Source organism: Rhizobium sp. 05L429 (assembly GCF_056397645.1).
The window spans coordinates 110,536-336,633 of sequence record NZ_JBFTNV010000001.1 but is presented as its reverse complement, the minus strand read 5'-3'; the positions used below and the strand labels follow the sequence as shown (position 1 = coordinate 336,633).

The window sequence follows — 226,098 nt, the reverse complement described above, 5'->3', positions numbered from 1 at the left end:
ATCCGGCAGCCTTCCTCGCCTTCGACGATATTTTCGGCGAAGCAGCGAAATCAGACGTTTTCCGCAAACGTTTCGCCCATGCGCTCAAAACCTTGTGGGAAAAGGGCACGAAGGAAACCCTCCAGCTCTATCTCGACGGCAAGCTCGCGGTGTAAGGAATCTCGATGGCGGCGTTTCTGCCGCCATCCCGGCCTTGCGGACAAGGCAGGACCGTTGCGTCCGAACTGAACTCAGGTTGGGTCTTCCATGGCTGATGCTGAACCACGGCTGATCATCTTCGATTGCGACGGCGTGCTCGTCGATAGCGAGCCGATTTCGATCAGCGTTCTCGTCAAGGCGATGGCCGATCTCGGGGTGACGATCACCGAGGATGAAGCCTATGAGCGCTTCCTCGGCCGCAGCCTCGCAACCCTCATCGACATATTGGAGACCGAGTTCAACGTGCATGCGGGCGAGGAATTCCTCGAAGGCATCCGCATCAATCTTTATGCCCGCTTCCGCACGGAACTGAAACCTATTCCCGGTATCGGTGATGCGATCGATGCGCTCGGCGTTCCCTGCTGCGTTGCCTCGTCCAGCCAGGTCGAGCGGATCAGACTTTCGCTTTCGGTTACCGGGCTCCTGCCCAAACTGCCGAATATCTTCAGCGCCAGCATGGTCAAACGCGGCAAGCCGGCTCCCGATCTCTTCCTTTACGCAGCCAGCAAGATGCAAGTCGAGCCGCGCGACTGCATCGTCATCGAGGATAGTCCGGCGGGCATTGCCGCAGCAAAAGCAGCGGGCATGACGGTCTTTGCCTTTACCGGCGGCTCGCATGCCAACTTCGCCGGATATCGGGAAGAACTCGACCGTCTTTCGCCCGAAGCGGTGTTTGACGCCATGCCGGAATTGATACACCTTGTCCGCAAACAAAAGCCGGACGGGACTCAGCATTGATGCGTGATCATTTGGTTGCGGTGGATATCGGCACGGGCAGCGCACGCGCCGGTGTCTTTGACACGCGTGGCCACCTGCTTGCCAAGGCCGAACATCCGATCATCATGAATCGACCGCGCGAGAACCATGCCGAGCATGATTCCGAGGATATCTGGGCGGCCATCTGCATTGCGGTGCGCGCAGCGATGGGTCGGTCCGGTATTGAGGCGGCTGCTGTTGGCGCGATCGGCTTCGATGCCACCTGTTCGCTTGTGGTGCGCGATACCGAAGGCAGACAGATCAGCGTTTCCACCGGCGGCGAGACACGTTTCGACACGATCGTCTGGCTCGATCACCGGGCGCTGAAGGAAGCTGATTTCTGTACGGCGACGAAGCATGAGGTGCTCGAACATTCCGGCAATGTCATGTCGCCGGAAATGGAAATGCCGAAGCTGATGTGGCTCAAGAATAAGCTGCCGGCGACCTGGGCGAAGGCCGGCTATTTCTTTGATCTCGCCGACTTCCTGACCTGGAAGGCGACCGGTTCGCTGGCCCGGTCCCGCTGCACGCTGACAGCCAAGTGGAACTATCTTGCCCATAAGGAAAAAGGCTGGCGGCAGGATTTCCTGCAGCGGATCGGTCTCGAGGATCTACTGGCGCGTGGCCACCTGCCGGATGAGACGGTGGCAGTCGGCAAGAGCATCGGTAAGCTGACGCCCCAGGCTGCCGAAGCCTTGGGCCTGACCACCGATTGCCATGTCTCGGCCGGAATGATCGATGCCTATGCCGGTGCGCTCGGCACGCTCAGCGGCCATGCAGGCGATCCGGCGAAACTCGAACATCAGCTTGCGCTGATTGCCGGGACGTCGAGCTGCGTCGTCGCTTTTTCCCCCGAGCGAAAGCCGAGCCAGGGAATGTGGGGGCCTTACTACGAGGCGGTGTTTCCGCAATCATGGCTCGTCGAGGCCGGCCAATCGGCAGCCGGTGCGCTGCTCGATCATATCGTGCGCATGCATGCGGCCGGTGGTGAGCCGACCGCGGCGCTGCATCAGCGAATTGTTGCCCGCATCGCTGAACTTAGAATCCAGGAAGGTGACGCCTTCGGCGCACGCATTTTCGTCCTTCCTGATTTTCATGGCAACCGGTCGCCACTTGCCGATCCGCACGCTGTCGGCGTCGTCAGCGGGCTGACGCTCGATACGTCCTTCGACGGGCTCTGCGCGCTCTATTGGCGGACCGCGGTCGGGATTGCACTCGGCATCCGCCACATCCTCGAAAAGATGAAAGATCACGGCTACGTGCCGGATACGCTGCATGTGGCCGGCGGGCATGTGAAGAACCCCGTTCTGATGGAGCTCTATTCGGATGTGACGGGCTGCAAGGTCATCGTGCCTGACATGAACGAAGCGGTACTGCTCGGTACAGCGATCGCTGCATCAGTTGCCTGCGGCTTACACAGGGATTTGGCGGCGGCGGGCAAGGCGATGTATCCGGGCGGGACGGAGCGGCTTCCCGACAGGAACAAGCAGGCGGTTTACGACCGCGATTATCGCCGCTTCCTTGCCATGTATCGTCATCGGGCAGAGCTGGAAGCCTTGGGATAGTTCAGCGGTTTGCCGCTTCGCCAAGGATAGTCGCAAATTCCACCATCCGTCGGCGGCGCTGGCTCGCCTCCTCGCCGGCGCCCAAAATGACCGCCTCTGACAGACAGTCGAGCAAGGCGATCAGCGGCGGCAGGTTATCCATGTCAGGCGCGCGGGCAGGCGGCAACGCAAGAACGACGTTCGACTGTTCAGGAAGCCAGTCCGCATGCTGAGCGGAGATCAGGATCACTTTGTAGCCGTAGCGCCGGGCAGTCCGCGCAAGCAGCCGTGACCTGGCGAAGCGCCGGCAATCGATGATGATGAGCACCGCGTCGTCGACGAAGGAACGGGCGAAAAGCTCTGCGAAGCGGTTACCGGCGCCGTCGATCGCACGCACGCCGTCGCGGGCCTGGGTCAGCCGCTGGCAGAAATGATTGGAGAAGCCGGCAAGTCTGGCATGGGTGGCGACGTAGACCTCTCTGGCGGCACCGATCATCGCGACGGCTTCGCCCCAATGCGGCTGCGCGGTCAGATGGTAGATGTGATGCAGCGCCTGTATCTGTTCGGCCACGAGAACGGCGAGTGCCTTGCCCTCCGATGCATCCGTCTGCAACTCCGTCATCGAGCTTTGGAACTGGACAGGAGAGGTCGTTGCCGTTTCGCGGATCTCCACCTTGACGCTGTCCAGCCCCTGATAGCCGAGCGCACGGAGGAAACGGCCGACCGTCATCGGCGAAAGATCAAGTCGGTCGGCAACCGACGCGGCCGTTTCGAACGGCAGGTCGTTCAGGTGTTCCGTGAAATATTTCGCGATGCGTCGTTCGGCGGGCGTGCCGGACTTCACGTATTGCCTAAGCTTCTCTACAAAGTCTTCCACGTCGCAGCCTCCCCCATATCCTCAGAGGCTTTCCGTGGATTCAGGAGCCGAATCCCTGTTCTTAATATTGTCCGGAAGCTCTTCTTAGGCCCACACGTATATCGAACATTGCGAACTATATATTAGCAGATAATTTTCGACAAGTTTTCTATTCATGCATGTAATTTTCAACTGACTTGCCGGCAGGACGCAGGTTTCCTACATGACGCTGCGTAACGGAGACGCCAGAGAATGATCCTTGACGCTGCTCGCCTTTCGCTTGCCAACCTGTTTGCGCCTGAGACCCGGTCAGTTTTCTGGAAAGTTCTGGGATTGACGGTGCTGGTGCTGACCGGCTTGTGGTTTGCGCTGCGCGGCCTGTTCATCACTTTTTTATTTCCGTGGGTGGCCGGGTTCTTTCCCGAGATGCCTGATTGGGCCGGCTGGCTCAGCTTCGTTTTCCTGATCGCTGCCGGTATCGGCCTTGCGCTCGGGCTGGCGCTGCTGCTTTCGCCTGTTACGGCGCTGATTGCCGGCCTCTTTCTCGACGATGTCGCCGAGGTGATCGAGAAACGGGATTATCCCAAGGACGCGTCAGGCAAGGCCATGCCACTTGGCCCGGCGATGGCAAGCTCGCTCAAATTCCTCGGCGTCGTCATCATCGGAAATATCATCGCGCTTTTCCTGCTCTTCATTCCTGGCGTCAATCTCGTGGCCTTCTTCCTCGTGAACGGCTACCTGCTTGGGCGAGAGTTCTTCGAGTTTGCCGCCATGCGCTTCCGTTCACCGCCTGAGGCGCGGCTGTTTCGCACCAAACATGGTTCGACCGTTTTCCTCGGTGGTCTGGTAATCGCGCTTTTTCTGGCGATCCCGATCGTCAACCTGCTCACGCCGCTCTTTGCTGCGGGCATGATGGTGCATCTGCATAAGCTGGTTTCGGCACGCGATCCTGATTTTCGCGCCTAGTTTCACGCAATTGCGGGTGCAAAACGCTGACCAGTCTTGCTTGAATTGCTTCAAGCGGAAAGTGCAGTTGCATCGTACATTGCCGCATATTCGGCGCTTGGCGGGATCGGCTTGATGATATCGATCAGCACGCCGTTGGGATCGGCGGTGATGAAATGCCGCTGACCGAAATCCTCGTCGCGGATCTCGCGCAGGATCGGTAGGCCTGCCTGCTTGCAGGCCGCATAGATCATATCCACATCCTCGACTTCGAAATTCAGGAGGAGGCCGGAAATCTTACCGCGGCTGGCGGCCGGAATGGTTTCGTGGCTACCGTCGAGTACGGCGAGGGTCACATGTTCATCCTCCGTCGATTGCAGGTGGACATACCAATCGCTTTCGAAGAGCGGCTGGAAACGGAAATGGTGGCAGTAGAAGGCCGCCGTGCCGGCAACGTCACCCGTCATGATGACGGGATAAAAGCTCGTCGATTTCATTTTTTTCTCCTCCAGATTTTACATACAGTTTGTATGTTTTTGTATTTAACATACAAGCAGATTGTATGTAAATAGGATGCATGAGCCGTAGCAATCGTGAGAGAACCGAGCAGACCAGGCAGACCCTGATGGACGCCGCGCGCCGACTTTTCATCGAGAAGGGATATGCGGAGACGGCGACGCCGGACATCGTCGCAGCGGCGGGTATGACGCGCGGTGCGCTCTACCATCACTTCGAAGACAAGAAGGCGCTCTTCCGGGCGGTGATCGAAAGGGAGGCGGCTGATGTCGCCGAAGAGATCGAAAGGCGGGCTAAGCCGGAAACGGAACCACGTGCGGCGCTGCTTGCAGGTGCGGCAGCCTATTTCGATGCGATGGCAGTGGCAGGCCGGACGCGGCTGCTTCTGTTCGAGGCGCCGGCGGTCATTGGCCTGCCGGCAGCCACGCAGATCGACGCCGAGAATGCAGAAGCCGCATTGCGGGACGGGCTCGAAACCCTGCTCCCGCAGGCCGGTGCTCTACTCGCACCATTGACGGCTCTGCTGTCAGCCGCCTTCGACCGGGCCGTGATCGCCATCGAAGCGGGCGGCAGGCGTGAAGATTATGAGAGGGCGATTGCTGCCCTACTCGACGGCCTCGCCGATCACCTGCGGCGGTAGCTCCACCAGCGGTGCCGGGATATCGCTGCTCTTCTCAGGCGACTTGCAGATATCGGCAATCACGCAGTGTTCGCATTCCGGGCGCCGGGCCTTGCAGGTGTAGCGGCCATGCAGGATGAGCCAGTGATGGGCATGATAGAGGTAGTGCTTCGGAACAACCTTCATCAGCCGCTCTTCCACCTCGTCGGGCGTCTTTCCGGGTGCGAGCCTGATGCGATTGGCGATGCGGAAGATGTGTGTGTCCACCGCCATCGTTGCCTGGCCGAAGGCCATCGATAGTACGACGTTGGCGGTCTTGCGGCCGACGCCCGGCAGGCGAACCAACTCCTCGCGTGTCTCCGGCACCTTGCCGCCGAACTCATCGACCAGCATCTGCGAGAGTGCAATGACGTTCCTCGCCTTGTTGCGATAAAGGCCGATCGTCTTGATGTACTCGCGGACTTTCTCCTCGCCGAGATCGAGCATTTTCTGCGGCGTATCCGCGATCTTGAAGAGTGCGCGGGTCGCCTTGTTGACGCCGGCATCTGTCGCCTGAGCGGAGAGGGCCACCGCCACAACGAGCGTGAAGGGATTGCTGTGTTCCAGTTCACCGCGCGGCTCCGGCCGCTGGACGGAGAAACGGCGGAAGATCTCGGCGCGCTCGGCCAGCGAATAGGCCGTCTTGACCGACACCGCCGGCTTGCGGCGGGCGATCACATTCGGGTTTTGCGACGGTTTGGTAATGGATTTGAGTTTCGGATTCGCCATGGAAAATCTATACTCGGCGGCCATGATGGAAAGCAACGCCGACAGCCGCAACGAGCAGCCTGTTTTCGCAGCCGAACTCTTTCCCTACCGTTCGCTCGGTCGGAAAGGTTTCAAGGTGCTGCTCGGCATTTCCGGTGCCATCTGCTTGATATACGGCATGTTCTTCATCGTCACCGGCGCCTGGCCGATCGGCTTCTTCTTCGGGCTGGATTTCCTGCTGCTATACGGTGCCTTCTGGCTGAACTACCGGTCCGGCAGGGTGCGGGAAGAGGTAACGGTTTCGCGCATGGATGTTGCGGTGCGCAAGTTCTCCCCCTCGGGCCGCATGATCGAGCACCACTTCAATCCGTTCTGGACGCGCTTTCTCGTGCGCCGACATCAGGAGATCGGCATTCTCTCCATGCATATTTTCGGGGAGGGCAAACGCACCGATATCGGCTCCTTCCTCAATCCCGACGATCGCGAAAGCTTCGCGAAGGCCTTCAAGGCCGCACTGGCAACAGTAAAGCAGCGTATTTGAGATACCGCAAGAAACGGGTGGTTTGGCTGGCCGCCCTTGATTATCTCCTTTATAAAGGAGAAAAACGATGAACATGATCGCGAAGCTCGATACAGATATCACCCCCGATGGCCCTGACTACGACACCGTCCGTCAGGTCATCGAATTCATCAGCGAGGAATATCGCGACCAACCCTCGCTGGAAGTGATTGCCGCGCGGCTGAATCAGTCGCCAACGCAACTCCAGAAGACCTTCACCCGTTGGGCCGGCCTCTCTCCCAAGGCCTTCCTGCAGGCCGTCACGCTAGACCATGCCAAGCGGTTGCTGCGCACGGAAGAGATGCCGCTGCTCGAAACCTCCATCGAGGTCGGCCTGTCCGGCCCCAGCCGCCTGCACGATCTTTTCGTGACCCATGAGGCAATGTCTCCGGGCGAATGGAAGGCGAAAGGCGGCGGGCTGACGATCCGTTACGGGTTCCATAATTGCCCCTTCGGCACGGCTCTCGTCATGGTGACGGACCGCGGCCTTGCGGGCCTCGCCTTCAGCGATTCCGGCGATGAGACGGCTTGTCTTGAAGATATGACCTGCCGCTGGCCGAATGCGGAATATGTGGAGGACCGTCAAGCGACGGTGCCCTATGCCGAACGTATCTTCCAGCCGGGACGTTGGACGTCGGACCAGCCGTTGCGGGTTGTCCTGATCGGAACGGATTTCCAGGTCAGCGTCTGGCAAAGCCTTCTGAAAATCCCCTTCGGCAAAGCCGTGACCTACAGCGATATTGCCAAGGACATCGGCCGGCCGACTGCGATGCGCGCTGTTGGTGCGGCAGTCGGAGCCAACCCGATTTCCTTCGTCGTGCCCTGCCACCGCGCGCTCGGCAAGAACGGAGCATTAACCGGTTACCATTGGGGGCTGACCCGCAAGCGGGCCATGCTTGGCTGGGAATCGGCACACGCCTGAGCGGTTTGGATCAGTCGAAGCCGTCAGGCGGCTTCGACGAGTTCCAGCAATGCCTTTGCCGCGCTCTCGTCGGTGATCAGCGTATTACAGCCGATGCGCTTGATCGTTGCGCGGATCGCGACGGCACGATGCGCGCCGCCGGAGGACAATACGATGTGTTTCGCTTCCTTCAGCGTATCGAGATCCACCGACATCACCCGCTGATTGATCGAGTGATCGACGGAATTGCCGTCCTTATCCAGAAAGTTGAACATGGTGTCGCAAACGCAGCCAGCGTCGATCAGCTGCTGCAGTTCGGCCTTCGATATCCACCCCTCGGACAGAGACGTCGAATGCGGGCCGATATCGCCGCAGCTGACGATCGCCAGATCGAGGTTTTCCGCCAGTCGATAGATCGTATCGAGCCCGCATTTTTCGACGAGGTTGCGCTTGGTTTCCGTCGAATCGACGAGCAACGGGGCGAGGAACATGTAGCACTCGGCGCCGAGCTGGTTTGCCAGTCGCCAAGTGTAGTCGATAGGGTTTGTCTGGTGGACTGCGACGATGCCACCGAGCAGGGAGACGATCTTGCAATTGTCGCGTCGTGGCGGCCGGAAGCTTGCGAGAGAAGCCGTCATGGTGCGGCCCCAGCCGACGCCGATCGTGTAATCGTCCGGAATGGCTTCCGACAGGAATTGGCCGAGCGCCAGACCGACATTCTTTGCCAGCGAGTTCACATCGCAATTGGCTGGCTCCGGCACGACGATCGCTTCGTCCAACCCATAGGCTCTCTCGAGCTTCACTGAAAGCTCGATGCAGTCGCCGATCGAATCGTTGATCCAGATCTGCACTTCGCTGCGCTTCATCGCCTCGTCGAGAAGGCGGATGACGGTGGTGCGGCTGATGCCGAGTTGTTCGGCAACGTCTTTCTGGGTCAGGCCCTCATTGTAATAAAGCCATGCGGCCCGCAGCCTGAGAGACGAGGCTTCGGAATAGGCAGTATGCGTGCCGCGTTTCAGCTTGACCACATCTCCTCCCGCACCGATTTCGCCCTAGATCTTTGCCATCGATGGCATAAGATTGCGACATCGGCTTTGTTCCGGCGATAATGCCGGGTGTGACACTTATGTCAATTGAAATGCACAAATGTCCTTGACTTTTCGTTGCGAGAGCGGCGATAGTCATGGTCGATAACATCGTTCTTGTCCGTCCGAGGAGGACAATGTGCGGGCATGCGGAAAGTCACGATCGGCCTTTCAGCCGCAAGCGGCATCGCTTGTGATGCGCTTGTCGTTTTCCGGCGCTTGGAACATCGCCGCTGGGAACACCGCCAATGTCTCTCACGTTTATGACTCATCCGTGACGGACGAGCGTCTTTTCGCCTGCAAAATGCAAATCACCTGATCTTAGATCACCTCTTTGCCGGGCGGAACTCGCGCCGGTTCGCAGCCCAAGTTCAAAAGGATTTTGACCATGACATCCAAGCTTGACCAACTCCGCGAGATCACAACCGTCGTCGCCGACACCGGCGATATCCAGGCTGTCGCCCGTCTGAAGCCGGTCGATTGCACGACCAATCCGTCCATCGTTCTCAAGGCGCTCGGCACCGACATGTTCGCCGACGACATGAAGGAAGCGATTGCCTGGGGCAAGAAGCTCGGCGGCGATGCCGATGCTGCGGCGGCAGCCGTTGCCGACCGCCTTGCCATCTCCGTAGGTGCTGCACTCGTCAAGCTCGTTCCCGGCCGTGTTTCGACCGAAGTCGACGCCGATCTGTCCTTCGATACCGAAGCTTCGCTGAAGAAGGCACGCAGCATCATCGCTGCCTACAAGGAGCGCGGAATCGAGAAGGATCGCATCCTCATCAAGCTCGCTTCCACCTGGGAAGGCATTCGCGCAGCGGAAGTCCTGCAGAAGGAAGGTATCGACTGCAATCTGACGCTGCTCTTCTCGAAGGCCCAGGCGATTGCTTGCGCCGATGCCGGCGTATTCCTGATCTCGCCATTCGTCGGCCGTATCCTCGACTGGTACAAGAAGTCGACCGGCAAGGATTTCACTGCCGAGGAAGATCCGGGCGTCCTGTCCGTTCGTGACATCTACAACTATTACAAGGCAAACGGCATCAAGACGGTTGTCATGGGTGCATCCTTCCGCAACACGGGTGAAATCGAAGCGCTGGCCGGTTGCGATCGTCTGACGATTGCTCCGAACCTGCTCGATGAGCTGTCCAACGACCAGGGCAAGCTCGAGCGCAAGCTGTTGCCGGAACCGGTCAAGCCGGCTCCGAAGATCTCGGTCGATGAAAAGACCTTCCGCTGGATGATGAACGAAGATGCCATGGCGACTGAAAAGCTCGCTGAAGGTATCAGGGCATTCGCAAAGGATCTCGGCACGCTGCGCAGCCAGGTCCGCAAGGAACTGCAGCTCGCTGCCGCCTGAGGCCGCCCAAGCCATTGTTTGACGAAAGGCGCGGGTGCCGCTGGCATCCGCGCCTTTTTCATGTTGATATCAAGGGCATAGAGGCGGGAGGATCACGGTGGCTGACGAGGATGACGGAAATTCGCTGATCTCGCTTGGCTACAAGCATGCAAGCTTCATTCTTGCGGTGCTCGGCGGTTTCATCGTCTTTCTGCTGCTGACGTCGCGAGAGGTCAGCGCCAGCAATATCCTGTTCGGCTGGAACGCCTCAGCGATCATTTTCATCGGACTTAGCTGGCGAAAAATGCTGCGGGCCACCGTCGAGAGCATCCGCAAAAGATCCGCGGATCTCGATTTTTCCGACACGTTCCTGCTTTTCCTGTCGATTGCGGCTGCTCTTGCAAGCATTGCCGGGATTGGGATCGAGCTTCATTCGATCAAGGATGCGCCCGCCAATATCGCGCTCTGGCGCGCGGCTGCGGCAATCTTGACCATCATGATCTCCTGGTTTTTCCTGCACACGCTCTTCACGATTCATTATGCCCACTATTTTTATGGCGGACCGGACAAGGGTGACGGGCTAAAATTCCCTGACGGCATAGAGGAGCCCGCCTATTGGGACTTCCTCTATTTCTCCTTCACGATCGGCGTGGCGGCGCAGACGGCCGATGTTGCTGTAACCTCGACGTCAATGCGCAAGCTCACCCTGCTGCATGCGCTTCTGTCCTTCCTGTTCAACACCACCATTCTGGCACTTGCGATCAATGTCGGGGCAAGCCTGCTTTAAAGCCTTGCCGCAGAACGGAAGAAGCTCTCGAACTCGGCGAGATCGCCTGAAGCGACATCCGAGATCGCCCAGAACATCAGTCCGCCATCCGACCATTGCGCCATGTTGTAGCCGTCATGCTCGGTCGTCGTCCGGGCCACGGAAGCCGCAGGCCAGATGAACAGGTTGATGATGTGGCCGTGGCGCCTATAGACGAGGGCGGCGACAGTGCGGCCACCGACATAATCGACGCGCCCGCCGACCAGCGGGAAGCCGTCCTTGGCGAGATCGCTGACAGGCGGCGAAAAGTCGATCTTGCCGTTGAACCAAGGCTTTACCGTATGTTGATCCGAGGTCAGGACGTCGGTCAGATGATCAGCCATCATGGAGCGGACATGACTTGCCATGATCTCATCCTGCAGAAGCAGGGTCTGTGACGGTGCGTTGACGAACAGGAAGCCGCTCGCCGCCAACACCGCCAGAGATGGCACGAAGCTCCAATGCCGGATGAAGTCCAAGGTACGGCGCCAGAGAGGCGGCTGGTGTTGCGTCGGCAGGCCGGAAGTTGTCGCGGCCTGTTCGAAGGACAGCATGGACAGCACTTGCGAACGCAGGGCCTCAGGCGGTTTCCACCGCACGCCATCCTGATCAACGATCTTCCTCACTGCACCGACCCTTTCTATCTCCGCCCGGCAGTTTTCGCAGGTTGCGAGATGATCCTCGAACTGTGCTGCGTGGACGGAATCAAGTTCGCCATCGATAAAACCGTGCAGCCTGATGTGCCATTCGGGGCAACCTTTCGATTGGGTTTCGCTCATCCTGCCGTCTCGCTCTTGTTGCCTGCATCCCAGGTGTCGGCAAATTCGCGCCGGGCTCTCGCAAGGCGCGACATCACGGTGCCGATCGGCGCGTCGATGATGTCAGCGATCTGCCGGTAGGAGAGATCTTCGAGCTCGCGCAGAACAAGAATCTCCCGCATCGTTTCCGGAAGCCTGCTGATGACGGCGCGCACACGCTGCTGTTCGCTGCGCCGGATCATCGTCGTCTCGGGAGAATCCTCTTCAGATGCGATCTGATAGCCTTCATCCTCGTCGGGATCGGTGCTGCCGTTATCGTCCAGATGGCGCTCGAAACGTGCCTTGCGGCGATCCTGCTGGCGCCAGACGTGGCAGCAGTTCCTGACGATAGCAAAAAGCCAGGAACGCGGATCGCCGCCGCGATAGGTTTCGAAATTGCGATAGGCGCGCAGGAATGCTTCCTGGACGATATCCCTGGAGGCTTCGGCGTCACGGCTGAGGAAGCGGGCAAAATTATAGGCCGCATCCAGGTGCGGAACCATCACATGCTGAAAGCGCTGCATGAATTCATGCTGCGCGGCCTTGTCGGCCGTCGAAGCGACCCGTTCGCTGACGGATTTCTCCGAGACCATGAGATGGAACAGCCGCGCGGCGCCGGCGAAAAGCGTCGCCAGCGCCGATGTTCGAATGCGTGCCCGCGGCACTTGCCTGACGAGCAGCATCCAGTCGTTCGATCCGACGGGATAGGTGATCTGAACGTTTGTCATCATCCTCCCTGCCTCAATAGCAGCCGATTGGGACGTGAGACCCGTGGTCACAATAGTCCCTTGCAGTCTAGACCGCTCGGCGCGCGATTTTATTCCAGATAATGCCGATTTATTTGCAAGCAGCCGGGGCGAAAGACGCATTTCGAGAAAATAAGCACACATTTCCAATGGTTTGCCGAAAATCGTATTCGAGCTGGGAATAACAGCGCGCTGTCGGCGATCTAGTTCGTCAGCGAGGGCATCCGAGTAATCGCAGTCTTCGCCGTTCGAAAATGCCATCAACAAGAGGAGGCATATTCATGTTCACCATGTCACGTCGCGCCGTGCTGGGATCGGCTGCTGCTGCGGCTGCATTCGGCCTGTCATCGAAGCTCGAATTCGTAATGCCGGCATTTGCCGCGACACCGCTGGAGCCGACGATTGGCTTCTACAAATACAAGGTCGGCGATATCGAGGTGACGGCGATCTATGACGGCATCTGGAAGAAGCCGCATGATCCAACCTTCATCAAGAACGCCTCGATCGAGGACACCAAGGAAGCGCTTTCCAAGGCGGGGCTTACGACCGAATTCATGCCGATCCCGCTGACGGTGGTCGTCCTGAAGGTCGGCAATCGCCTGATCATGATGGATGCCGGTTCCGGTGTCGGTCAGTGGCAGGAGAATGCCACGCACCTGCCGGCGAATATGGCAGCGGCCGGTATCGACTACACGAAGATCGATACGGTCATGATCTCGCATTTCCATCCGGACCATGTCTGGGGGCTGATGGAAAAGGGAACGAACAATCCTGTCTTCCCGAATGCCGAACTCATCGTCAACGCCGTCGAATATAACTGGTGGACGGAGCCCGGCCGTGTCGAGAAGCTTGCAGAGGGGCGCAAGCCGGCCGGCAAGCGCATCGCCGCCGTCTTCCCGAAATGGAAGAATTGGAAGCTGGTGGATGACGGAGCCGAGGTTGCACCGGGCATAAGGTTGCTTTCATCACCAGGCCATACACCCGGCCATTCAACCTACCTCGTCACCTCGGGTAACAAGCAACTGCTCATCTCCGCCGATATCATGTACGTGCCGGCGCTGCTCGCCCCGCATCCCGAATGGCAGGGCAGCTATGACCAGGATGGGCCGACGGCCATCGACACGCGCCGCCGCCTCATCGATCGCGTGATCGCCGACAATATCGCGATCTGCGGCTCGCATTTCCCATTTCCCGGCTCGGGCACCTTCGTCAAGGACGGAAGCGCCTATGCCTTCACTCCCACAATCCAGGCCTGAAAGGCTGACAGGAGCTTACGATGATGAAATATGCCATTCTCGGATTTATCTGGTTCTGCGCCATTTCCGCCGGTGTTTCCGCGGTCACCGCATTTCCAGCCTTCGCCGTCGACAACATGGAATCGATTGACGCACCCGACCTCACGTCGGTGCGCGCCAAGATCGACGCCAAGGACTATGCCGGTGCGCTCGCGGAGCTTCGCGATCTTGCCGAAGATAATCAGCAGGCAGATGTTTATAATCTGATGGGTTTCACCCTGCGCAAGACCGGCGATTACCGGATGTCGCTGACCTATTATACCAAGGCGCTGGAGCTTCAGCCCGATCATAAGGCGGCACGTGAATATCTCGGCGAACTCTATGTCGAGACCGGCGACGTGGCGAAGGCCGAGGAGCAGGTATCCGTGCTCAAGCAGCTTTGCCCTGCAGGCTGCGAGGAGCTTAAAGACCTGCAGACAGCGATTGCTGCGAAGGGCAGCAACTGACCGGTCATGAACGGCAAGAGCAGGCGGCACTACCGCCTGCTTTCTTTCAAGAGGAGAGTACGATGGAAAACGCTGCAGGCTGGTCTCGGCTGGCCGATCTCATTCTTCTTCTGGGGAGGCTTCTGCTATCCCTGATTTTCCTGCATGAGGGATCGTCACTCGCGACAGATATGACCGCAACGCTCGCTACATTTGCTGAGCTCGGCCTGCCTCCAGTGGTGACATTTGGCGTCATCGCCCTGCAGATCGGCGCCGGCCTTTCCATTGCTGCCGGTTTGCTCACCCGGCTCGGCGCGGCGGCGCTGGGGCTGTTCTGCCTTGCGACGGCCTTTCTGTTTCACACCAACTTCGCCAGCCAGAACGAGCTGCTGCATTTCGAGAAGGATCTGGCAATCGCTGGCGGCATGTTCGTCCTGGCGGTCTCCGGCGCGGGATGGCTGTCGATCGACAATCTGGTAAAACGGCAGACGAAGGGGTTGCATCCCTGGCTCAGAGCGGTGCTCTAGCGAACGTGCGGCCGCTAGCCCCGCCCTCGGGCCAGCCGCTAGAAGATCGCCTGTCCGGCCATCAAGGCCAGGATAAGGAAAATCAGGAAAACGACGAGGAATATGCCGAAGAGTACGCGGGCGATCGTCGCGGTCGCCGCGGAAATACCGGAGAAGCCGAAAAAGCCGGCGATGATCGAAATTACCAGAAATATCAGAGCCCATTTTAACATGGCTATCTTCCTCTGCGATTGCTGGAAGAAGACGCGCTAAAGCTGATTTTGTTCCAGATCGTTAAAATGGAACGCCGTTCCTTAAAGTCGTACTGCTTTGGCCGGTAACCGCTTTTCGAAGGCGTTTGACTGTTTCAAGGGACGTCATCGATATCGAGGCGGCACAGAACTGCTTGCGCTCTGTGGCCAGGCCTAAAACCGACCTACATTTTCAAGCTTGAGAGCAGCGAGATGAGCTGGGACTGGCGTTGCGTGCCAGTTTTGGCGAGAACCTTTTTCACGTAGCCGCGCGTCGTCTCATAGGTCAGTCCGGATATTTCGGCGATCTGGCGCGGCGACGAACCTTCCATGAGCAGTCGGGCGACCGTCGTTTCCTGAGGGGTAAGTGCGAATAGCTGTCGCAGCAGATCTCGGCTTGGGCTGGCGCGCTCGGAAAGATCCGTGATGATGGCGACGGCGGCGGAATGCGAGAAGAGTTCGGCCGGCACTCCGTTCAGCCGTTGGGCGCGGATCACCAGCGGCGCCTTTCCCGAACGCGAAAACAGGACGGGTGTGGAAACCACCGGATTGGCGAAAGACTCTTTCGAAAGAACCGCCTGCAGGTGGCGGCGCAGGAGCCCGGTTTCTTCCTGGCTGATGGCAACGAGTTCCCGATCCAGAATACGGATGTTTCCGTCGATCAGTTTCTCCGCCTGCTGGTTCAGTCGGGTGATGCGCCCAGCCCGGTCGAAGAAGATGACCGCGGTGCCGGTCAGCTCGAAGGCCTCGCTCATGCTATCGATCTTGGCGACATCGAGAGCGCGGATGATTTCGGCTGCGGCGGTCAGTCTCGACTGCATTTTTATGAGCAATCGCTCGTCGTCTCGATCGAAAGGCTGGTCTTCAATCCGGCGCTGCAGATTGAGGCTCAGCATCGCATCGCCTGCGGTGAAGCCCACCATGGCGGAATAGCGAAAGCCGAAGCGGGCCAGGAATTCGGTATAGAAGCTGTGGTGCTTGAATTCTTCCTCGCTGGCGATGTCGTGTTCGATAATGACGCCCTTGGTCATCGCAACCGCAAGGCCACGCTCACGAAAATCGCGTTTGTACCATTCTTCGGAAAAATAGACCTGGAAAGCGTCCAGCAAATTCGGCGTGCTCAGGAAGCCGAAGGGGAATTTCCCTCGGACCGGCATGATATGCGTTCCTACCGAACCAGTGGCCTGACTGATCTGCTCCAGAGTGCGCTCCCAGCTCGCAGGCACCAGTGCGGATTCCAGCAATCCGTCCAGGGCTGCTTCGAGCTCGGAGATATCGATGCGCGTCGCCATGAATAAGTAATGCCCAACCGATTTCTTTGATTCGATGAAGAATCACACTTATCGCGGAGCGCCCTATGGAGTGAGCGCGCAATTCCGCGTTTAGAAACAGTATCTGCAGTTGTATTATGACAAAGTGACAAAAGTCACTGACGGCGACAGTGACTTTTGAAAGAGATCAAGACGCTTTTGTTCAACTATCCGTGATTGATCATCACATGGCGGACAGCCGTATAGTCTTCCAGGGCGTAGACAGACATGTCCTTGCCATAGCCTGATTGTTTCAGGCCGCCATGCGGCATTTCGTTGACCAACATGAAATGCGTGTTGATCCAGGTGCAGCCATACTGAAGGCGGGCAGCGGTCTTCATGCCGCGGCCGATATCCTTCGTCCAGACGGAAGAGGCGAGGCCGTAATCGCTGTCGTTCGCCCAGGTCACTGCATCTTCGACATCGGTAAAGCGGGTGACCGAGACGACAGGCCCGAAGACTTCGCGACGGACGATTTCATCTTCCTGCGTGGCGCCAGCAACGACCGTCGGCGTGAAGAAGAAGCCCCTGTCGCCCGAGATCTTGCCACCGGTGGTGATCTCCATGTGCTTGTGTTCGGCGGCGCGGGTGACGAAGCTTTCGACCCGATCGCGCTGGCGCTTGGAGATCAGCGGACCGATTTCGTTCTCGGTGTCGTCGGCCTGATTGAAGCGAATGCTGGAGACGGCGGAGGTCAGGTCGGCGACGAAATTGTCGTAAACCTTCGCATCGGCGTAGATGCGGCAGGCGGCGGTGCAGTCCTGACCGGCATTGTAATAACCGAAGGTGCGGATGCCGGCGACGACGGCATCGATATCGGCGTCGTCGAAGACGATAACCGGGGCCTTGCCGCCAAGTTCCAGATGGGTGCGCTTGACGGTCTTGGCGGCTGCCTGAAGCACTTTCTTGCCGGTCGCGATGTCGCCGGTGATCGACACCATATTGATTTTCGGATGGTTGATCAGCGCGTTGCCGACGCTCTCACCGCGTCCAAGGATGACATTAACCACGCCTTGGGGAAGGATATCAGACATCAGCTTTGCCATCTTCAGTGCCGTCAGCGGTGTCTGTTCGGACGGCTTGAAGACGACCGTGTTGCCGCCGGCGATCGCCGGCGCCAGCTTCCAGGCCATCATCATCAGCGGGTAGTTCCACGGTGCGATTGAGCCGACGATGCCGATCGGGTCGCGGCGGATCATCGACGTATGGCCGGGAAGATATTCACCGGCGACCGGTCCATGCAGATTGCGCACCGCACCGGCAAAAAAGCGGTAACAATCGACAATGGCCGGGATTTCGTCATTCAGCACTGCATTGATTGGTTTGCCGCAGTTCAGCGCTTCGAGCGTGGCAAAGCCCTGGGCATCCTTTTCAATGGCATCGGCTATCTTCAGGAGATAAGCGGAGCGCTCGGAGGGTGTCGTCTGCGACCAGGCGACAAAGGCCTTTTCGGCGGCATCCACGGCGGCATCGATCTGGCCGAGCGAGGCTTCGGGAAGGTTCAGCACCGTCTCGCCCGTCTTCGGGTTCAGAACGTGCTCTTCCGTTTCCGTGCCGGTCTCGAAGCGCGAACCGATCAGCATTTGCGTGTCCATGGGCGTTCTCCCTATTCGTTGGTGGAGCGGGATGGGGGCTGGAAAGCGCTTGACGCTTTCCGTATTCCGCTCCGGGTTATTTGCCGGCACCGGCGATCTGGTCGCCGTCGCGTGTGAGGTAATAGGCTGCCAGGATCGGCAGGAAGGTGACGAGCACAACGACCATGGCGACCACGTTGGTGACGGGACGCTGGCGCGGGCGGATCAGCTCTTCGAGCATCCAGATCGGCAGGGTGGATTGCTGGCCGCCGGTGAAGGTGGTGACGATCACCTCATCGAAGGACAGGGCGAAGGCGAGCATGCCGCCGGCCAGAAGCGCGGTGCCGATATTCGGCAGGATGACATGGCGGAAGGTCTGGAAGCCGTCGGCGCCAAGGTCCATCGAGGCTTCGATCAGCGAGCCGGAGGTGCGGCGAAAGCGGGCGACGGCATTGTTGTAGACGACCACGACGCAGAAGGTCGCGTGACCAAGCACGATCGTCCAGACGGAGAAGGGGATATCGAGCAGGCTGAAGGCGGAGCGGAGCGCGATGCCGGTGATGATGCCCGGAAGCGCGATCGGCAGGATGACGAGCAGCGAGATCGCCTCCCGGCCGAAGAATTTCGTCTGGCTGACGGCGGCGGCGCAGAGCGTGCCGAGGATCAGCGCAATGACAGTCGCGATACAGGCAACCTGCAGGGATAGGCCAAGTGCGGACCAGACATCCGGCCGGTTCCAGGCGATGCCGAACCATTGCAGCGTCAGGCCGGGTGGCGGCCATTGATAGCTCTTCTCCTCGGTCGTGAAAGCATAGACGAAGATCAGCAGGATCGGCAGATGCAGAAAGAGCAGGCCGCCGGCTGCAGCGATCTTCAGGATGAAGGGCGATTTCTGTCCGCGGTCAGAGCGCATCGAAGGCCCCCATGCGTTTGGCGAGCCAGAGGTAGATCGCCATGATGACGATCGGCACGACGGAGAAGGCGGCCGCGAGCGGTACGTTGCCGGCCGTTCCCTGCTGCGTATAGACCGCCTGGCCGATGAACAGGCGGGACGAGCCGATGATTTGCGGGATGATGTAGTCGCCGAGCGTCAGCGAGAAGGTGAAGATCGAACCGGCGACGATGCCGGGCAGCGCCAGCGGGAAAAGCACGGTGCGGAAGGTCTGGTGCGGTGTGGCGCCGAGATCGGCGGAAGCCTCGATCAGATTGCCGGGCACACGTTCGAGAGCTGCCTGCGTCGGCAGGATCATATAGGGCAGCCAGATATAGACGAAGACGATGAAGGTGCCGAGATAGCTGACGGAAAGAGAATTGCCGCCGACGACAGGCAGAGCGAGAATGCCGTCTAGAAGCCAGGAGAGATGGAGCTTGTCGAATAACCAGGTGAGGATGCCTTCCTTGGCGAGGATCAGCTTCCAGGCATAGATCTTGACGAGATAGCTCGACCAGAGCGGCAGCATGATGCCGAGATAGAAGAGCGCCTTCCATTTTCCTTGCGCATAACGGGCGGCGTAATAGGCAATCGGAAAGGCAACGGCCGCAGAAGCTACCGTCACCAGCGCTGCCATCAGGATGGTTCTGACAATGATGTCGAAATTGCCGGGGTTCAGGAGCTGGGCATAGGTATCGAGGGTGAACTCGTAATTCACCAGCCCCGAGAAGTCGTCGATCGAGAAGAAACTCTGTAGCAGAAGGGCGATCAGCGAGCCGATATAGATGATGCCGAGCCAGAGCAGCGGCGGGGTCAGCATCAGGAACAGGAGCAGTTTCGGGTGACGCCAGAAGGCATCCGACAGCCGCCCGAAGAAACCGCCGCGACGCGGCAGGATCGAGGTTTCCGCCTTGGTCATCGCCAGAGCCGTCATACCGCATCATCCATGTAATGCACGTCATCGGGCTGCCAGGTCAGACGAATGGCGGTGCCGATATCGGGGATATCGATGCCGGCCGGCAGCATGACGTGCAGACGCGATCCTCTCGCATCGACGGTCAGCCGTGTGGCGGCGCCGAGGAAGCTGGCGTTTTCGACCTTCGCTTCGATGCCGTCGCCGGCCAGACGGATGGCTTCCGGGCGCAGGCTCGCCCAGCGCTTTTCGCCGCCAAGAGCGGTCATCGCATCGGGAGAAATCACATTCGAGGAGCCGACGAAATCGGCGACGAACCGTGTTTTCGGGCGGCGGTAGATGTCCTGGGGCGTACCATGCTGAACGATACCACCATCGTTGAATACGGCGACGCGGTCGGCCATGGAAAGGGCCTCACCCTGATCGTGGGTGACGAAGATGAAGGTGATGCCGAGTGCGCGCTGCAGGCTCTTCAGTTCCTCCTGCATCTGTTCGCGCAGCTTGAGATCAAGTGCGCCGAGCGGTTCGTCGAGCAGGAGCACCCGGGGCTTGTTGACGAGGGCGCGGGCGAGCGCCACACGCTGGCGCTGGCCGCCGGAGAGTTGGCCGGGGCGACGGCTGCCGTAGCCGGGCAATTTCACCAGTTCCAGCGCCTTTTCAGCCTCCCTGATCCGCTCCGCCTTGCCGACACCCTTGACCATCAGCCCATAGGCGACGTTGTCGAGAATATTGAGATGCGGGAAGAGCGCGTAATCCTGAAAGACGGTATTGACGTTGCGGCGATAGGGCGGAACGCCCTCGGCGGTTTCGCCGAAAATTTCGATATGTCCCGATGTCGGCTGTTCAAAGCCTGCAATCAGCCGCAGGCAGGTGGTCTTGCCGGAGCCGGACGGGCCGAGCATGGCGAAGAATTCGCCGGGCGCGATTTCGAGATCGACGCCATCAACGGCACGCACCGCACCGAAATGGCGAGAGACCTTCTGGAAACGGACGGCTGACGTCATGGGGGCTCCGGTATAGAATTTTCACGAGAGGGCTCAGGTTTGAAAACCCTCCTCAAACCCCTCCCCGCAAGGGGGAGGCGCTTACCCCGCCACGCCTACACAAACCGTTCGGCGTTTCGGCAGGAATTCAGCGGCGCCACTCTAGCCCCTCCCTCTAAGAGAAGAGGAGGAGAACGACATGGAATGGTTGGCCGTTACCGACCGCCAATCACGCCGATATAGTCGGATACCCAGCGGTGATAGGGCACGCATTCGCTCTCGCTTGCGCATTTGGCGACCGGCGTCTTCCAGAATTTGATCTTGTCGAAGTGATCATAGCCGTTGGTGTTGCAGCCGGCGTCGGTCAGCAGTTCGTTGCCCTTGCAGGCCGCCGGAACCGACGGCACGGCGCCGAACCAGGCGGCGGCATCACCCTGGACCTTGGCCTTCAGGGAATGTTCCATCCACATATAGGCGCAGTTCGGATGTTCACTGTCGGCGTGCAGCATGGTGGTATCGGCCCAACCGGTTACGCCTTCCTCGGGGAAGGTCGAGGCGATCTTCTGCTTGTCTGCCTGCAGCAGGTTGACCTGGAACGGCCAGGAGCCGGAGGCAACGACACCTTCATTCTTGAAGTCGTCGATCTGGATCATCGCATCGTGCCAATAGCGCGAGACGATCTTGCGCTGGCCGCGCAGCAGGTCGAGGGCAGCCTTGTACTGGTCTTCGTTGAGTTCGTAGGGATCCTTGATGCCGAGATCGGGCTTGTGTGCCATCAGATACAGGGCCGCATCGGCGATGTAGATCGGGCCGTCATAGGCCTGAACGCGACCCTTGTTGGACTTGCCGTCCGGCAGGTTCTGCTCCTCGAAGACGATATTCCAACTCGTCGGCGCCTTATCCTTGAAGGCGTCAGCGTTGTACATCAGCACATTCGGACCCCAGAGGTAGGGCACGCCGTAATGGACGCCGTTCACCGTATTCCAGGGTGCATTCTGCAGGCGCTCGTCGACAGTCTTGAAGCTCGGGATGAGGTCGGTGTTGATCGGCTGGACGCGTTTGCCCGCGACGAGGCGCAGTGATGCGTCCCCCGAGGCCGTGACGAGGTCGAAGCCGCCTTCGTTCATCAGCGCCACCATTTCATCAGAGGTCGCGGCGGTCTTTACGGAAACCTTGCAGCCGGTTTCCTTCTCGAAGTCGGTGACCCAGTCGTAATTCTTGTCGGTTTCGCCGCGCTCGATATAGCCGGCCCAGGCGACGATGCTGACGGCGCCTTCCCCCTTGCCCAATTCCTTCAGCGGTTCGGCAGCGACAACCTGTGTCACGAAGCTCAAGCTCGCAAGCGCAGCAGTGCACGATTTCAGAAGATGCTTCATCGTCTGTCTCCCGGTTTTGGTGCCGCTTTGCGGCGTTTTGTTCCCGGAGGAAAAGGTGACGCGGAACGGCCGGTTTCGCAAATTCATTTATCAGAAAGGCGATATCGGAAATTCCGATATCTAGCGAGATCTTCCCGACCGCATGTTCTCCGCGATGGCGACGAAATCGCGTGCCGCCTGCGGCAGACTGGAGCCCTTGCGCCAGACCATGCCGACCTGCACGACGGGCAGGGACCCGGAGACATCGCGGCTCTCGATGCGGTCGCCTTCCAGCGACCAGGGGCGGTAGACGAGATCCGGCAGCAGTGCCACGCCGGCGCCGGTCGCGACCAAGCTGCGCACGGCTTCCACCGATCGGGTGCGGAAGGCGACCTGCGGGCGGGCGCCGAGCGCGGTCAGCAGCTTGCCGGTATTCTCCTCGATTTCATCCACTGTCAGCATGATCAGAGGCTCGCGGGCGATATCGGCAATGGAAATGATATCGGCCGAAACCAGCGGATGACCCATCGGCAGCCAGAGGCGATAGGGTGAGGTTTCCAGGATTTCGGCCTGGAGGGCCATGCGATCACGCAGATTTGAAATGACCATAACAGCGACATCCAGCTCGCCGCCGACGAGCAGATGTTCGAGGTAACCGCCATTGTCCTCAATGGCGCTGACCTCGACGTGGGGGCATGCTCGGCGGTAGCGGGCCAGCAGATCGGAGAGAACGTAGCCTGCGACAAGCGAGGTGACGCCGATGTTGAGTGTGCCGGAGGGAATGTTCTGCTGGCCGGAAAAGCTGGTGCGGGCATCGGAGACCGTTGACAGGATTTTCGTGGCATGCCGCAGAAACTGGTGGCCACTATGGGTAATTGAGAGCCCCCGCGGGTGGCGTTCGAACAGCACGACGCCGAGATCGTTTTCGAGTTCCTTCAGCGCCTCTGTTATCGAGGATTGGGAGATCGACAGGTTCTGCGCGGCGCGCGTGACCGAGCCCTGTTCGGCAACGGCGACGAAATATTGAATCTGGCGAAGCGTGAAGGCCATGGCTTTTTAGAACATGCGCTTGAGCGATCTGGCAAGCGCAGGGACGGCTGGACCTTTTTTGGTATTTAGCCAATTCGAGACAAAGTCGGACGGTCCACTTAAAGATTCGGAAACGTCATTTCCCTAGCTTCACAGTCACTTGTATTGCGTTGGAGTTTTCAGATGGCGGAGCAGTTGGCGTGAAGGCCTTACTGCGCATATTCCGGCCTTCCCGGAAATTGGCTTTGATCATCGGTGGCAGCGCCCTGTTAGCGGGCGTTTCCGGCGGTGCTGCGATCTATGTCGGTAAAGACAGGCTGCTCGGTGACGAGGAATCGGCCGATGGCGTAGCCTGCACCGACGTCAATCTAGTGACGATCAAGAAGCAGGATCACGTCTGGGTCCGCAAATATATCAAGACCGAACCTGTTGACGGCATGACGCGCATCAAGACGGCGTTGCGAGTCGCCCAGGCCGTCTATGAAGCCCAGAAGCCCGACCTCGTGCAGGTCGTCGTCCTCGACGAGAATGGTCCCACCCTGCGCTCGGATATTCGCGGCCGGGCGATCGGCGCCGACGTCGTCTATATCGCGCATCCAGACAAGATGGTCGATGGGCTTGATGACAAGCCCTATTCGGCCCGTTATTACGACGGCGAGGCAAGCGAGCAGGGCCTCTTCTATGGCGAGCGCATCGACCTGCCGGACGACCAGATCGCAGCACTGAACGCGAGTCTCAAGGATCCCGCCGATTGCATCGATCCGGTTGCGGTTGCCTCGACCAAGAAAGAGAGCAAGGCTGCAGCACAGGAGGCCAAGGAACCGTCCGCTGAAGAGCAGGCTGCCAAGGATGCTGCTACTCCCTCAGAAGCTGCTCCTGCAGAGGAAGCGCCTGCCAAAAGCGGGCACTAGGCCCGAAACGGTCAGGCCGCCGGCCTGATGCTTTCCCTTATCAAGGATACATCGCGTCCCGGCGGCTGGCCGAAGAAACGCGCATACTCCCGGGTGAATTGCGAAGCGCTTTCGTAGCCTACGGTATAGGCGACCGAGGAAGCATTTCCAGATTGAGCAATCAGAAGCTGGCGGGCCTGCAGCAGACGGATGCGCTTCTGGAATTGGATCGGGCTCATCGCCGTCACGGCCTTGAAATGGCGATGAAAGGCCGAGACGCTCATGGAGGCGAGGGTGGCGAGTTTTTCGACCTCGACCGCTTCGGCGTAATGTTCGCGGACCCAGCGGATGGCGAGCCTTATCCGCGACAGCGCGCTGTCAGGCGCCGCAATATCGCGCAGCATCCAGCCCTGCGGTCCCTGCAGCACACGGTAGAGGATCTCACGCTCATAGGCAGGGGCAAGCGCCGGGATATCCTGCGGGCGCTCCATGAGCTGCAGCATTCGCAGCCATGCATTCAGGAGTTCCGGCGTCATGCGGCAGACGGAATAGCCGCTCTGTCCGTCTAGATAGGATTGCGGTGAAAGATCCATGAGAAGGGCTGCGACCCGTGCCGGATCGAGCGACAAGCTGACGCCGATATAGGGCCGGTCGGGGGCCGTCTGCCGCACTACGCCGGTCGCCGGTATGTCGACCGAGATCACGAAATAGCTGGCTGGATCATAATAATAGTCGCGCCCGGCGATTGTCAGCGTCTTGCTGCCATCGAGGATCAGGTTGACCATCGGCTCATAGACGGCGCCGAGCTTGTGTTGGGGTATCTCTCCCTTGACCATCAGGATACCAGGTATGCCGGTTTCCGTCGGGCGGTTTTCGGCATGGGCCGTCAAGCGGCGCATCTCGTCGAGTATTGTGTGCATGACCAAATCCTGAACCAGGAAGTGAACGCGCACAAGGCAAAAGCAGGAATAGGCAAGAACGAGGCAGTTTCCGGCGGAGAGCCGATCGGCCGTTTACCATAGCTTTCGGCCGTCGAAGCAAAGGAGACAGAGATGAAAATCGCAATCATCACCGGTGGCAGCCGCGGCATTGGCCGGTCGGCGGCGCAGGAATGCGCAAGGCGCGGCATGGGCGTCATCCTCACCTACAACAGCCACAAGCCCGGTGCAGACGAGGTCGTTGCCGAGATCAGGGAGGCAGGCGGCCAAGCCGTGGCGCTTGCCCTCGATGTCGGCGATGCCGACAGCTTCCAGGTCTTCACGGAAGAGGTCAAAAGGCTGCTTTCCACTTATTGGGGTCGCAGCGATTTCGACTGCCTTGTCAACAATGCCGGGTTCGGCATGTTCAACCTGATGGAGACGGTGACGACGGAGCAGTTCGACGCTCTCATGAACGTCCATCTGAAGGGACCGTTCTTCCTGACACAGGCGCTCTTGCCGCTGATGGCGGATGGCGGCGTGATCCTGAACGTGACGAGTGCTTCCGTTCGCGTCGCAACGGCCGGTGTTGCGCCTTATGCAGCCCTCAAGTCCGGACTTGAGACGCTGACCCGCTACCAGGCGAAGGAGTTCGGCGACCGCAGAATCCGCGCCAACGCCATCTCGCCCGGCCCTATCCGTACCAATCTCGCTGATGCTGCGCTGGACAAGAATCCGGAATTTGCCGCATTGCTCGCCTCGCAGACGGCACTTGGCCGTATCGGGGAAGCCGACGACGTTGGCCGGGTCATAGCCGTGCTCGCCTCCGACGATGGCGCGTGGATCAATGCGCAGACGATTGAAGTCGCTGGCGGCTACATGATCTGAGGGAAAAGTCTCAAAAGAAAATGGAGCGTCCTTTCGGGCGCTCCGTTTTTTAACGAATGCGTCTCTCAGTCGGCCTTGTTACGGCGGGCCGGGAAGAGAATGACGTCGCGGATCGACGGTGCGTTGGTCAGCAGCATGATCAGGCGGTCGACGCCGATGCCGAGACCGCCCGCGGGTGGCATGCCCTGGTCGATCGCATCGAGGAATTCCTCATCCAGCTGCTTTTCCTTCTCGCCGCGGGCATGGGCCTGCTCGAGCTGTTCGACCATGCGGCGGCGCTGCTCTTCCGGATCGTTGAGTTCGGAGAAGGCATTGCCGAGTTCCCAGGCGTTGCAATAGGTCTCGAAACGTTCGACGAGGCGCGGCTCGCCCGGCACTTCCTTGGCGAAGGGTGAGATGTCCTTCGGGAAATGCGTCACGTGTGAGGGCTGGATCAGGGTCTGCTCGACCTTCTCTTCGAAGATGAAGGCGAGGCACTCGCCCCAGGTCCAGTCCTTCTCGACTTCGAAGCCGGCAGCCTTGGCAGCCGTGCGGGCTTCCTCGTCGGTCTTCATTGCGAGGAAGTCGATACCGGTGACTTCCTTGACGGCGTCCGGCATCGGAACGCGCTTGAACGGACCCTTGAAGGACATGGTCTTGTCGCCGAAGGGGAATTCCGTCGTGCCGTGGATGGAGAGCGCCAAGCTCTCGAACAGCCGCTCGACGAGGTCCATGATGTCCTCGTAGTCGGCATAAGCCCAGTAGCACTCCATCATGGTGAATTCCGGATTGTGCCGGGTGGAGACGCCTTCGTTGCGGAAGTTGCGGTTGATCTCGAAGACCTTGTCGGTGAGGCCCGAAACCAGCGTGCGCTTCAGAAACAGTTCCGGCGCGATGCGCAGGTACATGTCGAGCTTCAGCGTGTTGTGATGCGTCTTGAACGGCTCGGCGGTGGCACCACCGTAGACCGAATGCAGCATCGGCGTTTCGACTTCCATGAAGCCGTCATCTTCCATGAAGCGACGGATGCCGGAGAGGATCTTCGAGCGCTGCTGGAAGCGCAGCTTCGATTCCTCGTTGGTCATGATGTCGAGGTGGCGCTTGCGATAGCGTAGCTCGATGTCGGAGAGGCCGTGCCACTTTTCGGGCATCGGCAGCAGCGACTTGGTGAGCATCTCGATCTTCTGGGCGTTGATCGTCAGTTCACCGCGCTTGGTGCGACGCACGACGCCGGTGACGCCGATGATATCGCCGATATCGATCATCGGCAGGAGCGCACGGGCTTCTTCCGGGGTCGTGTCCTTGTGACTGAAAATCTGGATCTTGCCGCCGGCGTCATGGATATCCATGAACATGCCGGAGTTGCGCGACGAGTAGACGCGGCCGGCGACGGTCACGACATCCTGTGTCTCGACATCAGGTTCCAGGCCTTCGTATTTCGCAGCCAGTTCGGCATTGGTCAGCGTGCGGTGGAAATGCGCCGGATAGACGTCGCCGATCTGCTCGCGCAGCAGCTTCAGCTTCTGGGCGCGTACTTCCGTTGCGTCGGAAGATAGGGTGTTTTCGGTCTTGTTGTCAGCCATTGTCGAAATCCTCTGACTGTTCTTACTTCGAGCCGACGAGGGCGGCGACTGCCTGCGAGGCAAGCTTCAGGCGCTGGCGCACGACCGAGCGGCCGAGGATCGCCATGGAATCGAAAAGCGGCAGCGAGCGCGACGAGCCGGAGACGGCGACGAAGAGCGGCGCGACGATGACCTTCAGCTTCTTGCCCATGCGGTCGGCGATGGCGCGCAGTTCGGCCTCGATCGTCTCGACGTTCCATTCCAGGATCTTTTCGAGATCCGGCTGGACGGTGTTGAGGATCTCAAGGATCTCTTCCGGCGGCGATTTGATCTTGGCGAAGTCGGAGGGCTGCAGGCCGAGATCGGACTTCAGCAGGAAGCCCGCGAGATCGGGCAGTTCGCCGAGCTTGGAAATGCGCGTCTGCGACAGGCGCAAGCCAGCCATCAGGCGATCGTTTTCCATCGCCCATGTCAGTACGCGATCGCGGAAGTCTTCTTCCGACAGCTTCTCGCGGATCCAGCGGCCGTTCAGCCAGTCGAGCTTCTGGATGTCGAAGATCGCACCGGCCTTGGACAGGTTTTCCGGGTCGAACTTTTCCGACAGCTCATCCATCGTCAGCAACTCTTCGCCTTCGGAGATCTGGATGAAGAACAGGCCGAGGAAGTTCATCAGCGCTTCGGGGATATAGCCGAGCGCCGAATAATAGGAGATCGAGGTCGGGTTCTTGCGCTTCGACAGCTTCGACTTGTCGGCATTGCGCATCAGCGACAGATGCATGAAGACCGGCTGGTCCCAGCCGAAATAGCGGTACAGCAGAATGTGCTTCGGCACGGAGGCCAGCCATTCCTCGCCGCGTGCGACATGGGTGATCTTCATCAGATGGTCGTCGATGACGTTTGCCATATGATAGGTCGGCATGCCATCGGCCTTGATCAGCACCTGCATGTCGACGGAATCCCAGGGGATCGACACGTCGCCATAAACGCCGTCGGTAAAGTCGCACGAGCCTTCGGTCGGGATCTTCATGCGGATGACGGTGGTTTCGCCGTCGGCCATACGCGAAGTGACTTCTTCGGCCTTCAACGTCAGGCAGAGGCCGTCATATTTCGGCGGCTTGCCGGCGGCGCGCTGGCCTTCGCGCATCTGCTCCAGCCGCTCGGGCGTGCAGAAACAGCGGAAGGCATGGCCCTTGTCCAGTAATTCCTGGGCAAAGGGCTGGTACATATCCTTGCGATCGGACTGGCGATAGGGGCCGTAGGGGCCGCCGATATCGGGGCCTTCCTTCCATTCCAGTCCACACCATCTCAGCGCATCCAGCACTTTGGTCTCGAATTCCGGGGTCGAGCGCGTCGCATCGGTATCCTCGATGCGCAGAATGAACTCGCCGCCGTGCTTCTTGGCAAAGAGATAGTTGAAGAGAGCGATGTAAGCGGTGCCGACATGCGGCTCGCCGGTCGGCGAGGGAGCGATGCGGACGCGGACGCCGGAAGCTGTCATTTTTATGTGCCCGTCAATGAATGCCGAGCGGCTTTTCAATGAAAGCGACGTCCGGCCTGGAAAATGCAGATATCTTTCGGAAACCGGCTGGAGAAGGGCGTCTGCCCACACAATCCACCGATTATCCTGATGGTTGCGCTTAGGCCATATTCAAAAGGGCGCGTCAAGAAAAACCGCTTTTGGCGGGCGTGTTCCGGCGTCTCCGGGCGGCCGCTTCGGGCATCTGTTCTTTGAGGTGAAGCCCGGCGACGACATGAAGCAGGGTTTCATCAAACCTCCGGCTCTCGGAAGAACCCCGCCTTACCCGGTAAGGCGGGGATAATAGTTGGGTCTGAGATAGATAGCGGTCTTAGTGGCCGCCTTCGCGCTTTCGCCGGCGTGCGTTCCTTGCGAACATATTCAGCACCTCGACGAGGGCCGAGAAGGCCATGGCGGCGTAGACGTAGCCCTTCGGCACATGGAAGCCCATGCCATCGGCGATCAGCGTCGTGCCGATCATCAGCAGGAAGGCGAGTGCCAGCATGACGATCGTTGGGTTGCGCTCGATGAAATTGGCGAGCGGCGTTGCGGCAACCAGCATGACCGTTACGGCCGCGACGACGGCGACCACCATGATCGGCAGGTGCGGGGTCATGCCGACGGCGGTAATGATGCTGTCCACCGAGAAGACGAGGTCCAGAAGCAGGATCTGGCCAATCGCCGAAGCGAAGCTCGTGCCTGTCGCGCCTGCGATGAAATTCTCCTGCTGATCCTCCGGATCGACATTGTGGTGGATTTCCTTGGTGGCCTTCCAGACGAGGAAGAGACCGCCGGCGATGAGAATGAGATCCTTCCAGGAGAAGCCATGGCCGAAAAGCTCGAAGAGCGGCTCGGTGAGCTGGACGATCCAGGCAATGGTGCCAAGCAGGGCAAGACGCATGATGAGCGCAAGAGCGATACCGGTCTTACGGGCCCTTTCCCGATGCTCAGGCGGCAGCTTGTTGGTGAGGATGGAGATGAAGATGAGGTTGTCGATCCCGAGAACCACTTCCATCACCACGAGCGTGACAAGCGCCACCCAGGCAGCCGGGTCCTGAATGAGCGTCATGATATCCTGCATCGGCGTATTTCCCCCTTGCGTCACATACGGACGCGGACAATGTATCGTCGCGGCCCTGCCGGGCAAGCGCCGCAAGGGGGTATACGAAAACGATCGGGCTTTTATTCCTTGATCGGCAGCCAGATTTCCGTCAGCCCCATTCCCGTATAGGGATCGAAGCGGTCATCGTAGCGTTCGAACATGTCGGGCGTGCTGCCATGTTCGAGGCCCGAAGTCGGCCACCAGTTGCCGAAAATCAGGTCCATCGTCGCGGGAATACCGGAGACGTGGCCGCGATGGGAGAAGACGGCGTAGCGCTGGAGCGGCAGCTTCAATGTCACAAAGCCCTCCGGCAGGTCGTCGGCGTCGGCTATTTCGGCGGCGGCCATGTAACGGAATTTCTCGGCCTCGCCGTCGATATGGGTGCAGACGCCGTAGGCGACATTTCCCTTCTGGTTCGGGATATGGCCGAAATGCTGGTTGAACTTCTGCCAGAGAGAGGGGATCGCAGCGTTGCCACCATAGTCATAGGTTTCCTGCAGCCCGGCAAAAAGCATCGGCTGAAGGGTTTCGAAACGCGGCGGTTCGAGATCGTTAAGGCTTGCGGTTTTCATCCTGATAGGCTCCATCAAAGCAAGGTTGCGAATGTGCCCTTGTCGCCGCACCGCTTCCGGCGTCATGCCGAATTGGTCGCGGAAGGCACGGGTGAAAGCCTCGTGCGAGCCGTAGCCCGCGCCGAGGGCAACCTCGAGAATGCTGGATGAGCCTGAGATGAGAGATAGCGCGGCCCCACTCAGGCGCCGTGCGCGGATATAGCCGCTGATCGAATGGCCGGTCACCAGCCCAAAGACGCGCGAGAGATGATAGCGCGACAGTCCGGCAGCTTCTGCGATCTCGTCGAGGCTTATATCGGTTTCGAAATGGCTCTCGATGAACCATATCGCCCGTCCGATGGCGCTCATCTCTTCTCCCCTGGTTGCCGTCTCATTCCTAGAGGAAATGCGGCGGCCGGATTTGATCGCTATTGCGCAAATCCGGCGGAAAACCAGTCGGGGCGGGAGATGTGGTCAGGTAGACTCGTGTTTGCGAACGCCATAGGCGGCCATGAAGACGTGGATCGCGCCGCGAATGACGCGTTCGATCTCGTTGCGCGGCGGCGGTCCGTCCATATTGCCGAACAGGCGCAGCTTGAAGAAGCTGCCGCTCGCAAGATCGAGGAACTGCCCGGCGGCGAGATCGATATCGTCGATCTTCAGGGTACCGGCCTGCACGTGCCGCTCCAGGAAGTCGTGCATGATGGTGCGCAGGTTCTGCGGACCCTTGAAGAATCGCTGACAGAGAAGGGGCATGCGCTCACGCACGCCGAGCACGGTGCGCATGGCGTCGATGACCTTGTCTTCGGTCATATGCGTGACGAAGGTTATCCCGAATTCGTACAGGCCGGCCTCGACATCGTCATGCTCTGCAAGGACCATGCGCACGGCTGCCACGAAGGCGGCGCGCTCGGTCTCGACCATGGCGTGGAAGAGTTCTTCCTTGTTGGCGAAGTAGACATAGAGCGTTCCCTTGGAAACGCCGGCCTCGCGAGTCACATCGTTCATACTGGCCGCGTCGAAGCCCATCTTCATGAACACGCTCCGGGCACCGTCAAGGATCTGCTGGCGCTTGGCCGGATCTTCACCCGCAGCAAAGCGACCTCCCGGATTGGGTGGGCTGAATACGGCGGTATCCTCGGGCTTCAGTGTCATGTCTCCTTAACCGTCTTGGCGAATTCGCGGTTTCATTCAAAGAAATCGAACCGATTGGTTCTATGCATCTTGATATGAAGTCAAAAACCCTTTAAGTCAACTGAACCGAACCGTTCAGTTCGATTATTTTACTCCAGATCGGTAGTCTGTTTATGTCGACCAACCAGAAGAGCAACGTTGCGCGCATCGTCAGCGAAAATGCCGGCGCCGAAGAGGTGAAAGCGGAAACCGTAGCCCCCGCCGAAGCCCCGAAGGCAGAGGCACCGCAGACGGCTCCTGCGCAGACGGCGCCTGCTGTCGCACCGGCTGCTCCGAAGAAGCGCCGCAGCTTCGTGTTGCCTGTTGTGGTGCTCGCTGCTCTCGCCGGCGCTGGCTGGTACGGCTACGACTGGTGGACGAATGGCCGCTTTCTGGTGTCGACCGACGACGCCTATATCGAGGGTGATATCGCGACGATCTCGCCGAAGGTTACCGGTTACGTCGCGAAGGTGAATGTTTTCGCCAACCAGGAAGTCAAGGCAGGCGACGTTCTCGCTACCCTTGATAACGGCGACTACCAGAACGCCCTCGACCAGGCGAATGCCCAGATCGTAACCGAGCAGCTTTCACTCAGCCGTATCGATGCGCAGATCGAAGGCGCGAAGGCGAGCCTCGTTCAGGCCCAAGCCCAGAAGACCGCCCTCGAAGCCACCGTGCGCGGCGCGGAAATCAAGCAGAAGCGCCAGAGCGACCTGCAGGCGAAGTCGGTCGGCACCACGGCAGACCTTGACGACGCCAATACGGCGCTCGATCAGGCCAAGGCCAATCTTGCCGGCGGCGATGCCAACATCGTTTTCGCCCAGGCCAACATCACCATCCTCGAGGCACAGCGCAAGGAAGCCGAAGGCTCCGTGCGTACGATGGAAATCCAGCGCGACAAGGCTGCCCGCGATCTCTCCTTCACCGTGCTGAAGGCGCCCTATGACGGCGTCGTCGGCAATCGGTCGGTTCAGGAAGGCGATCTCGTTTCGCCTGGCCAGCGGCTGATGGCGCTCGTGCCGACACGCCAGCTCTACATCGATGCCAACTTCAAGGAAACGCAGATCCAGCATCTCGTTCCCGGCTCGAAGGTCAATGTCCATGTCGATGCCTATAGCGACTATCCTGTCGTCGGCACCGTCGAATCGATCTCGCCGGCCTCCGGCTCGGTCTTCTCGATGCTTCCCCCGGAAAATGCGACTGGCAATTTCACCAAGATCATCCAGCGCGTGCCGGTTCGCATCGCCTTGCCGCAGGATGCGCTTGATAGCGGCCGCCTGCGCGCAGGTCTCAGCGTCGTCGTCGATGTTGATACCCGTACGGCGCCGGTGAAGTAAGCTCTCGGGGCGGAGGTAATCCTATGGCCGGGAGCGCGACAGCAACGGCAGGTTCGATCCCGGCAATGCCTGCGCATGCCGCGGATCGCATGGATCCGAGAAGGCTCATCGCTTTCTTCGCGATGGTGCTCGGCATGTTCATGTCGATCCTCGACATCCAGATCGTCTCCGCTTCGCTCGCCGAAATCCAGGCAGGACTTTCGGCCGGTTCGGACGAAATCGGCTGGGTGCAGACGGCCTATCTGATCGCGGAAGTCATCATGATCCCGCTGTCGGGCACGCTCGCGCGCATCATCTCGACGCGGTATCTCTTCGCGATTTCGGCCGCCGGTTTCACCATGGCGAGCGCCCTGGCCGCAACTGCAACGAACATCGACCAGATGATCGTCTACCGTGTCATCCAGGGCTTCATCGGTGGCGGCATGATCCCCTCGGTCTTCGCGGCCGCCTTCACGATCTTCCCGCCGTCGAAGCGTGCGATCGTCTCGCCGATCATCGGCCTCATCGCCACGCTGGCGCCGACCATCGGCCCGACGGTCGGCGGTTATCTTAGCCATGCCTTCTCCTGGCACTGGCTGTTCCTGGTCAATATCGTGCCCGGTATCATCGTCACGATCGTCACCTGGAACTTCATCGATTTCGACAAGCCGGAACTGTCGCTCTTCAAGAAGTTCGACTGGTATGGCCTGCTGTCGATGGGTGTTTTCCTTGGCGCACTGGAATATGTGCTGGAAGAAGGCAATTCGAACGACTGGTTCAACGACAGCTACATCGTCATCGGCGCCGTTGCCTCTGCCGTCGCCTGTGTCGTCTTTTTCTACCGGGCCTTCACGGTGGAATTCCCGGTCGTCGATCTGACGGCCTTCTCCAACCGAAACTTCTCCTTCGGCTCGGTGTTCTCTTTCGTCATGGGCATCGGCCTTTACGGGCTCACCTATATCTATCCGGTCTATCTCGGCCGCATCCGCGGCTACGATTCGCAGATGATAGGCGAGACAATGTTCGTGTCGGGCCTTGCGATGTTCTTCACCGCGCCGATCGCCGGCCGGCTGTCGACGAAGCTCGACCTACGTTTCATGATGGCGATCGGCTTCGTGAGCTTTGCAGCCGGCACCTATATCATGACGCATCTGACGCAGGACTGGGACTTCTACGAGCTCTTCATCCCGCAGATCCTGCGCGGCTTCGGCCTGATGATGTGCATGGTGCCGATCAACAATATCGCGCTCGGCACCCTGCCGCCAGCGCGTATCCGCGGCGCATCCGGCCTCTTCAACCTGACGCGTAACCTCGGCGGCGCCGTCGGCCTTGCCGTCATCAACACCGTGCTGACCAGCCGCCAGGACGTGCACTACGAGCGTCTGCGCGAAAACGTGCACTGGGGCAATACGGCTGCGATCGACCAGATGAACAACATGACCCAAAACTTCAACAATTGGGGTCTTGATGGTGCCGATGTTGCAGTCAAGCAGATGGTCGGCTTGGCCACCAAACAGGCGATGATCCTTTCGTTCGGCGACATTTTCCTGATGCTGACGGTGCTTTTCCTGGCGATGGTCCTTGGCGTCTTCATGATCAAGAAACCCGCGCCGCAAGGCGGGGGAGGCGGTGGCGGCCACTGACCTCCGGCCGTCGTTGCAAGAAAGGCCCTCTTCGGAGGGCCTTTCTGTTTTTCTGCATGGGTAGTTTCGCTTCCCTTGAATGGGGTGCTTTTCAGCCCACGCATTTTTTGATTTACGTACATCAAAATTGGCGCTAATGGTCTCGTCCAGGAGGAGCGATGAGGCCAACCGTTCACGATATCGCCGCTGCGGCAGGTGTCAGTCTCGCGACTGTGGACCGGGTTCTGAACCGACGGCCGGGCGTACGCCATGTGACACGGGAGAAGGTGGAGACCGCCATCCGGGATCTCGGCTATGTGCGCGACCTGGCGGCGGCAAACCTTGCCAAGGGCCGCGTCTATCCGCTGACCTTCATCCTGCCCGCCAGCGACAATTCCTTCATGCACGGCTTGAATGCCGAAATCCGCGCAGCGATCGCGCGCTCGTCCGCCGAGCGTACGGACATTCGCATCGTCGAGGTGCCGGCCTTTGATCCACAGGCGCTGGTTCGTGAGCTGGAAACAGTCGCTGCCGAAAAGCCCTCAGGGGTCGCGCTCGTAGCCACCGACGCGCCCGATGTGCGCACGGCTGTGGACCGGCTGGTCCATGACGGCATTCCGGTCGTTACCCTCGTTTCCGATCTGACGGGATCTCTGCGTCACCATTATGCCGGCGTCGACAATATCGCAGCGGGGCGCACCGCTGCTCGCCTGCTCGGCCGTTTTCTCGGCGGTGCCAAAGGCGAGATCGCTGTTCTTGCAGGCTCCATGCTGGTGCGCGACCATCGTGAGCGCCTGGAGGGTTTCGCATCTGTCACGGCGCAGGAGTTTCCGGCGCTGCATCTGCTGCCGGTGCTCGAAGGCCGGGATGACCCTGAAACTGCCCATATGCTGATTGCGGATGCGCTTGGGAAGAACGACGGCATCGTCGGCATTTACAGTCTCGGCGCCGGTAATCGTGGTCTGATCCGGGCGCTCAAGGAAAAGGCTGTCGACAGGGCGCTGACAGTGATCGCCCATGAATTGACGGTGCATACGCGCGTTGCCCTTCTCGACGGCACTATCGACGCAATCCTCAATCAGGATGCCGGCCATGAAGTACGCAGCGCGATCCGTGTTCTCAAGGCAAAGGCAGATGGCCTCGCGGTCATCGACGCGCAGGAGCGCATTCGCCTCGATATATTCCTGAAAGACAATCTGCCTTAACGGCAAAGGGAGAAATACCACATGTATCTGGGTCTCGATCTCGGAACTTCGGGCGTCAAGGCGATGCTGATCGACGGCGATCAGAAGATCATCGGTTCGGCCAACGGTTCGCTCGATGTCTCGCGTCCGCATTCCGGCTGGTCCGAACAGGAACCGGCCCATTGGGTGCGCGCCACGGAAGAGGCCGTCGCCGGCCTCAAGGCCAAACATCCGAAGGAACTCGCCGCGGTAAAGGGCATCGGGCTTTCCGGCCAGATGCACGGTGCGACGCTGCTTGACGCCTCGGACAAGGTGCTGCGCCCTTGCATCCTCTGGAACGATACGCGTTCCTATATCGAGGCAGCCGCGCTCGATGCCGATCCGCGTTTCCGCAAGCTGACCGGCAATATCGTTTTCCCCGGCTTCACCGCGCCGAAGCTTGCCTGGGTTGCCAAGAATGAGCCTGAGATCTTCGCCAAGGTCGCCAAGGTTCTGCTGCCGAAAGATTATCTGCGCCTCTGGCTGACGGGCGAACATATCTCGGAAATGTCCGACTCGGCCGGCACCTCCTGGCTCGACACCGGCAAGCGCGCCTGGTCGTCCGAACTGCTGGCGGCTACCCATCTCGATGAGAAGCAGATGCCGACGCTAGTCGAAGGCACGGAGCAGGGCGGCAAGCTGCGCGCCGAGCTCGTCTCGGCTTGGGGCATTTCCGGCGATGTCATCGTTGCCGGCGGTGCTGGCGACAATGCGGCTTCGGCCTGCGGCATGGGTACGGTCAGCGATGGCGCCGCCTTCGTTTCGCTCGGCACGTCTGGTGTTCTCTTTGCCGCCAATGCCGCTTACCTGCCGAAGCCGGAAAGCGCGGTTCATGCCTTCTGCCATGCATTGCCGAACACCTGGCATCAGATGGGCGTCATCCTGTCGGCTACCGATGCTCTCAACTGGCATTCCTCGGTTACAGGCAAGTCGGCGGCCGATCTCACCGGCGAACTCGGCGACAGCCTGAAGGCACCGACAGGTGTGACCTTCCTGCCTTACCTATCGGGCGAGCGTACGCCGCATAATGATGCGGTCATCCGGGGTGCCTTCATCGGCCTCGAGCATGAAAGCAGCCGTGTGGTGCTGACGCAGGCGGTACTCGAAGGCGTATCCTTCGCGATCCGCGACAATCTCGAAGCGCTGCGTTCGGCCGGCACGGATATTTCCCGCGTCACGGCGATCGGCGGTGGCTCGCGTTCTCGCTATTGGTTGGCTTCGATCGCGACCGCGCTCGGCGTTCCCGTTGACCTGCCAGCAGACGGCGATTTCGGCGCGGCCTTCGGCGCTGCCCGCCTTGGCCTGATTGCAGCGACAGGCGCCGATCCGGTTGCCGTTTGCACGCCGCCGGTGACTGCCGGCACGATCGAGCCGGTCGCCGCCCTCAGCGGCGCCTATGAAGATGCCTACAAGCGCTACCGCGCGACCTATCCGGCGATCAAGTCGCTGGCGCACTGATCCATCCATAAGAGCTGAACCCAAGGAGAACCCAAATGAGCACCGGATTTTTCGGCGATATCCAGAAAGTGAAGTACGAAGGCCCCGACAGCACCAATCCGTTGGCGTTCCGTCACTATCAGCCGGACGAAATCGTTCTCGGCAAGCGCATGGAAGACCATCTGCGCTTCGCAGTCGCGTACTGGCACACATTCACCTGGCCGGGCGGCGATCCCTTCGGCGGCCAGACCTTCCTGCGTCCGTGGTTCGAAGACACGATGAAGGCTGCCAAACTCAAGGCTGACGTCGCTTTCGAATTCTTCTCGCTGCTCGGCGCGCCCTACTATTGCTTCCACGACGCTGACGTGCGCCCGGAAGGCAAGAACTTTGCCGAAAACACGAAAAACCTGAACGAGATCGTCGATTACTTCGCCGAGAAGCAGGCCACCACCGGCACCAAGCTGCTCTGGGGCACGGCGAACCTCTTCTCCAACCGCCGCTACATGTCGGGTGCTGCTACCAACCCGGATCCGGATGTCTTTGCTTTCGCCGCCGCGACGGTGAAGACCTGCATCGACGCCACGCAGAAGCTCGGCGGCGAAAACTACGTTCTGTGGGGCGGACGCGAAGGCTATGAAACCCTGCTCAACACCGACATCGGTCGCGAGCTCGACCAGCTCGGCCGCTTCCTCAACCTCGTCGTCGAGTACAAGCACAAGATCGGTTACAAGGGCACGATCCTCATCGAGCCGAAGCCGCAGGAGCCGACCAAGCACCAGTACGACTACGACGTTGCGACCGTCTATGGCTTCCTCAAGAAGCACGGTCTCGAAAATGAAGTGAAGCTCAACATCGAGCAGGGCCATGCAATCCTCGCCGGCCACTCCTTCGAGCATGAACTGGCGCTCGCAAACGCGCTCGGCATCTTCGGCTCGATCGACATGAACCGCAACGACTACCAGTCCGGTTGGGATACCGACCAGTTCCCGAACAACGTTCCGGAAATGGCACTGGCCTATTACCACGTTCTGGCAGGCGGCGGCTTCAAGACAGGCGGTACCAACTTCGATTCGAAGCTGCGCCGTCAGTCGCTCGATCCGGCAGACCTGCTGATCGGCCATATCGGCGGCATGGATTGCTGCGCCCGTGGCCTGAAGGCTGCCGCCAAGATGGTCGAGGACAAGGCCCTCTCCCAGCCGCTCGCAGACCGCTATGCCGGCTGGGATTCGGCCGAAAGCCAGAAGCTCTTCCGCGGCGAATATTCGCTGGACGAGATTACCCATTGGGTCGAGAGCAAGGACGTCAACCCGCAGCCGAGGTCCGGCAAGCAGGAGCTGCTCGAAAACATCGTCAACCGCTACGTTTAATTGCTGGTTTGATTTCTTATGAGGGCCGGGGAGCGAAAGCTTCCCGGCTTTTTTGCACCTGGTTCAGTATTGTCGGATGTCCCCAGCGTCCTAGTTTTCGGCCGACAGTTTACGAACGCGGATCGCTTTCATGACGGACGCCAATCTTCCCGATCTTTATCGGGGCTATATCGCTTGCCTGAACAGCCAGGACTGGCCGAACCTCGGCAATTTCGTGCACGCCGACGTCCGCTATAACGGCAAACATATTGGCCTCTCCGGCTATCGCGACATGCTCGAAGGCGATTTCCGAGCGATCCCCGACCTTTTCTTCGACATCCGGATGCTGGTGTGCGAGCCGCCGCGTGTCGCCAGCCGTTTGCTTTTCGACTGCACGCCGAAGGGGATGCTGTTCGGCCTGCCGGTCAATGGCAGAAAGGTTCAGTTTGCTGAAAACGTCTTCTATGAGTTTCTGGAGGGGCGGATCGAGCAGGTTTGGTCGATCATCGACAAGGCGGCCATTGAAGCTCAGCTATAGGTAAAGCGGACCTTATCGCTTCTGCCAGTTGCGCGGCGGTGCGGAGACCGAATTGCGCACTACGAGATCCGGCCGTAGCAGGATTTCCGTTTCGGCGGGCCGGCCATTCGAGAGAAGTTCCAGCAACAGTGCCATGGCCTGTTTGCCGATTGCAGTGCGTGGCTGGCGGATCGTCGTCAGCGACGGGCTCATGAAAACAGCTTGCGGTACGTCGTCGAAACCGGTGACAGAGAAATCCTGCGGGATGTTGTATCCGCGGGCATCGAGGCCGATCATGACGCCGATCGCCGTCTGGTCATTGACGCACATGAAGGCGCTGGGCAGCGTGTCGCGCATGAAAAGCTGTTCCACGGCATGGCGGCCGCTCTCGATCGTGCCGTCGCCCTCCAGTACGATACGCGTGTCTTTCGGCACGCCGGCGGCGTCGAGACCGGCATCATAGCCTTGCCGGCGACGGCTGTAGGCGAGGCGGGTGCGGGAATCGCCGATGAAGGCGATCTTGCGGTGTCCTTCGGCCAGAAGCAGGTCGACTGCCTTTCTGGCGCCCTCGATATCGTCAACGCCGACATAGGGAATGCCGCCATTGAAGACAGGTTCGAATACACCAACACTCGGCGGCAATTGAGCCGTTACAGTCTGATGACCGAAGGGCAGGATGCCCGTGAAAAGGATCAGCCCAGCCGCCTGGTTGGAGCTAAAAAATTTCAGATATTCCAGGCCGCGCTGCGCATCGTTCTGCGTATGGCCGATGAGAATGCCGTAGCCATGGGCGCGGGCCTCGTTTTCCAGGCCGATCAGGATATTGGAAAAATTGGGGTCGCCGATATCGGGCGCCACGACCAGGATCATATTGGAACGGCCGAGCCGCAGGCTGCGCGCCATGGCATTGGTCGTATAACCGGTGATGGCGATCGCCTGGTTGACCTTCAGGCGCGTGGAATTGGCCACCTTTTCGGGCATATGGATTGCCCGCGAAACCGTCGCGATGGAAACCTCGGCGATCCGGGCGACGTCTTCGATTGTAGCGGGCGTGGAATTCGACACGGGGTCTGCCTTGGGCTGTCTTCGCCGCACACTACACAGACTTGCCGGGAGGTCAAAGGCAGGCTTCAACAAGTCTGTGTAAATCCACGATGTAAACCTTTACATGCCCGATGTAAAGGTTTACATATGGCCAACATAAGCGGATGGGAGCCGCAGGAGGAAAATCATGAGCATGGATACCGCAGAGGCTGCGCCGGTGGTGTTGTCCGCCAGGCGCATTTGCAAGTCTTTCAGCGGCGTGCAGGTTCTTTTCAGCGTCAATTTCGATCTTCGCGCCGGTGAAATTCACGCGCTGATGGGCGAAAACGGTGCTGGAAAATCGACCCTCGTCAAGATTCTCTCCGGTTTCGAGCAGCCGACATCGGGTGAAATCCTGCTGGATGGCAAGGTCGTGGCGCTCCCGCCGAACGGTGCGGCCGAGGCGCTCGGAATCGTCATTATCCATCAAGAATTCAATCTCGCCGAACATCTGACCGTGACCGAGAGCCTGTTTCTCGGGCGCGAGGTTACGCATTTCGGCGTGCTCGACCGCAAGCATATGCGAGCTGAGACGCGCCGGGTGCTCGACCTGCTCGGTTCGCATGTCGACGAGAATGCAATGATCAGTTCGCTTTCCATCGCCGACAAACAGATGGTCGAGATCGCCAAGGCCATCAGTCGCGATGCGCGCGTCGTCTTCATGGACGAGCCGACGGCAGTCCTGTCGCGCGAGGAAACCAGCATGCTCTTCAAGCAGGTGCGTAAACTGCGCGATCAGGGCACCAGCTTTGTCTTCGTTTCCCACAAGTTGGACGAGGTGATGGAGTTGACCGACATGGTCACGGTCCTGCGTGACGGCCAATGGGTGAAGACGGCGCCGACCTCTATGCTGGACGGTGAATCCATCGCTCAGCTCATGGTTGGCCGGGAGCTTTCCAGCCTCTATCCCGCCAAGGTCGAACCCAACGTCGACGAAGAAATCGTGCTTCGCGTCAGTTCAGTTTCGACCGGCTATGTGCAGGACGCGAGCTTTGAGGTGCGCAAGGGCGAAGTGATTGGCTTTTCCGGACTGATCGGCTCGGGCCGCACGGAATTGATGGAGGCGATTGCCGGCCTTCGTTCACGGCTTTCGGGCGAGGTCGTCATCCATGGCGAGAGCGTGTCTTCGGGCGATGCGCGCGCCGTCAATCGCGCTGGCCTTGCCTACATGACCAAGGACCGCAAGTCGAAAGGCCTGCTGCTCAGTTCGGGCATGATTGCCAATCTGACGCTGCAGTCGCTCGAGCGTCATGTCAGCCACGGTTATCTCAGCCCCGGCAGCGAGGCGGCGGCTCTTGCCAAGGCCAAGCGCCGCTTCGACATCAGGGTACGCGACGGCAATATCATTGCTGGGCGCATGTCGGGCGGCAACCAGCAGAAGCTGCTTCTGGCCAAGGTCATGGAGACCGAGCCGCAGATCATCATCATCGATGAGCCGACACGAGGGATCGATGTCGGCACCAAGCAGCAGATCTATCATTTCATCTCGGCGCTCGCCCGCGACGGGCGGGCAATCATAGTCGTCTCCTCGGAGATGCCCGAGGTCATCGGCCTCTGTACGCGCGTGGCCGTCATGCGCGAGGGTCGGATTGTCGGCATCCTCGAGGGCGATGAAATTTCCGAGCAGGAAATCATGCGTTACGCGGCAGGCCTGAAGCGTCAGGTAGCCGCCTGACGCCGGCAGAGCGCGGTATGGGCGGCCCGCACGCGGGACAAACAAGATGCCCAGTAGTAATGGGACGGGAGGTTGGTTTTGGACATGAGTGTTAACGAGGAGACCAGGGAAATCCGGCGCAGATCCTGGCGTGATGTCGATCTTCGTGCGGTAGCGCCCTTTGCCGCACTGGCCTTGCTCCTCATCGTGGGCGCGCTGGTCAATCCCAATTTCATCGGCCTCACCAACCTTACGAATGTCGCGACGCGCTGCGCCTTCATTGCGATCATCGCCGTCGGCGCGACCTTCGTGATCTCGGCCGGCGACCTCGACCTTTCCGTCGGCTCCATGGTGGCCTTTGTCGCCAGCCTGATGATCCTACTGATCAATTCCGGCGTCATCGCCGATCCGACGCTGATGCTGGTTGCAGCTGTCGTCTTCGCCGTGGTCGCCGGAGCGCTCTGTGGTCTTGCAAACGGTCTCATCACGACGGTCGGCAAGATCGAACCCTTCATTGCCACCCTTGGTACGATGGGCATCTACCGCGGCTTGACGACATGGCTGTCGCAGGGCGGTGCGATCACGCTGCGCTCTGCGGATATCCAGACGCTTTATCGCCCTGCCTATTTCGGCAGTTTTCTCGGCGTGCCGGTGCCGATCGTCGTCATCCTGGCGGTCACCGCGGTCGCAGCCTTCATTCTCTATCGCACGCGTTACGGCCGGCATGTTGTGGCTGTCGGCTCGAACAGCGATGTGGCGCGCTATTCCGGTATTGCGGTAAACCGCGTGCGCACCATCGCCTTCGTCATTCAGGGTCTCTGCGTGGCGATTGCAGTGCTGCTCTACGTGCCACGCCTTGGCTCGACTTCGGCAACGACCGGCATCCTGTGGGAGCTGCAGGCGATCACGGCCGTCGTCGTTGGTGGCACGGCGCTGAAGGGCGGGGCCGGCCGGGTATGGGGCACGATCTGCGGTGCCTTCATTCTCGAACTCGTCGGCAACATCATGCTGCTTTCGAACTTCATCAGCGAATATCTCATCGGCGCGATCCAGGGTGCGATCATCATCATCGCCATGCTGGTGCAGCGGTCGCTGGTGCGCAAATCGTAAGGCAGCCTGTTTTTCGAATTGGCCGGGCTATCCAGGGCACCCGGTTCGGATTGGAGAAGTCCCTGATATTTTTGGGAGGAAATAGCATGCGCAAGCTCATGTTGGGTCTGGCTGTTGCGGGGGTGGCTTTTGCCGGCGCAGCCTACGCCCAGGACAAGAATTATACGATCGGTGTGTCCATTCCGGCCGCTGACCATGGCTGGACGTCGGGCGTCGTGTTTCACGCCGAGCGCGTTGCCAAGAAGCTGATGGCCGAACATCCGGGCCTGAACGTCATCGTCAAGACCTCGCCGGATGCCGCAACGCAGGCAAACGCCGTACAGGACCTCGATACGCAGGGCATCGATGCGCTTGTCATCCTGCCTTCCGATCCGGATCCGCTCGTCAACGCCATCAAGGAAGTCAAGGGCAAGGGCAAGTTCGTTGCGCTCGTCGACCGTGCGCCGTCGAGCAACGACAATTCCGTGCGTGACCTTTACGTTGCCGGCAACAACCCGGCGCTCGGCGAAGTCGCCGGCAAGTACATTGCTGGAAAGACGCCAGAAGCCGAAGTCGTTATCATCCGCGGTCTGCCGATCCCGATCGACCAGCAGCGCCAGGACGGCTTCGACAAGGGTATCGCCGGCTCCAAGGTCAAGGTTCTCGACCGTCAGTACGGCAACTGGAACCGCGACGATGCCTTCAAGGTCATGCAGGACTATCTGACGAAGTATCCGAAGATCGACGTCGTATGGTGCCAGGATGACGACATGGCTGTCGGCGTTCTGCAGGCCATCGAGCAGGCCAAGCGCACCGACATCCAGTATGTCGTTGCCGGCGCCGGCTCCAAGGACATGATCAAGAAGGTCATGGATGGCGACAAGCTGATCCCGGTCGACGTTCTCTATCCGCCGGCAATGGTCGGTACGGCAATGGAACTGACGGCTGCTGCGCTTTACGATCAGGTTCCGGTTCACGGCAACTACATCCTGGACGCGACGCTCGTCACCAAGGAGAATGCCAAGAACTTCTACTTCCCGGACTCTCCGTTCTGATAACCGCTTTCGATGAATGCGCCCGTTCGCAAGGATGGGCGCATTTTCGTGCCTTCAGACAAGTTGCAGCCAAAATGCGGCACGTACCTCTTGCCCATCTGCGGCGAGCGTGATTAGGTCCAGTCCGCGTTGATTTTCGGCTAACCCGCCAAATCCTTCGCATTGGCGGGGAGGCGCCTTTTCTTTACCGAACGGCGCACTAGGATTTATCGAAAACGTTTACGATCGATATTCAGGGAGGAATCTGACATGAAGACGATCAAGGGCCCCGGCCTGTTCCTTGGGCAATTCGCGGGCGATACCGCGCCTTTCAATTCCTGGGACGCGATCACCAAATGGGCGGCCGACACCGGCTACAAGGGCGTGCAGGTTCCGACCTGGGCAAGCCAGCTCATCGACCTCAAGAAGGCGGCGACCTCCAAGGACTACTGCGATGAATTCGCAGGCAAGGCGCGCGAAAATGGCGTCGAGGTCACCGAACTTTCCACCCACCTGCAGGGCCAGCTCGTTGCCGTTCATCCGGCCTATGACGAAGCCTTCGATGGTTTTGCCGCACCTGAAGTGCGCGGCAATCCGAAGGCGCGCCAGGAATGGGCCGTGCAGCAGGTCAAGTATGCCCTGACGGCTTCCAAGCATCTCGGCCTCAAGGCGCATGCGACCTTCTCCGGGGCGCTTGCCTGGCCCTTCATCTATCCCTGGCCGCAGCGCCCTGCCGGTCTCGTCGAGACCGCCTTCGACGAGCTTGCCCGCCGCTGGAAGCCGATCCTCGACCATGCCGACGAAAACGGCATCGACGTCTGCTACGAAATCCATCCGGGCGAAGACCTGCACGACGGCATCACCTACGAGATGTTCCTGGAACGCGTCGGCAACCATCCGCGCGCCAACATGCTTTACGATCCGTCGCACTACGTTCTGCAGTGCCTCGACTATCTCGACAATATCGACATCTACAAAGACCGCATCAAGATGTTCCACGTCAAGGATGCGGAGTTCAATCCGACCGGACGCCAGGGCGTTTACGGCGGCTATCAGGGCTGGGTCGAGCGTGCCGGCCGCTTCCGCTCGCTGGGCGACGGCCAGGTCGATTTCGGCGCCGTCTTCTCCAAGATGACCGCCAACAACTTCGATGGCTGGGCCGTGGTCGAATGGGAATGCGCGCTGAAGCATCCGGAAGACGGCGCGCGTGAAGGCGCTGAATTCGTCGCGGCGCACATCATCCGCGTCACTGAAAAGGCCTTCGACGATTTCGCTGCCGGCGGCACCGATCAGGCGGCCAACCGACGCATGTTGGGTCTGTCGTAACCGGATCAGGATTTCGAGGAGAATATCATGGCAATCGAAGCATCATCCGAACAGACCCGCGAGCCGCGCATCCGGCTCGGCATGGTCGGAGGCGGGGCTGGCGCCTTCATCGGCGCCGTCCACCGTATCGCCGCGCGTATCGACGATCAGTATGATCTGATCGCCGGTGCATTGTCGTCGACGCCGGAAAAGGCTGCACAGTCGGGTCGTGATCTCGGTCTCGATCCGTCGCGCACCTATTCCAGCTACCGGGAAATGGCGATCCGCGAAGCCAAGCTGAAGAACGGCATCGAAGCCGTTTCCATCGTCACGCCGAACCACGTGCACTATGATGCGGCGAAGGAATTCCTGCGCCGCGGCATCCACGTCATCTGCGACAAGCCGCTGACCTCAAACCTTGCCGATGCCAAGAAGCTGAAGAAGGTTGCCGACGAGAGCGGCGCTCTCTTCATCCTGACGCATAACTACACCGGCTATCCGATGGTCCGTCAGGCGCGCGAAATGGTCGCCAATGGCGAGCTTGGCGATATCCGCATCGTTCAGGCCGAATATCCGCAGGACTGGCTGACGGAAGCGATCGAGCAGTCCGGCCAGAAGCAGGCCGCATGGCGCACCGACCCGGCGCAATCAGGCGTCGGCGGTTCGACCGGCGATATCGGCACGCATGCCTATAACCTTGCGTCCTTCATCACCGGCCTGGAACTCGACAGCCTTGCTGCCGATCTCGACAGCTTCGTGCCGGGCCGTCGTCTCGACGACAACGCCCACGTGATGCTGCGCTTCAAGGCCAAGGGGTCGGAAAAGCCGGCCAAGGGCATGCTCTGGTGCAGCCAGGTGGCGCCGGGCCACGAGAACGGTCTCAAGGTGCGCGTCTATGGCACCAAGGGTGGTTTCGAATGGGTCCAGGCCGATCCGAACTACCTCTGGTACACGCCGTTTGGCGAGTCAAAGCGGTTGATCACCCGCAACGGCGCCGGTTCCGGTGCTGCTGCTGCCCGGGTTTCACGCGTTCCCTCCGGTCATCCGGAAGGTTATCTCGAAGCCTTTGCGACGATCTATACGGAAGCCGCACACGCCATCAACGCCCACAAGAAGGGCAAGGCTGTCGATAAGGCCGTGGTCTACCCGACAGTCGATGACGGCGTGAAGGGTGTCGCCTTCGTCGAGGCCTGCGTCGCGTCGTCCAAGCGCAACGGTGCCTGGGTCAAGGTCTGAATTTCCGAGCCAATCAGGCGCATGTCATTAAAAAACGCCGGGGCGGTTGGATATCGCCCCGGCGTTTTTTCTGCGGTGATCAGGCGGCAACCGCAGTGCGGTTGCGCTTCAGCAGGTGTTCGATGCTGAAAGGTCCGGCGCCGGCGGCGACCAGATAAAGGAAGACGAAGCAGAACAGGATTGCCGCGACGCCGCCATTCTGCGCCGGGAAAAAGCTCTTCGATGCGTGGCCGATGAAATAGGCTGATGCCATCAGGCCGGAAAGCACGAAGGCTGCGATGCGTGTCTGGAAACCGATGAGCACCAGGAAGCCGAGCGTGAGTTCGATAAGGCCGGCAACCCACGAAAGCGAGCCGATGGGCGGCACGCTTGCTGCAGCCGGGAAAAGCAGGATCTTTTGCGTCCCGTAGCTGAAAAGCACAAGTGACGAGACGATGCGCAGCAGGCTCAAGAAATGCGGCTGCAGCAAATGGATCGAAGAGAACATTCGTTTCCTTTCATATTGTGATGCCCTTTCCGGTGTAAGGATCGCGGTCGCGACAGCAAATCACGACTGCTGACATTGGCGTTATGAGATTGGGGAGAGAGGCCGCTGGTGGGCCCGCAGCCGTCTTGTCTTTCTTCCTGCAACGTTACAGTTTTTCTTTCCGCCGGCCTGTACTTTGCCATCAGGCTTGGCTAAACCCCGCGCAAACGGTCAGTCCATAACTGAGAGATGGGATTCACAGATGATCGATCCGAAAACGCTTGCCGACCGCTTCCCCGGCGATTTCACCTTCGGTGTTGCCACCGCTGCCTTCCAGATCGAAGGCGCCAGCAAAGCCGATGGCCGCAAGCCATCCATCTGGGACGCCTTCTGTAACATGCCGGGCCGCGTCCATAACCGTGATAACGGCGATGTCGCCTGCGACCACTATAACCGGCTGGACCAGGACCTCGATCTCATCAAGAGCATGGGCGTCGATGCCTATCGTTTCTCGATCGCCTGGCCGCGCATCATCCCCGATGGCACCGGTCCGGTGAACGAGGCCGGCCTCGATTTCTACGATCGTCTCGTCGACGGCTGCAAGGCGCGCGGCATCAAGACCTTCGCGACGCTCTATCACTGGGACCTGCCGCTGCTGCTCGCCGGTGACGGCGGCTGGACGGCGCGTTCGACGGCTTACGCCTATCAGCGTTATGCCAAGACTGTCATGAGCCGCCTTGGCGACCGCCTCGACAGCGTCGCGACCTTCAACGAGCCTTGGTGCATCGTCTGGCTCAGCCATCTCTATGGCATTCATGCGCCGGGCGAGCGCAACATGCAGGCCGCGCTTCATGCCATGCACTACATGAACCTTGCGCATGGTCTCGGTGTCGAGGCGATCCGTTCTGAAGCGCCTGGTGTGCCTGTCGGTCTGGTGCTCAATGCCTCCTCGATCATTCCCGGTTCGGACAATGCGGCCGATCTTGCTGCCGGCGAACGCGCCCATCAGTTTCATAACGGCGCTTTCTTCGACCCTGTCTTCAAGGGTGAATATCCCAGGGAATTCGTCGAGGCACTCGGCGATCGCATGCCCATCATCGAGGACGGTGACCTCAAGATCATCAACCAGAAGCTCGATTGGTGGGGCCTGAACTACTACAAGCCGGAGCGCGTCGCCGACGATGCCAGCCGCAAGGGCGACTTCCCCTGGACGGTGGAAGCACCTCCTGCAAGCGACGTGAAGACGGATATCGGCTGGGAAGTATATTCGCCGGGCCTCAAGCTGCTCGTCGAGGACCTCTACCGCCGCTACGAACTGCCGGAATGCTACATCACCGAGAACGGCGCCTGCGATAATACCGATGTGGTCGATGGTGAGGTCGATGACGTGATGCGCCTCGACTATGTCAGCGATCACCTCGATGTCGTTGCTGGTCTCATCAAGGACGGCTATCCGATGCGCGGTTACTTTGCCTGGAGCCTGATGGACAATTTCGAATGGGCGGAAGGCTATCGCATGCGCTTCGGCCTCGTCCATGTCGACTACGAAACGCAGGTTCGCACGCTCAAGAAGAGCGGCAAGTGGTATCGCGAACTCGCCAGCCAGTTCCCGAAGGGTAATCACAAGGCCGTCTGAGGCCAGGTATTTCTAGCAGACATTTTCGGCGGGGCATCAATGCCCTGCCGTTTCAGATCGCATTCAGCGTCTTTGCTGCTGCGAGACGTTTTCCTCTCGTCATTTTCCGTCCGTCGCGGAAATTCCGGGCGAGCAGCGCAAGCTGGACGGAGCCGGCCAGCACTTCCAGCGTTTGCATTCCGTAGAAGAGAATATCGAACAGGCCTGCCGTCGCGCGAAGGTAAAGCAGGACTGCCAGGGGCAGGAGGATCAGCAGCCCGTTTGCTGCAATGATCTTCATCCGTCTGCGCTTCCTTTCGATAGCCGGCGAAAGACGGTCGCGGGCAAGTGAAAAGCCGCTGCCGCCTGACATTGCGAGCGCCGGGATCAGCAGACAGAGGCCGGCAAGGATCGCTTTCTTGACGGCAAGAATAGCGGTCGCATCCAGAAGAAGTTCGGAGATCAGTGTTGCGGTCAGAAAACCCGCAATCAGGATCATGGCGACTGCGCCCGCGCCGGCATGAATGATCGTTTTCATTTCCGCTCCTCGCTTTTTGTGGCGTCCAGCGCCAGCCGTTGGTCGAACCTGTTCAGAAGATCGAGCGCCGCCCGCAGCTCCGTTGCATTTAGCCCGCCGGCAAGCGCATTGACCCAGCCGGTAAGAAGCGCTGATATCCGCGCATAACTCTCAGCGCCTTGCGGCGTCAGCACATAGAAGGGCGAGCGCTGATGGCGCGGGTTGGGCCGCTTTTCGATGAAGCCGTCTTCCTCCAGCTTGTTCACCTGCTTTTGGGCGCCCTGGCGGGTCATGCCCATCATCTCGGCAATGGCGGGCACCGTGACATGACCGGGAGACAGCGAAATTGCTCCGAGCACCTGCCAGCGGGCGCTGGTGAGGTTCAGCGGTGCGCCCAGCCGGTCGCCGCCGTCCAGCAGTCGTCCGTTGATGCGGAAGACCATAAGCATGATGTCCGTCAGCAAATCCGCTGCGATCGTGCGTTTCAAGATCTGCGGTTCTCCATATGAAATTACGGAAACTAGTTACCATTATTGGAAACTAGTTGTCAATCTGCGGAAATATGAGGTATTCCAGTAAATCCTGAGCCGGATTCTCGATAGTTCTCATGATTTTAAGCGTTTCTTGACCCTTGACTGCGAAGGTTTATTGAACGGGGAGTTGTATGAATTGCCGGCAGTCTTGAGGTCTAAAAGCAACGGATCGGGTTTGGGCCGCCATACCACGGTTACTGGCGTGCTTTTTTCCTTTGCGATCATTGTCGCTGTTGTCACCATCATGGTTCTGACGGCGCTGGAGCGTGTTTCCGAAAATGCCAATGTGCTAGACGACGAGCGTTCGCGTGAAACGACGGTTGGCGCAGTCAAGACCTTCGAGAACCAGCTTGCTGCTACGCTTGATGACTACGCCGCCTGGGATGACGCGGCTGCCAATGTCTACGAGCCGGAGGGCATGGCATGGACGATCAGCAATTATGGCGAGATGTCCCTCAATAGCTCTCTCTTCGATATGGCCATCGTCATTGACGACCAGAAGGAGACCGTCATGTCCTATCAGGACGGTTTGCCAATGCCGATGCCGGTCAGTGATTTCTTCTCCCCATCACTTTGGCGGCTTCTGGACAAGGTTCGTGGACCTGATGCCGGCGAGAAGCCGGAAGCCACCGGTTTCATCAAGACCGCCAGAGGCATTGCCGCCGTCGGTATCGCGCTTGTGCGAGAGAAGTCAGGTGAGCTTGATATTCCTGCCGGTCGACATCGCTATCTGATTTTCGCCCGGCATCTCGATGATGCAAAAATATCTGCTCTCGGCACCACTTACGTGCTGAACGGATTGCGGCTGGTGCCAGCGGATTTTGCCTCGTCCTATTCGGTGGAAATCGCAGACCCTGCTCGCGCGGTTCTTGGCAAGCTTGTCTGGGTGTCGCGTTCGCCCGGCGATATCGGTTATGCGCAGGTTCGGCCCATGGTCATTCAGGCGCTTGGTCTTGTCGGCCTGTTCTTCGTCGTCCTGCTCATCATCGGCTGGCTGGCCGGGCGACGCCTGAAGGCGGAGGAAAACAGTGCGCGTGCGGAAGCGCTTCGCGATCGTCTGAGCGGTCTTTCCAACCGCGATGGCTTGAGCCTCGCGATGGACAGTTTCGTCGTGGAAGCGCGACAAACGAAGCGGAACGTCCTGCTGCTCTATCTCGACCTCGACGGCTTCAAGGAAGTCAACGACAGCTATGGCCATGGCACTGGCGACCAGCTGATCCGTGCTGTTGCGGCGGGGCTGGACGTGCTGATCCCTGATGATGCCGTGCTCGCGCGCATCGGCGGTGATGAATTCGCAATCGCTTTCCTTTCGGATGCGGAAAACGCCGCCGCACTGCAGCTGGCGGAGCAGATCCTCGATTTCCTTGCCGAGCCGCTCGAAGTCGGCCGGCGGATCGTCGTGGTTGGCGCCAGCATCGGCATCGCCATGTCGTCGCTCGGCTCGATCGACCGTGAAGAACTGGTACGCCGCGCCGATCTTGCCATGTACAAGGCAAAGGAAGCCGGACGCGCCCGCATGACGCTCTACGATCCGGCCATGGATACCGATCGCGCGCAGCGCAACGCGCTGGAGCTCGACCTGCGCATGGCAATCGAAAGCGGCGATCTCACGCTTGCCTATCAGCCGCTCGTCGACGCCGCGACGCATGAGATGAATGGCGTCGAAGCGCTGGTACGCTGGAACCGGCCCGGCCACGGCCCGGTTTCGCCTGAAGTCTTCATCCCCATTGCCGAAACCAGCGGGCTCATCGAATCCCTTGGCCTTTTCGTGCTGCGCAAGGCCTGTGAAACGGCTAAGCAGTGGCCGGAGCTGAAGATCTCGGTCAACGTTTCCCCGGGCCAGTTCCGCAATCCGGCCTTCACCGATTATGTTCGCTACGTGCTGAAGCAGACGGAGATCGAGGCAAGCCGCGTTACGCTTGAAATCACTGAAGGCTACATGATCCAAAACCCGCAGCGCACGCGCCAGTCGATCGATCGCCTCAAGTCGCTCGGCGTCAAGGTGGCGCTCGACGATTTCGGCTCCGGCTTCTCTTCGATCGGCTACCTCCGGCAGTTCGGCTTCGACCGCATCAAGATCGACCGCTCGCTGGTCATCGATGTTACCACTGACAGCCGGCAGCGGGAAATGCTGCAGGCGACGGTGGCACTAGCCCGCGCACTGGATATCCCCGTCACCGCCGAAGGCATCGAGACGGAGGAGCAGGCAATTGCGCTGCGTCTCTTCGGCTGCGACAGCCTGCAGGGCTATTTCTTCGGCAAGCCGATGGCCGCCGATCAGATCAATGGCTTGCTGCAGGAGCGACGCAAGACCCGGTCGCAGCGCCGAATCGCAGGGTAGAGCTTCGCTCTATCTCTCAGCTCTCAAGCAATTCCGGACGCAAAACTGCTGCGCACTTTTGCTGGAATTCCTCTACGTGCCGATATGTTTTTGGCCGCGCTTCTTGGCGAGTGCGATCTGGTGCTGGCGCTGACGATAGCGCAGACGGTCTTCTTCGCTGCGCGTATGGTAGCAGTTGCTGCAGGAAACGCCTTCCTCGTAGTGAGGCGAGGTGACCTCTTCTACCGTGATCGGGTTGCGACAGGCATGGCAGAGCTTGTGCTCGCCTTCCTTCAGGCCGTGTTCGACGGAAACGCGCTCGTCGAAGACGAAGCAGGCCCCTTCCCAAAGGCTTTCTTCCTGCGGCACTTCCTCAAGATATTTCAGGATGCCGCCCTTGAGGTGATAGACCTCTTCGAAGCCCTGTTCCTTCATGAAGGCGGTCGCCTTCTCGCAGCGAATGCCGCCGGTGCAATACATTGCAATCTTCGGCTTGTTGTGCAGGCCGGGATTGTTGTGCACCCAGTCTGGAAACTCACGGAAGGTCTTGGTCTGGGGGTCAAGCGCCCCGCGGAAGATGCCGATCGCCGTCTCGTAGTCGTTGCGGGTATCGATGACTATTGTGTCGGGATCCGAGATCAGTGCATTCCAGTCACTGGGATCGACATAGGTCCCGACCACCTTGTTGGGGTCGATATTCTCGACGCCCATGGTGACGATTTCTTTCTTCAGTTTCGCCTTCATGCGCAGGAACGGCATTTTGGACGCGCGGCTTTCCTTGTGCTCCAGGGCAACAAATTCCGGCTGCGCGCGCAGGAAGGAGAGGACGGCATGGATGCCGGCATCCGGTCCGGCAATCGTGCCATTGATGCCCTCATGAGCGAGCAGAAGCGTGCCCTTCACGCCATTCTCCTCGCACAGCGCCTGCAACGGCGCCTGCAGGCTCTCGAAGCGCGGCAGGGATACGAAATGATAGAGCGCTGCCACCAGGAAGGGGCTTGTTTGGGTCGCATTGTCGGTCATGCGCGTGGAAATACAGAATATGCCGTCCCTGCGCAATGACATTACGCAAGGACGGCATTGTCGGATTGTGCCTATCCGCGCGCCTTCCATTCGGCGTAGGACCGCATGCCAAACGCAGCATCCGGCTCCTCGTCGAGCACGCTCAGGAATTCGATCGAATGTCCGTCGGGATCGTTGAAATAGAGCGACAGCGCCGGCATCCAGCCGATGACGATCGGTTCGGTGATCGGCTCGCCGTGAAAGCCGTGCAGTTTCAGGCCCTTGTCGATCAGCAGCGCCGGCGCCCGCATCATTTCCTCCTGCGACAAGCGGAAGGCCATGTGCAGGCGCATCTTCAAGGGGCTGGTGCCGGTTTCCCAGAGGCCGAGCATGGCGTTCTTCTTGCCGTTCACCCAGAAGAAGGCGATGCGGCGTTCGGGAAATTCGGCGGCGAATTCGAGGCCCAGAATATCGCGGTAGAAGGGAATGGAGGTCTTCAGATCGGCGACGGTGAGATGGGTTTCGTAGATGCCCTGGATTTGCGGCATCGCGGCATTTTCGGCAGACATATTTTCCTCGGCAAGGTTCATTGACCGGCCGAGGCTACGACCTCAACTGATGTTGAGGTCAATGGGCAAATGCATCAATTTCGGAGCGAGCCCCAGAGTAGCTCCAGACGCTGCGCTTCATCATCGGGATCGTCGCCGTAGAGCGTTTCGGCGCTGAGCAGCGCCTCGCGGCGATCCTCCTGCTGGCGAAAGATGACGGCGTCCAGCAAATGGGCGAGATCGTCATTGCGGGTGAAGAGCTGCGGCTCCGCCTCCACGAGATCCGAGAGCACAGCGAGGTCGTTGATATGACCCAGGCGCTCGACAAGCTCCTTGGCGAAGTCGCGTTTGGCCTTCATCGCGCTCGGCCAGAGATCGCGCAAAAGCGCGTGGTAGAGGCGGTAGTCATAGGTGCGCTTGCGCAGTTCGTGGAAGTCTTCAGCCGCCGCATCCTCGTGGCAGGCATCCAGTGCCTCCCTCGCACGCGATGCCGTCCGGCGCCAGCTCTTTGCCAGCATGCGGGCATTCTTGCGATGGCTCTTGTCGAAGGCGACATCGTCGAGCGCTGCGATCGCTTCCCGCAAGGCGTGGGCAGCGTCGTGCAGCCGCTGTTCGAGGCCGCTTTCGGCTTCCGACATCCAGTCGCGCCGCGCCTCCAGGATAGAGACAATGCGGCCGAGCGCCTCGGCTTCTTCCGGGTTGCGGGCATTGTCCTGCAAGTAGCGAGCGGTATCGACAATTGCTGCGGCATCGCGGATCGCAGAGAGCGACCTTGCGGTATCCCTCAGCCGGGCGTTTTCCTGCTTCTGGAATTCCGGCACTTCGCGGGACACCAGACGATAGAGCGAGCGCAGCCGCTTGATGCTCTTGCGGAAGGCGTGAATTGCCTCATGGGCGCCTTCCGGCCGCTCTTCCAGGACGGTGATGGCGCGCGTGAGCTGCTCCTCGGCCACGCCTCGGAACTCGTCGGTAAAGTCGGCCTCAGGCCGTATGCGATAGCCCATGCCTGTCGTGCTCGAATTCTGTGGCAAGCGCCTGATTGGAATAGCGGAAGTCGCCCGTCACCTCGCGGCCGAGCCAAGCGGGCAGGGAGGGACTGTCGGTCTCAGCCTGCATCTCGACCTCGGCGATGATGAGGCCGCGATGGACGCCGGCGAAAACATCGACTTCCCAGACGAAACCTTCATGGGGCACGCGATGGCGCGTCTTTTCGATGACGATGCCGATGGCGTTTTCCAGCAGTTCCTCGGCGTCGGAGACGGGGATCTCATATTCGAATTCGTCGCGGGTGAGTGTGCTTCGGCCGATCTTCAGCGTTAGCCGCGCAGTCTTTTCATCAAGTATGCGAACGCGTACGGAGCGGTCGTCCATCGAGGCGACATAGCCCTGTTTCAGGACCGATTTCGACTGGACTGCGGAGCGCCATGCATCGCTGCGTACGAGGAACTTCCGCTCGATCTCTTTCGCCATACGAATGAACCTTTTGTGACGGTCGTAAAAGCCTAGCCCAATTCCCACCGATTTAATACCCGTCTTGTCGCGCGGGCTGGTTTTATCTCGACAAGCCCTTGTGAGAGCGTTATTCGAAAGCCGATTTCAATCGTTTAAGGGAACTGCGGCCATGGGCGAGAAGACAGAGAAACTCCTTTCCATCCTGAAACTCCAGCCCGTCGTTCCGGTCCTGATCGTCGAGGACGCGAAGTCGGCCGTGTCTCTCGCCCGCGCGCTCGTTGCCGGTGGTTTGAAGGCCATCGAGATCACCATGCGCACCCCGGCTGCTCTGGATGCCGTGCGCGCGGTTGCTGCTGAAGTAGAAGGCGCAGAAGTCGGCGCCGGCACCATTCTGAACGCTGCCCATTGGGAGGCCGCCGTACAGGCTGGCTCCAAGTTCATCGTCAGCCCCGGCACGACCCAGGAGCTTCTGGATGCTGCAGCCGATTCTCCGGTACCGCTGCTTCCGGGTGCTGCGACCGCAAGCGAAGTCATGGCGCTGCGCGAAGAAGGCTATCAGGTGTTGAAGTTCTTTCCGGCCGAGCAGGCCGGCGGTGCGGCCTATCTCAAGGCGCTTTCCTCGCCGCTTGCTGGGACGTTCTTCTGCCCGACCGGTGGCATCTCGCTGAAGAATGCCAACGACTATCTCTCGCTGCCGAACGTCATCTGCGTCGGCGGTTCGTGGGTTGCGCCGAAGGAGCTGGTTGCCGCAGGTGACTGGGCAGGCATCACCAAGCTCGCCTCCGAAGCTTTCGCGCTGAAGGGATGAGCTCTTAAAGCCCAGGTTTTGAAAGCTGACAGGTTTGAACGGGGGTGGCTGTACCGCCCTCGTTTGTATTTCGGCAGTCGCAAACCTATGTTCTCCTCCAGCCTTTAAAACAGGGAGAAGATGAGGACATGTTCGACGCGAAGAAACTACTGGACCAGTTTCTGGGATCGCAGGTGCCGGGCGTGGGCGGCAGCGTGCGCGACCGGGCAGGCGATGCGATCCAGGTGGCCAAGGACAATCCGTTGAAGGCCGGCGCGCTTGCCGCCGCGCTTCTCGGCACCAAGACCGGCCGCAGCATTGCAGGCAATGCCGTCGCTATCGGCGGTCTCGCAGCCATCGCAGGTCTCGGCTACCAGGCCTGGAAGAACTATCAGGCCGGACAGGCGCCCGCAGCACCCTCCGATGCGCCAACGGCGAACAATCCCGTTCTCCTGCCACCGCCTGCCGAATCCGGCTTCGGCTCGGCTTCACCTGCGACCAGCAATGAATTCGTGCTCATCCTCATCCGCGCCATGATTGCTGCGGCCAAGGCCGATGGCCATATCGACGATGCGGAACGCACGCTCATCATGGACAAGGTCAAGGCCGCCGATGTCAGCGGCGAGGCCGCAAGCTTCATCGAGCGCGAGCTTTCGGAGCCGACGGATATCGATGCGCTTGTCGCAGCCGCGGTGACAGAGGAACAGAAGGTCGAACTCTATACGGCGTCGCGCTTGACGATCGAACCGGATTCGCGTGCAGAACGCGGATATCTCGACCTGCTTGCCGGCCGGCTCGGTCTGCCCGACCAGCTCGTCGATCATATCGAAGCGACGGTCTCCTCCGCCAAGGTCACTCTCTCCCAGTAATCTTGGGGTCCCTCGGAGCTCAGTGACACTGCGGCCAGTTGCCTTTAGAGGGCGGCTGGCCTATCCACTCCCGGACAAGAGGAGTGACCCTATCCATGAGCCCGGAAAGCCGTTCGCAGGCGATTGCCGCTGCTATCATTCTGGTTTGTGCCGGGCTGGTGATCTATTTCCTGCCGACCATCGTGCTGTGGATCGGCGCTTTCTCGCCGACATTGGCGGTCATCGTCGGCGTCTGCCTGCTGATGTGCTTCTTCGGGATATTCTGGCTGCGGGCGCGCTATCAGCGCAGCAGGAAGCCATAAGCCATAAGCGGAAGCCTATCCCTGCAGGGAGGCTCCGAGCAGCAACACACCCATCAGGATCACGAGAACAGCGCCTGATATCTCGATCGTATTGCCGATCCAGACGGAGGCGGACGAGCCGCGGCCAGAGAGGCGCACCGCCGTGCTCTTGGCCGTGACGGCGAGGGTGGCGAGGATCGCGACCGTAATCGCGGTGCCGAGCGACATGGCAACGACGGAGAGTATACCGCCGAGATAAAGCCCGTTCAGCAGCGAGAAGGTCATGACCAGCAATGCGCCGGAGCAGGGGCGTAAGCCCACGGCGATAACCGCCGACCAGGCTTCGCGCATGCTGAACTTGTCACCGCTGACAAGCGATGGATCGGGCAGGTGCGAATTGCCGCAGGTCTCGCAGACCATGCCGGGCACGTAGCTATGGCCGGGTTCTACGGCCTGGGCCTTGCCGTTGAAGCTGAAATTCGCGCTCTGGCGCTCCGAGGCATTGTCCTTCCAATCCAGCATCATGCTGACCGGGCCGGCCGGTGTCGCCATCAGCTCACGGCGCGGCAGGCTGCCAGCCATAGAGCGCAGCTTGCGGAAAAGCAGCCAGCCACCAAAAAGGATGACCATCACGAAGCTGGCGATTTCCATCGCATGCGTTGCCATGGTCAGCGTGACGCCGGTGCCGCGCAGCACCAGCCATGCTCCGCCGACCAGGATGACCGCCATGACGCCCTGCACGAAGGCAGAGATGAAGGAAATGACGACGCCGCGTCGGAGTTCGATCTCGTTGGCGATCATATAGGAGGAGATGACGGCCTTGCCGTGGCCGGGGCCGGCGGCATGGAAGACGCCATAGGCGAATGAAAGGCCGATCAGCGAGGAAAGCTGCCAGGGGTCCTGACGCATGTCCTTCAATGCACCGGTCAGGGCGCGATAGAAGGCCTGCTGTTCGTAATTCACGTAGAGAAAAAGAGGCGCCAGCGGCCCGCCCGTCGGCTGGAAGCTCGGCTCCGCCGTTCCGATGCCGAGCGGCGATTGCGCATGAGCGGCGGCGACCATGACAGTAAGCGCGAGCAGGGCGAGGGGCAGGCGTTTCGTCAGCATGTGATTTCCAGCCGGGTGGCAAACAGTTTTGACATATTGGTGCCGGTCGGATCGTTGAAGAAAGCGTCGGTCAGCGACTGCTTGTTTTCCGAGATCACTTCGTCTGCGTCGGGGCGCACGACCGCGTGCTTGCAGGCCTTGAAGCCATCGCCGACCATGGCAAGTTCGTTGTCGGTTGGGAAATCGATCGATGTGTAGAGCGTCGGATCATAGACGCCGAAGGTCAGCTTGCCTTTCAGCGGCATCTTTTCCACCGGCTTGACGGCAAAGAACATCAGGAGCTGGCCGTCCTTATAATCGACATGGATGATGTCGGGCTTCTGGACGGTGATGTTCTTCCCGTTGATCGTCATGTTCATGTAGTAGTCGTAGTCGGCAAGCGAATCCCGGACGGTTTTGCCGACTTCGGCAAGTTCGTTCGGTTCCAGCTTCAGATCGGTGTTCTTGTCGAAGTCCATGACGACCGAGGAAGAGAAGACCTCGTCGAAGCGCCAGACATTGCGCAGTTCCTGAATGCTGCCGTCAGGTGCGGCGACAACTTCCAGCCGCGCCTCCACGAAAATATGCGGATGGGCGAAGGCGGTGGCGGGGGCAAGCGAAAGAAGCCCGGCCGTCAGAAGTGTCGATCTTTTCATGCTTACCCGCTGCCCTGTTCGGTTGGGGTGATTTCTCACCAGAAAATGGGACGGAATTGGGACCGCCCCTACGACGCTTGGGCGCGCATCCCGCTCGCTCAGGGATGTTTCTTGAACCAGTTGTGGAGGTAGTCCACGAAGATCCTGACCTTTGCCGGCAGATAGCGCCGGTGCGGATAGACAGCGTAGATGCCACGATCGGTCGGAATATAGTCGTTGAACAGCGTCACCAGCCTGCCGTCCTCTATCGGCTTGCGGGCGATGAAGTCGGGAATGAGCGCAATGCCGATCCCTGACAGCGCGGCGCGCAGGGTCGCGTGCGGGCTGTTGACTTCCATCGGGCCGGAAACGGCGACCGCAAAGGAGGTGCTGTCGGGATTGTAGAAGCGGATGCTTGCCTGGCTGCGGGAATTGGTGTCGACGATGAAGGGGACGTTGGAAATATCGGTCGGGTGCTCGATATTGGGGTAGCGTTCAAGGAATTCCGGCGTGGCGCAGATATGGACGCGGAAATCGGAGATCTTGCGGGCGATCATGCCGGAATCTTCGAGTTTGGTCACGCGGACCGCGACGTCGAAGCCTTCCTCGATCAGGTCGACGAAGCGGTCGTCGGCAGCGATCTCCAGCTGCAGGTTTGGATTTTCCTTGGCGAAATCGATCAGCGACTGACCGACATCGGCATCGACGAAGGTGCGTGGCACCGAGACCTTCAAGCGGCCCTTCAGCTGCGCATTGTTCTCGCGCACAAGGTCGGCAAGGTTGTCGATCTCCTTGAGGATATCGGACGCGGTGCGATAATAGGTGTGGCCGGCCTCGGTCATGGAGAACTGCCGGGTGGTACGGTTGAGCAGCAGCGCGCCGAGTTCGTCCTCCAGTTCGCGCACATATTTGGATAGCAGTGCCTTGGAGCGGCCGGTGCGCCGCGCAGCGGCGGAAAAGCCTTCTGCTTCCACCACATCGATGAAGGCGCGTATGCGGGTCAAGGTGTCCATGGGCGGTCCTCCAAATCTGTTGAAGGAGGTTGAACAAATTGTCCTTCATCGTTCAATTATTTTTTTGGGCCGGAGCGCAAAATTTCTCTTGATTGTGAAGGCAAATATTCTTATTTCCCACTCAGCCCAAAGTCGCACGTGCCCATGGGTGTCCGCCGAACCCTCGAATTGGTGAGGAAATCGGTAAGGTACCTGGAATTAACCCCTCCAGTCGCTATTCCGGCCAACCGGAAAATGCGAGGACGCCTGAAGCAACGACGGTGCGGGCCTTTTTGTTCTCTCCCTGCTTTCCATCAGCGGGGGTTACTGAAGAGGCACACCTTCATTGCCGGAAGTGCGGCAGGGATATTCCCTCCAATCCATGGCAGACAAAGCCGAACCCATACCGCATTCGCGGCGTTGGTTCACTATTCGCGCATCAAGCGCCGTCAAGGATCCGGGGTCTCCACCGGCTGGTTCCTGAGCGGTTCTTGTATGCCCTTTGTCCTCCGGTTCATGCCGGAGCTCTGGAATTGGAAGAGGGAATCGATATGACCACCCAGCGCATCCGCGACTTTCTCGCAACCCGACGTCCCGACGGTCCCTGCCTCGTGGTTGACCTCGACGTCATCAGCGACAATTTTCATGCCTTCCGTCACGCCATGCCGGACAGCGCCATCTACTATGCCGTCAAGGCTAACCCGGCCCCGGAAGTGCTGAAGCTGCTCGCAGGCCTCGGCTCCAACTTCGATTGCGCGTCCGTCGCAGAAATCGAAATGGCGCTTGAGGCCGGTGCGACCGCAGCTCGCATTTCCTACGGCAACACGATCAAGAAAGAACGCGACGTTGCCCGTGCGCATGCGCTCGGCGTCAGCCTCTTCGCAGTCGACAGCCACGAGGAAGTTGAGAAGATTTCCCGTGCAGCTCCGGGCGCCCGCGTATTCTGCCGCGTCCTGACCGATGGCGAAGGTGCTGAATGGCCGCTATCGCGCAAGTTCGGCTGCGTTCCGCAGATGGCCGTCGACGTTCTCGTCTACGCTCATCAGCTCGGCCTGCAGTCTTACGGCGTGTCGTTCCATGTCGGCTCGCAGATGACCAAGGTCGATGCATGGGATTCGGCGCTTGCCGATGCCAAGCGCGTCTTCGTCCAGCTTGCCAAGCAGGGCATCCACCTGCAGATGGTCAATATGGGCGGCGGCTTCCCGACCAAGTATCTGCGCGACGTTCCGTCCGCGGAAGCTTACGGCAAGTCGATCTACCAGGCGCTGCGCACGCATTTCGGCAACCAGATCCCGCAGACGATCATCGAGCCGGGTCGCGGCATGGTCGGCAATGCAGGCGTCATCAAGGCTGAAGTCGTTCTGATTTCCAAGAAGTCTGATAATGACGACGCCCGCTGGGTCTTCCTCGACATCGGCAAGTTCGGCGGTCTCGCCGAAACCATGGACGAGGCCATCCGCTACCCGATCCGCACCGAGCGCGACGGCGACGAGATGGAGCCCTGCGTGATCGCCGGCCCGACCTGCGATTCGGCCGACGTGCTGTACGAGAAGAACCTTTATCCGCTGCCGATCACCCTGACGATTGGCGACGAGGTCCTGATCGAAGGCACAGGGGCCTACACGACGACCTACTCGGCGGTCGCTTTCAACGGTTTCGACCCGCTGAAGGCCTACGTCATCTAAGGTCCGACTTCGCCAGCCCCGTAACCAGCCGGGGCGGCATCTTCACAATTCCTCTTCATCGCCGCTGATAACGGTATTGGGTACGGGAGGCCAAGATGGCCGCTGTTCTTGATTCTGTCCGCGCATTCTTTGCGCCTGTTACTTTCACCATCGACGCGGAAAATCCGTCCGACGTCGTCGCTCGCGAGAGCTTGCTCGATCGCGTCATGGGTCCGGACCGTCGCAAGAAGTCGTCGGAAATGATCCGCCGTAACCGCGTTCCGGCCGAAGGCCTGGCGCTGGTCGCGCGTGACCGTGACGGTCGTGTCATAGGCACGGTGCGCCTGTGGAACGTCGAAGCCGGTATCAACCACGAGGGCACGCCGCTCGACGCCCTGCTGCTCGGCCCGCTTGCCGTCGACGGCAGGCATGGCGGCAAGGGCATCGGCTCGGCGCTGATGCGTGCGGCGATCCTCGAAGCAAAAAACCGCGGCCACGGCGCGATCCTGCTCGTCGGCGATGCGGACTATTACGAGCGTTTCGGCTTTTTCGCCGAGAAGGCTCGTCACCTTGTCATGCCCGGTCCCTTCGAACGCTCGCGCTTTCTGGCGCTGGAGCTCGTTGAGGGCTGGCTTGGCGGCGCTGCCGGCATGATCGTTCCTTCGGGACGCATGCTGGCTGGCGCGCCGGTCCGGAAGGCGGCCTGACCGGCAAAGCCCCTCCCAATCTCCGGGAGGGGCTTTTTTTGTTTAAGTGCTATCACTGGTGGCTTAGGGAGCCTTAGCCTCGACGCGGCCATTGTCTATCAGCCAGCGGACGGCTTCCTGCACGGCTTGCAGCGAGCTGTGCCACGGGGTGAAGCCGAGCAGCCGGCGGGCTTTTTCCATCGAACAGTTGGGGCTGCGGGCGAGATGTTCCCAGGTGGCTCTCGCCTCTTCCGGGTTCTGTTTTTCCGCCCAGGCTTCATAGGGGAGGAATTCCAGTTTTGGTTCCTTGCCGAACCACGCGGCCATCGCCTCCGCATACCCCCGTAGCGTGAGCGCTTTTTCCGACACTGCGTGGAAAGCCTCGCCGATCGCCGCCTGCGGCTTTGCGATGGCGGCCATGAAGAGCTCGGCAATGTCGTCGGCATGGACGTGGTGCACGGTTTCCATGCCGAAATTCGGTAGAGCCAGCGTCTCGCCGCGCGCCAGCGTCGTGAAGACATTGGGATTGAAGTGGCCTGCCGGGTTTAATGGGTTCCAGCCGGGGCCGACGATATGGCCGGGATGAATGAGGGTCGCAGGAAAGTTTCTCTCTCGCGCCATCCGTAGCAGATAGGCTTCGATGGCTGCTTTCTTCACGCCGTAGTCGCCGAAGGGCTTCTTCGGTGCCTCTTCGGGTGTCGGCACGACGGTGGAGAAACCGTGCGTCCAGATCGTGCCTGTATGAAGAAAATGGCCGACATGGCCTTCGAGGGCGGTCACGAGCTGTTCGTTACTGTCAGGCGTGAAGCAGATCATGTCGATGACGATCTCGCCACCCAACGCGCGAATCTCATGGCCGAACCGGCCTTCCGCCTCAAGCGCTGCCCGATCCATATGCCTGATGTCGACGCGGCTCCATGCTTCGTGTGCCTTGTAGGGCGCGGCTGCGCCGCGGCTGATCGCCACCACCTCATGGCCGGCCTCGACAAGGCGGGGTACGAGATAGGTGCCGACATGTCCTGTTGCTCCGATGACGATCACTCGGGCCATGCAGTCTCCTCCAAATGCGCATATGGGCTGATCATGTGCAGTATGTCGTGCCGCTTTGCGGGACTGCAAGTGGCCTGTGCGCGGATCATAAAGTTTCACGTCCGCGTGAATCACTGATCTCCGCTGCTGATTTCGGCATGCAGTTGCGCTAGCTCATTGCTCCATGATCAAGCGCCTTGTTCTCTGTCTTCTGCTGCTCGCCCCTGTCTCCGCTGTCGCCCAGCAGCAGGGGAGCACCGTCTCAACTCTCCTGGACAGTGTCGGAAGTCGAGACGAGATGAAGCCGCTGAAAACGGTCGTCGTCGCCCGTGATGGGCGTGTGGTGGCAGAGCGCGGCTATCGCGGTCATACCCCGTTGGAATCGACCAACATCAAATCCGCTTCGAAATCGATCATGTCGGCGCTGGTCGGCATCGCTATCGGCAAGGGCTTGCTGGAAGGGCCGGATCAGAAGATCGCGCCGATCCTGAAGGCAGATCTGCCCGCTTTTCCGGATTCGCGCCTCAACGACATCACGATCGGCAATCTGCTCTCCATGCAGGCGGGATTGGATCGTATGTCGGGGGCGAATTACGGGCGCTGGGTCTCCTCACGCAACTGGGTGCGTTTTGCGCTCTCACAGCCTTTCGTCGATCAGCCCGGCGGGGAGATGCTCTATTCCACCGCCTCTACACATCTTCTTTCCGCCATTCTCACCAAGGTCGGCGGCAAGTCGACGCTGGCGTTGGCGCGCGAATGGCTCGGTCCCGTCGAGGGCTTTCGGATCGGTGCGTGGGAGCGCGATCCGCAAGGCATCTACCTCGGTGGCAACCAGATGGCGATGAGCGCCCGATCGCTGCTTGCCTTCGGCGAGCTTTATCGCAATGGCGGGCGCGCGGGCGACGGCAAACAGGTGGTTCCGGCGGACTGGGTGGCGCAGTCCTGGCAGCACCGCACCAATTCGCGTTTCTCCGGTGACGAATATGGCTATGGCTGGTTCACCCGACAGATCGGCGGAGAGCAGGTGCATTTCGCATGGGGCTATGGCGGACAGATGCTCTACATCGTTCCGTCGCTCGATCTCACGGTCGTCATGACCTCGCAGGAGAGCGGCCCTTCGGCCCGCGACGGCTACCGAGATTCGCTGCACGGCCTGCTGGCTGACATCATCGGGACAGTACGGTCCACCTGACGCACAAAACCAGATGTCGCTAAATTTTTAGCGAAGCATCCAATCAAACTGCAAATCGCTTCCTGTAGGGTCCGCCGCGTGGGACTTCAGGATAGGCTCGATGCTGCTGGATCTGCGGACAATCTATTTCATCGTAGCGGTGAGCTGCATCGTTTTGAGCGCGCTCCAGTTCGCTGCCTATGCGACGGGCCGCTTCGAGCGCTGGCCGCTCTGGTGGGGTGCCAGCAACCTGCTGGTCGGTATCGGTTCCTTCCTCGTCGCGCTACGCAATCTCGTTCCCTATTATATCTCGATCGATGCGGGCAATGTGCTGACCATCGTCGGCTATATGCTGATGTTTTTTGCCGTCCGCGCCTTTGCGGGGCGTCCGATCGACCGGCGCTATTCCTGGCTCGTGATAATCTGCGGCAGCATGCCCGTGGCCCTTTTCATCAGCGATCCCGCAGCGATATCTGAGCGTCTCCTTTATGTCTCGGTGATCTGCTGCCTCTGCGATATCACCATCGCCAGGGAAGCAGCGGGCATTCTCCGCCGTGAGAAACTTTATTCGGCGGCTCTTCTTCTGGGGCTTTACGTCGTCACCGCAGCGATCTTCGCGGTTCGCAGCCTTCTTGCTGCAACCGGAGACATCGGCGGGCCGGATCCCTTTGGCGGCAGCATCATCCATAGCTGGATGGCGGTGTCGGCAGTGGCTTTCATCATGCTTCGCAGCATGGCGATGGTGCTGATGGCGGCGGAGAGGAGCCGGAACCAGCTCATCGAGCTTGCGCATCACGATGCGCTGACCGGGACGCTCAACCGCAGCGGCCTTGCCCAGTATGTGCCGTTGCTTGCCGGCCAGCCGGTATCGCTTCTCATCATCGATATCGACAATTTCAAGCAGTTGAACGACCAGCACGGTCATGCCGCCGGCGACGAGGTCCTGCGACTTTTCTCCAAAGTGTCGAAGGGTATCATGCGTCCCTGCGACCTGCTTGCCCGGCAAGGCGGGGATGAATTCCTGGCGGTGCTCCGCAATGTCGATCGGGAAGAAGCAGTAGAGATCGCAAACCGCATTCGCCTTTCGTTTGTGGCAGCCGTCATGCAGATGCCGGATCTGGCGACCTTCCCGACGCTCAGCATCGGCGTTTCCACACGCACGGAAGAGGGCGGGGATTTCGAGCGGCTCGTGCAGAAGGCAGATGAGGCGCTCTACCGTTCGAAGCGCGAAGGCCGCAACCGGGTCGAAGTGTCAGGGGAAAAGCAGCACGCGGCTTGAGCGGGTGGCCTAAGTCTAGATATTTTGATCCATCGTTTCGGCCGGGATTTCATCATTGCGATGAATACGCACAACAGCCGCCGGAACACCGGCAACCGTGCAATGAGCAGGAACTGCTTTCAGCACAACACTGCCGGCTGCGATCTTGCTGAAAGCGCCGATCTCGATATTGCCGAGGATCTTCGCACCGGCGCCGATCATCACGCCGTGGCGGATCTTCGGGTGGCGATCACCTGTCTCCTTGCCCGTGCCGCCAAGCGTGACGTTCTGCAGAATAGAGACTTCATCTTCGATGACGGCCGTCTCGCCGATAACGATGCCCGACCCATGATCGAGCATGATCGAGGAACCGATCCGTGCCGCTGGATGGATATCCGGGCCGAAGACCAGCGAGGCGAGATTGGAAAGCCAGCTTGCAATCTCTACGCGGCCAGCCATCCACAGGGCATGGGCAATACGGTGTGTCTGAAGGGCATGGAAGCCCTTCAGGTTCAACAATGCGTGCAGATAGGTGGTGCAGGCGGGATCGCGTTCGCGCACGGCCAGAAGATCGGCTTCGATGGCGGCGCCGATATCGGGGTGGTCCTGCAATGTGCCGTAGAACAGCTGGAACAGGTCTTCGGCATCGACCTTCGCGACCGAGAGGCGCGCCGAGATCACATGTGCGATGATATGGGTATCATTTTCTGCGCGGATGATCTGTGTCGAAAGCAGTTTACGAAGAGTCGGCTCGCGATCCGCCAGATCGATAGCTTCGGCACGGATGGTGGGCCACGGAGAACCCATGCTACCGCCCGTTCGCTCTTCTGGTGCTGCTATCCTTGTCATCGGCATCCGTTTTTCCTCAGGCCGCAATATCTACTACACCGCAATCGCCGGTCTCGGAAGCAAAAGCGAGCAGCTTGCCGTCCCTGCTCCAGCTCATACCGGTGATCGCCCCCTTGCCGGGGCGACGCAGCAGCGCTTCCTTGTTGTCGGCGAGGCGAACGGCAAGGATCATGCCATCAATGAATCCAATGGCGAGGATATCCTCAACCGGGTGGAATTTCACCGCGGTTGCCATGATGTTGGCACGGGTGCCTAGCTCCAGCGGCGCCTTGCCCATCGGACCGTCCTTGCCCTGGAAGGGCCAGACGATGGCGGCCGGCGCGCCCGAAGAGGCAAGCCACTTGCCCTTGGCGGACCAGGAGAGCGACTTCACCTTGGCAGGATAGCCGGTCATGCGCATGTGACGGGCCTCAGTGCCCGACTTGACGTCGAGTTTCCAGCCGTGCAGCGCATTTTCCTGCATCGATGTGACGAGGAAGTTGCCATCAGGCGAAAAGGTGACGCCGGTATGAGCGCCCTTCCATTCGAGATCGACAGGCTTGGCGCTCGTGCCGACCCAATGCAGCGATACGCCGTTATAACGGGCGGCAGCAATACGCAGGCCCTTGGGCGCGAAGGCGATGCCTTCGACCGTGCGCTCTTCGGGAAATTCCTTAGACGTGCCATCGGCGAGGCGCACGAGCGTGCTCTTGCCGTGGGAATAGGCGATTGCGCCCTGCGGACCGGCGGCGACTTGCGAAATCCATTTGCGCGGTGCTGAGGCAATTTCGCTGACGCTGCCGTCAGCAGTAATGCGCAGCACCTTGCCATCCTCGCCGCCCGAAATCAGGCTTTCACTGTAGGGATCGCGGATCGCCGTCAGCATGCCCTGATGGGCTTCGATGACCTTGTCGCCGCCATCGAGCCGGTGAAAGGTACCGTCGGCATTCGCGAAGAAAGGGACATCACCTAAAAATTCGACGGCCAGAACGTGGCCGTCGAGATCAAGCGGTGCAACTGTTGGCATCAGGCGGTCGCCTCACACGCCTTGAAGGATTCTTCGAGCTTGGCGCGGTCGAGGTCGCGGCCGATGAAGACGAGACGGCTCTCATGCTTTTCGCCGTCCTTCCAGGGGCGCTGATGGTCGCCTTCGATGATCATATGTACGCCCTGGACGACATAACGCTCGGCGTCACCCTTGAAGGCGATGATGCCCTTGAGGCGCAGAATGCTCGGGCCTTGCGTCTGGGTGATCTTCTGGATCCAGGGGAAAAAGCGTTCGGGGTTCATCTCGCCGCCCCGCAACGAAACGGACTGCACCGTCACGTCATGGATTGCCGACATCTCACCATGATGATGGTGGTGATGGTCATGATCATGATGGTCATGACCATGGTGATCATGATCGCAATCCGGACCGCAAACATGATCGTCATGGCCGTGCTCGAGGAAATGCGGATCGTTTTCCAGCGCGCGCTCAAGGTTGAAGGCGCCCTGGTCCAGAACGCGAGCGAGATCAACGCCGGAACGGCTCGTCTTATAGACGCGAGCAGCCGGGTTGATGGCGTTCACGATGTCTTCGATCTGGGCCAGTTCTTCCGGCGTGACGAGATCGGTCTTGTTGATGATGACGACGTCGGCGAACGCGATCTGGTCTTCTGCCTCACGGCTGTCCTTCAGGCGCAGCGGCAGGTGCTTGGCGTCAACTAGGGCGATGACGGCATCGAGCTCGGTCTTGGCGCGGACGTCGTCATCCATGAAGAAGGTCTGGGCAACCGGAACCGGATCGGCAAGGCCGGTGGTTTCGACGATGATGCCATCAAAGCGGCCGGGGCGGCGCATCAGGCCTTCGACGACGCGGATGAGGTCGCCGCGGACAGTGCAGCACACACAGCCATTGTTCATTTCGTAGATTTCTTCATCGGACTCGACGATGAGGTCGTTATCGATGCCGATCTCGCCGAATTCGTTGACGATGACAGCATATTTCTTGCCGTGATTTTCGGAAAGGATGCGGTTGAGCAGGGTCGTCTTGCCGGCACCGAGATAACCGGTGAGCACGGTGACGGGGATGGGCTTCTGCTGTGTCTGGATCGCGTCGGTCATGAGAACCTCGAAAGTAGGATATTGACCCCGACGGCAAAGTCCGGAGCCAGAATGGGTCGGTTTCATATAGGCGCTTGGAAGCGGCAGTTCAAAGGGTTTTGTATGTTATAAGATCACATTGCTTTCTGTGCAAAGCCGCGTCTTCATCGCAGCGTTTCTGCGTTGAAAGCATCGACATCCAGCAGCAGTTCCACCAATCCGCTGACGGCATGGGCGATCAGGGCCTCACCCTTTTCCGCAGTCGCCTTTTTCGCATTGCCTGCGACGCCCTGCGGGTTGAGATCGGACATCTTCCAGCCGAAGGCATGCGGACCATAAGCGCGCAGGTGCTTGAAGCGCCGAGCGAACTCTGTCTGGTTGGAAGGAAAATCTGCGGCTTTCTCCATATCCACCCTGTCCGGATAGAGCGCCAGCATGACGGATGTTTCGATATCTCCGCCGTGAATGTCTACAGCCTTTTCATCAGGCAAGATCACACCCTCCGGCAGGCCGAAGCGGGTCCAGCTCGTGGCGACAGCCAGCATGTTGAAGCGCACACGCGCCTCCGTGGCGACGATGGTCATCAGTGGCGAGTTGCCGCCATGGGCGTTCAGCATCACGAACTTGCGGATACCGAGCTTCGAGAGGTTTTCCGCTATGTCGAGCCAGCGCTTCACGGCTGTCTCGAAAGAGAGCGTCTTCGTTCCTTCAACATCCATGTGCTCTAAGGAGTAGCCGACCGATTCGATGGGGAGTACGGTGACGGGCAAACCGGCCGGAAGGGCGGTTTTGAGCCTGTTGATAATGCCCTGCGCGATCAATGTGTCGGTTTCGAAGGGCAGATGGGGACCGTGCTGTTCATGTGCGCCGAGCGGCAGCAGCGCAATCCACTGATGCCGCGCCTCTGGGGCAAGTGCGGGATCATTGTCCTCGAAACGGAACGACGGAACCAACATCGGCCTTGCCTCTTGTTTATGACGAGATGATGGGCAATGTCATAACGCAGCCTGGGCAGTGCTTAAAGATCAAAGGGATGGCAATGGGCAAGAAGCATAAGGACGGCAAGAAGCACAAGAAAAAGAAGGACCAGACCGAGTATACGCTTGTCGATCTTTCCCCGGCTTTGACGCAGGCTGCGCGCTCCATGCGCACGGTCCTTTCGCGCAACCTGCTCGAAAGCGGGCTCTATGCCGGCCAGGACGGCGTCATCATTTCCCTTACCGAAAGCGACGGCATGACAGCCGGCGGGCTTGCCCAGAAGCTCGGTGTCAAGGCGCCCACCATGACCCGTACGATCGGCCGCATGGAGGCGCAGGGCTTCCTCGAGCGCAAGCCCGATGCCGAGGATGCCCGCCTCACCAAGGTCTATCTCACCGATCTCGGCCGCGGAAGCGTTCAGGGGATCGAACTTGCCGCCTCCTCCTGCGACAAGCTCGCGACGCTGGATTTCTCCGAGAAGGAGATCCGCAATCTCGTACGCCTGCTCAAGGCAATCGACGCCAATCTGCAGGCAGAGGCAATGCATGCGGATGAAGATGAGGAAGACTGAAAATTTCCTCAAAGGCGAATTGCCTGTGCCGCTTAAATCTTTTAATTAAACTTTTTAAGGCTGTCGCTGCACTGCGGCAGCTTTAACCGGCTTTACGCGTTGCCTGGAGGAGGAGACGTGGTTCAGAAGATCAAGCTTTCGACGATTGCAGAAACGCTCGGCATATCAACGGCGACCGTTTCCCTTGCCTTACGCGACAGTCCGCTCGTTGCGGGCAATACCCGCGAAAAGATCAAGGAACAGGCCCGCGCGCTCGGTTACATCTACAATCGCCGTGCCGCCAGCCTGCGCACATCGCGTTCCGGCATTATCGGCGTTGTCGTGCATGACATCATGAACCCGTTCTACGGGGAAATCCTGAAGGCGATCGAAAGCGAACTCGACCGCAGTCGCCACACCTTCATTCTCTCGAACCATTACGATTCCGTCGAGAAGCAGCGTACCTTCATCGAAACCCTGCTGCAGCTCGGCGGTGACGGGGTCATCATGTCCCCGGCGATCGGCACACCGCCGGAGGATATCCAGCTCGCGGAAGAAAACGGCATGCCGGCCATTCTCGTCGCGCGCTCCATGGACAGCCAGGATGTACCGACCTATCGCGGTGACGACAGCTATGGCATTTCGCTTGCTACCAACCACCTGATCGGCCTTGGTCACCGGACGATTGCGATGATCGGCGGCACCGATCAGACCTCAACCGGGCGCGACCGCTATCAGGGCTACGTCAATGCGCTGCGCAAGGCCGGCATCGAGGTCGATCCGAACCTGCGCATTCCCGGCCCACGCTCGAAACAGGGCGGTTTCGAGGCGGCGGTGCATTTCCTTTCCCTGCCGCAAAAGCCGAGTGCTGCCGTCTGCTGGAACGATCTGGTCGCGATCGGCCTCATGAACGGCATTGCCCGCGCCGGGCTCGTGCCCGGCAGCGATATCTCGGTGACCGGTTATGACGATCTGGAGGAGGCTTCGATCGCCACGCCGGCACTGACCACCGTCTGGAACGGCCAGACGGAAGTTGGACGTCTTGCCGCCCGCGCCCTACTTGATCGACTTGCCGGCAGTCATGAGCCTGATGGCATTCATCTCATCAAGCCGGAAATGCGTATCCGCCAGTCCACCAGCCCTTATCGGCCGCGTTCCTGACCGCCGAAGCCAAGAGGAAAAGCTATGTCCCGCATTGCCGTTCTCGTTCCCGGGAAGATGCATGATCGCGTTCTCGCCCAGCTGAAGGATCGTTTCGAGGTGGTGGCCGTCGAGCGCGACGAGACGCTGAAGCTCGATGCCGAGACGGCGAAACGCATTCGCGGCGTAGCGCTCAGCGGCGCTTTCCCAGCCGCCTGGTTCGAGCAGTTGCCGAATTTGGAGATCGTCGCCAGTTTCGGCGTCGGCTACGACGGCATCGATGCAAAGCTTGCGGGCTCGAAGGGCATCATCGTCACCAATACGCCTGACGTGCTGAACGACGAGGTGGCCGACACAGCCATTGCGCTTCTGCTCAACGCTATTCGCGAGCTGCCGAAGGCGGAGAACTGGCTCAGGGATGGTAACTGGAAGCCGGGCGCTTCCTATCCGCTGACGCGCTTTTCGCTGAAAGGCCGGCATGTCGGCCTCTACGGTCTCGGCCGCATCGGCCTTGAAATTGCCAAGCGGCTGGAGCCCTTCAAGGTGAAAATCAGCTACCATACCCGCTCGCGCCACATCGATGCGCCTTATGATTATCACCCGACGCTGAAGGGGCTTGCCGAGGCCGTCGATACGCTGATTGCGATCGTGCCGAAAACGCCGCAGACGCACCGGACGATCAACGCGGAGGTTCTTTCCGCGCTTGGCCCCGATGGCATCGTCGTCAATGTCGGCCGCGGCTGGACGATGGATGAGGATGCGCTGATTGCTGCGCTCGATGCAGGCACCATTGGTGGTGCCGGCCTCGATGTCTTCTATGATGAGCCGAATGTGCCGGCCGGTCTGCTTTCTGCGCCGAATACGGTGCTGGTGCCGCATGTCGGCTCGGCCTCGATACCGACACGTAATGCGATGGCGGATCTGGTGGCGGAAAACCTCATCTCGTGGTTCGAGCAGGGCAAGCCGGTGACGCCGGTGGCGGAAACGCCGGTCAAGCAATAGGCCGTTCCCCGCTCCTTCCGTGAAGGCGGAGGGAGTGTTTTGCTTGTTCCTATTTTGCCCTTGGACTTTTTCCCGTTTCCCTACTTGGTCGGCCGGGAAGGATTGGCTATGATTGGCTCCGGCCGCGTTCATTCCCAGCGGCCGTGATTTTCATCGGCGGCATTTCGCCGTCTCAAGCTTACACATAGCGATTTGATCGGGGAGCGTCTGCTCCGCCCGGCGATTTCTCGTGCGGGCAGCCGGCGCCTCTGGAAGGAGGCAGAAATGGATTATCGCAAGCTCGGTCCCAGCGGGGCCGTCGTCACCGCATATTGCCTGGGCACAATGACCTTCGGGAAGGAGTCCGATGAGGCGGCCTCCTTCAAGATGCTCGACGACTATTTTGCCTGGGGCGGCAATTTCATCGATACGGCTGACGTCTACAGCGCCGGCGCATCGGAGGAGATCATCGGCCGCTGGCTCAAGGCACGCCCGGCAGAAGCAAAGCAGGCCGTAATCGCCACCAAGGGCCGCTTCCCGATGGGCGATGGGCCGAACGATATCGGCCTTTCCCGCCGTCATCTCAATCAGGCTTTGAACGACTCGCTCAGCCGCCTCGGTGTCGAGCATATCGATCTCTACCAGATGCATGCATGGGATGCGCTGACGCCGATCGAGGAGACGCTTCGGTTCCTCGATGATGCCGTTCGCTCGGGCAAGATCGGCTATTACGGCTTCTCGAATTATGTCGGCTGGCACATTGCCAAGGCTTCCGAAATCGCCAAGGCCCAGGGCTATACGCGGCCGGTAACGCTGCAGCCGCAATATAACCTGCTGATGCGCGACATCGAACTCGAGATCGTCGATGCCTGCCAGGATGCCGGCATGGGCCTTCTGCCCTGGTCTCCACTCGGCGGCGGCTGGCTGACCGGCAAGTACAAGCGCGACGAGACGCCGACGGGTGCAACGCGCCTCGGCGAAAATCCCAATCGCGGCGGCGAGGCCTATGCTGCCCGCAACGCGCAGGAACGAACCTGGGGTATCATCAGCATAGTGGAAGAGATCGCCAAGGCACGCGGCGTCAGCATGGCGCAGGTGGCGCTTTCCTGGGTGGCGGCGCGTCCGGCTGTAACCTCGGTCATTCTCGGTGCCCGCACGTCCGAACAACTCGCCGACAATCTCGCTGCTGCGCAATTCGTGCTTTCGGCAGACGAGACGGCAAAGCTCAACGAGGTCAGTGCGCCGATGCCGGGGCAATATCCCTATGGCGTGAACGGCAGCAATCAGCGTCACCGCAAGATCGAAGGCGGCCGCTGAGCTATTTCGCTAAAGATGAAGAAGGCCGTCGGAGCGAACCGGCGGCCTTCAGTTTTCAGGTTATTGCCTGTGGCTAAAGCGATGGCAGCCTGTTGGCGGCGTAATCTCTGACGGCATCGCCGAAAGCGCTAAAGAGCTTGTTCGAGGGCTTGTCGGTCTCGGCCCAGTATTCCGGGTGCCACTGCACGCCGACCGCGAAGGCCTTGGCATCGATGACTGAGACGGCCTCGATTGTGCCGTCCTCTGCCGCGGCCTCCACCTGCAGACGCGGTGCGGTCTTGGCGATCGCCTGCCGATGCAGGGAGTTCACGCGGATCTCGCCGGCGCCGATAATGCCGGCAATGCACGAGCCTTCCTTGATGAAGACGCTTTGACGGATCGCATACATGCCGTCGCGATCGGTGATATCGGGTTTGCGGTGGTCCCAGATGCCGGGCTGTTCCTGGATCTCACTGGCGAGCGACCCGCCGAGCGCGACGTTCAATTCCTGAATGCCGCGGCAGATGGCGAGAAGCGGGATGGCGCGGTCGATTGCGCGGCGGATCAGCGGCAGGCTCGTAGCGTCGCGGGCGGGGTCGAAGGGGCCATCCGCCTCCTTGGCTTCGATGCCGTAGAGCGAGGGGTGTACATTGCTGGCCGAGCCGGAAACCAGCACGCCGTCGACGCGATCCAGAATCGCATCCGTGTCATAGCCTTCCTCGAAAGCGGGAATGATGAAGGCCATCACGCCGGCGGCGTTCAGCGCCGCACGCAGATACTGATGCTGCACGGCATGCCAGGTTGCGCCGTCGAGGGTGCGGATATCGGCAGGAATGGCCACGATCGGTTTCGTCATCTTCGCCTCGGAAAAACAATATCGGACGTTTCTGCGGCCAGACTGGCCGGTAAGTCAACGCTTGGATGCGGGCGGCGGCCAAATTGCGGCGGTTCCTGCAGTGCGCCCGGTATGAGACGCGCTAAGCTGCTGATTCCGATGGATGTGTGGGCCGTGTCACAGAAGGGTCGTGATCCCAAAGACTAATAGACTATAGCTTGAAACGCTTCTTCCGCCATGCTTAGCTTTGCCATTACTGCGGGTAGGGGTGAGGATTGACCGCGCAGTGCCATCTATACGGGAGGTTTTTGATGGATCGTCGTTCGTTTATGAAAAAGGCGGGAACAGCCGGCGCCGGTGCCGTTGCCGCAAGTGCTCTGGCAGCGCCTGCAATTGCGCAGGAGAACCCGAAGATTTCCTGGCGTATGACCTCGTCGTTTCCGAAGAGCCTGGACACGATCTATGGCGGCGCCGACGATATCGCCAAGCATGTTTCTGCTGCCACTGACGGTAATTTCACGATACAGCCTTTCGCAGCCGGTGAAATCGTCCCCGGCCTGCAGGCCGTTGATGCTGTAGCGGCGGGTACGGTCGAGGCAGCCCATACCACCTCCTATTATTTCGTGGGCAAGGACCCGACCTACGCCATCGGAACGGCCATTCCGTTCGGACTGAACAGCCGCCTGACCAATGCCTGGTTTTACCAGGGCAACGGCAATACCCTGATGAACGAATTCTATGCCACACAGGGCATGTATGCCCTGCCGGCCGGCAATACTGGTGCGCAGATGGGCGGCTGGTTCCGCAAGGAAATCAACACGCTCGACGATCTCAAGGGTGTCAAGATGCGCATTGCCGGCCTCGCTGGCCGCGTCATGGAGAAGGTCGGCGTCATCCCACAGCAGATCGCCGGCGGCGACATCTACCCGGCGCTGGAAAAGGGAACGATCGACGCGGCAGAATTCGTCGGCCCCTATGACGACCTGAAGCTCGGCTTCCACAAGGTGGCGAAGTACTACTATTATCCGGGCTGGTGGGAAGGTGGCCCGACGGTGCATGCCTTCTTCAATCTCGATAAATGGAGCAGCCTGCCGAAGCACTATCAGGCAGCGCTCAACGACGCCTGCGCTTTCGCCAACACCAATATGCTGGCAAAATACGACACGAAGAACCCGAGCGCGTTGAAGCAGCTCGTTGCGGAAGGCGCAACGCTGCGGCCGTTCAGCCAGGAGATCATGGAAGCCTGCTTCCAGGCCGCGACCGGTATCTACAGCGAAATCTCAGGCACGAACCAGTATTTCAAGAAGATCTACGAGGACCAGACCGCCTTCAAGCGCGACGCCTATCTCTGGATGCAGCTTTCGGAATACACATTCGATACGTTCATGATGATCCAACAGCGCGCGGGTAAGATCTAGGAGCCCCCGCCGCTGACATTGGTGGTTTACACGAACGCGATACCAGAACCCCGGATTTCGATCCGGGGTTTTGCTTTTTGCTGGCTATTTGGCGGGCGCCGGCGGCGCTCCCGGCAGGCCATTCAGCGGCGGCAGGGTCAGGCCCGGGATCTGCGGCGAGCCATTGTTGCCGCCGAGCGGGGGCAGACCGAGCTGACCGCCGAAGCCCGGGACTTCAATCTTGATCGAGTTCGGGTCGACCTTCGGGCCATGGTCCAGCCAGTAGGTCACCGATTGTGGCCAGAAGATCACGATAGCCACCAGGATCAGCTGCATCCCGACCCAGGGAAGCGCACCCATGTAGATATCCGAGGTCTTGACCTCGCGGCCGGCGATCGAGCGCAGGTAGAAGAGCGCGAAGCCGAAGGGCGGGTGCATGAAGCTCGTCTGCATGTTGACGCAGATCAGCAAGCCGAACCAGATCAGGTCGATGCCGAGATTGGAGGCGACGGGGGCGAGCATCGGGATGACGATAAAGGCGATCTCGAAGAAATCGAGGAAGAAGGCGAGCACGAAGATGAAGATGTTGACGAAGATCAGGAAACCGACCGGGCCGCCGGGAATGCCCGATAGCATGTGCTCGATCCAGCGCGAGCCGTCCATGCCCTGGAAGACCAGGCTGAAACAGGTGGAGCCGATAAGGATCATCACAACCATGGAGGTGATGTGCGTGGTCGATGCCATCGCCTCGCGGACCAGCGGCCAGGTGAGGCGCCGGTTCATGGCCGCGAGCACCATGGCGCCGACGACGCCGAGCGCGCCGGCTTCCGTCGGCGTCGCAAGACCCATGAAAATCGTGCCGAGCACGAGGAAGATCAGCACGATCGAGGGCACCATGCCCATCAGCACCTTCACGAGCAGCGCCCAATTGAAGTCGCCGCGCACTTCCTTTGGCAGCGGCGGCATCGATTTTGGCCGGACGATCGATAGCACCAGGATGAAGAGGACAAAGATCGCCACCTGCAGGATCGACGGGCCGATCGCGCCGCGATACATGTCACCGACCGATTTGCCGAGCTGGTCGGCGAGAACGACGAGTACCAGCGAGGGCGGGATCACCTGGGTGATCGTGCCGGAGGCGGCGATGACGCCGGTAGCAAGGCGTGGATTGTAGCCGTAGCGCAGCATGATCGGCAGCGAAATCACACCCATGGTGATGACCGAGGCAGCCACTGTGCCGGTGATCGCGCCAAGCACGGCGCCGACGAGGATGACCGCATAGGCGAGGCCGCCCGGAATGCCACCGAAGAGTTTGCCGGTGCCTTCGAGCAGATCCTCGGCCAGCCCGCAACGCTCCAGTATCGCACCCATGAAGGTGAAGAAGGGAATGGCGAGCAGGAGGTCGTTGGAGACGATGCCGAAGAAGCGCAGCGGCAGCGCCTGCAGGAGGGCTTCGTCGAAATGGCCGGTGATGATGCCGATGATGCCGAAAAACAGGCCGACGGCGGCCAGCGAAAAGGCGACCGGAAAGCCGTAGAGCATGAAGATGACCATGCCCAGGAACATGGCCGGCGGAATGATGCCGAAATCAAACAAATCCGTTCCTCCAGGCGCGCGTTACTGCAGCGGCTTTTCGTATTTCGTGTCGATGCTGATATGGCCGGTAACGGCTGCGACCCGCTTAATCAGCTCGGAAACGCCCTGAAGGGAGAGCAGCGCGAAACCGGCGACCAGGACCAGCTTGACGGGCCAGCGGATCAGCCCGCCGGCGTTGCCCGATATTTCCCCCTGCCGGTAGGAAAGCGCGAAGAAGGGCCAGGAGACCCAGGTGAGGAAGATGCAGACGGGAATGAGGAAGAGGATGAGGCCAACGATGTCGATCCAGATCTTCGCCCTGTCGGAAACCGAGCCATAGATCAGGTCGACGCGGACATGCTCGTTGTTGCGCAGCGCATGCGAGGCGCCGAGCAGCACGACGAAGGCGAAGAGATACCACTGGATCTCGAGCCAGCCGTTCGAACTGTAGTTGAAGGCGTAGCGCACGATGGCGTTTCCGGCGCTGATCAGACAGCAGAACAGCACCATATATTCGGAAAGTTTTCCCATGAACTCGCTGATCGAGTCGATCAGCCGACTGGCGGCCAGGAATACCGACATTCGCCTCCCCTTATTGTCTCGCCGTTTTCGGCAGTTCTCCCCTGCAACCGGTGTAGACCAGGGTTTTTGAAATTGGAAGGATAAACGGGCCGCCTTGGAATATAGTCTTATACGGCTAAAGACTGCGATCCCGTGGAAAATAAAGGCAACTCAGAGGCGGATATTTTTTCAAAAACCTCGCGAGAAAGCTGTATTATCCCGTATTGAGTGTACCCTTCATCCTATAGTTTTAGAAAAATTGACCAAATGTTTGAACCGTTTGAAATCAATTTTTAAAGGGTTCCGTTTACATTTCCCGCGCACAGGGAAAGTATGGATGAAGCCACATAACCCGAACAGGGTCCCTAAGGATGTGTATCTGTCGTTTGTGAGTTCCCTGTCCGGGAACCGCATGACGCTTATCGTTGGCGTGATTGTGCATGTTGCGACATGCCTTGCCGTGGCTGCCAAGACGCAGCACTCCATCTACATCCTGCTGTCGGTCGCCTTCCTTCTGGTCTTCAGCGCTCGCATGGTTATCTTCCGGCAGTTCGATCGTGTCGACAAGCAGAGCCTGTCGCACGCCGGAATCGAGCGTTGGGAGCGGATTCTCGTTGGCAGCGGAGCCTGCACCACCGCGCTCCTCGGCATCGCCAGTGGCTACGCCATCTTCGTCGTGCATGATTCCTTTGCGGAGCTTGCCTGCATTTCCGTCACCATGGCGACCATGGTTTCCGTCGTCGGCCGCAACTACGGCTCGCGCTTCGCAGTCGACCTCCAGACGCTCTTCTGCTGCCTGCCGATGATCGTCTGCAGCCTACTAGCGCTGGATTTCTATCGTGGCTTGCTTTCGATCTTCCTCATTCCTTTCTGGCTGACGACCCGGGCCATGGCGAATGGCGTGCGCGAGTTTCTCTATGAGAACGTGATTGCGCGCCGTGAAATCACCATCATTGCCGACCGTTTCGATACGGCGCTAAACAACATGCCGCACGGCCTCGTCATGGTCGATGCCGAAAACCGGATCCAGGTGGTCAATCGCAAGGCCTGCGAGCTTCTGAAGATCGGTGCGCCGGACCGGCTGAAGGACCGCGATCTCGGCACCGTGCTGCGCTACGGCGCGCGCTACAGCTTCATGGATGCCTCGCAGCCGGAGCTCATCCTGCGCCAGCTCACCCAGGTCGCCGAGGGCAGCCTGTCGCGCACGCTCATTCATTTTCCCGAGAGCCTGTCACTGGAATTCTCTGCCAGCCGCAGGGCCGATGGCGGCGCCGTGTTGATCTTCGAGGACGTGTCGAGCCGGGTGAAGGCGGAGCAGAAGATCCTGCATATGGTGCGCTTCGACGCGCTGACCGGCCTGCCCAACCGGGAATATTTCGGCCAGCTGGTGCAGGAGTATTTTGCCAAATATCCGAAGAAGAACGGGCCGCTCGGCTTCATGGTGCTCGATATCGACGAGTTCAAACATGTCAACGACATGCGCGGTCATGTCACCGGCGACCATCTGCTCTGCGCCATCACCGCCCGCATCAAGCAGGCCTCCGGAAATGCCATTCTCGGTCGGCTCATGGGAGATCAGTTCATCTTGTTCTTCCCGCGTGCGAAGGAGCAGGCCTCGCTCGACCGCGAAATCCGCCGCGTTCACGCCGCGATCCAGGGCCACTACGAGGTCGACGAAATAACCTTTCTCGTTTCGCTCAGCGCCGGCTACGCGATCCTCGAAAGCGATTCGTTCGCCATGGACGAATGGAGCGTCAAGGCGGACCTTGCCCTGTTCGAAAGCAAGTCGCGTTTCAAGGGTGGCATCTCAGGCTTTGAGCGGGAAATGGACGGCCGCTATATCGAGCAGCAGAAGCTGAAGGCGGATCTCCGCGACGCGGTCTCGGCGCAGGCGCTGCATCTCGTCTTCCAGCCGATGTTCCGGGCCGACGGCTCGCGGATCGAATGTGCCGAAGCCTTGGCGCGCTGGGTGCATCCGGAGAGGGGCTCGATCCCACCCGACGTCTTCATCCGGCTCGCCGAGGATATGGGCATCATCTCCGACATCACTCGTTTCGTGCTGTTCAAGGCCTGCAGCGAATGCATGACCTGGCCGGAACATATCGCCGTTTCGGTCAACCTTTCGGCACGGGATCTGCGCGATGCTGACATCCTTTCAGTCGTCGCCGATGCGCTTGCCCGTTCCGGCCTCGCCGCGGCGCGGCTGCATCTCGAGGTTACCGAGAGCTGCCTGATCGACGAACCGGCGGCGGTGCGCGCCATCCTGGCGGAACTCAGGTCCCGCGGCATCACCATCGCCATCGACGATTTCGGCACCGGCTTCTCCAGCCTCAGTTATCTCGACACGCTGCCGCTCGATATCGTCAAGATCGACCGCTCCTTCGTGCGCAACATCGCCGAGGACGCGCGCCGCCTCAAGCTCTTGCGCGGCACGGTCAATCTCGCCCGCGAACTGGGTTTGAAGATCGTGATCGAAGGTGTGGAGACCGAGGAGCAACTGGCGCTGCTCAACAAGCACCGCAGCGCCGATCTCGTGCAGGGCTATGTTTTCTCGCAGCCGGTGCCTTCCCAGAACATCACGCTGCTGCAAGAGGGTATCGGCCGCCGCACCGTCCAGCGCCGTCGCACCAAGGTCGCCTGAGCCGTCTGCAAGCGACTTGTTATCCAGCCGAAAATCTTGCGCGCCGTTAACCTTAATAATTTAAATTTAACGCAAATTCTCAGATTTTCTTGCCTATAAATCGGCGGCGTATGATTAATGATCCGTTAACGAGCGGATCGAAAAAATGTCAGATACACTTTTTACGCGTGGCGATTTCAGCAGTAAAATCCTGGAAATTCTGGATCATGTCGAATATCGCCGTGTCGAAAGCAGCGAAGACATGGAGGAGGTGGAGCGGCTGCGCTACAAGGCCTACAAGGCCCACGGCGCGCTGTCGCTTGCCCCGGAAGGCCTATTGGACGATGTCGATTTCGACAGCCATGCCTATATTTTCGGTCTGTACTATTATGGTGAACTGGTCAGTACGATCCGAATTCACTATGTGACGCCGGAGCATCGTATCAGCCGGTCCGGCGAGGCTTTTCCCGAGGCGATGGATGAGCTTTTGGACGCCGGGCTGACCTTGATCGACCCGGCGCGTTTTGCGGCCGATCCGGAGATCACCGCCAACATGCCATGGGTTCCCTATCTGACGCTGAGACCCGCCATCGTTGCGGCAGCGTATTTCCGGGCTGACCGCGTTATTCAGTCCGTCCGGCCCCCGCATGCCGCCTTCTACAAGCGGGTCTTCTATGCCGATACCATTGTGCCCGGTCGACTGGCGCAGAGTTACGGGGTTGACGTGACGCTGATGGCGACGAATGTGATCGAGGTCGGGCGCAAGCTGTTGACGCGTTACCCCTTCTTTATCTCCGGCGCCAGCGAGCAGCGCATGATGTTTTCGCGCAATCCGAACGACACGCTGCCGCCGCTCACCATCATTCCGACGGCGCGTTTTGTGCCGCCAGGCGAACTTGGCACCGATTTGCCGCTGTGATTTCCCTTTCTCCGCGATAGAGAGACGACGCCCGCTGGGGCAGATGGGGGTGGCGACAGTCGAAACCGCATCTGTCGCGGGACCTCCTTTCATCCGGCGGCTGACGTCGTCTTTTCGTCCGGATGAGGTCACTGCGAGGCACTCCTGCGGCATTCTCATGCATTGCGCTTTCGCCCGTCATTGTGTAATCCCTGCGGGTGGGGATTTGCCTCGCTGAGGCGAGGGAATCAGGCAGCGTTAAGGCATTTCAGGGAGACGATATTCATGGCCGAACATCATACCGGACCGGTCGAGACCGGCGCGCCGATGGACTACAAGGAACATGAGAAGACCTACAACATGTTCATTGCCGGCACGAAATACGGCACGATGATTCTGATCGCCCTGATGCTTGCCATGACTGCCGGTTTCTTCGGCGGCGCCGGTTTCCTCGGCGGCATCCTCGTCTTCCTCATCATTCTCGTCGCCGGCATCTTTCTGCTCCGCTAAGCGCGGCCTGCAGGAAGACAAGGTCTTCCTAACTTTGTGATGTAGATGCTTGGCCCGTGCAGGCAAGCGGCCTGCCACGGCCCAGCTGACCCGGAGGAGGGGGCGGTTGGCCAATATCGTTTTCGTAGCAAAGGAAATCACGGATGGGGAGACGCGCGTTGCCGCGTCTGTCGAAGCCGTGAAAAAGATGAAGTCGTTCGGCTTCGATGTCATCGTCGAAGCGGGCGCCGGAATGCTTTCTCGTATTCCGGACAGTGAATTCGAGGCCGTGGGTGCCTCAATCGGCACTTTCGCAGATGCAGCGTCCGCCGACGTGATCCTGAAGGTCCGCCGCCCGAGCGAACGCGAGATTCCCGGCTATAAGACCGGTTCCGTCGTCATCGCCATCATGGATCCCTACGGCAATGACGAGGCGATCGCCGCGATGGCAAGTGCCGGGCTTTCGGCTTTCGCCATGGAGCTGATGCCGCGCATCACCCGTGCGCAGTCGATGGATGTGCTTTCATCGCAGGCCAATCTCGCAGGCTACCAGGCCGTCATCGAGGCGGCGGCGGTCTATGACCGGGCCATGCCGATGATGATGACGGCAGCCGGCACCGTGCTGGCCGCCAAGGTCTTCGTCATGGGGGCGGGCGTCGCCGGTCTGCAGGCGATCGCGACGGCGCGGCGCCTCGGTGCTGCGGTCTCGGCAACCGACGTTCGCCCGGCCGCCAAGGAGCAGGTCGCCTCGCTCGGCGCCAAGTTCATCGCCGTCGAGGACGAGGAGTTCAAGGCGGCGGAAACGGCAGGCGGTTATGCCAAGGAAATGTCGGCCGACTATCAGGCGAAGCAGGCCGCACTCGTGGCCGAACACATCGCCAAGCAGGATATCGTCATTACGACTGCACTCATTCCCGGCCGTCCAGCGCCGCGGCTTGTCTCGCGCGCCATGCTGGCCTCGATGAAGCCTGGTGCGGTCGCTGTCGATCTCGCAGTCGAGCGTGGCGGCAATATTGAGGGTGTGGCTGCAGGACAGGTCGCCGATGTTGAAGGCGTGAAGGTGATCGGCTTCTCGAACATGGCGGGCCGCGTGGCGGCCAGCGCCTCAGCGCTTTACGCCAAGAACCTTGTCACCTTCCTCGAGACGATGGTGAACAAGGAAACGAAATCGGTCGTGCTCAACCTCGAGGACGAGCTCATCAAGGCGACGATGCTGACCTATGCGGGGGATGTCGTGCATCCGGCATTCGGCGGCGCCAAGAAGGGGGATAACTGATGGCCAGTGAAGCAATGGACAAGGCGCTGCAACAGCTGAACGACGCCGTGACCGCCGTCGCCACCGCAGCTGCCCACGCTCCGGAAGCGGCAAGTGCGGCAACCGGCGGCGCGATCGATCCCTTCGTCTTCCAGCTGGCGATCTTCGTCTTGTCGATCTTCGTCGGCTATTACGTCGTCTGGTCGGTGACGCCGGCGCTGCACACGCCGCTGATGGCGGTGACCAACGCGATCTCCTCGGTCATCGTCGTCGGTGCACTGCTCGCCGTCGGCATTTCGACCAGCGGGCTTGCGACCGGCTTCGGTTTCGTGGCGCTGGTGCTCGTCTCGGTCAATATCTTCGGCGGCTTCCTCGTCACGCAGCGCATGCTGGCGATGTACCGCAAGAAGGACAAGTGAGGGGCCGATGACCAATATTGCAGCCTTCCTCTATCTCGTCTCCGGCGTCCTTTTCGTTCTGGCGCTGCGCGGGCTCTCGCATCCGGCCACCAGCCGCAAAGGCAATCTCTACGGCATGGTCGGCATGGGGATTGCGATCCTCACGACGCTGGTGCTGGCGACGCCCAATTTTGGGGGCTTCGTGTTGATCATCCTCGGCCTTGCCATCGGCGGCAGCGTCGGCGCCTATGTTGCCCGAACCATCCCGATGACCTCGATGCCGCAACTCGTCGCCGGCTTCCATTCGCTGGTCGGCCTTGCCGCCGTGCTGGTGGCGGCTTCCGCGCTCTATACGCCCGCCTCCTTCGGCATCGGCGAGATCGGCCAGATCCAAACCGAAGCACGCATCGAGATGGCGCTCGGCGTGGCGATCGGGGCGCTGACCTTCACCGGTTCGATTATCGCCTTCCTGAAGCTCGACGGGCGCATGTCCGGCAAGCCGATCCTGCTGCCTTACCGGCATGTGATCAATGCAACCCTGCTGGTGCTGATCGTGCTCTTCATCATCGGGCTGGCGGTGACTGAAAGCCACCTGGATTTCTGGGCGGTCGTTGCGCTCTCGTTGTTACTCGGCATCCTGCTGATCGTGCCGATCGGCGGCGCCGATATGCCTGTCGTCGTCTCGATGCTGAACTCCTATTCGGGCTGGGCTGCGGCGGGCATCGGCTTCACCCTTGGCAATCTGGCGCTGATCATCACCGGCGCGCTGGTCGGTTCCTCAGGCGCGATCCTCTCCTACATCATGTGCAAGGGTATGAATCGCTCCTTCATCTCTGTCATTCTTGGCGGTTTTGGCGGCGAGGCATCGGCTGGCGCCGCCGACAATTCCGACAAGACGGTGAAGCTCGGTTCAGCCGAAGACGCGGCCTATCTGATGGCGAATGCCTCGAAGGTCATCATCGTGCCGGGATACGGCATGGCGGTCGCCCAGGCCCAGCATGCGCTGCGCGAGCTCGCCGATAATCTCAAGAAGAACGGCGTCGAGGTGAAATACGCGATCCATCCGGTCGCCGGCCGCATGCCCGGCCATATGAACGTGCTGCTTGCCGAGGCTAACGTGCCCTATGACGAGGTCTTCGAACTCGAGGACATCAACTCGGAATTCGCCCAAGCCGATGTGGCCTATGTCATCGGCGCCAACGATGTCACCAACCCGGCGGCGCGCGACGACAAGACTTCGCCGATCTACGGCATGCCGATCCTCGACGTTGACAAGGCCAAGACCTGCTTGTTCGTCAAGCGCTCGCTCGGCTCCGGTTACGCCGGTATCGACAATACGCTGTTCTACAAGGACGGCACGATGATGCTGCTTGGGGACGCCAAGAAGGTCACCGAGGAAATAAACAAGGCGATCGCCCATTGATCGAAAAGCCCGCTTCAGCGGGCTTTTCATTTATCCTCGACAGCGGTCAAATCTCGCCTGGCACCAGCGTCATCTTCTCGACGCCGATTGCCAGGTTAAGACCCTCCTGGGCCTGCAGATTCAGCGGCTGCAGCATGAAGGCCTTGTCGGTGCCGCCGGCAATGACCTTGGCACCTCCGCCGGCACCAAGGCTGGCATCTGCGCCGATGCCGTAATATTCCCCGGCGAGTGCGAAGTCAGGCATATTGGTGCCAGTCTTGGCAAGCACCTGCCAGATCATCACACTCTTGCCGGTCTGGCCGATGTCGATACCGAATTTCTCGATCTTGCCGGCATACACCGCCTTGGGGCCGCCGGAAGCCGGCGTATAGGTGCAGATCAGGTTCTTTTCGGAAGTGACGATCAGCCCCTGGCCGCCATCCGATCCGCAGACGAGCCGGCCAAGCGACATATAGTCCGCTGCTGCAGCCGAACCGGCGCAGGCTGCGGCCGAAACGACTGCCGCGGCAATCATGGTTTGCTTGAACATGGTCTTTTTCCTTTTGAATGACCTGTTCGAAACGGATGGTTGCGGTGATTGTTCCGGTTGCGCTACTCGCGCTCCATCATCCGACGCTGGGCTGTAAGGATCCAGACGAGACCTTCGGGGCGGAAGTCAATATCGACCTTGCCCCGGAAAGCGGAGGCGGCATGAGCCTTGATGACGGTGGTGCCGAAGCCGGTGCGCGCCGGCGGTTTGACCGGCGGACCGTTGCTCTCAGTCCAGCTGAAACGCAGCATGTTGTCTTCCACTGGCTGCCAATCGAAACGCACGCGGCCCTGCGGCATCGATAGTGCGCCATACTTCACCGAATTGGTGGCGAGCTCGTGGAGCGCCAAGCCGAGATTCTGCACGGCATCGGGTTTGAGGATGAAATCCATGCCCTCGATTTCGACCTGCTCGCGGGCTTGCGGGAAAGCCTGCAGGTGGATGTCGATGACGCGATGCAGCGAGACACCGGACCACTGTTCGCCAGTCAAAAGCTCGATCGAGCGCACGAGCCCTTCAAGGCGATGGGCGACGGCTAGCCGGAATGTCTCGACGCTGTCGGCCTGCTTGGAGAGTTGGCGCATCATGGCGAGAACAAGCGTCAGCAGGTTCTTGGTCCGGTGGACAAGTTCGTGCATGACGAAGCGCAGCCGGTCTTCGCTCTGGCTCCGGTCGAAAGAGGCGTTCGAAAGCGCAATAGCCACCTGGTTGGCCTCGATGACGCTGGTTTCGACCGGCGAGACGATATGGCCGTCGCCGAGCCGGTTTGCCATGTCGGCGATCTCGCGGATCGTCGAGCGGACCTGCCTGGCAACGGCATAGGTTGCGAGTACGGCAACGAGAAACAGCACGAGCCCGCCGATCAGCAGGAAGCGCCAGGTGCTGAGGATCGGTGCCTGGGCGGTGGCGATCGGCCCCCACACCACGGTCTTCCAGGACCAGCCGGGAATCTGCGCATAGCCCAACAGGGCATGCGGGAGAATCTCGCTGTCTTCGAAAACGCCGCTGGAAGCGACGAGCGAGGGCAGAATGCGCGGGTCGAAGGGTTCGCCCGGCTGCAGGTTGGCCGGGCCACGGCTGGCTACCACGTGACCACCCTGATCGATCACCGCTGCCGACCAGCCGGAGGCAAGGCCCTCGGTCGTGACGAGTTTTGCGAGGTCGTTGGCATTCTGCGTGATGATCAATGCGGCGACGGGACCCTCGTCACGCGGCAGGGTGACGTTGTAGACCCACATGCCGCTCGTTGCGCCCATGAAGACGTCGGAGGCTTCGATACGGCCGGATTTCATGGCGGCCTCGAGAGCCGCGATGTTCGTCGTCTTGCCGAGCGACGTGCCGAAGGCGCGACGGGTATTCAGAAATTGCTGCCCGGTCCTGTCGACGGCGATCACATAGAGCGTATCGCCGCGCAGTGCTGTTTCCGTACGATTGTAGAAAGACTCATAGTCGCCGCTCTCCAGTTCGGGAGAGGAGGACAGCAGCCGCAATGTCGTCGCCATATCCTGAAGCTGGCGATCGATGGTGCGTGACAGGGCCAGCGCATCCTGCGCGGTTTCGCGCTTGAGCGTGGATCGCTGATTGTCTTCCAACTGCATGAGAAGAAGGGCAACGAAGGCGAAGATCGGTAGCGCAATCGCCACGGCCATAGCGACGAGATACGTTCCGATCGAAGCTTTCGGGAAAAGACGGGCGGCAAACTTCATCGATGCCGCCCCCGGTCTGCCGGGGCTGGATGCAGAGGAAGCTCGGTTTCGCAGGGTCTTACGAAAGCAAGAATCCGCATCGCTCGTAAACGCCCCTCACATTCATACCGCCCAATAGCCCGCTATCAAAGCAGGATCATGTTAGGGGGCGAGGCATATGGTTGCAACCTACTAAAATAGTCAGGTGTAAAATCGTCGATTTTTTTCGACTATTTTCTGTCGGTGAAGCGCTGCAGCCGAAAGGGCATGAGGCTTTCGTCAGTCTTGCCTGACAGAAGCTCGTCTGCAACAAGCAGGCCGGCAAGCGGAGCAAGTGTGACACCGGAGTGCATCACCGCGAAATAAAGACCCGGCCGGCCTGCATTGCCGATGATGGGGAAGCCGTCAGCCGGTGTCGGGCGATAGCCGACAGTAAAGAAATCGAACGTCAAATCGCCGTTGTCTGCGATCATCGCCTTGACGCGGGCGAAGAGTTCGGCAGCGCTTGCCTGATGGTCTTTGCCGGGATCGCCGTCACCGAAATCCGTGCCGGCGATGATACGGCCTTCCGCCGTCTGGCGCATATGCAGACGCGGTGTCATGACGAGGCCGTTCAAGCGTTTCGAGACAGGACGGGAGTGCACGATCAGGCCGGCGGGCGTGGAGAGCGGCAATGTGATTCCCGCCGAGGCAGCGATCGGAACTGCGCCTGCGCCTGCAGCTAGCACGACATGATCGGCTTCGTGCATGCCTGCTGACGTAACAACTCCGACGATTTGTCCGCCGCTCTGCAGCAGACCGTTGACCGTGGCATGAACGAACGTCGCGCCGCGCGCTTCGGCGTCCGCAAGCAGCAAGCGCGCAGCGGCAACAGGCTCGACCGCACCTTCTTCTGCCACATGGAGGGCGAAATCCGGATATTCGCTAAGGCCGGGTTCGAGCAGCGCGCTTTCTTCACGGCCTAGCCGGCTGATACCATAGCCCCAACGGCCATACTCTTCGGCATAGGCCTCGAGATCGGCCGGCGGCGCATCCCAGCAGAGACCACCGCACCAGGAAAGCGGCAAGCCGGGCAGTTCCCGTGCCAGTCGCTTCCATTCGGCCATCGCCCTGCGGCGAAAATGGAAATAGAATTCGGGATTGCCCCAGCTCGCATTGATCCAGGCAAAGGAGCAGGGTGTCGCCACACCGCCGAGTTCTTCGCCGACGACGGTGACTGCTGCACCCTTGCGTGTGAGATGCCAGGCAATGGAGGCGCCGACGATGCCGGCGCCGACGACGATCACATGCGGTTTCGCTGTCATCGCCGCTACCTCTTCCTGATATCCGTCAGCCGGCGGTGCCGCCGACGCGGGCAAGCCCATCGCGGGCCGGCTGGTATTTCGGATCTAGGCCGACTGCATGGCGGTAGGAGCGGATGGCCTTGTCCTTCTCGCCGCGGCGCTCGTAGACGAGAGCTTGGTTTGCCCATGATTCAGCGAGGTTGCCGTTGAGCTCGATCGCGTGGTTGAAGTCGGCGAAGGCGTTGTCGTTATCGTTCAGAGCAATATAGGAAATGCCGCGGCCATTGTAGGGCTCGGGCGAATTCGGCGAGAGCGAGATCGCCTTCGAGAAATCGTCGATCGCCTTATCCTGCTGATTGCGCTTCTGATAGATCAGGCCGCGATTGTGATAGGCGCGGCCATCCGTCGTGCCGAGCTGGATCGCTTTTGAGAAATCATTGAAGGCCTGATCGTCCTGGCCAGCCATGCGGTAGACATTGCCGCGACCGATATAGGCGACGTCATAGCTCTGATTGATCTGCAGGGCTGCGTTGTAATCGGCGATCGCCTGCTGCTGCTGGCCCATATTGCGGTAGACCAGCGCGCGGTTGGCATAGGCTTGGAAAAAGCGCGGGTTGATCTGCAGCGCGGTGTTGAAGTCGTCGAGCGCCTTGCGGAATTCGCCGCCGCGGCCATAAGCGGAACCGCGGACATTGTAGCCTTCCGGATCGCGCGGATTGGCGTTGATGACGGCCGTCAGCGACGCGATGTTCTCCTGCGAGCCCTGCGCCTTGTCGATGCGGATCACAGCGTCCGACGTGTTGGTCGTTTCACAACCGGCAAGGCCAAGCGCTGCGGCAAGCGCCAGCGAGGCTAACACGATCGATTTCTGCGAACGCGAGCGGGACGGATTCAAAGTTATGACAGCCATTCGGGCTCGCTTTCCCCATGCAGCATATCCAGCAAGGCGGATATGTAATCTTCAGCAGAAATTAAAAAGGCGGCGGCGAAACTTATCGCCCCCGCCACACATGCATCTGAAAACGTCGAAAAAACGACGGCACCGCCTTAGTGTGCAACCAGACCTTCGCGCTGCGCGCGCTTGCGGGCCAGCTTGCGAACACGACTAACAGCCTCGGCCTTTTCGCGAGCACGCTTCTCTGACGGCTTTTCGTAATAGTCGCGCATCTTCATTTCGCGAAAAATGCCTTCGCGCTGCATCTTCTTCTTGAGAGCGCGGAGAGCCTGGTCAACATTGTTATCGCGGACAAGTACCTGCACGAGAATCACGTTCCTTTGGTTTGGTTGATGCCGAAAGGCGGCGCAGCGCCCAGGGCAAAACTATAACGTTCGCGCGGCCGAAGCCTTGCGATTGGTTACGCGAAATAGCAGATCGGGTGAGTGAAGTCCAGACGGCACACGTGCGAGTAGGCGGAAAAATACCGCCCATGATTACACGGCGCTAGGAGCGCGCCGTCTCGGGCTTGGTTTCGTCCAATGCGGCGATCGCCTCCTTCAGCGCTGCCATCACGCGGGACCGGTCGGCAGGCTCGAGCCGCGCCATATCCAGATGCAGGTCGAGACCGGCCAAATGCTCGCTTAGAACTCGGCTCTTGTGATCGGCGCCGAGCATCAGCCCGTCCACGGCGTAGGGTACGATCTCCCGCTGGATCCCCTTCATGGTGATCGGCGGCAGGGGATGGGCATCGACGATATCCTTCACCAGCGCATAGGTTTCGTAGCTGATGACGATCTCCCCGCCCTGGGCGATCGATTGCAGGCGCGCAGCCAGATTCGCTTCGGCGCCGATGATCGTATAGTCCATGCGGTCGTTGCTGCCGAAATTGCCGACATTGCAGTAGCCGCTGTTGATCCCCATGCGCACCACGAAGGGTTCTTCCGTGCCGTTTCTGCGCCACCTGTCCTTCAGTTCGCCGAGCCTGCGCTGCATATCGACTGCCATGCGCAGGCAAGCCTTGGCATCTTCTTCCGGCCCCCTGGTTTCGGGATCGCCGAAGAAGACCAGCATCGCGTCGCCGATGAACTTGTCCACCGTGCCGCCGTGCTTCAGAGCGATCGTGGACATTTCTGTCAGATATTCGTTCAGCATCTCCGTCAGCGCTTCCGGCTGGAGGCGCTCGGTCGTCGCCGTGAAATCCTTGATGTCGGAGAAGAAGATCGTCAATCGCTTGCGCTCGGTGTGGACCACCACATCCTTCTGACCGCTGAAGATGCCCTTGTAGATCTGCGGCGACAGGTAACGGGAAATCTTCAGCGAAACGCTGGCGAGGAACTCATTTGCCGCCTCCAGGTCGCGGTTGGCGTTGTGGATGACGCGCGTCTGCTGGCGCTGCAGGACAATGAAGCTGATGCCGATAATGGCGACGAACAGGAAATAGCAAAGCAGATATTTGAAGGCGAGAATATTGCTCGCATAGGGCTGACGGATAATGACTTCCTGGATGCCGCGCACATCGCCCACCTTCCAGTCCTTCTTCGGGCTTTCGGGGTGGGTATTGTGACAGGCGACGCAGGCCTGGCCCATAATGACGGGTGTGATGAGCCGCAGCGTATCGGTAAATCCGATGCGTGTCAGATCGGTCAGCGTCTGGCTGGAATTGGCGCGCAGGGAGGTCAGCGACGCCTTCTCGAAATTATCGAGATCGTGAGGCGCACGATTCCTGAAAGGCAGATCGGAGAGGAAGCGATAGGTAATATTGGCCTGCTGCTCCTTGATAACGTCTCCGAGTTCCAGTGAAAGCGTCGCCGGCAGCGGAATCGCGCCCGGAATATTGGCGTAGTTGTGGGAGACGACGGTGCCGTTGACGTCGCCCGCCTGATGGGCGGCAAGCACCCGGCCGACGACATTCGCCGAATAATAGGAGCGGATGCTCGTGACGAGCGAGCTCATGTCCCGCGCCTGCCGGCGCAGAGCGCTTTCGGAGAGATCACTGATATCGAGCCAGACGGCAAGCGGCAGCCCGGCCAGCATCGCCAACACGACGACGACCAGCCAGTAGCCGCTTCTGCGCGCGTTGAAAGCCGGATCTTCGGCAATTCTTGCCGTGGTCTCTCCTTGCGGATCTGCCATGGCTCATCCCCTCGACAATGATCGATTTGTTAAATCCCCTGAGACACAAGAACATTTCGCCGCAGGCGCGGCAAGGCCGGTGCGTATAGGTCGGGCTAAAAGCGACGGCCAAATCTGGAAGTAATTCCACGCTGTGTTGCCGTTGCATCTCAGCGACAACCTGACCGATGCCGATAGCCGGATTCCGCTTTGTTGTTCAGCTTGTGAGTGAGCGAATGGCCTTTGGTGTCAAACAGGCGTAGCCTGCCTGTGGCGGGACGGCTCCTGGATCCGCCCGAGGGGAGGTCGGGAACGCATGACGCGATTGCAGCAGATCGGTGTGCTGATCGGCCTGATCATTGTGGCTGCGCTCACGATGTTCCGGGCAAGCGATCCACCGGTGCTGAAGCAGATCCGCGACGTTACCTTCGACGAGTATCAGCGCCTTGTGCCGCGCAGCTTCGAAGCGGTGCCGGTTCGAGTGGTTGATATCGACGAGGCTTCCCTGCGGGAGTTTGGTCAGTGGCCATGGCCGCGCGACAGGCTGGCCGCGCTGGTTGAGCGCCTCTCCGACATGGGAGCGGCGGCCATCGCCTTCGACGTCATCTTTGCCGAGCCCGACCGGATGTCCCCGCGCAATGTCATCCAGGAGGTGGAGGGCGTTGATCCATCGCTCGCCGCGCAACTGCCTGATAATGACGAGATCTTCGCCCAGTCGATCGAAGGAAAGCCTGTCGTTCTCGGCTTCGGGCTTTCCAATGAGGGCAACTACAAGCCACCGGTAAAAGCCGGCTTTGCCTTTACAGGTGAAAGTCCGCTGTCGGCGCCTCCGCATCTGAACGCTTCCACGCCGCTCCGGCCGAGGCTGGAAGCGAATGCCTTGGGGCTTGGCCATGTCAGTCTCAATCCGGGCAGCCCGTCATCGGTGGTCCGCGCGGTGCCGCTGTTCCTCAGCGATGGCGAACAGTTCTATCCCAATCTTGCGATCGAAGCTTTGAGGGTGGCGCAGGGTGCCTCGACCTATGTGCTGGCCGGCGCACCCGACCGGGCAGGGATCATCACCTCGGCGAAGATTGGCGATTTCGTCGTTCCGCTGACGGCTGCCGGAGAGATCTGGCTTTATGTGACGCCGAACCGGGCAGAGCGCTACGTCTCGGCTCGAAAAGTCCTTGCAACCGGCGGCGTGGCCTCCGATGTCGCTGCTCAGATCGAAGGAAGCATCATATTCGTCGGCACTTCTGCGGTCGGGCTGCAGGATATCCGCACCACCGCGCTCGGAGAAAACGTGCCGGGTGTTTCGCTACAGGCGCAGACTGTCGAGCAGATCCTTTCGGGCCGCTATCTGTCACGGCCGGACTGGGCCGACGGGCTGGAGATCCTCTCCATTGCCGTGCTCGGCTTCCTGCTCGTCATCATCACCACCTTCGTCAGTCCTGCCGTGGCGCTGGTTTGCGGCCTGGCGATTACCGCGATGGCGCTTGCTGCTTCGTGGTTTTCTTTTCTCTATGCCGGTCTGCTGTTTGATCCGCTGGCGCCTATTATCAGCGGTTCCATCACCCATTTTGCCGCGACGTCGTTCCGTATCCTCGTCATAGACAGGGAGCGGCGGGAAGTGCGGCGCGCCTTCGGCCATTACCTCTCGCCCTCGCTGCTCCACCGGATCGAGCATACGCCCGACGCGCTGAAGCTTGGTGGGGACGAGCGCGAGCTCACCATGATGTTCGTCGACGTGCGCAATTTCACGGAAATCAGTGAAAGGCTGACGCCGACCGCCGTCGTCCAGTTCCTGAATACGCTGCTTGATGCCCTGAGCCGTCACGTCGTGGGGAACGAGGGAACGCTCGATAAATTCATCGGCGATTCCATCATGGCGTTCTGGAATGCGCCGGTCGATGTTTCCGATCATGCAGCAAAAGCGCTGCGGGCAGCACTCGCCATGCGGGAGACGCTCGCCGAGCTCAATGCCCGTGATGCCTTCGGTTTCGGCAGCGCTGAGCAGGTGAGGATCGGCATCGGCATCCATACAGGCCTTGCCTGTGTCGGCAACATGGGCGCGAAGACACGTTTCAACTATTCGGCAGTCGGTGACGCCGTGAATGTCGCGGCGCGCCTCGAATCCTGCTGCAAGGACGTCGGCTTCGATATCCTGATCTCCGACAGCACGGCGCGGATGCAGAGCGGAGCGGCGCTGCTGGAGGCAGGAGCTGTTCCGCTCAAGGGAAAGAGCAGCCGAACGCAGATCTTTGCAGTGGTCGGCGATAAGAAGGTCGCTGCCTCCTCGGAATTCGGTGCCCTGCATCTCGTCCATGAGGACGTGATGAGCGCCTTGCGCGGGCGTTCGAGGAACAGCCGCAAGCTGATCGGTGCTGCAAAGCTCGCCGGGGTACAAGTCTTGCCCGGCCTCACAGGGTTCTACGAACGGATATCGGGCAGGAACGATCATTTCCGGGAGGATATCGGCCTGCCGGAAAAGCAGGCAGGGGAATAGTCAGTCAGCGATTGCGGTTCCCGCCGCCATTTCGGTCCCTGCCGCCATTTCCGCTCCAGCCACCATTTCCGCCCCAGCCGCGATTCCGCTCATGGTCATGATCCCGGTCTCTTCCAGCGCTCTTGTCGTCGCCGGCGGTCGGGTTTTCACCGCCGCTTCTTTCCTGCCTGCCCGGCCCGTCCTGATGGCTGCGGTCCTGATGGTTGTCTGCCCTTTCTGTACGGCTGGGCCTGTCGGGCGCGTCATGTCTATCTGCATGATCGGATCTATCGTGCCGGTCCGGCCTTCCATGATCGCCATGGCGATCGTTTCTGTCGTGCTTATCCTTCCAGCCATGCTTGTCGTGTTCGCCATGCCAGCCATGTTTCGGCCCATCATGGTGGGGTTTGTCGTGGTGGGGCTTGCCGTTATTCGGTTTTTCCGGCCGCTGCTTCGGTGGATCATCCTGCTTTTGTAGTTGCCGTGGGGGCGGCGGATCCGGATCCCGTGACAGCGGTGCTGGGCGAACCCGGTCCTTGCGCTCAGGGTCGACCGAGGCCATCCGGCAGCCGCCGAGCAGGCCAAGGCCGCCCGTCAGGCTCTGATTGCCGGAGAGGAAGGGGAGGGCGCGCTGGTTGCCCAATCTCTGCAGCACGGTGCGGTTGACGGGCTGGGTATCCGTCATGTTGCCGTTCGGCCGGGCAACGACGCAATCGCAACGTTGCTGCAGTTGCCGGCAGCCACCGGGGCCGCAAAAGGTGGCCGCGCCGTTCAGCAACACCACGGCTGTCGTGCCGTCGGGGCCGACATAGAAATCGAAGGCGGTGCCGCGTACACCGATCGTGCCGGCCGGGGTCTGGATCTGATAGGCGGAGGATTTCGAATTGCCGCTGACCCAGCGGAATGTGCCCTTGGCCGCCTTGATGGAGAGGCGTTTGACGGAATCGGTATCGTCGAAAACATATTTGTCGATGACGACAGACGAGCCCCAGCCGACGGCAAGCTTGGTACCGTCGCGGAATATGAACTGACCTAGCCCTGATTGCGAGGTGCGGATGCGCTCGTCGCGGTGGACCACGTCGTTGACGATGATCGGGCCACCCTGTCCGCTCACTTCGGTTCTGATGAGGGTTGCCTGGCCGACAGGTTCAGCGGCAAGCGTAGGCCATGCGCTTAACAGCGCGAAGCACAAGCCCGCGATCCCTATGCTACGCAAACCCAACATGTGACACCCCACATATCCGAATATTAGCATTTGCAGGCGGCCGCTTCTGCCTGCCCTGTTGGGTGAGAAAAGGGTTATGCCGCATTTGCGAAGGGAGGCAGCCGTAAACGGAGGCGGTGCACCTGTCGTCGTGTCAAAACAAAAGCTCTTTCACGTCGCAAAAGAACCGTTGTGCCGCAATTCGATTTGCGATTTGTATGGCCACGACGAAAATACCGTTGCCTGAAGGAGATGATGGCGGATGCGGAAATATTCGGTTTTTGCCGTAGCGCGGGAGGCTCTGCGCGGGCACAGGGGCTGGGAAAAGCAGTGGACCTCGCCGGAGCCGCGATCCGAATATGACGTCATCATCATCGGCGGCGGCGGCCACGGGCTGGGCGCGGCCTATTATCTCGCCAAGGAGCATGGCATCACCAACGTGGCGGTGCTGGAAAAGGGCTGGCTCGGTGGCGGCAATACCGGCCGCAACACCACCATCATCCGCTCCAACTATCTCTATGAAGAGAGCATGCACATTTACGAGCACTCGATGAAGCTCTGGGAAGGGCTGTCTCAGGAGCTCAACTACAATGTCATGTATTCGCCGCGTGGCGTGATGATGCTCTCACACAACGTGCACGACACGCAAAGCTTCAAGCGGCATATTCATGCCAACCGGCTTTACGGCATCGACAATGAGTGGCTGACGCCGGAGCAGGCCAAGGCCTATTGCCCGCCCCTCGATATTTCGGCGACCGCGCGCTATCCGATCAACGGTGCAGCCCTGCAGCGCCGCGGCGGTACGGCGCGTCACGATGCTGTTGCATGGGGTTATGCGCGTGCGGCGTCCGACCGTGGCGTCCACATCATCCAGAATTGCGAAGTCACCGGCGTCCGCCGCGGCGCTGATGGACGTGTGACCGGTGTCGAGACCAACAGGGGCTTCATCGGCGCAAAGAAGGTCGGCGTGTCTGCTGCCGGCCACACGACAACAATCATGCGGATGGCGGATGTGCGCGTGCCGCTGCAATCGAGCCCGCTGCAGGCGCTGGTGTCAGAGCCGCTGAAGCCGATCTTCCCCTGCGTCGTCATGTCGAACACGGTGCATGCCTATATCTCGCAATCCGACAAGGGCGAGCTCGTCATCGGCGCGGGCACGGACCAGTATAATTCCTACTCGCAGACCGGCGGCTTGCAGATCATCACGCATACACTCGATGCCATCTGCGAGCTCTTCCCGATGTTCCGCCGCGTGAAGATGATGCGCCAATGGGGCGGGATCGTCGACAATACGCCGGATCGTTCGGCCATCCAGTCGAAGACACCGGTTCCCGGACTTTACGTCAATTGCGGCTGGGGCACTGGCGGCTTCAAGGCGACACCAGGTTCGGCCAATCTCTTCGCGCACCTGATCGCCCGCGACGAGCCGCACAAGTTCAATGCTGGGCTGACGCTGGAGCGTTTCCGTTCCGGCCGGCTGATCGACGAGGCGGCCGCTGCCGCCGTCGCGCACTGACAGGAGGACGACATGCTGCTGATTTACTGCCCCTACTGTCAGGAAGAGCGCTCCGAGCTCGAGTTTCGTGGTGCCGGTGACGCCCATATCGTTCGGCCGGCCAATATAGCCTCAATCTCTGATGAGCAGTTCGAGGAATATTTCTTCCTGCGCGACAATCCGAAAGGCCTGATTTTCGAGCGCTGGCGGCACATGCACGGCTGCGGGCGCTTCTTCAACGCGGCGCGCGATACTATCAGCGACAAGTTCATCATGACCTACAGGGCCGGCGAACCCAGGCCCGACATCGGAACTGCGGCCGAGCCGCATGCGCCGGTCGAGACCTACGAAGCAGTTGAAGGAGAGGCCCAATGAGCGGCGCGAACCGTATTGTCGGCAAGGGCCGGCTGACGCCCGCCAGGACCGCGCGTTTCACCTTCGACGGCAAGAGCTATACGGCGCTCGAAGGCGATACTGTCGCCTCTGCCCTGATTGCCCATGGTGTGCATCTCGTCGGCCGTTCGTTCAAATATCATCGCCCGCGCGGCATTCTTTCGGCTGGCGCCGAGGAGCCGAACGCGCTGATCGATGTCGCGCGCGACAGCGCCCGCAAGCAACCGAATGTCAGGGCAACCGTGCAGGAAGTCTTCGACGGCATGATCGTGAAGTCGCAGAACCGCTGGCCGTCGCTTTCCTTCGATGTCGGCGCGGTCAATAACCTGTTCTCGCCTTTCTTTGCAGCGGGCTTCTACTACAAGACCTTCATGTGGCCGCGGGTTGCATGGAAGCGCGTGTACGAGCCGATGATCCGCCGTGCTGCCGGCCTTGGCGTCGCTCCGACCGAAGACGATCCTGACCATTATGCCAGCCGTTACGCCCATTGCGACGTGCTGGTCGCCGGCGCCGGCATTGCCGGTCTTTCTGCAGCACTGGCCGCCGCAGAGGCCGGCGCGAAAGTCATCCTCTGTGACGAGCAGGCGGAAGCAGGTGGCGCGCTGCGCTTCGACACCGGCGTTAAGGTGGACGGGCTCGACGGCTATGCCTGGGTCCAGCAGACCCTCGCGCGGCTGACGGGCATGGAGAATGTGCAGGTCCTGACCCGCACAACGGCCTTCGGCTACTACAACCACAATTTCATTGGCCTCGTCGAACGCGTCACCGATCATGTTGCCCGCCCCGCCCGCGATCTGCCGCGCGAACGGCTGTGGCAGGTCCGCGCCAGGCGCGTCATCCTGGCGACCGGTGCGATCGAGCGGCATATGGTGTTTCCGAATAACGACCGGCCGGGCATCATGCTCGCGTCGGCCGGGCGGATGTATCTCAATCATTATGGCGTTGCGGTCGGCCAGAAGGTCGGCATCTATACAGCCCATGATTCAGCCTACGAGGTGGCCTTCGACCTGAAGCGGGCGGGTGTTTCGATCGCCGCGATCGTCGATAGCAGGCAGGCGCCGGGAGCAGCAGTGTTGGCCGAAGCCCGCACGCTCGGCATCGATGTGCTGACCGGTCAGTCGGTCGTCAACACGTCGGGTGCGCTGCGTATCTCTTCGATGACGGTCGCGCGCAATGGCGGCGGTTCGCCGCGGAAGATCGCCGTCGACGCGCTGCTCGTCTGCGCTGGCTGGACGCCATCCGTGCACCTTTTCTCGCAGTCGCGGGGCAAGGTCGCCTTCGATGCCGAGACGCAGCGTTTCCTGCCTGGTACCTATGCGCAGGACTGCCTTTCCGTCGGCGCCTGCAACGGCACGGATGGCCTGCAGCAGACCGTCGAGGAATCGCTGGCCGCCGGCGAGTTGATGGCACGGGCCGTCGGCAGAGAAGCCGGCAGCAAGATCGGGATTTCCGTCGAGCAGGCTTTCGACTGGACGGGCGGCATGATCGGTGCTGCCGAAGGCGCCGGACCGGATACGAACGCCAAGGCCTTCATCGACTTCCAGCACGATGTCTGCGCCAAGGATATCCGCCTCGCGGTGCGCGAGGGCATGCATTCGATCGAGCATATCAAGCGCTTCACGACGAATGGCATGGCTTCCGATCAGGGCAAGCTTTCCAACATGCATGGCCTGGCGATTGCCGCCGAAACGCTCGGCAAGGATATTCCGCAGGTCGGTCTCACCACCTTCCGCGCGCCCTATACGCCGGTGACCTACGGTGCGCTGATCGCGCATTCGCGTGGTGCCTTGTTCGACCCCACGCGCAAGACGCCGCTACATGCTTGGGAAGAGGCCAGGGGCGCGGTTTTCGAGGATGTCGGCAACTGGAAGCGCGCGTGGTTTTATCCGCGCGCCGGCGAGACGATGCATCAGGCGGTTTCCCGCGAATGCCGCACGGCACGCGAGGTTGCGGGTATTTTCGATGCTTCGACGCTCGGCAAGATCGAGGTCGTCGGACCGGATGCGGCCGAATTCATGAACCTCATGTACACGAATGCCTGGGATACGCTAAAGCCTGGCAAATGCCGCTACGGGATCATGCTGCGCGAGGATGGCTTCGTCTATGACGACGGCGTCGTTGGCCGTCTGACGGAAGACCGTTTCCATGTGACGACCACAACCGGCGGGGCGCCGCGTGTGCTCCACCATATGGAAGATTATCTGCAGACGGAATTCCCGCATCTGAAGGTATGGCTGACATCGGTGACCGAGCAATGGGCCGTCATCGCCGTGCAGGGGCCGAAGGCCCGTGAGATCGTGGCGCCACTGGTCGAAGGGCTCGATATTTCCAACGAGGCTTTCCCGCACATGAGTGTTGCCGAGTGCAAGGTGGCGGGTGTTCCGGCGCGTCTCTTCCGCGTCTCCTTCACCGGTGAGACTGGCTTCGAAATCAATGTGCCTGCCGATTACGGCCAGTCGGTGCTGGAAGCGGTCTGGGCCAATGCCGAGCCGCTCGGCGCCTGTGTCTACGGCACCGAAACCATGCATGTGCTGCGCGCCGAAAAGGGCTACATCATCGTCGGCCAGGATACAGACGGCACAGTGACGCCCGACGATGCCGGGCTTTCCTGGGCTGTCTCAAAAAAGAAGGCGGATTTCGTCGGCATTCGCGGCCTGAAGCGGCCGGATCTTGTCAAGGAAGGCCGCAAGCAGCTCGTCGGTCTCGCGACAAAGGATGCGAAGCTGGTGCTCGAAGAGGGTGCGCAGATCGTCGCCAATCCGAACCAGCCCAAGCCGATGAAGATGCTCGGTCATGTGACCTCGGCCTACTGGTCTGAAAATTGCGGCCGCTCGATCGCCTTTGCGCTGGTTGAAGGCGGACGCAACATGGTGGGCGAAACACTCTATGTGCCCATGCCGGATCGGACCATCCCGGTCGAGGTGACGGATATGGTGTTCTTTGACAAGGAAGGAGGCCGTATCCATGGCTGAGGTCGCAATTCGCAAACCGGCTCTCTCCGGCCTCCTTGCCGGTTCGGCCACGGTGCGCCTGACGGTGGCGCCGGTGGCAAGCCGCCTTGCGCTGCGTGCGCCGGCTGAATCGGTACAGACGCTCTCTTCCGCACTGGGATTGGCCTTGCCCACGACGCCAAAGACCTCCGGTCGCTCGGAAGGGCTTTCGGCCCTCTGGCTCGGACCGGACGAATGGCTCGTTATCGAGGAAGCCGGGGCTGATCTGCCGGCACTTCTAAGCGGCGTCGGCGTTCTTCATTCGGCCGTCGATGTATCCCACCGCAACGTCGGTGTCATCGTTTCCGGACCGGGTGCGGAAGCGACCCTTTCTGCCGGTTGCCCGCAAGACCTCTCACTTGCGGTTTTTCCGGTGGGCGCCTGCTCGCGGACGATCTTCGGCAAGGCCGAGATCGTGCTCTTCCGCACCGAGGACGATACGTTCCGGGTGGAGTGCTGGCGGTCGTTTTCGGACTATGTTTTCGGGCTGCTGGCCGAAGGCGCCGAGGATGCGGGCCATTAAAGCCCGCAGAGAACCTTAGGCGTCTTCCGGACGATCCTTCGGGTCGAACTGGATAATGGTGATCCAGCGGGCGGTCAGCGCCGGCTTCTTCTCATTCTCGATTTCGATCGAGCTATCATAGCTGGTCATCAGCATACCTGCGCCGCGGAAGCGGGCGTCCGCGAGCACGAAGTGGCCGCGGATGCGAGTGCCGCTCTTGACCGGCGACATGAAGCGGATTTTGTCGAAGCCGTAGTTGATGCCCATGGTCTGCTCGCGCACTTTGGGCAAGCAGTTGTAGTTCATCGTCGACAGCAGCGAGAGTGTCAGGAAGCCATGAGCGATCGTCCCACCGAAGGGGCTTTCGGCTGCTGCGCGAACGGGATCGACGTGAATGAACTGATGGTCGCTGGTTGCGTCGGCAAAAGCGTCAATCATCTTCTGATCGACGAGAATCCAGTCAGACAATCCTGTTTCCGTGCCGACCAGCCCCCGGATATCCGAGAGCGAAATTTCCATCACCATGCATTCCTCGTAAAAAGCCGCAGCCGCAAGCCTTATCGTGCATTTATGACGATTGCGACAACGATTCACGCGGGTTGGTGGTGTAGATCAATTTTCCGCAAAAAAGGCGACGGAACGTGGCTCTACCGTCGCACGGGTACCGACTTTCCGCGTCTCGCCGGGCAGAAGCTGGCGCCAGGCTGCTTCGCCCACTGAGGGGAGGATAAACAGCTGACGTTGTTCCGAGCGATTGAACAGGACGGCGAGGCGGGTCTGCTTACGGGAGGAGCGATCGCCGGTCGCAAGCATCATGCCGAGAGTGGAGAGCGAGGGCGTTTCCCATTCGCCTGTTGTCATCGGTTCGCCGGAAAGCGAAATCCATTCCACATCGCCGTTGCCGGAAAAGAAGTTCAGGTCGGAGAAGACCGAGAAGCGTCGGCGAAGCGCGGCGACAAAGGCGGTATGGGCGACCAGGTCTTCGTCCAGCAGTTTCCAGTCAACCCACGTGATCTCGTTGTCCTGGCAATAGGCGTTGTTATTGCCATGTTGCGTGCGTCCGGCTTCGTCGCCGGCCGTCAGCATGATGCTGCCGCGGCTGGCAAAGAGCGTAGAGATGAGCGCCATGACATCAGCCTTGCGACGCTCCCGGATGACAGGATAGGCGGTCTCGCCTTCGACGCCATTGTTCCAGGAATGGTTCTCGTCGTGGCCGTCGCGATTGTTCTCGCCGTTCGCATCGTTGTGCTTGCCGCTGTATGAAACGAGGTCCATGAGGGTAAAGCCGTCATGGGCGGCGAGGAAGTTGACGCTGCGAGTCGCTGTCGCGCCATTGGCCGAGAAGATATTCGACGAGCCGGCCAGCACAGTTGCGAGCGAACCTGTTTTCCAGCCATCGCCGCGCCAGTAGCACCTGATGTCATCGCGGGCGCGGTCGTTCCATTCCTGGAAGGGTGCAGGGAAGTTGCCGAGCTGATAGCCGCCGGGGCCGATATCCCAGGGTTCGGCGATCATGATGCGGTCGGCGAGCAGATCGTCGGCGAGGAACGCAGCCAGCGTACCGTTCCGGTCGAAGCCGTTTGCCGTGCGGCCGAGAACGGGAGCCAGATCGAAACGGAAGCCATCGATGCCGGCATTGCGGACGAAATGGCGCAGACTGTCGATGATGAGCCGCTGGACGTAAGGATGGTCGCAGGCAATCGTATTACCGGTGCCGGTATCGTTGACGAGCACGGAGGGCCGATCGACAACATGGCGGTAGTAGCTGAGATTATCGATGCCGCGCAGCGACAGCGTTGTACCGTAGCGGTCGCTTTCGCCGGTATGGTTGAAGACGAGGTCGAGGATGACGGCGATGCCTTCGTCATGCAGCTTCGCCACCGTGTTGCTGAGCTCTGCGATGCCGCCGGGCACGATACGCGGATCGAGCGCCATGAAGGCGACCGGATTGTAGCCCCAGCCATTCGTCAGTCCGAGCGGCGGCAGATGGCGCTCGTCGATCCAGGCGGTGATCGGCATCAGTTCGACGGCATCGACGCCGATGCGTTTCAGGTGAGTAATGACCGAGGGGTGGGCAAGCGCGGCGACCGTGCCGCGCTCAGCTTCCGGCACATCCGGATGGAGGATGGTGAAGGGCTTGACCGCCACCTCGTAAATAAAGCCGCCCGGTTTGAAGAGCGGCTTTCGGATTTTGACGGGCGCGTCTTTGGTGACGACCGACTTCGGGATCAGGTGCTGCGTATCTTCGCCGAAGATTCCGAGGCGGGGGTCGTAGTGAAACGGCCCATCGACCGCCTTGGCATAGGGATCGATCAGCAGTTTGGAAGGGTCGAACCAAAGGCCGTTGTCCGGAGCGTAAATGCCGTCGGCGCGATAGCCATAGAGGGCACCTTCCTTCAATCCGTCGACGAAAAGCCGGAAGACATGGCCGCTGTCGCGGGCCATGGGGAGCCTTGCATATTCCTTGCCGTCGTCATCGAAGAGGCAGAGATCGATCTGCGCTGCATGATGCGACCAGACAGAAAATTCAACGCCGGTCTCGAAGACGATGGCACCGCCCTGCGCGGAACTGTTACCCCCCATGTGCCCCCCGGGATCAGGTGATCACGGTCGGCTCGTTGCGTCCCGTGCGCTCACGAATGTTGGCGATGCTTTCGGCGGCCGCGATCAGATCGGCGAGCGCTTCCTGCGTTTCGATATTGTGGCGAGTCGAATCCGGCTCGTATCGTTCGATATAGACGCGCAGGGTTGCGCCAGACGTGCCGGTGCCCGACAGGCGGAAGACGACGCGCGAGCCGCCTTCGAACAGGACGCGGACGCCCTGATGCTCGCTGACCGACTTGTCGACCGGATCGTGATAGGCGAAATCGTCAGCCTTCTCGACCTTCAGATCGCCAAACGTCTTGCCAGGCAGGGTGGAAAGCTGGTTGCGCAGATTGTCGACCAGGCCATTTGCGGCATCGCTATCGACGCCTTCGTAGTCATGACGGGAATAGTAGTTGCGGCCATAGGTCTGCCAGTGCTGGGTAACGATGTCCTGCACGCTTTCGCCGCGCACGGCCAGCACGTTCAGCCACAGCAGCACAGCCCAGAGGCCGTCCTTCTCGCGGACGTGGCTGGAGCCGGTGCCGGCGCTTTCTTCGCCGCAGATCGTCGCCATGCCGGCGTCGAGCAGGTTGCCGAAGAATTTCCAGCCGGTCGGAGTCTCGTAGAGGCCGATGCCCCGCTTCTCAGCCACGCGGTCGGCCGCGCCTGATGTCGGCATAGAGCGGGCAATACCAGCAAGACCGCCGGAATAGCCGGGCGCCAGGTTGGCGTTGGCGGCAAGGATTGCAAGGCTGTCGGAAGGGGTGACGAAAACGCCGCGGCCGATGATGAGGTTGCGGTCGCCGTCGCCGTCAGATGCAGCGCCGAAATCGGGCGCGTCCTCACCCATCATCTCGTCATAGAGTTCTTTCGCATGAACGAGGTTCGGGTCCGGATGATGGCCGCCGAAATCCGGCAGCGGCATGAAATTACGCACGGAGCCGGAGGGAGCGCCGAGGCGGTTCTCGAAGATTTCCTTGGCGTAGGGACCGGTCACGGCACTCATGGCGTCGAAGGCAATGCGGAAGCCAAGGCTGATCAGATTGCGGATCGCACCGAAATCGAAGAGCTCTTCCATCAGTGCGGCATAATCCTCGACCGGGTCGATGACCGAGAGGATGGTGCCGCCCGGCAGCTCTTCCTTGCCGATGCGGTCGATATTCACGTCGGCGAAATCGGCGATCTTGTAGCTTCCGATCACCTTGGAGCGCGCATAGATCGCGTCGGTGATCTTCTCAGGCGCCGGACCGCCATTGTTGACATTGTACTTGATGCCGAAGTCTTCGGTCGGGCCGCCGGGATTGTGGCTGGCCGAGAGAATGATGCCACCAAAGGCCTTGTACTTGCGGATGATGTGAGAGGCTGCGGGTGTCGAAAGAATGCCGCCCTTGCCCACCATGACCTTACCGAAGCCATTGGCGGCGGCCATCTTGATCGCCTTCTGGATGACTTCGCGATTGTAGTAGCGTCCGTCGCCGCCGATGACCAGGCACTTGCCCTGATAGCCTTCCAGCGAATCGAAGATCGACTGGATGAAATTCTCCGCATAGTTAGGCTGCTGGAAGACGGGAACCTTCTTGCGCAGACCTGAAGTGCCGGGTTTCTGGTCCTGATAGGCCGTGGTGGGAACAGACTTAATCATTTTAGCTCATGCCTTTCGAGACGAGGCTTGAATACAGGGCAACATAACGTTCGGCGCTCTTCTCCCAAGAGACATCCGACTTCATGCCCTGCTTTTGCAATTGGGTCCAGACTTTTTGATCCGCGTAAAGGTGCATGGCGCGGCGCAGTGCCTGTAGCATGCTTCCTTCGTTTACGGGTGCGAATTGTATGCCTGTGGCCACCTTTGCTGCAAGGGCGGCATGATTGGCATCGATCACGGTATCGTTGAGACCGCCGGTGCGCGCGACGATCGGCACACAGCCGTAGCGCAGGCCGTAAAGCTGTGTGAGACCGCATGGCTCAAAGCGGGAGGGGATGATGATCGCGTCGCAGCCGGCCTGCATCAGGTGCGACATCGGCTCGTTGTACCCGATGGAAACGCCGATGCGGCCGGGGTTGCGGTTGGCGGCGGCGAGCAGCGCGCCCTCCAGTGCCACCTCGCCGGAACCGAGCACGACGAGCTTGCCGCCGAGCGCGACGATCTCGTCGGCAGCGCTTGCGACGAGGTCCATGCCCTTCTGCCAGGTCAGGCGGCTGATGACGCAGAAGATCGGCGCGTTGTCGTGGTCGAGATGGAAGAATTCCTCGATCGATCTACGGTTCTCGATGCGGTTTTTCAGCGTCGTCGGGCCATAATGCGTGTGAACCACCGGATCGGTCGCCGGGTTCCAGATATCGGCGTCGATGCCGTTGACGATACCATGCAGCACGTCGCGGCGGCTGGCGATGACGCCTTCCAGGCCCATGCCGAATTCCGGGGTCAGGATTTCCTCCGCATAGGAGGGGCTGACGGTGGTGATGGCATGAGCAGTCTGCAGGCCACCCTTGAGGAAACCGACAGTGCCGTAATATTCGATGCTCTCAGTGGCAAAGGCATGGGGCGGCAGACGCAGGCCGGGGAGAATATCGGCGCCGAACTGGCCCTGGAAAGCGATGTTGTGGATCGTCAGAATGCTCGGCAGTTCGGGCGTCGGGTAATAGCGCATGTAGACAGGCACCATGGCGGCCTGCCAGTCATGGGCATGCACCAGATCCGGCCGCCAGCCGGGCAGCAGTCCGGCGGCGATCTCGGAGCCTGCCAGCGAAAGGGCGGCGAAGCGGCGCCAGTTGTCAGGGTGATCCTTGCCGGTCGTATCGAGATAGGGGCCGCCCGGGCGGTCATAGTAAGCCGGCGCGTCGAGCACAAGGATATCGAGACCCTGATGCTCCACCTCAAGCAATCTTGCCGGTTGGCCGAGCAGATCCGGGAACTCCAGCCGTACGACCGGATTCTGCAAAACCTTCATGACCGCGGGATAGCCGGGCATGAGGGTTTTTGTTTCAATGCCATAGGATTTGAGGGCTATTGGCAGGGCGCCTGCCACATCGGCAAGGCCCCCTGTCTTGATCAAAGGGAAGACTTCGGACGAAACCGAAAGAACTTTCATAAGTCAGATATCCAGCTTGTCGATCATCGGTTGCGTGATCAGGCAAATGCCGCTTTCGGTCCGTCTGAAACGCCGGGCGTCTAGTTCCGGATCCTCGCCGACGACAAGACCTTCCGGGATGACGACACCATGATCGATCACAACGTCTTTGAGCTGGGCGCGCCGACCGATCTTCACATTGGGCAGGATGACCGCCCCTTCCAGTTTGGAAAAGGAATTGGCCCGCACTCCAGTGAAGAGAAGGCTTCGGTTGAGGCTTGCGCCCGAGATGATGCAGTCGCCGGCAACGACAGACGACGTTGCCGAACCGCGGCGGTCTTCATCGTCATGAACGAATTTCGCCGGCGGAGTAATCTCGGCATAGGTCCAGATCGGCCAGGATTTGTCGTAGATATCAAGGGCCGGAACGATTGCCGTCAGGTCGATATTGGCCTGCCAATACGCATCGATCGTACCGACGTCGCGCCAGTAGGGCTCATGCTCGAAATCGGAGCGGACGCAGGACTTGGCGAAGCGGTGGGCGACCGCCTTACCGTGCTCGACGATATAGGGGATGATATCTTTGCCGAAGTCGCGGCTCGAAGTCGGATCAGCGGCATCGCGGCGGAGTGCATCGATCAGGAACTTCGTGCGGAAGACATAAATGCCCATGGAGGCGAGAGCGAAATCCGGCTTGTCCGGAATACCAGGCGGATCTGCCGGCTTTTCGATGAAGGCGAAGATCTCGTCCTTCTCATTAACATGCATGACACCGAAACCAACCGCATCCATGCGCGGTACTTCAAGGCAGCCGATGGTCACGTCCGCGCCGGTATCGACATGCTGCTGGAGCATGTATTCATAGTCCATCTTGTAGATATGGTCGCCAGCGAGGATGACCATGTATTCGACGCCGTAATCCTCGATGATGTCGATGTTCTGATAGACGGCATCGGCGGTACCTTCATACCACTGCGTTTCGGAAACGCGCTGGGATGCGGGCAGAATGTCGAAGCTCTCGTTACGCTCGGGCCGGAAGAAGTTCCAACCGCGCTGCATGTGGCGGATCAGCGAATGTGCCTTGTACTGGGTAGCGACGCCGATACGGCGGATGCCGGAATTCAGAGCGTTCGACAGTGCGAAATCGATGATGCGTGCCTTGCCGCCGAAATAGACGGCGGGTTTTGCGCGTCGGTCAGTCAGTTCCTTGAGGCGGCTTCCCCTGCCGCCGGCGAGAACATAGGCCATTGCATCGCGGGCAAGTGGCTGAATGCGCTTTTCTACCATTTTCTCCTCCCACCAGTCACTAATTCTCGGGTTCAAGCATGATTGTCGCCAGCGGCGGCAGGGTTATCGAGCAGCTTATCTCGCCGCCGGCATCGACGGCTTGCACGCGCCCGCCATTGCCCTTGCCGCTGCCGCCATAAATGTCGGCATCGGTATTGAGGATTTCCCGCCAGCGCCCGGCAGAAGGCAGCCGGATCGAATAGTTCTCACGATAGACAGGCGTGAAGTTCGTGATGACGGCGACGGGCTTCTGGCCAGGCGCTTTGCGCAGCCAGGCGAAGACCGAGTTCTCGTAATCGTCGGCGATCAGCCATTCGAAGCCGTCGCCTTCGCAGTCACGCGCATGGAGTGCGGCCTTGCTGCGATAGGTGAAGTTGAGATCACGCACCAGGCGACGCATGCCTTCGTGCATGCGGTACTGGAGGAGGTTCCAGTCGAGCGACTTGTTCTCGCTCCATTCGGCCCACTGAGCGAATTCCTGTCCCATGAAGAGCAGCTTCTTGCCGGGATAGCCCCACATGAAGGCGTAGTAGGCGCGCAGATTGGCAAATTTCTGCCAATCGTCACCCGGCATCTTGGCGATCAGCGAACCCTTGCCGTGCACGACTTCGTCATGGGAGAGCGGCAGGACGAAATTTTCCGAATAAGCGTAGAGCAGCCCGAAGGTCAGTTCATTGTGGTGGTGCTTACGGTGCACCGGTTCGCGGCTCATGTAGCTCAACGTGTCGTGCATGAAGCCCATGTTCCACTTGAAGCCGAAGCCGAGGCCGCCTTCGTGGACCGGTTGGGAAACCTTCGGCCAGGAAGTCGACTCCTCGGCGATGGTCATGACGCCCGGATGCTCGCCATAGATGCGGGTGTTGAGGTTCTGCAGGAAGCGGACGGCTTCGAGGTTTTCGTTGCCGCCATACTCGTTCGGGATCCATTCGCCGTGCTTGCGCGAATAGTCGAGATAGAGCATCGACGCGACCGCATCGACGCGCAGGCCGTCGAGATGGAATTTCTCGGCCCAGTACAGCGCGTTGTTGACGAGGTAGGAGACGACCTCAGTGCGGCCAAAATTGTAGATTGCCGTGTTCCAGTCCGGGTGAAAACCCTTGCGTGGGTCTTCGTGTTCGTAAAGCGCGGTGCCGTCGAACCAGCCAAGGCCGTGTTCATCGGTCGGGAAATGCGCCGGCACCCAGTCGAGGATGACGCCGATGCCGACCTTGTGACAGCCGTTGACGAAACGGGCGAAGCCTTCCGGCTCGCCGAAGCGGGCAGTCGGGGCATAGAGGCCGGTCGTCTGGTAACCCCAGGAGGGGTCGTAGGGGTGCTCGGTGATCGGCAGGAACTCGATATGAGTGAAGCCCATATCGACGCAGTAGGGGATGAGGCTCGAGGCAAGCTCATCCCATGAAAGCATGGAGCCATCCTGGCGACGCTGCCAGGAGCCGGCGTGAACCTCATAGATGCTGATCGGCTGGCGGCGCATATCGCTTTCGCGCCAGTGTTTCAAATGCGGCTCGTCCTGCCATTCCTGCACAAGTTCGGCGGTCGTCACGGATGCCGTTTTGGGGCGAAGTTCGCTGCGGCGGGCAAACGGGTCAGCCTTCAATGGCAGCAGCACGCCGTCCTGGCCACGGATCTCGAATTTGTAGGGGACACCGAGCGGCACATCGGGGGCGAAGATTTCCCAGATGCCGCTGTCGGCACGCAAGCGCATGACGTGGCGTCGTCCGTCCCAATTGTTGAAATCGCCGACAACCGAGACGCGCTGCGCATTCGGTGCCCATACGGCAAAGTGGATGCCGGTCGCGCCTTCATGCTTGATGCGATGGGCGCCCATCTTGTCGAAGAGCCGCAGGTGCGAACCCTGCCGGGCGTAATAATCGTCCATCGGGCCGAGCACCGGGCCGAAGCTGTAAGGGTCGGTCACCGCCCATTCGGCGTCGGCGCGCCGGGCGCGATAGCGCACAGGCTGGAATTTGGTGATCGATACCTGGCCGCCGAAAATACCGTCTTGATGAAGCTGGTTGAGTTCGCCGATCGGCGTCCCATCCAGCGTCATTGCAGTGACGGCTTCTGCGCCGGGGACGAAACACCTGGTAATGAAGGCCTCGCCGGCCTGGTGTACGCCCAGGACGGCAAAGGGATCGGCATGCGAGCCGTTGAGAATTGCCGCAATTTCGCCCGCCGAAATTTCCCAGGGAAGCTTCACTTCAGGGGTGGCTTTCGGCGGCTTCATCAAGCTCTCCAGATCTCGTCGGCATATTGTCTGATCGTGCGGTCGGAGGAGAACCAGCCCATCCGCGCCGTATTGTTGATCGTCTTCTCATACCAGGAGGACTGGTTGGTCCAGATCTGGTCGACCTCGCGCTGAGCGGCCGCATAGGCATCGAAATCGCCGGCGACCATGAACCAGTCGTGGGAGTAGATACCGTCGATGAGGCCGGTATAGCGGTTGCGGTCGTCAGGAGAGAAGACGCCCGAGCTGATGGCGGCCAGCGCCTGTGCCAGCTCACGTGAGCCTTCGATGATCGCACGAGGATTATGGCCCTCGCTGCGGATCTTGGCGACTTCATCAGCCTGCAGGCCGAAGATGACGATATTGTCTTCGCCGACATTGTCGCGCATTTCGACATTGGCACCGTCGAGCGTGCCGATCGTCAGTGCGCCGTTCAGGCCGAACTTCATGTTGCCGGTGCCCGATGCTTCCATGCCGGCCGTCGAGATCTGCTCGGAGAGGTCGGCAGCCGGAACCATGATTTCGGCAAGCGAGACATTGTAGTTCGGCACGAAGACGACCTTCAGCAGGCCGCGGACCGATGGGTCGTTGTTGATGGTGCGGGCAACGTCGTTGATAAGCTTGATGATGAGCTTGGCGTTGTAGTAGCTCGGGGCAGCCTTGCCGGCGAAGAGCTTGACGCGCGGCACCCAATCCAGCTCGGGGTGCGAACGGATCTGATCGTAAAGTGCCACGGCTTCGACGATGTTCAGAAGTTGGCGCTTGTATTCGTGGATGCGCTTGATCTGAATGTCGAACATCGCCGACGGATCGAGCTTCACACCCATGCGGCTGGCGACGAGATTGGAGAGCGCCACCTTGTTCGCGCGCTTCACGGCAGCGAATTTCTGCTGGAAGCTCGGGTCGGTGGCGAATTTGTCAAGCGGGCGCAGCTTCTCGGCATCGTCGAGGAATTCATCGCCGATCGCTTCGCGCACCAGGCCCGTCAGGCCGGGATTGCACTGCTGCAACCAGCGGCGCGGCGTGATGCCGTTGGTCTTGTTGTTGATACGGTCGGGATAGAGCTTGTGCAGGTCTGCAAAGACCGTGACCTTCATCAGGTCCGTGTGCAGTGCCGACACGCCGTTGATCGAGTACGAGCCGACGAAGGCGAGATTGCCCATGCGCACGCGGCGGTCGCCGCTTTCATCGATCAGCGAGATCGAACGGATTTCCGTGTCGGAGAAATTACGGCTCTTGCGCGCTTCGATCAGTATCTTGGCGTTGATCGCATAGATGATCTGCATATGGCGCGGCAACAGGCGCTCGAAGAGCGGAACCGGCCAGCTTTCCAGCGCTTCGGGAAGAAGCGTGTGGTTGGTGTAAGAGAAGGTGCGGCGGGTGATATCCCAGGCCTGTTCGAAATCCAGGCCATGCACATCGCAAAGCAGGCGTGTGAGTTCGGCGACGGAAACGGCCGGGTGGGTGTCGTTGAGCTGGATCGCGACCTTGTCCGGCAGAGAGGTGAAGTCGTCATACTGCTGCAGGTGGCGGCGCAGGATGTCCTGCAGGGAAGCGGACGAGAAGAAATACTCCTGGCGCAGGCGCAGTTCCTGGCCGGCAGGCGTTGCGTCGGCCGGGTAGAGAACCCGCGTCAGGCTCTCGGCCCTGTTGCTCTCGCGTAGCGCACCGATATGGTCACCGGCGTTGAAGGCATCGAGCAGGATCGGATCGATCGGCTGAGCCGACCACAGGCGGAGCGTATTGACGCGCTTGCCGCGCCAGCCGACGACCGGCGTATCGAAGGCGGCGGCGATGACACGCTCGGCCGGCTTCCAGACGTAACGCGGTTGCTCGTCATGGCCGCTGATGACCTCGATCGAGCCGCCAAAGCCGATTTCGTAGGCGCTCTCGCGGCGTTCGAATTCCCAGGGATTGCCGTGGGCGAGCCAGTTTTCTGGCAGTTCGACCTGCCAGCCGTCTGCCATCTGCTGACGGAAGAGGCCGTGGACGTAGCGGATGCCATAGCCATAGGCGGGCACGTCGACGGTCGCCATCGATTCCATGAAGCAGGCAGCGAGGCGGCCGAGACCGCCGTTGCCGAGTGCGGCATCGGGCTCCAGCCCGGCGATGACGTTGATGTCGACACCGAGCGAAGCGAGCGCATCACTCACCTCTTCCATGAGGTTGAGGTTGGATACAGCATCGCGCATCAGGCGGCCGATCAGGAATTCGAGAGACATGTAATAGACGCGCTTGGCGCCGGTCTCATAAGCCTTGCGGGTGGATTCCATCCACTTGTCGATGATGCGGTCACGCACCACGAGAATGGTCGCCGTCAGCCAGTCGTGAGGCTTGGCGACCTTGGCGTCCTTGCCGATGCGGTAGGTCAGACGCTCGATGATTTCCTCAGCGAGGATTTCAGGCCGGGAACTGCGCGGAGCGGGTGCGGGGATGATCGGCTTCGAAACAGTATTCATTCTCAGGTCTCGCCAATTTTGATTTGGTTACAGTAAGATACGCCTGATTCAATCGATTTGTCATATATGCGGACAGGGCAGTTTATGCACCGTTACGAAGCACTTGCAACAAGGGAATTGGCCAAACGAAAAATTTGCGAAACCTTCATATTCACGAGGCCTAAGGGACTTGATTTCAATCGGTTTTCCCGATCTGATAGGCAGGACTGAGTTTAAACGAAAAGCCGCCCCGTTTGTTCCGGAGCGGCTTTTGTTTGCGCTGCAGTTGCGCTGATTACTGGGTCAGCAGAGTCTTGTCGGCGGCGGCACTTTGGCCGATCGCTTGGAAGGCGGAGGTCAGGTCGTTCATGCTTTCCGCCTGAAAGTAGTATGTCGGACCGCTAGCGCATTTGCTCAGTAAGCTCTGCCCCCGCGTCGGGGCCATGAATGCTATCGAATAAATCTTTATCCCGGCATTTTTTGCATTGGTGCATGTCGTTAAAGTATTCGTGTCGGACAGGTCCTTGTTGTTTTCACCATCCGTCATGAATACGATGTATTTGGTCAGACTGGTGTTGCCTGCGTTCGCTTGAATCTTGGATTCGGAGCCGCTGTCCGTCTTGTTAAGGTCGTTATAGGCTTGCAGCATCGGTGCCGCGGATTCGGTATTGCCGCCCGCTGACATCGTATTGATGACCTCTGTTCTTGTGCGGTTGGTACCCCAGCCGAACGTGTTCGAATCCTGAACGGCGCCGCTCCATGCAATTGCATTTGTGCGAACGTATTTCGCTTGTGGATCAGCTTTGTCCAACTGGTCGAGCAGCAGGTTGGCTGCTGTCTTCAAGGCGTCAATCTTCTTGACGTAGCAGGGGCTCTTTGTGCCGATCGACTGGCCGCTGGAATTGTACTGCTGGCAACTCTTGGTTGGAACAATCTGAGTACCTGTATTTGCCAGCATTGAGCCGGATTCGTCGAGGACCAGGGTCATTGAGACGGCGCTGCGCTGTTGGCTGATGCCGCTGGTCGTCTTGCTTGCCGCTGCGATGGTGCTGGTCTTGAAACCCAGGACATTCATGAAGGGCGTAAGACTTAGCGGATAGGAAGCATTGACGGAAATCCCGTAGCTTTTGCCGTTTGCGGAAGTGGTCGTCGTGATGGTTACACTGGTTGACGATTTGATCGCGCTGATCGTGGCTTCGTCGACATAATTCGCCATCTGCCCGGTGACGAAATCCTTCGCCAAAGCCTTTGCCTGATCATCGGTGGTGACCTTGCCGGAGGAAAGCGCGGTCGCTGTTGCAAGTGCTCCCGAGTCGGCTGCCTCCTGAAGCTGACGCTGCGAGGCTATGATATTCATGGTATCAATCGCGAAGCCGGCACTGCCTACAAGCACAGGCAGCAAGATAGCCGTCATAATGCCGAAATTGCCGCCGCGGTCGCGCCGCAGCCGATCGAGAAGCGAATGCAGGGTGTTCATCATGTCCACCGATTTCAAAAGAGCCTTAAGTAGGCGCAATTGATGGACCGGATGACTTTAATGGCCGCTAAAGCCAGTACCTAAAATTCTAGACAACTGGCTGTTTTTTCCAATTTCGGGATTATTTCAGGGCAATCACGTCCACGGCCTGCACGGAACGCTGGCTGCCATAACTCTTGAGTACACCGATAACGGGAGCGACATCAGCGTAGTCGCGACCATATGCGACGACGATATGGTCGGTTCCGGCAGGAATGTTGTTGGTGGGATCGAGCTCGAGCCAGCCGGCCGTCTCGCCGCACCAGACGCGTACCCAGGCATGCATGGCATCGGCGCCCTCCAGGCGCTCCTTGCCGGGCGGCGGGATGGTGCGCAGGAAGCCGGAGACATAGCCGGCGGGGATGCCGAGGCTGCGCAGCGCAAGGATCATCACATGGGTAAAGTCCTGGCAGACGCCGCGCTTCAGCTCGAACGCTTCGAGCGGCGTCGTCTCGACGGTCGTCGCTTCCGGATCGTAGGTGAAATCCTTGTTGATGCGGGTGCAAAGCGCATAGGCGATCTGCATGACCGTCAGCGAGGGTCGGACGCAGGTCTTGGCGTATTCAGCGATCGCCTTGGTCTCCGTCAGGCGCGGGCTGTCGCCAAGGAAATGGTGAGGCGATTCCGGATCGAGCGACCAGATTCCAGCAACCTCCTCCGGCAGCTCGGCCAATAGCGGTGAGAAGTCTGCGGATATCGCCTGGCTTTCGACCTGTACGCGGGCCTGCATGCGGATATCCAGCTTTTCATGCGGCGAGCGCAACAGGAAAGATGTCGCCGGATGCTGGAAGAAGTCGATGAAATGCGACTGTTCGTCCGGCTGGGGCGCGACGCTGATCGAGCCTGCGACAAGCCGCTGACGGTTTGGCAGCGAGAGCGGCATCAGGCGCATGATGTGGCGCGCGCCGGATGCCGGCGTGTCATAGCTGTAGCCCATATGCAGGGTGAGATCGTAGAGGACGGTCGTCATCCGAGATAGGTCTGCGCCAGAAGGTCGGAGAGGTGTTCCAGCTCACGCTCCAGCCGATGGTAGACATCACCGTCCATGGTTTCCGGCGTCATGACGGCGAGGCCGGAATGCAGGCGCATCGCCTCGCGGTAGAAGGGCGACATCTGGCCGTTCATAAACGCATTCGGAAGCTGCTCGACCTCTCGGTGGATCTCGTTCATCTGGAAGAGGACCGAGCGCGGGTTCAGCGGATCGAGCGCCAGCAGATCGGTCACCGTCAGCCGTGCCGTGTTGACGTTGTAGCGGCGACGGTGGGTCATGACGCTGTCGCCGATTTCCAGCAGCATGTCGAGTGCGCCATCGGGCGCTTCCGGGCCGGACATGTGGCCGAGAAGGCGCGTCATGTGCAGGCCGCGTTCGATGTATCGGCCTAGCGAGAGGAAGCGCCAGCCGGTGAAGCGGTACATGTTTTCATGCACGAGACCGGCAAAGCCCGCGAGCTTTCGCAAGAGAATGGTCATCGCGTGGCTGGCGTCGTCGCCTGATGTAATGGTCGAGTGAAAGCGGCGGGCGGTCTTGGCGAGGTCATTCAAGGCCAGCCAGCCATCCGGCGAGAAGCGGTCACGGATGTTGCTTGCTGAATAGACGGCGCTGTCGATATTGCGCAGCAGCGATTCCGGCACGGGTTCGCCGGTGTCGATATCGACGGCGGCAAGATATTCGGTGACGTCAGCGAGCAACGGCTGGTTCGGGTCGGCGGCTTCGGCGTAGCGGGCGTGCCAGGCGCGCAGGATGCGCAGCGCCCCTTCGGCGCGTTCGATATAGCGGCCCAGCCAGAAAAGGTTGTCGGCCGCGCGGCTCGGCAGGCTGCCCGGCATGTTGCGGGTGAAGCTACCTTCGGCTGGCAGCAGCGTGTGGCGCTCGACCGGTTTGTCGCTGACGATCCACACATCAGCCGCCGCACCGCCGGACTGCATGGCTATGGCGGCGACATCGTCTCCCGAACCGATGCGGGCAAAACCGCCGGGCATGATCTGCCAACCATTGGCGGTGCGGGCGGCAAAGACGCGCAGCGACATCGGCCGCGGCGTCAGTTTGCCGTCGATCCAGGCCGGCGTGGTCGAGAGGGTGACGACTTCCTGACCTACGAGTTTTGCGCCGTCGCTCGTCAGCCAGTCCGCAATCGAGTTCTTGGCGGTGGCGCGCAGCGAAGAGCCGAGAACGGATTCGCCGCCGTCATCGAAGAAGGGTGCGCGGGAATAGGCCGGGCCGATCACCATCTTTTCGATATTTGCAGCCACATGGTCGCGCTCTTCCTTCTGACCGCACCACCATGTCGCGATGGATGGCAGGCGAAGATCTTCGCCCAGCAGCGAGCGACAGACGGCGGGCATGAAGGCGAGCAGGGCGCGCGTTTCCAGAACGCCGGTGCCGAGTGCGTTCACGATGGTGACGGTTTCGGCACGCAGGGCCTCCACAAGACCGGGCGTGCCGATATGCGAGTTCTGGTTCAGCTCCAGGGGATCGGCATAAGCGGAATCGAGACGCCGCCAGAGCACGCCGATCGGCTTCAGGCCGGCGACTGTGCGCACCATGATGCGCCTGTTGACCACCACAAGATCTTCGCCTTCCAGCAGCATGAAGCCGAGATAACGGGCGATATAGGCATGTTCGTAGTAGGTTTCGTTCGCCGGGCCGGGGGTCAGGACTGCGATGCGGTCGTCACCGGAATGCTTCATCGCCTGCAACGCATCGCGGAAGGCGCCGAAGAAGGAGGCAAGGCGATGAACGGGCGTTTCGGCGTAGATATCGGAGAAGGCGCGGGTGGTTGCCACGCGGCTCTCCAGCGCGAAGCCTGCGCCGGATGGAGCCTGCGTGCGGTCGGCCAGTACCCACCAGTTTCCGTCAGGGCCTCGACCGATCTCGAAGGCACAGAAATGCAGGTAGTGACCGGTCGCAGGCTTTACACCGACCAGCGGCCGCTGGAATTCGGGGTTGGCGGCGATCAGTGCGGGTGGAAGAATGCCTTCCTCCACAAGCCTGTTTTCGCCGTAGATATCGGCGATTGTCGCTTCCAAGAGATCAGCACGCTGGACGAGGCCTGCCGAAAGAACCTGCCATTCGCGCTCGTCGATCAGCACCGGAATATGGGAGATCGGCCAGGGGCGCTCGCCGCTGCCCTTGGCGCCGTAGGCCCGATAGAAAACACCGGCGTCGCGCAGATAACGGTCGGCGCGGGCGAAACGCTCGGCCAGTTCCTTTTCGGGCATGGCATTCATATGGGCCATGAAGCGCTGCCAGACCGGACGGATGGCCCCGTTATTGTCCACCATCTCGTCTGCAATGCCGGGCAGAGGCGCATAGTCGAAGACTGCATCCGCGCCGGCGCGTTCCTCGATCTCGTCCCTCAATTCCAGTGCAGGCTTCTTGCCCATCAGACCCAGCTTCTTCAAGTTCCGACCGGCCGCCTCAGATCCAGCGTGAGCGGGAATTCAGGCGAAGGCGTTTCGGCGCGCGGAATATAACCGCCTGCCGTATGTCCCCACGGTTCGAAACGGGCGAGCCGCCGTGCTTCCGCCTCGTTGCCGTTGACCGGGAAGGTTTCATAGTTCCGACCGCCCGGATGGGCAACGTGATAGATGCAGCCGCCGATCGAACGTTTCGACCATGTATCATAAATATCAAAAGTCAAAGGCGTATTCACCGGCAGCACAGGGTGCAGGCCGGAAGCCGGCTTCCAGGCCTTGAAGCGCACACCGGCGACAGACACGCCTGATGTCCCCGTTGGCGCCAGCGGCACGGTGCGGCCGTTGCAGGTGACGGTGTAGCGCGCGGCGTTGTTCGTTTCGAGCCGAACCTGCAGACGCTCGACGGAACTATCGACGTAGCGGACGGTGCCGCCCGGCGCACCTTCCTCGCCCATGACGTGCCAGGGCTCCAGCGCCTGGCGCAATTCCAGCTTCGAACCCTCGTATTCAACCTCTCCGCAGAAGGGGAAGCGGAATTCAAGCTGCGCCTTGAACCATTCGGGGCTGACATCGAAGCCGTTTTCGCGAAGGTCTGCGAGGACGTCGAGGAAATCGGTCCAGACGAAATGCGGCAGCATGAAACGGTCATGCAGGGTCGTACCCCAGCGGACGAACTTGCCATCGGCGGGGTTCGTCCAGAAGCGGGCGATCAGCGCGCGTACCAGTAATTGTTGGGCTAGCGACATGCGAGCATTCGGCGGCATCTCAAAGCCGCGGAACTCGATGAGGCCGAGCCGTCCAGTCGGGCCATCCGGCGAAAACAGCTTGTCGATGCAGATTTCGGCACGGTGAGTGTTGCCGGTGACATCGGTCAAAAGATTTCGGAACAGTCGGTCGGTGAGCCAGGGCAGCGGCAGTTGACCACGACCCGGCGCTCCGACCTGCGCCATGGCGATCTCCAGTTCATAGAGAGTGTCGTGGCGGGCCTCGTCGATGCGCGGCGCCTGGCTGGTCGGGCCGATGAACATGCCGGAAAAGAGGTAGGAGAGGGAGGGATGGCGCTGCCAATGGAGGATGATGCTTTTCAGCAGGTCCGGGCGGCGCAGGAAGGGGCTGTTGTTCGGATTGGCGGCGCCGACGACGACGTGATTGCCGCCGCCGGTGCCGGTGTGGCGACCATCGACCATGAACTTGTCGGCACCGAGCCGGGTGGCGCGCGCTTCCTCGTAGATCGCCGTGGTGATGTCGACGCAATCCTGCCAGTTGGAGGCCGGGTGAATATTGACTTCGATGACGCCGGGATCGGGGGCGACGCGGATGACGTTAATCCGCTCGTCCTGCGGCGGCGGATAGCCTTCGATATGTACGGGGAGCTTGAGTTCGGCAGCAGCGTTTTCGGCAGCGGCGATCAGCTCCAGATAATCCTCGATGCGCTCGACTGGCGGCATGAAGACGCAGAGCCTGCCTTCGCGCGGTTCGACCGACAGGGCAGTGCGCACGGCACCGCCTATGTCGCCAAGGGTCTGTTCTATGCGGACAGCGTGGCTCTCCTCCGCCTGGAACGAGGCTTCGGGCATGGCGCGGCCGGCGGGCACGAAGACGTCAGGTAGCGGCGCGCGCGGTATCGACGGATCGGCGGGGTGGATATAGGGGTAGCGCGCTGGCGGGACATAGGGCAGCGTGCCGAGTGGCAGGCGATAACCGATCGGGCTGTCACCCGGTACAAGGAAAATCTTTCCGCGGCGCGTGCGCCATTTTTCGCTGACCCAGGTGCGGCTTGCGGCGGCCTTGGCATTCCACACTTGAACGGGGAGGACATACCCCGTCGGCACGGTGAGGCCGCGGGCGAAGACGCGGGCAATGCGGCTGCGCTCCTCGGGGTCCTTCAGCTTCGAATTCGACGGATCGACGTTTTCGGGAAGGCTGCCTTCCTTGATGATCCAGTCTGCCGGATCCTCATAGGCCGGCTGCACCATATCGGGCTTGATTGCCAGTTCCCTGGCGATCGCCGTCAGGAGCTTTTCGGCATCCTCCGCCTTGACACCGGTATCCTTGCCTTCAGCGGCGATCAGATCGAGGTTCTGCCAGATCGGCTTGCCGTCACGGCGCCAGTAGAGGGAGAAGGTCCAGCGCGGCAGGCTTTCGCCGGGATACCACTTGCCCTGGCCGTAGTGCAGGAAGCCACCGGGCGCGAAGCGCTCCTGCAGCCGGCGGATCAGGTTGTCCGCCTTTTCGCGCTTGGTCGGCCCGACGGCCGCGGTGTTCCACTCCTCGGATTGGAAATCGTCGATGGAGACGAAAGTCGGCTCGCCGCCCATCGTCAGGCGCACATCCTCGGCTTCGAGGACGCGGTCGACCTTCTCGCCGAGCTGGTTGAGCTCCTCCCAGCTCTCATCCGAGAAGGGTTTGGTGATGCGCGGATGCTCGGCGACCCGAGAGACCTTCATATCGAAGTCGAATTCGGTTTCGGCCTCGCCGAAATAACCGCCGGAGATCGGGGCCGCATTGCTGTAATGCGGTGTGGCTGCGAGCGGTATATGGCTTTCGCCGGTCAGCAGCCCGGAGGTGGGATCGAGACCGACCCAACCGGCGCCGGGCAGATAGACCTCCGCCCAGGCATGCAGATCAGTGAAATCGACCTTGGTACCGGAAGGGCCGTCGAGCGCCTTCAGGTCCGGCGCCAACTGGATGAGGTAGCCGGAGACGAAGCGGGCAGCGAGCCCGAGATGGCGCAGGATCTGCACGAGCAGCCAGCTGGTGTCGCGGCAGGAGCCCTTGGCGGTTTCCAGCGTCTCTTCCGGCGTCTGGACGCCGGCTTCCATGCGGATGACGTAACCGATCTGCCGCTGCAGACGGGCATTGAGGCCGACGATCATGTCGACTGTCGGCTGATCGGGCGACCAGTCGAGCGTCGGCAGCAGCGCCTTCAGGCGCGGGCCGGCCGGCTCCGGTATCATGTAGATCGAGAGATCCTCGCGGAGCGTTTCCGGATAGTCGAAGGGCCACTTCGTCGCTTCCTCCTCGACGAAGAAGTCGAAGGGATTGTAGACGGTCATGTCGGCAACGAGATCGACCTCGATCTTGAATTCGGTCACCGGGTCGGGGAAGACGAAGCGGGCGAGATAATTGCCGTAAGGGTCCTGCTGCAGGTTCACGAAGTGGTTGGACGGCGTGACCTTCAAAGAATGGCTCAAAACCCGCGTTTTCGAGTGCGAGGCTGGCTTGAGGCGGATGATCTGAGGGCCGAGGCGGATCGGTTTGTCATACTGATAATGCGTCAGATGATAGATGCTGGCTTTGATCGACATATTGCTCTTTTATCCGCTTGCCGTTGATCGGCTTAGCTGTTCCCATGGCCAGTGTGTGCAATGCAGCGAAAGAATGCAAGGCGGAAAGGTTAGCGTGGTGACCGCTTTCAGGCTGCGCGGTTGAATGTCACGGAAGCTTTGAGGCCCCTGCCGCCACGGCCTGATATCAGTACGAGCCTCGCATTGAAAAGATTGGCGATTTCCTCGACGATCGGCAGGCCGAGACCGGCACCGGGCGCACCGGATTCATTGCCGCGGGAGAAGCGCTTTCTGACCGCTTCCAGCTTTTCCGGCAGAATGCCCGGGCCGTTATCCTCGACTTCCAGCCTGACCGTTTCCGCATCCTCCATGATACGGACAGTCACTTCCGCGCCCTTGCCCGCATAGGCGATGGCATTGCCCGCGAGATTGCGCAGCATTTCGCCGATCAGCAGTGGTTCGGCGCGGATCATCGCCGGCCCTTCACCCTCGAAGCCGAGATCGATGCCGGCTTCGGCGGCACGGGGGATCTGCTCGCCGGTGATTTCCTGGGCGATAGCGGTGAGGTCGATGGCCGAGACCGTCAGCGCTTCCTTGGCGGTTGCGGCATCGATCTTGGCCATCAGCAGAAGCTGGGCAAGGATGCGCTCGGCGTGGGCAACCGCCTGATCGCCCTTGAGGGCAGCATGCTGCGCGTCATCCAGAGAGCCGGCCCGGACGGAGAGGGCAAGTTGGGTGCGGATGATGGCAAGCGGCGTGCGGAGCTGGTGGCTGGCATTGCCGGTGAAATTGCGGAGCGCATCGAGCGCTGATTGCAGGCGCACCATGAAGGAGTTGACGGTGTCGACGAGCGGCTGCACTTCGCTCGGAACGGATTGCTCGATCGGATGCAGGTCGTCGGGGTTGCGCTCGCCGATGGCATCGCCGAGCTTGTAGAGCGGCCGCAGCGCCACGGTGACGGAAATCCAGACGATGATTGCAGCGCCAGCGATCATCAAGGCAAGACGCAGCGCCGAGCGGACGAGAATCGCCCGCGCAAGCTGACGGCGGGCAATGGTGGTTTCGGCGACGGTGACGACGAAAGGCACGGAGCGGATGCCGGTCGAGGCGGATCGTTCGAGCGTCGCCACGCGGATCGGCTCGCCGCGGAAGATGTCGTCGGCAAAGGCAGCCGTATCGCCCTGCGTTTCCTTCAATACCGGCAGCGCCTGGTAACCGGTGATGAAATTTCCGGGCGGGCCGTCGACGCGGTAAAAGACGCGGTCCTGCGCTGCCGAAGTCAGCATTTCCAGCGCGACATAGGGAATGTCGACCTCGAGCGTGCCGTCTTCAGCAACGACGACCCGTTCGGCAATCGCCAGCGCGGAGCCCGCCAGCACGCGGTCGGAAACGATGTTCGAGGTCTGCACGGCCTCGCGCCAGGTATCGGCAAGCGCCAGCGTGCCGATGACGGCGGTCGAGACAAGCAGCCAGAAAAGCAGTCGGCGCCGGAGTGAATAGGCAGCCGTCATGAGGCCTCTGGCAGCTTGTCGAGATAGTAGCCGATGCCGCGGGCGGTCTTGACCGTCAGGCCATGCGGCGAAAGCCTTTTTCGCAGGCGGCTGACATATTGCTCGATGGCATTGGCGGAGATGTCGTCGTCGAAAGCGGTCAGCGATTGCATGATTGCTTCCTTGGCGACGACCTTGCCGGCGCGCATGAAGAGGATTTCGAGCAGACCGAGCTCGCGAGCGGGAATATCGAGCGGTATGGCGCCGGCGGAAAAGGCGCGGGAATTAAGGTCGAGCGAGATCGATCCGAAACTGACCGTCGAGGAGTGCAGCCCGGCCTGACGGCGAAGAAGCACGCGGACGCGTGCCTCGAATTCGGCAATGTCGAAGGGTTTGATGAGATAGTCGTCCGCACCGAGATCCAACCCCTTCACACGTTCTTCCGGTGATCCGCGGGCTGTCAGGATCAGCACGGCAGCCCGGCTGCCGCGAGCGCGCATGGCGCGCAGCACATCGAGCCCGTCCATCTCCGGCAGGTTCAGATCGAGAATGACGAGATCGAAATTTTCCGCGGCGATGACGGCATTGGCCGAGGCACCGTCATGGACGACATCCACCGCATGGCCCGTGCCGCGCAAGATCGCCGACAGGCCGTCGGCCAGTGCAATATTGTCTTCGGTGAGCAGGATGCGCAACGGATGTTCCCCAGATTTTTCAGCGAGTTTATCAGGGATGGCAATCTGATGTCACAGCGATTCTGGGAATTGGTGAACGGAGGATGGTATTTGCTCCCGTTCATCACGAGCCCTGTCGCCACGACGCCGTAAACCAGTTTCACTCCGCGCCGAATACCGATGGTAGGTGAAAGCTGTCATGATAGACTGCGGGAGGGTCGTGGAGGCTTTGCAGATGGGGAACGTATCGGTCGCGCTCGCGGAAAGCCCGGAAGAGATCGATGCCGTTCGACATCTCAGTCGCGCCTTCCGACAATGGCTTTACGACAACTATTCGGATGAGCGGGCGCAGATCGAACTTTATTACAGTCCGGAAAAGTTCGAGGCGATGCTCGCCGACCTGCCGAAAATCCACGCAAGGCCACAAGGCGCTATCTTCCTGGCGCGGCTCGGCGGAGAGATTGTCGGCTGCGTGATGCAGCACGAGATCGCGCCGGGCATTTCGGAGATGAAACGGCTCTTCGTTTCCGATTCAGCACGCGGCAGCGGCGCGGCGCTGGCGCTCTGCGAAGCTTCTCTCGCGCAGGCCAGGAAGGATGGCTACAGGATGATGCGGCTCGATACCGGCCGTCGGCAGATCGCAGCGCAGAAGCTATATCGGCGCCTGGGTTTTCAAGAGCGAGACGCCTATTACGAGATCCCTGAAGATCTGAAGCCGATCCTGATGTTCTTCGAGCGCGAGCTTTGAAGTCCGGCTGCAGCGCCCGCCGGAAGCCGACCCTTGTCTGGCCTGAGCAGCTCGGGCATTCTTGCGCGATGAGGAGCCTTTTCATTCTGTTCCTGTGCCTGGTGCCCGGCCTTGCCGCCGCGGATCAGGTCTTCTATCCGGCAAAGTCGGGCAATTCCGATGCGCCGGTGCTGACTGTCTATTCCTCGCTCGACGAGCCATTGGCGCAGCCGATGATCCGTGGCTTTCAGGAGGCCAATCCGGATGTGGCGGTCAAATATGAGGACATGCTGACCGGGGACATCTACGACCGCATCGTCAAAGAGACGGATGCCGGCGATAAGACTGCGGACTTCGCCTTCTCCTCTGCGATGGACCTGCAGGTGAAGCTTTCGAACGACGGCTATGCGCAGGTGAGCAACCTGCCGATGAGCGCCCAATGGCCGAAATGGGCGAACTGGCGCAACACCGCCTATGCGCTGACCTTCGAACCCGCGGTTTTTGTTTATCACAAGCCGAGTTTCATCCATGAGCCGGTGCCGAGTTCGCGGGCGGAATTCGTCGATTACCTGAAGCGCAAGGGTAACGAGGTCTATGGGCGGATCGGCACCTATGACATCGAACGTTCCGGCGTGGGCTTTTTGTTCATGGCGCGCGATCAGGAACAGTTCGGCGATATCTGGTCGGTGATCGGGGCGATGGGGGCTGCGGGCGTGAAGCTCTATTCCACGAGTTCGGCGATCCTGGAGCGGGTGGCCGACGGGCGCTTCGTGCTCGGCTATAATATTCTCGGCTCCTATGCGGCCGACTGGGCCTCGCGTCACCCTGACGTCGGTATCGTTCTGCCGAAAGACTATACGGTTGTAATGTCGCGCATCGGCCTGGTGCCGCAGGCAGCCGCCGAGCCGGAACTGGGGCGGCGCTATCTCGCCTTCTTCATGTCAAAGGAAGGCCAGACGATCATGGCCCGCGAGTTGCAGATCCCGGCCGTCAGCCCGGAAGTGGCCGGTGAGAATACCGCCAATACGTTGCAGGAACTGCTTGGCGCACAGTTGCGTCCGGTGCCCGTCAGTCCGGGTCTGATGGTCTATCTCGATCAGGTGAAGCGGGCACGGCTGATTGCGCACTGGAATGAGGTGCTGCGGACGCAGTAAAAATCTCGCTCGCCAATCTCGCCGTTAGGCGGGAATGGTCCGAGTTCTAGGTCGGAAATGCATCAGGGCGAGGGTGCTTCCGGCGAACCTCGCCCTTTCGCAGCGATGTGGCCGCAATAGCTGCAATCAGCCTTTGCGTATCACCACTTCCAGATATTCAGCCGGCACGACCATGGTGCCATCCTTGGCGCGGTTGAAGCGGGCGATGAGCGCAAGAAAATCCTTCTCAAGCGCCACCTTGCCGGGCTCTGGCAGAGCTTCAAAAGCTTTGTGGACAGGGCCATACCAGGTGCGGAACACTTCCAGCCAATGCTCGGGCGAGCGGTAGCGGAAATTGTACATGAGCGACGTCGCCTCGATGCTGGCCTGGCCTCCGAACATTTCTTCCAGCCTTGCCTTGGTCCCCCACAGGGCCGGCGACCTGACGCCCGGCATTGGCGGAATATGCTGGCCTATCGTCTTGAAGACCTGGCCGATGAAGCTCTCCGGCGTCCAGTTCGCCATGCCGATGCGCCCGCCCGGCCGGCAGACGCGCAGCATCTCCCTTGCTGCCTTGTCCTGATCCGGTGTGAACATGACGCCGAAGGTGGAGACCACGACATCGAAGCTTGCGTCCTTGAACGGCAGGGCTTCGGCGTCGGCCTGCTGGAACTCTACCGCCAGGCCGTTCGCCATCGCCCGTTCTCGGCCGCGCTCCAGAAGTTCCGGAACGTAGTCGGTCGAAGTCACCTCGGCCCAGCGCCTGGCGGCGGCAAGTGTGGCATTGCCGTTGCCGGCGGCGATATCGAGCACCTTTTCACCGGACCGCAGGTCGAGGGCTTCGCAGAGGCTTTCACCGACGATCTGCAGCCGGGCGCCGATGACGGAATAGTCGCCGGATGCCCAGGCGACCTGCTGGCGCGACTTCAACGCGGCGAAATCGGGTGCGGGCTGTGTTGCGGTATTGAGCGTGGTTTGCATGGCATGTCTCCTCTCATGTCGGCGAGCACAGGCTGTTGGTGCGATCGCTCGCCGGTTTTGCAATGATATTCAGGTGTATGCGCAGCGTTCGACCGGCTTCTGGAAGCGTCTCAGGTCGGCTCACACGAGATCGTGCCTCGGGATGTGCGATAGGCCTAGTGTAGAAAATGGACCGGGACCGGTACAAAAAATGGATCAGGCGGCTGCATAGGAGCTGCGCACCATCCAGTTTCCGATGCTTGCGGCAAGTGACGTATCGCCGATGAAGGAGATGCGCTCCCCGGCGATCTCCATATCGAGACTGGAATGCCCCATCCAGGCCGAGGTCATCGCCTTCAAATCGGCGGTGACGAAGAGATCGACATCGTAACCTGGATCCGTGAGGCAGAGGTCCACGGGCGTGCCCAGCCGCGCCACCAGCCAGTAATGCCGTTCGTCGCGCGGCAATTCGGGATAGGTGAACTGGATAACGCTGCGCTTGCGCAAAGGCAGGGCGGCGGCATTGACCTTGCGGCGCATGTTCCACATCAGAATGCGGGCATCGAGCTTTTCGAGCGTTACGTTGGCGTCGATATTGCGATGCGCCCAAGTGCCGAGCGCGTGCACGATCGGCTCAAGCTCGTTGGCAATCTCGGTGGTTTTGTAGGCGATCTCGCCGGTCGTACGGTTTTCCGAGCGGGTGACGAGACCGTTTGCCTCCATGTCACGCAGCCGCTTTGCCATGAGGGTTGGCGACATTCCGGGCACGCCGCGCCGGATCTCGTTGAACCGCGTGGAGCCGGACCACATTTCGCAGAGTAGCAGCAAGGTCCACCGCGGCTCAAGCAACTCGCACGCCTTGGAAACCGGACAAAACTGGTTGTAACCGCCATTTGCCATCGGATCGCCCTCCGTGGCCGAGTATCGGCCAAGTTCCTGAGGGCGTCCAGTACGGACAATGTATTAATCCGGTCGCCTTTCGCGGGCAGGCAGCCGAATTACGGCAAAAAAGTGTCCTGCTGCACTGGATATCCTGATGATGTCAGCTAAATGACAGCTTCATATGATGGCTTGGGCTACTTCCTTTCCGTGGAGGCGGAGAGTTGAAGAATTCCGGGAGGACTTCCGCTCGCTATCAGGACAATTGCGTCCACCGATCGGTGATCTCTCCTCATTTTCAAAAATAGCACTGGCGGTCCGCTCAGCCGCAGCACGGAGGACACATCGTGAAGCACACTTTCATCGCAACTCTTTTGGCAGCGGCTATCGCGCTGCCGGCCTATGCGGCCGATTACACAATCATCGCTCCGGCAGCGCCCGGCGGCGGCTGGGACCAGACGGCCCGCTCGCTGCAGACGGTGCTGCAGCAGGAGGGCATTTCCAAAAGCGTCCAGGTTCAGAACGTACCGGGCGCAGGCGGCTCTATCGGCCTTGCCCAGTTCAGCAGCCAGAGTGCGGGCAATCCGAACGCTCTCATCGTCGGCGGCTATGTCATGGTCGGCGCGTTGCTGACCAACAAGTCGGTCGTCACGCTGAAGGACGTCACGCCGATCGCCCGTCTGACCGGCGAATATGAAGCCGTCGTCGTTCCGGCCGCGTCGGATATCAAGACACTTGCCGATCTCGTCACCAAGCTGAAGGCTGATCCGGGCGCCGTTTCCTGGGGCGGCGGTTCTGCCGGCGGCACGGACCATATCGCCGTTGGCCTGATCGCCAAGGCTTCCGGCGTCGATCCGACGAAGATCAACTATGTCGCCTTCTCGGGCGGTGGCGAAGCACTCGCTGCTATCCTCGGCGGCCAGGTCACGGCCGGCATTTCGAGCTACAGCGAGTTCGAATCGCAGGTCAAGGCCGGCACGTTGCGCCTGCTCGGAGTTTCCAGCGATGCCCGTATCGCCGGTGTCGATGCCCCGACCTTCAAGGAAGCCGGTACCGACGTGACCATCCAGAACTGGCGCATGGTCGCTGCCGCTCCGGGCCTGACCGATGAAGAAGTCGCCTCGATCGCTTCTGACTTCGACAAGCTGCACAAGTCTGCCGCCTGGCAGGAAACTCTGAAGACCAAGGGCTGGGCCGACACCTACCTCGCGGGTGACGAGTTCAAGGCGCAGCTCGAAAAGGATGTCTCCGCTACCGAAGGCATTCTCAAAGATATTGGTCTCGTTCAATGAGTGAGGCCGATACCTCATCGCCAATGACGCGCCGCCCTGATTGGGCGGCGCTGGTCATTGCCGTTTTCCTTATCGCCGTCGCTGTCGTGGTGTTCTGGGATGCTTCGCATTTGAAGACGATCGCGCAGTATGACCGCATCGGCCCGTCGACTGTGCCGAAAGTCGTCGCTCTCGGCCTCTTCTGTCTTGGTATCTGGACGGCGATCGAAGCCTGGCGCGGGGACTTTCCAGAGCGTGAGCATCAGGAAGTGGCACCTGTCATCTGGGTCATCGCGGGCCTTGCCGGGCAGATGCTGCTGCTGCGCATTGCCGGCTTCTCGATCGCGACAGGCGTGCTCTTTGCGCTGACGGCGCGCGGTTTCGGCAAGCGGCAGATCTGGTTCTCGCTGCCGGTCGGCATCATCATGAGCTTCATCGTCTGGGCGATCTTCTCGCAGCTTCTGCAGCTTACGCTGCCGGCAGGTCCGCTCGAACACCTGTTCTTCTGATAGCGCTCGCCTCGCGCAGGGCGCCATCAGTTCCTTTGCTTTTTGCGCGGACGGTCCTGTACCCCCTCAGGAGCCGCCGCTTGGGATAAAACCATGAGCACATTCGAATTCCTCTGGCAGGGCATTCTGGTTGCTGCGCAGCCGATCAACCTGCTCTATGCCTTCATCGGCGTGACCCTTGGCACAGCAGTCGGCGTACTGCCGGGTATCGGCCCGGCGCTGACCGTGGCGCTGCTCTTGCCCGCCACCTATAAGCTCGATCCGGGCGGCTCACTCATCATGTTTGCCGGCATCTATTACGGTGGCATGTATGGCGGCTCGACCACCTCTATCCTCCTGAACACGCCAGGCGAAAGCGCCTCGATCGTCACGGCGCTCGAGGGCAACAAGATGGCGCGTGCAGGCCGCGGCGGACCGGCGCTGGCGACGGCGGCCATCGGTTCTTTCGTGGCCGGTCTCATTGCCACGCTCGGCCTTGCCTTCATCGCACCCTATATCGTCAAGCTGGCGCTGGTGTTCGGTCCGCGCGAATATTTCGCGCTGATGGTGCTTGCCTTCGTCACCGTCTCCTCGGCCTTCGGGGATTCGGCGCTACGCGGTCTCACGTCGCTCTTCATCGGCTTTGCGCTTGCCATGGTCGGCATCGACCAGCAGACGGGCCAGGCTCGCCTTTCCTTCGGCATTCCCGACCTGCTCGACGGTATTGAGGTGACGACGCTGGCTGTTGCGATGTTTGCCATCGGCGAGACGCTATACATCGCCGCCCAGGGCAATCGCGGCGAGGACAAGGTGGAAGCGGTCCGTGGCTCGCTCTGGATGAACGCACAGGACTGGGCGCGTTCCTGGAAGCCGTGGCTGCGCGGCACGCTCATCGGCTTCCCCATCGGCGCCATGCCGGCGGGCGGTGCGGAAATCGGCACGTTCCTCTCCTATGCCACGGAAAAGCGGCTGTCGAAGAACCCCGAGGAGTTCGGCCATGGCGCCATCGAAGGCGTTGCCGGTCCGGAGGCTGCCAACAATGCCTCTGCCGCCGGCACGCTGGTGCCGTTGCTGACGCTCGGCCTGCCGACGTCTGCGACGGCGGCGATCATGCTCGCCGGCTTCCAGCAATATGGTCTGCAGCCGGGTCCGCTGCTTTTTGCAACCAACCCGCAGCTCGTCTGGGGTCTCATCGCCAGTCTGCTCATCGCCAATGCGATGCTCCTGGTGCTGAACCTACCGATGATCGGCCTCTGGGTTCGCCTGCTGACGGTTCCGAAGCCGTGGCTTTATGCCGGCATCCTACTGTTTGCGACACTCGGCACCATTGGTGCAAACCCGTCGGTTTTCGAACTCGGCATGCTGCTCGCTTTCGGTGTGCTCGGCTATGTCATGCGCATCTTCGGCTATCCGATCGCGCCTGCCGTCGTCGGCCTCATTCTTGGGCCTCTGGCAGAGCAGCAGCTTCGCAGAGCGCTCTCGATCAGCCAGGGTGATGTGACCACGCTCGTCATGTCACCCATCGCCTGCGGACTGCTGATCGTCGCGGCTGCGGCCTTCCTGATTCCGCTGATCCTGAGATTGCGGGGCCGCGGCCAGGTTCTCTCGCAGCTCGCGGCAAATGAAGACTAAACCAAAAAGACAACCTGACCCCTAATTCAGGCCGGCCGTGGCGACATGGCCGGCCTTTTCTTTGTGATTTGTCACTTTTTGTCGGCATCTGGAAATCCATGCCCCGTAAGTGTGGGAATTATAAAAGAAATTTTCCACATCGCTGAGTTCTGTTCTTTCGCCGGCGAAAGAAATATGCGCTTTTTGCATAGCTGCGGTGATTTCCTGCGCGTTGTAGGTGCATGCAGCTTCCCCCATCTATAGGGGGTCAACCAAAGAGCGAGAGGAAAAGAAGATGTCCGCTTTCAGAAAGTCGATCCACAATGGTTTTCTGGCCCGTGCCTTTGCAGCGCTCGGTGCCGCGAACGCAGTCAGCGCCGCTGTCGAAGGTGGCCGCAAGCCGCGCGCCCGTGACCTGCAGGAGCTTGGTATCGATCCGGTAAGCTTCGGCCGTGTCATCCGGTAAGACGCGGCGAATGCATAGATTGAATATCAAAGTATCTATTGAATGAATGAGCCCGCAACCGTTGGTCGCGGGCTTTGTTTTTTGAGACTATGCGAGCCGCAGCGCCAGACCGCCGCGGCTTTTTGACTATCAGGCGTGCAGGCGCTCCCGCTCGGGGACATCAGCTTCTTTCTGACGTTCCTGCCTGTTGTAGCGGATCGAGGACCAGAGCGAGATGCCGATGAGCGCCGCGCCGCCAAGACCGGTGATGACTTCAGGAATGTGCGTCAAGGTCTGCACATACATGATCACCGAGAGGATCAGGATGGCGTAGAAGGCGCCGTGTTCCAGATAGCGGTATTCGGCAAGCGTTCCCTTTTCCACCAGCATGATCGTCATGGAGCGTACGTACATGGCGCCGATGCCAAGGCCGATGGCGATGATGAACAGGTTCTGCGTCAGCGCGAAAGCGCCGATGACGCCGTCGAAGGAGAAACTGGCATCCAGAACTTCCAAATAGATGAAAGCGCCGAGGCCGCCTTTTGCCGCCTCACTCATCGCACGCTGCGAAGCATCGAGAAGACCGCCGATGACTTCAACCACCAGGAAGGTCACGAGACCGTAGATGGCGCAGTAGACGAAGGTGGTCGCGTCTTCGCCTTCCAGGAGATAGGAGAACAGCAGGATGAGCAGGAGCACGAAGGCGATCTCGATGCCCTTGACGGCGGCCGAACGCGCCATCATCCGCTCCAGCGAGCCGATCCAGTGGACTTCCTTCTCCTGGTTGAAGAAGTAGGAGAGGCCGACCATCATCAGGAAGGTGCCGCCGAAGGCTGCGATCGGCAGATGCGCGTCGTTCATGATGCGGGCATATTCGGCCGGTTCACGCGCCGCCAGTACGAGTGCTTCCCATGGGCCTATCTTTGCCGCGATGGCGACAATTGCCAGCGGAAAGACGATGCGCATGCCGAAAACGGCAATGACGATACCCCATGTCAGGAAGCGCTGCTGCCAGACAGGGGTCATTTCCTTGAGTTTGTTGGCATTGACGATGGCATTGTCGAAGGAGAGCGAAATCTCCAGAACGGCCAGCACGGCGCAGATGAAGAAGATGGTGGCCATGCCACCCAGCGTGCCTGTCGACTGCCAGCCGAGGAATGCGCCGAGCGCGAGGCCGAGCGCGGTGACGATAAAGGCCCAGCGGAAATAGCCGAGCGAGGATTTTTGGGATTGAAGCTGGTTCATGGCTGCACCTCGCAGCCGCAAACCGTTTCTGAAGAGATGGTGAAAGCAGAAAACCGCATACCATCAAGGGCATGCGCGTTTGGCATGGTGAGTTTTTTCATCGATGAAAAATCCGCCGGCTGATTTGCAGGCGGTACCGACATCACGAGAGCGCCGTAAAAACTCTCGCCAGAGGGGCCCGGCACCAGGGTTCCCCCGCAGCCGATGTCTGGATGAGGCGGCGGGTGCATCACTAGGTAGTGATGTTACGGCGCCAGTCAAGATGCCCGTTCGAGCAGAGTTGGCGATTTCTTTGGAACCATGCGGTCCCTCGCTCGTTACGATCTGGCTGAGCCGATGAAAACATCTCAGATACTCTTAAAGGAGGGCGATGATGCATAATTCGACCCATGTTCCCGATAAGCGCACGGAAGCCTCCGACCGCATGAAGCGGGCGAAACCCAACCGTATGCAGAAGGCACAGGTTCTGCCTCCGCATCAGGTGGATCTGACGTTGACGCCGGGGGTTCTCCACGACATTCACGTGCCGGCGCACGTGACCGGCAGCGACCTCTCCAGGGGTGGGCCTGATATCAAGAGCGACGATCCCAACGTCGCTAAGCCCGTTCGCTGAAAACCAGTTCCGCAACCGACAAGCCAGTGAGATACGAATGACGATCAACCTTGTGCCGCGCGATATCTTCATCCAGCACGAAAATGAGTGGCAGGCCGTGCGCGAAGCGGCCGAACGCCGGATCGATGTCGGCAAGCGCCAAACGCCATCCGTGCCGCCGAGTGGACAAACTGCAAAACCCGCTGTTGTACCTTCGGCAGCGCAAGGCTGCTGAGCACATAGCAGAGTTTGAATGATACGCCCGGCCCGGTGCCGGGCGTTTTCGTTTCCGGTGGATTCCTGCTTGGGAAACCGATCCTGGGCTATGCCTTGCCAACCTTTCCGAAAGGATTGAGCAGCGATAATCCGGCCCATTCAAGGGAATCGGATCGATGGCCAAGACAGCGACACGCGGCCGCCGCAAGGCGCCGGCAAGAAGAAAGAACACCGCATCCTCCGGCGGCGCTCTGCCTTGGATGGTGATCGGCCTCGCTGCGGTGGGTACTATTGCCGCCTACGACAACTGGAATAACATCCGCCCGATGCTCGGCAAGGCGCCGGCTGCAATCGTCCGCGATACGGCCGATGCCAAACCGCAGGCAGCCAAGGAGGCGCCGAAGCAGGTTGCCGTTGCGGCACCTGCCGCCAAGCCGCGGCAGACAAACGATCCTGTGCCACCCGCTGCAATCCCCTTCACCTCCTCCGCTCCAGTGCCGACGGCGAAGATCGTGCCAGCCTCCATTTCCCCGGCCGCTTCGGAAACCGCCAAGGCTGCTTTCGGATATTGCGGGCAGGGCGAGCATATCAACTGCGTCGGCGATGCCGGCACCTTCTGGTACAAGGGTGAGAAGATCGTCGTCGCCGATATGGTGAGCCCGGATGTCGACCGCGCGCGCTGCGAAGACGAACGGAAGATCGCCTTTGCCGCCAAATCACGGCTGCTCGCGCTGCTGAATGCAGGTCCGTTCAACATGGATGCCGCCGGCAAGTCGGATGACCGGGGTGCACCGCGCGTCATTTCGCGCGACGGACGCTCCTTCGGTATGCGCCTTATCAACGAGGGCTTGGCGAGGAAGCCGGGATCTGCCTCAGGCTCCTGGTGCGCCTGAGGCCGTCAGTCCAACGATCTCTTATTTTCCACCATTTTTCCGTGCCGGCGCCTTGCCACTGGTGCGGAAGCTGCCCGTAAAGGCCGAATCCTTGCTTTCCGCCGTGCATTCGATGGCTATCGGCTTGCCGGCATAGGGGTTGCCGAAGGTGCAGAAGCCGGCAACCTTCACTTCACCCGTCATCTTGTTGCCGACGCCAGTGGTGACGAGGCTGAGGGGCAGGCGGGCGTTGCCATTGGATGCAGGCTTGATGCCCTTTCCATCGCCCTGGAAGCCCAGCAGCTTGCCTTCAGAGGTGAAGATGAAGGTCACTGTGCCGTTGACCAGTGTAACGCTTGCAAGCTCTCCCTTGCAGCCCTTCGTGGCATCGAATTTGGCGACGACGAGCTTCTGACATTTACCGGAGAGTGCGATGACGCCCGGCGCGCCCGGAAAATTGTCCTCCCCCTGCGCTGCCGCCGCAAAAGCGAGAGTGGAGAAGGCGGCGATGCCAAGCGCTGATAATTTCATTTCGATTCGAACCCCATGTCCTGACGAGGCGAATCAGTGCCTCAGGTCCATTATCGCGCATGGCACGGCTCTGTGTCTGAATTTGGTTTCGGTGCGACCTCTTATCTCCTGTCAGCAGGGATACATTCGCTTGAGCGACGTGAGCAGGACGTAGGGATAAACCTGGAATGTTTCCTCGCCGGTATCTGGGTGCATTTCCAGATATTTCTTCACAATGGCAACATATTCGGCGTTTGAAATCGCGCGGTCCCGCGGTGGGCAGTATAGCCGCGGTTGGCCTGCATCCTTGAGTTCGTCGTTCACAAATAAGAGTGTCAGTCCAGCTGCGCCGATCAGCATTTCGACGACACTCGTCTGCTTGCTTTCCATCAGCGTGCGGAACTTCATATCTTCCTTTGCGGAAGCCGGGCTCGAGCTCAGCACCAACAGCAATATCAATCCAACAGTGATTTTCATGCGCACCCCCAATGAGGGAGAGCGAAACAACATTGCAACCGGTTGGTCAAGCCTTCCCTCGGGGGAAGTCTGCAGGACTGCTTTGTGATTGAATTGCAATGCTGCGCAGGCGTGAGATGATTTGCGAGCCGCAAATCGCCAAAATGAAAAAGGCCTCTCGATTTCTCGAAAGGCCTTGCTTTTCAGCAAATTAGGATGGTGGGCGTGACAGGGATTGAACCTGTGACCCCTACGATGTCAACGTAGTGCTCTCCCGCTGAGCTACACGCCCATCCGATGGCGGCGCATAGATCACAAAACCTCCGGAGCCGTCAATAGGCTTTTTTGAAGTTTTGTGACGAGCCGCCAAGAAGCCTTATGCGGCAAGCATCTTGTTGACCTCGTCCACGAGATCGCGCAGGTGGAAAGGCTTGGAAAGGACCTTCGCATCCTTCGGCGCCTTCGAATCAGGGTTCAATGCAACGGCCGCAAAGCCGGTGATGAACATCACCTTCAGGTCCGGATCGAGTTCGGTCGCGCGGCGTGCCAGCTCGATGCCGTCCATTTCCGGCATGACGATGTCGGTCAGCAACAGCGAGAAGGGCTCCTCACGCAGGCGGTCATAAGCGCTAGCGCCGTTGTCGTAGGAAAGGACCTTGTATCCGGCCTTTTCGAGCGCCTTCACGAGGAAGCGGCGCATGTCGTTGTCGTCTTCGGCGAGAAGTATCTTCTGAGTCATTAATCCGGACCGCTGATCACTGATGTTTTATGAGATACCAGCCATCTACACTAGACTTCGCCCGGTAAACAACCGGTGAAATCGCCCTAGCCGCGACTGCTATCCCATGTATGTAGTATGGACTTAAGGGCAGGCAACTGGCAACATGGTCGTCACAGCCACTTGATGACATGGTAAAGAGGGCAGAAAGTGCCGGAAATACGCGAATACGAGCTTTTTGAAGTGCATGAGCCCGTGTCGCAGACCATTCCCTTCGTCTACAACTCCCCTCACAGCGGCCGTATTTATCCACCGGAATTCATCGCGCAGTCCCGGCTGGAAGGTATCTCGATACGCCGTTCCGAAGACCACTATGTCGATGAGTTGTTCGGCGCGGCTGTGGATCTCGGCGCGCCGCTGTTGCTTGCGAATTTCCCGCGCGCCTATCTCGACGTCAATCGCGAGCCCTATGAACTCGATCCGCGCATGTTCGACGGGTTGCTGCCGCCCTATGCGAATATCAACTCGCTAAGGGTTGCGGGTGGACTCGGCACCATCCCGCGCATCGTGGCCGAGAATATGGAAATTTATGCACGCCGGCTGCCCGTTCAGGAAGGGCTGGAACGTGTCGAAAGCGTCTACAAGCCCTATCACTCGACGCTGAGGCGGCTGATTGCGCGCACGCATGTGCAGTTTGGTTTCGGTGTTCTGATCGACTGCCATTCCATGCCGGGTAATGTGCGCGTTGCCGGCAGCAATGCGCGGCCCGATTTCATCATCGGCGACCGTTACGGCACCAGCGCTTCGGCTGAGCTGTCGCGCACGGCGATTGGTATCCTTGAGGAAATGGGTTTTGCGGCGATCCGCAACAAACCCTATGCCGGCGGTTTCATCACCGAGCACTACGGCCGCCCGTCACGCGGGCTTCATGCGTTGCAGATCGAAGTGAATCGCTCGATCTATGTCGACGAAGTGACATTGGAGAGGCGTTCCGATTTTTCCACCGTCGTAACGGCGATTACATCCTTCATGCAGCAGATGGCTGACTATGTCGAGAAGTTCGCTGGCGACCACCGGGCGCTTGCAGCCGAGTAACTCCTGCTTTCAGATCAAAAAAAACCGCGCTTTGTCAGCGCGGCTAAGTCTAGGGAGGAAACACCCAAGGAGGGTATTTACAGTCAGAAGACTGTAGGTCGGAAACTACTGCTGCATTGCACAAATGTCAAGCAATATATTGCGCTGCAAAATCTTTAGGCAGCCAACCGGAAATTGCCTGTTGCATTTGCATTCCACCGGTTTTTCGCTATGAAAAACGCCATCTCCCGCCAGCTATATGGATTTCTCCATGCTTCCTGACCGTGCGTTCTTCAACCGTCTCGCCGAAGCTGCCAAGGCGGAAACCCTGCCGCGATTTCGCTCCAGCATCGATGTGACCAACAAGCTGTCATCGGGTTTTGATCCCGTCACGGAAGGCGACAGGGCGGCGGAGACGGCCATTCGCGCGCTGATCGAGGCGCATTTCCCCGAACACGGTATTTTGGGCGAAGAGCACGGCAGTGTCGGCCTTGACCGAGAACATGTGTGGGTGATCGACCCGATCGACGGCACGCGCGCCTTCATCTCCGGCGTCCCGGTCTGGGGAACGCTGATCGGCCTGCAGAAGAACGGCCGGGCGGTTGCCGGCATGATCGAACAACCCTTCACCGGCGAGCGTTATTTCGGCGACGAGAATGGTTCGACTTATAGCGGGCCCGAAGGCGAGCGCCGGCTGCAGGTACGCGATTGCGGAACGGTGTCCAAAGCCATCCTTTTCACCACCTCGCCGCATCTCTTCGTTGGCGAGGAAATGGAGAAGTATCGGGAGATCGAAAGCCAGGTTCGGCTCTTCCGGTACGGCTGCGATTGTTACGCCTACGCACTGCTGGCGGCAGGCCATGTCGATCTCGTCATCGAAAACAACCTCAAGCCCTATGATGTCGGCGGGATCATCCCCGTTATCGAGGGCGCCGGCGGCATCATGACCACCTGGGATGGCGGGCGGCCGGAAAACGGCGGCTCGATCATCGCTGCCGGCAGCAGGACGGTCTACGAGGAGGCGATCGCCATTCTCCAGCGCTAAAGCATGTCGCGCAAAAGTGTGCAGCGGTCTTGCGATAACGACATGCGTAAAATCGCAGCTTCAGACGCCGATCGCCGTCACTTCCTCGGTCGCTTCGGCATCGCTACCGGGAATGAAGGCGTTAAAGGCGGCAAGGGCTGCGGTGCGATACATATCCCTTTCCTGGAATATCTCGTGGCGGGCGCCATTGATCGGCACGAGCTGACCGGCGCGGAAGTAGCGCGAAAGCCGCTCCTGCGCCGTATAAGGCACCAGGCCATCGCGTGTCGGTGCGATGACGACAGAGGGGATGGTGATCGAAAAGAGATGGTAGGGCTCCGTCACCCGATCGATCGCCTTCATGCACTCATGCATCCACCGCGCAGTCGGCGCTCCCAGCGCAAGTTCCGGATGTGACTTCACCACGGCAATGTTGCGCTCGAAGCGCGTTTCGTCCGACGTAAGCAGATTATCGGGGAATTGCAGCTCCTTCATTTTTCCGAGCGGCAGGCCGCCGAGGCCGATGGCGCAGAGCGCGGCCGAAATCGTCCGGATGACACCCTCAGACGCAGATTGCCCGCTGAGGCCGAGGAAGGGTGCCGAAAGCACCATGCGCTCGATGCGTGTCGAAAGGTAGGGGGCGGCGGAAAGGGCGATCAGCGCGCCGGTGGAATGGGCAAGCAGATAGAAGGGCAGGCGCGTATCCGGCAGCACGACCTTCTCGAGGAAGGTATCGAGGTCACGCTCGTAATCCGCAAAGCGGCGGATGTGGCCATGGTTGCGCTTCTTGATCAGCCTGGGCGAGCCGCCCTGGCCGCGCAGGTCGAAGGTCGCGACCCAGAGGCCCTTGGCGGTGAGATCGCGGATCGTCTCGAAATACTTTTCGATGCATTCGCTGCGCCCGTGCAGGAGGACCACCGTTCCATGGGCGATCGGTGTCTGCGACCGGAAGACGGCGTAACGCAACCTATGGCCGTCGTGGGTCTCGAAAAAACCTTCGGTGCGGTTCTCCGGCGTCGGATTGTCTGGGGTCGAGTAAAGAACCTGTTCCATAGGCAGAATGTTTCTTCGCGTGAGAGATATACTAGGGGATACCGCAGGGGCCAGGAAAATCAACCGCCAAATTGCCGCTTAATATAAGCTAACTATAATACATTAAGATCTTTCTATATGGCAAGCTTCGCGAAAGCAGAGACACGCTATGGTTAGTGCGAACGAAAGATTTGTTCCGGCATGAGGCCGGTTATCCGCACGTTCATGACTGAAGATTGGGGCGCCGGGAGGCTGGCCATGAATTCGGTTTCTTCCGTCGGGTCTGTCAATTCCGGCGTCCGCCAATCAACCGGTCCGGAGCGGCCGGAGTCCGTTCTCGACTATCTACAGTCGGATTATCTCGATATCGATCCGCCGGAAGCGCATCTGGCGATCCTGAAGCTTTTCAGCGACAATCCGAAGTCACAGGCAGCTTTCGCGCGGGAATATGCTGCACTCATGGCAATGCCGCAGAATTCCGGCATCTCACCGGAAAATGGCCAGTTTCTCGCGCTCGAGCAGATGATCATTGATAACCGCGACGCCTTTCCGGCAGCGGGGTTCACGATCAGCACGAAGCTGCCGGGCGGCGGTTCCATCGTTGCCGAAGTGCCGCCCTCAAACAGCGGCGGCAAGGAGAGCGGCAGTCCTTTTTCGATATTTTCGAGCAGCGATTCAGCCGCGTTGTCGCGCATCATCAGCGCTCTCATGCTCAGTCATCAGGATGCCGCGGCTGACAGGCTGGATGCGACGCAGGATCAGTTTGCAGAGCTTTATGCCTGAAGAAAAGAGGCCGGCGGAGCTGAGGGAGCCCTTGGCCGGCCGAATTTAGGCTGAAGAAGAAGGGACGATACACTTCAACCTTCGGGCTAGTGTCACCCGATGTTTTATCTCTGGACCTCAGCGCCTGAACCTTTGCCGAACCCGTCGTTCATACAGGGTTCACGGAGCAATGCGGGTGCTTTGAAGAAGGCCTTGAAGTCTCAGAAAGCCATCCCCATCTGAACTTTGCGGACGCCAGAAGGGTCCGCGCAACCGTCCCGAAGCCGCCAAGAGTGGGGTTTCAGGGCATGATATCGCAACACGTCGCTTCCCTAGGAGGACATCATGCGTCACGTAGACTTCTCTCCCCTTTATCGTTCCACTGTCGGTTTCGACCGTCTCTTTACCATGCTCGACAGCCTCTCCCAGCCGGAGCAGGTTCCGAGTTATCCGCCGTACAATATCGAGCGGACCGGTGAGAACACCTATCGCATCACGATGGCCGTTGCCGGCTTTGATGAAACCGAACTCTCCATTGAATCGCATGCCCACGCGCTCATCGTGAAGGGTGAAAAGCGTGAAGAAAATGCCGATGGTAGCGAGTTCCTGTATCGCGGCATCGCAAAGCGCGCCTTCGAGCGCCGCTTCCAGCTTGCCGATCATGTCGAAGTGACCGCCGCTTCGCTGAAGAACGGCCTCCTGCACATCGACCTTCTGCGGAGCATCCCGGAGGCTCTGAAGCCCCGCAAGATTGCTATTGCTGCTGAGCCGGTCGATACTCCGAAGGCCATCGAAGCGCAGGTCGTCAACAGCTAATCCGATTTAACGGATCAGACGCGAACGGCGCCCGAGAGGGCGCCGTTTTTGTTTGTCTTTGTGTTTGTTGGAGGAGGCCTTTGGCTGGGGTCAGGCCGGGCTGGCGGCTTCTTCCAACTGCTTTTCGGTGGCCCGGCGCGCTGCAGCGGCTGCATATTTCTGGGCGATAACGGCGCAGACCATCAGCTGGATCTGATGGAAGAGCATCAGCGGCAGCACGATTGCCCCAATCGACTGGCCGGCGAAGATGACGTTTGCCATCGGAACGCCGCTTGCGAGGCTCTTCTTCGAGCCGCAGAAGGTGATGGTGATTTCATCGGCCTTGTTGAAGCCCAGCCAGCGGCTGCCATACATGGTGATGATCAAAACGACGGCCAGCAGCACCATGTCGGCGATGATGACGGCGGCGATGTCGGCTATCGTGAAGGTATGCCACAGTCCTTCGACAACCGCCGTCGAGAAGGCCAGATAGACGACCATCAGGATGGAGCCGCGATCGACGGGCATGAGAATCTTCTTCTTCGAGCGGATCCATTCGCCGATCCAGGGCTGGAGGATCTGGCCTACGACGAAGGGGGCCAGAAGCTGGAGCAGGATCTGTTCGAGTGCATCGAAGGAAAAGCCGCCATGGCCGCCGACCGAGAAGAGCAGGCCGACGAGCAGCGGCGTCAGGAACATGCCGAAGATGTTGGAGGCCGAAGCCGAGCAGATCGCCGCCGGCACGTTGCCGCCGGCCATCGAGGTGAAGGCGATCGAGGACTGCACCGTCGACGGCAGCACGCAGAGGAAGAGAATGCCGAAATAAAGCGGCTGCGGCAGGATCGAATTCGGAATGAAGCCCATCGCCAGGCCAAGAATCGGGAAGATGCCGAAGGTCGTCAGCAGGATGATCAAATGTAGACGCCAATGCAGCAGGCCGGCGATGACGACATCACGAGAGAGGCGTGCGCCATGCAGGAAGAACAGCAGCGCGATCGCGAAATCGGTCGCCACGCCAAACCAGCCGGCGAACGTGCCGCTCGCCGGGAAGATCGAGGCGAGTATGACGGTGCAGACGAGCAGGATCGTGAAGGTATCGGGCAAAAAGCGGCGCATGACAGTCTCGCTGGATAAATGAGTCATTGTTTTGTCGCTCATTATGATCCAGGATGCAAGGAATAACAGTTATTACAAATCTGGATCATCCTCATGCTCGACCTTTCGCAGCTTCGCAGTTTCGTCACCGTCGAGCAAATGGGCAGCTTCACGCTTGCCGCCGAAAGGCTGGAGCTCGGACAATCGACAGTCAGTCAGCACATACAAAGGCTGGAAACCTCGCTCGGGCGCCGGCTGCTGGAGCGCGATACGCACAAGGTCGTGCTGACCGGTGATGGCGAGGCCTTGCTTTCGCATGCCCGCGCCATGCTGTCGATCGAAGGGCAGGTACAGTCGCTGTTCAGGAGCGGCAGCCTGCGCGGACGCCTGCGGTTGGGCGTCTCCGAGGATTTCGTGACAAGCCAATTGCCGGCGGTTCTGGAAGACTTCGTGCGTTCACATCCCTCGGTCGATCTGGAATTGACGGTCGCGCTGTCGGGCGTGCTCTATGAAATGCAGGATGCGGAAGCGATCGACCTCGTACTTGCCAAGCGGCGGCTTGGTGACGTGCACGGGCGGCTGGTCTATCGCGAGCCGCTGGTGTGGTTGGCGCGTGATCCGGAGCATGTACTTGCATCCGGTCCGCTTCCCTTGATCGCTTTCCCGCCGCCGAGCGTCACGCGTGCCATTGCACTGGAAGCACTCGGCCGTCACGGCGTAGCCTGGCGCATCGTTTGCACCTGCGGGAGTTTGAGCGGGCTGACGGCTGCTGCGCGTGCCGGCATGGGAGTGCTCGTCCAGCCGCGCAGCATGGCGCCCGCGGGATTGAAGGAAATCGCCTCTGGCAGATTGCCGGTGCTGGAGGATGTGGAATTTGTACTCGTACCGCGAAAGGGGGCCGATCAGGCGCTCGTGGCGGCACTTTCCGATGATATTTTGAAGAAGGTCAGGGGTTTGCGGTCGGCCTGAACACCTTCAATCAAATCCCGCCGGAGCGGGCGGGATTTTATTTTTCGAAATCAGAACTCTACGACAAAAACGCACTGGTGGCGCGGACCGCAGTAGCGGCCGGAACACAGGCTCTTTCGGACAAGCGTTCCGGCAGTTGCGAAATCAGGCAGAGAGGCACTTCAGGAAGCCGTCGACATCGGCTTCGGTCGTTGCAAAGCTGGTGACGAGACGGACCAGCGTTTCGCTCTCCGAAGCGAGGTCCGGCATGCCGGCCGGGATCGGCCACTCGTAGAATTTTGCGCCTTTGTCCTCAGCCGTCTTTGCTGCTGATTTCTGAATGACTGCGAAAACTTCGTTTGAAGCGGTCGGCCAAACGAGCCGAGCCGAGTTGCTGGCCCCGATACCGGCGCGCAGACCGTCGGCCATGCCGTTGGAGTGGCGGGCGAGATCGAGCCAAAGGCCGTTTTCGAAATAGGCATCGAACTGGGCGGAGATGAAGCGCGACTTGGAGAAGAGCTGGGCGGCGCGCTTGCGGATGAAGGGCATTTCCTTCGCCTGATCCGGATTGAAGAAGACGATCGCTTCCGCGCACCAGCAGCCGTTCTTGGTGCCGCCAAAGGAGAGGATGTCGACGCCACGTTTCCATGTCATTTCGGCAGGCGTTGCGTTCAGTGCGACGAGCGCATTGGCGAAGCGGGCGCCATCCATGTGCAGAGGCAGATTGCGCTTCCTGGCGATGGCGGAAATTTCGCCGATTTCCGGCAGCGAGTAGACAGTGCCGATTTCGGTCGCCTGGGTAATGGTAACAGCGCTGGCGCGGCCGTGATGGACGGCATCCTCGGGGAAGGCGGCAATCTTTGCGGAGAGTGCGGCCGGGTCGATCTTGCCGAAATCGCCGGCGACCGGCATCAGCCGAGAAGAACCGGAGAAGAACTCGGGGGCGCCGCATTCGTCCTGGATCGCATGGGCTTCCTGATGGCAGAAAGTGATGCCGCCGGGGCGCTGTACGCTCGCGAGCGAGAGCGAGTTGGCGGCTGTGCCTGTCGCCACGAAGAAGACCGAGACCTCACGCTCGAAGATTTCAGAGAAGCGAGCTTCCACCTTTTTGTCGAGGTCGCTATTGCCATAGGCGGCAGCGTATCCGGGGGATTCAGCCAACAGGCGCTCGGCAATGGATTTATGGGCGCCAGCCCAGTTATCGGAAGCAAAAAACATGGGAGAAACCATTGGAAAGATGGGGCAGGAGGTTCGGACGGGGACATTACGCCAAAGCTTAACAGGATCAAGGGCGGAAGTCGGGATGCATCACAGAAATTGAACTGCGCAATCAATAAACAAAATAATGCAGTGTTGTGTAATTTTATGTCGCGCTTTTCGCTGATTTGGCAATCTTCCGTCGTAAATTGACGTTTTTTTAAGAGGACACTCTTGCGAAGAGGAACTGTTTCTGGCATTGAGCTGATGAACTAGGACAGGGTTGCTGTCCTATTTTGGCCTTCCCGGCCGAAGAGGCGCCGAAAGCCCTGGCACAGAGCGGCTTTCACGCTATAGTTCTTTCGAGCGCCAAAGCCTTCACATGGCGGCGCGCGGAGGCGAATGGCAGGCGCGGAACGCGACGGTTTGCTTTCCTTGAGAAGCAGTTGTCTGCGATCGGATCTTCACAATGCAACAGCGCTGTCACGCGCCGGACCTATCTTCAGGGTGCGGAGCGCGACAAAAAGCCGCCCGCAGCCCCGCGGGCTTCGACAGGAGGAAAAACGATGACGAAGATGACGCCATCCACGGGTATTGACCAGTTCGCAGCAGCAGACGTGCGCGCAACGGCCAATACGCGTAAATCCGCCTCCGGCCTGCCGAAAAAACAGGGGCTTTACGATCCGCGCAATGAGCATGACGCCTGCGGCGTCGGCTTCGTCGCGCATATGAAGGGTCAGAAGTCGCACCAGATTATCAAGGACGGTCTCTTCATCCTCGAAAACCTGACGCACCGCGGTGCCGTCGGCGCCGATCCGCTGATGGGCGACGGCGCGGGCATTCTCGTGCAGATTCCCGACCGCTTTTTCCGCGAGGAAATGGCTCAGCAGGGCATCACCCTGCCGAAGGCCGGCGAGTATGGCGTCGGCCATATCTTCCTGCCGCGCGATGAAAAGCAGATCGAGCATTTCAAGAAGGTGATCAAGGACGTCATTACCGAGGAAGGCCAGGTCTTCATCGGTTTCCGCGACGTACCGGTCGATAATTCCTCGCTCTCCAAGGCGCCGGCGATTGCCGCGACTGAACCGCATCACGTTCAAGTCTTTATCGGTGCGGGCAAGGATGCTGCGACGAACGACGAGTTCGAGCGCAGGCTCTTCACCCTGCGCAAGGTGATCTCCAACCGTATCTATGATGAGTTCGACGGCGAGGAGAGCAACTTCTATCCGGTGTCGCTGTCGAGCACGACCGTTGTCTACAAGGGCATGTTCCTGGCCTACCAGGTCGGCGCCTATTATAAGGACCTGTCGGACCCGCGCTTCGAAAGCGCCGTCGCCCTCGTGCATCAGCGTTTCTCGACCAACACCTTCCCGTCCTGGAAGCTCGCACATCCGTACCGCATGGTCGCACATAACGGCGAGATCAACACGCTGCGCGGTAACGTCAACTGGATGGCAGCACGCCAGGCCTCTGTCTCCTCTCCGCTCTTCGGCGAGGACATCTCCAAGCTTTGGCCGATTTCTTATGAAGGCCAGTCGGACACGGCCTGCTTCGACAACGCGCTCGAATTCCTTTTGCGCGGCGGCTACTCGTTGTCCCATGCCGTGATGATGCTCATCCCGGAGGCCTGGGCCGGCAACCAGTCCATGTCGCCCGAGCGCAAGGCATTCTACGAATACCATGCCGCCCTCATGGAGCCGTGGGATGGACCGGCTGCCGTTGCCTTCACCGATGGCAAGCAGATCGGCGCGACGCTCGACCGCAACGGCCTGCGTCCGGCCCGCTATCTCGTCACCGATGACGACCGGGTTATTCTCGCCTCTGAAGCCGGCACGCTGCCGGTTCCGGAAGAGAGCATCATCCAGAAGTGGCGCCTGCAGCCGGGCAAGATGCTACTGATCGACATGGAAGAAGGCCGCATCATCTCCGACGACGAGGTGAAGGCGCAGCTTGCAAACGCGCATCCCTATCGCAGCTGGCTCAACCGTACACAGCTCATCCTCGAAGACCTGAAGCCGGTCGAGCCGCGCGCGCTGCGCCGCGACGTCTCGTTGCTCGACCGCCAGCAGGCCTTCGGCTACACGACCGAGGATACCAGGATCCTGATGTCGCCGATGGCGACGACGGGTCAGGAAGCGATCGGCTCGATGGGCACTGATACGCCGATTTCGGCCATGTCCGAGAAGTCGAAGCTGCTCTACACCTACTTCAAGCAGAACTTTGCGCAGGTGACGAACCCGCCGATCGACCCGATCCGCGAAGAGCTCGTCATGAGCCTCGTCTCCTTCATCGGGCCGCGTCCGAACATTCTCGACCACGAGGGTATGGCGAACGCCAAGCGCCTCGAGGTGCGCCAGCCGATCCTGACCAATGGCGATCTCGAAAAGATCCGCTCGATCGGCCACACGGAAGACCGCTTCGACACCAAGACACTGGACTTCACCTATGATGTGGAGCGCGGCGCTGAAGGAATGCCGGAAATGCTTGATCGCCTCTGCGAACGCGCGGAAGCGGCGGTCAAGGGTGGCTACAACATCATCGTGCTGTCCGACCGCCAGGTCGGCCCGGACCGTATCGCCATCCCGGCGCTGCTGGCGACCGCTGCCGTGCATCATCACCTGATCCGCAAGGGACTGCGTACCTCAGTCGGCCTTGTCGTCGAAACCGGCGAGCCCCGCGAAGTGCATCATTTCTGCCTGTTGGCAGGTTACGGCGCGGAAGCGATCAACCCCTACCTCGCTTTCGACACGCTGCTCGACATGCATGCCAAGGGTGAATTCCCGAAGGAAGTGGACGCCAGTGAAGTCGTCTACCGCTATATCAAGGCGGTCGGTAAGGGTATCCTCAAGGTCATGTCCAAGATGGGCATTTCGACCTACCAATCCTATTGCGGCGCGCAGATTTTCGATGCTATCGGCCTGCAGTCGGAATTCGTCGACAAGTACTTCTTCGGCACGGCAACGACCATCGAAGGCGTGAACCTCGAAGAGATCGCCCGCGAGACCGTGGCTCGCCATAATTCAGCCTTCGGACGTGACCCGCTCCTGGCCAGCACGCTCGATATTGGCGGCGAATATGCCTACCGCATGCGGGGCGAAAGCCACGCATGGACGCCGGATGCCGTCGCTGCCCTGCAGCATGCGGTGCGCGGCAATGCCGAGGACCGTTACCGCGAATTCGCCGATATGGTGAATGACTCGGCCCTGCGTATGAACACGATCCGCGGTCTCTTCAAGATCAAGAGCGCCGAGGCGCTGGGTCGCAAGCCGATATCGCTCGATAGCGTCGAGCCCGCGATCGACATCGTCAAGCGCTTCTCAACCGGCGCCATGTCCTTCGGCTCGATCAGCCGCGAGGCGCATACGACGCTGGCTATCGCCATGAACCGGATCGGCGGCAAGTCGAACACCGGCGAGGGCGGTGAAGAAAGCGACCGCTACATGCCTTTGCCTGATGGTTCGGCGAATCCAGAGCGTTCGGCGATCAAACAGATCGCCTCCGGCCGCTTCGGCGTGACGACCGAATATCTCGTCAATGCCGACATGCTGCAGATCAAGGTTGCGCAGGGCGCCAAGCCCGGCGAAGGCGGCCAGTTGCCGGGCCACAAGGTAGACGCGGTCGTTGCCAAGACCCGTCACTCGACGCCGGGCGTCGGCCTGATTTCGCCGCCGCCGCACCATGACATCTACTCGATCGAAGATCTGGCGCAGCTGATCTACGACCTGAAAAACGTCAACCCGACCTCGGATGTCTCGGTCAAGCTCGTCTCGGAAGTCGGCGTCGGCACGGTTGCCGCTGGCGTTGCCAAGGCGCGCGCAGACCATATCACGGTATCCGGCTTCGACGGCGGTACGGGCGCTTCGCCGCTTACCTCGCTGAAACATGCCGGCAGCCCTTGGGAAATAGGTCTTGCGGAAACCCAGCAGACGCTGGTGCTGAACGGCCTGCGTTCGCGCATCGCCCTGCAGGTCGATGGTGGTCTGAAGACCGGCCGCGACGTCATCATCGGCGCGTTGCTCGGTGCCGACGAGTTCGGTTTTGCAACGGCTCCGCTGATTGCCGCGGGCTGCATCATGATGCGCAAATGCCACCTCAACACCTGTCCTGTCGGTGTGGCGACGCAGGATCCCGTCCTGCGCAAGCGCTTCAAGGGTACGCCTGAGCACGTCATCAACTACTTCTTCTTCGTCGCCAACGAAGTGCGCGAAATTCTGGCCTCCCTCGGCTTCACCAAGCTCGATGACATTATCGGCGCTGCCGAATTGCTCGAGAAGGATGAGATGCTGGCGCATTGGAAGGCTAAGGGCCTCGACTTCACCAAGATCTTCCACAAGGTCGACGCACCGAAGGAAGAGACCTACTGGACGACGCGCCAGAAGCACCCGATCGACGACATTCTCGACCGCAAGATGATCGAGAAGGCCCAGCCTGCGCTTGCTTCGAAGACGCCTGTCGCTTTCGAGGTCGGCATCAAGAACGTCGACCGTTCGGCCGGCGCCATGCTGTCAGGCGAGGTGGCCAAGCGCTACAATCATCGTGGCCTGAAGGAAGACACGATCAACGTCACGCTCAGGGGCACGGCAGGTCAGAGCTTCGGCGCCTTCCTGGCGCGCGGCATCACCTTCAACCTGATCGGCGACGGCAACGACTATGTCGGCAAGGGTCTGTCAGGCGGCAAGATCATCATCCGTCCGCCTGAGAATTCGAGGGTCGTGGCTGAGAACTCGATCATCGTCGGCAATACCGTGCTCTACGGCGCGACCGAAGGCGAGTGCTACTTCCGCGGTGTGGCGGGCGAGCGTTTTGCGGTTCGTAACTCCGGCGCGATTACCGTCGTCGAAGGCGTGGGCGACCATGGCTGCGAATATATGACGGGCGGTGTGGTCGTCGTGCTCGGCGCTACGGGTCGCAACTTTGCGGCCGGCATGTCCGGCGGTGTGGCCTATGTCCTTGACGAAGCCGGCGATTTCGCCAGCCGCTGCAACATGGCCATGGTCGAGCTGGAGCCGGTTCCGGAAGAGGACGATATGCTGGAGAAGCTGCACCACCACGGCGGCGACCTCATGCACAAGGGACGTGTCGACGTCTCCGGTGACATGACACGTCACGACGAGGAGCGCCTTTACCAGCTCATCTCCAACCATCTGCACTACACGGGCTCCACCCGCGCCAAGGAAATCCTTGAGCATTGGGCCGACTATCGCCCGAAATTCCGCAAGGTCATGCCGGTCGAATACCGCCGCGCACTTGAGGAAATGGAGCGCAGCCGGATGGGCATCGCTGCCGAGTAATTGCACCGAACAATCCGCCACGCCTCAAAAGCGCGTGGCGGGTGACTGAAATATCTCAATGACTCAACGACGATCAGCTGCAAGCTTGAAGCTTGCGCAACCGCGCGGATGGCTATCAGGGGATATGTTCGAATGACGGTCAAAACAAACAACCTGCCTCCGCGATCGAGGCTGAACACACAACTGGCCGCGGGCGAGGCGGTCATGAGGGTAAGGGACGAAAATATGGGTAAGGTAACAGGGTTTCTGGAAATCGACCGGCAGGTAGCGAAGTATCAGCCCGCATCGGATCGCATCCGGCATTTCCGCGAATTCACGATCCCGATGTCGGACCCGGAAGTGCAGAAACAGGCAGCCCGTTGCATGGACTGTGGCATTCCCTATTGCCACGGACCGACCGGCTGCCCGGTGCATAACCAGATTCCTGACTGGAACGACCTCGTCTACAACAACAATTGGGAAGCGGCGATCCAGAACCTGCATTCGACCAACAACTTCCCGGAATTCACCGGCCGCGTCTGCCCCGCTCCGTGCGAGGAGGCCTGTACGCTGAACCTCGAGGATACGCCGGTCGCGATCAAGACCGTCGAGCAGGCGATCGCCGACAAGGCCTATGAACTCGGCTTCATCCGTCCTCAGCCGGCGACGATTCATACCGGCAAGAAGGTCGCGATCATCGGTTCCGGTCCGGCCGGCATGGCAGCGGCGCAGCAGCTCGGCCGCGCCGGCCATGATGTGCATGTCTATGAGCGCGAGACGAAGCCAGGCGGCCTGCTGCGCTACGGCATTCCGGACTTCAAGATGGAGAAGAACTTCATCGATCGTCGTGTCGAGCAGATGAAGGGCGAAGGCGTCACCTTCCATTGCGGCGTCAATGTCGGCGTCGACGTGAAAGTCGAGCAGTTGCTGGCGGATCATGATGCCGTGCTTTACTGCGGCGGCTCCGAGACGCCGCGCGAAGCCGGCATTCCCGGCACCGATCTTGCAGGCGTCCATGACGCGATGCCCTATCTCGTGCAACAGAACAAGCGCGTGGGCCGTGAGAACATCGACAGCACCGGTTGGCCATCTGATCCTATTCTCGCCGGCGCCAAGCATATCGTCGTCGTCGGCGGCGGCGATACGGCATCCGACTGCGTCGGCACGGCCTTTCGTCAGGGTGCGGTCAAGGTGACCCAACTCGACATTCGCCCGCAGCCACCGGAGAAGGAAGACAAGCTTGCGGTCTGGCCGTTCTGGGCAACGAAGATGCGCACCTCTTCTTCGCAGGCCGAAGGCGCAATCCGGGAATTCCAGGTCGCAACGCTCGAATTCGTCGGCGAAGACGGCGTGCTGACGGGCGTGAAGTGCTGCGAGGTCGATGAACGTCGTCGTCCGGTTCCGGGAACGGACTTCATCATCAAGGCAGATCTGGCTTTCATCGCCATCGGTTTCAGCGGCCCGTTCAACGATAGCGTGCTGAAGGAACTCGACGGCAAGCTGACGCTCAATACCGACAAGCGCGGTTCGACAAACGTTGTCGCCAATGATCGCGATTACAAGACCTCTGTCGACAAGTTCTGGACGGCAGGCGATGTGCGCCGCGGTCAGTCGCTGGTGGTCTGGGCAATCCGTGAAGGCCGCCAGGCAGCCCGCGCCATCGACGAAGCATTGATGGGCTCGACGGTTCTGCCGCGCTGATCCACTTCGAACAGTTAATCGATTAAGAAACTCCGCCGCATCCCGGCGGAGTTTTTCGTGGTGCGACCGCTTGACGCGGCGGGGCTTCAGGCAAGCTTCGTGCAATTCCCGAACTGCAGCTTCCTGATGCTTGCAGGCCCGCACCGGTCTGCGGCGACTGCCGGACTTGCCCCGCCCGTTCAGTCGTGAGGCGTTTCACTGTTGGCCGTGGCGCAAGGGACATGGTTGCCGCGGACCATTACAAAGGACAAACCATGGTTTCCGCAATCGACAGTACGCGGCTGGTCTCAGCCCAATATGCCCTGAAGAATCTTCGGGATTCCGATGACGACAGCAGTCAGAGTGCTACCGATCCCTCCAGTGCCTCAACTATCCTCAGCAGCTACGGCTTGGACCCGGATACGTCGTCGCTCCTCTCCAACAATGCGCTCGCAAGCCTGCTCGACACGCTTTCGGCGCAGAATGACCAGCCGGTCGAGACAACCGACACAGCCAGCGAAAATCCCGATGTGACGAGTTCCTCCTTCATGGCGATGCTCAAGCAGCAGCTGGAGGAGGCGGTCGAACAGGAAGGCACTGATGGCTCGGCGCATGACATGCTGGCTGCTCTCGAGAACGGCACGCTGACGATCGTTGATCCGACGCAGGGCGTTTCCATAACCGCCTGGAATGTCGAAAGTCCGGATGAAGCGAATACGAACAACAAGACCGGCACCAATATCGAGGCCAGTGGCTGGAACGACTTCCTCAATGCGCATCTGAAGCGGGGCGACGACGCTTCGTTCGTCAAGCAGGCCGGTCACTATGTAGATAAGGTCGACAACAGCAATGCCTATTTCGGCCAGATCGGCTCCGACTTCTACTATCTGACCTGGCCGCAGGCGACAGCCAAATAAATCCGGACCATCGAGCGAGGGCCGCACCACACGCTATAGCGGCCCCTTCTCATTTCACGGAAACTTCCGCCGTCGTCTTCAGCGTCGGCATGCGATAGTCGTCGATACGGCCTGCGGGCGCAGGCGCCATTTCTCCCTGTTCGACCAAAAGATCACGCGGCGATTTCGTCAGTGTCACCGGCGGCGTCTTGCCGGCACCGAGCAGCTCTGCTCCGCCATCGAGGTTCGGGTCGGACAGACTGATCGGCTGCGTGTGTTCGACGGGATTGGTCGGCAGCGTCAGCGCCGGCAGGTTGCCGGGGTCGAGGCGCACGAGATCGGGGCTTGCCTGGGTGCCAAGAATGCGGCGCGCCGGTTTTTCCACGTAGAAGGCGAGCTTGCGGCGGCCGGCCTGTGTCAGGTTAATTCCGTCGGTAGTGCGCAGACGTACCTGCTGGCCGTTAACATCAGAACCGGTGACGATGAACTTGCCGTTCTCATCCACGAAGCCATCCCAGATATCGACGAATTCGCCGCCGATGCTTTCCACCTGATTGCGGTAGAGCTGGTTCATCTGCACGGCATCGGCCGTCATCGAATCGGATTCGAAGGCGGGAAGTCCGACCCAGAGCAGCGGAATCTTGCGGCCGGTAATCTCCTTGCCGAAGGCGAGCACACGGCGCTGATATTCGCTGAACCAGCCGTCGGTGCGGAATTTCTCCTTGCCGGCATCGGTCACCATCTGTTGACGGTCATTCGCGCCGATCATGATGACGACCATTGCCGGCTTCAACTCGTCGATCATCTTCGGCAATTCGCCGGGCCAGTTGTAATAGTCGTCGCGCACGAGGCCGGATGAGACATTACTGCGGGCTTCGACCACGACGCCGGGCGACGCCTCAAAGGCAGCGGTGAGGCCGTCACCCAGGCCGCCGGCGAGAAAGTCGCCGACGATCAGGATTTTTTGGGCATCGTCCAGCTTCTGAACCACGGGTTCGGCGGGCGCTACCGGCACGGTGCGGGTCGGCGTCATAGCCTTTTGTGCAGGCGGGCGCTTGCGTTGTTGCTGTCGCCGCCGCGGTTGGTCACGCATCTCCGGTTGCGGATTATCATCGATGTAACGGCGACCGAGAAAGAAATCGAGGATGGAGCGGCGCTGGTAACGCGTCTCCTGTGCCTCGGCATAGTGCACCGGCACCATCGAGCCAAGGCAAAGAGAAAGCGCGGCCGCGGCAAGCGCAAGCCCGCGAAACCGTCGGGTTGGGTCAGTTTTTCTTGTCATGGGGCAGTTCCGCATCTGCCGGGCATCTTGCATAGGCACCGGCTTTCCGTCCACTCCACCCATACTATTTAGGTCAGACTTTCGCCGCTTCTAGCGTCGCAACGCGTGCAGAAGCGAAAGCGACGGCTCACCATCCGCCTGCATGCCGATACGCTCCTGCACGGCAGCGATCGCCGCCTTGGAGCCGGAACCGAAATTGCCGTCGACATCGCCGCTATAATAGCCAAGTGTCTTCAAGCGCGTCTGCAATTCGAACTTCTCGGTAATATCGAGCGCGCCTTCCGGGCGCGGCCAGCGCTGCTGCATGCCGCCAAAGCCGGCAATCTGGTCTGCAAGCAGGCCGACGGCGAGTGCATAGCTGTCGGAGGCATTGTAATTTTTGATGGTGAAGAAGTTGGCCGTCATCAGGAAACCCGGACCATTCGCACCAGCCGGCATCTTCAGCATGGCGCGGGTATCACCATCCTTGAAAGCCTTGCCGTTCGGACGCTTCAGGCCGAGTGCCGCCCACTGCGCGAGCGTGCGGGTCTTGCCGACCTGCTGGGCAGCGGATGCCGGTACTGCGACCTCGTAACCCCAGGTTCGGCCGGCATCCCAGCCATTCTTCATCAGAAGATTCGCTGACGTCGCCAGCGCGTCGGGCACGGAATTCCAGATGTCGCGATGGCCGTTTCCATCCGCATCGACCGCGTAGAGAAGATAGCTTGTCGGGATGAACTGGGTATGGCCCATGGCGCCGGCCCAGGAGCCGGTCATCTCTTTGGCGGGAACATCGCCGTTCTGCAGGATCTTCAGGGCTGCGATCAACTGCTTCTTGGCGTATTTGCCGCGCTTTGGATCGGCATAGGCAAGTGTTGCCAGCGCCCGCGGCACATAGTGAAGGCGCTCATCTTTAGCGAGAACTGCCCCATAATTTGATTCCATCGACCAGATCGCCAGCAGAATCGACTTGTCGACGCCGAAGCGGCGCTGGATGGCGTCGAGCGTCCTGGCGTGTTTGGCTGCCATCTTGCGGCCGATTTCCACAGTGTAGGGGTTGACGCGGGAATCGACATAGTCCCAAATCTTCGATGTGAATTCAGGCTGATAGGTCGCCTTTTCGAGGACTGTCGGATCTGGTTCGCTTACCCCAGAAAACGCTTTCTGGTACGTTGCCTTACTGATGCCACTCTGAGCAGCAGTTTGGGAGAAGTCCGCGATCCACTTCTGGAACCGGGCATCGGCTTTTGCGTTATTGGGGGCCAATCCAGCCGCGGTTGCAACAACGATGGCGAGAGCAAGACCACGAAGGGAGTTTGCGTATTTCTGGGTCATCGGCAATCGTATCCGTCATCTTCAGTTTTAGCCAAGGCGGTACGTCATGTCCGCCCTACGCCGAAATTACAGGAACGGAGTCAACAAATTCTTTACCATAGGCGGCCGGAACAGTCATCATTTGCAAAACCGTAGCAATTCTATACTAGTTCAAATCGATATAGCGTTTAGTTAAAAGCGGTATAGTCAAAACAGGAGATCGGTGTGGCTCAGCATAAGAAAGTTCGTAAGGCAGTATTTCCAGTCGCGGGACTGGGAACGCGGTTCCTTCCGGCTACCAAAGCGGTTCCGAAGGAAATGCTGACTGTCGTTGATAAGCCAATCATTCAGTACGTTGTCGACGAAGCACTTGAAGCGGGCATTGAACATCTGGTTTTTGTTACCGGTCGTAACAAGCATGTCATCGAAGACTACTTCGATATTCATTTCGAACTTGAGCAGACGCTCAAGGAGCGCGCCAAGAAGGCGGAAATCACCCTGTTGCAGCAGCAGCTTCCCAAGGCAGGCACGGTGAGCTTTACCCGTCAGCAGGAGCCGCTCGGCCTCGGCCACGCCGTGTGGTGCGCCCGCGAGATCGTCGGCGACGAACCTTTCGCGCTGCTTCTGCCCGACATGATCATGAAGGGTGAAAAGGGCTGCATGAAGGGCATGATAGATCTCTACGAGCACAGCGGCGGCAACATTATCGCTGTCGAGGAATGTGCTCCCGATCAGGCCCACAAATACGGCATTGTCGGCGTCGGCGACGCGATCGGCGAGGGCTTCCGCATCACTGGCATGGTTGAAAAGCCGGCCAAGGGCACGGCTCCTTCCAACTTCTTCATCAACGGCCGCTATATCCTGCAGCCGGAAGTCTTCAAGATCCTGGAAACTCAGGAACGCGGCGCGGGCAACGAAATCCAGCTCACCGACGGCATGCTGAAGCTGCTGAAGGAACAGGATTTCGCAGGCTACCACTTCAAGGGTGCGACTTACGACTGCGGCGCCAAGGATGGCTTCATCCTCGCCAACGTTGCCTTTGCTCTCGAGCGTGCGGATATCCGTCCGAGCGTCGAAGGCGGCTTCAGGGAACTGCTCGCGGGCCTGAAGTAAGTCTCGTCAGCGCTTCACCTTGACACCGACGCCGGCTCGCCATTGCCGCGAGTCGTCGCCTTCCTTGCGCGTCGTCAGCTCGTAGCCAAGCGTGCTGGTGAAGTCGAGGTAGCGGTTGATGTTCCAGATAAGACCTGTCGAGGCGGTGTAAACCGTCTCGTCACTTATTGTGCTACCGCTCGGATAATCGCGCAGCGTCACGCCGCTGATGGTCGTCGCCACCAGATTGTCGCGCAACTGATGATCGACCGTGGACGTCAGCTGATGTGAAACATAACCGCTTTCGCCGGCTGCGGTCGAAGGCTGGATGCTCGTCTGGAGGTCGATATTGACATTCGTTCCGCGGATCGGCGACCAGAGCAGGCTGGCATCGAGCGTGGCCGTATCGATCGATTTCAGGCGGCTATCATCGAAATCCGCCATTGCATAACCGACTGCAACCTCGCCCTTGAGCTTTTCACCCATATCGACCTGCACGCCGCCCTTGGCGCCGTAGCTATCTCCGGAACGCTGGTAGCCCGAAGAATCAATGCGATCATCATAGTTGGTCTTGCCGACCGACGCTTCGATGAAGGGAATGAGCGCCGGCGAGAGTTCGTAACCGATGCGGCCGCGCACCGTGCCTGTGGTCTGGTTGCGGTCGCTCAGCGAAACGGTCGTGCCGTTGGAAAGCACGGCATCCGAATAGATCGAGCGGGAGAGCGCAACGGCGGCTGTGCCGCGCAAGATCCCGAAGTCGTGCTCGATGGAAGCGCCGCCGGTAAATTCCTGTACGTCCGACTGCTGGGCGGCGTCGGTGATCGCGTCCGGATCGTCCGTATCCTCGCGATAGAAATTGTAGCCGCTGGTGATATGGGCGACGGTGTCACGCGGCAGGTCCAGCCGCAGATCGCCATCGATCTTGAAGGAGGGCTGTTCTTCTCCTTCACCGCTGATGTTCTTCTGCCAGGCGCCTTCGGTGGTGACGGTCAACTGATGCCGACTCCAATCGGAGGTCAGTGTCGCGCCCATATCGGTTTCGAGAAAACCGCGGCTCTGTTTCGTGCCGCCGTCTTTCGTGGTTTCGCTGTTGATCGTCTGGGTGACGCTTGGGCGCAGCACGAAGCTGCCGATCGGGATACCGGGCGTCTGTTCGGTCGATATGCTCTCCGGCACCCTGCGAGCCGGCGTTTCGTCCAGGCGCGGTTCGCGGGTGTTCAGCTTGCGCATATCCTCATCGAGGATTGAGCCGGTAGTCTCGTCGTCGGGCTGCGTCGTCGGGGCGGGTGCAGCCGCGGTGTCTTGATCCCGGGCATTGGCAGGCGCCGTCGCGGCATCGTCCGTATCGCCGGAGTCCTGCGCCGCATTGTTCGTGGCCACACGTTGCGTGGCGACGGTGCGGGAATTTGCCGTGCTTCCCGATTCTTGTTGATACGTCGTCTGCTGCGCGAAAGCGGCGGGCGCGACCAGCAGCCCGACAGCCGTGATGGAGACGGCACGGCTCATGGCGCGGAGCGGCGTCACACTGCTCGTCTGTTTTCCCTGGCCCATTCAATCCGCGCCTGAAATGCTTCGAAGTCTTACCCAAGCGTAAAGCCTTGTGGTTAACCATTCGTTGCACTGCCGGCAGCGTGTTCATACATCGGAAACATTGTCGGGTGGACAGGTAAAGTGAAAAGGTCTAACGCATTGCCATGATCAGGAGAGCCGTGAAACTCGTCGAAAACAGCGTGCTGGAGTCGGGCAAGCGCACGATCAGCATCGAAAGACGCGCCCTCGAGGCACTCGAACTTGCCTTTGATAATGGGCTGGCCGGACCTTTTACCCGTGCGGTCGAGATGATCGGCCAAAATTCTGGCCGCGTGATTGTGACCGGCGTCGGCAAGAGCGGCCATATCGGCACCAAAATAGCTGCCACTTTCGCTTCGACAGGTACGCCGGCCTTTTTCGTGCATGCGGCGGAAGCCAATCACGGCGACCTCGGCATGATCGCCGGCGACGATGTCGTCCTTGCGATCTCCAAGGGTGGTGAGAGTGCCGAACTGAAGAGCATCATTTCCTATACACGGCGTTTTTCCATTCCGCTGATCGCGATGACCTGCAGCCCACAGTCCTCGCTGGCGACGGCCGCAGATATCGCATTGCTGATCCCCAACGAGGAAGAGGCCTGTCCGAACGGGCTGGCGCCGACCACATCGACAATGATGCAGCTTGCGCTCGGCGATGCGCTGGCGATCGCACTTCTTGATGCGCGCGGCTTCACGGCGACCGATTTTCATGTCTTCCATCCCGGCGGCAAGCTCGGTGCGAGCTTGATGCACGTTGCCGACATCATGCATACCGGTGAGCGCTTGCCGCTGGTGGTGAAGGGCACGTCCGTGCCGGAGGCAATCAGAGTGCTGTCGCACAAGCATTTCGGCTGCGTCGGCGTGCTGGATGCCGAAGGCCGGCTTTGCGGCATCGTCACTGATGGTGACATGTCGCGCAACCTCACCCGCAATCTTGCGCAGCTAACGGTCGACGACATCATGACGCGCGCACCGAAGACCGTAAGGCCGACGATATTGGCGACTGCAGCTCTGGCGCTGCTTGAGCAATACAAGATTGGCGCACTTATCGTCGTTGATGACGAGCAGCGTCCAATCGGGCTCGTTCACTTCCATGATCTCTTGCGGATCGGCGTGGCCTGATCAGGTCGGCTCGACGGTCAGGTCGCGGCCGTTACTCGAAACCACTTTGACCTGCGTCCCGGCCGGAAGATCCGGCCCCATGACCTGCCACATCGTGTCATCGAGGCGAATGCGGCCGCGGCCTTCGCGGATCGGCTCGCGCAGCGTCGCGGTGCGGCCGACGAGGCTCGCACCACGCTGGTTGAGGAATGGTTCATCCGTCGTGTCGTTGCGCAGCGTGAGCCGCCGGCCGATGAGCGTGGCGACGACCGCGAAAACGGCGAATAGGATCGCCTGAAGCTCCCAGATCCAGAAAGCGGCATCCCAGAAGATCAGCGACAAAACGCCGACGGCAAGAGCTGCGAGGCCGATCCAGACAAGGAAGAAGCCCGGCACGATCAGCTCGGCGGCAAGTAGCACGAGGCCTGCCACCCACCAGCTCCACGGCCCAAGTTCGCCGACGATCTTCGCCAGCATGGCTTATCGCTCCGGATTGGGATTGAAGGGATTGGCCGGAGCCGGGCCGACCGACGGCGTCGAGCGTGCCGGACCTGCGCTTGGACGCGGCGCAGACGGCGGATTGTTGCCTTCGCCAAAGACCTGCCGGGCAATCGCGCCGATGCCGCCGAGCGAGCCGAGGATGGAAGACGCCTCCATCGGCATCATCACGATCTTGGAATTGGGCGCCGAACCGATCGAGGTGAGGGCCTCGGTGTATTTCTGTGCCACGAAATAGTTGATTGCCTGGATGTCGCCCGCGGCGATTGCTTCCGAGACCATCTTCGTCGCCTTCGCTTCGGCTTCGGCCAAGCGCTCGCGAGCTTCGGCATTGCGGAAGGCGGCTTCGCGCTGGCCTTCGGCCTGAAGGATGGCGGACTGCTTGGCGCCCTCGGCCCTCAGGATCTGCGCATTGCGCGAACCTTCGGCTTCCAGCACCTGGGCACGCTTCTCGCGCTCGGCCTTCATCTGGCGGGCCATCGCGTCGACGAGGTCGCGCGGCGGCTGGATATCCTTGATCTCGACACGGGTGACCTTGATGCCCCAAGGATGCACGGCCTCGTCCACGACGCGCAGCAGCCGGTCGTTGATCGCATCGCGATTGGAGAGCAGCTCGTCGAGATCCATAGAGCCCATGACTGAGCGAATATTGGTCATGGTGAGGTTCAGGATCGCATTTTCCAAGTTGGAAACCTGATAGGCGGCCTGAGCGGCATTCAGCACCTGGTAGAAAGAGACTGCATCGGCCGCGACCGAGGCATTGTCCTTGGTGATCACCTCCTGGGTCGGCACGTTCAGCACCTGCTCCATCACGTTCATCCTGGCGCCGACGCGCTCGATGAAAGGGGTGATCAGGTTCAGGCCGGGTTCCAGCGTGCGGGTATAGCGGCCGAAGCGCTCGATCGTGTAGCGATAACCCTGTGGAACCGTCTTGATGCCCGCAAAGAGCACCATGATGACGAAAATCACCAATACGATCACGACGATATCGAAGCCGCCCAGCAGCATATGTTCCTCCCTAAGCCCACCTATCTGACGTGGTGAGTTAGCACGTTCTTTGCAAGGAAGGAATGACAGTCCCGCCTGTCAAATCAGGGTGATAGGCCGGCATCATCGAGGTCGCTCTTTGTGATGTAGCCGCCCATCAGGCAATTGGTGAGGAACGGCTGATCGTCCGGCTTCAGATTGCTGGTTTTGACATCGCGGAGGCGAAGCTGACAGGCGACCTGACCGACGATGCCTTTGGGAGGGGCGTTGGCATAGACCCGCTGATAGTGCTCCCACGCGAGGTAACCGCCACCTGCGACGACGAATAAGCAGGCGAGGACAATCAATTTTCTAAAACCCGAAATCATGAAATTCGTCCAGATGAATAAAGCCGCAGACCGAGAGCCTGCGCGCCGCAGTTGCGGTTGTCGGCTTCGGTCCTTCCTTAGATCTGGAGCGGGGGACGTCTTTATCTATTGCGGGTCGCCAGAAAATCTGACGCCGCGTCTGTCATGCCCAGCCCAGCAGCTCACGGCGCACGACTTTTTCCAGCACCTGCATGCCGTCCTCTCCGTCATTCAAGCACGGAATATGCGCGAACTGCTCGCCGCCATTGTGCTTGAAAGAATGTGCGGCCTGTTCGGCAATCTCCTCCAGCGTCTCCAGACAGTCGGAAACGAAGCCGGGGTTCATGACTGCGATGCGCTTGACGCCGTCCTGCGCCAGCTTCTCGACGGTCTTATCTGTGTAGGGCTGCAGCCATTCTTCCGGCCCGAAGCGGGACTGGAAGGTGACCATGAAGTTCTCCTTCGTGAGACCTAGACGCTCGCGCAGCAGGCGGCCGGTCTTTTGGCACTGACAGTAATAGGGATCGCCCTGCTGGAAATAGGAAAGCGGGATGCCGTGGAAGGAAGCGAGCAGCATTTCCGGCTTCCAGTCGAGGGTAGCCAGGTGTTGTTCGACCGACTTCGCCAGCGCTTCGATATAGGTCTCGTCGTCGTGATAGTCAGGCACCGTGCGCAGCGCCGGTTGCCAACGCATGGTGAGCAGCTTCTGGAAGGCCTTGTCGTTGACGGTTGCCGTGGTGGCGGCGGCATATTGCGGATAGAGCGGGAAGAGCAGGATGCGGTCGCAGCCTTCATCCTTCAGCGCTTCGATGCGCGAGGGAATCGACGGGGTACCGTAGCGCATCGCCCAGTCCACCTTGACGTTTGGCAGGTCCTTCAGCCGGTCGGCCATGAAATCAGACTGATTGCGGGTATAGGTGCGCAGCCAGCTTTCATTCAGCTCCTTGTTCCAGATCGTCTCATAGGCCTTGCCGACCTTCTGCGGGCGCGTATTGAGCACGATGCCGAACAGGATCGGATACCATTTCCAGGGCGACCATTCGATGACCCGCTTGTCGGTCAGGAATTCGCGCAGATAGCGGCGCATGGACGTATAATCGGTGCCATCAGGCGTGCCGAGATTGACCAGCAGGACGCCAACCTTGCCGAATTTGACGGCGGGATGGTCCGCCGGGCGGAGTGAAGTATCTGTCATTCTGGCCCCAACGCGCTTTCGTGTCTCGCCGGCTCATACGCAGCCAGCCGATCACGGTTCACCCTATAAGAAGAAAAACCGGCCCGGGGAACCCCGGACCGGCTCTCATGATCGGGACAAATCGTCTTACTTGGCTGGAACCTGGATTTCCTCGCCGATCCGCAGATGGCGGGGGTTCGGGCTGCCATTGGCTTCCGACAATTTGCGCCATTCGGCACCGTCGCCGTAGAAGGACTTGGCAAGATCCCAGAAAGTATCGCCGGCAACGATGACGTGGGTCGAGGGCGTGGCAGGTGCAGCGGCTGCCGGTGCAGGCGTTGCCGGGGCGGGTTCCGTAGCAGGTGCAGGAGCGGTAGGCGCCGGAGCCGGCTCGGCTGATGGGGCCGGAGCGGATGGAGCAGGAGCAGCCTGGGCTATTTCCGTGATGCGACCGTCCGTATAGGGCTTATAGGGCGAGTGGGCGGCGAGATATTCAGCGGTCACGTCGGCCAGATCCGGGCCGAAGTCATAGGCGTTCTGGCCGTCCTTGAAAGCGACATATCCATCGCCGCCGGCGCGCATGAAGTTGTTGGTGGCGACGCCATAGGTTTTGGCATTGTCGATCGGTACGAAATTGTCACCGTCCTTGACCTGGACGTCGCTGACGCGGCTGCCGACCGGCTTCGACTGGTCGAAAGTGAATTTCAGACCGGCGACTTGCGGGAAACGACCGGCGCCCTGGTCGATCTGGCTGACGCCGTTTTCGAGCGCCTTGACAACATCGGCGCCAGTCAGCTGGAAGGTGGCGAGCGTGTTCTGGAACGGCAGCACGGTGATGACTTCGCCCTGGGTGACGTCACCGCCATCTATCGAGGCACGCAGGCCGCCGCCGTTCTGGATGGCAATGGTGACAGCCTGGTTCTTGGTGCGGTCGAGTATGGCATCGGCCACCAGATTGCCCATCGAGCATTCCTTCACGCGGCAGACCTTGCTGTTGCCCTCGATCGGGCTTTCGGAGGAGCCTATCACCTTCTTGCGCAGGTCGTCGATCGGCTTTGCCAGTTCGACAATGCGCGCCGCGACGGCCGGATCCGGCGTGAAGGAGGAATCGATCAGGATCGGATCGCCCTTGGCGTCCTTGACGACGCCGTTGTCATCGAAGTTCACGACGAGATCGCCGAGATATTTGCTGTAGGAGGCTGCCTGCACCACCGGCACCTTGTAGCCGCCGGGGTTGTCAACCAACGTCGGATAGGGGCCTTCGGCCTTCGCGTCGGTGTTCGAGAGCAGGCTGTGCGAATGGCCGCCAACGACCACGTCGACATCGGGGATCTTGGCAATCAAGGCAAGGTCGCGCGGGTAGCCGACATGGGTGAGCGCAATGATCTTGTTGACGCCTTCGCTCTTCAGTTTCTCGACCTCTGCAGTGATGCTCTTGACGTCATCGGCAATCGTCACGTTCGGGCCGGGCGAGGAAAGCTCCGGCGTATCGTTGGTGACGGCGCCGACGATGCCGATCTTCTGACCAGCGATATCGAGCACGAGAGAAGGCTTGATGCGGTCGCCGATCTTGGAGGCGGCACTTGCCTTGACGTTGGCGGTGACGACGGGGAATTGCACCTTGTCGAGGAAGGTCGCGAGACCATCCTCGCTGTCGTCGAATTCATGATTGCCGACCGTCATGGCGTCGAACTTCATGAGGTTCAGCATTTCGGCTTCAGCCGCGCCCTTGTAGGTCGTGTAGAACAGCGAGCCCTGGAAATTGTCGCCGGCATTGAGCAGGAGCACGTTCTTGCCCGTCAGGGCCTGACGGCGCTGGTCGATCGCTGTCTTCAGGCGTGCAGCGCCACCGAAGCACGCGTTCTTGCCCTCGTCCTCTGCAGAGCACGTGGAATCGAACTTGTTGATCGATTCGATGCGAGAGTGGAAATCGTTGATATGAAGAATATTGAGTTCGTAATCCGCAAATGCGGCGCTTGTGCTCAGCGCCAGAATAGACGCGGTCAAAAGACCGAAGCTGAAAGACTTCGTCATCCCTGTTCTCCTGATTAAAGCCAGGATCTGTACCCCTGATCCTGGCCATCCCTCATGTGGATCATCACCGACGATGCCGGCGCGCGGATGTTTCCACCTGCGTGGATCAACCGCAAGAGGGAAGCTGTGAAGAGGATGGGGCTTTCCAAGAGGGCTGCTGGCAAAAAAGCCGTAAGCCCGCCAATATCAGGAAAGGCTCTAACTGCGGCGGGTCAGGACGAATTGTGCGCCGGCATCCGAGGTGCAGTTCAGCTGGCCGGTCGTGACGAGGGCGCAATTGACCTTCGACTGCGTGTTGCGAACCAGCGAGGTCATGTTGATTTCCACCAGCGTCGGCGACGTCTTGATATAGGTGCCGGAGGCCAGAAGCTGGTTGCTGTCGGTCGTGCGCGTCGTGAAGGTACCACTCTGGAAGGTGGAGACGATACCGTTCGGATCGGCCCAGGTTCCCTCGACACCGGTAGGAGCGGGTGCCGATGCCACGGGGAGGGGGCGCGGGCCGGAGGAAACGCAGGCGGCAAGAGCTGCCGATGCAACCGCAAGAACGAGACCAGTTCTGATTTTCATAAGGCTTCTCCCGGCGAATTTAAGCGGAAACTATCCGCGACAGTCGCCAAAAACATGGCGCGGACCCTCCGCGAAGGCAAGCCTTCGGCAGAGCCCGTCCGGTATTTAGACAGCAGGCGTTACAAAAATGCCCGCCTCGCAGCGGGCATTTTCGACAGCGTTACGGCAGGGCTCAGCGAACGAGGATGTTCTTGAACTGCCACGGATCCTTGGTGTCGATGTCTTCCGGGAACAGGCCCGGACGGCCGTCGAGCGGGGTCCAGTCGGTATAGTGGCCTTCAACCGGGCCGAGATAGGGCAGCTGCACTTCGAGGCAGCGCTTGTAATCCATCTCGTCGGCTTCAACGATGCCGGCCTTCGGGTTTTCGATGGCCCAGACCATGCCGGCGAGAACGGCCGATGTTACCTGCAGGCCGGTCGCGTTCTGGTAGGGGGCGATGCGGCGGGTTTCTTCCAGCGACAGTCGCGAACCGTACCAGTAGGCGTTCTTGTCGTGACCGTAGAGCAGTACACCGAGCTCATCGACACCGTCGACCAGCTCGTTCTCGTCGAGAACGTGGAGAACCGGCTGTGCCTTGCCGCCGTTGCCGAACATCTCATGCAGCGACAGAACCGCGTCGTTGGCGGGATGATAGGCGTAGTGGCAGGTCGGACGATAGGTGACGTCGCCGTCCTTATCCCTGACCGTGAAGAAGTCGGCGATCGAGATCGACTCGTTATGGGTGACGAGGAAGCCGTATTGCGGGCCGGGCGTCGGGCACCAGGTGCGAACGCGGGTGTTGGCGCCGGGCTGTTCGAGGTAGATGGCGGCCTTGTTGCCCTTCTTGTGCTTCTTGGCGTTCTTCGGCATCCAGTTTTCATGGGTGCCCCAGCCGAGTTCTGCCGGCTGCAGGCCCTCAGAGATGAAGCCTTCGACCGACCAGGTGTTCCAGAAGACGTTGAGCGGCTTCGGATGGATGGTGCGCTGCGTATCGCGCTCGGCGATATGAACGCCCTTGACGCCGACCTTCTTCATGAGCTTTGCCCATTCTTCGCGGTCGTCCTGGCCCGGCTCGTCGAATTTCAGGCCGATATCCTTGGCGAGGTTGAGCAGCGCCTGCTTGACGAACCAGGACACCATGCCCGGGTTTGCGCCGCAGGTGGAAACGGCAGTGGTGCCGCCCGGGTTCTTGGCCTTTTCCTTGCGAACGGTTTCGCGCAACGCATAGTTGGTGCGCTCCTCGTTCTTCATGTCCTTGTCGAAATAGAAGCCGAGCCAGGGCTCGACGACGGTATCGATGTAGAGCACGTCAAGCTTGCGGCAGAGCTTGATGATGTCGAGCGACGATGTATCGACCGAAAGGTTGACGCAGAAACCCTGGCCTTCGCCTTCGGTCAGGAGCGGCTTCAGCAGTTCCTTGTAATTGTCCTTCGTCACGTGCGCCTGGATGTGCTTGACGCCGTGCTTTTCCAGAATGTGGGCATCGTCCGTGCGCGGGTCGATGACAACCATCCGGCTCTTGTCGAACTTGAAGTGGCGCTCGATCAGGGGCAGCGTGCCGCGGCCGATAGAGCCAAAGCCGATCATGACGATCGGACCGGTAATTTCGCCATATACCGGATAGTTCTGTTCCGTCATTCTTTTCTCCTGTGGAAGGGAACGAAGGCTTTCAGCCTAAAGAATTCATGTGAAAATGCGACGAAGGTCGCGAAGTGACCGGCTCTAATCACAAAATGACGTCACAATAAAGAGCGTTCCCCTGCAAAGGTCAAATATCGGACCTACAAAGCGCCCGCAATTTCCCCACGAGCTCGGCACTTTGCACGGTCAGGCCCTTGTAGGCAGCCTGCTGATCATCGAGCAATTCCAGCTGATCGGCGAAACTTGCTGCGAGTTTCTGCGCCTGCGGATGGCGGGCAATGACAGCAACCGGATCGATATAGATGCGGATGGTGAAAAGGATATCGCTTGACACGGCAAGCCTGCGCAGGGTCTGGCGTTCGACGCGGACGAAGCGTTCCTCCAGCGTGAAGGCTTCGGTGTAAGGCGGCCGGCGATGTTTCGAGATGGGGAGGAAGAGATCGGCCGTGGTGTTGACCGACCAGTTCAACCGCTCGACCGGCTGGTCAACCCGCAGATTGTCGAAGATGCGGGTAATAAGCGCCGCATTGCGTGTGCCTTGGCTAAAGTCCGGTACGTCAGCATGGATCTCGTGCATCGGGCGGCTGAACTTTTCGCGCAGCGACCACGAAGAAGGAAAGGCGACGTGGGCGGCAACGAGATGCCAGCCATCGGCCTTGCGGCGCATGAGGACAAGATCATCCTGAACGAGCGAACCGGCCTTGAAGAGGGGCGGTAGGGCCGAGGTGTCGTGACGGCGCATTGCCGGATGCCGCTCGCCAAGGTGCGCGAGAAGAAGATCCAACGCCTCCTGCTGGGCAGTTTCCGTTCTTTCTTCAGCGACGAAAATGTCGTCGAATCGCTCGCCCGCCAGCCGAGCTTTTTCCTTGAGATAGCGTTGCAGATCGTCGTCGGGCTCGATCCAGCGGTGGGGATCGAGGGGCATCAGGCCGATGGTGAAAGGCCGTGCCGAGCCGTCATAAGGTGTATAAGTCGGAAGTTTCATCGCCGCTCCTTTTTGAGCCTGACGAGCAAAAGGCGCGGTTCGTGAATCAGCGCTTCAAAGCCTCCAGCCCGTCCGTCACCGTCGTCAGTGCAACTTCGGTGATGTCGTATTCGGCGACGCCGTAGATGGTGAAGGGATCGACCGCCACAAAGGCTTCGATCTCGGCGCGGTCACCGACAGCGAAAATGACGCCGCCGGTGCGCGGCACCTTGCGGCCGGAGGCGAGGAACCAGCCTTTGGCATATCCTTCCTTAACCCAAGCCATATGCGGCTCCATATGCCTGTCGGCCTCTTCGTTCGGCTTCACATAGGTCAGGGCGAGGATAAACATGTTCAGTCCTTTTGCAGAGTGGCGCGGATCAAACCGCGCAGCGAATTTCCGACGTAAAGCCTGCCCTTGTGTAGCTCCTCGAGCGTGATGCGCCCGACGCGCGCCTTGCGCTGGCAGATGAGTTCGGTGCGCAGCACGCCGGCGAGCAGGCCGCAGGAGATCGGCGGGGTGCGGAGAATGCCGGAGCCATCATCGAGGAAGACGGAGGTTATGGTGCCTTCGCAGACCTCCTGCCGTTCGTTGAGAAGGATGACTTCGTCCGCCTGTTGCTGTGTGAATTCGGCGCGTGCTGCCTCGTAGATGCTGCGGCGCGTGGTTTTGATGCGCAGCAGTTTGTCGGCGGAATCGAGATGGGTATTCGAGATACGGAGGGTCCAGACGGCATCGGGCGGAAGCGGAGCGAAGGGAGCTGTTGTGATATCGATACACCCCTGTCCATCGAAGGTCAGCCTGACGCGGCGCTGGCCCTTTTCGTCCTTCAGTGCTTCTTCCAACTTGGCCGCCGCATCCAGCGGCTCGGGAAAGCCGATGCGGCGGGCGGAGCGAGAGAGGCGGGCGAGATGCAGGCGCAGGCGAATGAAGCCTTCATCCGGTTGCCAGCGCAGCGTTTCGATCAGTGAGAAATCCGTCATCGGGCGATCCATTGGTCGCCGACCGCGAAGCGGGCCTTGAGCAGACATTCCTCATATTCTGCTTCAGCGGTGGAATCGAAGACGATGCCGCCGCCGACGTTGAAGACCGCCTTGCCCCTATCGAACAGCGTCATGGTGCGGATGGCGACGGAGAAGCGCATGGCGCCACCCGGCGAGATCATGCCGATCGCGCCGCAATAGGCATCGCGCGGCGTGTCTTCGAGATCGTGGAGGATTTCGATGGCACGGATCTTCGGCGCGCCGGTAATCGAGCCGCAAGGAAAGAGCGCCGCGAATATGTCGCGTATGGAAAGATCGGGCAGGAGCTTTGCCTGCACATGACTCACCATCTGGTGGACGGTGGGATATGTCTCGATCTCGAAGAGCTTGGGAACATCGAGCGTGCCGACTTCGGTGATGCGCGAGATATCGTTGCGTAACAGGTCGACGATCATGCGGTTTTCCGCTTGCGTCTTGATGTCGGCCTTCATGGCTTCGACGATTTCGGCATCTTCGGCCGGTGTCGCACCCCGCTTTGCCGTGCCTTTCATCGGGTGCGTCTCGATCCAGCCATCTTCGTCGATGCGGAAAAACAGTTCCGGCGAGCGGGAAAGAATGATGGGGCCGCCGAGATCGGCCAACGCACCGTATTTGACAGGCTGGCGGTCGATCAGTGACCAGAAGGCGGCGAGCGGGTCGCCGTTCCAGCGGGCTTCGATCGGCATCGTCAGATTGGCCTGATAGATATCGCCGAGGCGGAGGTGGCGGTGGAGGCGTTCAAAACGCTCTTTATATATATGGAAATTCCAGGCTGCCTTCGGCGCGGTCAGGAACTCCTCGTTTTCCTGCCGCTGTCGCGGTGTCGCGAGTGGATGACTTTCCGGCTGAGGCGCATCGAAGACGCCGAACAGCAGCAAGGGCGTCTCCCGGTTCTCTTCGGCGAAGGAGGCAAGCTTGCTTTCGAAGAGATGGCCAGCCTCATAGGCGATGTAACCGGCAAGCCATTTTCCGGCTCTGCGCGCTTCTTCCATCCGCTCCAGCGCCGGCAGGAATTCGGCGTGCGTGCGAGCAACGATCATGCATTGCGGACCGGCGAAGAGCATGACTTCGCCGGTCGTATCGTCCCGGAACAGGATGAATGGTTCGGAGGCTGCCATTGCCTTTCCAGTGAGGTGCGGGCTCGGGCAGCCTTATGCCTTGTCCAACGCCTCGAGTTCGTCGATCAGCCCTTCGATCATCGACAGGCCCTTGCTCCAGAAGGAGGGATCTGTCGCATCGAGGCCGAAGGGCTTCAGCAGTTCGGCATGATGCTTGGTGCCGCCGGCCCTCAGCAGTTCGAAATACTTCTCCTGAAAGCCCTTCTCCGCCTTCTGATAGACGGCATAGAGCGAGTTCACCAGGCAGTCGCCGAAGGCATAGGCATAGACATAGAAGGGCGAATGAATGAAATGAGGGATATAGGCCCAATAGGTCTCGTAGCCCTCGGAGATCTTGATCGCCGGGCCGAGGCTTTCGGACTGGATCGAAAGCCAGAGCTCACCGATATCGTCGGCGGTCAGTTCACCGGCCTTGCGGGCAGTATGGACCTTGCGCTCGAATTCGTAGAAGGCGATCTGGCGCACGACCGTGTTGATCATGTCTTCGACCTTCTGGGCGAGCATTGCCTTGCGTTCGCGGTTGTCAGCCGTGCGGTTGAGCAGCGCGCGGAAGGTCAGCATCTCACCGAAGACGGAAGCGGTCTCGGCGAGCGTCAGCGGTGTCTGGCACATGAGTGCGCCTTGTGCACCGGCAAGAACCTGATGCACGCCATGCCCGAGCTCGTGGGCAAGCGTCATGACATCGCGCGGCTTGCCCATATAATTGACGAGCACGTAGGGATGCGCGGAAGGCACAGTCGGATGGGCGAAGGCGCCCGGCGCTTTGCCGGGGCGAACGGGCGCATCGATCCACTGTTCATCAAAGAAGCGCCTGGCGATATCAGCCATTTCCGGCGCGAAGTTGCCGTAGGCGGAAAGCACCGTGTCCTTGGCTTCGGACCAGGAGATGATGGCGTTTGAAGTTTCCGGAAGCGGCGCATTGCGATCCCAGAAATTCATCTGCTCCATGCCGAGCCACTTGGCCTTCATTTTGTAATAACGATGCGAAAGGCGCGGATAGGCTTCCTTGACGGCCGCGGCCAGAGCATCGACCACCTCGCGCTCGACGCGGTTTGCCAGATGGCGGCTATCGGCGATGTCTTCGAAGCCGCGCCAGCGATCGGCGATTTCCTTGTCCTTGGCGAGCGTATTGGTGATGAGCGTGAAGATGCGGATATTGGTCTTGAAGGTTTCGGCGAGCGCCATCGCCGCCTTGCGGCGTACTTCGGGATCCTTTTCCTGCAGCATGTTCAGCGCCACTTCGAGCGGCAGCTTTTCCCCGTCAATCTCGAAGCGCAGTTCCGCCATCGTTTCATCGAAGAGACGATTAAAGGCGGCAGCACTCGTCATCGACTTTTCGAGGAAAAGCTGCTCCAGCTTATCTTCGAGCTGATAGGGCTTGTCCTTGCGCAGATCGACCAGCCAGGGACGGTAATGGCCGGCAAGCGGATCGTTCGCCACGCAGGCATCGATCACCGCATCGTCGATGCGGTTCAACTCCAGCGCGAAGAAAAGCAGGCGGCCGGAATATTCTGTCAGTTTGGTCTGAACGTCGCCGTAGAGCTTTCCGTTTGCCGGATTGGAGGTATCAGAAAAATAGGTGAGGCCGGCGAAGGAGCCGAGGCGGCCCATGATGTCGTCGAGCGCCTCATATTCCTTCAGCGCCTGGCCGATGCCTTCCTCGCCCTTCTTCACGGCGGCCTCGGCAAGCTTGCCCTTCCATTTGTCTTCGAACGCGGAAGCGGCCTTGCCAGCCTTTTCCATATCGGCGACGAAGGCGGTGGAGATGGCCGAGGGGTAGAGGTCCTGCAGCTTCCAGGTCGGAAGGTCGCCCAGAGCCGGGGCTGCCGCTGCGGCGGGAGCCGTTGCCGAAAGGTGAAGATCGGCGTGCGCAAGCGTGTGTCTCATGGGACGGTTCCTCTTTTTATAACAGGTTTGACTGTCTACAGCATCGGCCCGAAAATCGGAATCGATTTTCGGAAAGCCTGATGCGCAGTTTCAAAAAGACAGAGCGTCCTTTGCGCGTCCGAATGGACGCGCGGCGCTCTGGGTGCCGGAAGGCCCGGCATCAAGGGGTTTCCAGCGCTCGAAAGGCCCTGTTACGGCACGAAAACGGCCTGTCGTAACAGTTAAAATGCAATTGTTTCTCAAAACTGGATGTTCAAGCCTTTCTGTCAGGGTGCGCTCTAAGGTTTCGCATGAAGTGAGGCGACAATGACCGGTTACAATGAGCTCAAAGCAGCAGGGCAGATCCTCGTGGTCGAGGACGATCCCGTGCAGCGCCGTCTGCTCAAGAACGCGATCGAGCGTAGCGGCCATGTGGTGCATCAGGCCGAGAACGGCCGCATCGGGCTGGAGATGGTGAAGCGCGATCCAGGCCTTTTCAATGTCATCGTGCTCGATCTGATGATGCCGGAAATGACCGGCCTCGAATTCCTCGAAGCCCTGCATGATTTCGGTACGCAAATTCCGGTCATCGTCCAGACCGGGCAGGGTGGCATCGAGACGGTCGTGCAGGCCATGCGCGCAGGTGCCTTTGATTTCGTCGTCAAGCCGGTCTCTCCGGAACGCATCAACACATCCATTTCCAATGCGATGAAGCTCGACCAACGCGAGGTGAAGGCCCGTGTCGGCCGCAGATCGCGTGCCGGCTCCGTCGGCTTCGACGACATCGTTTCGGCAAGCCCGGCGATGATCCGCGTCATCGATCTGGCGCAGCGCGCCTCGCAGTCCAATATCCCGGTCGTGCTCGAAGGCGAATCGGGCGTCGGCAAGGAATTGGTGGCGCGCGCCATCCAGTCGGCCGGAGACAGGGCCAACAAGCCGTTCGTCACGGTCAATTGTGGCGCCATCCCGCACAATCTCGTCGAAAGCATTCTCTTCGGCCATGAAAAAGGTGCCTTCACAGGTGCTACCGAAAAGCATATCGGCAAATTTATGGAAGCCGACGGCGGCACCATTTTCCTCGATGAGATCGGCGACCTGCCGCTCGAAGTGCAGGTCAAGCTGCTGCGGGCCGTTCAGCAGGGCGAGATCGAAACCGTAGGCGCCCGCACTGCGCACAAGGTCAATGTCCGCCTCATCTCGGCGACGAACAAGGATCTTATCGAAGAGGTCAAGAACGGCCACTTCCGCGAAGACCTCTATTACCGCCTGAACGTCTTCCCGATCACCATTCCAGCACTGCGCAAGCGCAAGGAAGATATTCCGAATCTGGTCCGCGTCTTCACCGACCGCTTCTCGAGCGAGCAGAAGAACGGCCGCCGCATGACGGTCAATGCGGGTACGCTGGCGATGCTGACCTCCTATGATTGGCCGGGCAATATCCGCCAGCTCGAGAACGCGATCTTCCGCGCCGTGGTGCTTGCCGAGGGTCCCGAGCTGACCGAATCGGACTTCCCGCAGATTGCCGCCCAGCTTCCGAACTACGAGGTCGTGGATCACCTGGCACTTGTCGCCGACAATTCGCATCTCGATCCGGACGCCGAATTCCCCGAGGATTATCAGGCGGTATCCGTCGCCGAGACGATGCGCCGCGTGCCCGAGGCCTCCGACAGCGCGATCCCGAGCGTCAATCAGGCCGGAGATGTGCGCCGTCTTGCCGATGTCGAGGAAGAACTGATTCGTTTCGCGTTGAAGTTTTATCGCGGACAAATGAGTCAAGTGGCAAGAAAGCTAGGTATTGGCCGATCCACACTTTATCGGAAGCTCAAGGATTACGGTATCGATCCCGATAATCCTCAGAAAGATGCGGCATAGAGGCGTTTTTATTAAGAATAAGGCAACCACGTTTGGTTACCCGCCATAAACCACTTGTTAGCGGCCCGTTCACTATGTAAAGAAAAGGTTGATCATGTGTGGCATTTTTGCCATCGTGTGACCGCAATTGACAGCCATTTGAGGCAGTACGGGACATTGACTGTCTGACGGGGATCGAGTTGCCGAATCTGAATGGGAATACCAAGCCTTCGCGCTTGAGCTGGCGCTTGTCGTGCGCCAAGATTGGCGGAAAGGCAATTAGGACGGTAGCGGCCGCCCTGATTGCACTCGCGGTTTCCTCACCGGTATTCGTAAGCACACCGTCTCAGGCCGCCGGGGACACCCGCAGTCTGAAGCTCTATTTCATCCATACCGGCGAAAAGGCAGTCATCACCTACAAGCGCAACGGAAGGTTCGACCCGAAGGGTCTTGAGCAGCTCAACCGCTTCCTGCGCGACTGGCGCAAGAATCAGCCGACGAAGATGGACCCGCGTCTCTTCGATCTCATCTGGGAAGTTTATCGTCAGTCGGGCTCCAGGGATTATATCAACGTCGTCTGCGGTTTCCGTTCGCCAGGCACCAATGAGATGCTGCGTGGACGTTCGCGCAATTCCGGCGTCGCCGAAAAGAGCCAGCACATGCTCGGCAAGGCGATGGACTTCTTCATTCCCGACGTGAGGCTCGCCACGCTGCGCGGTATCGGCATGAAGATGCAGGTTGGCGGTGTCGGCTTCTATCCGAAGTCCGGTTCGCCCTTCGTACATATGGATGTCGGCGGCGTTCGCGCCTGGCCGCGCATGAGCCGCGACGAATTGGTCAGGCTCTTCCCTGACGGTAACACCATTCATATTCCAGCCGACGGTAAGCCGCTGCCGGGCTACCAGCAGGCAATGGCCGATTATAAGCGCCGCGTGGCGAACGGCAGCCAGATCATGATGGCCAGCTCCTCCGGTTCTGCTTCGGATGAAGAGCCTCGCAAGCAAAAGACACTGTTTGCTGTCCTGTTTGGCGGTGGCGCCGACGAGGAAGAGGATAATTCGGAGGATAGCGCACCGGTGGCTGTCGCCAAGGCCACGCCGCCGAAGGCTGAGGCTGTTCCGGCTGCAGAACCGCAGCCACAGACCGAAGTCGCAAGCCTGAATGCACCCGTGCCGCAGGTTCGTCCGGCTTTCAGCAACCAGCTTGCAGGCAACGAGGTTGCGAATGCTTTGGTGCCGCCGTCTGCAGCTAATGCCGCCCAGCAGGCGCTTGCCGCCATGCCGGCAGGCCAGCCGCAGGAGCCTGAGCATTTCGCCGACCTCAGCGCCTACAGCATTCCGGTTCCTTCTCTTCTCGGCCAGCGCCGCGCTCCAGGTGATGCCCAGATCGCCTCCGTCGATCCGAACCTGATGTCGACAGGCGTTCCGACCCCGGCCGAACGCCCAGCCGTCGCCGAAAACCTGCTCGCTGCACAGAATGCCGATCCGGAAGCGGCAGGGGATGAGGCCGATCAGGATACGCTTTCGCCTGCCATGGCGGCTGCGCTTGCAAAGCAGCAGGATGAGGCCGGTGAAGCGCAGGTAGCCGCGAACGCGCCTTCGGAGCCACAGACCGTGGAGCAGGCGATCAACGCTGCTGCGCCTGCAAAGGTGCCGGCTCTCGATAAGCCGCCGCTGCAGCTTGCAGCGCTTGTGCCGATGACCAAGTCTGCAAGCTTCGCCGAGCCTGTCCAAGCGCCGAAGTCAGCTGTCGTCAACAGCTCGATCGCACAGGGTCTGCCCGCCAAAGGCGGTCGTCCGACGAAGCAGGAAGCGGCAGCTGCCGACGAAAGCCGCCAGACGATGCGCACCGAGCCGAAGCTGACGCAGAAGATGATCTCGCAGTGGGCTCTCACCAACGCCCGCCTGGAAATGGCTTCCAAGAAGGTGCAGGCACCACGTTTCGTCAGTCAGACGCTGCGTGCCCAGCCGACAGCGGTCTATGCCGAAGGCTTCGTGAAGACGGCTTCTGTCGATCCGGACCGCTTCAGCGGCACGGCTGTCAACTTCATGGAAGTGCGCAAGTTCAACACGCGCTGATGCGTTTATATTCCGAACAGGCATGGGGCCGCCGGGCAATGTCCGGCGGCTTTTGTCTTTGCGGACGAAGGCAAGGCGACAATTGGCGGAGACTGTTGCCGACCAAAAGAAAAGCCGCCGTAAACGGCGGCTTTCATGAAGAGCGGTGGAGTTTTTTATCCTCAGCCTTCCGGCGGGGCTTCGATCATGCCGAGCGCGGCGAGGTAGGTGTCGAGGATTGCTTCCTCTTCCATACGCTCCTGCTCGTCCTTCTTGCGCAGCGCGATGACCTTCTTGAGAATCTTGGTGTCGAAGCCGGTTCCCTTGGCTTCGCCGTAGACGTCCTTGATGTCGTCGGCGATGGTCTTCTTTTCTTCTTCCAGTCGTTCGATGCGCTCGATGAAAGCGCGAAGCTGGTCGCGGGCGACGCCATGAGCATCAGACATCGTATTCTCCTGATTGGGATGATTAATTTTGGATGCACGTGACTGCCGCGAAGCGGCGTCGTGGTCAAGCCTCTTGACGGGCCACAAGCCTATTTATGCGGGTTGTTCACCTCAAAAGCTGCCTTTTGCACAGGCGATGCCTCCTTCTGGTGAAGGTCCTTCCAGTCTTCGTAAGGCATGCCGTAGACGATCTCGCGCGATTCGTCCTTGGTGACGGCGACACCTTCGGCCTCCGCAGCCTCCCGATACCAATTGGAAAGACAGTTACGGCAGAAGCCGGCAAGATTCATCAGGTCGATGTTCTGCACATCGGTGCGTTCGCGAAGATGCGCAACGAGGCGGCGGAAGGCGGCAGCCTCGAATTCCGTCTGCTGTTCCTTGCTGAGCGTGGTCATGGGCCAAGTCCTTTCAGTCAATAGGGGCCGGTGCGTGAAGCATGCACGCTGTATGCATGAAGGGCCGGTTCGGCATTCATGTCTGCAAAGACAGGGGCCAGACGCGCTGCCCATTCCTCGATGCCTGCCTCATCGCCGATGAGGTCCTGGCGTACTTCCAGAAGCGCGTGCGGAATGCCCGTAATCATGCAATGGCGGTACATGGTGTCACCCTTCAGCGCACCATCATATGGGTCGTTGTCACCGACGACGAGATCGGGATCGGCCCGTAGTTTTTCAAGCAACGGGGCCACAGCGCGGCGGTCGCTGTCCCAAAGTACCGCTGCATGCCAAGGGCGGGGAACGCCCTTCCAGGCGGGTGTAAAGGAGTGCAAGGAGAGTACGAGCGGCGCTTTGCCGGTCGTATTCGCCACCCTGTCGATCGTCTCCGACACTGCATTGTGATAAGGTCTGTGGAAGGCCTCGATCCGGTAATTCCACTCCTCTTCGGTGATCGGATGATTGCCGGGGATGATGGCGCCGTCCGAGATCTTCATGATCAGGGTCGGATCGTCCTCGCCTCTGTTCGGATCGATCAGCAGGCGCGAAAAACCGCCGAGAACACCGGGGACGCCCAGTTTTGCGCAAAGCCGGCGCGTGAGGCCTTCGATTCCGATGTCGTAGGCGATGTGCCTGACAAAGGCGCTTTCCGGCAGGCCGAGCCGGCCATATCCTTCGGGCAGGCGGTTCATGGCATGATCTCCAAGGATCACCATGCCTTTGTCATGTTGGCCGGGTAGGATTTCGAAGGATTGGAAGCGGTGCATCAGGAAATTGCCAATTGTCAGTTCTCGTCTTCGGGCAGTGATCGCATGCGCCTTCGGTCGGTTCAAGCGCGATAGGCGGGCTGGCGCGGCAAAATGCGCCCAACGGGCGGTTATGAAAGGAAATATAATCGATTAGCATTGCGTTGACTTTCGCTTGACGGCGGCGCAAGAAGACACGGATAACGAATAACCGTGGAGCTATTTGGGAGCCGTGTTGATCCAAGCCGCGCCAAGTTTCCTCACGCGGTCCGGACCGCTGGTCCGTCTCGCATTGTTCGCTCTTGCAGCCGTCTCGCCGTTCTTCATCGCTGATGCCGCGCGCGCGGATTTCCGTGTATGCAACGGTACGCAAAATCTGGTTGGCGTTGCGATCGGATACCGCGCGAAAGACGGCTGGATCACGGAGGGATGGTGGCAGGTACCGGCAACGACCTGCGCCACGTTGATCGAGGGAGAACTGCAGTCGCGTTATTATTACCTCTATGCAGAAGACGCCGCCCGCGGAGGCCGATGGACGGGTGATGTGCAGATGTGCGTAGCGGAAAATGAATTCAAGATCTCGGGTGTGCAGGACTGCTATGCCCGCGGTTATCAGAAAATGGGTTTCAAGGAATACGATACGGGCCGCCAGGGAAGCTGGATGGTTCAACTCTCCGACACCCCAGGGACGCAAGAAAGCCAGAATTGATGAAGCGTAACCGCAAAGTTAAAATCCTCGCCACCCTCGGCCCCGCCTCCTCCGAGGAATCGATGATCGAGAAGCTGCATCAGGCGGGTGCGGATATCTTCCGCATCAACATGAGCCATGCGAGCCATGACGTGATGCGCACGCTTGTACAGCGCATCCGTGCCGTCGAAGCCCGTTCGGGCCGGCCGATCGGCATTCTGGCCGACCTGCAGGGTCCGAAGCTTCGCGTTGGCAAGTTTGCCGATGTGAAGGTGGAGCTGAAGCCCGGCCAGACATTCACGCTCGACAACAACGATACCCCCGGCGACAACACCCGCGTGTTCCTGCCGCATCCTGAAATTCTCGAAGCCGTTCAGCCTGGCCACCGCCTGCTGATCGACGACGGCAAGCTGGCGCTGCGCGCCGAAAAGTGCGACGGCAAGAGCATTGTTACGACCGTCGTCGCCGGTACCAGCATTTCCGATCGCAAGGGCGTCAGCCTGCCTGACACGCTGCTTGGCGTGGGCGCGCTGACCGACAAGGACCGTGTCGACCTCGATGCCGTTCTCGCGACCGACGATGTCGACTGGGTGGCACTTTCCTTCGTCCAGCGCCCTGATGACCTCGCCGAAGTGCGCAAGATCGCCCGCGGCCGCGTCGGCATCATGTCGAAGATCGAGAAGCCGCAGGCTCTTGAGCGTATCGAAGAAATCATCGAGCTTTCCGACGCGCTGATGGTCGCTCGCGGCGACCTCGGCGTCGAAATGCCGCTCGAGGCCGTTCCGGGCATCCAGAAGCAGCTTATCCGGTCCTGCCGCCGTTCGGGCAAGCCGGTCATCGTCGCCACGCAGATGCTGGAATCGATGATCTCCTCGCCGGTTCCGACGCGCGCCGAAGTTTCGGACGTTTCGATCGCCGTCTTCGAAGGCGCCGATGCAATCATGCTGTCGGCAGAATCGGCTTCCGGCGCCTATCCGGTCGAAGCCGTCTCGATGATGGCCTCGATTGCCAGCACGGTGGAGAAGGATCCGCACTATCCGGGCATCATTTACGCGCAGCGCGCCCAACCGGAAGCGACCGGTGCGGACGCCATCTCGCTGGCCGCCCGCCAGATCGCCGAGACGCTGAAGCTGTCTGCTATCGTCTGTTATACCTCTTCCGGCACGACCGGCCTGCGCGCCTCGCGCGAGCGTCCGCAGGTGCCGATCATCGCTCTGTCGCCAATCATCAAGACGGCGCGCCGTCTGTCCGTCGTCTGGGGCATGCATTGCGTCGTCACGCATGATGCGACCGACCTCGACGACATGGTCAACCGCGCCTGCCGCATCGTTGCGGCAGAAGGTTTCGGCAAGCCGGGTGATCGCATCATCATCTCTGCCGGTGTGCCGCTCGGCACGCCTGGCGCGACCAACATGCTGCGCATTGCCTATATCGGCTCCGACGGCCAGAGCGGCATCTGATCGTTTACAGGCCTGAGAATACAAAGCGCTCCTTGAAAGAGGGGCGCTTTTTGTTTTTCGATTCTGCCTTTGCTGCTCTTAGCCGCGAGAGAGGTGACCGACGCGATAGATCTGGTTGGTGCCTGACGCGGACGGTGCTTCCGCGTAGAGGCCAAAACGGACTGTCGTCCAGTCACGCGGGTCAAAGGCGGTAATGCAGGCGAGTATATGTTTGCCCTGGGCTGCCTGCTTTGCCAGATCAATCTCCTGCTGTCGGAGATCGGGCAGACAGGCATTCGCTTCGATGGCGAGATATTCGCTATCGGCGAAACGGGCGCGACTAAGGTCAGACAGGACATGCGCATGCCAAACGATCCAGTGGCGGATGCGCGGCCGGCCGAAGGCATCTGTCAGCGCGGCAAAGCCGGGACCGCAGATGAAATCACTGGCGCCTTCCGGCTGATCCCAGAGATAAAAGGGCGCATAGAGATTTTCCGGACTGCCGAATTCACCGCGGCGGGCGCTCAGAAAGGCCTTGAAGCCGAGATGCTGGAAGCCGTCCATCGCCGGACCCTTGTCGCGGATGCGGCGGTCGATGATCTCCATATCGTAGTCGGCAGGCAGGGTGAAGGAATATTGCATCGCCATCATGATTGAGGTTCCGCTCTGTCAGACCAATCGACGAAGCGGCCCTTCTCGAAGCCCTGGATACTGAGGTAGCTGAAGGGGCTGTCGGGTGTCGCTCCATGCCAGTGAAGCTCACCGGCTGCAAACCATATGGCGTCGCCGGTTCTGACTTCCTCGATTGCTTTTCCCTCCCGCTGCACAAAGCCGACGCCGGAGAGAACATAGAGAAGCTGGCCGCGCGGATGCGTGTGCCAATGCGTGACGGTGGCAGGATCCAGTGTTGCGCGCATGGCAGTGTTTTCGCCATCGATCTGGCTGTCGAGCAGCATTTCGACCCAGAAGGGCGCATTCGAAATGCCCTCGGGTGCACGGACGGCATTGCCGGGACGGCGGATCGTCATCGTCTTGGGATTGGCCTCGTTCATACCGGAACTCCTGATGCGCGCGCTTCCCAGCCAGATTCGGCCATCTGCGCCAGCCCGTCGCCGAAGGACCATTCGTCCGGTTCGCTGGTCGAGATGACGATCATCACGTCTTGCGGGCGCAGGCCGGGCGATTGCTGCAGCAGTTCGACTGCCCGGCGGAAGAGAGCCTTGCGCATCTCGGTCGTGCGCGGCTTGCCGGTGGTGATCGAAATCAGCACGAAATCATCCGAGCGCGGACCCGCGAGGTAGTTGCGATCGAAGATCAGTTCGCCCGGTTCGTGCTGGTGGATGATCTGGAAGCGGTCGGCCGGCGGCACATTGAAGGTCTCGACCATGGCCTTGTGGATGCTGTCCGAAAGGGCGTGCAGATAATCCGGCGACTTGCCTTTCAGAAGGGAGATGCGAGCGAACGGCATTGGAAGCCTCCTTGTTGTGTGTCTTGACAGAGAAAGCATCTCACGTCACGATAATGCAGAAAATCAGAATTTTATGGACTTATAATCCTGAAAATTGGGATCATTGGATGAGGCGGATTACCTTCGATCTGGATGTGCTGAGGACCTTTGCGACGGGCATGGATCTCGGCAATTTCGCCAGGGCGGCGGATCGGCTGGGACGATCGACATCCGCCGTCAGTGCGCAGCTCAAGAAGCTGGAGGAGCAGGCCGGCACGCCGATCTTTCGCAAGTCGGGACGCGGGCTGGCGCTGACGGAGGCCGGCGAGACGATGCTTGCCTATGCCCGGCGGCTACTGGAACTGAATGACGAGGCGGTGGCGGCAGTTCAGCGTGTCGAGCTGGAAGGCTGGGTGCGGCTCGGCCTGCAGGAGGACTTTGGCGAGAACCTGCTTCCCGAGGTGCTCGGACGCTTCGCGCGGGCACACCCGAAGGTGCGCATCGAAGCGCGCGTGGTGCGCAATGCCGAGCTTCTGGAACGCGTGACGACAGGCAAGCTCGATCTCGCGCTTGCCTGGAGCGTCGGCACCTTGACCGCGCATTGTGAGCATATCGCCGATGTGCCGATGCGCTGGATCGGCCCGGCAAATGACCTGCAGGCATGGACGAGGGCAAGTGGCGAGCCGATGCCGCTTGCTTCGCTCGAAGCGCCCTGCCTGCTCAGGAATGCCGCGACGAAGGTGCTGGACGAAGCCGGCATTTCCTGGCGGCTCTCTTTCGTCAGTCCGAGCCTCGGCGGTCTCTGGGCTGCGACCGCGGCGGGACTGGGTATCACCGTGCGTACGCCGATCGGACTGCCTGCCAAGGTGCGGATGCTGGCACCGGGCGAAGCGGGCCTGCCGGAATTGCCGAAACTCGGGCTGGTCTTGCATCGGGCAGAGGCCGAGCCCGATGCCGCAACGGCGCGGCTGGCTGAGCTGGTGCTACAGTCGGTGCATGAAGCGGTGAGGGATGTTTCCATGCCGTCCGATCATGAGAGAGGATTGCGAAGGGTCGGGTGAAGTGTTGACGCTTCCTGCTGAAGCCGATAGCCTTTCGTGACTATGAAAATGATCGCTCTCAACATCGCTACGGTCTTCTTCTTGAGCCTCTAAGGCTCTGCCTTCGGGCAAAGGAAGATGCGGCCGCTTCACCAGCCGATTGGCTGGCGCGTTGCCTTGGATTGTAACCACCCCGCATCCGGCCAATGGACAATGCCGGCAGGGTTTGGCGATAGAGAGATATTTCATGACATCTACTGGTTACCCGCCGGCGCTCAGCGCCGAGCAGATCGAGCAGTTCATCGAAGACGGCTTCGTGCGGATCGATGATGCTTTTCCCCGCGACGTGGCCGCGAAAGCCCGCGCCATCATGTGGCGGGATATTCCCTTCGACCCCGAGGATCCTAAAAGCTGGGTGCAGCCGGTCGTCCGGCTTGCCGGCTATGGCGGCGGCCCGTTCGAGACAGCGGTCAACACGCCTGTGCTGCATTCGGCTTTCGATCAGCTCGTCGGCAAGGGGCGCTGGGAGCCGCGCAACGGCCTCGGCAGTTTCCCGGTTCGTTTTCCGCATCCTGATGATCCGGGTGATGCCGGCTGGCATGTGGATCTGAGCTTTCCGGGAGATGAAGGCAACCCGAATGAGCAGCGGGATTTTTCCGCCTGGCGGGTGAACATCACCTCGCGCGGGCGGGCACTCCTGATGCTGTTCCTGTTCTCGGATGTCGGCGAAGAAGACGCGCCGACGCGGATCCGGGTGGGATCGCATAAGGATGTAGCAAGGATGCTGGAGCCGGCCGGCGAAGCGGGCATGGCGCATCTGTGGCTGGAGCATGTCGGCGAGGACAGACCGCTTGCTCTGGCGACGGGGCAGGCGGGCACGGTTTATCTGTGCCATCCGTTCCTCATCCATGCGGCGCAGATGCATCGCGGCAAGGAGCCGCGCTTCATGGCCCAACCCGGTCTTTCGCCAGCGGAGCCGCTGAAGCTTGTGCGTGAGGACGGCGCCTATTCGCCTGTCGAAATCGTCATCCGCAGGGCGCTCCAGCAAGGTTGAGGCGTGTCGTAAAACGCTGCGTAGCTTTGCGCGGCACGACAGGAGTGGAGGAGGTTGCTTCGTATCGGAACCTCCTCCACTTCAGGGAACCTCCGCCGCAAGATGCTCTGATACAAGAAGAGGGCGCCATTTTGTGCTCAAACGGGGGCTTGGTGGCGGAGGTTCACCTTTAATGGAGGAGGTTCGGCGGAGGTTGCCTCCTCCGGCTTAACATGTTGATATATATATTGATTTAAATTGGGTGGAGGAGGTGGCGGAGGTTATTTGGGCAAACCTGCCGGAAGCCACTTATTCCGGTACTTATGGAGCTGGTGTAGCGACGCTTACGGCGACTCTTGGAAAAACGCATTTAACCTCCGCCACCTCCTCCACCCTCGTCGCGGCTGGAGAGGATACATCCAATTTTGCCGATTACATCACGCCTGCAGTTCTTGCTGTGCTGCCCGGCGGATCGCCTGGGGCGGCTGGCCGAAGGCGCGCAGGAAGGCGCGACGCATGCGCTCGCGATCGGCAAAGCCGGTTTCGCGGGCGACGGTATCGATCGGATGGCGGCCTTGTTCCATCATCAGGCGGGCCGCCTCCAGCCGCAGGTTCTCGACCGCTTTTGCCGGTGATTGGCCCGTTTCGGCGCGGAAGGCACGGCTGAATTGACGGGGGCTCAGATGCGCGGCCTCGGCCAGTTCCTCCACCGAGAGCGTGGATTTCAGATTGCTGCGCGCATGGGCGAGTGCCTTCTGGATACGGTCGGATTTCGGCTCCAGCTCCAAAAGGGCGGAAAACTGCGACTGACCGCCGGCGCGGCGATGGTAGACGACGAGCTTGCGGGCAACGGCGCGGGCGATCTCCAGGCCATGATCCTTCTCGACCATTGCGAGCGCCAGATCGACACCCGCCGTCATGCCCGCCGAGGTCCAGACGGAACCATCGATGATGTAGATGCGGTCTTCTTCCATCCGAATCTCGGGGTAACGATTCTGCAGCTCGCGGGCGAGATACCAATGGGTCGTGGCACGCCGGCCGTCGAGAATGCCGGCATCGGCAAGCAGGAAGGCGCCGGTGCAGATCGAGGCGAGGCGGCGGGTGGCGGGAAGTGCGGCGCGAATGAAATCCGCCTCAGCCTTGTTAGGCAGTTTGATATCAGGCGCGCCAGCGACAATCAGCGTATCGAAGCCGGGATCGCCAAAAGCCTCCGTCTCCATGACCATGCCGAGCGAATTGGCGATCGGGCCGCCGGTCTCGGAGAGATAATGGATGTCATAGGCCTTCTCGCCGAGTTCGATATTGGCGAATTCGAAGGCCGAGACTGCGGCAAGGCTCATGATCTGAAAGCCGGGAAAGAGCAGGAAAGCGATTTGCTGCATGGTCATCATGTCCTGAAAAGAGGATGTCCTAAAAAGTGGTATATATGACATTTGGGTCATCCGCAATTGAGCCTAAAACTCTCCTCAAGCGCAAGCAATCGGGCCGGCGCATGAGACGGAGAAACGATCATGGCACATGAACATAAGGGTACGGCGTTGGTTACGGGCGCATCGTCGGGCATCGGCGCTGTTTACGCGCACCGGCTGGCACAGCAGGGCTATAACCTCATCCTCGTCGCCCGCAACACTGAGCGGCTGAAGGCGCTGGCAAGCCGGCTGACCGATGAAACGGGCCGCACGGTCGAAACGATTTCCGCCGATCTCGGCAAGAAGGATGATCTCGCGAAGGTCGAGAAGGTCCTGAAGGAAGATCAGAGCATCACCCTGCTGGTCAACAATGCCGGCTTCGGCGGCACCGCACCGTTGCTCAACTCCGACATCGACAAGATGCAGGAGATGATCGAACTCAACGTGACCGCCCTGACGCGGCTGACCTATGCCGCCGCGCCAGGCCTCGTTGCCCGTGGTGGTGGGACGATCATCAACATCGCCTCGATCGTGGCGATCGCGCCCGAGGTCCTGAACGGTGTCTATGGTGGCACGAAAGCCTTCGTGCTGGCCTTCAGCCAGTCGCTGAAGCATGAGCTTGCCGACAAGAATATCCGTGTCCAGGCCGTATTGCCGGGCGCTACGGCCACGGAATTCTGGGGCATCGCCGGCACGCCGGTTGAACATCTGCCGGGCGAGATCGTCATGTCGGCGGAAAACATGGTCGATGCTTCGCTGGCAGGTCTTGCCGAGGGTGAATTTGCTACGATCCCGGCGCTCGAAGATGCCGGCTTGCTTGCTGCCTATGAACAGGCCCGCCAGGCGCTGATGCCGAACCTGTCGCGTTCGGCTCCGGCTCCGCGCTACAAGATCGCCTGAAGACGATCGATCGGGAACGACATCGTCCGCGGCAGGTCGCTGCGGACGATGTTTTCTATTGGGGGAGATCCGCGCGGAAGGCCGCTGCGACATTCTCTGCGAGGCGATCGTGGATGACCGTCCGGCTCGTTCTCTCGGGATCGTCACAGAGAGGCTCTTCGCCTTCTTCCCGAAGGATGGGGGCGCCCGACGGCTTGCATTCGCTGAAGGCGCTGTATTGCGAAGCATCGGTGACGAGATCGAAGTGCGCGCCAGGTATAGCGCTCTTCAGGCCCGATGCGCGCAGCCCAGGCCAGATCTTCGCCGGTGTGCCGAGATTGATGAGCCGCACCGGGATCGATATGCGCTTGAGGCTGTCGGGTGCAAAATTCGCGCCGAATTCAGGATCAACGATGACAGCTGCCTTCACCCGCTGATCGAGATGAGAGCGAGCGATATTTTGCGGATCGATGGAATGAAGATCAATGCCGGCGCCGGCGAATTCGGCGCAGTCGACGCCCGTGCCGTCGCTGTCGCAGGAGCGTGCGAAGCTTTCCGGATCGAGGCGACCGCCTGCGAGGGAGAGTGCAGACGTTCCGCCGACAAGGAAGCCCAGCACGCCGACGCGGCTACGGTCTATCTGGACAGGCAGTGAGCCGTTCTTCTCGATCGCCGTCAGCGCCGCCGAGAGATCGGCAGGCCGCAGCCATATTTCGTGGAGGCTCTCCTCGCTCGTCATCGTCTCCGGATCTGGTTGGCGCATCATCGCCACCACGAAGCCTTTGGATGCGAGGCGCGACGCCATCCAGGCGCCGATGAACGGTCCGGATTTCAGACCGCCATGGGAAAACAGGATCAAGGGGTGACTGCCCGCAGCGGGAGGTGCGTCGTGCTGGGCTGCCTCGCCTTTGAAAAGCGGGCTGTCGCCGATGAGGATAGGCGTTCCGCCCGCCGTCGCCGGATACCAGAGCGTGACGTCCATGACACCGCCGCGTTCCGGCACGGCGACCGAGAGGAAGGACAGGCCAATTGTGTCGGCCGCATGGGCCGGGGTGTTGGTGGCGAGGATGCAGGCCGACAGCAGCAGGGAGAGAAGATGTCTCATGGAAACCTCGGAACGAAGACCGCCACATGACGGCAAGACGAGGTTTCGCTATTTCCGAGGTAAGCGAGACCCCGATCACGATTGAGGTCGTTACCGATCGCGATCGGGGTCTTCGGGCGATTATCGGCTCTTAGCCGAAGCGTTCCAGCGCTGTGGTGAAGACGTCGGCGTCGATATTGCCGCCTGACGTGACAACGATCGTCGTATCGCTATCCAGTTGATCGCCATGGAAAAGTGCTGCGGCAAGGGCAACGGCCCCGCCCGGCTCGACGACGATCTTGAGGCGGGTGAAGGCGAGGGCCACGGCGCGCAATGCCTCATCGTCGGTCACGACGACACCCTGTCCGGCCAGACGCTTGAGGATCGGGAAGGTGATATTGCCCGGCTGTGGCGTAATGATCGCGTCGCAGATTGACCCGCTCAAGGTGGCGTTGCGCTCGATCTTGCCCGATGCAAGCGACCGCGTGGTGTCGTCGAAGTTTTCTGGTTCGCAGGGACGGACGCGGAAGCCCGGCGCACTTGCTTCCAATGCCAGGGCGATGCCCGAACTCAGGCCGCCGCCGCCGCAGGGAACGAGGACTTCAGCGTTCCTGACGCCTTCCTCCTCCGCTTGTTCTGCGATTTCCAGCCCGGTCGTGCCCTGGCCGGCAATGACCAGCGGTTCGTCGAAAGGCTTGATGAGCGTCAGCCCGCGTTCGGCCGAAAGTCTCGCACCGATCTCGTCGCGGTCTTCGTTGGCGCGGTCATAGAGCACCACTTCGGCGCCGAAGGCGCGTGTATTGGCAATCTTCAGCTTCGGCGCATCGCTCGGCATGATGATGACGCTGGGGATACCGTGCATGCGTGCGGCAAGTGCCACACCCTGAGCATGATTGCCGGAGGAGAAGGCGATGACGCCCTTCTTGCGCAGTTCGGGATCGATGCCCGAGACGGCGGACCAGCCGCCGCGGAACTTGAAGGAGCCGGAATGCTGCAGGCATTCGGCCTTCACGAACAGCCGCCGGCCGGCGATTTCATCGAGGAAGGGGGAGGAGAGAAGCGGCGTGCGCCGCGCATGACCGCGCAGGCGAGCCCGGGCGGCAACGATCATTTCAATGGAAGCCATGGGAATCTCTTTTTGCTGAATGCCGCTCATGCATAGAGCGCGCATCTTTGCTTGTGAACGGCGACTTTGTCACGGTGACATGAATATGACATTGGACGCCGCGCCACCCGATTCCCGCGGGACGCGCCGTTTTCTGAACTGGGACGGGCTTTCGCCATTCATGCGCGCGAATTCGCGGTTGAAGTTGGACTTGCTGATGAAGCCGGAGTCGAACATCACCTGCGTTATCGGATGATCGGTGCCGATGAGTTGCTCGCAGGCGGCGCGAATGCGGAAGTCGTTCACATATTGCGAGACGCTCATGCCGTGGATGCGGTTGACGGCCGTGGAGACGCGCCGGGCGGGCAAGTTCATCTTGCGGGCGATACGGGTCAGATTGAGATCGGGATCGCGATAGAGCTGACGGACGCGCATCAGCGTATCGAGGGCATCGGCGACGGCCCCGTCTTCTTCCGTTGCCGGTGGCGGTGGAGGCGGCTCGGCGGATGTCGCTTCGACACTGCTGCCGCCGCTTGCCACCGAAGCGGCGGTGCCGAGGATCAGCAGCGCGATAACGTTGCCGAGTGCGACGATGGCGCCGGCATGGATGCCGCCGGTCTTGGTGAAGTCGAAGCTGATGATGACATCGGTGATGGCTGAGGCGATGAGGGCAAAGCCGGTGATCTGCAGCGAACGGTAGGAGAGCACGGCGCCATCGAGGCGGGAGGATACCAGCGCATCCGGGCCATGTCGGGCAAGCCAGAGCAGGGCGGCGCCGTAGCCGAGAAAGATCAGGATGATGGCAAGGCTGATCGGTTCGGGATAGAGGGCGATGAAGATAGCGATTGCGGCCGTCGGCAGAAGATGCGGCCAAAAACTGGCAAGGGTGGGCTGCTCTTCCATGGCGAGCCCCTTGAAGCAAACCCAGGCGAGGGCCGCGATCAATGTCGCCATCATCGACTGCAACGGCATGATCTCGATTATGTCGTAACCCCAGCGGATGCCGATGATCACGGATTGGAGGATGTAGAACCCGATCAGCAGCAGGAAAGGCCGCTTTTCGGCGAACAATCCGTCCCCCTGCCGCAGCATGCGGATCAGCAGGATGGCAAGCAGCAGAGCCACGACGAAGGGTAGGGGAACGAAGATCATCGGTAATATCCGGATAGGAGCAATCGGCCTCAGAATGAACCCGATTGCGTTCGCGGTCGACCCGGATCGTGATCGAGGTCTCGAAATGATGCCAGAAAATCCATCCTGAAAGTGTCCTCGACGGGAGGGCTTCATTCATGGACGGATTTCGATGATCATTCTTCTTGTGATGCCGGTGTTTCTGGCTGCCTCCGTTTCCGCTCTGCCGGACAAGGTATCGACGGCTGCAATTCCCGATCTTTCCGGTGTGCGGGCGGTTGCCATCAGCGGTGATGCAAGCTCGATCAACATCACCACGCGAAGTGACCAGCCCTATGGCGCGTCACTCAGCGGGCGACGGAAGGGCTGGTTCTCATCCTGGTATTCGAGCTGGTACTTTGCCGATTGCCGCGACAACAGCGATATGAGGGTCGAAGGAACGATATTGCATATCGACATCGCCGCATCGTCCTGGCTGGATCCGTCCGATTGCATGATCGAGGTCAATGCCAACGTGCCGGCGGGTGCAGCCCTCAGGATCGACCAGAATGCTTTCTCGGCCAAGCTCAATGGCCATTTCTCCGACCTTGTCATCGCCGGAAAGGCAGCAGATATCACCCTCGATGGACATGCCGGAAGTGTCGATATCCGCGCCGATGCGGTCAGGGCTTCCCTTGATTTCGACAGAGTCGAAGCGGACGAGAACGTAACGATCCGCGCTCGTGCACTGGACGCCTATCTCGGGTTCGGAGACAGTGTACCTGTGGACTACAAGGTGACGGCAAAGGCTTCCTGGGTCGATGCCATGCAGCCGAGCGTGCCGGGTGCCATGCCGCGCGTCGAGATCGACGGCGATTTCGTTCGGGTCAGGATCCGCTGAGGCGGCTGTTCAATAGCCGTTGGCTGAGCCTTCGGTCGCGCGGTTGTCCATTGCGCCATTATAGCGAGCGCCGCCGCCCTTCTCGATTGCCGCGAGGCTCTTGCCGCCAACGAGAATGCCGGCGGCCTGTCCCCAGACCGGAGCACCATTGCCGCCATCGAGCTTGTAACCCATCTCCGCAAGCGCCTTTTCGGTATCCGGAGAGAGCGCAAAGGGCTCCAGGTAGACGGTGTCCGGCTGCCATTGGTGATGGATGCGCGGGGCGTTGACCGCCTGACTGATGTCCATGCCGAAATCGACAACGTTGAGGATCGCTTCCAGCGTGATGGTGATGATGCGCGAGCCGCCGGGGCTGCCGATCACCATGAAGGGCTTGCCATCCTTGGTGACGATCGTCGGGCTCATGGAAGAAAGCGGCGTCTTCTTCGGTGCGATGGCATTGGCCTCGCCCTGCACAAGGCCATAGAGGTTCGGGACGCCGGGCTTGGAGGTGAAGTCGTCCATCTCGTTGTTGAGCAGCACCCCGGTGCCGGGAGCGACCACGCCGGCGCCGAAGGAGCCGTTCAGCGTATAGGTCACGGCGACGGCATTGCCCTCGTCATCGACAACAGAATAATGCGTCGTCTCCGTGCTTTCCTTGCCGCCGAGCGGCTTCAGATTGGCCGAAGTACCCGCCTTGTAAGGATTGATTTTGGAGCGGATTTCCTTGGCGTAGCTCTTGTCCAGCAGCTTGGAGACGGGATTGTCGATGAAGTCAGGATCGCCGAGCGCGGCGTTGCGGTCAACATAGGCATAGCGCATGGCCTCGACCATGATATGCACGGCTTCGGCCGATCCATAGCCAAGATAAGAGAGCGGATAGCCTTCGAGGACGTTCAGGATCTCGCAGATGATGACGCCGCCGGAGGAGGGCGGCGGCGAGGAAATGATGTCATAGCCGCGGTAATTGCATTCGATCGGCTTCAGTTCCCGCACCTTGTACTGCTCGAAATCTTCCTTGGCGAGGATGCCGCCCTTGGCCTGGCTCGCCTTGACGATCGCATCGGCCGGTGCGCCCCTATAGAAGGCGTCGCTGCCTTTTTCGGAGATCGACTGCAGGACGGCGGCAAGGTCCGGCTGCACCAGTTTTTCACCGGGTGAGTAGGGGCTGCCGCCGGGCTTCAGGAATATTTTTGCGGCCTCTTCATCCTTGGCGAGCCGCTTGGCGCCGCCGGCAAAGCTTGCCGTATCACCCTGTTCCAGCGCGAAGCCGTCTTTCGCATATTTTAGGGCTGGCGCGATCAGTTCCTCGCGGGGCTTCGTGCCGTATTTCTCGCGTGCGGTCTCGAAGCCCATGACAGAACCCGGTGTGCCGATGGCGAGATAGCCGTCGAGGCTGGCGCGGGGAACGATATCGCCCTTGGCATCGAGATACATGGTCTTGGTAGCGGCGAGTGGTGCGCGTTCGCGGAAATCGAGGAAGGTCGTGCGTCCGTCCTTCAGGCGGATCGTCATGAACCCGCCGCCACCGAGATTGCCGGCCGTCGGATAGACGACAGCAAGCGCATAACCGACCGCGACCGCGGCATCGACAGCATTGCCGCCGCTTTTGAGCACGTCGACGCCGACATCGGTTGCCAGATGCTGGGCAGTCACGACCATGCCATGTTCAGCCTCGACGGGCGCGGGCGAAGCGGCAAAGGCCGGCAATGGCGCGAGGCAAAGCGAGATGGTGGCGAGAATGGCGATGTATTGTCTGTGATGGCGGTCCATGAATTTCCCCTCGAAGGACGGCGATGGGAAAGATATGGCGTCGCGGCTGCAGCCGGCAATGTTGAAGTCAGAGGCTTTCTTCAGGAATGAAGACCATGCCGGTCAGGTCCTTGTCCTTCAAGGCCGCCCATTTCAAAAGGGCGTCCAAAGCAGGGCAAAGGGCCTGGCCCCAGTCAGTCAGGCGATACTCCACCTTGGGCGGCACCTGATGATGGACAATGCGCAGCACGATGCCGTCATTTTCCATCTGGCGAAGTTGTTGGATCAGCATCTTCTGCGAGATGGCAGGTATGGCCCGTTCGAGATCGGAAAAGCGCAGCACCTTGCCGCCGAATAGGTGGAAAAGAATGATGAGCTTCCAGCGCCCTTCCAGAATCTTCAATACGTTCTCGACGCCGGTTGCGGCGGAATAAGGTGTCATCGCAGTACCTTACTTTCAGGTAAGTACCTGACTTTTTTGTAGGTTCTTGTCATCTGGTAAGCCTATGCCCATTCTTTTCGCGGAGCAACCGAACAGGAGTTTCCGAATGAGTATAGAGCTTCCGAAACCGATGGCCGCCTATTACGCCGCCAAGAATCAGAAGGATGTCGAGAGCATGCTTGCCTGCTTTGCAGCAGATGCCATCGTGCACGATGAGGGCGAGGACAGGCGCGGTCATATCGAAATCCGCGAATGGATGGAGGAGACGACGCGCAAATATGGTGTGACGGTCGATCCCAGGGAGATTTCCGGCGACGCTGATAAACCGGTTGTAGCTGCGCTGGTCGCCGGCAATTTTCCGGGCAGCCCTGTCACCCTATATTATCACTTCACGCTTTCCGGCGACGCCATCACGCATCTGGAGATCAACCCATGATGGTCGCACCGGCTTTATCGTTCGACCCGACCGAGTTCAGCGGCAAGCGTGTTCTTGTTACCGGCGGTACGAAGGGCATGGGCGAAGCGATTGTGCGGCGACTTTCCGCAGGCGGCGCGAAGGTCGCGACGACTGCACGCTCGCCGCTCCCCGAGGGTCAAGTGCCGACGCTCTTCGTTCAGGCCGATATCAGCACGGCGGAAGGCGTGAACGCAGTCGCGTCGAGGGTGCTTGAGGCCTTCGACGGTCTCGATATTCTCGTCAACAATGTCGGTGGTTCATCGGCACCAAGTGGCGGTTTTGCCGCGTTGACGGATGAGCACTGGCAGGCAGACGTGAATGCCAATCTGATGGCGCCGGTACGCCTCGACCGGGTATTTCTGCCCGGCATGATCGAGCGCGGCCACGGCGTCATCATTCATATCTCCTCGATCCAGAGACGATTGCCCCTGTATGAAGCGACGCTCGCTTACGCGGCGGCCAAGGCCGGATTGTCGAATTACAGCAAGGGATTGTCGAAAGAGGTTGGCCCGAAGGGCGTTCGGGTGAATGCCATAGCACCTGGCTTCATCGAAACCACGGCCGCCACGGCGCTGATCCGGCGTATCGCCGAGGAGGCCGGCACCGACGAGGATGGCGGTCGCAAACTGCTGATGGATTCACTCGGCGGCATATCGATCGGCCGGCCGGGTCGCCCGGAAGAGGTGGCGGAGCTCGTTGCCTTCCTGGCCTCGCCCCGCGCCGCTTCCATTCATGGTGCGGAATATACGATCGACGGCGGCACCGTTCCGACGGTTTGATCGATGGAAGAGCCGGCCATCCGCTCCTCCGCCTTGCGGGCGAATGCCGCAAGGTCGCGCGGCCTGCCGGCAATCTTCTCCAAAGCGGCAATGGCGACGTCGGTCGCAAGGTAATCCGGCTTGTGGCCGACGCCTTTGACCGTGATGAGTTCGGATCCCCTGATGTCCCGCGCCAGTCCCCGCGAATGCAGGTGCTCCCAGACGATCTCGTCCTTGTCGCCGGTGATGATGACCGTCGGCGCGGCGATCTCGGAATAGTGCTGCGCGTTGGCCGTCAGATATTCGTGGAGCCGTTTGAAGTCGACGGCATTGTTGTAAAAGGCGCGTGGCCGCAGCACCAGCGACGGGCCGGTTCTGGCTATGTAGTCGGCAGGCCGGGGATTGGGACGGAAGACGTTCACCGTGCCGCGCTCCAGCCGCCGCAGGCCGAGAGGCACGACGACCGCATGATTGAACAGCCAGCCGATGATCGGTGCAGTGGCGACGTGATAATACCAGTCGATGCCGCCGGGCCAAGGATGGGTGGCCGGTGCCAGGAACAGGAGACCTGCCGTCTTGTCCGGGTGCCGGACGCCGAACGCCGCGGCAATCGCGCCGCCGAAGGAATGGCCGATGACAACAGCTCTTTTGACACTTCGCTTTTCCATAAGGCTGGCGATGGCGTCGGCCTGACCTGAAGGCAGGGCATTTTCCGGCCCGCCGCGTTCCGAATAGCCATGACCGGGGCGATCGACGAAGAGCATCTCGGCGCGGCCTTCGAGGGGTTTGCGGAATGCGCCGGTCTGATCCAGCAAGTTGCCGCTTGCGCCATGAATGAAGACCAGGGGCGGTAGATCGGCGGTGTCGGGGCGCGGAACATGTACGGCATTCATGCGATAGCCGCCAATATCGGTCAGTTCGCCGATATTGGGGCAGGCATGTTCGAACTGGCGGGCCTTGTAGGAGGAATAGCCAATGGCCGCAGCGATGGGAGCGAGAAGGGCAGAGACTTCGGTAAGCATGGCTTCAACCGCACAGTGACCATATCATCGAGCTAAGATCGTGCGTCTTCTTACGCCGTCAAGTGCGCGCCGGATTTGTCAGGTGCGGCTCCCGGCAAGCTTTTCCGAGAGCGTGCCGATCTGCTCCTGCGCGGTGCGATCGGCGGGGTAGACATCCAGGACGCGCTCCCAGGCTTTGAGGGTAATCTGGTCATTGCCCGTGGTGGCGAGGATAGCCGCCATGCCCGACAGGGCGCCGAAATGACGGGGCTCGATCTTCAGCACTTGTTCGATGTCGGCCATCGATTTGCGATAGTTGCCGAGCACGAAGTTCAGCGTTGCACGCCGGTTCCAGCTTTCGGCATAGGCCGGTTTCAAGGCGATGGCTTCATCCAAAAAATCGAGCGCTGCCGGATTGCGCTTTTCCTCGATCGCCTTGTCGGCCCATTGCATCAGGAGATTGATCGTCGCGCTGTTGGAATCGTTCCATTCCATGCGGATCTGATTGGCGATGCCGCTTGCCTTGTCGGGGTCGCGCTCACGCTTCAACTGCCCATAGAGCCGGTCAAGACGCTGCTTTGGAGACGAATCGGAATCGGCCGGCTGTTCGACGATAACGTTCTTCTGCTGAGCCATAGCGGGGAGAGCAGGAGCGAACAGGGTGAGGGCAAGCGGCAGCGCCGCTGAGGTCAAAGCAAAAAAACGCATGGCGGACATATTAGCCCGCCATCGCAGAAGATCAAACAAATTTGGCGTGATCACCGAAGCGACCAACCGATATGCCCGCCTGAGGGCAGGCAAACCGGATACGCGCAATCAGCCCTGACGAGCCTTGTAGCGCGGGTTCTGCTTGTTGATGATGTAGATGCGGCCCTTGCGGCGAACGAGACGGTTGTCACGATGACGCGCCTTGAGCGACTTGAGCGAATTCTTGATCTTCATTTTTCTGATCCGCGATGTTTCTGGGGGAATTCACATTCGCCCGTGTCTTTTAACAATCAAAAGCGCGCCAGCTGGGCGCGCTCTTTAGGTGGGGGAGCAGATAACCCGGCCTCTTTCTTGTGTCAACCACGTGAAGGTTATTTTCCGTGGTTTTCAGGCGATATCCCGGGCAGTGCTCCGGATGCTTTACCCGTCAGCGTGGTCACATGACCCATCTTCCGGCCAGGGCGCGACTCGGTCTTGCCGTAGAGATGCACCAGCGTGTCGTCGTGCTTCAGCCAGTCCGGAACTGCAAGGATATCATCACCGATCAGGTTCTGCATCACACAATCGGAATGCCGCCTGGGATTGCCGAGCGGCAGGCCGGCAACGGCGCGGATATGCTGCTCGAATTGCGAGACGACGCAGGCAGCTTCCGTCCAGTGGCCGGAATTGTGCACGCGCGGCGCCATCTCGTTGACGATCAGGCTGCCATCGGCCAGCACGAAGAACTCGATGCCGATGACGCCGACATAATCGAGCGCGGCGAGAATCTGTTCGGCAGCCTTGCGCGCCGCGTCGGCGGTGGCAGCCGAGATTGCCGCCGGTATGGTCGATGTATGAAGGATGCCGTTGCGGTGGACGTTTTCGGCAGGATCGAAGCAGAGCACGGTGCCATCGGTGGCGCGAGCGGCGATGATCGAGACCTCGCGTTCGAACGCGACGAAGCTCTCGAGGATGAGCGGCACCGAGCCGAGCTCTGCGTAAGCGCCGTCAGAGCTGTCGGCCGGGGAACGAAATACCTTCTGGCCCTTGCCGTCATAACCGAGACGACGGGTCTTCAGCACGCCCTGACCGCCGAAATCCTTCAGTGCCAATTCGAGATCGGCCTGGCTGTCGATGGCATGGAAACGTGCGGTCGGGATGCCGCAATCATTGATAAAGCGTTTTTCGACGAGACGGTCCTGCGCGGCTTCCAGTGCTTTCGCCGGCGGATAGACAGGCACGCTCTTTGCCAGCTTTTCGGCAGCTGCAACCGGCACGTTCTCGAATTCGTAGGTCACGACGTCACAGAGCTCGGCCAGTTCGGCGAGGGCTGCCGCATCGTCATAGGCGGCGACAATCTGCCGGTTGGCGAGTTGAGCGGCGGGGCCGTCGGCCTGTGGCTCGAGGATGATCGTGCGGAAATTCAGCCGGGCCGCGGCCATGGCAAGCATGCGGCCGAGCTGACCGCCGCCGATAATGCCTATCGTTCTCACCATCAGAGATCGTCCATCGGATATTCGGCGACGGAGGCGCTCTGGCGCTCGCGCCATTCATCGAGGCGGTCGGCGATTTCATCGTCGGAGAGGGCAAGCACGGCAGCGGCAAGAAGGGCCGCATTGATCGCGCCGGCCTTGCCGATGGCAAGCGTGCCGACGGGGATGCCGCCCGGCATCTGTACGATGGAAAGCAGGCTGTCCTGACCGGACATTGTCTTGGACTGGACCGGCACACCGAAGACCGGCAGCGGCGTCATGGCTGCCGTCATGCCCGGAAGATGGGCCGCGCCGCCTGCACCTGCGATAATGACTTTGAAGCCCTCGGCACGCGCGCCTTTGGCGAAGGTTACGAGTCGGTCGGGTGTGCGATGAGCCGAGATGATACGCGCGTCATACTCGATTTCCAGCGCCTCCAGCGTATCGGCAGCATTCTTCATGGTTTCCCAGTCGGACTGGCTACCCATGATAATGGCGACTGGCGGTCTGTCTGTTATCGTCAAAATCGTTCCTTCAGGCGATGATATCAGGGATGATCTGGTCTTCCAGCTTGGAGAGCTTGTCCTTGATGACCAGCTTCTTCTTCTTCATGCGCTGGACGCGCAGGGCATCGCAGCCGGTTTCAATCATGGCGTTGATCGCGGCGTCGTAATCCTCGTGCTCCTGACGCAGACGCGCCACGATGAGCCTGATTTCCGCCTGTTCCTGATCGGCCATTAATATTCCCCATAGTCGTCTTCGGACCTTGTCCGGTCTGCCGATAATTTCCGCAAGCTCCTATCACCAAATAGAGGTAACGGGAAGTTAGTGTTGATCATGAATTTGCCGCTTAGTCTCCATCTTTTGGCCTTCGACAAGCCTTCAAAAATGTGTCACAGTCCGCTGGTTGACACCTTGGATCTCCAGCGATGGATGGCTGGGGAGAGGTAAGAGGAAGGAAGGGTCAAATGACTGTTCAAGCTCATCTTGAATCGCTCCAGAAAAAGCATGTTGCTCTCGAGGAAGAGTTGCATGTCCTGAGAACATCTCCCTCTATTTCCGATACTGAACTTGCCGAATGCAAGCGCCGTAAGCTGCGTATTAAGGACGAGATCGAGCGTCTCAAGTCATCCGTCCATTGATCTTTCCAGGATCGCCGGACATCAGTCTTGCGCAAGAAAAGGTGAAACCCCGCAATTTTCCAGACAATCAAGCAAGACCCGGTGATTAACCGAGATCAAGCGCCAGTCCCATGCATGCGGCATCGGGCTGGCGTTTTCACGAGAGGTGCCTTCAGGCCCAGAACTGATCCAGCCAGAGATTGAGCTTATCGAAGCCGCGGTTATTGACCGTGTAGATGCGTTTCGTGCCTTCCGAGGTCACGGAAACGAGGTTGCTTTCAAGCAGTGCCTTCAGGTGTTGCGACACGGCAGGGCGGCTGATCGGCAGGCCCTCGGCGAGCTCATTGACCGTCTTTGGCGCGCGCCGCAATTCTTCCAGCAGAAACCGCCGGTTCGGATCGGCAATCGCAGTGAAGGGGTCCGCGTTCGACATGACAAAAAGCTACGTCAAACAGGCCTTTCCAGCAAGGAAATTGTGCATCGCAATGGAACGGAAACCTATTCGAGTATGCCTTCGTGCAGGATCAGAAAAGCCGCGATCAGCGCCATGGCATACATGAAGGGATAGAATATCTCCGGCTTCATGCGCCGTACACACCACGCGCCGGTAATCGTTGCCAGAGGGGCGAAGGGCAGGAGCGTTGCGGAAGCCAAGAGATTGCGGGTGTCGAGCTGGCCGAGCGCGAAATAGGGAACGAGTTTTACGGCATTCAGAATTGCGAAGAAGCGCACGCTCGTGCCGATGAACTCCCTCGGCGGCAGTTTGAGCGGCAGGGCGTAAATCTGGAAGGGCGCGCCGCCGGCATGGGCGACGAAGCTGCCGTAGCCGGAAAACGTACCCCATAGGCTCGCCAGCACCGGGCGCTGGAGACGCGGCGGCATGATCTTTCCCTTGCCGGGGCCGAAATTGTTCCAGAAGTAACGCAGGCAGAAGGCCACCGTGACGGCACCGATGAGAATCCGGAGCACATAGCCGGGCACGAGGGCGGAGGTAGCCCAACCGAAGGCGATGCCGAGGATAGCCCCCGGCAGCATGATCTTCAGCGTCGTCCAGTCGCCATGCTGGCGCCAGATCACCAGCGATATCATGTCCATGAAGACGAGGATGGGCAGCAGGATCGCGGCGGCTTCGACAGGTGCGACGACGAGGGCGAGAAAGGGAAGGCCGATCAGCGACAAAGCGTCGCCCATCCCGCCTTTGGCAAGCCCGATCAGGATGACAGCCGGGATTGCGGCGTAGTAGAATGACAGATCTTGCGGCACGCTTTTGAAGCTCCTCCCCTTGCAAGCCCCCTCTATCGGAATTACTCACTCAAAACGAGTGCGGATCCGCCATAGAGCTGGAAAAACCGCCGCAGATGGAAAGACTTCATGACCGAACCGGAAAATCGCTGCCGCCTTGTCCTTGTTGTACCCGACATCGCCGATGCCGATGAGCGGGCAAAAATCGTCGCCGATGCGCTTGACGGTGGCGATATCGCGTCCGTCATTCTGCCGCAATACGATCTGGATGACGGCAGCTTCCAGAAACATGCCGAGAAGCTCGTACCCATCATCCAGGACGCGGGAGCTGCGGCTCTCATCGCCGGCGACAGCCGCGTGGTCGGCCGTTCGAAGGCCGATGGCTTGCACATCACCGGACCGGCAAGCGAGATTGCCGATGCAATCGATCGTTATGCAGACAAGCTGATCGTCGGCGGCGGCAATGCGGCCGACCGGCACACGGCGCTGGCCGTGGGCGAGGAACGGCCAGACTACATCTTCTTTGGCAAGCTCGACGGCGACATCAAGCCGGACGCGCATCCGAAGAACCTGGCGCTTGCCGAGTGGTGGGCTTCGATGATCGAAATCCCGTGCATCGTGATGGGCGGCACTGATCCTGCTTCCGCGCTTGCCGTTGCCGAGACCGGAGCAGAGTTCGTCGCGATGCACATGGGCGTGTTTGCCGAGCCGGCACAGGCGCGGTCGATCGTGGCTCAGATCAATGCGTTGCTTGACGAAAAAGCGCCACGGTTTGAGGATTGATATCGCGCTTATGCCGATCCCCGCCCGACTTTCGAGATGCGCTCTCCTCTGCATGACCGCCCTGTTGGCGGTCCAACCGGAATTCGTGCTGGCGCAGGCGAATGAAGCGATCACCGAACCCTCCGCAACTCCGAGCCAGACATTCCGCACCGACCGGCCGCAACCGCCCGACGGCACCATTCCATCCGATGGCGTCGGGGTTTTTGATCGCATGGGTGCGAAGCTACCCGACCTGCCGCCTGAAAAGGAATATAAGGGACAGATCGACGAGGCGTTCGGCGCCTATCAGCGCGGCTATTACCTGACCGCCATGGACAAGGCGCTGCCGCGGGCACAGCTCGGCGATCCGGCTGCCCAGACTTTGATCGCGGAAATCCTGTCGCAGGGGCTCGGCGTCAAGCGGGACATGAAGAACGCAGCCTTCTGGTACGGCAAGGCAGCCGAGGGCGGCGATCCCTCGGCCATGTTTAAATATGCCCTGCTTCTCATGGAGGGCAACAACGTCACGCGCGACAAGGCGAAGGCCGACGAATTCATGCGCAAGGCGGCTGATGGGGGCAATCCGTCTGCCGAATTCAACTGGGCGCAGACGCTCGTTGCCGACAATCCCGGCGACAAGGGGCTGAAGCTCGCCTTGCCTTATTATGAGAAGTCGGCAGAACAGGGCGTCGCCGATGCGCAATATGCAGTCGCGCAGATCTACCAGAAGCTTTCCGATCTGCCGGACGAAAAGAAGCTTCTGGCCCGCGAGTGGCTGGCGCGCGCTGCGCGCGCGGGGTTCGATACGGCGCAGCTCGACATGGGTATCTGGCTGGTTAACGGCATCGGCGGGCCGAAGGATTATGTGCGCGGCTTCGAATGGCTGAAGCTTGCCGCCAACCGCGGCAATGTCGTTGCACAAAATAAGCTCGCACATCTCTACATCAATGCGCTGGGCACGCCGCCCAACCCGATCGAGGCTGCGAAATGGTACGTGTTGTCGCGGCGGGCAGGCCTGACCGATCCGCTGCTCGAGGATTTCTACCTCGGTATCGAGGACGATCAGCAGAAGGCGGCGATCGAGGCGGCAAACAAGTTCCGCCGGACCAACTGACGCGCGGGCCTTGCCTTAGAAAAGCGCGTCCTCGAACAGATCTTCGTCGCTCTGGGCTTTTTGCGGCTCAACAGGCGCGGCTGCCGCGGTTTCCTCGGTGGGGGGAATGATGTCGCGATGGACATTGCGTTCCTGCACCATGGTGTAGAGCTTGAAGATCTTGCGGTCGAGCGGGGCGATCGCTTCGGCAATGTCGGAGATATCGGCGATCTGGTCGCCGGCCACGGTTTCCAGCACGTCGGCGCAGCGGGCGAGCACGTCGCCGAGATCGTGCTGGAAATCGAGCTTGCCGATCAGCAGGTTGATCTTGGTCGCGACCTCGCGGCCATGTTCGGCAAGCACCTTGAGCTCGTCTTCCATCAGGTTGGCGGCGGAGCGGATCGTGCCGACGGCCGAGGTGAGGCTTTCGGCAAGGCCGCCGTTCTTGGCACTGCCTGCAGGAGCAACGCGTCCGGCCGAGGCTTCGAGCGCTGGCAGGCCGTTGACGATGGCATCGGCTGAATCATCGAGCTTGCCGGCAAAGATGCGTAATTCGCCCGTGACAACGTTGATCGACTTGCCTTCTTCGCCGAGGCGGCTGCAGCGCAGGTTGGTGTTCAGCGCCATATAGTGGATATCGATCTTGACCGCGCGGATCGCCTCGATGGAGTGCAGAAGCGTCGCGGCGGTGCCGAGCGTCGACTGGCTGACCTGGTCGGCCTGACGGCTTGCGGCATCGACCTGCTTGACGATCTCGTGGGCGGCCGAGACGCTGGATTCCAGCGCACGCATGAAATTGCCGTCGCTGCCGTCGCTGCCGTCGCTCCGACCGCTCATCTGGTCGCGCAATCTCAGAATTCCCTGCGTATCCTGGCTGAAGCTCGCGATGGTCTGCACGACATTGCGGGAATCCCGCTGGAAATCCGTGCACATGTCCGCCATCTGCGCAGCAGTCAGGTGATGGATGACGTTCATCAGGCGCTTGCGTGCATCGGCATTAAGTTTGGCGCCGTCTTCGCTCGCGAAGAAATCCTGCAGCAGCGAAAAGGTGCTTTGTACATGCTCGATGCGCTGACGGGTGATATCGCCGATCTGCAATGCAGAAAGCGTGGATGCAACCTTGCTCTGCACACCACGGGCGATGGCACCTACGTCGCGGGCGATCGCTCCGAGATTCTGGCGGTGATCGGCAATCTTCTTTGCGTCGTCCTGGAGCGCCCTGGCGACAGCGGGAACGGTATCGGCATAGTTCTTGGCGAGATTATAGCCGAAGGACAGGGCGAGCTTGACCTCCTTCTGCAGACTGTCGAGATGGGTGGCAAAGCGATTGACTTCGTCGGTCCCTGAATAGATGCGTTCGAGAATTTCCTGAGCGAAACCCGCAAATTCGGCGAGGCCGGCGCCTGTTATTTTCACCGTGACCGCAAAGGTGCGCAGATAACGCATTGTTTCCTGCATATCCGCGACATGCCGGTGCAGTTCCGAACCTGTCTGGGCAAGTGCCGTCAGTGCCTGCTGGCGGTTTTGTTCCGCCCCCGGAAGCTCGATCAGGTTCTGGACGGTCGCATTGAGATCGGCGCTGGTGTCACTCGCCTCATTGTTGTCCAGTGCCCTGGTGATCTGGTCCAACGACGTCAAAAGACGATTGAGGACATCCATGACTGATAACAGGACGGTGCCACCTTCGAGGAAGCGTTCCTCGACCTGGGAACGAGCCGATTCCAGAGTCTGACTTATATCCGAACCTGATGCATAGAGCGCAGTCTGTGCCGATGCCGTCGCGTTTGTCACTTTTGTACCTTTACTTATAAACACAGGCAATTTGACTCTATTTTTACGCGCAGGATGGAAATGGCAGGTAAACGCCACAGACTCGTAGACGTTGTGCTTAACAACCTATGAAGGCATTCGGCAAGAATTGATAAGCCCTCCATGGACATCTATCTATCTATCTGTTTTTATATGGTATTTTATAATATGAGAAGGCTTCAGTATAAATTATCTTGGATGATAATTCAGGGAGTCGGGACTCGCGTTAATTGCACTTCCTACAACCGCCGTTTACGCGCTGTTAAGGCTGTCATGAGAATCCTTTTATGGTCGTTAAGTATTTCTCCGACCCTGGAGGCTGCGTTGGATACTCAGGTGCAATATTGTGAATCTATATCTCTTCCGGAAGTTCTGAACATCCGTAATGTTTCAGAAGTATACGCGAAGATTATTGATCAATTTCGTGACAATAATACAATTACTCTAAGTCTTCCCGAAAACACGGAAGCGGATCTGAGTTCTCTCCAGCTCATCGAAGCCGCCCGCCGTCAGGCAAGGGCCAAAGGCAAGACTTTTACCCTTTCGGCTCCGGCCAGCGGTTCGCTTCTCAAGGTCCTTGAGCGCGCCGGATTTACCGAGGCCTTCGATCAAGAAGACAAGAAGTTCTGGTTGCATGAAGAGGTGACGTTATGAGCGCAAACATCCTGACCGTTGACGATTCCGCCAGCATTCGGCTGACCACCAAGGTTACGCTGACCAATGCAGGCTACGCGGTCACCGAAGCCGTCAATGGCGCCGAGGGCCTGGCAACCGCCAAGAGCGGCAATTTCGACCTGATCGTCACCGATCTCAACATGCCGGTCATGGACGGGCTGACGATGATCGAGGAACTAAGGAAGCTGCCCGCCCAGGCCGGTGTGCCGATCATCTTCCTGACGACGGAATCCGATGCGGATCTGAAGGCGCGTGCCAAGGCTGCGGGTGCCACCGGCTGGCTTACCAAGCCGTTCGATCCGGAAAATCTCGTAAAGATCGTGAAGAAGGTGCTTGGCAGATGAGCTCGCTCGATCCAGTCGCAGTATTCCGTACCGAAGCGGCCGAATGCCTCGAGGCGATCGAAGCCGGCCTTCTCGACCTTAACCACGACCTCGAAAACAAGGATCTCGTCGACGCGGTGTTCCGCGGCCTTCATACATTGAAGGGCTCGGGCTCGATGTTCGGTTTCGAGCAGCTTGCCGCTTTCACCCATCATTGCGAAACGGCCTTCGACCGTGTCCGTAAGGGTGAAGTTCCGGCAACCGCCGAGCTCGTTGCCGCCGTTCTTGCCGCGCAGGATCACATGCGGGCGCTCGTCGAACAGCCCGATGCCGATCACGGCGATACCGGCCACAAGCTGCTTGCCCAGCTCCAGGCGGCCGTCGGCGGCAAGGCCGAGGCCAAGGAGGCTGCCGCGCCTGCAACATCCGCTGTCGCAGCCGCGGCTCCTGCCAAGAAGACGACGACCTGGCGCATCCGTTTCAGCCTACCGGCGAATTCCATGGCGAACGGCACTAATCCGCTCGGCCTTCTCGATGAACTGCGCGATCTCGGCGAATGCACAGTTCGTGCAAACACATCAGGCATTCCGCCGCTCGATGATCTGGTCCCGACCGAACTCTATGTTTCATGGGATGTTGTTCTGACGAGCGAGCAGGACCGTTCTGCCATCGACGACGTTTTTATCTTCGTCATGGATGACATGCAGCTCGACGTTCAGGAAATCGCCGGTCCGCAGGCCGCGCCGGCCGAGGCAGGAAAGGATGTAGCTGCTGCTCCAGTCGCCGCAGCACTCGCTGCACCGGCTCCAGCCGCTGCTTCGGAGTTCCGCCCGGTCGAGGCCGTTCCGGTAAAGCGCGAAACGCCCGCGCCTGCCCAGGCCGCAGCCCAGGCAAAGGCGCAGGAAAACGTCCGTGTCCCGGCAGAACGTCTCGATGAGCTGATGGACCGCGTCGGCGAGCTCGTCATCGCCCAGTCGCGCCTCAGCCAGCTGGCAAGCTCCAGCTCGGACATCGCCTTGCGCTCGGTTTCGGAAGAAATCGAACGCCTCTCCGGAGAACTGCGTGACACGATGATGGTGCTGCGCATGGTGCCGGTCGGAACGCTCTTCTCGCGCTTCCGCCGCCTCGTCCACGATCTCGCCCGCGAAACCGGCAAGGTCATCGAACTCGTCACGGAAGGCGAGACCACCGAAGTCGACAAGACCGTCATCGAACGCCTCGCCGACCCGCTGGTCCACCTCGTCCGCAACTCGATCGACCACGGCCTCGAACCGCCTGCCGAACGTCTTGCTGCCAGTAAGACGGAAGCCGGAACCGTGACGCTGTCTGCCCACCAGTCCGGCGGTGAAGTCATCATCTCCATCAAGGATGACGGGCGCGGCATCAACCGCGAGCGGGTTCGCGCCAAGGCGGAATCCTCGGGCCTCATCGCGCCCGGCCAGCCACTTTCCGATCAGGAACTGCTGCAGCTCATCTTCGCGCCGGGCTTCTCCACCGCCGCGCAGATCACCAATCTCTCCGGTCGCGGCGTCGGCATGGATGTCGTCAAGAAGACGGTCGAAGCGCTGCGCGGAGCGATCGAGGTCGTCAGCCTGCCGGGGCAGGGTTCGGAAGTCTCGCTGCGCATTCCGCTGACGCTCGCCATCATCGACGGTCTGCTGGTGCGCGTCGGCGCCGGGCGTTACGTCATCCCGCTCTCGGCGGTCGAGGAGTGCCTCGAACTGTCGCTGGAAGAAGACCTCCGCTCGCGTGGGCGCAGCTTCATCTCGCTGCGCGACAGTCTGGTGCCGTTCCTGCGGCTGCGCGATCTCTTCCGCACCGGCACCAAGCCGGACGTCCATCAGAAGGTGGTCGTCATTTCGACAGGCACCGAACGTGTCGGCCTCGTGGTCGACCAGATCATCGGCGACCACCAGACGGTCATCAAGTCTATGTCGAAACTGCACAACGACGTGGCGACCTTCTCTGGCGCCACCATTCTCGGCGACGGCAGCGTCGCCCTCATTCTTGACGTCGGGCACCTCGTTGCCGCGGGTCAGCAACAGGAGGCGCAATTGCGCGTGGCAGGATGAGCACAGCAGCAACAGCCGAAAAATTCGACAAGCACTGGAATTATGCCGAAGAAGTCGAAGTTCTGACCTTCGATCTCAATGGCGAGACCTTCGCACTGGAAGCCGTCATCGTCCAGGAAATCCTGGATCTGCTTCCCGAGACCGCGGTGCCGGGCAGCCAGCCCTTCGTCGCCAGCGTCATCAACTTCCGCGGCAAGGTTATTCCGCTTGCCGATCTTCGCCTCGCTTTCGGGATGGAAGCCTCGGAAGCGACGATCGACAGCCGCATCGTCGTCATCGAGGTCGATCTGCAGGGGGAGCAGACGCTCGTCGGAATGCGTACCGACAAGGTGAACGAAGTGACGACGCTGACGAAAAGCGCCAGCGAACCGCCGCCAAGCGTGGGTATGCGCTGGCGCGCGGATTACATCAATTGCTTGGTCAAGCGGGGCGGGGAATTCATCATCCTCCCGAATTTGCAGGCGATTTTCTCATCGAGGCATGAGACGGCGGGGGCCGTCAGCTAGCCGGGGGCCAATCATTAGGGGTTAAGACGATGCGATTGACGATCAAGACAAAGTTGGTGACTGCGTTCACCTTTATCATTCTCATGCTGATAGGTACCGCCGGCTACGGCATCTTCAGCCTCGGTTCGCTGAACGATACGATCGGCAATCTTCTTGCCGGTCCTGCCGCGCGCCTGGACCTCGCGCAGCAGATCAATATCGCCCAACTCGAAGCCATCCGCCAGCAGAAGAACCTTCTGACCGCGCGCAATGCCGATGACGCTTCCGGTGCAATCGAAAAGGGCAACCAGGCCCGCAAGGATTTTGCCGACGCCTTCGCCGCTGTGACGAAGCTTGCGACCGAGGAAGGCAAATCACGCTGGGATCGTGTTACCGAACTCTCCAAGTCCTTCAACCAGGCCGACGACCAGATTCGCGATTTCATGAAGGCCGGCAATATGGACGCCGCCAACAATATCTCGGTCACGACGGCTCGCCAGGCAGCCAACGATATCGACTCCGCTCTCGATGAAATTCTGACGCTCGAAAAACAGCGCATGAAGGATGCAGACGACAGCGCCGAACAGCAGTATGGCACGACGCGCACGATGATGATCGCGGTTGCCGCTGTGGCACTGCTGATCGCTGCCTTCACTGCCTTCTGGATCGCGAATACCATCAGCAAGGGTCTCAGCCGTGCCAACACTGTCGTCCGCGAAGTTGCCGAAGGCGACCTGACGAAGATGGCCGAAATTACCTCGCATGACGAAATCGGCGAACTGCTCGGCAACGTCAACGTCATGATCGAGCGCCTGCGTGGTGTCGTCGCCGACGCCCTGTCTGCCGCCGACAATGTCTCTTCGGGCAGCCAGGAACTGTCGGCCAGCTCCGAGCAGGTCTCGCAGGGTGCGACCGAACAGGCGGCTTCCGCTGAAGAGGCCTCCGCTTCGATGGAAGAGATGGCTGCGAACATCAAGCAGAATGCCGACAATGCCGCCCAGACCGAGAAGATCGCCCGCCAGTCCGCCAAGGATGCGGAAGCGTCCGGCGAGGCTGTGACACGCGCGGTCGAAGCGATGCGCACGATCGCCCAGAAGATCGGCATCGTTCAGGAAATCGCCCGCCAGACCGACCTCCTCGCTCTCAACGCTGCGGTCGAAGCAGCGCGTGCCGGCGAGCATGGCAAGGGTTTTGCGGTCGTCGCCTCGGAAGTCCGTAAGCTCGCAGAACGCAGCCAGTCTGCCGCTGCCGAGATCAGCTCGATGTCGGGCGATACCGTCAAGGCGGCAGCGGATGCCGGTGAAATGCTCGGCCGCCTGGTGCCCGATATCCGCAAGACCGCCGAACTCGTCTCCGAGATCAGCGCTGCCTGCCGCGAACAGGATATCGGTGCCTCGCAGATCAACGAAGCGATCCAGCAGCTCGACAAGGTGACCCAGCAGAATGCCGGGGCTTCGGAAGAAATGTCGGCGACCTCGGAAGAGCTTGCTGCACAGGCCGAGGAACTGCAGGCTTCGATCGCCTTCTTCAAGGTCGATACGGCAGGTGCGACCCGTGCTGGCGTAAAGAAGACCGCTGCGAAGACGACTGCCAAGGTGGTCAAGGCTCCGGCCGCCGCCCCGCGCAAGCCGGCTCCGGCCACGCATAGTAATAATCACGGCCATACGGTTTCCGCCCAGCAGGCACGTGCCAAGGGCTTTGCCCTGGATATGTCGATGGGCGGCCCGGATGCGGGCGACGACGACTTCCGCGAAAGCGCCTGAGCGCTTCGCTGATGTGAGAACCGCCGCGGACCTCCGGCCCGCGGCTTAGGAAATGCCCAACGTGTGTATGCGTTGGTATCGATCGGCAGATGTCCGCTTGCAGGCTTCAAGAGCAGGCGGAACATCAGGGCGTCCTTCCGAAAGGTGGGATCTTCCGCAGTCAGACGCGCTGCGGTTTTAAAGGCCGATCGTGAGCTCCGGCAGGGTCCGTGATGACGGGCATGCGGAACAAGCGACGATGATCTCCAGCAACCGAATAATTCTGCATGCATGCCGCCGTAAATGGCGGAATGACGGTCCATGCCCGGACGTCGCGCAATGCCCCGGATCTGTCGATTTAGCTCAAGGAAGTATTCAAATGCGCTTCACGATCAAACTGAAACTGGGCCTTGCTTTCGGCCTGATGACCCTTTTGCTGGTCGGTATTGCCGTTTACGGCAGCATGAGTCTCGGCACTCTGAACGACGCCAGCGGTGCAATGATCGACGGCTCCGTGCGCCGTCTCGAACTCGCGCTCACGGCCAATGTGGCCGAAGTCGACGCTATTCGCGCGCAGAAGAACGCTCTGCTTTCGACTGATCCGCAGACGACCGACGGTTTCTACAAGGAAGCCGATCAGAAGCTGCAGGCCATGCTTGAGACCGTGGGTCAGGGGTACGCAATCGCCTCGCCGGAAGGCAAGCCCTATTGGGAAAAGCTGCAGAGCCTCGGCGCGAAATTCCGCGAAAAGTCCGCTGAACTGCAACAGCTTGACGCCAAGGGCGATCAGGCCGGCGCTCAAGCTCTCTCGCTTGGCGAACTGCGCGAGATGACGAACGACATGGGCGAAGCAATTGCGGCCCTCGTCGAAATCCAGCGCAAGGGCATGAAGGCGACCAAGCAAGCCAACGACGATCTCTATAACTCCACCAAACTGATCCTCGGCACTGCCTCGGGAATCGCCGTGCTGATTGCGCTCGGTGCGGCTCTCTGGATCACGCTCGGCATCAACAACGGCCTGAAGAAGATTGCAACGGTCGCCAGGGCCGTTTCGATCGGCGATCTCGACCAGAATGTCGCCGTCAAGACGAATGACGAGATCAAGGATCTGATCGACACCGTCAACGTCATGACCGCCAATCTGCGGAATACGGCCGAGCTCGCAGACAAGATCGCCACCGGCGACCTGTCCGTTGATGCGAAGCCGCTGTCGGACAAGGACGCTCTCGGTATCGCGATGCGCAGCATGGTGACGAACCTGCGCACGACGGCCGAAGTGGCCGACCTCATCTCGAACGGCGACCTGACGGTCTCTCCGAAGCCGCTGTCCGACAAGGATACGCTCGGGATAGCCCTGGAACAGATGGTCGAGCGCCTGCGTGGTGTCGTGGCCGACGCAATCGCGGCTGCCGAGAATGTCTCTTCAGGCAGCCAGGAACTTTCAGCCAGCTCCGAGCAGGTCTCGCAGGGTGCGACTGAACAGGCGGCTTCGGCTGAAGAAGCCTCCGCTTCGATGGAGCAGATGGCCTCCAACATCAAGCAGAATGCCGACAATGCCGCCCAGACCGAGAAGATTGCCCGCCAGTCCGCCAAGGATGCAGAGACCTCTGGCGACGCTGTCAACCGTGCCGTTGCTGCGATGCGTACGATCGCCGAGAAGATTGGCATCGTTCAGGAAATCGCCCGTCAGACCGACCTGCTTGCCCTTAATGCCGCCGTCGAAGCTGCTCGTGCCGGTGAACACGGCAAGGGCTTCGCGGTCGTCGCCTCGGAAGTTCGCAAGCTGGCAGAACGCAGCCAGTCGGCAGCGGCTGAAATCTCGGCGATGTCCGGCGACACTGTGAAAGCAGCTCAGGACGCCGGCGACATGCTCGGCCGCCTGGTTCCGGATATCCGCAAGACTGCCGAACTGGTTTCGGAAATCAGTTCTGCCTGCCGCGAGCAGGATATCGGCGCTGCCCAGATCAACGAAGCGATCCAGCAGCTGGACAAGGTGACCCAGCAGAATGCGGGTGCTTCGGAAGAAATGTCGGCGACCTCCGAAGAACTGGCAACCCAGGCTGAGGAACTGCAGGCCTCGATCGCCTTCTTCAAGGTGGACATGGCCGGCAACCGCCTGTCCCGCACGCCGGCCGCCAAGGTCACGGTGCGCAGCCCGGCTCCGACCGGAGGTCGCAAGCCGGTCGCCAAGAAGACCACGGCTGCCAATTCGGTCGCCGGTCAGCAGGCACGCGCCAAGGGCTTTGCCCTGGATATGTCGATGGGTGGTCCTGACACCGCAGATGACGATTTCCGCGAAAGCGCCTGAGCGCTTTATCCCGCCAGGGGTTGCGCACGCAGCCCCTGGCACAAGCTTCCGGTGACCAGGAACGCCGGACGCAAGGCCGCAAAACCTTTGTGCGACCTGCCTTTTCCTACCGGAATGCCTGGCTGCATGACGCTGCAACAGGAACCATCGGTCCACGTTTATTACGTCGCTTTCAAATAGGGGTATTGCGATGCGTATCACGATCAAGCTCAAGCTCGCCGCCGCGTTCGGCTTCGTCATACTGTTGTTGGTAGGTAGTGCAGTCTTTGGAATTATAAGCCTCAGCTCGCTGAACGACGCCGTCGGCGACCTGATCTCAGGTCCATCAAAAAGACTGGAATTGGCTCTGGAAGCAAAAGCTGCCGAGCTCAATGCCATCAGATGGCAGAAGAACGCCCTTTTGGAAATGGATCCCGAAGCGGCCAGGAAGAACTACGAGAACTCGGCGAAGAGCATGGATGAAATGCTCACATTCGCGACAGGCGGCCAACAGCTCGCAACTGCTGATGGCAAGCCCACGTGGGACAGGCTGGTCGAGCTGGGCAAACGTTTCGCGGAAGGTTCCAACAAAGTTGCCTCCATCCAGGAAAGTGGCGACAGGGCAGCGGCCACGGCTTATTCCGGCGGAGAGGTCCGCGCCATCGTCACGGAACTGGAAGATGTCTTTACGACGCTCGTCGCACTTCAGCAGAAGTCGATGACCCAAGCCGACGACGATACGGAAATCCTCTATGGCAATACCAGAAACCTGCTGATCGGCATGGCTGTCGGCGCTTCCGTCATCGCTTTCGCTGCCGCGCTGTGGATCGCGCTCGGAATCAACAGCGGCCTGCGTAAGATCATGAACGTCGCCAGCGCGGTCGCCATCGGCGATCTGAACCAGAAGGTTGAGATCAGGAGCAATGACGAGATCAAGGACCTGGTGAACACGATCAACGTCATGACGGACAATCTGCGTAATACTGCTGGCATCGCAAACGAGATTTCGAACGGTGACCTCAGCGTCACACCGAAGCCTCTTTCCGACAAGGATACGCTCGGCATTGCCATGCTCGGCATGGTGAATAACCTGCGCTCTACTGCCGACGTTGCCAACCAGATCGCAGAAGGCGACCTCTCGGTCGACGTCAAGCCGCTTTCGACCAAGGATACGCTCGGCATCGCGATGCAAAGCATGGTCACCAATCTTCGCATCACTGCCGACATTGCCACGCAGATTGCTGCCGGCGACCTGACGGTTTCTCCGAAGCCGCTCTCGGCCAAGGATACACTCGGCACCGCGCTGGAGCAGATGGTGGAACGGTTGCGCGACGTCGTCGCAGACGCAATTGCGGCCGCCGAGAATGTTTCGGCCGGAAGCCAGGAACTTTCGGCGAGCTCCGAACAGGTATCGCAGGGCGCCACTGAGCAGGCTTCGGCGGCCGAAGAAGCCTCCTCTTCGATGGAAGAGATGGCAGCCAATATCAAACAGAACGCCGATAATGCCGCTCAGACGGAAAAGATCGCCCGTCAATCCGCAAAGGATGCGGAGATGAGCGGGAGTGCCGTTTCCCGCGCTGTCGAGGCCATGCGTACGATCGCCCAGAAGATCGGCATCGTTCAGGAAATCGCCCGCCAGACCGACCTTCTTGCTCTCAACGCTGCGGTCGAAGCAGCGCGTGCCGGCGAACACGGCAAAGGTTTTGCAGTCGTCGCTTCGGAAGTGCGCAAGCTTGCCGAGCGCAGCCAGTCGGCGGCAGCGGAAATCAGCGCCATGTCGATCGATACCGTCACGGCTGCCCAGGAAGCCGGGGACATGCTCGGCCGTTTGGTGCCTGACATCAGAAAGACTGCGGAACTCGTAGCGGAGATCAGCTCTGCATGCCGTGAGCAGGATGTCGGTGCGTCGCAGATCAACGAAGCGATCCAGCAGCTCGACAAGGTCACCCAGCAGAATGCGGGCGCTTCCGAGCAGATGTCTGCGACCTCCGAAGAGCTCGCCGCCCAGGCCGAGGAACTGCAGACATCGATTGCCTTCTTCAAGGTTGATACAGCGGGCGGCAAGGCAATGGCGACGAGTGGCCGCCAGGGCCGTACCCCGGCCGCCAAGGTGACCACGCGCAGCCCGGCTCCATCAGCAGCCCGCAAGCCGGCGGGTAAGGCGGCTCCTGCCAACGGCGTTGCCGCTCAGCAAGCCCGCGCCAAGGGTTTCGCCCTGGACATGTCCATGGGCGGGCCGGATACCGCGGACGACGATTTCCGCGAGAGCGCATAGGACTTTCCGACTTCGACAAGGGAGGGGCCGACCCAACGTGGCCCCTCCGACATCCGGCGATGTTCAAGCCGGTCTGTGCCGGATTTACCCGGTGACGCATGAAGCGTTTTTATCAGAGGCCCTGTTTCGCGGCACAGCCGCAGCCATTCTAAAAGAGGTTCGCAAATGCGCTTCACCATCAAACTGAAACTGGGCTTGGTCTTCGGTTTCATTGTTCTCCTGACCTGCGCCATGGCAGGTCTGTCGATCTACAATCTTTCGTCGCTCAACGACGACATCTCCGTCATGGTTGCCGGTCCGGTCGCCAACCTGCGCGACTCCGGTGATCTCTCCGATGCGGTCATGCGCTCGATCCGTTCCGAAAAGGACGCGATCATCAACACGGATCCGACCAAAATCGGCGGCTATGTCGATGAAATCTCGCAGCAGCGCGATGAGATCAAGACGCTGCAGGCCCGTCTTGCGACATCGCCCGATCCGGATATCCGCAACGGCATGACCCAGTTCGGCGATCTCTACAGCAGGTGGACGGCGCTGCAGGACCGTGTTGCCGATCTCGCCAAGCAGAATACCAATGAGTCCAATACCCAGGCTGGCACCATTTCCATGGGTGAGGGCCAGCAGGTCACGACGCAGCTTCTCGGCATTCTCGAAAAGCTGAACGACACGGTGACCGGCAATGTGGCCGAGACGGACTCAGCCACAAATGACCAATATGCCCAGTCGCGCAACGTGCTCGTGATGATGACGATCGGTCTGATCATCTTATCCTCCGCTGCCGCCATCTGGATACTGCTCAATATCTCCCGTGGCCTCAAGCGTGCGGTTCAACTTGCGGATGCCGTCAGCATCGGCGATCTCGAACAGGACATCGAGCACAAGAGCAACGACGAAATCCGCGACCTGGTCAATTCCATGACGAGGATGACCGGCAACCTGCGTAACACGGCACAGATCGCCAACCAGATCTCGAACGGCGACCTGACTGTCTCACCGAAGCCTCTCTCCGAAAAGGATACGCTCGGTATCGCTCTGGAGCAGATGGTGGAGCGCCTGCGTGGTGTCGTCGCCGATGCGATCGCCGCTGCGGAAAACGTCTCGTCCGGCAGCCAGGAACTCTCGGCGAGCTCCGAGCAGGTTTCCCAAGGCGCGACAGAACAGGCAGCCTCCGCTGAGCAGGCCTCCTCCTCAATGGAAGAGATGGCTTCCAATATCAAACAGAACGCCGACAACGCTGCCCAGACTGAGAAGATTGCTCGCCAGTCCGCCAAGGATGCGGAGAATTCCGGTGAAGCGGTCAACCGTGCTGTCGCTGCCATGCGTACGATCGCCGAGAAGATCGGCATCGTTCAGGAAATCGCTCGCCAGACGGACCTGCTTGCTCTGAACGCCGCCGTCGAAGCTGCCCGTGCCGGCGAACACGGCAAGGGCTTCGCGGTCGTCGCCTCGGAAGTCCGCAAACTTGCAGAACGCAGCCAGTCGGCCGCCGCTGAAATCTCTGCCATGTCCGGCGATACGGTGAAGGCGGCACAGGATGCAGGTGAAATGCTTGGCCGCCTGGTTCCGGATATCCGCAAGACTGCGGAACTCGTCGCCGAGATCAGCTCGGCCTGCCGCGAGCAGGATGTGGGTGCCTCGCAGATCAACGAAGCGATCCAGCAGCTCGACAAGGTGACGCAGCAGAATGCGGGTGCCTCCGAAGAGATGTCGGCAACCTCTGAAGAGCTCGCCACGCAGGCTGAGGAACTGCAGGCCTCGATCGCCTTCTTCAAGGTGGATATGGCCGGGAACCGCCTGTCCCGCGCTCCAGCCGCCAAGGTTACGGTGCGCACGCCGCTTCCGACCGGAGGCCGCAAGCCGCTCGCCAAGAAGACCGGGGCTGCCAATTCGGTCGCCGGTCAGCAGGCCCGGGCGAAGGGCTTTGCCCTCGACCTCTCCATGGGTGGCCCCGACGACGGGGATGCCGAGTTCAAAGAAAGCGCCTGAGCATTCGGGTCCTTTCAATCTGTTAACAGGCGTCCCCGATAATGGGGACGCTCGAATCCAAGGAAAGCGGTTGATCATGGCAACAACATCTCTGGAAGCTCAATTCGTGACCTTCAGCCTCGGCGAGGAGATCTTCGCCGTTCCGGTGGAGGTGGTGCGCGAAATCCTCGACTATGCGGAAGCATTCAAGATTCCGAATGGCCCCGACTATCTGCTCGGCCTGCGCGATGTGCGCGGCCAGGGTGTGCCGACGATCGATCTGCGCCTGAAGCTCGGCATGTCGAAGACCGTGCCGACGTCACATACGCGCGTGCTCGTTCTCGACGTTCCGATGGAAAGCCGTCTTCTGACGCTCGGCCTCGTCGCCGACCGCGTTTTCGAAGTGACGCCGTTTCGCCGCGACCAGATCGAAGCCGCGCCCGATATTGGCGTGCGCTGGCGGTCGGACTACATCGCTGGCGTCGTGCGCCGTGAGAACGGATTCGTCGTTATCGTCGATCTTGCCCGGCTTCTGTCGCGCGAAGACGCCTCTGTCCTGCAATCGGCCGCTTGAGGCCTTAATACCTATCCGGAGCGTCGCGTTTTATGAGTATGGCAGCGGTAGAAACCCAATTGCCGGGTGACAGGATCAGCAAGCGTAACTTCGACAAGCTGGCACGGTTCATCTATGACTATAGCGGCATCAAGATGCCGCCGACGAAACTGACGATGCTGGAGGGCCGCCTGCGCCGCCGTCTGCGCGCCACGCGTCACTCGAGCTTCGACGATTATTGCGATTTCCTGTTCAACGACGGCGGGCTCGATCAGGAGACCGTCTATCTGATCGACGTCGTGACGACCAACAAGACCGACTTCTTCCGGGAAGCCAAGCATTTCGAATATATGCAGACGGTTGCCCTGCCGGCGCTTGCCGACAGCGGCGTGCGAACCGTTCGCACATGGAGTTCGGCATGTTCGACCGGCGCAGAGCCCTACACCATGGCGATGGTGCTGGCGGAGTTCGTCGAGAGCCGTAGCGATCTCTCCTACAGCGTGTTGGCGACCGATCTCTCCACCGATGTGCTGCAGACCGCGCGCAGGGGTATTTATGCGGAAGATCTGGTCGCTCCGGTGCCGCGCGACCTGCAGAAGAAGTATGTCATGGTGGCCAAGCAGCAGGGCCGACGCGATGTTCGCATCTCACCGAAACTGCGCAGCCGCGTCGGCTTCGCCCGCATGAACCTGATGGACGAAAAATATCCTGTTGGTGACATGATGCATCTGATCTTTTGCCGCAACGTGCTGATCTACTTCGACAAGCAGACGCAGGCGGGTGTTCTCACCCGTCTCTGCGATTGCCTCGCGAAGGGTGGTTACATGTTTATCGGCCACTCGGAATCGATCACCGGCTTCGATCTTCCCTTGAAGCAGGTTTCGAATACGGTGTTCCAGCGCATCTGAGAGGATCCTATGGCCAAAAAAGTCCGCGTCCTCATCATCGACGATTCTGCCAGTGTCCGGCAGACGCTGACACGGGTTCTGGAAGAAGACCCGGAGATCGAGGTCATGGGCGTCGCCTCCGATCCGTTCATGGCGGCGCGCAAGATCCAGGAAGAGATTCCCGACGTCATCACGCTCGATGTCGAGATGCCGCGCATGGATGGAATCACGTTTCTGCGCAAGCTCATGTCACAGCGGCCCATCCCCGTCGTCATGTGTTCCTCGCTGACGGAAGCAGGTTCGGAGACGTTGCTTCAGGCGCTGGAGGCCGGCGCTGTCGATGTCATCCTGAAATCGAAGATCGGTGCAGCCGACAGTCTCGCCGACGATGCGATGCGTATCCGTGAAGTGGTCAAGAGCGCTTCACATGCGCGGCTTGCCAATGTGCGCCGCGCTGCGGGCAGCGTCCGTTCGGCTTCGGCGGAAGGGCCGGCCAAGAAGCTGACGGCCGATGCGATGCTGCCGCCGCCAACCGGCCGGGCCATGGCAAAGACGACGGAAATGGTCGTTTGCGTGGGCGCCTCGACGGGCGGGACGGAAGCCCTGCGCGAATTTCTGGAGGCGCTGCCGGCCAATGCGCCGGGCATGGTGATCGTCCAACACATGCCGGAAAAATTCACAGCGGCTTTCGCCAAGCGCCTAAACGGTCTCTGCGAAGTCGAAGTCAAGGAAGCAGCCGACGGCGATCCGGTGCTGCGCGGTCATGTGCTGATCGCGCCCGGCGACAAGCATATGCTGCTGGAGCGGCAGGGTGCGCGCTATTACGTGTCGGTAAAATCCGGACCACTGGTTTCCCGCCACCGCCCGTCCGTCGATGTGCTCTTCCGCTCCGCTGCCCGTTCGGCCGGCTCGAACGGGATGGGCATCATTATGACAGGAATGGGAGATGATGGTGCGCGCGGCATGCTGGAAATGCATCAGACCGGCGCCTATACCGTCGCACAGGACGAAGCGACCTCGGTCGTTTTTGGCATGCCGAAGGAAGCGATTGCCAAGGGCGGCGTCGACCGTATTCTGCCGCTTGACCAGATCGCCCGCGAAGTGTTGATCACTCAGCAGAAGTCCTGAGCTTCCAACGTGAAGCCCTTGTATGGCGGCGCAGATGCGCCGCCATTTGCTTTCTGTTAGGCGAGATAGCCGCCATCGATCGTCAGGCTGGCGCCGGTGATGAAAGAGGCTTCGGGGCTGGCCAGGTAGGCGGCGAAACTTGCGATTTCCTTGTCTTCACCAAGGCGGCCAAGCGCCATCAATTGTTGCAGCATCTCGTTGCTCTTCTCGTTCGGATTCATATCGGTCGCAGTCGGGCCGGGCTGGATATTGTTGACGGTGATGCCGCGCGGACCGAGATCTCGGGCAAGGCCGCGCGTCATGGCAGCGACGGCGCCCTTGGTCATGGAATAGACCGAGGAGGTCGGAAAACCGCTTCGCTCGGCGACGATGCTGCCGATGGTGATGATGCGCGCGCCTGCTTTCATGTGGCGTGCGGCCGCCTGCGTACCGGCAAAGACGGCGCGCACATTAACCGCGAACATGCGGTCGAAATCCTCGAGGGGAAAATCATCGACCGGGTTCAGCATCAGGATCCCCGCATTGTTGACGAGAATATCGACGCCGCCGAATGTCGAGACGGTCTGTTCGACCGCATTTTGAACGGCTTTCGGATCACCGCTGTCCGCCTGGATGGCCAGCGCCTTGCCGCCCTTTGCTTCGATATCGGCAACGATGGCCTTCGCCTTGTCGCCGGAAGCCGAATAGGTGAAGGCGACGGTCGCGCCGTCGCTGCTGAGACGGCGGACGATTGCGGCGCCAATACCGCGTGAGCCGCCGGTGACGAGGGCGATCTTGCCGGAAAGTGGCTGGGACATTGTAGTTTCCTTTCTGTTTTTGGACTGTTTAGTCTAGAATTAAGCACGCCAAATTGCGGTTAGGAGTGGTGTTGCTTTAGCGGAGGCTTCGAACAGCGAGGCGCGCTATGCCGAGGAGCGTTTCGGGGGAGGCGCCGTTACGGGCACTGACTTTCATGCCTGACAAGGTCGAGCCGAGAAATTGAACGGCGTCGGTCGTATCGACATCATCGGCGACTTCGCCCCGCTTCTTGCCTTCTTCCAGGATCGACCGCATGGCGGCGGCAAGCAGGCGTGATGCCTTGTCGGTCAGTGCCGAGACTGCACTGTCGGTGCGTCCGAACTCGCAGACGGCGCTGACGCCGAGGCAGCCGCGACCGGCTTCGGTCTCGGGGCGGGACGCGAAGGCAATGAGCGTCTCTTCCAAGGCTTTCAACGGTGTCGTATCGCGGCGCAGATCGGCCACGAGTTGAGAGACGCTGTCGAGATTGTAGCGGTCGAGCGCTGCCAGATAGAGGCTGCGCTTGTCGCCGAACGTGTCATACATGCTTTGGCGGCTGATCTTCATGGCCGACAGCAAAGCATCCGTCGACGTGCCCTCGTAACCGTGTTCGGTAAACAGGGTAATGGCCGCCTTGAGTGCGGTGTCGCGATCGAATTCCTTGTGTCTTGCCATAAGGGCTAAATAGGGTTTCCAGACTGATCTGTCCAGAATTATTTTGGGCTACTATGCATGCTGCAATCCTGCCATGCGGCAATCCCCTTGAAATTTCCGTGATTTTGTGGTCTTGAGGCCGCCAATCTATGCAGCGCTGTCGCTTCCGGCGTTCAGGGACATACCCCGCCCCTGACAGCGCGTCCCGTATTATCCAAGGAAAATGTTCACATGGCCCGTTCAGCTCTTCTCAATGTCATGGTTCAGGCTGCCATCAAGGCAGGCAAGTCGCTGGGGCGTGATTTCGGTGAAGTGCAGAACCTGCAGGTGTCCGTGAAGGGACCGGGCGACTTCGTCTCGAATGCGGATCGCAAGGCCGAGAAGATCGTCAAGGAAGAGCTTCTCAAGGCTCGTCCCACCTATGGTTTCCTCGGCGAGGAGAGCGAAGAGATCAAGGGCACGGATGGCGCGCATCGCTGGATCGTCGATCCGCTCGACGGCACGACGAATTTCCTGCACGGCATTCCCGCTTTTGCAGTTTCCATCGCGCTCGAGCGCAACAATGAGATCGTCGCAGGCGTGGTCTTCAATCCGGCAACGGACGAGCTCTATACCGCCGAGCGCGGCGGTGGCGCATTCCTGAACGATCGCCGGCTGCGGGTCGCCTCGCGCCGGGTGCTCTCCGACAGCGTCATCGCTTGCGGTGGACCGCATCTCGGCAGCAGCAACCACGGGAAATTCCTGATCGAGCTTCGCCACGTGATGGGCGAGGTCGCCGGCATCCGTCGCATGGGTGCGGCCTCGCTCGATCTTGCCTATGTGGCGGCCGGCCGTTTTGACGGGTTCTGGGAAACGGCGCTGTTGCCCTGGGACATGGCGGCCGGCATTCTGCTTATCCGCGAAGCGGGCGGTTTTGCGACCGACTGGGATGGCGGCACGTCAATCCTCGAGACCGGCGCGATCATCGCCGGCAATGAGCACATCCACAAGGCCCTGACGGAAGTCGTCAAGCGGCCCGTTCCGACCCGTTGACGCGCGTCGGAAACAGCCTGTTGTAAAGTCCCGCTTTTCGGCATCGCATACTTCAATTCGGCGCAATGTTGATCTAGTCTCCGGCTGCGATGAGTCCGGAGGCCCAGGAATCTATGGAAAATGTGAATGCGGCCGAGTTCGGCTCCACTGAGAAGACGGCCGGTGGCTACGCCTACAAACTCTCCAGTCCCATGTCGTTCTTCTGGACGATGGTGTTGTTCCTTATCATCGTGGGCTTCATAGCGGCGATCCTGTTCCGGCAGACACAGACCGCCTTCATGCATAATCCGGGCCTCAACGGTCTCATCGTCGGCGTTCTTGCTGTTGGAATTATTCTCGTTTTCAATCATGTGCTGTCGCTTCGCCCGGAAGTGCGCTGGTTCAATTCCTTTCGCGCAGCAGGCAGCGCCGACAAGGTGAACCGCAATCCGCGGCTCCTTGCACCGATGCGGGCGCTGATCGGCAATCGCAAGTCCGCGGTTGCATTGTCGACCACGGCGTTGCGCTCGATTCTGGACTCGATCGCCAATCGTCTCGACGAATCGCGGGACGTTTCGCGTTATCTCATAGGCCTGCTCGTCTTCCTCGGCCTGCTCGGCACCTTCTGGGGTCTCATCGGCACGATCGGATCGATCAGCTCGGTCATCCAGTCGCTCGATGCCGGCTCGAACGGCACGGGTGATGTGCTTTCGACGCTCAAGGAAGGGCTTGCCACGCCCCTTTCAGGCATGGGCCAGGCCTTCTCGTCATCACTTCTCGGCCTCTCGGGTTCGCTGATCCTCGGCTTCCTCGATCTGCAGGCCGGCCGCGCGCAGAACCGTTTCTACATGGAGCTGGAAAACTGGCTCTCCTCGGTTACCGATGTCGGCTCGGACATTCCGGTGTCTGCATTCGACGGAGTTTCCGGCGGCTCGTCGGAAGATATGAAGGCGCTGTCGGAATATCTGCGCAAGGTTGCCGAAGGGGACGGCCCGTCCAGCCAACGGTCGGTCGCGGCCATGGCGAGCCTCGCCGAAGGCATTCAGGGCCTCGTCAAGAACATGCGTAACGAGCAGCAGATGCTGCGCGACTGGATCGAGGTGCAGCAGGACGAGGCGAAGGCGATGCGCCGCACGCTCGACCGACTGGCTGAGCGCATCGGCGTGCAGGACCGCGGCAGCGAGAGAGCGCGTGAGCGGTCCAGCCAGGTCGAAAAAAGCGAGGGCAAGTAAGCCATGCCTCTTGCCCGCAACCGCCGCCACCAACGTGCGGTGGATTACTGGCCGGGCTTCGTCGACGCGCTGTCGACGCTGCTCATCGCCATCATGTTCATCCTCACGGTCTTCGTCGTCGGCCAATTCATTCTCAGCCGCGAAATCAGCGGCCGCGACGAGGTGCTGACGCGCCTGAACGGCCAGATCAACGAGCTGACGCAGTTGCTGGCTCTTGAAAAAGGCAGCAATCAAGACCTTCAGGATTCCGTCGCCAATTTGCAGGCTTCACTTGCATCAGCCGAGGGGGATCGCTCGCGGCTGCAGGCGCTGCTCAGTGCCGGAACCGGCGGCCAGGATGTGGCAAAGCAGCAGATCGGTACGCTGACGCAGGCTCTCGATGAGCAGAAGCAGGTAAGCGACCGCGCTCTCAGCCAGGTCGATCTTCTCAACCAGCAGATCGCCGCGCTGCGCAGCCAGATCGCTGCTGTCGAGGCCGCGCTGCAAGCCTCCGAGCAGAAGGATCAAACTTCGCAGACAAAGATCGCCGATCTCGGCCGTCGCCTGAACGTGGCGCTGGCCGCGCGCGTGCAGGAACTCAACCGCTACCGGTCTGACTTCTTCGGGCGTCTGCGCGAAATTCTGTCCGACCGAGAAAACATCCGCGTCGTCGGTGACCGTTTCGTCTTCCAGTCGGAAGTGCTGTTTCCGTCTGGCGGAGCCGACCTCAATCCGGATGGCCAAACGGAAATGGCAAAGCTTGCCGCCGCCTTGCTCGACCTCGCCAAGGAAATTCCACCTGAGATCAACTGGGTGCTGCGCGTCGACGGACATACGGACAATGTCGCGCTGTCAGGCTCAGGCCGGTACCGCGACAACTGGGAGCTTTCGTCGGCTCGCGCAACCTCTGTCGTGAAGTTCCTGATCGCGCAGGGCGTGCCAGCCGACCGGCTTGTGGCCGCAGGTTTCGGCGAGTTCCAGCCTATTGCGCCCGGCGATACGCCGGATGCGCGTGCCACGAACCGCCGCATCGAGCTCAAGCTTACCGAGAAATAACGGTCTGAAGTCTGCCGGTGAGGAAGGTGCGGACGGCGGGACTGTCGCTCAGGCCGATCGCGATCCTGTAGGCTTCCATCGCGGCATCATTTTCACCGAGTTCGGAGAGCAGATGCGCGCGCACCGCCCAATAGGGCTGGTAGCTGGCAATGGCACGTTGCTCCAGCCTGTCCAGTAAAACCAGGGCCGGGGCCGCGCCTTCGACCCTGCCGATGACGGCGGCGTGGCTGACCTTCGCGCCGAGTGTCGGTTTCATGGCAATCAGCGCCCGATAGAGCGCGACGAGAGCTTCCCAGTCCGTTGCCGCCGTCCGTCGGCGTGTGGCGTGGACGGATTGAATGGCCGCCTGGCACTGAAACGGACCGAAGCGGTCTAAAGCGCCGGCCTTGCGAAGCAGCGTATCGGCTTCCGCCATCGTGATCTCGTTCCAGAGGCGGGTATCCTGCTCCTCGAGCGGTCTATAGACGCCGTCGGCATCACGCCGCGCGTGTCTTCTTGACTCGCAATAAAGCATCAGCGCGAGTAACCCCATGACCTCCGGCTCTTCCGGCAGAATTGTCATGAGTGCACGGCCAAGCCAGATCGCCTCGCCGGTCAGGCCAATGCGACTGTCCTGCTCGCCATCGAGCCCGTCCCAACCCAAGCCATAGGCGGCATAGATTGCCGAAAGCACACCCGCCAGTCGCTCCGGGAGGATATGCCGATCAGGAATGGCGAAGGGAATGCCGGCATCGCGAATCTTGATTTTGGCCCGCACCAGACGCTGGCTCATGGCATCCGGAGAGACGACAAAGGCTTGGGCGATCGTCTTTGCGTCAATACCGAGCACTGTCTGAAGCATGAGGGGTGTGTGGATGGACCCGTCGATTGCCGGGTGCGTACAGGCAAAAAGAAGCTTCAGCCGTTCATCGGGGAAGACTGCGTTTTGCGCATCATTCATACGCTCCTCGGCTTCTTCGAAGGCCAGCGCAATGGTCTCGCTGGCATTGTCGCGCACGGTTCGATGGCGCGCAGCCTGCATGAGGTTGCGACGGGCTGCGGTGAGCAGCCAGCCCTCGGGATTGTCGGGAACGCCACGCTCCGGCCAGACCCGCAACGCGGCCGCCAGGGCATCGGACAGGGCATCCTCCGCTGCCGGAACGTTGCGGGAGCGGGCGGCAAGAAAGGCGATGAGCTTGCCGTAGGAGTGGCGCGCCACCTTTTCGGCGGCGCGATCCGAATCTGATATCACAACGGCCTCACGCGACCTGCAACCGGGGCCGTATTTCAACCGAGCCTTGTTCGGAAACGGGAACGCGTGTGGCCCATTCGAGCGCGGCATCGAGATCCGGCACCTCGATCACATAGAAGCCGCCGAGTTGTTCCTTGCCTTCCGGATAGGGACCATCCTGCACATCATGGTCCTCGCCCTTGCGGCGCACGATCGTGCCTGTCTCAGGCGGGGTCAGGCCGGCACCGGCGGTCAAGATCCCGGCCTGTACCAATGTTTTGGTATAGGCCGTCCAGCCGTCGCGGTAGGCGGGGTCGCCGCGACGGACAAAATCTTCTGCGGATTCACGGATGATAAGCGCATATTGCATCGGAAACTCCTGATCCTCTGATGGTGTTTGACCGGGCAAGCAGCATGTAAGGCCGAATTTGCCCATGCTGCAATGTTCCCGCGGCGCGGCCTCATGCCGTTCCGAAACAATGAGGTCTCAGTCGTCCCCATTTCGACATTGCGGTCGAAAAAAATCGATCAAGGAGAAATGTGCGCGAAAAATACGCTGAGCGGGAAGTGCTGGAGGCGACTGATGCCGCCTCCGCTCCCGGTCAAGCTTCCGCCTTTGTCTGGTCCACCACATCCGCGCCAGGCGAATTCTTCTTGATGGATTCGATGGCGTTCACTGCGGATGCTTTCGCCTTGTAACCTTCGGACGAGAACATGGTCTCGCCGTTCGAAGCCTTGAAGCGGAAGCGGAATTCACCGGCCTTATCCTTGTAAACTTCAAATCTGTACATGGATCCCTCCTGGTAAGCTGAAATCGTGCATCAGCCTTTCGAAAGCTAGCCCAGAATTGCGAGCTTTTCCACTACCTTAATTAGAATTCAATTGCATGGCGTCCAATTGCCGCCGGTTGGATTGAGCGCAAGAGAAGGAGAGGAGAACGGCACGCTATCTGCTCTTGTTGCAATCACTCCATCTGGATATGGGCGCCGTCGACGACCGGTTTCCATTTCGCAAGCTCGGCCTTCACATGGGCGCCGAGTTCTTCCGGCGTGGAGCCGACGATCGTTGCGCTGAACTCCTTCATGCGCCCGGCAACGGCCGGATCGATTAGTGCCTTGTTTGCCGAGGCGTTGAGCCGGCTGACAATATCGGCCGGTGTCTTGGCCGGCGCAAACAGCGCATTCCACGTGTAAGTCTCATATCCGGGAATGCCGGATTCGGCGATGGTCGGAACATCGGGGAAAGACGGTGCGCGCTCGGCGGTCGTCACGGCCAGGGCCCTCAGCGTACCGGCCTTGATGTGGCTCGACGACGAGGGCAGGTTGTCGAACATGATCGGCACCTGATTGCCGATGACGTCATTCAGCGCCGGTCCCGCTCCCTTATAGGGAATATGCTGCATGTCTACGCCGGCCATGCTCTTGAAGAGTTCGCCGGAAAGATGCAGCGGCGTGCCGTTGCCGGATGAGGCATAGCTGTATTTGTCCGGATCGGCCTTCAGAAGCGCGATCAGTTCCTGCACATTCTTTGCGGGCAGTTCCGGATTGACGACCAGCACGTTCGGAACGACCACGAGCAACGAGATCGGCGCGAAATCCTTCTCGGCATCATAGGGCGTCGATTTCAGGATCAGTGGATTGAGAGCGTGGGTCGCAACGGTGCCCATCAGGATCGTATAGCCGTCCGGTTCGGCGCGCGCGACGTTGTCAGCGCCGAGATTGCCGCCGGCACCCGCAACGTTCTGCACGATGACCTGCTGGCCGAGGTCTTCGGACATTTTCTGCGCGACGATGCGGGCGACGACATCAGTCGAACCACCGGCGGCGAAGGGCACGATCATGGTGATCGAGCGATCCGGAAAGCTCTGGGCCGATGCGACAGTGCCTGCGGCAGCGGCCAGCAGACCAAGGCCCAGCACCAGGCTCGCGCGACTGACAATATTGGAAAGCGCCATTCGAATCCCCTCCCATAGATTTCAACAGCAAAGACCCCACTCCTGGGCATAGGGAGGTTAGGGCAGGTTGCGGCAAAGGCAACCGCTGGCGGGGAGTGTGCCGATCAGACTTTAGTCGCTATGCAATGGGGGCAGCTTATTTGGCGGCCGCCAATACGTCCTCGTTGGCCGCATCGAATTGCAGCCGGGCGAGCTTCGCATAGATGCCGCCGTGGCGGATCAGGCTCTGGTGCGTGCCTTCCTCGACGACGCGGCCCTGGTCCATGACGAGAATGCGGTCAGCCTTCAACACTGTGGCTAGGCGGTGGGCGATGACAAGCGTAGTGCGGCCCTGCATGAGCCCGTCCAGGGCCCTCTGGACCAGCGTTTCGCTCTCGGCATCGAGGGCCGATGTCGCCTCGTCCAGAAGCAGGATGGGTGCGTTCTTCAGGATTGCGCGGGCAATAGCGATGCGCTGGCGCTGGCCGCCGGACAGGGTAATGCCGCGTTCACCGACCTCAGTGTCGTAACCCTTTTCCAGCCTGTTAATGAATTCATCGGCCTGGGCCGCCATTGCGGCAGCGCGCACCTCGTCGCGCGTGGCGCCTTGAAAGCCGAACGCGATATTATCGTGGATCGAAGCTGCGAAGATGGTGACATCCTGCGGCACGATGGCGATGCGCTGGCGCAATGCGTCCGGATCTGCCTGGCGGGCGTCGATGCCATCGATCTTTACCCCACCCTGTTGCGGATCGTAGAAGCGCAACAGGAGAGAGAAGACGGTGCTTTTACCGGCGCCGGATGCGCCGACGATCGCGACCGTTTCCCCCGGCTGCACTGTGAGATCAAGGCCATGCAGCGCCGATCTGCCGGGGCGGGACGGATAGGCGAAATGCACGCCATCGAATTCCACGCGCCCCTGGGCGGGCGAGGGGAGAGGCTGTGGGTTCGCGGGAGCGGCAATCGGCGAAACCTCGTCAAGAAGTTCTGTCAGCCGGTCGGCCGCGCCCGCAGCCTGCGAAAGCTCCCCCCAGACCTCCGACAATGCGCCGAGCGAGCCGGCTGCGATAACCGCATAGAGCAGGAACTGGCCGAGCGTGCCGGCCGAAAGCGTGCCGGCGAGCACGCTATGGGCTCCAAACCAGAGAACGGCGACCACGCTGCCGAAGATCAGGGTGATGGCAATGCCTGTCAGCAGGGCGCGGGAGGATACGGCGGAACGTGCCGCCTGATAGGCGGATTCGACTACCGAGCCATAACGATCGGCGGCCGCGACCTCGGCGTTGAAGGCCTGTACAGTGCGGGTTGCGGCGATCGTCTCATTGGCGAAGGCAGAGGCTTCGGCCAGCGTATCCTGCGCCGCGCGGGAGCGCTTGCGCACCGATCGCCCGCCGGCGACCAGCGGAAAGACGATGACCGGGATCGCGATGATGACGAGGCTCGAGAGCTTCGGCGAGGTGATGATCATCATGCCGAGCGCACCGATGCAGAGGATCAGGTTGCGGAGCGCCACGGAAGCCGTGGCGCCGACGGCGGATTTGATCTGCGTCGTATCAGCCGTCAGCCGCGAGACGATCTCGCCCGACTGGTTGACGTCGAAGAACGAAGGTGAGAGCCGTGTGACATGCGCAAAGACATCGCGGCGGAGATCCGCAACGATGCGTTCGCCGATGGTAATGACGAAATAATAGCGAAGAGCGCTGGCGACGGCGAGTGCGATGGCCATCATCATCAGCATGGCAAAATAGCTGTTGATGAAGGTACCATCGGCCTGGGTAAAGCCGTGGTCGATCATGCGGCGCACGGCAAGCGGTATGGCAAGCGATGTGACGGCGGCGAGCGCCAGCGAGATCAGAGCGCCCGCGACCAAGCCGCGATAACGTGCCACATAGGGTGTCAGCCTGCCGAGCGGTCTTAGCGAACGCGACTTCTTCTCCCCAAGTTCTGCCTGCTCTGCCAAATCGTCTCCGATCGCCGTCAAGACCGCGTATTGCGGCTTCGTTGGCCCTTGTTATCCTGGCGCCCTTCATGTATAGGCACCGCATCCTAATGGGAAGCCGTAGCCTTCACGACTGCGGCTTCATTTATTCAATCGGTTCTTTCCCCGCAACTGTCTGCGGCAAATTGAACCTCGGCATCGCAGGAAGATTGTCATGAAGGAAGGCATCCATCCCGACTACCACGTCATCAAGGTAGTCATGACCGATGGCACCGAGTACGAAACCCGCTCGACCTGGGGTTCGGAAGGTGCTGTCATGAACCTCGAAATCGACTCCAAGTCGCATCCGGCCTGGACCGGCGGTAATCAGCAGCTGATGGACCGCGGCGGTCGTGTTTCGAAGTTCAACAAGCGTTTCGGCGGCCTCGGCCTCTAATTCGTTTCCGGTTACGCGGAACATTCAAAAGCCCGGTCTTGTGCCGGGCTTTCTGTTTTGTGGGCCTATACCGGTGAGCAAACAAAAAACCGGCCGCGTTGCCGCAACCGGTTTTCATAAAATTCTATGATGCCAGATCAGTTGTTGCCGAAGGCCGTCTGCAGCAGGGAAAGCTGGGCCTGGACGCTGTTCTGGTTGTCGGGAACGATCGCAGCTTCCGACGGGCGATAGATTTCGCGGTCGAGCAGAGCGATGCGGTTCTGCAGGCGAAGCGAACGTTCAACGAGGTCGCGGAAAGATTCCGGCAGGTCACCCCAACCCGGTGCGTTGCGGTCAACGTTGAAGCCGTCGAGGCGAACCTTGTTCTTTTCCGTCAGAACCTGATCGCGGGACATTTCGCCATTGTTGACAGCGCGCTGCAGGAGCAGCCAGGATGCCATCTGCATGAGGCGCGTGGTCAGGCGCATCGATTCAGCAGCGTAAAGGACCGAGGCCATGCGCGGCAGCACCTTGGCAGCTGCGCGGCCCTGGCCGTCGAGGTAGGATGCTGTTTCTTCGACGAGCGACATTCCCTCGGCATACAGCGTCTTGAACTGCGAGGATGCGGCAGCGCGACCCGCAAAACTGATCGTATTCAATCCAAGTTCCGACATCTCAAGAATCCCTGTTGCACGCATCTACTATCAGGTAACGCCGGTTTCCGTGGAAAAGTTTCCCAGGCCGGTCTTTATGATTTCAAGATGGTAGCTTTAACCTAAATGCGCAAGCCGTTTCTTAAGAAAAGGTTAATCTCCACAGTTTCGTGGAAAGGAGTAGGGCAGCGCAAAAAGAAGAGCCGCAAAAGCGGCTCTCAAGGTAAAACAGGGAGAAAAATCAGACCAATTCACCGCTTGGAAAACTGTCTGAGGTCCAGAAAGATCTGAACGGTATGAGTAATATCTTATAAAGCTTAATTTTTTATTAATATCGTCCCAATTTAAGACTTACCGAAAGTAATTTCGAAGCAATAGTTGCATGTCCACAGTCTTATGATCGGAAAAGGCCTTCGGCGGCAATCCGGCCGGACGCCTTCTTGGCGGCCTCGGCTTCAAGCCGCGCGATCTCGGTTTTCAAGAGTTCCACGCGCGCCTTCAACTCGTCCACCGAGAGCATGGAGAGATCGGAGCCGATCTCGTGTGCGATCTTCTTCTGCGGTCTGTCGTCGTCCATGAAGCTCATCGTCGCTCCTCCTTTAAACCGTGTTGCAATCTCCAGGATTCGCTTCCACGCTTTCTGTTTCAAGCATGTCGCTATCGCAAAACCGCTGCACAGTTTTGCGCGACACGCTTCAGTTCGTCAGCCGAACTTTACAGCAGGATCGCCGCTTTCGGGAGGCTTGTTGGAGCCGCGATCGGCAAGCGACATGCTTTGTGGCGTGAGCGTGGGAGATGTTGCTGTCGGGATCGTTGTATAGGCGTCGCGGTCGCTCGCCGGAATGGCTGCGCGAATGCGGCTTCTGATGATGGCGTAGGCGGTGATCAGAAGGTGGGCGAGCGCCGTTACCAGGAAGAGCGCATGCGGGCTGATGATGGACATGACCGGGCCGCCGATCGTCGGGCCGATGACGGTGCCGATGCCGTAAAGCAGCAGCAAGCCGCCCGAGACCTTCACGAAATCCTCCGATGAGGCAAAGTCGTTCGCGTGGGCAACCGCGATTGGATAGAGCGTGTTGGCGACTGCGCCGTAGAGAATGACTAGGCCGATCAGAAAAGCGGGGGAGGAAGGGTGCAGCAGGAAGATCAGCAGGCCGGCAAGGGCTGCGATGGCCGACATGGCGGCCAGCACGTAACGGCGGTCGATGCGGTCGGAGAGGCGCCCGGCCGGAAGCTGCATTATGGCGCCGGCAAAGATGGTGGCACTCATCATCACCGCAATCGAGGTATCGGAGAGGCCGGCACCCGCGCCGAAGACGGCGCCGAGCGTACCATAGGCGCCGTTGGCGATGCCGACGAGCAGGATGCCAAGGCAGGAGACGGGCGAATTGCGATAGAGCGCCGGCAGGTCGAGTTTCACTGCCTTCAGCGGCTGTGGCGAAGCGGCGGTCGAAAGCGTCGTCGGCAGCATGGCGATGCAGTAGAAAATGCCGCAGATCATGAAGAGTACCGGCGTGCGCACGTCTTCCAGCGGGATCATCAACTGACCACCCACGACGCCGAGCAGGGTGATGCCGATATAGAGCGAGAAGATCGCGCCGCGGCTTTCATTGCTCGCCCGCTCGTTCAGCCAGCTTTCGATGATCATCGAGGTGCCGGCGGTTGAGAAGCCGGTGACGGCGCGCAGAATAACCCACCAGACCGGATCGATGACTATGCCACTCACCAGCGCTATGATGGCGATAATGGCGATAAAGCCGGAGAAGGCGCGGACATGGCCGACACGGCGCACCATCTTCGGGGCGACAAGGCAGCCGATGACAAAGCCCGCTGCCCATGACGTTCCGAGCAGGCCGAGCGTGGTCGTTGCATAGCCTTCGAGATTTCCGCGTACGGGAAGCAGAATGCCCTGCAATCCATTGCCCATGAAGAGGAAGAGCGTGCCA

At 60.2% G+C, this 226,098-nt stretch carries 213 protein-coding genes, 1 tRNA gene and 1 pseudogene (2 of these 215 cut by a window edge); 99 read left to right on the top strand and 116 right to left on the bottom strand.

The window, feature by feature from the left end:
* The 3 genes from AC1DNW_RS01625 to AC1DNW_RS01615 all read left to right on the top strand — a co-directional run.
* Positions 1-155: the 3' portion of a mannitol dehydrogenase family protein gene (locus AC1DNW_RS01625; RefSeq protein ID WP_113310391.1), read on the top strand. Its footprint begins 1,327 nt before the window's first position; only the last 155 of its 1,482 coding nucleotides appear in the window; its start codon lies off the left edge, out of view; it ends in the stop codon at positions 153-155.
* Between the two features lie 91 nt (positions 156-246).
* Positions 247-936, top strand: a complete 690-nt coding sequence (locus AC1DNW_RS01620) for an HAD family hydrolase (protein WP_113295948.1) — start codon at positions 247-249, stop codon at positions 934-936.
* Positions 936-2,519, top strand: coding sequence for an FGGY-family carbohydrate kinase (locus tag AC1DNW_RS01615; RefSeq protein WP_113310390.1), 1,584 nt, complete (start codon positions 936-938; stop codon positions 2,517-2,519). The genes AC1DNW_RS01620 and AC1DNW_RS01615 overlap by 1 nt, the downstream gene beginning before the upstream one ends.
* Position 2,520: 1 nt before the next feature.
* On the opposite strand, the gene AC1DNW_RS01610 is transcribed toward AC1DNW_RS01615, so the two are convergent.
* Positions 2,521-3,375 (bottom strand): MurR/RpiR family transcriptional regulator, encoded by an 855-nt coding sequence (locus AC1DNW_RS01610; RefSeq protein WP_113295950.1) that lies wholly within the window; start codon positions 3,373-3,375, stop codon positions 2,521-2,523.
* A gap of 231 nt (positions 3,376-3,606) precedes the next feature.
* Between AC1DNW_RS01610 and AC1DNW_RS01605 the strand changes: the two genes are divergently transcribed.
* On the top strand, positions 3,607-4,320 hold the full coding sequence (locus tag AC1DNW_RS01605; RefSeq protein ID WP_113310389.1) for a sulfate transporter family protein: 714 nt from the start codon (positions 3,607-3,609) through the stop codon (positions 4,318-4,320).
* A 50-nt stretch (positions 4,321-4,370) separates the two neighbouring features.
* Here the strand turns inward: AC1DNW_RS01605 and AC1DNW_RS01600 are convergent, their stop codons facing one another.
* Positions 4,371-4,796, bottom strand: coding sequence for a VOC family protein (locus AC1DNW_RS01600; protein ID WP_113310388.1), 426 nt, complete (start codon positions 4,794-4,796; stop codon positions 4,371-4,373).
* An 80-nt stretch (positions 4,797-4,876) separates the two neighbouring features.
* Between AC1DNW_RS01600 and AC1DNW_RS01595 the strand changes: the two genes are divergently transcribed.
* Positions 4,877-5,455 (top strand): TetR/AcrR family transcriptional regulator, encoded by a 579-nt coding sequence (locus tag AC1DNW_RS01595; protein ID WP_113310387.1) that lies wholly within the window; start codon positions 4,877-4,879, stop codon positions 5,453-5,455.
* Here AC1DNW_RS01595 and nth read toward each other — a convergent pair.
* Complete coding sequence (nth, locus tag AC1DNW_RS01590; protein ID WP_113295954.1) at positions 5,420-6,202, bottom strand: endonuclease III; 783 nt, start codon at positions 6,200-6,202, stop codon at positions 5,420-5,422. The genes AC1DNW_RS01595 and nth overlap by 36 nt on opposite strands.
* A gap of 22 nt (positions 6,203-6,224) precedes the next feature.
* Between nth and AC1DNW_RS01585 the strand changes: the two genes are divergently transcribed.
* Together AC1DNW_RS01585 and AC1DNW_RS01580 are read left to right on the top strand one after the other, a co-directional pair.
* The gene (locus AC1DNW_RS01585; RefSeq protein ID WP_113295955.1) at positions 6,225-6,722 is read left to right on the top strand and encodes a DUF2244 domain-containing protein; all 498 of its coding nucleotides are present in this window, start codon (positions 6,225-6,227) and stop codon (positions 6,720-6,722) included.
* Positions 6,723-6,789: 67 nt separating this feature from the next.
* Entirely contained in the window at positions 6,790-7,662 is an 873-nt protein-coding gene (locus AC1DNW_RS01580) for a bifunctional helix-turn-helix domain-containing protein/methylated-DNA--[protein]-cysteine S-methyltransferase (protein ID WP_113310386.1), read from the top strand.
* Between the two features lie 23 nt (positions 7,663-7,685).
* On the opposite strand, the gene AC1DNW_RS01575 is transcribed toward AC1DNW_RS01580, so the two are convergent.
* On the bottom strand, positions 7,686-8,669 hold the full coding sequence (locus tag AC1DNW_RS01575; RefSeq protein WP_113310385.1) for a sugar-binding transcriptional regulator: 984 nt from the start codon (positions 8,667-8,669) through the stop codon (positions 7,686-7,688).
* 445 nt (positions 8,670-9,114) lie between these two features.
* Here AC1DNW_RS01575 and tal point away from each other — a divergent pair, with 445 nt between their 5' ends.
* Positions 9,115-10,080 (top strand): transaldolase, encoded by a 966-nt coding sequence (gene tal, locus AC1DNW_RS01570; RefSeq protein WP_113310412.1) that lies wholly within the window; start codon positions 9,115-9,117, stop codon positions 10,078-10,080.
* A 97-nt stretch (positions 10,081-10,177) separates the two neighbouring features.
* Positions 10,178-10,846 carry a DUF1345 domain-containing protein gene (locus AC1DNW_RS01565; RefSeq protein WP_113295959.1) on the top strand — a complete coding sequence of 223 codons (669 nt, stop codon included), beginning with the start codon at positions 10,178-10,180 and terminating at the stop codon, positions 10,844-10,846.
* Here AC1DNW_RS01565 and AC1DNW_RS01560 read toward each other — a convergent pair.
* Both AC1DNW_RS01560 and AC1DNW_RS01555 read right to left on the bottom strand, forming a co-directional pair.
* Positions 10,843-11,643, bottom strand: a complete 801-nt coding sequence (locus AC1DNW_RS01560; RefSeq protein ID WP_113310384.1) for an anti-sigma factor family protein — start codon at positions 11,641-11,643, stop codon at positions 10,843-10,845. The two genes, AC1DNW_RS01565 and AC1DNW_RS01560, sit on opposite strands and share 4 nt — an antisense overlap.
* The gene (locus tag AC1DNW_RS01555) at positions 11,640-12,392 is read right to left on the bottom strand and encodes a sigma-70 family RNA polymerase sigma factor (protein WP_113310383.1); all 753 of its coding nucleotides are present in this window, start codon (positions 12,390-12,392) and stop codon (positions 11,640-11,642) included. Before AC1DNW_RS01555 ends, AC1DNW_RS01560 begins: the two co-directional genes overlap by 4 nt.
* A gap of 296 nt (positions 12,393-12,688) precedes the next feature.
* On the opposite strand from AC1DNW_RS01555, the gene AC1DNW_RS01550 reads away from it, so the two are divergent.
* The 3 genes from AC1DNW_RS01550 (at position 12,689) to AC1DNW_RS01540 (ending at position 14,654) form a co-directional block, all read left to right on the top strand.
* Positions 12,689-13,663, top strand: a complete 975-nt coding sequence (locus AC1DNW_RS01550; protein ID WP_113310382.1) for an MBL fold metallo-hydrolase — start codon at positions 12,689-12,691, stop codon at positions 13,661-13,663.
* Positions 13,664-13,683: 20 nt separating this feature from the next.
* On the top strand, positions 13,684-14,148 hold the full coding sequence (locus AC1DNW_RS01545) for a tetratricopeptide repeat protein (protein WP_477832709.1): 465 nt from the start codon (positions 13,684-13,686) through the stop codon (positions 14,146-14,148).
* A 62-nt stretch (positions 14,149-14,210) separates the two neighbouring features.
* Positions 14,211-14,654 (top strand): DoxX family protein, encoded by a 444-nt coding sequence (locus AC1DNW_RS01540; protein ID WP_113310381.1) that lies wholly within the window; start codon positions 14,211-14,213, stop codon positions 14,652-14,654.
* A gap of 38 nt (positions 14,655-14,692) precedes the next feature.
* Here the strand turns inward: AC1DNW_RS01540 and AC1DNW_RS01535 are convergent, their stop codons facing one another.
* From AC1DNW_RS01535 to AC1DNW_RS01500, 8 genes are all read right to left on the bottom strand, one after another.
* The gene (locus AC1DNW_RS01535) at positions 14,693-14,866 is read right to left on the bottom strand and encodes a DUF1328 domain-containing protein (RefSeq protein ID WP_113295964.1); all 174 of its coding nucleotides are present in this window, start codon (positions 14,864-14,866) and stop codon (positions 14,693-14,695) included.
* A 203-nt stretch (positions 14,867-15,069) separates the two neighbouring features.
* Complete coding sequence (locus tag AC1DNW_RS01530) at positions 15,070-16,176, bottom strand: LuxR C-terminal-related transcriptional regulator (protein ID WP_113310380.1); 1,107 nt, start codon at positions 16,174-16,176, stop codon at positions 15,070-15,072.
* 185 nt (positions 16,177-16,361) lie between these two features.
* Complete coding sequence (locus AC1DNW_RS01525) at positions 16,362-17,789, bottom strand: gamma-aminobutyraldehyde dehydrogenase (RefSeq protein ID WP_113310379.1); 1,428 nt, start codon at positions 17,787-17,789, stop codon at positions 16,362-16,364.
* A 76-nt stretch (positions 17,790-17,865) separates the two neighbouring features.
* Entirely contained in the window at positions 17,866-18,681 is an 816-nt protein-coding gene (locus AC1DNW_RS01520) for an ABC transporter permease (protein WP_113310378.1), read from the bottom strand.
* Complete coding sequence (locus tag AC1DNW_RS01515; protein WP_113310377.1) at positions 18,671-19,633, bottom strand: ABC transporter permease; 963 nt, start codon at positions 19,631-19,633, stop codon at positions 18,671-18,673. Before AC1DNW_RS01515 ends, AC1DNW_RS01520 begins: the two co-directional genes overlap by 11 nt.
* Positions 19,630-20,616, bottom strand: coding sequence for an ABC transporter ATP-binding protein (locus tag AC1DNW_RS01510; RefSeq protein ID WP_113310376.1), 987 nt, complete (start codon positions 20,614-20,616; stop codon positions 19,630-19,632). Before AC1DNW_RS01510 ends, AC1DNW_RS01515 begins: the two co-directional genes overlap by 4 nt.
* Before the next feature lie 194 nt (positions 20,617-20,810).
* Positions 20,811-21,971, bottom strand: a complete 1,161-nt coding sequence (locus AC1DNW_RS01505; protein ID WP_113310375.1) for an ABC transporter substrate-binding protein — start codon at positions 21,969-21,971, stop codon at positions 20,811-20,813.
* Positions 21,972-22,091: 120 nt separating this feature from the next.
* Positions 22,092-23,000 (bottom strand): LysR family transcriptional regulator, encoded by a 909-nt coding sequence (locus tag AC1DNW_RS01500; protein WP_113310374.1) that lies wholly within the window; start codon positions 22,998-23,000, stop codon positions 22,092-22,094.
* Positions 23,001-23,179: 179 nt separating this feature from the next.
* On the opposite strand from AC1DNW_RS01500, the gene AC1DNW_RS01495 reads away from it, so the two are divergent.
* Complete coding sequence (locus AC1DNW_RS01495; protein ID WP_113310373.1) at positions 23,180-23,890, top strand: hypothetical protein; 711 nt, start codon at positions 23,180-23,182, stop codon at positions 23,888-23,890.
* A gap of 11 nt (positions 23,891-23,901) precedes the next feature.
* Here AC1DNW_RS01495 and AC1DNW_RS01490 read toward each other — a convergent pair whose 3' ends face one another.
* On the bottom strand, positions 23,902-24,789 hold the full coding sequence (locus tag AC1DNW_RS01490) for an AraC family transcriptional regulator (RefSeq protein ID WP_113310411.1): 888 nt from the start codon (positions 24,787-24,789) through the stop codon (positions 23,902-23,904).
* 132 nt (positions 24,790-24,921) lie between these two features.
* Here AC1DNW_RS01490 and AC1DNW_RS01485 point away from each other — a divergent pair, with 132 nt between their 5' ends.
* The gene (locus AC1DNW_RS01485) at positions 24,922-25,674 is read left to right on the top strand and encodes an SDR family oxidoreductase (RefSeq protein ID WP_113310372.1); all 753 of its coding nucleotides are present in this window, start codon (positions 24,922-24,924) and stop codon (positions 25,672-25,674) included.
* Positions 25,675-25,739: 65 nt separating this feature from the next.
* Here the strand turns inward: AC1DNW_RS01485 and lysS are convergent, their stop codons facing one another.
* The 5 genes from lysS to AC1DNW_RS01460 form a co-directional block, all read right to left on the bottom strand.
* Positions 25,740-27,236 (bottom strand): lysine--tRNA ligase, encoded by a 1,497-nt coding sequence (lysS, locus tag AC1DNW_RS01480; protein ID WP_113310371.1) that lies wholly within the window; start codon positions 27,234-27,236, stop codon positions 25,740-25,742.
* A 22-nt stretch (positions 27,237-27,258) separates the two neighbouring features.
* Positions 27,259-28,713 (bottom strand): glutamate--tRNA ligase, encoded by a 1,455-nt coding sequence (gene gltX / locus AC1DNW_RS01475; protein ID WP_113296121.1) that lies wholly within the window; start codon positions 28,711-28,713, stop codon positions 27,259-27,261.
* A 349-nt stretch (positions 28,714-29,062) separates the two neighbouring features.
* Entirely contained in the window at positions 29,063-29,812 is a 750-nt protein-coding gene (locus AC1DNW_RS01470) for a TerC family protein (RefSeq protein ID WP_113310370.1), read from the bottom strand.
* A gap of 101 nt (positions 29,813-29,913) precedes the next feature.
* Positions 29,914-30,753, bottom strand: coding sequence for an AraC family transcriptional regulator (locus tag AC1DNW_RS01465; RefSeq protein ID WP_113310369.1), 840 nt, complete (start codon positions 30,751-30,753; stop codon positions 29,914-29,916).
* Positions 30,754-30,858: 105 nt separating this feature from the next.
* Complete coding sequence (locus tag AC1DNW_RS01460; RefSeq protein WP_113295977.1) at positions 30,859-31,539, bottom strand: TetR/AcrR family transcriptional regulator; 681 nt, start codon at positions 31,537-31,539, stop codon at positions 30,859-30,861.
* Positions 31,540-31,691: 152 nt separating this feature from the next.
* Between AC1DNW_RS01460 and AC1DNW_RS01455 the strand changes: the two genes are divergently transcribed.
* The 6 genes from AC1DNW_RS01455 (at position 31,692) to AC1DNW_RS01430 (ending at position 39,039) form a co-directional block, all read left to right on the top strand.
* On the top strand, positions 31,692-32,894 hold the full coding sequence (locus AC1DNW_RS01455) for an HlyD family secretion protein (RefSeq protein ID WP_113310368.1): 1,203 nt from the start codon (positions 31,692-31,694) through the stop codon (positions 32,892-32,894).
* A gap of 23 nt (positions 32,895-32,917) precedes the next feature.
* Positions 32,918-34,516, top strand: coding sequence for a DHA2 family efflux MFS transporter permease subunit (locus tag AC1DNW_RS01450; RefSeq protein ID WP_113295979.1), 1,599 nt, complete (start codon positions 32,918-32,920; stop codon positions 34,514-34,516).
* Positions 34,517-34,674: 158 nt separating this feature from the next.
* Positions 34,675-35,700, top strand: a complete 1,026-nt coding sequence (locus AC1DNW_RS01445; RefSeq protein ID WP_113310367.1) for a LacI family DNA-binding transcriptional regulator — start codon at positions 34,675-34,677, stop codon at positions 35,698-35,700.
* A gap of 21 nt (positions 35,701-35,721) precedes the next feature.
* Positions 35,722-37,176, top strand: a complete 1,455-nt coding sequence (xylB, locus tag AC1DNW_RS01440) for a xylulokinase (protein ID WP_113295981.1) — start codon at positions 35,722-35,724, stop codon at positions 37,174-37,176.
* Positions 37,177-37,211: 35 nt separating this feature from the next.
* Positions 37,212-38,522 carry a xylose isomerase gene (gene xylA, locus AC1DNW_RS01435; RefSeq protein ID WP_113310366.1) on the top strand — a complete coding sequence of 437 codons (1,311 nt, stop codon included), beginning with the start codon at positions 37,212-37,214 and terminating at the stop codon, positions 38,520-38,522.
* Between the two features lie 130 nt (positions 38,523-38,652).
* Positions 38,653-39,039 carry an ester cyclase gene (locus AC1DNW_RS01430; RefSeq protein ID WP_113295983.1) on the top strand — a complete coding sequence of 129 codons (387 nt, stop codon included), beginning with the start codon at positions 38,653-38,655 and terminating at the stop codon, positions 39,037-39,039.
* Positions 39,040-39,051: 12 nt separating this feature from the next.
* Here AC1DNW_RS01430 and AC1DNW_RS01425 read toward each other — a convergent pair whose 3' ends face one another.
* Entirely contained in the window at positions 39,052-40,083 is a 1,032-nt protein-coding gene (locus AC1DNW_RS01425) for a LacI family DNA-binding transcriptional regulator (RefSeq protein ID WP_113295984.1), read from the bottom strand.
* Positions 40,084-40,249: 166 nt separating this feature from the next.
* Here AC1DNW_RS01425 and AC1DNW_RS01420 point away from each other — a divergent pair, with 166 nt between their 5' ends.
* The 5 genes from AC1DNW_RS01420 to AC1DNW_RS01400 all read left to right on the top strand — a co-directional run bounded on the left by AC1DNW_RS01420 (position 40,250) and on the right by AC1DNW_RS01400 (position 46,419).
* A complete protein-coding gene (locus AC1DNW_RS01420) occupies positions 40,250-41,776 on the top strand; it encodes a sugar ABC transporter ATP-binding protein (protein ID WP_113310365.1) in 1,527 nt (508 codons plus the stop codon).
* 84 nt (positions 41,777-41,860) lie between these two features.
* On the top strand, positions 41,861-42,865 hold the full coding sequence (locus tag AC1DNW_RS01415) for an ABC transporter permease (RefSeq protein WP_113295986.1): 1,005 nt from the start codon (positions 41,861-41,863) through the stop codon (positions 42,863-42,865).
* Positions 42,866-42,951: 86 nt separating this feature from the next.
* Positions 42,952-43,899 (top strand): substrate-binding domain-containing protein, encoded by a 948-nt coding sequence (locus tag AC1DNW_RS01410; protein WP_113295987.1) that lies wholly within the window; start codon positions 42,952-42,954, stop codon positions 43,897-43,899.
* A 249-nt stretch (positions 43,900-44,148) separates the two neighbouring features.
* Positions 44,149-45,204 (top strand): sugar phosphate isomerase/epimerase family protein, encoded by a 1,056-nt coding sequence (locus tag AC1DNW_RS01405; protein WP_113295988.1) that lies wholly within the window; start codon positions 44,149-44,151, stop codon positions 45,202-45,204.
* Between the two features lie 27 nt (positions 45,205-45,231).
* On the top strand, positions 45,232-46,419 hold the full coding sequence (locus AC1DNW_RS01400; protein ID WP_113310364.1) for a Gfo/Idh/MocA family protein: 1,188 nt from the start codon (positions 45,232-45,234) through the stop codon (positions 46,417-46,419).
* 79 nt (positions 46,420-46,498) lie between these two features.
* Here the strand turns inward: AC1DNW_RS01400 and AC1DNW_RS01395 are convergent, their stop codons facing one another.
* Entirely contained in the window at positions 46,499-46,906 is a 408-nt protein-coding gene (locus AC1DNW_RS01395; RefSeq protein WP_113310363.1) for a DoxX family protein, read from the bottom strand.
* Positions 46,907-47,147: 241 nt separating this feature from the next.
* On the opposite strand from AC1DNW_RS01395, the gene AC1DNW_RS01390 reads away from it, so the two are divergent.
* Positions 47,148-48,521 (top strand): GH1 family beta-glucosidase, encoded by a 1,374-nt coding sequence (locus AC1DNW_RS01390; protein ID WP_113310362.1) that lies wholly within the window; start codon positions 47,148-47,150, stop codon positions 48,519-48,521.
* A gap of 52 nt (positions 48,522-48,573) precedes the next feature.
* Here AC1DNW_RS01390 and AC1DNW_RS01385 read toward each other — a convergent pair whose 3' ends face one another.
* Complete coding sequence (locus AC1DNW_RS01385) at positions 48,574-49,038, bottom strand: hypothetical protein (protein WP_113310361.1); 465 nt, start codon at positions 49,036-49,038, stop codon at positions 48,574-48,576.
* Positions 49,035-49,505 carry a MarR family transcriptional regulator gene (locus AC1DNW_RS01380; RefSeq protein WP_113310360.1) on the bottom strand — a complete coding sequence of 157 codons (471 nt, stop codon included), beginning with the start codon at positions 49,503-49,505 and terminating at the stop codon, positions 49,035-49,037. The genes AC1DNW_RS01385 and AC1DNW_RS01380 overlap by 4 nt, the downstream gene beginning before the upstream one ends.
* Positions 49,506-49,686: 181 nt before the next feature.
* Here AC1DNW_RS01380 and AC1DNW_RS01375 point away from each other — a divergent pair, with 181 nt between their 5' ends.
* Positions 49,687-51,891: an EAL domain-containing protein gene (locus AC1DNW_RS01375; protein WP_113310410.1), complete on the top strand. Its 2,205-nt coding sequence runs from the start codon at positions 49,687-49,689 to the stop codon at positions 51,889-51,891.
* Positions 51,892-51,963: 72 nt separating this feature from the next.
* On the opposite strand, the gene trhO is transcribed toward AC1DNW_RS01375, so the two are convergent.
* The 4 genes from trhO to AC1DNW_RS01355 form a co-directional block, all read right to left on the bottom strand.
* Positions 51,964-52,893 carry an oxygen-dependent tRNA uridine(34) hydroxylase TrhO gene (gene trhO / locus AC1DNW_RS01370; RefSeq protein WP_113310409.1) on the bottom strand — a complete coding sequence of 310 codons (930 nt, stop codon included), beginning with the start codon at positions 52,891-52,893 and terminating at the stop codon, positions 51,964-51,966.
* A 71-nt stretch (positions 52,894-52,964) separates the two neighbouring features.
* Positions 52,965-53,441 carry a VOC family protein gene (locus tag AC1DNW_RS01365; protein WP_477851775.1) on the bottom strand — a complete coding sequence of 159 codons (477 nt, stop codon included), beginning with the start codon at positions 53,439-53,441 and terminating at the stop codon, positions 52,965-52,967.
* A 74-nt stretch (positions 53,442-53,515) separates the two neighbouring features.
* Positions 53,516-54,424 (bottom strand): CHAD domain-containing protein, encoded by a 909-nt coding sequence (locus AC1DNW_RS01360; RefSeq protein WP_477851774.1) that lies wholly within the window; start codon positions 54,422-54,424, stop codon positions 53,516-53,518.
* Positions 54,402-54,890: a CYTH domain-containing protein gene (locus AC1DNW_RS01355; protein WP_113295995.1), complete on the bottom strand. Its 489-nt coding sequence runs from the start codon at positions 54,888-54,890 to the stop codon at positions 54,402-54,404. The genes AC1DNW_RS01360 and AC1DNW_RS01355 overlap by 23 nt, the downstream gene beginning before the upstream one ends.
* Before the next feature lie 151 nt (positions 54,891-55,041).
* On the opposite strand from AC1DNW_RS01355, the gene AC1DNW_RS01350 reads away from it, so the two are divergent.
* From AC1DNW_RS01350 to AC1DNW_RS01340, 3 genes are all read left to right on the top strand, one after another.
* Positions 55,042-55,680 carry a 2-dehydro-3-deoxy-phosphogluconate aldolase gene (locus AC1DNW_RS01350; RefSeq protein WP_113181532.1) on the top strand — a complete coding sequence of 213 codons (639 nt, stop codon included), beginning with the start codon at positions 55,042-55,044 and terminating at the stop codon, positions 55,678-55,680.
* A gap of 128 nt (positions 55,681-55,808) precedes the next feature.
* A complete protein-coding gene (locus AC1DNW_RS01345) occupies positions 55,809-56,528 on the top strand; it encodes a tellurite resistance TerB family protein (protein WP_477851772.1) in 720 nt (239 codons plus the stop codon).
* A gap of 95 nt (positions 56,529-56,623) precedes the next feature.
* A complete protein-coding gene (locus AC1DNW_RS01340; protein WP_113295997.1) occupies positions 56,624-56,830 on the top strand; it encodes a hypothetical protein in 207 nt (68 codons plus the stop codon).
* A gap of 15 nt (positions 56,831-56,845) precedes the next feature.
* On the opposite strand, the gene AC1DNW_RS01335 is transcribed toward AC1DNW_RS01340, so the two are convergent.
* The 3 genes from AC1DNW_RS01335 to AC1DNW_RS01325 form a co-directional block, all read right to left on the bottom strand.
* Positions 56,846-57,916, bottom strand: a complete 1,071-nt coding sequence (locus AC1DNW_RS01335) for a nickel/cobalt transporter (RefSeq protein ID WP_477851771.1) — start codon at positions 57,914-57,916, stop codon at positions 56,846-56,848.
* Positions 57,910-58,551 carry a DUF1007 family protein gene (locus tag AC1DNW_RS01330; protein ID WP_113295999.1) on the bottom strand — a complete coding sequence of 214 codons (642 nt, stop codon included), beginning with the start codon at positions 58,549-58,551 and terminating at the stop codon, positions 57,910-57,912. The genes AC1DNW_RS01335 and AC1DNW_RS01330 overlap by 7 nt, the downstream gene beginning before the upstream one ends.
* 98 nt (positions 58,552-58,649) lie before the next feature.
* Positions 58,650-59,543, bottom strand: a complete 894-nt coding sequence (locus AC1DNW_RS01325; protein WP_113296000.1) for a LysR family transcriptional regulator — start codon at positions 59,541-59,543, stop codon at positions 58,650-58,652.
* Between the two features lie 530 nt (positions 59,544-60,073).
* On the opposite strand from AC1DNW_RS01325, the gene odc2 reads away from it, so the two are divergent.
* Both odc2 and AC1DNW_RS01315 read left to right on the top strand, forming a co-directional pair.
* Positions 60,074-61,207: an ornithine/lysine decarboxylase gene (gene odc2 / locus AC1DNW_RS01320; RefSeq protein WP_113296001.1), complete on the top strand. Its 1,134-nt coding sequence runs from the start codon at positions 60,074-60,076 to the stop codon at positions 61,205-61,207.
* A gap of 95 nt (positions 61,208-61,302) precedes the next feature.
* A complete protein-coding gene (locus AC1DNW_RS01315; RefSeq protein WP_477851770.1) occupies positions 61,303-61,893 on the top strand; it encodes a GNAT family N-acetyltransferase in 591 nt (196 codons plus the stop codon).
* A gap of 63 nt (positions 61,894-61,956) precedes the next feature.
* On the opposite strand, the gene AC1DNW_RS01310 is transcribed toward AC1DNW_RS01315, so the two are convergent.
* Positions 61,957-62,922: an NAD-dependent epimerase/dehydratase family protein gene (locus AC1DNW_RS01310; protein ID WP_477851768.1), complete on the bottom strand. Its 966-nt coding sequence runs from the start codon at positions 62,920-62,922 to the stop codon at positions 61,957-61,959.
* A 163-nt stretch (positions 62,923-63,085) separates the two neighbouring features.
* On the opposite strand from AC1DNW_RS01310, the gene AC1DNW_RS01305 reads away from it, so the two are divergent.
* Positions 63,086-64,093, top strand: coding sequence for a serine hydrolase domain-containing protein (locus tag AC1DNW_RS01305; RefSeq protein ID WP_113310354.1), 1,008 nt, complete (start codon positions 63,086-63,088; stop codon positions 64,091-64,093).
* A 100-nt stretch (positions 64,094-64,193) separates the two neighbouring features.
* A complete protein-coding gene (locus AC1DNW_RS01300; RefSeq protein ID WP_113310353.1) occupies positions 64,194-65,351 on the top strand; it encodes a GGDEF domain-containing protein in 1,158 nt (385 codons plus the stop codon).
* A 15-nt stretch (positions 65,352-65,366) separates the two neighbouring features.
* Here the strand turns inward: AC1DNW_RS01300 and cysE are convergent, their stop codons facing one another.
* The 4 genes from cysE to AC1DNW_RS01280 form a co-directional block, all read right to left on the bottom strand.
* Positions 65,367-66,185: a serine O-acetyltransferase gene (cysE, locus tag AC1DNW_RS01295; RefSeq protein ID WP_477851766.1), complete on the bottom strand. Its 819-nt coding sequence runs from the start codon at positions 66,183-66,185 to the stop codon at positions 65,367-65,369.
* Positions 66,186-66,195: 10 nt separating this feature from the next.
* Entirely contained in the window at positions 66,196-67,185 is a 990-nt protein-coding gene (locus tag AC1DNW_RS01290) for a WD40 repeat domain-containing protein (RefSeq protein ID WP_113296006.1), read from the bottom strand.
* Complete coding sequence (locus tag AC1DNW_RS01285) at positions 67,185-68,264, bottom strand: CobW family GTP-binding protein (RefSeq protein WP_113296007.1); 1,080 nt, start codon at positions 68,262-68,264, stop codon at positions 67,185-67,187. The genes AC1DNW_RS01290 and AC1DNW_RS01285 overlap by 1 nt, the downstream gene beginning before the upstream one ends.
* A gap of 143 nt (positions 68,265-68,407) precedes the next feature.
* A complete protein-coding gene (locus tag AC1DNW_RS01280; RefSeq protein ID WP_113296008.1) occupies positions 68,408-69,199 on the bottom strand; it encodes a creatininase family protein in 792 nt (263 codons plus the stop codon).
* Between the two features lie 83 nt (positions 69,200-69,282).
* Here AC1DNW_RS01280 and AC1DNW_RS01275 point away from each other — a divergent pair, with 83 nt between their 5' ends.
* The 4 genes from AC1DNW_RS01275 (at position 69,283) to AC1DNW_RS01260 (ending at position 73,209) form a co-directional block, all read left to right on the top strand.
* Positions 69,283-69,792: a MarR family transcriptional regulator gene (locus tag AC1DNW_RS01275; RefSeq protein ID WP_113310352.1), complete on the top strand. Its 510-nt coding sequence runs from the start codon at positions 69,283-69,285 to the stop codon at positions 69,790-69,792.
* Between the two features lie 117 nt (positions 69,793-69,909).
* A complete protein-coding gene (locus AC1DNW_RS01270) occupies positions 69,910-70,932 on the top strand; it encodes a LacI family DNA-binding transcriptional regulator (RefSeq protein WP_007817439.1) in 1,023 nt (340 codons plus the stop codon).
* 24 nt (positions 70,933-70,956) lie between these two features.
* Positions 70,957-71,913 (top strand): 2-hydroxyacid dehydrogenase, encoded by a 957-nt coding sequence (locus AC1DNW_RS01265; RefSeq protein ID WP_113310351.1) that lies wholly within the window; start codon positions 70,957-70,959, stop codon positions 71,911-71,913.
* Positions 71,914-72,177: 264 nt separating this feature from the next.
* Positions 72,178-73,209: an aldo/keto reductase gene (locus AC1DNW_RS01260; protein ID WP_113310350.1), complete on the top strand. Its 1,032-nt coding sequence runs from the start codon at positions 72,178-72,180 to the stop codon at positions 73,207-73,209.
* Positions 73,210-73,282: 73 nt separating this feature from the next.
* On the opposite strand, the gene AC1DNW_RS01255 is transcribed toward AC1DNW_RS01260, so the two are convergent.
* Positions 73,283-74,044: a gamma-glutamyl-gamma-aminobutyrate hydrolase family protein gene (locus AC1DNW_RS01255; RefSeq protein ID WP_113310349.1), complete on the bottom strand. Its 762-nt coding sequence runs from the start codon at positions 74,042-74,044 to the stop codon at positions 73,283-73,285.
* Positions 74,045-74,334: 290 nt separating this feature from the next.
* On the opposite strand from AC1DNW_RS01255, the gene AC1DNW_RS01250 reads away from it, so the two are divergent.
* Positions 74,335-75,441: a TRAP transporter substrate-binding protein gene (locus tag AC1DNW_RS01250; RefSeq protein WP_113310348.1), complete on the top strand. Its 1,107-nt coding sequence runs from the start codon at positions 74,335-74,337 to the stop codon at positions 75,439-75,441.
* An 84-nt stretch (positions 75,442-75,525) separates the two neighbouring features.
* Here the strand turns inward: AC1DNW_RS01250 and AC1DNW_RS01245 are convergent, their stop codons facing one another.
* Entirely contained in the window at positions 75,526-77,016 is a 1,491-nt protein-coding gene (locus AC1DNW_RS01245; protein ID WP_113310347.1) for a TRAP transporter large permease, read from the bottom strand.
* Between the two features lie 21 nt (positions 77,017-77,037).
* Positions 77,038-77,577 carry a TRAP transporter small permease subunit gene (locus AC1DNW_RS01240; protein WP_113296015.1) on the bottom strand — a complete coding sequence of 180 codons (540 nt, stop codon included), beginning with the start codon at positions 77,575-77,577 and terminating at the stop codon, positions 77,038-77,040.
* Positions 77,578-77,893: 316 nt separating this feature from the next.
* Between AC1DNW_RS01240 and AC1DNW_RS01235 the strand changes: the two genes are divergently transcribed.
* The 6 genes from AC1DNW_RS01235 (at position 77,894) to AC1DNW_RS01210 (ending at position 84,639) form a co-directional block, all read left to right on the top strand.
* Positions 77,894-80,197 (top strand): EAL domain-containing protein, encoded by a 2,304-nt coding sequence (locus AC1DNW_RS01235; protein ID WP_113296016.1) that lies wholly within the window; start codon positions 77,894-77,896, stop codon positions 80,195-80,197.
* 145 nt (positions 80,198-80,342) lie between these two features.
* Positions 80,343-81,095, top strand: coding sequence for an N-acyl amino acid synthase FeeM domain-containing protein (locus AC1DNW_RS01230; protein WP_113296017.1), 753 nt, complete (start codon positions 80,343-80,345; stop codon positions 81,093-81,095).
* Between the two features lie 264 nt (positions 81,096-81,359).
* Positions 81,360-81,584, top strand: a complete 225-nt coding sequence (locus tag AC1DNW_RS01225) for an aa3-type cytochrome c oxidase subunit IV (RefSeq protein WP_113296018.1) — start codon at positions 81,360-81,362, stop codon at positions 81,582-81,584.
* Between the two features lie 106 nt (positions 81,585-81,690).
* Positions 81,691-82,839 (top strand): Re/Si-specific NAD(P)(+) transhydrogenase subunit alpha, encoded by a 1,149-nt coding sequence (locus tag AC1DNW_RS01220; protein ID WP_113310346.1) that lies wholly within the window; start codon positions 81,691-81,693, stop codon positions 82,837-82,839.
* On the top strand, positions 82,839-83,237 hold the full coding sequence (locus tag AC1DNW_RS01215; RefSeq protein ID WP_113296020.1) for a proton-translocating transhydrogenase family protein: 399 nt from the start codon (positions 82,839-82,841) through the stop codon (positions 83,235-83,237). The genes AC1DNW_RS01220 and AC1DNW_RS01215 overlap by 1 nt, the downstream gene beginning before the upstream one ends.
* A 7-nt stretch (positions 83,238-83,244) precedes the next feature.
* Positions 83,245-84,639 (top strand): NAD(P)(+) transhydrogenase (Re/Si-specific) subunit beta, encoded by a 1,395-nt coding sequence (locus tag AC1DNW_RS01210; RefSeq protein ID WP_113310345.1) that lies wholly within the window; start codon positions 83,245-83,247, stop codon positions 84,637-84,639.
* Positions 84,640-84,685: 46 nt separating this feature from the next.
* Here the strand turns inward: AC1DNW_RS01210 and AC1DNW_RS01205 are convergent, their stop codons facing one another.
* From AC1DNW_RS01205 to AC1DNW_RS01180, 6 genes are all read right to left on the bottom strand, one after another.
* On the bottom strand, positions 84,686-85,168 hold the full coding sequence (locus AC1DNW_RS01205; RefSeq protein ID WP_113310344.1) for a DUF992 domain-containing protein: 483 nt from the start codon (positions 85,166-85,168) through the stop codon (positions 84,686-84,688).
* A 62-nt stretch (positions 85,169-85,230) separates the two neighbouring features.
* Positions 85,231-86,874: a sensor histidine kinase gene (locus AC1DNW_RS01200; RefSeq protein ID WP_113310343.1), complete on the bottom strand. Its 1,644-nt coding sequence runs from the start codon at positions 86,872-86,874 to the stop codon at positions 85,231-85,233.
* 209 nt (positions 86,875-87,083) lie between these two features.
* Positions 87,084-88,157, bottom strand: a complete 1,074-nt coding sequence (locus AC1DNW_RS01195) for an FAD-dependent oxidoreductase (protein ID WP_113310406.1) — start codon at positions 88,155-88,157, stop codon at positions 87,084-87,086.
* 25 nt (positions 88,158-88,182) lie between these two features.
* A complete protein-coding gene (locus AC1DNW_RS01190; protein ID WP_113310342.1) occupies positions 88,183-89,046 on the bottom strand; it encodes a tetratricopeptide repeat protein in 864 nt (287 codons plus the stop codon).
* A gap of 137 nt (positions 89,047-89,183) precedes the next feature.
* Positions 89,184-89,396, bottom strand: coding sequence for a 30S ribosomal protein S21 (rpsU, locus tag AC1DNW_RS01185; protein WP_113296127.1), 213 nt, complete (start codon positions 89,394-89,396; stop codon positions 89,184-89,186).
* 181 nt (positions 89,397-89,577) lie between these two features.
* Positions 89,578-91,206 carry an adenylate/guanylate cyclase domain-containing protein gene (locus AC1DNW_RS01180; RefSeq protein WP_113310341.1) on the bottom strand — a complete coding sequence of 543 codons (1,629 nt, stop codon included), beginning with the start codon at positions 91,204-91,206 and terminating at the stop codon, positions 89,578-89,580.
* A 295-nt stretch (positions 91,207-91,501) separates the two neighbouring features.
* Between AC1DNW_RS01180 and AC1DNW_RS01175 the strand changes: the two genes are divergently transcribed.
* Complete coding sequence (locus tag AC1DNW_RS01175; protein WP_477851761.1) at positions 91,502-93,673, top strand: CHASE2 domain-containing protein; 2,172 nt, start codon at positions 91,502-91,504, stop codon at positions 93,671-93,673.
* 4 nt (positions 93,674-93,677) lie between these two features.
* On the opposite strand, the gene AC1DNW_RS01170 is transcribed toward AC1DNW_RS01175, so the two are convergent.
* Positions 93,678-94,877 (bottom strand): FecR domain-containing protein, encoded by a 1,200-nt coding sequence (locus AC1DNW_RS01170; RefSeq protein WP_113310339.1) that lies wholly within the window; start codon positions 94,875-94,877, stop codon positions 93,678-93,680.
* A 241-nt stretch (positions 94,878-95,118) separates the two neighbouring features.
* On the opposite strand from AC1DNW_RS01170, the gene AC1DNW_RS01165 reads away from it, so the two are divergent.
* From AC1DNW_RS01165 to AC1DNW_RS01150, 4 genes are read left to right on the top strand one after another with little or no spacing between them, the layout of a single operon-like run.
* Entirely contained in the window at positions 95,119-96,372 is a 1,254-nt protein-coding gene (locus AC1DNW_RS01165) for a sarcosine oxidase subunit beta family protein (RefSeq protein WP_113310338.1), read from the top strand.
* A 12-nt stretch (positions 96,373-96,384) separates the two neighbouring features.
* Positions 96,385-96,726: a sarcosine oxidase subunit delta gene (locus AC1DNW_RS01160; RefSeq protein ID WP_113310337.1), complete on the top strand. Its 342-nt coding sequence runs from the start codon at positions 96,385-96,387 to the stop codon at positions 96,724-96,726.
* Entirely contained in the window at positions 96,723-99,716 is a 2,994-nt protein-coding gene (locus tag AC1DNW_RS01155) for a sarcosine oxidase subunit alpha (RefSeq protein WP_113310336.1), read from the top strand. Before AC1DNW_RS01160 ends, AC1DNW_RS01155 begins: the two co-directional genes overlap by 4 nt.
* Complete coding sequence (locus AC1DNW_RS01150) at positions 99,709-100,257, top strand: sarcosine oxidase subunit gamma (RefSeq protein WP_113310335.1); 549 nt, start codon at positions 99,709-99,711, stop codon at positions 100,255-100,257. Before AC1DNW_RS01155 ends, AC1DNW_RS01150 begins: the two co-directional genes overlap by 8 nt.
* A 15-nt stretch (positions 100,258-100,272) precedes the next feature.
* Here the strand turns inward: AC1DNW_RS01150 and AC1DNW_RS01145 are convergent, their stop codons facing one another.
* The 13 genes from AC1DNW_RS01145 to AC1DNW_RS01085 all read right to left on the bottom strand — a co-directional run bounded on the left by AC1DNW_RS01145 (position 100,273) and on the right by AC1DNW_RS01085 (position 122,247).
* The gene (locus AC1DNW_RS01145) at positions 100,273-100,761 is read right to left on the bottom strand and encodes a MaoC family dehydratase (RefSeq protein WP_113296032.1); all 489 of its coding nucleotides are present in this window, start codon (positions 100,759-100,761) and stop codon (positions 100,273-100,275) included.
* A gap of 87 nt (positions 100,762-100,848) precedes the next feature.
* Positions 100,849-102,819, bottom strand: a complete 1,971-nt coding sequence (glgX, locus tag AC1DNW_RS01140; RefSeq protein ID WP_113310334.1) for a glycogen debranching protein GlgX — start codon at positions 102,817-102,819, stop codon at positions 100,849-100,851.
* Positions 102,820-102,832: 13 nt separating this feature from the next.
* A complete protein-coding gene (locus AC1DNW_RS01135) occupies positions 102,833-104,464 on the bottom strand; it encodes an alpha-D-glucose phosphate-specific phosphoglucomutase (protein WP_113310333.1) in 1,632 nt (543 codons plus the stop codon).
* A gap of 1 nt (position 104,465) precedes the next feature.
* The gene (glgA, locus tag AC1DNW_RS01130) at positions 104,466-105,911 is read right to left on the bottom strand and encodes a glycogen synthase GlgA (protein ID WP_113296035.1); all 1,446 of its coding nucleotides are present in this window, start codon (positions 105,909-105,911) and stop codon (positions 104,466-104,468) included.
* A 3-nt stretch (positions 105,912-105,914) separates the two neighbouring features.
* On the bottom strand, positions 105,915-107,177 hold the full coding sequence (gene glgC, locus AC1DNW_RS01125) for a glucose-1-phosphate adenylyltransferase (RefSeq protein WP_113296036.1): 1,263 nt from the start codon (positions 107,175-107,177) through the stop codon (positions 105,915-105,917).
* 19 nt (positions 107,178-107,196) lie between these two features.
* Positions 107,197-109,404 (bottom strand): 1,4-alpha-glucan branching protein GlgB, encoded by a 2,208-nt coding sequence (glgB, locus tag AC1DNW_RS01120; protein ID WP_113310332.1) that lies wholly within the window; start codon positions 109,402-109,404, stop codon positions 107,197-107,199.
* Positions 109,404-111,863, bottom strand: a complete 2,460-nt coding sequence (locus AC1DNW_RS01115; RefSeq protein WP_113310331.1) for a glycogen/starch/alpha-glucan phosphorylase — start codon at positions 111,861-111,863, stop codon at positions 109,404-109,406. The genes glgB and AC1DNW_RS01115 overlap by 1 nt, the downstream gene beginning before the upstream one ends.
* A gap of 274 nt (positions 111,864-112,137) precedes the next feature.
* Positions 112,138-113,322, bottom strand: coding sequence for a TadE/TadG family type IV pilus assembly protein (locus tag AC1DNW_RS01110; RefSeq protein WP_113310330.1), 1,185 nt, complete (start codon positions 113,320-113,322; stop codon positions 112,138-112,140).
* 118 nt (positions 113,323-113,440) lie between these two features.
* Positions 113,441-114,328 carry a transglutaminase-like domain-containing protein gene (locus AC1DNW_RS01105; protein WP_113296039.1) on the bottom strand — a complete coding sequence of 296 codons (888 nt, stop codon included), beginning with the start codon at positions 114,326-114,328 and terminating at the stop codon, positions 113,441-113,443.
* Positions 114,325-116,742, bottom strand: a complete 2,418-nt coding sequence (locus AC1DNW_RS01100) for a circularly permuted type 2 ATP-grasp protein (protein ID WP_113296040.1) — start codon at positions 116,740-116,742, stop codon at positions 114,325-114,327. Before AC1DNW_RS01100 ends, AC1DNW_RS01105 begins: the two co-directional genes overlap by 4 nt.
* A 14-nt stretch (positions 116,743-116,756) precedes the next feature.
* Entirely contained in the window at positions 116,757-120,083 is a 3,327-nt protein-coding gene (locus tag AC1DNW_RS01095; RefSeq protein ID WP_113310329.1) for a transglutaminase family protein, read from the bottom strand.
* 107 nt (positions 120,084-120,190) lie between these two features.
* Positions 120,191-121,573, bottom strand: coding sequence for a sensor histidine kinase (locus AC1DNW_RS01090; protein ID WP_113296042.1), 1,383 nt, complete (start codon positions 121,571-121,573; stop codon positions 120,191-120,193).
* Positions 121,570-122,247 carry a response regulator transcription factor gene (locus AC1DNW_RS01085; RefSeq protein ID WP_113296043.1) on the bottom strand — a complete coding sequence of 226 codons (678 nt, stop codon included), beginning with the start codon at positions 122,245-122,247 and terminating at the stop codon, positions 121,570-121,572. Before AC1DNW_RS01085 ends, AC1DNW_RS01090 begins: the two co-directional genes overlap by 4 nt.
* A 214-nt stretch (positions 122,248-122,461) precedes the next feature.
* Between AC1DNW_RS01085 and AC1DNW_RS01080 the strand changes: the two genes are divergently transcribed.
* Both AC1DNW_RS01080 and AC1DNW_RS01075 read left to right on the top strand, forming a co-directional pair.
* On the top strand, positions 122,462-122,974 hold the full coding sequence (locus AC1DNW_RS01080) for a GNAT family N-acetyltransferase (protein WP_113310328.1): 513 nt from the start codon (positions 122,462-122,464) through the stop codon (positions 122,972-122,974).
* Between the two features lie 68 nt (positions 122,975-123,042).
* Positions 123,043-124,107, top strand: coding sequence for an ABC transporter substrate-binding protein (locus tag AC1DNW_RS01075; RefSeq protein ID WP_113310327.1), 1,065 nt, complete (start codon positions 123,043-123,045; stop codon positions 124,105-124,107).
* Positions 124,108-124,233: 126 nt separating this feature from the next.
* Here AC1DNW_RS01075 and AC1DNW_RS01070 read toward each other — a convergent pair whose 3' ends face one another.
* Both AC1DNW_RS01070 and AC1DNW_RS01065 read right to left on the bottom strand, forming a co-directional pair.
* Positions 124,234-125,067 carry a class I SAM-dependent methyltransferase gene (locus AC1DNW_RS01070; protein ID WP_113296044.1) on the bottom strand — a complete coding sequence of 278 codons (834 nt, stop codon included), beginning with the start codon at positions 125,065-125,067 and terminating at the stop codon, positions 124,234-124,236.
* Between the two features lie 195 nt (positions 125,068-125,262).
* Positions 125,263-125,946 (bottom strand): winged helix-turn-helix transcriptional regulator, encoded by a 684-nt coding sequence (locus AC1DNW_RS01065; RefSeq protein WP_113296045.1) that lies wholly within the window; start codon positions 125,944-125,946, stop codon positions 125,263-125,265.
* 326 nt (positions 125,947-126,272) lie between these two features.
* Here AC1DNW_RS01065 and AC1DNW_RS01060 point away from each other — a divergent pair, with 326 nt between their 5' ends.
* From AC1DNW_RS01060 to AC1DNW_RS01050, 3 genes are all read left to right on the top strand, one after another.
* A complete protein-coding gene (locus AC1DNW_RS01060; protein WP_113296046.1) occupies positions 126,273-127,217 on the top strand; it encodes a Bug family tripartite tricarboxylate transporter substrate binding protein in 945 nt (314 codons plus the stop codon).
* The gene (locus AC1DNW_RS01055; RefSeq protein ID WP_113310326.1) at positions 127,214-127,705 is read left to right on the top strand and encodes a tripartite tricarboxylate transporter TctB family protein; all 492 of its coding nucleotides are present in this window, start codon (positions 127,214-127,216) and stop codon (positions 127,703-127,705) included. The genes AC1DNW_RS01060 and AC1DNW_RS01055 overlap by 4 nt, the downstream gene beginning before the upstream one ends.
* Before the next feature lie 93 nt (positions 127,706-127,798).
* The gene (locus AC1DNW_RS01050; protein ID WP_113310325.1) at positions 127,799-129,316 is read left to right on the top strand and encodes a tripartite tricarboxylate transporter permease; all 1,518 of its coding nucleotides are present in this window, start codon (positions 127,799-127,801) and stop codon (positions 129,314-129,316) included.
* Positions 129,317-129,337: 21 nt separating this feature from the next.
* Here AC1DNW_RS01050 and AC1DNW_RS01045 read toward each other — a convergent pair whose 3' ends face one another.
* Positions 129,338-129,553: a hypothetical protein gene (locus AC1DNW_RS01045; protein WP_162748556.1), complete on the bottom strand. Its 216-nt coding sequence runs from the start codon at positions 129,551-129,553 to the stop codon at positions 129,338-129,340.
* A 37-nt stretch (positions 129,554-129,590) separates the two neighbouring features.
* On the opposite strand from AC1DNW_RS01045, the gene AC1DNW_RS01040 reads away from it, so the two are divergent.
* On the top strand, positions 129,591-129,761 hold the full coding sequence (locus AC1DNW_RS01040; protein WP_007822797.1) for a hypothetical protein: 171 nt from the start codon (positions 129,591-129,593) through the stop codon (positions 129,759-129,761).
* A gap of 129 nt (positions 129,762-129,890) precedes the next feature.
* Here the strand turns inward: AC1DNW_RS01040 and AC1DNW_RS01035 are convergent, their stop codons facing one another.
* Entirely contained in the window at positions 129,891-130,985 is a 1,095-nt protein-coding gene (locus AC1DNW_RS01035; protein ID WP_113310324.1) for a DUF475 domain-containing protein, read from the bottom strand.
* Here AC1DNW_RS01035 and AC1DNW_RS01030 point away from each other — a divergent pair.
* The 4 genes from AC1DNW_RS01030 to AC1DNW_RS01015 all read left to right on the top strand — a co-directional run bounded on the left by AC1DNW_RS01030 (position 130,971) and on the right by AC1DNW_RS01015 (position 132,686).
* Positions 130,971-131,108, top strand: a complete 138-nt coding sequence (locus tag AC1DNW_RS01030; RefSeq protein WP_162748555.1) for a hypothetical protein — start codon at positions 130,971-130,973, stop codon at positions 131,106-131,108. The two genes, AC1DNW_RS01035 and AC1DNW_RS01030, sit on opposite strands and share 15 nt — an antisense overlap.
* 247 nt (positions 131,109-131,355) lie before the next feature.
* Complete coding sequence (locus tag AC1DNW_RS01025; RefSeq protein WP_113296050.1) at positions 131,356-131,598, top strand: hypothetical protein; 243 nt, start codon at positions 131,356-131,358, stop codon at positions 131,596-131,598.
* 37 nt (positions 131,599-131,635) lie between these two features.
* Entirely contained in the window at positions 131,636-131,812 is a 177-nt protein-coding gene (locus tag AC1DNW_RS01020; protein WP_477832661.1) for a hypothetical protein, read from the top strand.
* Positions 131,813-131,969: 157 nt separating this feature from the next.
* Positions 131,970-132,686, top strand: coding sequence for a hypothetical protein (locus tag AC1DNW_RS01015; protein ID WP_113310323.1), 717 nt, complete (start codon positions 131,970-131,972; stop codon positions 132,684-132,686).
* Positions 132,687-132,707: 21 nt separating this feature from the next.
* Here the strand turns inward: AC1DNW_RS01015 and AC1DNW_RS01010 are convergent, their stop codons facing one another.
* From AC1DNW_RS01010 to cpdR1, 4 genes are all read right to left on the bottom strand, one after another.
* A complete protein-coding gene (locus tag AC1DNW_RS01010) occupies positions 132,708-133,196 on the bottom strand; it encodes a hypothetical protein (RefSeq protein ID WP_113310322.1) in 489 nt (162 codons plus the stop codon).
* A 111-nt stretch (positions 133,197-133,307) separates the two neighbouring features.
* A complete protein-coding gene (locus AC1DNW_RS01005; RefSeq protein WP_162747040.1) occupies positions 133,308-133,652 on the bottom strand; it encodes a Rap1a family protein in 345 nt (114 codons plus the stop codon).
* Between the two features lie 196 nt (positions 133,653-133,848).
* A tRNA-Val gene (locus tag AC1DNW_RS01000) sits at positions 133,849-133,923 on the bottom strand.
* Between the two features lie 84 nt (positions 133,924-134,007).
* Positions 134,008-134,370 (bottom strand): response regulator CpdR1, encoded by a 363-nt coding sequence (gene cpdR1, locus AC1DNW_RS00995; RefSeq protein WP_003542883.1) that lies wholly within the window; start codon positions 134,368-134,370, stop codon positions 134,008-134,010.
* 189 nt (positions 134,371-134,559) lie between these two features.
* Here cpdR1 and AC1DNW_RS00990 point away from each other — a divergent pair, with 189 nt between their 5' ends.
* Both AC1DNW_RS00990 and hisN read left to right on the top strand, forming a co-directional pair.
* Positions 134,560-135,444, top strand: a complete 885-nt coding sequence (locus AC1DNW_RS00990; RefSeq protein ID WP_113310321.1) for an N-formylglutamate amidohydrolase — start codon at positions 134,560-134,562, stop codon at positions 135,442-135,444.
* A gap of 250 nt (positions 135,445-135,694) precedes the next feature.
* On the top strand, positions 135,695-136,468 hold the full coding sequence (hisN, locus tag AC1DNW_RS00985) for a histidinol-phosphatase (protein WP_113310405.1): 774 nt from the start codon (positions 135,695-135,697) through the stop codon (positions 136,466-136,468).
* Positions 136,469-136,528: 60 nt separating this feature from the next.
* Here the strand turns inward: hisN and AC1DNW_RS00980 are convergent, their stop codons facing one another.
* Positions 136,529-137,500 carry an alpha/beta hydrolase gene (locus AC1DNW_RS00980; protein WP_113310320.1) on the bottom strand — a complete coding sequence of 324 codons (972 nt, stop codon included), beginning with the start codon at positions 137,498-137,500 and terminating at the stop codon, positions 136,529-136,531.
* 237 nt (positions 137,501-137,737) lie between these two features.
* Between AC1DNW_RS00980 and AC1DNW_RS00975 the strand changes: the two genes are divergently transcribed.
* Both AC1DNW_RS00975 and AC1DNW_RS00970 read left to right on the top strand, forming a co-directional pair.
* Complete coding sequence (locus tag AC1DNW_RS00975; RefSeq protein WP_113296056.1) at positions 137,738-138,262, top strand: hypothetical protein; 525 nt, start codon at positions 137,738-137,740, stop codon at positions 138,260-138,262.
* Positions 138,263-138,586: 324 nt separating this feature from the next.
* Complete coding sequence (locus AC1DNW_RS00970) at positions 138,587-139,057, top strand: Hsp20 family protein (protein WP_113310319.1); 471 nt, start codon at positions 138,587-138,589, stop codon at positions 139,055-139,057.
* Between the two features lie 90 nt (positions 139,058-139,147).
* On the opposite strand, the gene AC1DNW_RS00965 is transcribed toward AC1DNW_RS00970, so the two are convergent.
* Positions 139,148-140,194 carry a bile acid:sodium symporter family protein gene (locus AC1DNW_RS00965; RefSeq protein ID WP_113310318.1) on the bottom strand — a complete coding sequence of 349 codons (1,047 nt, stop codon included), beginning with the start codon at positions 140,192-140,194 and terminating at the stop codon, positions 139,148-139,150.
* Positions 140,195-140,245: 51 nt separating this feature from the next.
* On the opposite strand from AC1DNW_RS00965, the gene AC1DNW_RS00960 reads away from it, so the two are divergent.
* Complete coding sequence (locus tag AC1DNW_RS00960) at positions 140,246-141,100, top strand: LysR family transcriptional regulator (RefSeq protein ID WP_113310317.1); 855 nt, start codon at positions 140,246-140,248, stop codon at positions 141,098-141,100.
* A 144-nt stretch (positions 141,101-141,244) separates the two neighbouring features.
* Here AC1DNW_RS00960 and AC1DNW_RS00955 read toward each other — a convergent pair whose 3' ends face one another.
* The gene (locus AC1DNW_RS00955) at positions 141,245-142,297 is read right to left on the bottom strand and encodes a threonine aldolase family protein (protein WP_113310316.1); all 1,053 of its coding nucleotides are present in this window, start codon (positions 142,295-142,297) and stop codon (positions 141,245-141,247) included.
* Between the two features lie 545 nt (positions 142,298-142,842).
* Between AC1DNW_RS00955 and gltB the strand changes: the two genes are divergently transcribed.
* The 4 genes from gltB to AC1DNW_RS00935 all read left to right on the top strand — a co-directional run bounded on the left by gltB (position 142,843) and on the right by AC1DNW_RS00935 (position 150,143).
* Positions 142,843-147,567 (top strand): glutamate synthase large subunit, encoded by a 4,725-nt coding sequence (gene gltB / locus AC1DNW_RS00950; RefSeq protein WP_113310315.1) that lies wholly within the window; start codon positions 142,843-142,845, stop codon positions 147,565-147,567.
* A 225-nt stretch (positions 147,568-147,792) separates the two neighbouring features.
* Positions 147,793-149,247, top strand: coding sequence for a glutamate synthase subunit beta (locus AC1DNW_RS00945; protein WP_113296132.1), 1,455 nt, complete (start codon positions 147,793-147,795; stop codon positions 149,245-149,247).
* 57 nt (positions 149,248-149,304) lie between these two features.
* Positions 149,305-149,436, top strand: a complete 132-nt coding sequence (locus AC1DNW_RS00940) for a hypothetical protein (protein WP_477851754.1) — start codon at positions 149,305-149,307, stop codon at positions 149,434-149,436.
* Positions 149,437-149,501: 65 nt separating this feature from the next.
* Entirely contained in the window at positions 149,502-150,143 is a 642-nt protein-coding gene (locus AC1DNW_RS00935; protein ID WP_113310404.1) for a hypothetical protein, read from the top strand.
* 49 nt (positions 150,144-150,192) lie between these two features.
* Here the strand turns inward: AC1DNW_RS00935 and AC1DNW_RS00930 are convergent, their stop codons facing one another.
* Together AC1DNW_RS00930 and AC1DNW_RS00925 are read right to left on the bottom strand one after the other, a co-directional pair.
* Positions 150,193-151,404 carry an SGNH/GDSL hydrolase family protein gene (locus AC1DNW_RS00930; RefSeq protein ID WP_477851752.1) on the bottom strand — a complete coding sequence of 404 codons (1,212 nt, stop codon included), beginning with the start codon at positions 151,402-151,404 and terminating at the stop codon, positions 150,193-150,195.
* Between the two features lie 90 nt (positions 151,405-151,494).
* On the bottom strand, positions 151,495-152,718 hold the full coding sequence (locus AC1DNW_RS00925) for a lytic murein transglycosylase (protein ID WP_113310314.1): 1,224 nt from the start codon (positions 152,716-152,718) through the stop codon (positions 151,495-151,497).
* A gap of 204 nt (positions 152,719-152,922) precedes the next feature.
* Between AC1DNW_RS00925 and galU the strand changes: the two genes are divergently transcribed.
* Positions 152,923-153,810: a UTP--glucose-1-phosphate uridylyltransferase GalU gene (gene galU, locus AC1DNW_RS00920; RefSeq protein WP_113310313.1), complete on the top strand. Its 888-nt coding sequence runs from the start codon at positions 152,923-152,925 to the stop codon at positions 153,808-153,810.
* Between the two features lie 6 nt (positions 153,811-153,816).
* On the opposite strand, the gene AC1DNW_RS00915 is transcribed toward galU, so the two are convergent.
* Entirely contained in the window at positions 153,817-155,340 is a 1,524-nt protein-coding gene (locus AC1DNW_RS00915) for an outer membrane beta-barrel protein (protein WP_113310312.1), read from the bottom strand.
* 143 nt (positions 155,341-155,483) lie between these two features.
* Here AC1DNW_RS00915 and AC1DNW_RS00910 point away from each other — a divergent pair, with 143 nt between their 5' ends.
* On the top strand, positions 155,484-156,479 hold the full coding sequence (locus AC1DNW_RS00910; protein ID WP_113310311.1) for a KpsF/GutQ family sugar-phosphate isomerase: 996 nt from the start codon (positions 155,484-155,486) through the stop codon (positions 156,477-156,479).
* Here the strand turns inward: AC1DNW_RS00910 and AC1DNW_RS00905 are convergent, their stop codons facing one another.
* From AC1DNW_RS00905 to AC1DNW_RS00850, 12 genes are all read right to left on the bottom strand, one after another.
* Positions 156,480-156,935 (bottom strand): NfeD family protein, encoded by a 456-nt coding sequence (locus AC1DNW_RS00905; protein ID WP_113310310.1) that lies wholly within the window; start codon positions 156,933-156,935, stop codon positions 156,480-156,482. It lies immediately after the preceding gene.
* A gap of 3 nt (positions 156,936-156,938) precedes the next feature.
* Positions 156,939-157,964 (bottom strand): SPFH domain-containing protein, encoded by a 1,026-nt coding sequence (locus AC1DNW_RS00900; protein ID WP_113310309.1) that lies wholly within the window; start codon positions 157,962-157,964, stop codon positions 156,939-156,941.
* Positions 157,965-158,047: 83 nt separating this feature from the next.
* Entirely contained in the window at positions 158,048-158,311 is a 264-nt protein-coding gene (locus AC1DNW_RS00895; RefSeq protein WP_113296069.1) for a hypothetical protein, read from the bottom strand.
* Between the two features lie 142 nt (positions 158,312-158,453).
* Complete coding sequence (hemH, locus tag AC1DNW_RS00890; RefSeq protein ID WP_113310308.1) at positions 158,454-159,485, bottom strand: ferrochelatase; 1,032 nt, start codon at positions 159,483-159,485, stop codon at positions 158,454-158,456.
* Between the two features lie 126 nt (positions 159,486-159,611).
* Positions 159,612-161,498, bottom strand: a complete 1,887-nt coding sequence (locus AC1DNW_RS00885) for a 5'-nucleotidase C-terminal domain-containing protein (protein ID WP_113310307.1) — start codon at positions 161,496-161,498, stop codon at positions 159,612-159,614.
* Positions 161,499-161,696: 198 nt separating this feature from the next.
* On the bottom strand, positions 161,697-162,065 hold the full coding sequence (omp10, locus tag AC1DNW_RS00880) for an outer membrane lipoprotein Omp10 (protein ID WP_113296072.1): 369 nt from the start codon (positions 162,063-162,065) through the stop codon (positions 161,697-161,699).
* A 172-nt stretch (positions 162,066-162,237) separates the two neighbouring features.
* Positions 162,238-163,683, bottom strand: coding sequence for a homospermidine synthase (locus AC1DNW_RS00875; RefSeq protein WP_113296073.1), 1,446 nt, complete (start codon positions 163,681-163,683; stop codon positions 162,238-162,240).
* A 130-nt stretch (positions 163,684-163,813) separates the two neighbouring features.
* Positions 163,814-164,671, bottom strand: coding sequence for a heme-dependent oxidative N-demethylase family protein (locus AC1DNW_RS00870; RefSeq protein ID WP_113310306.1), 858 nt, complete (start codon positions 164,669-164,671; stop codon positions 163,814-163,816).
* Between the two features lie 46 nt (positions 164,672-164,717).
* Positions 164,718-165,002 carry a YciI family protein gene (locus AC1DNW_RS00865; RefSeq protein ID WP_113310305.1) on the bottom strand — a complete coding sequence of 95 codons (285 nt, stop codon included), beginning with the start codon at positions 165,000-165,002 and terminating at the stop codon, positions 164,718-164,720.
* Positions 165,003-165,004: 2 nt separating this feature from the next.
* Positions 165,005-165,634, bottom strand: coding sequence for an aminotransferase class IV family protein (locus tag AC1DNW_RS00860; RefSeq protein ID WP_113296134.1), 630 nt, complete (start codon positions 165,632-165,634; stop codon positions 165,005-165,007).
* A complete protein-coding gene (locus AC1DNW_RS00855; RefSeq protein WP_113310304.1) occupies positions 165,631-166,791 on the bottom strand; it encodes an aminodeoxychorismate synthase component I in 1,161 nt (386 codons plus the stop codon). The genes AC1DNW_RS00860 and AC1DNW_RS00855 overlap by 4 nt, the downstream gene beginning before the upstream one ends.
* Positions 166,792-166,824: 33 nt before the next feature.
* Positions 166,825-168,678 (bottom strand): M3 family oligoendopeptidase, encoded by a 1,854-nt coding sequence (locus AC1DNW_RS00850; RefSeq protein ID WP_113310303.1) that lies wholly within the window; start codon positions 168,676-168,678, stop codon positions 166,825-166,827.
* Between the two features lie 306 nt (positions 168,679-168,984).
* On the opposite strand from AC1DNW_RS00850, the gene AC1DNW_RS00845 reads away from it, so the two are divergent.
* Both AC1DNW_RS00845 and AC1DNW_RS00840 read left to right on the top strand, forming a co-directional pair.
* Positions 168,985-170,529 (top strand): sigma-54-dependent transcriptional regulator, encoded by a 1,545-nt coding sequence (locus AC1DNW_RS00845; RefSeq protein ID WP_113296078.1) that lies wholly within the window; start codon positions 168,985-168,987, stop codon positions 170,527-170,529.
* A 179-nt stretch (positions 170,530-170,708) separates the two neighbouring features.
* Positions 170,709-172,586 carry a peptidoglycan L,D-endopeptidase MepK gene (locus tag AC1DNW_RS00840; RefSeq protein ID WP_113310302.1) on the top strand — a complete coding sequence of 626 codons (1,878 nt, stop codon included), beginning with the start codon at positions 170,709-170,711 and terminating at the stop codon, positions 172,584-172,586.
* Positions 172,587-172,747: 161 nt separating this feature from the next.
* Here AC1DNW_RS00840 and AC1DNW_RS00835 read toward each other — a convergent pair whose 3' ends face one another.
* From AC1DNW_RS00835 to AC1DNW_RS00825, 3 genes are all read right to left on the bottom strand, one after another.
* Positions 172,748-173,011, bottom strand: coding sequence for a DUF2312 domain-containing protein (locus AC1DNW_RS00835; RefSeq protein ID WP_113296080.1), 264 nt, complete (start codon positions 173,009-173,011; stop codon positions 172,748-172,750).
* Positions 173,012-173,100: 89 nt separating this feature from the next.
* The gene (locus AC1DNW_RS00830) at positions 173,101-173,406 is read right to left on the bottom strand and encodes a DUF1244 domain-containing protein (protein WP_113296081.1); all 306 of its coding nucleotides are present in this window, start codon (positions 173,404-173,406) and stop codon (positions 173,101-173,103) included.
* 17 nt (positions 173,407-173,423) lie between these two features.
* Positions 173,424-174,212 carry an N-formylglutamate amidohydrolase gene (locus AC1DNW_RS00825; RefSeq protein WP_113310301.1) on the bottom strand — a complete coding sequence of 263 codons (789 nt, stop codon included), beginning with the start codon at positions 174,210-174,212 and terminating at the stop codon, positions 173,424-173,426.
* A 214-nt stretch (positions 174,213-174,426) separates the two neighbouring features.
* Between AC1DNW_RS00825 and AC1DNW_RS00820 the strand changes: the two genes are divergently transcribed.
* Positions 174,427-174,900: a DUF1036 domain-containing protein gene (locus tag AC1DNW_RS00820; protein ID WP_477832646.1), complete on the top strand. Its 474-nt coding sequence runs from the start codon at positions 174,427-174,429 to the stop codon at positions 174,898-174,900.
* Positions 174,900-176,339: a pyruvate kinase gene (gene pyk, locus AC1DNW_RS00815; protein ID WP_113310300.1), complete on the top strand. Its 1,440-nt coding sequence runs from the start codon at positions 174,900-174,902 to the stop codon at positions 176,337-176,339. Before AC1DNW_RS00820 ends, pyk begins: the two co-directional genes overlap by 1 nt.
* Before the next feature lie 78 nt (positions 176,340-176,417).
* On the opposite strand, the gene AC1DNW_RS00810 is transcribed toward pyk, so the two are convergent.
* Genes AC1DNW_RS00810 through AC1DNW_RS00800 form a run of 3 tightly spaced genes read right to left on the bottom strand, consistent with a single transcriptional unit; the run spans position 176,418 to position 177,786 of the window.
* Positions 176,418-176,969 carry a DUF4865 family protein gene (locus AC1DNW_RS00810; protein WP_113310299.1) on the bottom strand — a complete coding sequence of 184 codons (552 nt, stop codon included), beginning with the start codon at positions 176,967-176,969 and terminating at the stop codon, positions 176,418-176,420.
* Positions 176,966-177,370 (bottom strand): cupin domain-containing protein, encoded by a 405-nt coding sequence (locus AC1DNW_RS00805; protein ID WP_113310298.1) that lies wholly within the window; start codon positions 177,368-177,370, stop codon positions 176,966-176,968. Before AC1DNW_RS00805 ends, AC1DNW_RS00810 begins: the two co-directional genes overlap by 4 nt.
* A complete protein-coding gene (locus AC1DNW_RS00800; protein WP_113310297.1) occupies positions 177,367-177,786 on the bottom strand; it encodes a tautomerase family protein in 420 nt (139 codons plus the stop codon). The genes AC1DNW_RS00805 and AC1DNW_RS00800 overlap by 4 nt, the downstream gene beginning before the upstream one ends.
* Before the next feature lie 107 nt (positions 177,787-177,893).
* Between AC1DNW_RS00800 and AC1DNW_RS00795 the strand changes: the two genes are divergently transcribed.
* Entirely contained in the window at positions 177,894-178,826 is a 933-nt protein-coding gene (locus AC1DNW_RS00795) for a LysR substrate-binding domain-containing protein (RefSeq protein WP_113310296.1), read from the top strand.
* 226 nt (positions 178,827-179,052) lie between these two features.
* Positions 179,053-179,859 (top strand): phytanoyl-CoA dioxygenase family protein, encoded by an 807-nt coding sequence (locus AC1DNW_RS00790; RefSeq protein ID WP_113310295.1) that lies wholly within the window; start codon positions 179,053-179,055, stop codon positions 179,857-179,859.
* A gap of 416 nt (positions 179,860-180,275) precedes the next feature.
* On the opposite strand, the gene AC1DNW_RS00785 is transcribed toward AC1DNW_RS00790, so the two are convergent.
* On the bottom strand, positions 180,276-181,220 hold the full coding sequence (locus tag AC1DNW_RS00785) for a GlxA family transcriptional regulator (RefSeq protein WP_113310402.1): 945 nt from the start codon (positions 181,218-181,220) through the stop codon (positions 180,276-180,278).
* Positions 181,221-181,349: 129 nt separating this feature from the next.
* Between AC1DNW_RS00785 and AC1DNW_RS00780 the strand changes: the two genes are divergently transcribed.
* The gene (locus AC1DNW_RS00780) at positions 181,350-182,147 is read left to right on the top strand and encodes an SDR family NAD(P)-dependent oxidoreductase (RefSeq protein WP_113310294.1); all 798 of its coding nucleotides are present in this window, start codon (positions 181,350-181,352) and stop codon (positions 182,145-182,147) included.
* 55 nt (positions 182,148-182,202) lie between these two features.
* On the opposite strand, the gene AC1DNW_RS00775 is transcribed toward AC1DNW_RS00780, so the two are convergent.
* The 3 genes from AC1DNW_RS00775 to AC1DNW_RS00765 all read right to left on the bottom strand — a co-directional run bounded on the left by AC1DNW_RS00775 (position 182,203) and on the right by AC1DNW_RS00765 (position 185,467).
* On the bottom strand, positions 182,203-183,231 hold the full coding sequence (locus AC1DNW_RS00775) for an alpha/beta hydrolase family protein (protein ID WP_477851746.1): 1,029 nt from the start codon (positions 183,229-183,231) through the stop codon (positions 182,203-182,205).
* A gap of 130 nt (positions 183,232-183,361) precedes the next feature.
* Entirely contained in the window at positions 183,362-184,336 is a 975-nt protein-coding gene (locus tag AC1DNW_RS00770; RefSeq protein ID WP_113310292.1) for a threonine ammonia-lyase, read from the bottom strand.
* A 69-nt stretch (positions 184,337-184,405) separates the two neighbouring features.
* The gene (locus AC1DNW_RS00765) at positions 184,406-185,467 is read right to left on the bottom strand and encodes a helix-turn-helix domain-containing protein (RefSeq protein ID WP_113310291.1); all 1,062 of its coding nucleotides are present in this window, start codon (positions 185,465-185,467) and stop codon (positions 184,406-184,408) included.
* A 151-nt stretch (positions 185,468-185,618) separates the two neighbouring features.
* On the opposite strand from AC1DNW_RS00765, the gene AC1DNW_RS00760 reads away from it, so the two are divergent.
* Positions 185,619-186,326: a hypothetical protein gene (locus tag AC1DNW_RS00760; protein ID WP_113310290.1), complete on the top strand. Its 708-nt coding sequence runs from the start codon at positions 185,619-185,621 to the stop codon at positions 186,324-186,326.
* Positions 186,327-186,335: 9 nt separating this feature from the next.
* On the opposite strand, the gene ggt is transcribed toward AC1DNW_RS00760, so the two are convergent.
* Complete coding sequence (gene ggt / locus AC1DNW_RS00755) at positions 186,336-188,078, bottom strand: gamma-glutamyltransferase (protein WP_113296095.1); 1,743 nt, start codon at positions 188,076-188,078, stop codon at positions 186,336-186,338.
* A gap of 67 nt (positions 188,079-188,145) precedes the next feature.
* A complete protein-coding gene (locus AC1DNW_RS00750; protein WP_113296096.1) occupies positions 188,146-188,499 on the bottom strand; it encodes a winged helix-turn-helix transcriptional regulator in 354 nt (117 codons plus the stop codon).
* 106 nt (positions 188,500-188,605) lie between these two features.
* Between AC1DNW_RS00750 and AC1DNW_RS00745 the strand changes: the two genes are divergently transcribed.
* On the top strand, positions 188,606-188,935 hold the full coding sequence (locus tag AC1DNW_RS00745) for a nuclear transport factor 2 family protein (RefSeq protein WP_113310289.1): 330 nt from the start codon (positions 188,606-188,608) through the stop codon (positions 188,933-188,935).
* Positions 188,932-189,735 carry an SDR family oxidoreductase gene (locus AC1DNW_RS00740; protein ID WP_113310288.1) on the top strand — a complete coding sequence of 268 codons (804 nt, stop codon included), beginning with the start codon at positions 188,932-188,934 and terminating at the stop codon, positions 189,733-189,735. Before AC1DNW_RS00745 ends, AC1DNW_RS00740 begins: the two co-directional genes overlap by 4 nt.
* On the opposite strand, the gene AC1DNW_RS00735 is transcribed toward AC1DNW_RS00740, so the two are convergent.
* From AC1DNW_RS00735 to AC1DNW_RS00710, 6 genes are all read right to left on the bottom strand, one after another.
* The gene (locus AC1DNW_RS00735) at positions 189,687-190,736 is read right to left on the bottom strand and encodes an alpha/beta fold hydrolase (protein WP_113310287.1); all 1,050 of its coding nucleotides are present in this window, start codon (positions 190,734-190,736) and stop codon (positions 189,687-189,689) included. The two genes, AC1DNW_RS00740 and AC1DNW_RS00735, sit on opposite strands and share 49 nt — an antisense overlap.
* A 78-nt stretch (positions 190,737-190,814) precedes the next feature.
* Entirely contained in the window at positions 190,815-191,432 is a 618-nt protein-coding gene (locus AC1DNW_RS00730) for a histidine phosphatase family protein (RefSeq protein ID WP_113310286.1), read from the bottom strand.
* Positions 191,433-191,531: 99 nt separating this feature from the next.
* Positions 191,532-191,657, bottom strand: coding sequence for a type B 50S ribosomal protein L36 (gene ykgO, locus AC1DNW_RS00725; protein WP_007826467.1), 126 nt, complete (start codon positions 191,655-191,657; stop codon positions 191,532-191,534).
* 137 nt (positions 191,658-191,794) lie between these two features.
* Positions 191,795-192,901, bottom strand: coding sequence for a 5-(carboxyamino)imidazole ribonucleotide synthase (locus tag AC1DNW_RS00720; RefSeq protein ID WP_113310401.1), 1,107 nt, complete (start codon positions 192,899-192,901; stop codon positions 191,795-191,797).
* Positions 192,898-193,392: a 5-(carboxyamino)imidazole ribonucleotide mutase gene (gene purE, locus AC1DNW_RS00715; protein WP_113296137.1), complete on the bottom strand. Its 495-nt coding sequence runs from the start codon at positions 193,390-193,392 to the stop codon at positions 192,898-192,900. Before purE ends, AC1DNW_RS00720 begins: the two co-directional genes overlap by 4 nt.
* 16 nt (positions 193,393-193,408) lie before the next feature.
* Complete coding sequence (locus AC1DNW_RS00710; protein WP_113296101.1) at positions 193,409-193,612, bottom strand: DUF465 domain-containing protein; 204 nt, start codon at positions 193,610-193,612, stop codon at positions 193,409-193,411.
* A gap of 230 nt (positions 193,613-193,842) precedes the next feature.
* Between AC1DNW_RS00710 and AC1DNW_RS00705 the strand changes: the two genes are divergently transcribed.
* A complete protein-coding gene (locus AC1DNW_RS00705; protein ID WP_113296102.1) occupies positions 193,843-194,016 on the top strand; it encodes a DUF465 domain-containing protein in 174 nt (57 codons plus the stop codon).
* Positions 194,017-194,167: 151 nt separating this feature from the next.
* On the opposite strand, the gene AC1DNW_RS00700 is transcribed toward AC1DNW_RS00705, so the two are convergent.
* Together AC1DNW_RS00700 and AC1DNW_RS00695 are read right to left on the bottom strand one after the other, a co-directional pair.
* Positions 194,168-194,428, bottom strand: a complete 261-nt coding sequence (locus tag AC1DNW_RS00700; protein ID WP_113296103.1) for an ArsR/SmtB family transcription factor — start codon at positions 194,426-194,428, stop codon at positions 194,168-194,170.
* Between the two features lie 65 nt (positions 194,429-194,493).
* Positions 194,494-195,258: a sulfite exporter TauE/SafE family protein gene (locus AC1DNW_RS00695; protein WP_113310285.1), complete on the bottom strand. Its 765-nt coding sequence runs from the start codon at positions 195,256-195,258 to the stop codon at positions 194,494-194,496.
* Positions 195,259-195,366: 108 nt separating this feature from the next.
* Between AC1DNW_RS00695 and AC1DNW_RS00690 the strand changes: the two genes are divergently transcribed.
* Together AC1DNW_RS00690 and AC1DNW_RS00685 are read left to right on the top strand one after the other, a co-directional pair.
* Positions 195,367-196,020 (top strand): thiamine phosphate synthase, encoded by a 654-nt coding sequence (locus tag AC1DNW_RS00690; protein WP_113296105.1) that lies wholly within the window; start codon positions 195,367-195,369, stop codon positions 196,018-196,020.
* 10 nt (positions 196,021-196,030) lie between these two features.
* Positions 196,031-197,113 carry a tetratricopeptide repeat protein gene (locus tag AC1DNW_RS00685; RefSeq protein WP_113310284.1) on the top strand — a complete coding sequence of 361 codons (1,083 nt, stop codon included), beginning with the start codon at positions 196,031-196,033 and terminating at the stop codon, positions 197,111-197,113.
* A 15-nt stretch (positions 197,114-197,128) separates the two neighbouring features.
* On the opposite strand, the gene AC1DNW_RS00680 is transcribed toward AC1DNW_RS00685, so the two are convergent.
* Positions 197,129-198,883, bottom strand: coding sequence for a methyl-accepting chemotaxis protein (locus AC1DNW_RS00680; protein WP_113310283.1), 1,755 nt, complete (start codon positions 198,881-198,883; stop codon positions 197,129-197,131).
* 342 nt (positions 198,884-199,225) lie between these two features.
* Between AC1DNW_RS00680 and AC1DNW_RS00675 the strand changes: the two genes are divergently transcribed.
* From AC1DNW_RS00675 to AC1DNW_RS00625, 11 genes and pseudogenes are all read left to right on the top strand, one after another.
* Positions 199,226-199,555 carry an STAS domain-containing protein gene (locus AC1DNW_RS00675; protein WP_113310400.1) on the top strand — a complete coding sequence of 110 codons (330 nt, stop codon included), beginning with the start codon at positions 199,226-199,228 and terminating at the stop codon, positions 199,553-199,555.
* Complete coding sequence (locus AC1DNW_RS00670; RefSeq protein WP_113296108.1) at positions 199,552-199,920, top strand: response regulator; 369 nt, start codon at positions 199,552-199,554, stop codon at positions 199,918-199,920. The genes AC1DNW_RS00675 and AC1DNW_RS00670 overlap by 4 nt, the downstream gene beginning before the upstream one ends.
* Positions 199,917-201,971, top strand: a complete 2,055-nt coding sequence (locus AC1DNW_RS00665; RefSeq protein WP_113310282.1) for a chemotaxis protein CheA — start codon at positions 199,917-199,919, stop codon at positions 201,969-201,971. The genes AC1DNW_RS00670 and AC1DNW_RS00665 overlap by 4 nt, the downstream gene beginning before the upstream one ends.
* Positions 201,968-202,477, top strand: a complete 510-nt coding sequence (locus tag AC1DNW_RS00660) for a chemotaxis protein CheW (protein ID WP_113310281.1) — start codon at positions 201,968-201,970, stop codon at positions 202,475-202,477. The genes AC1DNW_RS00665 and AC1DNW_RS00660 overlap by 4 nt, the downstream gene beginning before the upstream one ends.
* Positions 202,478-202,506: 29 nt before the next feature.
* Positions 202,507-204,219 carry a methyl-accepting chemotaxis protein gene (locus tag AC1DNW_RS00655; protein ID WP_113296111.1) on the top strand — a complete coding sequence of 571 codons (1,713 nt, stop codon included), beginning with the start codon at positions 202,507-202,509 and terminating at the stop codon, positions 204,217-204,219.
* Between the two features lie 358 nt (positions 204,220-204,577).
* Entirely contained in the window at positions 204,578-206,506 is a 1,929-nt protein-coding gene (locus AC1DNW_RS00650; protein WP_113310280.1) for a methyl-accepting chemotaxis protein, read from the top strand.
* 784 nt (positions 206,507-207,290) lie between these two features.
* A pseudogene (locus tag AC1DNW_RS00645) lies at positions 207,291-208,760 on the top strand (methyl-accepting chemotaxis protein); the annotation flags it as partial.
* 165 nt (positions 208,761-208,925) lie between these two features.
* Positions 208,926-210,746 carry a methyl-accepting chemotaxis protein gene (locus AC1DNW_RS00640; protein WP_113310278.1) on the top strand — a complete coding sequence of 607 codons (1,821 nt, stop codon included), beginning with the start codon at positions 208,926-208,928 and terminating at the stop codon, positions 210,744-210,746.
* A gap of 76 nt (positions 210,747-210,822) precedes the next feature.
* Entirely contained in the window at positions 210,823-211,299 is a 477-nt protein-coding gene (locus tag AC1DNW_RS00635; RefSeq protein WP_113296115.1) for a chemotaxis protein CheW, read from the top strand.
* 32 nt (positions 211,300-211,331) lie between these two features.
* A complete protein-coding gene (locus AC1DNW_RS00630) occupies positions 211,332-212,186 on the top strand; it encodes a CheR family methyltransferase (RefSeq protein ID WP_113296116.1) in 855 nt (284 codons plus the stop codon).
* A gap of 9 nt (positions 212,187-212,195) precedes the next feature.
* The gene (locus tag AC1DNW_RS00625; protein ID WP_113310277.1) at positions 212,196-213,293 is read left to right on the top strand and encodes a protein-glutamate methylesterase/protein-glutamine glutaminase; all 1,098 of its coding nucleotides are present in this window, start codon (positions 212,196-212,198) and stop codon (positions 213,291-213,293) included.
* A 56-nt stretch (positions 213,294-213,349) separates the two neighbouring features.
* On the opposite strand, the gene AC1DNW_RS00620 is transcribed toward AC1DNW_RS00625, so the two are convergent.
* Both AC1DNW_RS00620 and AC1DNW_RS00615 read right to left on the bottom strand, forming a co-directional pair.
* Entirely contained in the window at positions 213,350-214,090 is a 741-nt protein-coding gene (locus AC1DNW_RS00620; RefSeq protein WP_113310276.1) for a 3-oxoacyl-ACP reductase family protein, read from the bottom strand.
* A gap of 76 nt (positions 214,091-214,166) precedes the next feature.
* Positions 214,167-214,745, bottom strand: coding sequence for a TetR/AcrR family transcriptional regulator (locus tag AC1DNW_RS00615; RefSeq protein WP_113310275.1), 579 nt, complete (start codon positions 214,743-214,745; stop codon positions 214,167-214,169).
* 210 nt (positions 214,746-214,955) lie between these two features.
* On the opposite strand from AC1DNW_RS00615, the gene AC1DNW_RS00610 reads away from it, so the two are divergent.
* The 3 genes from AC1DNW_RS00610 to AC1DNW_RS00600 all read left to right on the top strand — a co-directional run bounded on the left by AC1DNW_RS00610 (position 214,956) and on the right by AC1DNW_RS00600 (position 218,002).
* Entirely contained in the window at positions 214,956-215,756 is an 801-nt protein-coding gene (locus tag AC1DNW_RS00610) for an inositol monophosphatase family protein (protein ID WP_113295345.1), read from the top strand.
* A 113-nt stretch (positions 215,757-215,869) separates the two neighbouring features.
* On the top strand, positions 215,870-216,967 hold the full coding sequence (locus tag AC1DNW_RS00605; RefSeq protein ID WP_113295346.1) for a MotA/TolQ/ExbB proton channel family protein: 1,098 nt from the start codon (positions 215,870-215,872) through the stop codon (positions 216,965-216,967).
* Positions 216,968-216,970: 3 nt separating this feature from the next.
* The gene (locus AC1DNW_RS00600) at positions 216,971-218,002 is read left to right on the top strand and encodes a peptidoglycan -binding protein (protein WP_113295347.1); all 1,032 of its coding nucleotides are present in this window, start codon (positions 216,971-216,973) and stop codon (positions 218,000-218,002) included.
* Here the strand turns inward: AC1DNW_RS00600 and AC1DNW_RS00595 are convergent.
* The 5 genes from AC1DNW_RS00595 to AC1DNW_RS00575 all read right to left on the bottom strand — a co-directional run bounded on the left by AC1DNW_RS00595 (position 217,989) and on the right by AC1DNW_RS00575 (position 223,105).
* A complete protein-coding gene (locus tag AC1DNW_RS00595; RefSeq protein ID WP_113310274.1) occupies positions 217,989-219,233 on the bottom strand; it encodes a DUF6596 domain-containing protein in 1,245 nt (414 codons plus the stop codon). The genes AC1DNW_RS00600 and AC1DNW_RS00595 overlap by 14 nt on opposite strands.
* Positions 219,234-219,240: 7 nt before the next feature.
* A complete protein-coding gene (locus tag AC1DNW_RS00590; RefSeq protein ID WP_113310273.1) occupies positions 219,241-219,582 on the bottom strand; it encodes a YciI family protein in 342 nt (113 codons plus the stop codon).
* Between the two features lie 232 nt (positions 219,583-219,814).
* Positions 219,815-220,003, bottom strand: coding sequence for a YegP family protein (locus AC1DNW_RS00585; RefSeq protein WP_113295350.1), 189 nt, complete (start codon positions 220,001-220,003; stop codon positions 219,815-219,817).
* A gap of 173 nt (positions 220,004-220,176) precedes the next feature.
* Positions 220,177-221,166: a tripartite tricarboxylate transporter substrate binding protein gene (locus tag AC1DNW_RS00580; protein WP_113310272.1), complete on the bottom strand. Its 990-nt coding sequence runs from the start codon at positions 221,164-221,166 to the stop codon at positions 220,177-220,179.
* 136 nt (positions 221,167-221,302) lie between these two features.
* On the bottom strand, positions 221,303-223,105 hold the full coding sequence (locus AC1DNW_RS00575) for an ABC transporter transmembrane domain-containing protein (RefSeq protein ID WP_113310399.1): 1,803 nt from the start codon (positions 223,103-223,105) through the stop codon (positions 221,303-221,305).
* A gap of 193 nt (positions 223,106-223,298) precedes the next feature.
* Here AC1DNW_RS00575 and rpmE point away from each other — a divergent pair, with 193 nt between their 5' ends.
* Positions 223,299-223,520, top strand: coding sequence for a 50S ribosomal protein L31 (gene rpmE, locus AC1DNW_RS00570; protein WP_007826526.1), 222 nt, complete (start codon positions 223,299-223,301; stop codon positions 223,518-223,520).
* Between the two features lie 137 nt (positions 223,521-223,657).
* Here rpmE and rcdA read toward each other — a convergent pair whose 3' ends face one another.
* The 3 genes from rcdA to AC1DNW_RS00555 all read right to left on the bottom strand — a co-directional run.
* Positions 223,658-224,173, bottom strand: coding sequence for a protease adaptor protein RcdA (rcdA, locus tag AC1DNW_RS00565; protein ID WP_113310398.1), 516 nt, complete (start codon positions 224,171-224,173; stop codon positions 223,658-223,660).
* Between the two features lie 373 nt (positions 224,174-224,546).
* Complete coding sequence (locus tag AC1DNW_RS00560; protein WP_113295352.1) at positions 224,547-224,738, bottom strand: DUF1192 domain-containing protein; 192 nt, start codon at positions 224,736-224,738, stop codon at positions 224,547-224,549.
* A gap of 117 nt (positions 224,739-224,855) precedes the next feature.
* Positions 224,856-226,098: the 3' portion of an MFS transporter gene (locus AC1DNW_RS00555; protein ID WP_113295353.1), read on the bottom strand. It continues 38 nt past the right edge of the window; the window shows 1,243 of its 1,281 coding nt (coding positions 39-1,281); its start codon lies beyond the right edge, outside the window — the gene reads right to left on this strand; it ends in the stop codon at positions 224,856-224,858.

Excerpts from the sequence above, each read along its gene's own strand:
- AC1DNW_RS01620 (WP_113295948.1), top strand. The coding sequence starts at position 247 with ATGGCTGATGCTGAACCACGGCTGATCATCTTCGATTGCGACGGCGTG.
- AC1DNW_RS01615 (WP_113310390.1), top strand. The coding sequence starts at position 936 with ATGCGTGATCATTTGGTTGCGGTGGATATCGGCACGGGCAGCGCACGC.
- AC1DNW_RS01605 (WP_113310389.1), top strand. The coding sequence starts at position 3,607 with ATGATCCTTGACGCTGCTCGCCTTTCGCTTGCCAACCTGTTTGCGCCT.
- AC1DNW_RS01600 (WP_113310388.1), bottom strand. The coding sequence starts at position 4,796 with ATGAAATCGACGAGCTTTTATCCCGTCATCATGACGGGTGACGTTGCC.
- AC1DNW_RS01595 (WP_113310387.1), top strand. The coding sequence starts at position 4,877 with ATGAGCCGTAGCAATCGTGAGAGAACCGAGCAGACCAGGCAGACCCTG.
- nth (WP_113295954.1), bottom strand. The coding sequence starts at position 6,202 with ATGGCGAATCCGAAACTCAAATCCATTACCAAACCGTCGCAAAACCCG.
- AC1DNW_RS01585 (WP_113295955.1), top strand. The coding sequence starts at position 6,225 with ATGATGGAAAGCAACGCCGACAGCCGCAACGAGCAGCCTGTTTTCGCA.
- AC1DNW_RS01580 (WP_113310386.1), top strand. The coding sequence starts at position 6,790 with ATGAACATGATCGCGAAGCTCGATACAGATATCACCCCCGATGGCCCT.
- tal (WP_113310412.1), top strand. The coding sequence starts at position 9,115 with ATGACATCCAAGCTTGACCAACTCCGCGAGATCACAACCGTCGTCGCC.
- AC1DNW_RS01560 (WP_113310384.1), bottom strand. The coding sequence starts at position 11,643 with ATGAGCGAAACCCAATCGAAAGGTTGCCCCGAATGGCACATCAGGCTG.
- AC1DNW_RS01555 (WP_113310383.1), bottom strand. The coding sequence starts at position 12,392 with ATGATGACAAACGTTCAGATCACCTATCCCGTCGGATCGAACGACTGG.
- AC1DNW_RS01550 (WP_113310382.1), top strand. The coding sequence starts at position 12,689 with ATGTTCACCATGTCACGTCGCGCCGTGCTGGGATCGGCTGCTGCTGCG.
- AC1DNW_RS01545 (WP_477832709.1), top strand. The coding sequence starts at position 13,684 with ATGATGAAATATGCCATTCTCGGATTTATCTGGTTCTGCGCCATTTCC.
- AC1DNW_RS01540 (WP_113310381.1), top strand. The coding sequence starts at position 14,211 with ATGGAAAACGCTGCAGGCTGGTCTCGGCTGGCCGATCTCATTCTTCTT.
- AC1DNW_RS01535 (WP_113295964.1), bottom strand. The coding sequence starts at position 14,866 with ATGTTAAAATGGGCTCTGATATTTCTGGTAATTTCGATCATCGCCGGC.
- AC1DNW_RS01530 (WP_113310380.1), bottom strand. The coding sequence starts at position 16,176 with ATGGCGACGCGCATCGATATCTCCGAGCTCGAAGCAGCCCTGGACGGA.
- AC1DNW_RS01525 (WP_113310379.1), bottom strand. The coding sequence starts at position 17,789 with ATGGACACGCAAATGCTGATCGGTTCGCGCTTCGAGACCGGCACGGAA.
- AC1DNW_RS01520 (WP_113310378.1), bottom strand. The coding sequence starts at position 18,681 with ATGCGCTCTGACCGCGGACAGAAATCGCCCTTCATCCTGAAGATCGCT.
- AC1DNW_RS01515 (WP_113310377.1), bottom strand. The coding sequence starts at position 19,633 with ATGACGGCTCTGGCGATGACCAAGGCGGAAACCTCGATCCTGCCGCGT.
- AC1DNW_RS01510 (WP_113310376.1), bottom strand. The coding sequence starts at position 20,616 with ATGACGTCAGCCGTCCGTTTCCAGAAGGTCTCTCGCCATTTCGGTGCG.
- AC1DNW_RS01505 (WP_113310375.1), bottom strand. The coding sequence starts at position 21,971 with ATGAAGCATCTTCTGAAATCGTGCACTGCTGCGCTTGCGAGCTTGAGC.
- AC1DNW_RS01500 (WP_113310374.1), bottom strand. The coding sequence starts at position 23,000 with ATGGCCTTCACGCTTCGCCAGATTCAATATTTCGTCGCCGTTGCCGAA.
- AC1DNW_RS01490 (WP_113310411.1), bottom strand. The coding sequence starts at position 24,789 with ATGCACACAATACTCGACGAGATGCGCCGCTTGACGGCCCATGCCGAA.
- AC1DNW_RS01485 (WP_113310372.1), top strand. The coding sequence starts at position 24,922 with ATGAAAATCGCAATCATCACCGGTGGCAGCCGCGGCATTGGCCGGTCG.
- lysS (WP_113310371.1), bottom strand. The coding sequence starts at position 27,236 with ATGGCTGACAACAAGACCGAAAACACCCTATCTTCCGACGCAACGGAA.
- gltX (WP_113296121.1), bottom strand. The coding sequence starts at position 28,713 with ATGACAGCTTCCGGCGTCCGCGTCCGCATCGCTCCCTCGCCGACCGGC.
- AC1DNW_RS01470 (WP_113310370.1), bottom strand. The coding sequence starts at position 29,812 with ATGCAGGATATCATGACGCTCATTCAGGACCCGGCTGCCTGGGTGGCG.
- AC1DNW_RS01465 (WP_113310369.1), bottom strand. The coding sequence starts at position 30,753 with ATGAGCGCCATCGGACGGGCGATATGGTTCATCGAGAGCCATTTCGAA.
- AC1DNW_RS01460 (WP_113295977.1), bottom strand. The coding sequence starts at position 31,539 with ATGACACTGAAGCCCGAGGATACCGCCGTATTCAGCCCACCCAATCCG.
- AC1DNW_RS01455 (WP_113310368.1), top strand. The coding sequence starts at position 31,692 with ATGTCGACCAACCAGAAGAGCAACGTTGCGCGCATCGTCAGCGAAAAT.
- AC1DNW_RS01450 (WP_113295979.1), top strand. The coding sequence starts at position 32,918 with ATGGCCGGGAGCGCGACAGCAACGGCAGGTTCGATCCCGGCAATGCCT.
- AC1DNW_RS01445 (WP_113310367.1), top strand. The coding sequence starts at position 34,675 with ATGAGGCCAACCGTTCACGATATCGCCGCTGCGGCAGGTGTCAGTCTC.
- xylB (WP_113295981.1), top strand. The coding sequence starts at position 35,722 with ATGTATCTGGGTCTCGATCTCGGAACTTCGGGCGTCAAGGCGATGCTG.
- xylA (WP_113310366.1), top strand. The coding sequence starts at position 37,212 with ATGAGCACCGGATTTTTCGGCGATATCCAGAAAGTGAAGTACGAAGGC.
- AC1DNW_RS01430 (WP_113295983.1), top strand. The coding sequence starts at position 38,653 with ATGACGGACGCCAATCTTCCCGATCTTTATCGGGGCTATATCGCTTGC.
- AC1DNW_RS01420 (WP_113310365.1), top strand. The coding sequence starts at position 40,250 with ATGAGCATGGATACCGCAGAGGCTGCGCCGGTGGTGTTGTCCGCCAGG.
- AC1DNW_RS01415 (WP_113295986.1), top strand. The coding sequence starts at position 41,861 with ATGAGTGTTAACGAGGAGACCAGGGAAATCCGGCGCAGATCCTGGCGT.
- AC1DNW_RS01410 (WP_113295987.1), top strand. The coding sequence starts at position 42,952 with ATGCGCAAGCTCATGTTGGGTCTGGCTGTTGCGGGGGTGGCTTTTGCC.
- AC1DNW_RS01405 (WP_113295988.1), top strand. The coding sequence starts at position 44,149 with ATGAAGACGATCAAGGGCCCCGGCCTGTTCCTTGGGCAATTCGCGGGC.
- AC1DNW_RS01400 (WP_113310364.1), top strand. The coding sequence starts at position 45,232 with ATGGCAATCGAAGCATCATCCGAACAGACCCGCGAGCCGCGCATCCGG.
- AC1DNW_RS01395 (WP_113310363.1), bottom strand. The coding sequence starts at position 46,906 with ATGTTCTCTTCGATCCATTTGCTGCAGCCGCATTTCTTGAGCCTGCTG.
- AC1DNW_RS01390 (WP_113310362.1), top strand. The coding sequence starts at position 47,148 with ATGATCGATCCGAAAACGCTTGCCGACCGCTTCCCCGGCGATTTCACC.
- AC1DNW_RS01385 (WP_113310361.1), bottom strand. The coding sequence starts at position 49,038 with ATGAAAACGATCATTCATGCCGGCGCGGGCGCAGTCGCCATGATCCTG.
- trhO (WP_113310409.1), bottom strand. The coding sequence starts at position 52,893 with ATGACCGACAATGCGACCCAAACAAGCCCCTTCCTGGTGGCAGCGCTC.
- AC1DNW_RS01365 (WP_477851775.1), bottom strand. The coding sequence starts at position 53,441 with ATGTCTGCCGAAAATGCCGCGATGCCGCAAATCCAGGGCATCTACGAA.
- AC1DNW_RS01360 (WP_477851774.1), bottom strand. The coding sequence starts at position 54,424 with ATGGGCTATCGCATACGGCCTGAGGCCGACTTTACCGACGAGTTCCGA.
- AC1DNW_RS01355 (WP_113295995.1), bottom strand. The coding sequence starts at position 54,890 with ATGGCGAAAGAGATCGAGCGGAAGTTCCTCGTACGCAGCGATGCATGG.
- AC1DNW_RS01350 (WP_113181532.1), top strand. The coding sequence starts at position 55,042 with ATGGGCGAGAAGACAGAGAAACTCCTTTCCATCCTGAAACTCCAGCCC.
- AC1DNW_RS01345 (WP_477851772.1), top strand. The coding sequence starts at position 55,809 with ATGTTCGACGCGAAGAAACTACTGGACCAGTTTCTGGGATCGCAGGTG.
- AC1DNW_RS01340 (WP_113295997.1), top strand. The coding sequence starts at position 56,624 with ATGAGCCCGGAAAGCCGTTCGCAGGCGATTGCCGCTGCTATCATTCTG.
- AC1DNW_RS01335 (WP_477851771.1), bottom strand. The coding sequence starts at position 57,916 with ATGCTGACGAAACGCCTGCCCCTCGCCCTGCTCGCGCTTACTGTCATG.
- AC1DNW_RS01330 (WP_113295999.1), bottom strand. The coding sequence starts at position 58,551 with ATGAAAAGATCGACACTTCTGACGGCCGGGCTTCTTTCGCTTGCCCCC.
- AC1DNW_RS01325 (WP_113296000.1), bottom strand. The coding sequence starts at position 59,543 with ATGGACACCTTGACCCGCATACGCGCCTTCATCGATGTGGTGGAAGCA.
- odc2 (WP_113296001.1), top strand. The coding sequence starts at position 60,074 with ATGACCACCCAGCGCATCCGCGACTTTCTCGCAACCCGACGTCCCGAC.
- AC1DNW_RS01315 (WP_477851770.1), top strand. The coding sequence starts at position 61,303 with ATGGCCGCTGTTCTTGATTCTGTCCGCGCATTCTTTGCGCCTGTTACT.
- AC1DNW_RS01310 (WP_477851768.1), bottom strand. The coding sequence starts at position 62,922 with ATGGCCCGAGTGATCGTCATCGGAGCAACAGGACATGTCGGCACCTAT.
- AC1DNW_RS01305 (WP_113310354.1), top strand. The coding sequence starts at position 63,086 with ATGATCAAGCGCCTTGTTCTCTGTCTTCTGCTGCTCGCCCCTGTCTCC.
- AC1DNW_RS01300 (WP_113310353.1), top strand. The coding sequence starts at position 64,194 with ATGCTGCTGGATCTGCGGACAATCTATTTCATCGTAGCGGTGAGCTGC.
- cysE (WP_477851766.1), bottom strand. The coding sequence starts at position 66,185 with ATGCCGATGACAAGGATAGCAGCACCAGAAGAGCGAACGGGCGGTAGC.
- AC1DNW_RS01290 (WP_113296006.1), bottom strand. The coding sequence starts at position 67,185 with ATGCCAACAGTTGCACCGCTTGATCTCGACGGCCACGTTCTGGCCGTC.
- AC1DNW_RS01285 (WP_113296007.1), bottom strand. The coding sequence starts at position 68,264 with ATGACCGACGCGATCCAGACACAGCAGAAGCCCATCCCCGTCACCGTG.
- AC1DNW_RS01280 (WP_113296008.1), bottom strand. The coding sequence starts at position 69,199 with ATGTTGGTTCCGTCGTTCCGTTTCGAGGACAATGATCCCGCACTTGCC.
- AC1DNW_RS01275 (WP_113310352.1), top strand. The coding sequence starts at position 69,283 with ATGGGCAAGAAGCATAAGGACGGCAAGAAGCACAAGAAAAAGAAGGAC.
- AC1DNW_RS01265 (WP_113310351.1), top strand. The coding sequence starts at position 70,957 with ATGTCCCGCATTGCCGTTCTCGTTCCCGGGAAGATGCATGATCGCGTT.
- AC1DNW_RS01260 (WP_113310350.1), top strand. The coding sequence starts at position 72,178 with ATGGATTATCGCAAGCTCGGTCCCAGCGGGGCCGTCGTCACCGCATAT.
- AC1DNW_RS01255 (WP_113310349.1), bottom strand. The coding sequence starts at position 74,044 with ATGACGAAACCGATCGTGGCCATTCCTGCCGATATCCGCACCCTCGAC.
- AC1DNW_RS01250 (WP_113310348.1), top strand. The coding sequence starts at position 74,335 with ATGGATCGTCGTTCGTTTATGAAAAAGGCGGGAACAGCCGGCGCCGGT.
- AC1DNW_RS01240 (WP_113296015.1), bottom strand. The coding sequence starts at position 77,577 with ATGTCGGTATTCCTGGCCGCCAGTCGGCTGATCGACTCGATCAGCGAG.
- AC1DNW_RS01235 (WP_113296016.1), top strand. The coding sequence starts at position 77,894 with ATGAAGCCACATAACCCGAACAGGGTCCCTAAGGATGTGTATCTGTCG.
- AC1DNW_RS01230 (WP_113296017.1), top strand. The coding sequence starts at position 80,343 with ATGTCAGATACACTTTTTACGCGTGGCGATTTCAGCAGTAAAATCCTG.
- AC1DNW_RS01225 (WP_113296018.1), top strand. The coding sequence starts at position 81,360 with ATGGCCGAACATCATACCGGACCGGTCGAGACCGGCGCGCCGATGGAC.
- AC1DNW_RS01215 (WP_113296020.1), top strand. The coding sequence starts at position 82,839 with ATGGCCAGTGAAGCAATGGACAAGGCGCTGCAACAGCTGAACGACGCC.
- AC1DNW_RS01210 (WP_113310345.1), top strand. The coding sequence starts at position 83,245 with ATGACCAATATTGCAGCCTTCCTCTATCTCGTCTCCGGCGTCCTTTTC.
- AC1DNW_RS01205 (WP_113310344.1), bottom strand. The coding sequence starts at position 85,168 with ATGTTCAAGCAAACCATGATTGCCGCGGCAGTCGTTTCGGCCGCAGCC.
- AC1DNW_RS01200 (WP_113310343.1), bottom strand. The coding sequence starts at position 86,874 with ATGAAGTTTGCCGCCCGTCTTTTCCCGAAAGCTTCGATCGGAACGTAT.
- AC1DNW_RS01195 (WP_113310406.1), bottom strand. The coding sequence starts at position 88,157 with ATGACAGCGAAACCGCATGTGATCGTCGTCGGCGCCGGCATCGTCGGC.
- AC1DNW_RS01190 (WP_113310342.1), bottom strand. The coding sequence starts at position 89,046 with ATGGCTGTCATAACTTTGAATCCGTCCCGCTCGCGTTCGCAGAAATCG.
- AC1DNW_RS01180 (WP_113310341.1), bottom strand. The coding sequence starts at position 91,206 with ATGGCAGATCCGCAAGGAGAGACCACGGCAAGAATTGCCGAAGATCCG.
- AC1DNW_RS01175 (WP_477851761.1), top strand. The coding sequence starts at position 91,502 with ATGACGCGATTGCAGCAGATCGGTGTGCTGATCGGCCTGATCATTGTG.
- AC1DNW_RS01170 (WP_113310339.1), bottom strand. The coding sequence starts at position 94,877 with ATGTTGGGTTTGCGTAGCATAGGGATCGCGGGCTTGTGCTTCGCGCTG.
- AC1DNW_RS01165 (WP_113310338.1), top strand. The coding sequence starts at position 95,119 with ATGCGGAAATATTCGGTTTTTGCCGTAGCGCGGGAGGCTCTGCGCGGG.
- AC1DNW_RS01160 (WP_113310337.1), top strand. The coding sequence starts at position 96,385 with ATGCTGCTGATTTACTGCCCCTACTGTCAGGAAGAGCGCTCCGAGCTC.
- AC1DNW_RS01155 (WP_113310336.1), top strand. The coding sequence starts at position 96,723 with ATGAGCGGCGCGAACCGTATTGTCGGCAAGGGCCGGCTGACGCCCGCC.
- AC1DNW_RS01150 (WP_113310335.1), top strand. The coding sequence starts at position 99,709 with ATGGCTGAGGTCGCAATTCGCAAACCGGCTCTCTCCGGCCTCCTTGCC.
- AC1DNW_RS01145 (WP_113296032.1), bottom strand. The coding sequence starts at position 100,761 with ATGGTGATGGAAATTTCGCTCTCGGATATCCGGGGGCTGGTCGGCACG.
- glgX (WP_113310334.1), bottom strand. The coding sequence starts at position 102,819 with ATGGGGGGTAACAGTTCCGCGCAGGGCGGTGCCATCGTCTTCGAGACC.
- AC1DNW_RS01135 (WP_113310333.1), bottom strand. The coding sequence starts at position 104,464 with ATGATTAAGTCTGTTCCCACCACGGCCTATCAGGACCAGAAACCCGGC.
- glgA (WP_113296035.1), bottom strand. The coding sequence starts at position 105,911 with ATGAAAGTTCTTTCGGTTTCGTCCGAAGTCTTCCCTTTGATCAAGACA.
- glgC (WP_113296036.1), bottom strand. The coding sequence starts at position 107,177 with ATGGTAGAAAAGCGCATTCAGCCACTTGCCCGCGATGCAATGGCCTAT.
- glgB (WP_113310332.1), bottom strand. The coding sequence starts at position 109,404 with ATGAAGCCGCCGAAAGCCACCCCTGAAGTGAAGCTTCCCTGGGAAATT.
- AC1DNW_RS01115 (WP_113310331.1), bottom strand. The coding sequence starts at position 111,863 with ATGAATACTGTTTCGAAGCCGATCATCCCCGCACCCGCTCCGCGCAGT.
- AC1DNW_RS01110 (WP_113310330.1), bottom strand. The coding sequence starts at position 113,322 with ATGATGAACACCCTGCATTCGCTTCTCGATCGGCTGCGGCGCGACCGC.
- AC1DNW_RS01105 (WP_113296039.1), bottom strand. The coding sequence starts at position 114,328 with ATGACGACCGTCCTCTACGATCTCACCCTGCATATGGGCTACAGCTAT.
- AC1DNW_RS01100 (WP_113296040.1), bottom strand. The coding sequence starts at position 116,742 with ATGGGCAAGAAGCCTGCACTGGAATTGAGGGACGAGATCGAGGAACGC.
- AC1DNW_RS01095 (WP_113310329.1), bottom strand. The coding sequence starts at position 120,083 with ATGTCGATCAAAGCCAGCATCTATCATCTGACGCATTATCAGTATGAC.
- AC1DNW_RS01090 (WP_113296042.1), bottom strand. The coding sequence starts at position 121,573 with ATGACGGCTGCCTATTCACTCCGGCGCCGACTGCTTTTCTGGCTGCTT.
- AC1DNW_RS01080 (WP_113310328.1), top strand. The coding sequence starts at position 122,462 with ATGGGGAACGTATCGGTCGCGCTCGCGGAAAGCCCGGAAGAGATCGAT.
- AC1DNW_RS01075 (WP_113310327.1), top strand. The coding sequence starts at position 123,043 with ATGAGGAGCCTTTTCATTCTGTTCCTGTGCCTGGTGCCCGGCCTTGCC.
- AC1DNW_RS01070 (WP_113296044.1), bottom strand. The coding sequence starts at position 125,067 with ATGCAAACCACGCTCAATACCGCAACACAGCCCGCACCCGATTTCGCC.
- AC1DNW_RS01065 (WP_113296045.1), bottom strand. The coding sequence starts at position 125,946 with ATGGCAAATGGCGGTTACAACCAGTTTTGTCCGGTTTCCAAGGCGTGC.
- AC1DNW_RS01055 (WP_113310326.1), top strand. The coding sequence starts at position 127,214 with ATGAGTGAGGCCGATACCTCATCGCCAATGACGCGCCGCCCTGATTGG.
- AC1DNW_RS01050 (WP_113310325.1), top strand. The coding sequence starts at position 127,799 with ATGAGCACATTCGAATTCCTCTGGCAGGGCATTCTGGTTGCTGCGCAG.
- AC1DNW_RS01045 (WP_162748556.1), bottom strand. The coding sequence starts at position 129,553 with ATGGGGGAAGCTGCATGCACCTACAACGCGCAGGAAATCACCGCAGCT.
- AC1DNW_RS01040 (WP_007822797.1), top strand. The coding sequence starts at position 129,591 with ATGTCCGCTTTCAGAAAGTCGATCCACAATGGTTTTCTGGCCCGTGCC.
- AC1DNW_RS01035 (WP_113310324.1), bottom strand. The coding sequence starts at position 130,985 with ATGAACCAGCTTCAATCCCAAAAATCCTCGCTCGGCTATTTCCGCTGG.
- AC1DNW_RS01025 (WP_113296050.1), top strand. The coding sequence starts at position 131,356 with ATGATGCATAATTCGACCCATGTTCCCGATAAGCGCACGGAAGCCTCC.
- AC1DNW_RS01020 (WP_477832661.1), top strand. The coding sequence starts at position 131,636 with ATGACGATCAACCTTGTGCCGCGCGATATCTTCATCCAGCACGAAAAT.
- AC1DNW_RS01015 (WP_113310323.1), top strand. The coding sequence starts at position 131,970 with ATGGCCAAGACAGCGACACGCGGCCGCCGCAAGGCGCCGGCAAGAAGA.
- AC1DNW_RS01010 (WP_113310322.1), bottom strand. The coding sequence starts at position 133,196 with ATGAAATTATCAGCGCTTGGCATCGCCGCCTTCTCCACTCTCGCTTTT.
- AC1DNW_RS01005 (WP_162747040.1), bottom strand. The coding sequence starts at position 133,652 with ATGAAAATCACTGTTGGATTGATATTGCTGTTGGTGCTGAGCTCGAGC.
- cpdR1 (WP_003542883.1), bottom strand. The coding sequence starts at position 134,370 with ATGACTCAGAAGATACTTCTCGCCGAAGACGACAACGACATGCGCCGC.
- hisN (WP_113310405.1), top strand. The coding sequence starts at position 135,695 with ATGCTTCCTGACCGTGCGTTCTTCAACCGTCTCGCCGAAGCTGCCAAG.
- AC1DNW_RS00980 (WP_113310320.1), bottom strand. The coding sequence starts at position 137,500 with ATGGAACAGGTTCTTTACTCGACCCCAGACAATCCGACGCCGGAGAAC.
- AC1DNW_RS00975 (WP_113296056.1), top strand. The coding sequence starts at position 137,738 with ATGAATTCGGTTTCTTCCGTCGGGTCTGTCAATTCCGGCGTCCGCCAA.
- AC1DNW_RS00970 (WP_113310319.1), top strand. The coding sequence starts at position 138,587 with ATGCGTCACGTAGACTTCTCTCCCCTTTATCGTTCCACTGTCGGTTTC.
- AC1DNW_RS00965 (WP_113310318.1), bottom strand. The coding sequence starts at position 140,194 with ATGAGCGACAAAACAATGACTCATTTATCCAGCGAGACTGTCATGCGC.
- AC1DNW_RS00960 (WP_113310317.1), top strand. The coding sequence starts at position 140,246 with ATGCTCGACCTTTCGCAGCTTCGCAGTTTCGTCACCGTCGAGCAAATG.
- AC1DNW_RS00955 (WP_113310316.1), bottom strand. The coding sequence starts at position 142,297 with ATGTTTTTTGCTTCCGATAACTGGGCTGGCGCCCATAAATCCATTGCC.
- gltB (WP_113310315.1), top strand. The coding sequence starts at position 142,843 with ATGACGAAGATGACGCCATCCACGGGTATTGACCAGTTCGCAGCAGCA.
- AC1DNW_RS00945 (WP_113296132.1), top strand. The coding sequence starts at position 147,793 with ATGGGTAAGGTAACAGGGTTTCTGGAAATCGACCGGCAGGTAGCGAAG.
- AC1DNW_RS00935 (WP_113310404.1), top strand. The coding sequence starts at position 149,502 with ATGGTTTCCGCAATCGACAGTACGCGGCTGGTCTCAGCCCAATATGCC.
- AC1DNW_RS00930 (WP_477851752.1), bottom strand. The coding sequence starts at position 151,404 with ATGACAAGAAAAACTGACCCAACCCGACGGTTTCGCGGGCTTGCGCTT.
- AC1DNW_RS00925 (WP_113310314.1), bottom strand. The coding sequence starts at position 152,718 with ATGACCCAGAAATACGCAAACTCCCTTCGTGGTCTTGCTCTCGCCATC.
- AC1DNW_RS00915 (WP_113310312.1), bottom strand. The coding sequence starts at position 155,340 with ATGGGCCAGGGAAAACAGACGAGCAGTGTGACGCCGCTCCGCGCCATG.
- AC1DNW_RS00910 (WP_113310311.1), top strand. The coding sequence starts at position 155,484 with ATGATCAGGAGAGCCGTGAAACTCGTCGAAAACAGCGTGCTGGAGTCG.
- AC1DNW_RS00905 (WP_113310310.1), bottom strand. The coding sequence starts at position 156,935 with ATGCTGGCGAAGATCGTCGGCGAACTTGGGCCGTGGAGCTGGTGGGTG.
- AC1DNW_RS00900 (WP_113310309.1), bottom strand. The coding sequence starts at position 157,964 with ATGCTGCTGGGCGGCTTCGATATCGTCGTGATCGTATTGGTGATTTTC.
- AC1DNW_RS00895 (WP_113296069.1), bottom strand. The coding sequence starts at position 158,311 with ATGATTTCGGGTTTTAGAAAATTGATTGTCCTCGCCTGCTTATTCGTC.
- hemH (WP_113310308.1), bottom strand. The coding sequence starts at position 159,485 with ATGACAGATACTTCACTCCGCCCGGCGGACCATCCCGCCGTCAAATTC.
- AC1DNW_RS00885 (WP_113310307.1), bottom strand. The coding sequence starts at position 161,498 with ATGACGAAGTCTTTCAGCTTCGGTCTTTTGACCGCGTCTATTCTGGCG.
- omp10 (WP_113296072.1), bottom strand. The coding sequence starts at position 162,065 with ATGAAAATCAGAACTGGTCTCGTTCTTGCGGTTGCATCGGCAGCTCTT.
- AC1DNW_RS00875 (WP_113296073.1), bottom strand. The coding sequence starts at position 163,683 with ATGACGGAACAGAACTATCCGGTATATGGCGAAATTACCGGTCCGATC.
- AC1DNW_RS00870 (WP_113310306.1), bottom strand. The coding sequence starts at position 164,671 with ATGAAACTTCCGACTTATACACCTTATGACGGCTCGGCACGGCCTTTC.
- AC1DNW_RS00865 (WP_113310305.1), bottom strand. The coding sequence starts at position 165,002 with ATGTTTATCCTCGCCCTGACCTATGTGAAGCCGAACGAAGAGGCCGAC.
- AC1DNW_RS00860 (WP_113296134.1), bottom strand. The coding sequence starts at position 165,634 with ATGACGGATTTCTCACTGATCGAAACGCTGCGCTGGCAACCGGATGAA.
- AC1DNW_RS00855 (WP_113310304.1), bottom strand. The coding sequence starts at position 166,791 with ATGGCAGCCTCCGAACCATTCATCCTGTTCCGGGACGATACGACCGGC.
- AC1DNW_RS00850 (WP_113310303.1), bottom strand. The coding sequence starts at position 168,678 with ATGAGACACACGCTTGCGCACGCCGATCTTCACCTTTCGGCAACGGCT.
- AC1DNW_RS00845 (WP_113296078.1), top strand. The coding sequence starts at position 168,985 with ATGACCGGTTACAATGAGCTCAAAGCAGCAGGGCAGATCCTCGTGGTC.
- AC1DNW_RS00835 (WP_113296080.1), bottom strand. The coding sequence starts at position 173,011 with ATGTCTGATGCTCATGGCGTCGCCCGCGACCAGCTTCGCGCTTTCATC.
- AC1DNW_RS00830 (WP_113296081.1), bottom strand. The coding sequence starts at position 173,406 with ATGACCACGCTCAGCAAGGAACAGCAGACGGAATTCGAGGCTGCCGCC.
- AC1DNW_RS00825 (WP_113310301.1), bottom strand. The coding sequence starts at position 174,212 with ATGCACCGCTTCCAATCCTTCGAAATCCTACCCGGCCAACATGACAAA.
- pyk (WP_113310300.1), top strand. The coding sequence starts at position 174,900 with ATGAAGCGTAACCGCAAAGTTAAAATCCTCGCCACCCTCGGCCCCGCC.
- AC1DNW_RS00810 (WP_113310299.1), bottom strand. The coding sequence starts at position 176,969 with ATGATGGCGATGCAATATTCCTTCACCCTGCCTGCCGACTACGATATG.
- AC1DNW_RS00805 (WP_113310298.1), bottom strand. The coding sequence starts at position 177,370 with ATGAACGAGGCCAATCCCAAGACGATGACGATCCGCCGTCCCGGCAAT.
- AC1DNW_RS00800 (WP_113310297.1), bottom strand. The coding sequence starts at position 177,786 with ATGCCGTTCGCTCGCATCTCCCTTCTGAAAGGCAAGTCGCCGGATTAT.
- AC1DNW_RS00795 (WP_113310296.1), top strand. The coding sequence starts at position 177,894 with ATGAGGCGGATTACCTTCGATCTGGATGTGCTGAGGACCTTTGCGACG.
- AC1DNW_RS00790 (WP_113310295.1), top strand. The coding sequence starts at position 179,053 with ATGACATCTACTGGTTACCCGCCGGCGCTCAGCGCCGAGCAGATCGAG.
- AC1DNW_RS00785 (WP_113310402.1), bottom strand. The coding sequence starts at position 181,220 with ATGCAGCAAATCGCTTTCCTGCTCTTTCCCGGCTTTCAGATCATGAGC.
- AC1DNW_RS00780 (WP_113310294.1), top strand. The coding sequence starts at position 181,350 with ATGGCACATGAACATAAGGGTACGGCGTTGGTTACGGGCGCATCGTCG.
- AC1DNW_RS00775 (WP_477851746.1), bottom strand. The coding sequence starts at position 183,231 with ATGAGACATCTTCTCTCCCTGCTGCTGTCGGCCTGCATCCTCGCCACC.
- AC1DNW_RS00770 (WP_113310292.1), bottom strand. The coding sequence starts at position 184,336 with ATGGCTTCCATTGAAATGATCGTTGCCGCCCGGGCTCGCCTGCGCGGT.
- AC1DNW_RS00765 (WP_113310291.1), bottom strand. The coding sequence starts at position 185,467 with ATGATCTTCGTTCCCCTACCCTTCGTCGTGGCTCTGCTGCTTGCCATC.
- AC1DNW_RS00760 (WP_113310290.1), top strand. The coding sequence starts at position 185,619 with ATGATCATTCTTCTTGTGATGCCGGTGTTTCTGGCTGCCTCCGTTTCC.
- ggt (WP_113296095.1), bottom strand. The coding sequence starts at position 188,078 with ATGGACCGCCATCACAGACAATACATCGCCATTCTCGCCACCATCTCG.
- AC1DNW_RS00750 (WP_113296096.1), bottom strand. The coding sequence starts at position 188,499 with ATGACACCTTATTCCGCCGCAACCGGCGTCGAGAACGTATTGAAGATT.
- AC1DNW_RS00745 (WP_113310289.1), top strand. The coding sequence starts at position 188,606 with ATGAGTATAGAGCTTCCGAAACCGATGGCCGCCTATTACGCCGCCAAG.
- AC1DNW_RS00740 (WP_113310288.1), top strand. The coding sequence starts at position 188,932 with ATGATGGTCGCACCGGCTTTATCGTTCGACCCGACCGAGTTCAGCGGC.
- AC1DNW_RS00735 (WP_113310287.1), bottom strand. The coding sequence starts at position 190,736 with ATGCTTACCGAAGTCTCTGCCCTTCTCGCTCCCATCGCTGCGGCCATT.
- AC1DNW_RS00730 (WP_113310286.1), bottom strand. The coding sequence starts at position 191,432 with ATGTCCGCCATGCGTTTTTTTGCTTTGACCTCAGCGGCGCTGCCGCTT.
- ykgO (WP_007826467.1), bottom strand. The coding sequence starts at position 191,657 with ATGAAGATCAAGAATTCGCTCAAGTCGCTCAAGGCGCGTCATCGTGAC.
- AC1DNW_RS00710 (WP_113296101.1), bottom strand. The coding sequence starts at position 193,612 with ATGGCCGATCAGGAACAGGCGGAAATCAGGCTCATCGTGGCGCGTCTG.
- AC1DNW_RS00705 (WP_113296102.1), top strand. The coding sequence starts at position 193,843 with ATGACTGTTCAAGCTCATCTTGAATCGCTCCAGAAAAAGCATGTTGCT.
- AC1DNW_RS00700 (WP_113296103.1), bottom strand. The coding sequence starts at position 194,428 with ATGTCGAACGCGGACCCCTTCACTGCGATTGCCGATCCGAACCGGCGG.
- AC1DNW_RS00690 (WP_113296105.1), top strand. The coding sequence starts at position 195,367 with ATGACCGAACCGGAAAATCGCTGCCGCCTTGTCCTTGTTGTACCCGAC.
- AC1DNW_RS00685 (WP_113310284.1), top strand. The coding sequence starts at position 196,031 with ATGCCGATCCCCGCCCGACTTTCGAGATGCGCTCTCCTCTGCATGACC.
- AC1DNW_RS00670 (WP_113296108.1), top strand. The coding sequence starts at position 199,552 with ATGAGCGCAAACATCCTGACCGTTGACGATTCCGCCAGCATTCGGCTG.
- AC1DNW_RS00665 (WP_113310282.1), top strand. The coding sequence starts at position 199,917 with ATGAGCTCGCTCGATCCAGTCGCAGTATTCCGTACCGAAGCGGCCGAA.
- AC1DNW_RS00660 (WP_113310281.1), top strand. The coding sequence starts at position 201,968 with ATGAGCACAGCAGCAACAGCCGAAAAATTCGACAAGCACTGGAATTAT.
- AC1DNW_RS00655 (WP_113296111.1), top strand. The coding sequence starts at position 202,507 with ATGCGATTGACGATCAAGACAAAGTTGGTGACTGCGTTCACCTTTATC.
- AC1DNW_RS00650 (WP_113310280.1), top strand. The coding sequence starts at position 204,578 with ATGCGCTTCACGATCAAACTGAAACTGGGCCTTGCTTTCGGCCTGATG.
- AC1DNW_RS00640 (WP_113310278.1), top strand. The coding sequence starts at position 208,926 with ATGCGCTTCACCATCAAACTGAAACTGGGCTTGGTCTTCGGTTTCATT.
- AC1DNW_RS00635 (WP_113296115.1), top strand. The coding sequence starts at position 210,823 with ATGGCAACAACATCTCTGGAAGCTCAATTCGTGACCTTCAGCCTCGGC.
- AC1DNW_RS00630 (WP_113296116.1), top strand. The coding sequence starts at position 211,332 with ATGAGTATGGCAGCGGTAGAAACCCAATTGCCGGGTGACAGGATCAGC.
- AC1DNW_RS00625 (WP_113310277.1), top strand. The coding sequence starts at position 212,196 with ATGGCCAAAAAAGTCCGCGTCCTCATCATCGACGATTCTGCCAGTGTC.
- AC1DNW_RS00620 (WP_113310276.1), bottom strand. The coding sequence starts at position 214,090 with ATGTCCCAGCCACTTTCCGGCAAGATCGCCCTCGTCACCGGCGGCTCA.
- AC1DNW_RS00615 (WP_113310275.1), bottom strand. The coding sequence starts at position 214,745 with ATGGCAAGACACAAGGAATTCGATCGCGACACCGCACTCAAGGCGGCC.
- AC1DNW_RS00610 (WP_113295345.1), top strand. The coding sequence starts at position 214,956 with ATGGCCCGTTCAGCTCTTCTCAATGTCATGGTTCAGGCTGCCATCAAG.
- AC1DNW_RS00605 (WP_113295346.1), top strand. The coding sequence starts at position 215,870 with ATGGAAAATGTGAATGCGGCCGAGTTCGGCTCCACTGAGAAGACGGCC.
- AC1DNW_RS00600 (WP_113295347.1), top strand. The coding sequence starts at position 216,971 with ATGCCTCTTGCCCGCAACCGCCGCCACCAACGTGCGGTGGATTACTGG.
- AC1DNW_RS00590 (WP_113310273.1), bottom strand. The coding sequence starts at position 219,582 with ATGCAATATGCGCTTATCATCCGTGAATCCGCAGAAGATTTTGTCCGT.
- AC1DNW_RS00585 (WP_113295350.1), bottom strand. The coding sequence starts at position 220,003 with ATGTACAGATTTGAAGTTTACAAGGATAAGGCCGGTGAATTCCGCTTC.
- AC1DNW_RS00580 (WP_113310272.1), bottom strand. The coding sequence starts at position 221,166 with ATGGCGCTTTCCAATATTGTCAGTCGCGCGAGCCTGGTGCTGGGCCTT.
- rpmE (WP_007826526.1), top strand. The coding sequence starts at position 223,299 with ATGAAGGAAGGCATCCATCCCGACTACCACGTCATCAAGGTAGTCATG.
- rcdA (WP_113310398.1), bottom strand. The coding sequence starts at position 224,173 with ATGTCGGAACTTGGATTGAATACGATCAGTTTTGCGGGTCGCGCTGCC.
- AC1DNW_RS00560 (WP_113295352.1), bottom strand. The coding sequence starts at position 224,738 with ATGAGCTTCATGGACGACGACAGACCGCAGAAGAAGATCGCACACGAG.